This window comes from Pseudomonas sp. C8002 (genome assembly GCF_013385765.1).
Taxonomy (GTDB): domain Bacteria; phylum Pseudomonadota; class Gammaproteobacteria; order Pseudomonadales; family Pseudomonadaceae; genus Aquipseudomonas.
This window is the reverse complement of sequence record NZ_JACAPJ010000005.1, coordinates 1-228,317: the sequence shown is the minus strand read 5'-3', so window position 1 is coordinate 228,317 and position 228,317 is coordinate 1. Positions and strand designations below refer to the sequence as shown.

At 60.9% G+C, this 228,317-nt stretch carries 213 protein-coding genes (1 of these 213 running past the window's edge); 100 read left to right on the top strand and 113 right to left on the bottom strand.

Annotated elements, in window-relative coordinates; translation table 11 throughout:
• The 3 genes from HX814_RS07645 to HX814_RS07635 form a co-directional block, all read right to left on the bottom strand.
• Positions 1–171, bottom strand: partial view of an ABC transporter permease subunit gene (locus HX814_RS07645; protein ID WP_174717804.1) — the 5' end (the start) only. The gene continues 1,863 nt to the left of window position 1, outside the view; 171 of the gene's 2,034 nt are visible here — the first part of the coding sequence; the start codon lies at positions 169–171; its stop codon lies beyond the left edge, outside the window.
• Between the two features lie 430 nt (positions 172–601).
• Positions 602–1,591 (bottom strand): phosphate ABC transporter substrate-binding protein PstS, encoded by a 990-nt coding sequence (locus tag HX814_RS07640; RefSeq protein ID WP_076013198.1) that lies wholly within the window; start codon positions 1,589–1,591, stop codon positions 602–604.
• Positions 1,592–1,920: 329 nt separating this feature from the next.
• The gene (locus tag HX814_RS07635; protein WP_003213403.1) at positions 1,921–3,210 is read right to left on the bottom strand and encodes an MFS transporter; all 1,290 of its coding nucleotides are present in this window, start codon (positions 3,208–3,210) and stop codon (positions 1,921–1,923) included.
• Positions 3,211–3,667: 457 nt separating this feature from the next.
• On the opposite strand from HX814_RS07635, the gene HX814_RS07630 reads away from it, so the two are divergent.
• Together HX814_RS07630 and HX814_RS07625 are read left to right on the top strand one after the other, a co-directional pair.
• The gene (locus tag HX814_RS07630; RefSeq protein WP_003176975.1) at positions 3,668–4,072 is read left to right on the top strand and encodes an acyl-CoA thioesterase; all 405 of its coding nucleotides are present in this window, start codon (positions 3,668–3,670) and stop codon (positions 4,070–4,072) included.
• A gap of 58 nt (positions 4,073–4,130) precedes the next feature.
• Positions 4,131–5,030, top strand: a complete 900-nt coding sequence (locus HX814_RS07625; protein ID WP_177009044.1) for a D-hexose-6-phosphate mutarotase — start codon at positions 4,131–4,133, stop codon at positions 5,028–5,030.
• 120 nt (positions 5,031–5,150) lie between these two features.
• On the opposite strand, the gene HX814_RS07620 is transcribed toward HX814_RS07625, so the two are convergent.
• From HX814_RS07620 to HX814_RS07600, 5 genes are all read right to left on the bottom strand, one after another.
• Positions 5,151–5,684 (bottom strand): DUF3299 domain-containing protein, encoded by a 534-nt coding sequence (locus HX814_RS07620; protein WP_023659290.1) that lies wholly within the window; start codon positions 5,682–5,684, stop codon positions 5,151–5,153.
• Positions 5,685–5,762: 78 nt separating this feature from the next.
• Positions 5,763–6,008 (bottom strand): GlsB/YeaQ/YmgE family stress response membrane protein, encoded by a 246-nt coding sequence (locus tag HX814_RS07615; RefSeq protein ID WP_003213408.1) that lies wholly within the window; start codon positions 6,006–6,008, stop codon positions 5,763–5,765.
• 103 nt (positions 6,009–6,111) lie between these two features.
• Complete coding sequence (locus tag HX814_RS07610; RefSeq protein ID WP_008439478.1) at positions 6,112–7,197, bottom strand: 5-(carboxyamino)imidazole ribonucleotide synthase; 1,086 nt, start codon at positions 7,195–7,197, stop codon at positions 6,112–6,114.
• 12 nt (positions 7,198–7,209) lie between these two features.
• Positions 7,210–7,701, bottom strand: a complete 492-nt coding sequence (purE, locus tag HX814_RS07605; protein WP_003213411.1) for a 5-(carboxyamino)imidazole ribonucleotide mutase — start codon at positions 7,699–7,701, stop codon at positions 7,210–7,212.
• Positions 7,702–8,033: 332 nt separating this feature from the next.
• Entirely contained in the window at positions 8,034–8,942 is a 909-nt protein-coding gene (locus HX814_RS07600; protein WP_003213413.1) for a LysR substrate-binding domain-containing protein, read from the bottom strand.
• A gap of 181 nt (positions 8,943–9,123) precedes the next feature.
• Here HX814_RS07600 and aspA point away from each other — a divergent pair, with 181 nt between their 5' ends.
• The 6 genes from aspA to HX814_RS07570 all read left to right on the top strand — a co-directional run bounded on the left by aspA (position 9,124) and on the right by HX814_RS07570 (position 16,767).
• Positions 9,124–10,548, top strand: a complete 1,425-nt coding sequence (gene aspA, locus HX814_RS07595) for an aspartate ammonia-lyase (protein WP_003213415.1) — start codon at positions 9,124–9,126, stop codon at positions 10,546–10,548.
• Positions 10,549–10,940: 392 nt separating this feature from the next.
• Complete coding sequence (locus tag HX814_RS07590; protein WP_003213417.1) at positions 10,941–12,392, top strand: sodium:alanine symporter family protein; 1,452 nt, start codon at positions 10,941–10,943, stop codon at positions 12,390–12,392.
• A 77-nt stretch (positions 12,393–12,469) separates the two neighbouring features.
• Complete coding sequence (locus HX814_RS07585) at positions 12,470–13,447, top strand: asparaginase (protein WP_087694602.1); 978 nt, start codon at positions 12,470–12,472, stop codon at positions 13,445–13,447.
• Positions 13,448–13,497: 50 nt separating this feature from the next.
• Positions 13,498–14,490, top strand: coding sequence for an AraC family transcriptional regulator (locus HX814_RS07580; protein WP_177009043.1), 993 nt, complete (start codon positions 13,498–13,500; stop codon positions 14,488–14,490).
• 154 nt (positions 14,491–14,644) lie between these two features.
• Complete coding sequence (locus HX814_RS07575; RefSeq protein ID WP_008439485.1) at positions 14,645–15,679, top strand: histone deacetylase family protein; 1,035 nt, start codon at positions 14,645–14,647, stop codon at positions 15,677–15,679.
• Entirely contained in the window at positions 15,676–16,767 is a 1,092-nt protein-coding gene (locus HX814_RS07570; protein WP_093203570.1) for a polyamine ABC transporter substrate-binding protein, read from the top strand. Before HX814_RS07575 ends, HX814_RS07570 begins: the two co-directional genes overlap by 4 nt.
• A gap of 21 nt (positions 16,768–16,788) precedes the next feature.
• Here HX814_RS07570 and HX814_RS07565 read toward each other — a convergent pair whose 3' ends face one another.
• The gene (locus tag HX814_RS07565; RefSeq protein ID WP_177009042.1) at positions 16,789–18,351 is read right to left on the bottom strand and encodes a PLP-dependent aminotransferase family protein; all 1,563 of its coding nucleotides are present in this window, start codon (positions 18,349–18,351) and stop codon (positions 16,789–16,791) included.
• Positions 18,352–18,441: 90 nt separating this feature from the next.
• On the opposite strand from HX814_RS07565, the gene HX814_RS07560 reads away from it, so the two are divergent.
• The 5 genes from HX814_RS07560 (at position 18,442) to HX814_RS07540 (ending at position 25,002) form a co-directional block, all read left to right on the top strand.
• Positions 18,442–19,077 (top strand): FMN-binding negative transcriptional regulator, encoded by a 636-nt coding sequence (locus tag HX814_RS07560; protein WP_177009041.1) that lies wholly within the window; start codon positions 18,442–18,444, stop codon positions 19,075–19,077.
• Positions 19,074–19,520 (top strand): GNAT family N-acetyltransferase, encoded by a 447-nt coding sequence (locus HX814_RS07555; RefSeq protein ID WP_003213433.1) that lies wholly within the window; start codon positions 19,074–19,076, stop codon positions 19,518–19,520. Before HX814_RS07560 ends, HX814_RS07555 begins: the two co-directional genes overlap by 4 nt.
• A gap of 13 nt (positions 19,521–19,533) precedes the next feature.
• On the top strand, positions 19,534–20,205 hold the full coding sequence (locus HX814_RS07550) for a GNAT family N-acetyltransferase (protein WP_102370186.1): 672 nt from the start codon (positions 19,534–19,536) through the stop codon (positions 20,203–20,205).
• A gap of 384 nt (positions 20,206–20,589) precedes the next feature.
• A complete protein-coding gene (locus HX814_RS07545; RefSeq protein WP_177009040.1) occupies positions 20,590–23,562 on the top strand; it encodes an autotransporter domain-containing protein in 2,973 nt (990 codons plus the stop codon).
• A gap of 111 nt (positions 23,563–23,673) precedes the next feature.
• Positions 23,674–25,002 (top strand): autotransporter domain-containing protein, encoded by a 1,329-nt coding sequence (locus tag HX814_RS07540; protein WP_177009039.1) that lies wholly within the window; start codon positions 23,674–23,676, stop codon positions 25,000–25,002.
• Between the two features lie 69 nt (positions 25,003–25,071).
• Here HX814_RS07540 and oadA read toward each other — a convergent pair whose 3' ends face one another.
• Entirely contained in the window at positions 25,072–26,880 is a 1,809-nt protein-coding gene (gene oadA, locus HX814_RS07535; protein WP_102370189.1) for a sodium-extruding oxaloacetate decarboxylase subunit alpha, read from the bottom strand.
• 11 nt (positions 26,881–26,891) lie between these two features.
• Positions 26,892–28,307 (bottom strand): acetyl-CoA carboxylase biotin carboxylase subunit, encoded by a 1,416-nt coding sequence (locus HX814_RS07530; RefSeq protein ID WP_003213442.1) that lies wholly within the window; start codon positions 28,305–28,307, stop codon positions 26,892–26,894.
• A 194-nt stretch (positions 28,308–28,501) separates the two neighbouring features.
• On the opposite strand from HX814_RS07530, the gene HX814_RS07525 reads away from it, so the two are divergent.
• Complete coding sequence (locus tag HX814_RS07525) at positions 28,502–29,476, top strand: LysR family transcriptional regulator (protein WP_003213443.1); 975 nt, start codon at positions 28,502–28,504, stop codon at positions 29,474–29,476.
• Here HX814_RS07525 and HX814_RS31455 read toward each other — a convergent pair.
• The 3 genes from HX814_RS31455 to HX814_RS07515 all read right to left on the bottom strand — a co-directional run bounded on the left by HX814_RS31455 (position 29,406) and on the right by HX814_RS07515 (position 33,728).
• A complete protein-coding gene (locus tag HX814_RS31455) occupies positions 29,406–29,603 on the bottom strand; it encodes a PA3496 family putative envelope integrity protein (RefSeq protein WP_003213445.1) in 198 nt (65 codons plus the stop codon). The two genes, HX814_RS07525 and HX814_RS31455, sit on opposite strands and share 71 nt — an antisense overlap.
• A 222-nt stretch (positions 29,604–29,825) precedes the next feature.
• The gene (gene hexR, locus HX814_RS07520) at positions 29,826–30,692 is read right to left on the bottom strand and encodes a transcriptional regulator HexR (RefSeq protein WP_003213447.1); all 867 of its coding nucleotides are present in this window, start codon (positions 30,690–30,692) and stop codon (positions 29,826–29,828) included.
• 162 nt (positions 30,693–30,854) lie between these two features.
• Positions 30,855–33,728, bottom strand: a complete 2,874-nt coding sequence (locus HX814_RS07515) for a GGDEF domain-containing phosphodiesterase (protein WP_177009038.1) — start codon at positions 33,726–33,728, stop codon at positions 30,855–30,857.
• Between the two features lie 279 nt (positions 33,729–34,007).
• Here HX814_RS07515 and uvrD point away from each other — a divergent pair, with 279 nt between their 5' ends.
• From uvrD to HX814_RS07500, 3 genes are all read left to right on the top strand, one after another.
• Entirely contained in the window at positions 34,008–36,191 is a 2,184-nt protein-coding gene (uvrD, locus tag HX814_RS07510; protein WP_003213452.1) for a DNA helicase II, read from the top strand.
• Between the two features lie 191 nt (positions 36,192–36,382).
• Positions 36,383–37,258 carry a Tim44 domain-containing protein gene (locus tag HX814_RS07505; RefSeq protein WP_003213454.1) on the top strand — a complete coding sequence of 292 codons (876 nt, stop codon included), beginning with the start codon at positions 36,383–36,385 and terminating at the stop codon, positions 37,256–37,258.
• A gap of 136 nt (positions 37,259–37,394) precedes the next feature.
• Positions 37,395–37,802, top strand: a complete 408-nt coding sequence (locus HX814_RS07500; protein ID WP_003213456.1) for an SMI1/KNR4 family protein — start codon at positions 37,395–37,397, stop codon at positions 37,800–37,802.
• Positions 37,803–37,867: 65 nt separating this feature from the next.
• Here the strand turns inward: HX814_RS07500 and HX814_RS07495 are convergent, their stop codons facing one another.
• A complete protein-coding gene (locus tag HX814_RS07495) occupies positions 37,868–39,631 on the bottom strand; it encodes a cation:proton antiporter (protein WP_003213459.1) in 1,764 nt (587 codons plus the stop codon).
• A 295-nt stretch (positions 39,632–39,926) separates the two neighbouring features.
• Here HX814_RS07495 and HX814_RS07490 point away from each other — a divergent pair, with 295 nt between their 5' ends.
• The gene (locus HX814_RS07490) at positions 39,927–40,412 is read left to right on the top strand and encodes an acyl-CoA thioesterase (RefSeq protein ID WP_003213461.1); all 486 of its coding nucleotides are present in this window, start codon (positions 39,927–39,929) and stop codon (positions 40,410–40,412) included.
• 27 nt (positions 40,413–40,439) lie between these two features.
• Here the strand turns inward: HX814_RS07490 and HX814_RS07485 are convergent, their stop codons facing one another.
• Entirely contained in the window at positions 40,440–41,486 is a 1,047-nt protein-coding gene (locus HX814_RS07485; protein ID WP_177009037.1) for a hypothetical protein, read from the bottom strand.
• Between the two features lie 81 nt (positions 41,487–41,567).
• On the bottom strand, positions 41,568–42,440 hold the full coding sequence (pdxY, locus tag HX814_RS07480) for a pyridoxal kinase PdxY (RefSeq protein WP_177009036.1): 873 nt from the start codon (positions 42,438–42,440) through the stop codon (positions 41,568–41,570).
• 117 nt (positions 42,441–42,557) lie between these two features.
• Between pdxY and HX814_RS07475 the strand changes: the two genes are divergently transcribed.
• A complete protein-coding gene (locus HX814_RS07475) occupies positions 42,558–42,956 on the top strand; it encodes a DUF3301 domain-containing protein (protein WP_003213466.1) in 399 nt (132 codons plus the stop codon).
• Here HX814_RS07475 and HX814_RS07470 read toward each other — a convergent pair.
• The 4 genes from HX814_RS07470 to dksA are packed head-to-tail and all read right to left on the bottom strand — an operon-like array spanning position 42,950 to position 46,239.
• Positions 42,950–43,912, bottom strand: a complete 963-nt coding sequence (locus HX814_RS07470; protein ID WP_177009035.1) for a GTP-binding protein — start codon at positions 43,910–43,912, stop codon at positions 42,950–42,952. The two genes, HX814_RS07475 and HX814_RS07470, sit on opposite strands and share 7 nt — an antisense overlap.
• A 45-nt stretch (positions 43,913–43,957) precedes the next feature.
• A complete protein-coding gene (locus HX814_RS07465) occupies positions 43,958–44,602 on the bottom strand; it encodes a DUF1826 domain-containing protein (RefSeq protein WP_177009034.1) in 645 nt (214 codons plus the stop codon).
• Entirely contained in the window at positions 44,602–45,807 is a 1,206-nt protein-coding gene (zigA, locus tag HX814_RS07460; protein WP_003213472.1) for a zinc metallochaperone GTPase ZigA, read from the bottom strand. The genes HX814_RS07465 and zigA overlap by 1 nt, the downstream gene beginning before the upstream one ends.
• Positions 45,808–45,834: 27 nt before the next feature.
• Entirely contained in the window at positions 45,835–46,239 is a 405-nt protein-coding gene (gene dksA, locus HX814_RS07455; RefSeq protein WP_003213474.1) for an RNA polymerase-binding protein DksA, read from the bottom strand.
• Between the two features lie 127 nt (positions 46,240–46,366).
• Between dksA and HX814_RS07450 the strand changes: the two genes are divergently transcribed.
• Positions 46,367–46,735, top strand: a complete 369-nt coding sequence (locus HX814_RS07450; protein WP_003213476.1) for a hypothetical protein — start codon at positions 46,367–46,369, stop codon at positions 46,733–46,735.
• Here the strand turns inward: HX814_RS07450 and HX814_RS07445 are convergent.
• Positions 46,732–47,955 (bottom strand): N-acetylmuramoyl-L-alanine amidase, encoded by a 1,224-nt coding sequence (locus HX814_RS07445; protein ID WP_003213478.1) that lies wholly within the window; start codon positions 47,953–47,955, stop codon positions 46,732–46,734. The genes HX814_RS07450 and HX814_RS07445 overlap by 4 nt on opposite strands.
• 128 nt (positions 47,956–48,083) lie before the next feature.
• On the opposite strand from HX814_RS07445, the gene folE2 reads away from it, so the two are divergent.
• From folE2 to HX814_RS07410, 7 genes are read left to right on the top strand one after another with little or no spacing between them, the layout of a single operon-like run.
• Complete coding sequence (folE2, locus tag HX814_RS07440) at positions 48,084–48,980, top strand: GTP cyclohydrolase FolE2 (RefSeq protein WP_003213480.1); 897 nt, start codon at positions 48,084–48,086, stop codon at positions 48,978–48,980.
• Positions 48,977–49,645, top strand: coding sequence for a metal ABC transporter ATP-binding protein (locus HX814_RS07435; protein ID WP_008439505.1), 669 nt, complete (start codon positions 48,977–48,979; stop codon positions 49,643–49,645). The genes folE2 and HX814_RS07435 overlap by 4 nt, the downstream gene beginning before the upstream one ends.
• Positions 49,645–50,511, top strand: a complete 867-nt coding sequence (locus HX814_RS07430; protein WP_003213483.1) for a metal ABC transporter permease — start codon at positions 49,645–49,647, stop codon at positions 50,509–50,511. Before HX814_RS07435 ends, HX814_RS07430 begins: the two co-directional genes overlap by 1 nt.
• An 11-nt stretch (positions 50,512–50,522) precedes the next feature.
• On the top strand, positions 50,523–51,407 hold the full coding sequence (locus HX814_RS07425) for a metal ABC transporter substrate-binding protein (RefSeq protein WP_003213485.1): 885 nt from the start codon (positions 50,523–50,525) through the stop codon (positions 51,405–51,407).
• Positions 51,404–51,829, top strand: coding sequence for a phosphoribosyl-AMP cyclohydrolase (gene hisI / locus HX814_RS07420; protein WP_177009033.1), 426 nt, complete (start codon positions 51,404–51,406; stop codon positions 51,827–51,829). Before HX814_RS07425 ends, hisI begins: the two co-directional genes overlap by 4 nt.
• Positions 51,826–52,386, top strand: coding sequence for a DapH/DapD/GlmU-related protein (locus tag HX814_RS07415; RefSeq protein WP_003213490.1), 561 nt, complete (start codon positions 51,826–51,828; stop codon positions 52,384–52,386). Before hisI ends, HX814_RS07415 begins: the two co-directional genes overlap by 4 nt.
• A gap of 2 nt (positions 52,387–52,388) precedes the next feature.
• Positions 52,389–53,726 (top strand): dihydroorotase, encoded by a 1,338-nt coding sequence (locus HX814_RS07410; protein ID WP_008439513.1) that lies wholly within the window; start codon positions 52,389–52,391, stop codon positions 53,724–53,726.
• A gap of 142 nt (positions 53,727–53,868) precedes the next feature.
• On the opposite strand, the gene HX814_RS07405 is transcribed toward HX814_RS07410, so the two are convergent.
• Positions 53,869–54,390 (bottom strand): DUF3617 domain-containing protein, encoded by a 522-nt coding sequence (locus HX814_RS07405; RefSeq protein ID WP_003213494.1) that lies wholly within the window; start codon positions 54,388–54,390, stop codon positions 53,869–53,871.
• A gap of 130 nt (positions 54,391–54,520) precedes the next feature.
• On the opposite strand from HX814_RS07405, the gene cls reads away from it, so the two are divergent.
• Positions 54,521–55,960: a cardiolipin synthase gene (gene cls, locus HX814_RS07400; protein ID WP_003213496.1), complete on the top strand. Its 1,440-nt coding sequence runs from the start codon at positions 54,521–54,523 to the stop codon at positions 55,958–55,960.
• A 130-nt stretch (positions 55,961–56,090) separates the two neighbouring features.
• Here cls and cfaB read toward each other — a convergent pair whose 3' ends face one another.
• The 8 genes from cfaB to hflK (HX814_RS07360) form a co-directional block, all read right to left on the bottom strand.
• A complete protein-coding gene (gene cfaB, locus HX814_RS07395; RefSeq protein WP_003213498.1) occupies positions 56,091–57,275 on the bottom strand; it encodes a C17 cyclopropane fatty acid synthase CfaB in 1,185 nt (394 codons plus the stop codon).
• Positions 57,276–57,362: 87 nt separating this feature from the next.
• Positions 57,363–58,148, bottom strand: coding sequence for a DNA-binding domain-containing protein (locus HX814_RS07390; protein ID WP_177009032.1), 786 nt, complete (start codon positions 58,146–58,148; stop codon positions 57,363–57,365).
• Positions 58,139–58,984 carry a DUF692 domain-containing protein gene (locus HX814_RS07385; protein ID WP_177009031.1) on the bottom strand — a complete coding sequence of 282 codons (846 nt, stop codon included), beginning with the start codon at positions 58,982–58,984 and terminating at the stop codon, positions 58,139–58,141. Before HX814_RS07385 ends, HX814_RS07390 begins: the two co-directional genes overlap by 10 nt.
• 67 nt (positions 58,985–59,051) lie before the next feature.
• Positions 59,052–59,303, bottom strand: coding sequence for a hypothetical protein (locus tag HX814_RS07380; protein ID WP_003213503.1), 252 nt, complete (start codon positions 59,301–59,303; stop codon positions 59,052–59,054).
• 107 nt (positions 59,304–59,410) lie between these two features.
• Positions 59,411–61,306, bottom strand: a complete 1,896-nt coding sequence (locus tag HX814_RS07375) for a cation-translocating P-type ATPase (protein WP_177009030.1) — start codon at positions 61,304–61,306, stop codon at positions 59,411–59,413.
• Positions 61,303–62,337 carry a protease modulator HflK gene (gene hflK, locus HX814_RS07370; RefSeq protein WP_003213508.1) on the bottom strand — a complete coding sequence of 345 codons (1,035 nt, stop codon included), beginning with the start codon at positions 62,335–62,337 and terminating at the stop codon, positions 61,303–61,305. The genes HX814_RS07375 and hflK (HX814_RS07370) overlap by 4 nt, the downstream gene beginning before the upstream one ends.
• Complete coding sequence (hflC, locus tag HX814_RS07365) at positions 62,334–63,332, bottom strand: protease modulator HflC (RefSeq protein ID WP_177009123.1); 999 nt, start codon at positions 63,330–63,332, stop codon at positions 62,334–62,336. Before hflC ends, hflK (HX814_RS07370) begins: the two co-directional genes overlap by 4 nt.
• Positions 63,333–63,341: 9 nt before the next feature.
• Positions 63,342–65,273, bottom strand: coding sequence for a protease modulator HflK (hflK, locus tag HX814_RS07360; RefSeq protein ID WP_177009029.1), 1,932 nt, complete (start codon positions 65,271–65,273; stop codon positions 63,342–63,344).
• Positions 65,274–65,457: 184 nt separating this feature from the next.
• Between hflK (HX814_RS07360) and HX814_RS07355 the strand changes: the two genes are divergently transcribed.
• From HX814_RS07355 to HX814_RS07330, 6 genes are read left to right on the top strand one after another with little or no spacing between them, the layout of a single operon-like run.
• Positions 65,458–66,081, top strand: coding sequence for a CDP-alcohol phosphatidyltransferase family protein (locus HX814_RS07355; protein ID WP_102370198.1), 624 nt, complete (start codon positions 65,458–65,460; stop codon positions 66,079–66,081).
• 10 nt (positions 66,082–66,091) lie between these two features.
• Entirely contained in the window at positions 66,092–67,846 is a 1,755-nt protein-coding gene (locus HX814_RS07350; RefSeq protein ID WP_177009028.1) for a bifunctional alpha/beta hydrolase/class I SAM-dependent methyltransferase, read from the top strand.
• Between the two features lie 3 nt (positions 67,847–67,849).
• The gene (locus tag HX814_RS07345) at positions 67,850–69,148 is read left to right on the top strand and encodes a phosphatase PAP2/dual specificity phosphatase family protein (RefSeq protein ID WP_177009027.1); all 1,299 of its coding nucleotides are present in this window, start codon (positions 67,850–67,852) and stop codon (positions 69,146–69,148) included.
• Positions 69,138–69,581: a hypothetical protein gene (locus tag HX814_RS07340; protein ID WP_003213520.1), complete on the top strand. Its 444-nt coding sequence runs from the start codon at positions 69,138–69,140 to the stop codon at positions 69,579–69,581. The genes HX814_RS07345 and HX814_RS07340 overlap by 11 nt, the downstream gene beginning before the upstream one ends.
• Before the next feature lie 9 nt (positions 69,582–69,590).
• Positions 69,591–70,211, top strand: a complete 621-nt coding sequence (locus tag HX814_RS07335; protein WP_003213522.1) for a 1-acyl-sn-glycerol-3-phosphate acyltransferase — start codon at positions 69,591–69,593, stop codon at positions 70,209–70,211.
• Position 70,212: 1 nt separating this feature from the next.
• Positions 70,213–71,145 (top strand): phosphatidate cytidylyltransferase, encoded by a 933-nt coding sequence (locus HX814_RS07330; protein ID WP_063033761.1) that lies wholly within the window; start codon positions 70,213–70,215, stop codon positions 71,143–71,145.
• Positions 71,146–71,399: 254 nt separating this feature from the next.
• On the opposite strand, the gene HX814_RS07325 is transcribed toward HX814_RS07330, so the two are convergent.
• Positions 71,400–71,873 carry an Lrp/AsnC family transcriptional regulator gene (locus HX814_RS07325; RefSeq protein ID WP_032899927.1) on the bottom strand — a complete coding sequence of 158 codons (474 nt, stop codon included), beginning with the start codon at positions 71,871–71,873 and terminating at the stop codon, positions 71,400–71,402.
• Between the two features lie 145 nt (positions 71,874–72,018).
• Here HX814_RS07325 and HX814_RS07320 point away from each other — a divergent pair, with 145 nt between their 5' ends.
• From HX814_RS07320 to pbpC, 3 genes are all read left to right on the top strand, one after another.
• Entirely contained in the window at positions 72,019–72,648 is a 630-nt protein-coding gene (locus tag HX814_RS07320; protein WP_177009026.1) for a LysE family translocator, read from the top strand.
• Between the two features lie 79 nt (positions 72,649–72,727).
• Positions 72,728–78,571: an alpha-2-macroglobulin gene (locus HX814_RS07315; protein ID WP_177009025.1), complete on the top strand. Its 5,844-nt coding sequence runs from the start codon at positions 72,728–72,730 to the stop codon at positions 78,569–78,571.
• On the top strand, positions 78,552–80,849 hold the full coding sequence (gene pbpC, locus HX814_RS07310; RefSeq protein ID WP_177009024.1) for a penicillin-binding protein 1C: 2,298 nt from the start codon (positions 78,552–78,554) through the stop codon (positions 80,847–80,849). Before HX814_RS07315 ends, pbpC begins: the two co-directional genes overlap by 20 nt.
• Here the strand turns inward: pbpC and HX814_RS07305 are convergent, their stop codons facing one another.
• The 18 genes from HX814_RS07305 to mnmG form a co-directional block, all read right to left on the bottom strand.
• The gene (locus HX814_RS07305; RefSeq protein WP_177009023.1) at positions 80,850–82,016 is read right to left on the bottom strand and encodes a hypothetical protein; all 1,167 of its coding nucleotides are present in this window, start codon (positions 82,014–82,016) and stop codon (positions 80,850–80,852) included.
• Positions 82,013–82,594: a LemA family protein gene (locus tag HX814_RS07300; protein ID WP_003213535.1), complete on the bottom strand. Its 582-nt coding sequence runs from the start codon at positions 82,592–82,594 to the stop codon at positions 82,013–82,015. Before HX814_RS07300 ends, HX814_RS07305 begins: the two co-directional genes overlap by 4 nt.
• Before the next feature lie 161 nt (positions 82,595–82,755).
• Complete coding sequence (glmS, locus tag HX814_RS07295; RefSeq protein WP_008439539.1) at positions 82,756–84,588, bottom strand: glutamine--fructose-6-phosphate transaminase (isomerizing); 1,833 nt, start codon at positions 84,586–84,588, stop codon at positions 82,756–82,758.
• Between the two features lie 10 nt (positions 84,589–84,598).
• Positions 84,599–85,366 carry a DeoR/GlpR family DNA-binding transcription regulator gene (locus HX814_RS07290; protein WP_003213539.1) on the bottom strand — a complete coding sequence of 256 codons (768 nt, stop codon included), beginning with the start codon at positions 85,364–85,366 and terminating at the stop codon, positions 84,599–84,601.
• A gap of 228 nt (positions 85,367–85,594) precedes the next feature.
• Positions 85,595–86,962, bottom strand: a complete 1,368-nt coding sequence (gene glmU, locus HX814_RS07285; RefSeq protein ID WP_102370203.1) for a bifunctional UDP-N-acetylglucosamine diphosphorylase/glucosamine-1-phosphate N-acetyltransferase GlmU — start codon at positions 86,960–86,962, stop codon at positions 85,595–85,597.
• A 115-nt stretch (positions 86,963–87,077) separates the two neighbouring features.
• Positions 87,078–87,503 carry a F0F1 ATP synthase subunit epsilon gene (locus HX814_RS07280; RefSeq protein ID WP_008439541.1) on the bottom strand — a complete coding sequence of 142 codons (426 nt, stop codon included), beginning with the start codon at positions 87,501–87,503 and terminating at the stop codon, positions 87,078–87,080.
• A 44-nt stretch (positions 87,504–87,547) separates the two neighbouring features.
• Positions 87,548–88,927, bottom strand: coding sequence for a F0F1 ATP synthase subunit beta (gene atpD, locus HX814_RS07275; protein WP_003213545.1), 1,380 nt, complete (start codon positions 88,925–88,927; stop codon positions 87,548–87,550).
• Between the two features lie 27 nt (positions 88,928–88,954).
• Positions 88,955–89,815, bottom strand: coding sequence for a F0F1 ATP synthase subunit gamma (atpG, locus tag HX814_RS07270; protein ID WP_003213547.1), 861 nt, complete (start codon positions 89,813–89,815; stop codon positions 88,955–88,957).
• 50 nt (positions 89,816–89,865) lie between these two features.
• Positions 89,866–91,410: a F0F1 ATP synthase subunit alpha gene (gene atpA / locus HX814_RS07265; RefSeq protein ID WP_177009022.1), complete on the bottom strand. Its 1,545-nt coding sequence runs from the start codon at positions 91,408–91,410 to the stop codon at positions 89,866–89,868.
• Between the two features lie 21 nt (positions 91,411–91,431).
• Positions 91,432–91,968: a F0F1 ATP synthase subunit delta gene (locus tag HX814_RS07260; protein ID WP_003213551.1), complete on the bottom strand. Its 537-nt coding sequence runs from the start codon at positions 91,966–91,968 to the stop codon at positions 91,432–91,434.
• A gap of 12 nt (positions 91,969–91,980) precedes the next feature.
• Positions 91,981–92,451 (bottom strand): F0F1 ATP synthase subunit B, encoded by a 471-nt coding sequence (locus HX814_RS07255; protein WP_008439543.1) that lies wholly within the window; start codon positions 92,449–92,451, stop codon positions 91,981–91,983.
• A gap of 56 nt (positions 92,452–92,507) precedes the next feature.
• On the bottom strand, positions 92,508–92,765 hold the full coding sequence (gene atpE / locus HX814_RS07250; protein WP_002555987.1) for a F0F1 ATP synthase subunit C: 258 nt from the start codon (positions 92,763–92,765) through the stop codon (positions 92,508–92,510).
• 133 nt (positions 92,766–92,898) lie between these two features.
• Positions 92,899–93,768, bottom strand: coding sequence for a F0F1 ATP synthase subunit A (gene atpB, locus HX814_RS07245; protein ID WP_003213554.1), 870 nt, complete (start codon positions 93,766–93,768; stop codon positions 92,899–92,901).
• Between the two features lie 16 nt (positions 93,769–93,784).
• Entirely contained in the window at positions 93,785–94,192 is a 408-nt protein-coding gene (locus HX814_RS07240) for a F0F1 ATP synthase subunit I (RefSeq protein ID WP_003213556.1), read from the bottom strand.
• 148 nt (positions 94,193–94,340) lie between these two features.
• Positions 94,341–95,213, bottom strand: coding sequence for a ParB/RepB/Spo0J family partition protein (locus HX814_RS07235; RefSeq protein ID WP_003213558.1), 873 nt, complete (start codon positions 95,211–95,213; stop codon positions 94,341–94,343).
• Positions 95,214–95,222: 9 nt separating this feature from the next.
• Entirely contained in the window at positions 95,223–96,020 is a 798-nt protein-coding gene (locus HX814_RS07230; protein WP_003213559.1) for a ParA family protein, read from the bottom strand.
• Between the two features lie 18 nt (positions 96,021–96,038).
• Positions 96,039–96,683 (bottom strand): 16S rRNA (guanine(527)-N(7))-methyltransferase RsmG, encoded by a 645-nt coding sequence (rsmG, locus tag HX814_RS07225; protein WP_003213561.1) that lies wholly within the window; start codon positions 96,681–96,683, stop codon positions 96,039–96,041.
• The gene (mnmG, locus tag HX814_RS07220; protein ID WP_003213563.1) at positions 96,680–98,572 is read right to left on the bottom strand and encodes a tRNA uridine-5-carboxymethylaminomethyl(34) synthesis enzyme MnmG; all 1,893 of its coding nucleotides are present in this window, start codon (positions 98,570–98,572) and stop codon (positions 96,680–96,682) included. Before mnmG ends, rsmG begins: the two co-directional genes overlap by 4 nt.
• 586 nt (positions 98,573–99,158) lie before the next feature.
• Between mnmG and HX814_RS07215 the strand changes: the two genes are divergently transcribed.
• The 3 genes from HX814_RS07215 (at position 99,159) to HX814_RS07205 (ending at position 103,144) form a co-directional block, all read left to right on the top strand.
• On the top strand, positions 99,159–99,665 hold the full coding sequence (locus HX814_RS07215) for a sigma-70 family RNA polymerase sigma factor (RefSeq protein WP_008439546.1): 507 nt from the start codon (positions 99,159–99,161) through the stop codon (positions 99,663–99,665).
• A complete protein-coding gene (locus HX814_RS07210) occupies positions 99,665–100,609 on the top strand; it encodes a FecR domain-containing protein (protein ID WP_087694576.1) in 945 nt (314 codons plus the stop codon). The genes HX814_RS07215 and HX814_RS07210 overlap by 1 nt, the downstream gene beginning before the upstream one ends.
• A gap of 93 nt (positions 100,610–100,702) precedes the next feature.
• Complete coding sequence (locus HX814_RS07205) at positions 100,703–103,144, top strand: TonB-dependent siderophore receptor (protein WP_177009021.1); 2,442 nt, start codon at positions 100,703–100,705, stop codon at positions 103,142–103,144.
• Between the two features lie 22 nt (positions 103,145–103,166).
• Here the strand turns inward: HX814_RS07205 and mnmE are convergent, their stop codons facing one another.
• The 5 genes from mnmE to rpmH form a co-directional block, all read right to left on the bottom strand.
• Complete coding sequence (gene mnmE, locus HX814_RS07200; protein WP_177009020.1) at positions 103,167–104,537, bottom strand: tRNA uridine-5-carboxymethylaminomethyl(34) synthesis GTPase MnmE; 1,371 nt, start codon at positions 104,535–104,537, stop codon at positions 103,167–103,169.
• An 80-nt stretch (positions 104,538–104,617) separates the two neighbouring features.
• The gene (gene yidC, locus HX814_RS07195; protein WP_177009019.1) at positions 104,618–106,300 is read right to left on the bottom strand and encodes a membrane protein insertase YidC; all 1,683 of its coding nucleotides are present in this window, start codon (positions 106,298–106,300) and stop codon (positions 104,618–104,620) included.
• 2 nt (positions 106,301–106,302) lie between these two features.
• Complete coding sequence (gene yidD, locus HX814_RS07190; RefSeq protein ID WP_003213574.1) at positions 106,303–106,548, bottom strand: membrane protein insertion efficiency factor YidD; 246 nt, start codon at positions 106,546–106,548, stop codon at positions 106,303–106,305.
• On the bottom strand, positions 106,541–106,945 hold the full coding sequence (gene rnpA / locus HX814_RS07185) for a ribonuclease P protein component (protein WP_010168490.1): 405 nt from the start codon (positions 106,943–106,945) through the stop codon (positions 106,541–106,543). Before rnpA ends, yidD begins: the two co-directional genes overlap by 8 nt.
• 16 nt (positions 106,946–106,961) lie before the next feature.
• Complete coding sequence (rpmH, locus tag HX814_RS07180) at positions 106,962–107,096, bottom strand: 50S ribosomal protein L34 (RefSeq protein ID WP_003213577.1); 135 nt, start codon at positions 107,094–107,096, stop codon at positions 106,962–106,964.
• Between the two features lie 585 nt (positions 107,097–107,681).
• Between rpmH and dnaA the strand changes: the two genes are divergently transcribed.
• From dnaA to gyrB, 4 genes are read left to right on the top strand one after another with little or no spacing between them, the layout of a single operon-like run.
• The gene (gene dnaA, locus HX814_RS07175; protein WP_032868695.1) at positions 107,682–109,202 is read left to right on the top strand and encodes a chromosomal replication initiator protein DnaA; all 1,521 of its coding nucleotides are present in this window, start codon (positions 107,682–107,684) and stop codon (positions 109,200–109,202) included.
• Positions 109,203–109,241: 39 nt separating this feature from the next.
• Positions 109,242–110,345: a DNA polymerase III subunit beta gene (gene dnaN, locus HX814_RS07170; protein WP_003213582.1), complete on the top strand. Its 1,104-nt coding sequence runs from the start codon at positions 109,242–109,244 to the stop codon at positions 110,343–110,345.
• Between the two features lie 20 nt (positions 110,346–110,365).
• Complete coding sequence (gene recF / locus HX814_RS07165; protein WP_003213585.1) at positions 110,366–111,469, top strand: DNA replication/repair protein RecF; 1,104 nt, start codon at positions 110,366–110,368, stop codon at positions 111,467–111,469.
• Positions 111,470–111,473: 4 nt separating this feature from the next.
• Positions 111,474–113,897 (top strand): DNA topoisomerase (ATP-hydrolyzing) subunit B, encoded by a 2,424-nt coding sequence (gyrB, locus tag HX814_RS07160; RefSeq protein ID WP_003213587.1) that lies wholly within the window; start codon positions 111,474–111,476, stop codon positions 113,895–113,897.
• A gap of 98 nt (positions 113,898–113,995) precedes the next feature.
• On the opposite strand, the gene HX814_RS07155 is transcribed toward gyrB, so the two are convergent.
• Positions 113,996–114,718: a response regulator transcription factor gene (locus HX814_RS07155; protein ID WP_177009018.1), complete on the bottom strand. Its 723-nt coding sequence runs from the start codon at positions 114,716–114,718 to the stop codon at positions 113,996–113,998.
• A 173-nt stretch (positions 114,719–114,891) separates the two neighbouring features.
• Between HX814_RS07155 and HX814_RS07150 the strand changes: the two genes are divergently transcribed.
• The 3 genes from HX814_RS07150 (at position 114,892) to HX814_RS07140 (ending at position 118,718) form a co-directional block, all read left to right on the top strand.
• Positions 114,892–115,143, top strand: coding sequence for a hypothetical protein (locus HX814_RS07150; protein WP_177009017.1), 252 nt, complete (start codon positions 114,892–114,894; stop codon positions 115,141–115,143).
• A gap of 269 nt (positions 115,144–115,412) precedes the next feature.
• Complete coding sequence (locus tag HX814_RS07145; RefSeq protein WP_256343976.1) at positions 115,413–116,408, top strand: FecR domain-containing protein; 996 nt, start codon at positions 115,413–115,415, stop codon at positions 116,406–116,408.
• 18 nt (positions 116,409–116,426) lie between these two features.
• Entirely contained in the window at positions 116,427–118,718 is a 2,292-nt protein-coding gene (locus HX814_RS07140) for a CHASE2 domain-containing protein (RefSeq protein WP_177009016.1), read from the top strand.
• A 180-nt stretch (positions 118,719–118,898) separates the two neighbouring features.
• Here HX814_RS07140 and HX814_RS07135 read toward each other — a convergent pair whose 3' ends face one another.
• The 4 genes from HX814_RS07135 to glyQ form a co-directional block, all read right to left on the bottom strand.
• Positions 118,899–119,669 (bottom strand): 1-acyl-sn-glycerol-3-phosphate acyltransferase, encoded by a 771-nt coding sequence (locus HX814_RS07135; protein ID WP_177009015.1) that lies wholly within the window; start codon positions 119,667–119,669, stop codon positions 118,899–118,901.
• A gap of 84 nt (positions 119,670–119,753) precedes the next feature.
• Entirely contained in the window at positions 119,754–120,290 is a 537-nt protein-coding gene (gene gmhB / locus HX814_RS07130) for a D-glycero-beta-D-manno-heptose 1,7-bisphosphate 7-phosphatase (RefSeq protein ID WP_166742131.1), read from the bottom strand.
• A gap of 2 nt (positions 120,291–120,292) precedes the next feature.
• Positions 120,293–122,347, bottom strand: coding sequence for a glycine--tRNA ligase subunit beta (gene glyS / locus HX814_RS07125; protein ID WP_003213599.1), 2,055 nt, complete (start codon positions 122,345–122,347; stop codon positions 120,293–120,295).
• Positions 122,344–123,297: a glycine--tRNA ligase subunit alpha gene (gene glyQ, locus HX814_RS07120; protein WP_003213601.1), complete on the bottom strand. Its 954-nt coding sequence runs from the start codon at positions 123,295–123,297 to the stop codon at positions 122,344–122,346. The genes glyS and glyQ overlap by 4 nt, the downstream gene beginning before the upstream one ends.
• Before the next feature lie 81 nt (positions 123,298–123,378).
• Here glyQ and HX814_RS07115 point away from each other — a divergent pair, with 81 nt between their 5' ends.
• Positions 123,379–123,936, top strand: a complete 558-nt coding sequence (locus HX814_RS07115) for a DNA-3-methyladenine glycosylase I (protein WP_087694571.1) — start codon at positions 123,379–123,381, stop codon at positions 123,934–123,936.
• A gap of 40 nt (positions 123,937–123,976) precedes the next feature.
• Positions 123,977–124,864, top strand: a complete 888-nt coding sequence (locus HX814_RS07110) for a lysophospholipid acyltransferase (RefSeq protein ID WP_003213605.1) — start codon at positions 123,977–123,979, stop codon at positions 124,862–124,864.
• A 134-nt stretch (positions 124,865–124,998) separates the two neighbouring features.
• On the opposite strand, the gene HX814_RS07105 is transcribed toward HX814_RS07110, so the two are convergent.
• Genes HX814_RS07105 through def form a run of 5 tightly spaced genes read right to left on the bottom strand, consistent with a single transcriptional unit; the run spans position 124,999 to position 129,555 of the window.
• The gene (locus HX814_RS07105) at positions 124,999–125,310 is read right to left on the bottom strand and encodes a lipopolysaccharide assembly protein LapB (protein WP_003213608.1); all 312 of its coding nucleotides are present in this window, start codon (positions 125,308–125,310) and stop codon (positions 124,999–125,001) included.
• An 18-nt stretch (positions 125,311–125,328) separates the two neighbouring features.
• Positions 125,329–126,702, bottom strand: a complete 1,374-nt coding sequence (gene trkA, locus HX814_RS07100) for a Trk system potassium transporter TrkA (RefSeq protein WP_003213611.1) — start codon at positions 126,700–126,702, stop codon at positions 125,329–125,331.
• A 22-nt stretch (positions 126,703–126,724) separates the two neighbouring features.
• Positions 126,725–128,035 carry a 16S rRNA (cytosine(967)-C(5))-methyltransferase RsmB gene (rsmB, locus tag HX814_RS07095; protein WP_177009014.1) on the bottom strand — a complete coding sequence of 437 codons (1,311 nt, stop codon included), beginning with the start codon at positions 128,033–128,035 and terminating at the stop codon, positions 126,725–126,727.
• Positions 128,032–128,991, bottom strand: a complete 960-nt coding sequence (fmt, locus tag HX814_RS07090) for a methionyl-tRNA formyltransferase (RefSeq protein WP_003213615.1) — start codon at positions 128,989–128,991, stop codon at positions 128,032–128,034. The genes rsmB and fmt overlap by 4 nt, the downstream gene beginning before the upstream one ends.
• A gap of 57 nt (positions 128,992–129,048) precedes the next feature.
• A complete protein-coding gene (def, locus tag HX814_RS07085) occupies positions 129,049–129,555 on the bottom strand; it encodes a peptide deformylase (RefSeq protein WP_003213617.1) in 507 nt (168 codons plus the stop codon).
• Between the two features lie 150 nt (positions 129,556–129,705).
• Here def and HX814_RS07080 point away from each other — a divergent pair, with 150 nt between their 5' ends.
• From HX814_RS07080 to HX814_RS07070, 3 genes are all read left to right on the top strand, one after another.
• A complete protein-coding gene (locus HX814_RS07080) occupies positions 129,706–130,494 on the top strand; it encodes a peptidoglycan-binding protein (protein WP_177009013.1) in 789 nt (262 codons plus the stop codon).
• A 63-nt stretch (positions 130,495–130,557) separates the two neighbouring features.
• The gene (gene dprA, locus HX814_RS07075; RefSeq protein WP_177009012.1) at positions 130,558–131,652 is read left to right on the top strand and encodes a DNA-processing protein DprA; all 1,095 of its coding nucleotides are present in this window, start codon (positions 130,558–130,560) and stop codon (positions 131,650–131,652) included.
• Between the two features lie 54 nt (positions 131,653–131,706).
• Complete coding sequence (locus HX814_RS07070) at positions 131,707–132,264, top strand: L-threonylcarbamoyladenylate synthase (RefSeq protein WP_003213622.1); 558 nt, start codon at positions 131,707–131,709, stop codon at positions 132,262–132,264.
• 145 nt (positions 132,265–132,409) lie between these two features.
• Here the strand turns inward: HX814_RS07070 and HX814_RS07065 are convergent, their stop codons facing one another.
• The gene (locus HX814_RS07065; RefSeq protein ID WP_008439566.1) at positions 132,410–133,387 is read right to left on the bottom strand and encodes an NADPH:quinone reductase; all 978 of its coding nucleotides are present in this window, start codon (positions 133,385–133,387) and stop codon (positions 132,410–132,412) included.
• Positions 133,388–133,545: 158 nt separating this feature from the next.
• Between HX814_RS07065 and hemF the strand changes: the two genes are divergently transcribed.
• Positions 133,546–134,475: an oxygen-dependent coproporphyrinogen oxidase gene (hemF, locus tag HX814_RS07060; RefSeq protein ID WP_003213625.1), complete on the top strand. Its 930-nt coding sequence runs from the start codon at positions 133,546–133,548 to the stop codon at positions 134,473–134,475.
• A complete protein-coding gene (gene aroE / locus HX814_RS07055; protein ID WP_134325487.1) occupies positions 134,475–135,293 on the top strand; it encodes a shikimate dehydrogenase in 819 nt (272 codons plus the stop codon). Before hemF ends, aroE begins: the two co-directional genes overlap by 1 nt.
• Positions 135,294–135,407: 114 nt before the next feature.
• Here the strand turns inward: aroE and HX814_RS07050 are convergent, their stop codons facing one another.
• The 3 genes from HX814_RS07050 to betC form a co-directional block, all read right to left on the bottom strand.
• Complete coding sequence (locus HX814_RS07050; protein ID WP_177015386.1) at positions 135,408–136,976, bottom strand: SulP family inorganic anion transporter; 1,569 nt, start codon at positions 136,974–136,976, stop codon at positions 135,408–135,410.
• 165 nt (positions 136,977–137,141) lie between these two features.
• The gene (gene choX, locus HX814_RS07045; RefSeq protein ID WP_102604433.1) at positions 137,142–138,062 is read right to left on the bottom strand and encodes a choline ABC transporter substrate-binding protein; all 921 of its coding nucleotides are present in this window, start codon (positions 138,060–138,062) and stop codon (positions 137,142–137,144) included.
• 16 nt (positions 138,063–138,078) lie between these two features.
• Complete coding sequence (gene betC, locus HX814_RS07040; protein ID WP_008439571.1) at positions 138,079–139,593, bottom strand: choline-sulfatase; 1,515 nt, start codon at positions 139,591–139,593, stop codon at positions 138,079–138,081.
• 104 nt (positions 139,594–139,697) lie between these two features.
• On the opposite strand from betC, the gene HX814_RS07035 reads away from it, so the two are divergent.
• From HX814_RS07035 to HX814_RS07010, 6 genes are all read left to right on the top strand, one after another.
• Positions 139,698–140,648 carry a LysR family transcriptional regulator gene (locus tag HX814_RS07035; RefSeq protein WP_008439576.1) on the top strand — a complete coding sequence of 317 codons (951 nt, stop codon included), beginning with the start codon at positions 139,698–139,700 and terminating at the stop codon, positions 140,646–140,648.
• Positions 140,649–140,679: 31 nt separating this feature from the next.
• Complete coding sequence (locus HX814_RS07030; RefSeq protein ID WP_003213639.1) at positions 140,680–141,006, top strand: DOPA 4,5-dioxygenase family protein; 327 nt, start codon at positions 140,680–140,682, stop codon at positions 141,004–141,006.
• A gap of 102 nt (positions 141,007–141,108) precedes the next feature.
• Positions 141,109–142,077 (top strand): 2-dehydro-3-deoxygalactonokinase, encoded by a 969-nt coding sequence (locus tag HX814_RS07025; protein WP_003213641.1) that lies wholly within the window; start codon positions 141,109–141,111, stop codon positions 142,075–142,077.
• Between the two features lie 13 nt (positions 142,078–142,090).
• A complete protein-coding gene (locus HX814_RS07020; RefSeq protein ID WP_003213643.1) occupies positions 142,091–142,711 on the top strand; it encodes a 2-dehydro-3-deoxy-6-phosphogalactonate aldolase in 621 nt (206 codons plus the stop codon).
• 33 nt (positions 142,712–142,744) lie between these two features.
• The gene (dgoD, locus tag HX814_RS07015) at positions 142,745–143,893 is read left to right on the top strand and encodes a galactonate dehydratase (RefSeq protein WP_003213645.1); all 1,149 of its coding nucleotides are present in this window, start codon (positions 142,745–142,747) and stop codon (positions 143,891–143,893) included.
• A gap of 180 nt (positions 143,894–144,073) precedes the next feature.
• Complete coding sequence (locus HX814_RS07010) at positions 144,074–145,378, top strand: MFS transporter (RefSeq protein WP_003213647.1); 1,305 nt, start codon at positions 144,074–144,076, stop codon at positions 145,376–145,378.
• 186 nt (positions 145,379–145,564) lie between these two features.
• Here the strand turns inward: HX814_RS07010 and HX814_RS07005 are convergent, their stop codons facing one another.
• The 3 genes from HX814_RS07005 to trpB form a co-directional block, all read right to left on the bottom strand.
• Complete coding sequence (locus tag HX814_RS07005) at positions 145,565–146,008, bottom strand: anti-virulence regulator CigR family protein (RefSeq protein ID WP_003214903.1); 444 nt, start codon at positions 146,006–146,008, stop codon at positions 145,565–145,567.
• A gap of 140 nt (positions 146,009–146,148) precedes the next feature.
• On the bottom strand, positions 146,149–146,958 hold the full coding sequence (trpA, locus tag HX814_RS07000; protein ID WP_008439583.1) for a tryptophan synthase subunit alpha: 810 nt from the start codon (positions 146,956–146,958) through the stop codon (positions 146,149–146,151).
• Positions 146,959–148,185 (bottom strand): tryptophan synthase subunit beta, encoded by a 1,227-nt coding sequence (gene trpB / locus HX814_RS06995; RefSeq protein ID WP_003214899.1) that lies wholly within the window; start codon positions 148,183–148,185, stop codon positions 146,959–146,961.
• 109 nt (positions 148,186–148,294) lie between these two features.
• Between trpB and HX814_RS06990 the strand changes: the two genes are divergently transcribed.
• Positions 148,295–149,191: a LysR family transcriptional regulator gene (locus HX814_RS06990; protein ID WP_177009010.1), complete on the top strand. Its 897-nt coding sequence runs from the start codon at positions 148,295–148,297 to the stop codon at positions 149,189–149,191.
• Here HX814_RS06990 and HX814_RS06985 read toward each other — a convergent pair.
• A complete protein-coding gene (locus HX814_RS06985; protein WP_003170746.1) occupies positions 149,188–149,514 on the bottom strand; it encodes a YqjD family protein in 327 nt (108 codons plus the stop codon). The two genes, HX814_RS06990 and HX814_RS06985, sit on opposite strands and share 4 nt — an antisense overlap.
• A 156-nt stretch (positions 149,515–149,670) precedes the next feature.
• Between HX814_RS06985 and HX814_RS06980 the strand changes: the two genes are divergently transcribed.
• Both HX814_RS06980 and HX814_RS06975 read left to right on the top strand, forming a co-directional pair.
• On the top strand, positions 149,671–149,886 hold the full coding sequence (locus HX814_RS06980) for a dodecin (RefSeq protein WP_008439585.1): 216 nt from the start codon (positions 149,671–149,673) through the stop codon (positions 149,884–149,886).
• Positions 149,887–150,003: 117 nt separating this feature from the next.
• Positions 150,004–150,231, top strand: a complete 228-nt coding sequence (locus HX814_RS06975; RefSeq protein ID WP_003214893.1) for a DUF1161 domain-containing protein — start codon at positions 150,004–150,006, stop codon at positions 150,229–150,231.
• Between the two features lie 118 nt (positions 150,232–150,349).
• Here the strand turns inward: HX814_RS06975 and HX814_RS06970 are convergent, their stop codons facing one another.
• Positions 150,350–151,351, bottom strand: coding sequence for an LLM class flavin-dependent oxidoreductase (locus tag HX814_RS06970; RefSeq protein WP_087694564.1), 1,002 nt, complete (start codon positions 151,349–151,351; stop codon positions 150,350–150,352).
• Between the two features lie 217 nt (positions 151,352–151,568).
• Here HX814_RS06970 and HX814_RS06965 point away from each other — a divergent pair, with 217 nt between their 5' ends.
• Together HX814_RS06965 and HX814_RS06960 are read left to right on the top strand one after the other, a co-directional pair.
• Positions 151,569–152,000 carry an OsmC family protein gene (locus HX814_RS06965; protein WP_003214889.1) on the top strand — a complete coding sequence of 144 codons (432 nt, stop codon included), beginning with the start codon at positions 151,569–151,571 and terminating at the stop codon, positions 151,998–152,000.
• A gap of 182 nt (positions 152,001–152,182) precedes the next feature.
• The gene (locus HX814_RS06960) at positions 152,183–152,422 is read left to right on the top strand and encodes a DUF1161 domain-containing protein (RefSeq protein WP_003214887.1); all 240 of its coding nucleotides are present in this window, start codon (positions 152,183–152,185) and stop codon (positions 152,420–152,422) included.
• On the opposite strand, the gene HX814_RS06955 is transcribed toward HX814_RS06960, so the two are convergent.
• Positions 152,423–152,845 carry a hypothetical protein gene (locus HX814_RS06955; protein WP_032899915.1) on the bottom strand — a complete coding sequence of 141 codons (423 nt, stop codon included), beginning with the start codon at positions 152,843–152,845 and terminating at the stop codon, positions 152,423–152,425.
• Between the two features lie 142 nt (positions 152,846–152,987).
• Here HX814_RS06955 and HX814_RS06950 point away from each other — a divergent pair, with 142 nt between their 5' ends.
• Positions 152,988–154,043, top strand: coding sequence for an aminopeptidase (locus HX814_RS06950; protein WP_177009009.1), 1,056 nt, complete (start codon positions 152,988–152,990; stop codon positions 154,041–154,043).
• A gap of 96 nt (positions 154,044–154,139) precedes the next feature.
• On the opposite strand, the gene HX814_RS06945 is transcribed toward HX814_RS06950, so the two are convergent.
• The gene (locus tag HX814_RS06945) at positions 154,140–154,793 is read right to left on the bottom strand and encodes an HAD family hydrolase (protein WP_177009008.1); all 654 of its coding nucleotides are present in this window, start codon (positions 154,791–154,793) and stop codon (positions 154,140–154,142) included.
• An 11-nt stretch (positions 154,794–154,804) separates the two neighbouring features.
• Positions 154,805–155,347, bottom strand: coding sequence for a gamma carbonic anhydrase family protein (locus HX814_RS06940; RefSeq protein WP_003214876.1), 543 nt, complete (start codon positions 155,345–155,347; stop codon positions 154,805–154,807).
• Between the two features lie 102 nt (positions 155,348–155,449).
• Between HX814_RS06940 and prlC the strand changes: the two genes are divergently transcribed.
• Entirely contained in the window at positions 155,450–157,501 is a 2,052-nt protein-coding gene (prlC, locus tag HX814_RS06935) for an oligopeptidase A (RefSeq protein WP_003214874.1), read from the top strand.
• Entirely contained in the window at positions 157,498–157,770 is a 273-nt protein-coding gene (locus HX814_RS06930; protein WP_003214872.1) for a YheV family putative zinc ribbon protein, read from the top strand. Before prlC ends, HX814_RS06930 begins: the two co-directional genes overlap by 4 nt.
• 27 nt (positions 157,771–157,797) lie before the next feature.
• Here HX814_RS06930 and HX814_RS06925 read toward each other — a convergent pair whose 3' ends face one another.
• Complete coding sequence (locus HX814_RS06925; RefSeq protein WP_177009007.1) at positions 157,798–158,484, bottom strand: tyrosine-protein phosphatase; 687 nt, start codon at positions 158,482–158,484, stop codon at positions 157,798–157,800.
• 283 nt (positions 158,485–158,767) lie between these two features.
• Here HX814_RS06925 and HX814_RS06920 point away from each other — a divergent pair, with 283 nt between their 5' ends.
• From HX814_RS06920 to HX814_RS06910, 3 genes are read left to right on the top strand one after another with little or no spacing between them, the layout of a single operon-like run.
• Positions 158,768–159,508, top strand: coding sequence for a gluconate 2-dehydrogenase subunit 3 family protein (locus HX814_RS06920; RefSeq protein WP_177015385.1), 741 nt, complete (start codon positions 158,768–158,770; stop codon positions 159,506–159,508).
• Positions 159,509–159,510: 2 nt separating this feature from the next.
• Positions 159,511–161,295: a GMC family oxidoreductase gene (locus tag HX814_RS06915; protein WP_003214867.1), complete on the top strand. Its 1,785-nt coding sequence runs from the start codon at positions 159,511–159,513 to the stop codon at positions 161,293–161,295.
• Between the two features lie 12 nt (positions 161,296–161,307).
• Positions 161,308–162,591 carry a cytochrome c gene (locus HX814_RS06910; protein ID WP_087694557.1) on the top strand — a complete coding sequence of 428 codons (1,284 nt, stop codon included), beginning with the start codon at positions 161,308–161,310 and terminating at the stop codon, positions 162,589–162,591.
• Between the two features lie 54 nt (positions 162,592–162,645).
• Here HX814_RS06910 and HX814_RS06905 read toward each other — a convergent pair whose 3' ends face one another.
• The gene (locus HX814_RS06905; protein ID WP_177009006.1) at positions 162,646–162,831 is read right to left on the bottom strand and encodes a hypothetical protein; all 186 of its coding nucleotides are present in this window, start codon (positions 162,829–162,831) and stop codon (positions 162,646–162,648) included.
• A 287-nt stretch (positions 162,832–163,118) separates the two neighbouring features.
• Here HX814_RS06905 and HX814_RS06900 point away from each other — a divergent pair, with 287 nt between their 5' ends.
• The 3 genes from HX814_RS06900 to HX814_RS06890 all read left to right on the top strand — a co-directional run bounded on the left by HX814_RS06900 (position 163,119) and on the right by HX814_RS06890 (position 166,738).
• Positions 163,119–164,177 carry a PA0069 family radical SAM protein gene (locus tag HX814_RS06900; RefSeq protein ID WP_003214861.1) on the top strand — a complete coding sequence of 353 codons (1,059 nt, stop codon included), beginning with the start codon at positions 163,119–163,121 and terminating at the stop codon, positions 164,175–164,177.
• 196 nt (positions 164,178–164,373) lie between these two features.
• On the top strand, positions 164,374–165,105 hold the full coding sequence (locus tag HX814_RS06895; RefSeq protein WP_003214859.1) for a carbonic anhydrase: 732 nt from the start codon (positions 164,374–164,376) through the stop codon (positions 165,103–165,105).
• 85 nt (positions 165,106–165,190) lie between these two features.
• A complete protein-coding gene (locus HX814_RS06890; protein WP_008439613.1) occupies positions 165,191–166,738 on the top strand; it encodes a SulP family inorganic anion transporter in 1,548 nt (515 codons plus the stop codon).
• A 129-nt stretch (positions 166,739–166,867) separates the two neighbouring features.
• Here HX814_RS06890 and HX814_RS06885 read toward each other — a convergent pair whose 3' ends face one another.
• On the bottom strand, positions 166,868–167,515 hold the full coding sequence (locus HX814_RS06885; protein ID WP_003214855.1) for a hypothetical protein: 648 nt from the start codon (positions 167,513–167,515) through the stop codon (positions 166,868–166,870).
• A 368-nt stretch (positions 167,516–167,883) separates the two neighbouring features.
• Here HX814_RS06885 and coxB point away from each other — a divergent pair, with 368 nt between their 5' ends.
• From coxB to HX814_RS06865, 4 genes are all read left to right on the top strand, one after another.
• Positions 167,884–169,011, top strand: a complete 1,128-nt coding sequence (coxB, locus tag HX814_RS06880) for a cytochrome c oxidase subunit II (protein WP_003214854.1) — start codon at positions 167,884–167,886, stop codon at positions 169,009–169,011.
• Between the two features lie 58 nt (positions 169,012–169,069).
• Positions 169,070–170,659, top strand: coding sequence for a cytochrome c oxidase subunit I (gene ctaD, locus HX814_RS06875; RefSeq protein ID WP_003214853.1), 1,590 nt, complete (start codon positions 169,070–169,072; stop codon positions 170,657–170,659).
• Positions 170,660–170,800: 141 nt separating this feature from the next.
• Entirely contained in the window at positions 170,801–171,352 is a 552-nt protein-coding gene (locus tag HX814_RS06870; RefSeq protein WP_008439615.1) for a cytochrome c oxidase assembly protein, read from the top strand.
• 35 nt (positions 171,353–171,387) lie between these two features.
• Positions 171,388–172,275 carry a cytochrome c oxidase subunit 3 gene (locus HX814_RS06865; protein ID WP_102367830.1) on the top strand — a complete coding sequence of 296 codons (888 nt, stop codon included), beginning with the start codon at positions 171,388–171,390 and terminating at the stop codon, positions 172,273–172,275.
• A gap of 6 nt (positions 172,276–172,281) precedes the next feature.
• Here the strand turns inward: HX814_RS06865 and HX814_RS06860 are convergent, their stop codons facing one another.
• Positions 172,282–172,485, bottom strand: a complete 204-nt coding sequence (locus tag HX814_RS06860) for a twin transmembrane helix small protein (RefSeq protein WP_010168612.1) — start codon at positions 172,483–172,485, stop codon at positions 172,282–172,284.
• Between the two features lie 84 nt (positions 172,486–172,569).
• Between HX814_RS06860 and HX814_RS06855 the strand changes: the two genes are divergently transcribed.
• Genes HX814_RS06855 through HX814_RS06835 form a run of 5 tightly spaced genes read left to right on the top strand, consistent with a single transcriptional unit; the run spans position 172,570 to position 176,484 of the window.
• Entirely contained in the window at positions 172,570–173,310 is a 741-nt protein-coding gene (locus HX814_RS06855; RefSeq protein WP_177009005.1) for an SURF1 family protein, read from the top strand.
• Entirely contained in the window at positions 173,276–173,875 is a 600-nt protein-coding gene (locus HX814_RS06850; protein WP_023659276.1) for a hypothetical protein, read from the top strand. The genes HX814_RS06855 and HX814_RS06850 overlap by 35 nt, the downstream gene beginning before the upstream one ends.
• A gap of 10 nt (positions 173,876–173,885) precedes the next feature.
• Entirely contained in the window at positions 173,886–174,965 is a 1,080-nt protein-coding gene (locus HX814_RS06845; RefSeq protein ID WP_003214841.1) for a heme A synthase, read from the top strand.
• On the top strand, positions 174,953–175,852 hold the full coding sequence (gene cyoE, locus HX814_RS06840; protein WP_008439626.1) for a heme o synthase: 900 nt from the start codon (positions 174,953–174,955) through the stop codon (positions 175,850–175,852). The genes HX814_RS06845 and cyoE overlap by 13 nt, the downstream gene beginning before the upstream one ends.
• Positions 175,849–176,484, top strand: coding sequence for an SCO family protein (locus tag HX814_RS06835; protein ID WP_003214837.1), 636 nt, complete (start codon positions 175,849–175,851; stop codon positions 176,482–176,484). The genes cyoE and HX814_RS06835 overlap by 4 nt, the downstream gene beginning before the upstream one ends.
• A 212-nt stretch (positions 176,485–176,696) precedes the next feature.
• On the opposite strand, the gene HX814_RS06830 is transcribed toward HX814_RS06835, so the two are convergent.
• From HX814_RS06830 to HX814_RS06820, 3 genes are read right to left on the bottom strand one after another with little or no spacing between them, the layout of a single operon-like run.
• Positions 176,697–177,470 carry a MetQ/NlpA family ABC transporter substrate-binding protein gene (locus HX814_RS06830; protein ID WP_003214835.1) on the bottom strand — a complete coding sequence of 258 codons (774 nt, stop codon included), beginning with the start codon at positions 177,468–177,470 and terminating at the stop codon, positions 176,697–176,699.
• Between the two features lie 51 nt (positions 177,471–177,521).
• Positions 177,522–178,196, bottom strand: a complete 675-nt coding sequence (locus tag HX814_RS06825; RefSeq protein ID WP_003214831.1) for a methionine ABC transporter permease — start codon at positions 178,194–178,196, stop codon at positions 177,522–177,524.
• A complete protein-coding gene (locus tag HX814_RS06820) occupies positions 178,196–179,203 on the bottom strand; it encodes a methionine ABC transporter ATP-binding protein (protein WP_003214829.1) in 1,008 nt (335 codons plus the stop codon). Before HX814_RS06820 ends, HX814_RS06825 begins: the two co-directional genes overlap by 1 nt.
• Positions 179,204–179,471: 268 nt before the next feature.
• Between HX814_RS06820 and katE the strand changes: the two genes are divergently transcribed.
• Entirely contained in the window at positions 179,472–181,613 is a 2,142-nt protein-coding gene (katE, locus tag HX814_RS06815) for a catalase HPII (RefSeq protein ID WP_177009004.1), read from the top strand.
• A 112-nt stretch (positions 181,614–181,725) separates the two neighbouring features.
• Here katE and HX814_RS06810 read toward each other — a convergent pair whose 3' ends face one another.
• From HX814_RS06810 to HX814_RS06795, 4 genes are read right to left on the bottom strand one after another with little or no spacing between them, the layout of a single operon-like run.
• On the bottom strand, positions 181,726–182,445 hold the full coding sequence (locus tag HX814_RS06810) for a PA5502 family lipoprotein (protein WP_003214825.1): 720 nt from the start codon (positions 182,443–182,445) through the stop codon (positions 181,726–181,728).
• A gap of 37 nt (positions 182,446–182,482) precedes the next feature.
• Positions 182,483–183,271 (bottom strand): zinc ABC transporter permease subunit ZnuB, encoded by a 789-nt coding sequence (znuB, locus tag HX814_RS06805; RefSeq protein ID WP_003214823.1) that lies wholly within the window; start codon positions 183,269–183,271, stop codon positions 182,483–182,485.
• Complete coding sequence (gene znuC, locus HX814_RS06800) at positions 183,264–184,049, bottom strand: zinc ABC transporter ATP-binding protein ZnuC (protein ID WP_177009003.1); 786 nt, start codon at positions 184,047–184,049, stop codon at positions 183,264–183,266. The genes znuB and znuC overlap by 8 nt, the downstream gene beginning before the upstream one ends.
• Positions 184,049–184,531, bottom strand: coding sequence for a Fur family transcriptional regulator (locus HX814_RS06795; RefSeq protein ID WP_003214819.1), 483 nt, complete (start codon positions 184,529–184,531; stop codon positions 184,049–184,051). The genes znuC and HX814_RS06795 overlap by 1 nt, the downstream gene beginning before the upstream one ends.
• Before the next feature lie 58 nt (positions 184,532–184,589).
• Between HX814_RS06795 and HX814_RS06790 the strand changes: the two genes are divergently transcribed.
• Positions 184,590–185,519 carry a zinc ABC transporter substrate-binding protein gene (locus tag HX814_RS06790; protein WP_008439631.1) on the top strand — a complete coding sequence of 310 codons (930 nt, stop codon included), beginning with the start codon at positions 184,590–184,592 and terminating at the stop codon, positions 185,517–185,519.
• Positions 185,520–185,646: 127 nt separating this feature from the next.
• On the opposite strand, the gene HX814_RS06785 is transcribed toward HX814_RS06790, so the two are convergent.
• Both HX814_RS06785 and HX814_RS06780 read right to left on the bottom strand, forming a co-directional pair.
• The gene (locus tag HX814_RS06785; protein ID WP_102367835.1) at positions 185,647–186,600 is read right to left on the bottom strand and encodes a homoserine kinase; all 954 of its coding nucleotides are present in this window, start codon (positions 186,598–186,600) and stop codon (positions 185,647–185,649) included.
• A gap of 56 nt (positions 186,601–186,656) precedes the next feature.
• Entirely contained in the window at positions 186,657–186,947 is a 291-nt protein-coding gene (locus tag HX814_RS06780; RefSeq protein WP_003214814.1) for a DUF2782 domain-containing protein, read from the bottom strand.
• A 74-nt stretch (positions 186,948–187,021) separates the two neighbouring features.
• Here HX814_RS06780 and polA point away from each other — a divergent pair, with 74 nt between their 5' ends.
• Positions 187,022–189,814, top strand: coding sequence for a DNA polymerase I (gene polA / locus HX814_RS06775; RefSeq protein WP_134325501.1), 2,793 nt, complete (start codon positions 187,022–187,024; stop codon positions 189,812–189,814).
• Between the two features lie 266 nt (positions 189,815–190,080).
• Here the strand turns inward: polA and yihA are convergent, their stop codons facing one another.
• On the bottom strand, positions 190,081–190,722 hold the full coding sequence (yihA, locus tag HX814_RS06770; RefSeq protein WP_003214811.1) for a ribosome biogenesis GTP-binding protein YihA/YsxC: 642 nt from the start codon (positions 190,720–190,722) through the stop codon (positions 190,081–190,083).
• 192 nt (positions 190,723–190,914) lie between these two features.
• Here yihA and HX814_RS06765 point away from each other — a divergent pair, with 192 nt between their 5' ends.
• The 6 genes from HX814_RS06765 to HX814_RS06740 all read left to right on the top strand — a co-directional run bounded on the left by HX814_RS06765 (position 190,915) and on the right by HX814_RS06740 (position 196,534).
• Positions 190,915–191,217, top strand: a complete 303-nt coding sequence (locus HX814_RS06765; RefSeq protein ID WP_003214809.1) for a cytochrome c5 family protein — start codon at positions 190,915–190,917, stop codon at positions 191,215–191,217.
• A gap of 33 nt (positions 191,218–191,250) precedes the next feature.
• Positions 191,251–191,856 carry a cytochrome c4 gene (locus HX814_RS06760; protein WP_003214807.1) on the top strand — a complete coding sequence of 202 codons (606 nt, stop codon included), beginning with the start codon at positions 191,251–191,253 and terminating at the stop codon, positions 191,854–191,856.
• 169 nt (positions 191,857–192,025) lie between these two features.
• Entirely contained in the window at positions 192,026–192,664 is a 639-nt protein-coding gene (locus HX814_RS06755) for a thiol:disulfide interchange protein DsbA/DsbL (RefSeq protein ID WP_087694548.1), read from the top strand.
• Between the two features lie 10 nt (positions 192,665–192,674).
• Positions 192,675–193,553 carry an endonuclease/exonuclease/phosphatase family protein gene (locus HX814_RS06750; RefSeq protein WP_087694547.1) on the top strand — a complete coding sequence of 293 codons (879 nt, stop codon included), beginning with the start codon at positions 192,675–192,677 and terminating at the stop codon, positions 193,551–193,553.
• The gene (locus HX814_RS06745) at positions 193,550–195,655 is read left to right on the top strand and encodes a GGDEF domain-containing protein (RefSeq protein WP_177009002.1); all 2,106 of its coding nucleotides are present in this window, start codon (positions 193,550–193,552) and stop codon (positions 195,653–195,655) included. The genes HX814_RS06750 and HX814_RS06745 overlap by 4 nt, the downstream gene beginning before the upstream one ends.
• A gap of 102 nt (positions 195,656–195,757) precedes the next feature.
• On the top strand, positions 195,758–196,534 hold the full coding sequence (locus HX814_RS06740) for an N-acetylmuramoyl-L-alanine amidase (RefSeq protein ID WP_003214798.1): 777 nt from the start codon (positions 195,758–195,760) through the stop codon (positions 196,532–196,534).
• A 17-nt stretch (positions 196,535–196,551) separates the two neighbouring features.
• On the opposite strand, the gene HX814_RS06735 is transcribed toward HX814_RS06740, so the two are convergent.
• Together HX814_RS06735 and algB are read right to left on the bottom strand one after the other, a co-directional pair.
• Positions 196,552–198,339: a KinB sensor domain-containing domain gene (locus HX814_RS06735; protein ID WP_008439641.1), complete on the bottom strand. Its 1,788-nt coding sequence runs from the start codon at positions 198,337–198,339 to the stop codon at positions 196,552–196,554.
• Between the two features lie 10 nt (positions 198,340–198,349).
• A complete protein-coding gene (gene algB / locus HX814_RS06730; RefSeq protein WP_003214793.1) occupies positions 198,350–199,696 on the bottom strand; it encodes a sigma-54-dependent response regulator transcription factor AlgB in 1,347 nt (448 codons plus the stop codon).
• A 392-nt stretch (positions 199,697–200,088) separates the two neighbouring features.
• Between algB and HX814_RS06725 the strand changes: the two genes are divergently transcribed.
• The 5 genes from HX814_RS06725 (at position 200,089) to HX814_RS06705 (ending at position 204,475) form a co-directional block, all read left to right on the top strand.
• Positions 200,089–200,373, top strand: a complete 285-nt coding sequence (locus tag HX814_RS06725) for a hypothetical protein (RefSeq protein WP_087694545.1) — start codon at positions 200,089–200,091, stop codon at positions 200,371–200,373.
• Between the two features lie 77 nt (positions 200,374–200,450).
• Positions 200,451–200,615, top strand: coding sequence for a DUF1328 domain-containing protein (locus HX814_RS06720; RefSeq protein ID WP_003170804.1), 165 nt, complete (start codon positions 200,451–200,453; stop codon positions 200,613–200,615).
• A 2-nt stretch (positions 200,616–200,617) separates the two neighbouring features.
• On the top strand, positions 200,618–201,085 hold the full coding sequence (locus HX814_RS06715; protein WP_102604421.1) for an inhibitor of vertebrate lysozyme family protein: 468 nt from the start codon (positions 200,618–200,620) through the stop codon (positions 201,083–201,085).
• 729 nt (positions 201,086–201,814) lie between these two features.
• On the top strand, positions 201,815–203,146 hold the full coding sequence (gene gltP, locus HX814_RS06710) for a glutamate/aspartate:proton symporter GltP (RefSeq protein ID WP_017477988.1): 1,332 nt from the start codon (positions 201,815–201,817) through the stop codon (positions 203,144–203,146).
• Positions 203,147–203,245: 99 nt separating this feature from the next.
• Positions 203,246–204,475, top strand: coding sequence for a nucleoside recognition domain-containing protein (locus tag HX814_RS06705; protein ID WP_003214785.1), 1,230 nt, complete (start codon positions 203,246–203,248; stop codon positions 204,473–204,475).
• Positions 204,476–204,561: 86 nt separating this feature from the next.
• Here the strand turns inward: HX814_RS06705 and HX814_RS06700 are convergent, their stop codons facing one another.
• From HX814_RS06700 to HX814_RS06660, 9 genes are all read right to left on the bottom strand, one after another.
• Positions 204,562–205,221 (bottom strand): ABC-type transport auxiliary lipoprotein family protein, encoded by a 660-nt coding sequence (locus HX814_RS06700; protein ID WP_177009001.1) that lies wholly within the window; start codon positions 205,219–205,221, stop codon positions 204,562–204,564.
• Positions 205,218–206,156, bottom strand: coding sequence for an MlaD family protein (locus HX814_RS06695; RefSeq protein WP_008439646.1), 939 nt, complete (start codon positions 206,154–206,156; stop codon positions 205,218–205,220). Before HX814_RS06695 ends, HX814_RS06700 begins: the two co-directional genes overlap by 4 nt.
• Position 206,157: 1 nt before the next feature.
• Positions 206,158–206,961 carry an ABC transporter ATP-binding protein gene (locus HX814_RS06690; RefSeq protein WP_003214778.1) on the bottom strand — a complete coding sequence of 268 codons (804 nt, stop codon included), beginning with the start codon at positions 206,959–206,961 and terminating at the stop codon, positions 206,158–206,160.
• Positions 206,958–208,106: an ABC transporter permease gene (locus HX814_RS06685; protein WP_032899919.1), complete on the bottom strand. Its 1,149-nt coding sequence runs from the start codon at positions 208,104–208,106 to the stop codon at positions 206,958–206,960. Before HX814_RS06685 ends, HX814_RS06690 begins: the two co-directional genes overlap by 4 nt.
• A 55-nt stretch (positions 208,107–208,161) precedes the next feature.
• The gene (locus tag HX814_RS06680) at positions 208,162–209,205 is read right to left on the bottom strand and encodes a DUF5924 family protein (RefSeq protein ID WP_003214774.1); all 1,044 of its coding nucleotides are present in this window, start codon (positions 209,203–209,205) and stop codon (positions 208,162–208,164) included.
• A gap of 71 nt (positions 209,206–209,276) precedes the next feature.
• Complete coding sequence (locus tag HX814_RS06675; RefSeq protein WP_177009000.1) at positions 209,277–210,659, bottom strand: pitrilysin family protein; 1,383 nt, start codon at positions 210,657–210,659, stop codon at positions 209,277–209,279.
• Between the two features lie 58 nt (positions 210,660–210,717).
• Positions 210,718–212,376 (bottom strand): Na/Pi cotransporter family protein, encoded by a 1,659-nt coding sequence (locus HX814_RS06670; protein WP_177008999.1) that lies wholly within the window; start codon positions 212,374–212,376, stop codon positions 210,718–210,720.
• Positions 212,377–212,590: 214 nt separating this feature from the next.
• Complete coding sequence (locus HX814_RS06665; RefSeq protein WP_003214768.1) at positions 212,591–213,358, bottom strand: TerC family protein; 768 nt, start codon at positions 213,356–213,358, stop codon at positions 212,591–212,593.
• A 65-nt stretch (positions 213,359–213,423) separates the two neighbouring features.
• A complete protein-coding gene (locus HX814_RS06660; protein ID WP_003214766.1) occupies positions 213,424–214,731 on the bottom strand; it encodes a CitMHS family transporter in 1,308 nt (435 codons plus the stop codon).
• Positions 214,732–215,003: 272 nt separating this feature from the next.
• Between HX814_RS06660 and HX814_RS06655 the strand changes: the two genes are divergently transcribed.
• Positions 215,004–215,405 (top strand): GFA family protein, encoded by a 402-nt coding sequence (locus HX814_RS06655; RefSeq protein ID WP_177008998.1) that lies wholly within the window; start codon positions 215,004–215,006, stop codon positions 215,403–215,405.
• Here HX814_RS06655 and HX814_RS06650 read toward each other — a convergent pair.
• The 11 genes from HX814_RS06650 to HX814_RS06600 form a co-directional block, all read right to left on the bottom strand.
• Entirely contained in the window at positions 215,402–217,363 is a 1,962-nt protein-coding gene (locus HX814_RS06650; protein WP_177008997.1) for a DUF4105 domain-containing protein, read from the bottom strand. The genes HX814_RS06655 and HX814_RS06650 overlap by 4 nt on opposite strands.
• A complete protein-coding gene (locus HX814_RS06645) occupies positions 217,360–217,680 on the bottom strand; it encodes a DUF2388 domain-containing protein (RefSeq protein WP_003214760.1) in 321 nt (106 codons plus the stop codon). Before HX814_RS06645 ends, HX814_RS06650 begins: the two co-directional genes overlap by 4 nt.
• 26 nt (positions 217,681–217,706) lie before the next feature.
• Positions 217,707–218,015 (bottom strand): DUF2388 domain-containing protein, encoded by a 309-nt coding sequence (locus HX814_RS06640; RefSeq protein ID WP_008439654.1) that lies wholly within the window; start codon positions 218,013–218,015, stop codon positions 217,707–217,709.
• A 106-nt stretch (positions 218,016–218,121) separates the two neighbouring features.
• Positions 218,122–218,442, bottom strand: a complete 321-nt coding sequence (locus HX814_RS06635; protein WP_008439660.1) for a DUF2388 domain-containing protein — start codon at positions 218,440–218,442, stop codon at positions 218,122–218,124.
• A 151-nt stretch (positions 218,443–218,593) separates the two neighbouring features.
• Positions 218,594–218,788 (bottom strand): DUF1127 domain-containing protein, encoded by a 195-nt coding sequence (locus HX814_RS06630; protein ID WP_003214754.1) that lies wholly within the window; start codon positions 218,786–218,788, stop codon positions 218,594–218,596.
• 262 nt (positions 218,789–219,050) lie between these two features.
• Positions 219,051–219,266, bottom strand: a complete 216-nt coding sequence (locus tag HX814_RS06625; RefSeq protein WP_003214752.1) for a DUF1127 domain-containing protein — start codon at positions 219,264–219,266, stop codon at positions 219,051–219,053.
• Positions 219,267–219,584: 318 nt separating this feature from the next.
• Positions 219,585–221,078 (bottom strand): acetyl-CoA hydrolase/transferase family protein, encoded by a 1,494-nt coding sequence (locus HX814_RS06620; RefSeq protein WP_087694539.1) that lies wholly within the window; start codon positions 221,076–221,078, stop codon positions 219,585–219,587.
• A 179-nt stretch (positions 221,079–221,257) separates the two neighbouring features.
• Positions 221,258–222,694, bottom strand: a complete 1,437-nt coding sequence (locus HX814_RS06615; protein WP_003214748.1) for an NAD(P)(+) transhydrogenase (Re/Si-specific) subunit beta — start codon at positions 222,692–222,694, stop codon at positions 221,258–221,260.
• Positions 222,691–223,014 (bottom strand): NAD(P) transhydrogenase subunit alpha, encoded by a 324-nt coding sequence (locus HX814_RS06610; protein WP_003170836.1) that lies wholly within the window; start codon positions 223,012–223,014, stop codon positions 222,691–222,693. Before HX814_RS06610 ends, HX814_RS06615 begins: the two co-directional genes overlap by 4 nt.
• 15 nt (positions 223,015–223,029) lie before the next feature.
• On the bottom strand, positions 223,030–224,151 hold the full coding sequence (locus tag HX814_RS06605; protein ID WP_003214747.1) for a Re/Si-specific NAD(P)(+) transhydrogenase subunit alpha: 1,122 nt from the start codon (positions 224,149–224,151) through the stop codon (positions 223,030–223,032).
• 447 nt (positions 224,152–224,598) lie between these two features.
• Entirely contained in the window at positions 224,599–225,498 is a 900-nt protein-coding gene (locus tag HX814_RS06600; protein ID WP_177008996.1) for a LysR family transcriptional regulator, read from the bottom strand.
• A 157-nt stretch (positions 225,499–225,655) separates the two neighbouring features.
• Here HX814_RS06600 and HX814_RS06595 point away from each other — a divergent pair, with 157 nt between their 5' ends.
• Positions 225,656–226,837: an acyl-CoA dehydrogenase gene (locus HX814_RS06595; protein WP_010168706.1), complete on the top strand. Its 1,182-nt coding sequence runs from the start codon at positions 225,656–225,658 to the stop codon at positions 226,835–226,837.
• 13 nt (positions 226,838–226,850) lie between these two features.
• Complete coding sequence (locus HX814_RS06590) at positions 226,851–228,071, top strand: CaiB/BaiF CoA-transferase family protein (protein ID WP_177008995.1); 1,221 nt, start codon at positions 226,851–226,853, stop codon at positions 228,069–228,071.
• Positions 228,072–228,317: the final 246 nt, after the last annotated feature.

Sequence of the window (228,317 nt, the reverse complement as noted above, 5' to 3'; positions counted from 1 at the left end):
TTCACCAATGGAGGCGACTGTCACGCCCGCCGGCAACGGCAGGTCAACGCGCTTGAGTTCGGCACCCGTGTCAACGTTGAAGAACAGCGCCTGGCCCTTGTCGGAAACCCGCATGGCGACCTGGTTCTGTTCTTCCATGGAGATCATCAGCGGCTTGCCGGCGTCCTGCAGCCAGGCAGGCGCCAGGGCCTCTTCCTTGGTCAGGTTGGCGCCGTGGAACAGCGGCGCGACCACGTAGGCGAGGAAGAAGAAGATCAAGGTGATAGCGCCCAGGACGGCAAGGCCGCCCACCAGCACGTACCAACGGGTCAGGCGATCCTTGAGCGCGCGGATGCGGCGCTTGCGTTGCAGCTCAGGCGTATTGAAATCAATGCGCTTGGGGGGAGAAGTCGTCGTCATGGTGGAATTGGCCAGATCATTCATGCGCACACCCTAGCGATCCTGTATGACAGAAAGATGACAATGCAGTGACGCAAGAAATCCGCCGCGTAGCAGGGCTGGCAGCGGATTAAAAAATGGGAGGCGAGGTCCAGGTCTTACAGACCCCGCCCGGGCCTTGAACCGTGGGTAAACCGCGGTTCAAGGCAGGTTTACAGGCGGCTTATTTGCCACCTTCTTTCAGGCCCAGGTCAGCCAGTGCCTTGGCGGCAACTTTGGCTGGCAGCGGGATGTAGCCGTCTTTCACTACCACTTCCTGGCCCTGTTTGGACAGAACCAGCTTCACGAACTCGGCTTCCAGCGGGGCCAGAGGCTTGTTCGGGGCTTTGTTGACGTAGACGTAGAGGAAGCGCGACAGCGGGTATTTGCCGTTCAGGGCGTTTTCTTCGGTGTCTTCGATGAAGTCAGTGCTGCCTTTCTTGGCCAGGGCCACGGTTTTCACGCTGGCGGTTTTGTAACCGATGCCCGAGTAACCGATGCCGTTCAGCGAGGAGCTGATGGACTGCACAACCGACGCCGAACCAGGTTGTTCGTTCACGTTAGGCTTGTAGTCGCCTTTGCACAGGGCTTCTTCCTTGAAGTAGCCGTAGGTGCCGGATACCGAGTTGCGACCGAACAGTTGCACTGGCTTGTTGGCCAGGTCGCCGGTCACGCCCAGGTCGCCCCAGGTCTTGACGTCAGCCTTGGCGCCGCACAGACGAGTCGAGGAGAAGATCGCGTCGACTTGTTCCATGGTCAGGTGCTGGATCGGGTTGTCCTTGTGCACGAACACGGCCAGGGCATCCACGGCAACCGGGATCGCGGTTGGCTTGTAGCCGTACTTCTGCTCGAAGGCAGCCAGTTCGGTGTCCTTCATCTTGCGGCTCATCGGGCCCAGGTTGGAGGTGCCTTCAGTCAGCGCAGGAGGTGCAGTGGCGGAGCCGGCGGCCTGAATCTGGATGTTGACGTTCGGGTATTCCTTTTTGTAACCCTCAGCCCACAGGGTCATCAGGTTTGCCAGGGTATCGGAACCAACGCTGGACAGGTTGCCCGACACACCAGTGGTCTTCACGTAAGCCGGAATCGCCGGGTCAACACCAGCGGCTACCGCGTTAGCGGTCGCAACGCCAGCAGCGACAAAAGTCATTGCCGCCATCAAACGTTTCAGTTTCATGCCTTGCTCCTAGCAGATAGGGATAGTTGGATCGGGGCCAAGTATCGGTAGGCCGTGTGAACACTCTATGTCTGGAATATGACAATTAGATGAAAGGCCAGCATTTATGAAAAAGCTGACAGGAAGGAGAAACGCCAATAAATCCGGGGCTTGCGAGGAGGTTGGAGCGATTTCGTGGAAACAATCTGTAATCGTTGTAAGGCAAAATCTGTGGCGAGGGAGCTTGCTCCCGTTGGGTCGCGTAGCGGTCCCCAGAATGGAACGGCTGCGCAGTTCAACGGGAGCAAGCTCCCTCGCCACAAGGTTGTCCGGCAGTTTTCAAAAACGTGTCAGCGCCCGCGCTTCCACAGGTACCCACCCACCGCCATCCCCATCACACACAGGGCCGCCACGTAGTAAGCAGGGCCCATCGGGCTTTCCTTCATCAGCAGCGACACCGCTAACGGCGTCAGGCCACCGAATACGGCATAGGCGACGTTGTAGGAGAACGACAAACCGCTGAAACGCACCACCGGCGGGAACGCTTTCACCATGACATAGGGCACCACGCCAATGGTGCCTACAAACAGGCCGGTCAAGGCGTACAGCGGGAACAGCCAGTCCGGGTGAGCCATCAGGCTGTGATAGAGCGTCCAGGACGTTGCCAGCAACAAGGCACAACCGATGATCAGCACGCGCCCGGCACCAAAACGGTCGGCCAGGGCGCCGGAAGCGATACACCCCAGGCTCAGGGTGACGATGGCCAGGCTATTGGCCTGCAGCGCCACCGTTGGGCTGAAGTGGTAGATCGTTTGCAGCACGGTCGGCGTCATCAGGATAACCACGACCACACCGGCCGACAGCAGCCAGGTCAACAGCATCGACAGTACGATGGCGCCACGATGGTCACGCAACACCGCGCGCAACGGCAGCTCGGCCGCCAGGGTCTTGCGCTGCTGCATCTCGGCGAAGATCGGGGTTTCGTGCAACCAGCGACGCAGGTACACCGACAACAGGCCGAACACACCCCCCAGCAGGAACGGAATGCGCCAGGCGTAATCCGACACCTGTTCCGGGCTGTAGAGCGTGTTGATGGCGGTGGCCACCAGCGAACCCAACAGGATGCCGGCCGTCAGGCCGCTGGTCAGGGTGCCGCAGGCATAACCGATGTGACGGGGCGGCACGTGCTCGGATACGAACACCCACGCGCCCGGCACTTCACCGCCAATCGCCGCGCCCTGGATCACGCGCATCAGCAGCAACAGGATCGGCGCCCACAGGCCGATCTGCGCGTAGGTCGGCAGCAGGCCCATGATCAGGGTCGGCACGGCCATCATGAAGATGCTCAGGGTGAACATCTTCTTGCGCCCCAGCAGGTCGCCGAAGTGCGCCATGATGATCCCGCCCAGCGGCCGCGCCAGGTAGCCGGCGGCGAAGATGCCGAAGGTCTGCATCATGCGCAGCCATTCGGGCATGTCCGCCGGGAAGAACAGCTTCCCGACTACCGTCGCAAAAAATACGAAGATGATGAAGTCGTAGAACTCCAGCGCCCCGCCCAAGGCAGACAGCGACAGGGTTTTGTAGTCGTTGCGGGTCAGCGGGCGCGACGGTTGCGCACTGCTTGCGGGCACGGAGGACATGGCAAGGCTTCTCTTATAGTAGTCAGGACGGCAAGCCCGGGACTTGCGGCAGGCTTGGCAAGATAGCAAATCGCTTGAAAAAGCACAGCGTTGAGCCGTTAACAGTTCAGATCCGCGAAATATTTCCGTAGCAGACGTGCAATTAATATGAGCAGGAGCACAGTTGCCGGAAAAAGCCGCGATACAGCGTCTATTTACCGACCAAATGAGCGTCGGGAGGTCGTCGCGGCGCCGACGGCTCGATATACTCGGCCCTTGCAAGCGCCAGACCCGCATCCTTGAGGGGCTGCTGTGCCAAAACGCCGTTGGTTATACACCAGCCGATTTGGCAGAGTTTCCCTTTAGTACGCCTTACGAGAAACGCATCGAGCGGTGTATGTTGGTGCTGAAACGTTTTTCCAGAAGACGGCTATCCACTTGAAATACCCATAAAGCGTCACGGGTCAGAGGCACCGGCATGATCGAACTCGAACAAGAAGATCCTATCCCGCAAGGCGATCTCGCCCTGCAAATCACCGCACTCCCGCGTGAGACCAACGGTTTCGGCGACATCTTCGGCGGCTGGCTGGTCGCGCAGATGGACCTGGCCGGCACCGCCATGGCGAGCAAGGTTGCCGGTGGCCGCGTAGCCACCGTGGCGATTGATCGTATGGCATTCCTGGTGCCCGTGGCCGTCGGCGCGCAGTTGTCCTTCTATACCCAGGCCCTGGAAATCGGCCGCAGCTCGATCCAGATGATGGTCGAAGTGTGGAGCGACGACCCGCTGTCCAGCGAATGGCGCAAGGTCACCGAGGCGGTGTTTGTGTTCGTTGCCATCGATGGCAGCGGCCGCACCCGCTCGGTTCCGTCGCGGGCGCGTTAAACATCGCGACGTTTTGACGGTCCATTGCCCCATTGTCTGCCATTGAGAGCGCGCGCCTATGTCTACGCCCAACGTTGAAACCGTAAAACTGGATGAGCTGAACGCTTGGCGCATCCGCCACAACGGCGCCGAATTGGTGGTGGCCCAGCAAGGCGCGCACATCGTGAGTTACCAGCGCACCGGCGAGAAGCCGCTGATCTGGCCCAACGATCAGGTGCTGTTCAAGAAAGGCAAAGGCATTCGTACCGGCGTGCCGGTGTGCTGGCCGTGGTTTGGTGTGTTCGACCGCAACCCGCAGAGCGTCAAGGCCATGTACCAGGGCGCCGAGCCGGCCGGTGCCCATGGTTTCGTGCGGACCGCTGACTGGACGTTGGCTGGCGTTGAGGCTGAAGGCACAGCGCTGAGGGTTGAGCTGGAACTGCCGGTGCCTGAAGGTGGCTTCCCGGGTTGGCCGCATCAGGTCGACCTGAAGATGAGCATCCTGCTGGATGATCAACTGCACATCCGCCTGACCAGCCACAACCACGGCGCCGAGACCGTCAGCCTCAGCCAGGCGCTGCACAGCTATTTTGCGGTCAGCGATGTACGCAACGTGCAGGTCGACGGCCTGGACGGGCGGGACTATATCGATACGGCCGACGGCTGGACCCCAAAGCAGCAATCCGGGCTGCTGCACTTCACCGCCGAGACCGACCGCATCTACCTCGACACCCCGGCTCAGCTGAACATTGTCGATAAAGACTGGCAGCGCCGCGTTCAGCTCACCAGCACAGGCTCGCGCTCGACGGTGATCTGGAACCCGTGGACTGAACGTGCCAAGGCTTTCAGCGACATGGCCGACGACGGCTGGCAGGGCATGTTGTGCATCGAGACCGCGAATGTGCTGGACGATGTGGTGACGCTGGCGCCGGGTGAAAGCCATACCCTGGGCGTGAGCATCAGCGGTATCGCCCTGTAACCCCAATCAAAAATGTGGGAGCGGGCTTGCTCGCTAATGCGGTGTTCCAGTTAGTGCATGTGCTGACTGACACACCGCATTCGCGAGCAAGCCCGCTCCCACATTAGGTTCTGCATCAGATCAGAGATCCGATTCCTTGACCGCCCGCACCTTCCCCGCATCCAACGCATACGCCGCATCGGCCAGGTCATTGTTGACCTTCTCCACCTTCAGCGTGCCCGTCACCCACAGCGGCGTGTAGATGTCATCCAGCTTCAAGCCCTTGGGATAACGCACCAGCACCAACTGGTTGGGCGGCGGTGGCGGCACGTGGATGCAGGCGCCCGGATAAGGCACCAGGAAGAACAGCGTGCTGCGGCCCTTGGCGTCGGTTTCCAGCGGCACGGGATAGCCGCCAATGCGAATATTCTTGCCGTTCATGGCAGCCACCGTCTTGGTGGAATACATAACCGCCGGCAAACCCTTGCTCTGCTTCAGGCCACCCTTTGCGGTGAACGTGCCTTGGGCTTCCGGGGAGTTGTGGTCGATTTCCGGCATTTCTTCGAGGGCTTTCTGGTCCGACTTGGGCATCAGTTCCAGCCAGTCGGTTTCCGGCAGTTCGCCAGCGTGGGCCAACCCGGTGCATAGAAGAAGGGATAACAGAAGACGGCGCATGGAGAGGCTCGGCAAGGATTACAGTGCCGGCATTCTAGCCCTCTGCGCCTGCGCAGCGCAGAGGGCCTGGTCGCTAAATTACTTCTTTTTCAGCAGACCGTAGATCACCAGCAGCACCACGGCACCCACCAGCGCACCAATGAAGCCTGCGCCCTGGCCCGCCTGATAGATACCCAGTGCCTGGCCACCATAGGTCGCAACCAGCGAACCGGCGATACCCAGCAGGATGGTCATGATCCAGCCCATGCTGTCGTCGCCTGGCTTCAGGAAACGCGCCAGCAGGCCGACGATCAAACCGATAAAGATGGTCCCAATGATACCCATGGCATTTCCCTCTGATTGAAGTGAATTCAGTCAAAGCCTAGTCAGACTTTGGCTTCCTGCAATCAGAGGGTGGCGGGTACCAATGGTTCCGCCCGGCCTTGGGTTATTGCTCGGCGATCAGCGCTTCGACCTTGAGGATCTGCTCTTGCAGCGTCGCGCGATCCTTGCAGCGCAGGTTGGCGTGGCCGACCTTGCGCCCGGCCTTAAACGCCTTGCCGTAGTGATGCAGATGGCAGTCATCAATCGCGATCACGCGATCAACCGGCGGCACCACGCCGATGAAGTTGAGCATGGCGCTCTCGCCGACTTTTGCCGTGGAGCCCAATGGCAAGCCCGCTACCGCCCGCAGGTGGTTTTCGAACTGGCTGCACTCGGCGCCTTCGGTGGTCCAGTGACCGGAGTTGTGCACGCGCGGGGCGATTTCGTTGGCCTTGAGGCCACCGTCGACTTCAAAGAACTCGAACGCCATCACGCCGACGTAATCCAGTTGCTTCAGCACACGGCTCGAATAATCTTCGGCCAGGGCTTGCAGCGGGTGATCGGTGCTGGCCACGGACAGCTTGAGGATGCCGCTGTCGTGGGTGTTGTGCACCAGCGGGTAGAAACGCGTTTCGCCATCGCGGGCACGCACGGCAATCAGCGAGACTTCACCGGTGAACGGCACGAAGCCTTCCAGCAGGCAGGCAACGCTGCCCAGTTCGGCGAAGGTACCGACCACGTCGGCGGCGGTGCGCAGGACTTTCTGGCCCTTGCCGTCGTAACCCAGGGTGCGGGTCTTCAACACGGCCGGCAGGCCGATGGAGGCAACTGCGGCGTCCAGGTCAGCCTGGGACTGGATGTCGGCGAAAGCCGGTGTCGGGATGCCCAGGTCCTTGAACATGCTCTTCTCGAACCAGCGGTCACGAGCGATGCGCAAGGCTTCGGCGCTCGGGTATACCGGCACGAACTGCGACAGGAAGGCCACGGTTTCAGCCGGGACGCTTTCGAACTCGAAGGTCACCAGGTCGACTTCATCGGCCAGTTGGCGCAGGTGATCCGGGTCGCTGTAGTCCGCACGCAGGTGTTCACCCAGGGCAGCTGCACAGGCATCTGGTGCCGGATCCAGGAAAGCGAAGTTCATCCCCAGCGGCGTACCCGCCAGGGCCAGCATGCGGCCCAGTTGGCCGCCACCGATTACACCGATTTTCATCAATCAACCACCTCAGGCAATGCGTGGGTCTGGATTGTCCAGGACGCTGTCTGTCTGCTCAGCACGGAATTTTTTCAGCGCCGCGTGGAACTGCGGGTGCTTGGCGCCAAGGATGCTGGCGGACAACAAGGCAGCGTTGATCGCGCCGGCCTTGCCGATCGCCAGGGTAGCCACCGGAATACCGGCGGGCATCTGCACGATGGACAACAGCGAATCCACGCCCGAGAGCATCGACGACTGCACCGGTACGCCCAGCACTGGCAGGTGAGTCTTGGCTGCACACATGCCTGGCAGGTGAGCTGCGCCGCCGGCACCGGCGATGATTACCTCGATGCCACGGGATTCTGCTTCATCGGCATACTGGAACAGCAAATCCGGAGTGCGGTGGGCGGAAACCACCTTCACTTCGTAGGGAATGCCGAGTTTTTCCAGCATATCGGCGGTGTGGCTAAGGGTGGACCAATCGGACTTGGAGCCCATGATCACGCCAACCAATGCACTCATCGTCGTGCCTCTTCTCTCTGGGCGCCCGCAGGCGCGTCAAAAAACAACAAGCCACGCGGGAAATCCAGCGTGGCTTGTTGTACGAATTAAGGCCGGTTGGACCGGCCGAAGGCCGCGCAGTATACCGTAATAACGCAGATAAACAGCCCCTGGAATGACCATCTGTCTTACACCTCAAACAGGCGGTTTTATTGACTTCCAGGTCAGCGAACACACCAGAAAACTAATGTGGGAGCGGGCTTGCTCGCGAATGCGGTGGATCAGCCACAGATGGGTTGACTGACACTACGCTTTCGCGAGCAAGCCCGCTCCCACATTTGATCTGTGTGGGCTCAGGTATTCTGCGCCGCGCCGCCTTCCAGCTTGCGCCACAACAACCGCACGTTCGCCTTGCGCACCAACGCACAGCGATACAACCGGATCTCCAGCGGCACATGCCATTGCGGGCCGCCGCACACCACCAGCTCACCCCGGGCCAGCTCGGCGCGCACGCTCAACTGCGGCACCCAGGCAATGCCCAAGCCCTCAAGGGCCATGCTTTTCAGGCTGTCGGCCATGGCCGTTTCGTAAATCGTGGTAAAGCGCAGCGCCCGCTGGCGCAGCAGCAGGTTTACCGAGCGCCCCAGGAAAGCTCCGGCGCTGTAGGCCAGCAGCGGCACGCTGCCCTCGCCTTCCAGGTCGAACAACGGCTTGCCGTCGGCATCGGCGGCGCACACCGGCAGCATCTCGGTGTTGCCCAAGTGCAGCGACGGGAAGATCTCCGGGTCCATCTGCATCGCCGCATCCGGGTCGTAGAACGCCAGCATCAAATCGCAACCGCCTTCACGCAGCGCATGCACGGCGTCGCCCACGTTGGTGGCGACCAACCGCGTGGCGATGTTCAGCCCTTCGTTGCGCAACTGCGCGATCCAGCGCGGGAAGAAACCCAGGGCCAGGGAGTGCGCCGCCGCCACTTGCATGACTTCGCCCTGCCCGCCTTCCAGGTGATGCAGGTGGCGCAGCACCTCGCCGAGCTGCTCGACCACGGTCCGCGCGGTGACCAGGAACAACTGCCCCGCCGCCGTCAGTTCGACCGGCGTGCGCGAGCGATTGACCAGGGTCAGCCCCAGCGCCGCCTCCAGGCTGCGGATGCGCCGACTGAACGCCGGCTGGGTGACGAAGCGCCGCTCAGCCGCCTGGGAGAAGCTGCGGGTGGCAGCCAGGGCGCTAAAGTCTTCCAGCCATTTGCTTTCAAGGTTCATCACATCCTCCCGGGGCACGCACCATTTTGGCACACACGTCCGTCATGGTAACGGGGTCACACCGACATTATGCCGTTTATGCATAGGCCAGTGTTTAACAGCATTGGCCCAAAATCTCCTGCAAGCCTAGCATTCACAGCGTTCCGGCCTAGCCCGGGTCCATATCGAGATGATTTCCGTCATGTCCTCCGCTGCATCTTTCCGCACAGAAAAAGACCTGCTTGGCGTACTCGAAGTACCCGCTCAAGCGTATTACGGCATCCAGACCCTGCGAGCGGTGAACAACTTCCGTCTCTCGGGCGTTCCGATTTCGCATTACCCGAAATTGGTGGTCGGCCTGGCAATGGTCAAGCAGGCAGCTGCTGACGCCAACCGCGAGCTGGGCCAACTCAGCGAAGCCAAGCACGCTGCCATCAGCGAAGCCTGTGCCCGTCTGATCCGCGGCGATTTCCACGAAGAGTTCGTGGTGGACATGATTCAAGGCGGCGCTGGCACTTCAACCAACATGAATGCCAACGAAGTCATCGCCAACATCGCGCTGGAGGCCATGGGTCACAGCAAGGGCGAATACCAATACCTGCACCCCAACAACGACGTGAACATGGCGCAGTCGACCAACGACGCCTACCCGACCGCGATCCGCCTGGGTCTGCTGCTGGGCCACGACGCGCTGTTGGCCAGTCTCGACAGCCTGATCCAGGCGTTCGCTGCCAAGGGTGAAGAATTCAGCCACGTCCTGAAAATGGGCCGTACCCAGCTGCAAGACGCAGTGCCGATGACCCTCGGCCAGGAATTCCGTGCCTTCGCCACCACCCTCGGTGAAGACCTGGCCCGCCTGAAGACCCTGGCGCCTGAGCTGCTGACCGAAGTGAACCTGGGCGGCACCGCCATCGGTACCGGCATCAACGCCGACCCGCGTTACCAGGCCCTGGCCGTCCAGCGCCTGGCGACCATCAGCGGCCAGCCGCTGGTACCGGCTGCCGACCTGATCGAAGCCACCTCCGACATGGGCGCTTTCGTGCTGTTCTCCGGCATGCTCAAGCGTACCGCGGTGAAGCTGTCGAAGATCTGCAACGACCTGCGCCTGCTGTCCAGCGGCCCGCGCACCGGCATCAACGAAATCAACCTGCCGGCGCGTCAGCCAGGCAGCTCGATCATGCCCGGCAAGGTCAATCCGGTGATCCCGGAAGCCGTGAACCAGGTGGCGTTCCAAATCATCGGTAACGATTTGGCGCTGACCATCGCGGCCGAAGGCGGCCAGCTGCAACTGAACGTGATGGAGCCGCTGATCGCCTACAAGATCTTCGACTCGATCCGCCTGCTGCAACGCGCCATGGACATGCTGCGCGAGCACTGCATCGTCGGCATCACTGCCAACGAAGCCCGCTGCCGCGAGCTGGTGGAACACTCCATCGGCCTGGTCACCGCGCTGAACCCGTACATCGGCTATGAAAACGCCACCCGCATCGCCCGTATCGCCCTTGAAAGCGGCCGCGGCGTGCTGGAACTGGTGCGCGAAGAAGGCTTGCTCGACGACGCCATGCTCGACGACATCCTGCGCCCCGAAAACATGATTGCCCCACGCTTGGTGCCTCTGAAGGCCTAAGCGTTTGTTGCACCGCTCACCAGGTTGAGGGACTAGACACCTCTCACCTTTTGAGGGCCTGAAGGCTCGTTCTTCAGGCCCTTTTTTTTGCCTCAAGGTTGTGAAATGACGCCAATAAAAACTCCAAGATCGCCCAACAAACCCGCCTTGCCCGTAACGCCTTGGCTGAAACCTTTAATCGCCTCGTGCAGACGGATCACCCACTCCTAGGTATAGTGCCGCCCCTCTTCGCGTCAGCGGTCGTCGGTAACGAGACCCTGGGAAGCGCGAAACCGCATGAATAACAACACCCGCAAAAGGATTGGGGTCGAAGCGTCGTGCACTGCCTGGTGCCGAGCGATGCGTCGGACCGTCCTGCGTTTGCCATTAGAAAAATCAGCGAGGAACACTCCATGCTAGAAGTCATCAACGACTTCCTCTCAGGGAAAGTATTGATCGTGCTCATTGTCGGGCTCGGTGGTTACTTCACGATCCGCTCGCGTTTCGTTCAGTTGCGTCACTTTTTCCACATGTTTTCGGTGTTTCGCGACAGCCTGAAAAGCAGCGCCGGCCAGCTCAGTTCGTTCCAGGCGCTGATGCTCAGCCTCGCCGGGCGCGTGGGTGCCGGCAACATCGCAGGCGTCGGCATTGCCGTGACCCTGGGTGGCCCGGGCGCCGTATTCTGGATGTGGGTCACCGCACTGGTGGGCATGTCTTCGAGCTTTATCGAGTGCTCCCTCGGCCAACTGTACAAACGCACCGACGCTGAAGGCACCTACCGTGGTGGCCCGGCGTATTACATCCAGCACGGCCTGCACAAACGCTGGCTGGGCATGGTGATGGCGTTCCTGCTGCTGGTGACTTTCGGCTTCGCCTTCAATGGCCTGCAAGCCCACGCCGTCACCCACTCGCTGAACAACGCGTTTGGCCTCGACACCACCTACACCGGCCTGGCCCTGGCGGTGCTGCTGGGCCTGGTGTTCATCGGCGGGATCAAGCGTATCGCCTCGATCGCCGACCTGCTGGTGCCGGTCAAGACCCTGGTCTACATCGCGGTGACCCTGTACGTGATCGTGCTGCAATTCGACCACGTGCCGGCCATGCTCGCGACCATCGTCAAGAGCGCTTTCGGCCTCGACCAGGCCTTCGGTGGCCTGGTGGGCAGCGCGATCATCATGGGTGTGAAACGCGGCGTGTTCGCCAACGAAGCCGGCCTGGGCAGTGCGCCTAACGTGGCGGCAGTCGCCTCGGTTGAACACCCGATCGCCCAAGGCGTGGTTCAGGCGTTCAGCGTGTTCCTCGACACCTTCGTCATCTGCACCTGCACCGCGCTGCTGATCCTGCTCTCGGGTTTCTACACCCCGGGCTTCGAAGGCGACGGCATTGCCTTGACCCAGAATTCCCTCGCAGCGGTGGTGGGTGACTGGGGCCGGATGTTCATCTCGGTGGCCCTGGCGTTGTTCGTGTTCACCTCGATCATGTACAACTACTACCTCGGCGAGAGCAACCTGCGCTTCATCGTAGGCGACAACCGCAAGGTGCTGATGGGCTACCGCGCGCTGGTGCTGGTGCTGATTTTCTGGGGTTCCATCGAGAACCTGAGCACCGTGTTCGCCTTCGCCGACATCACCATGACCATGCTGGCGTTCGTCAACCTGTTCGCCCTGGCGTTCCTGTTCAAGATCGCCATGCGCATCCTGAATGACTACGACGGCCAGCGTGCTGCGGGCATCAAGACCCCGGTGTTTGATTCCAGCAAGTTCCCGGACCTGGACCTGGACCGCAAGGCCTGGCCGGCAAATCCGGTGAAGCCTGAGCCAGCCGCTCAAGCGACGGCAGAACTGAACGCTCAAGCGCAACGCTAAACCTAGATAGATGACACGCCGCCCGGCCTTGGGCATGCTCTGGGCCCGGCGGCGTTTTTCGTTCAGGAGATTCTTCAATGCAACCAGCCAACAACGTCATGGTGCTCTACACCGGCGGCACCATCGGCATGCAGGCCAGCGCCAACGGCCTGGCCCCCGCTTCGGGGTTTGAAGCGCGCATGAGCGAAGCCCTCGCCCAACTGAATATGCCAGCCTGGCGCTTTCGGGAAATGTCCCCGCTGATCGACAGTGCGAACATGACCCCCGCCTATTGGCAGCGCCTGCGCGCCGCCGTGGTTGAGGCGGTGGACGAGGGTTGCGACGCCGTACTGGTGCTGCACGGCACCGACACCCTGGCCTACAGCGCCGCGGCCATGAGTTTCCAACTGCTGGGCCTGCCCGCGCCGGTGCTGTTTACCGGCTCGATGCTGCCGGCCGGTGTGCCCGACAGCGATGCCTGGGAAAACGTCAGCGGTGCGTTGGCAGCCCTGGGCCAAGGCCTGGCGCCTGGCGTGCAACTGTACTTCCACGGTGCACTGATGGCCCCGACCCGTTGCGCGAAAATCCGCAGTTTTGGTCGCCACCCGTTTGCCGCGTTGCAGCGTAACGGCGGCGTCGCCCAAGCCGAGTTGGTTCCGGCGGCGCTGCATTACCGCCAGGCCAAGGCGCTGGCCAATGTGGGTGTGCTGCCACTGGTGCCGGGCATCGCCGCCGCGCAATTGGACGCGTTGATCGACAGCGGCATCCAGGCGCTGGTGCTGGAATGCTTCGGCAGCGGCACCGGGCCGAGCGACAACCCACAGTTCCTCGCCAGCCTGCAGCGCGCGCAGGATAACGGCGTGGTCGTGGTGGCAATCACCCAATGCCATGAAGGCGGTGTGGAGCTGGACGTGTACGAGGCCGGCAGCCGCTTGCGGGGCGTCGGGGTGTTGTCAGGTGGCGGGATGACCCGTGAAGCCGCGTTCGGCAAGCTCAATGCGTTGATCGGCGCCGGGCTGGACACCGCCGAAATCCGCCGCCTGGTCGAACTCGACCTGTGCGGCGAACTGAGCTGACCGGCATATAACTTGCTCCTCTTCCAGCCATCCCCTGGCTGGAAGCACCCATGTTGCACTCCCACCTCACCACCCTCAATGCCGTCTCGTTGGTGCTCAATACCTTCAAGGCCGAAGGCCAACCCGCCGAGGCCTTGCTGGCCGGCAGCGGTATTTGCGCGGCGGACTTGAGCCGCGCCGACACCCGCATCACCACCAACCAGGAGATGCGCGTGTGCGCCAACGCCGTGGCCCTGCGCCGGGATATCGGCCTGGAGCTGGGCCGGCAAATGCACGTTTCTTCCTATGGCATGCTCGGTTACGCACTGCTCACCAGTGCCACCTTCGGTGACGCTTTGCGCCTGGCGCTGCGGTATCCGGCGCTGCTGGGAACACTTTTCGAGCTGGACCTTGAGGACGACGGCACGCGCATCTGGTTCAGCGCCGCGGATTACCGGGAAAATCCGGCGCTGGAAACGTTCAACGTCGAACTCTGCCTGGCCTCGTTGAAGGTGATCTGCGACGACCTGCTGGGGCATGCCCTGCCGCTGCTGGGGGCGCGCTTTGAACACGACGCCCCGGATTACCGCGCACGGTACGCCGAAATCTTTGCCTGCCCGCTGCAATTCGGCGCCATCGCCAACGCGTTTGCCTTCGACCGAAGCTGGCTGGACCAGCCCCTGCCATTAGCCGACGCCGTCACCCACCAGGCCATGGCTGAGCGCTGCCGCAAGCAAAACACCGAGTTCACCGGGCGCCAGGCCTGGCTGGGCAAGATTCGCCACCTGCTCGCCAGCCAACTCAGCGCCGCGCCGGGCGTCGACGGCCTGGCCGAGCAGATGAACTGCTCCCCGCGCACGCTACGCCGGCACCTGCATGACTTGGGCTGCAGCTATCAGGAGTTGCTGGACGAGCTACGCTTCGAGCGGGCCAAGCGATTGCTGGGCGAGGATGAGCTGCCCATTTACCGAATTGCCGAGGCGCTGGGCTTCAGCGAAACCGCGAGTTTCCGTCACGCCTTTGTTCGCTGGAGCGGCGTCGCACCCAGCCAGTTCCGCCCCTGAAGCCACTTGCTGGGGCACGGCCGCGCCATTTCGGGGCGAATTGCGGTCACACACTTTGGCCATATTTATCCCCTTTTGGCCGCTCCTGCCATTCTCATTAATCCCACCCGCCGCAAGACTGGACTCACCGATTCAGCCTGCGGAGAACAACAATATGCTGACGATCTACTCGGACGATCACCACCTGCACCATGGCCGGTGCGAGTTGATGGACGGGCAACTGATGCCCTGTTTCGAAATGCCCTCGCGCGCCGACCATGTGTTGCAACGGGTCAAGGACCGCGAACTGGGCCCGGTGCAAGCGCCTGAGGATTTTGGCCTGGCGCCGCTGCAACGTATTCACAGCCCCGCGTACCTGGACTTCTTCAAAGGCGCCTGGCAACGCTGGACGGCATTTGGCCAGGACGGAGACTTGCTGCCCTACACCTGGCCCGCACGCACCTTGCGCCGGGTCATCCCCACCAGCCTGCACGGCCAGCTCGGCTATTACAGTTTCGACGGCGGCGCGCCGATCACCGCCGGCACCTGGCAAGCGGCCTACAGCGCGGCGCAAGTCGCTCTCACCGCGCAACAGGCGATCCAGCAAGGCGCCCGCAGTGCCTTCGCCCTGTGCCGTCCGCCCGGGCACCACGCCGCCAGCGACTTGATGGGCGGATATTGCTACCTCAACAACGCGGCCATCGCAGCCCAGGCGTTTCTCGACCAGGGCCACACAAAGGTGGCCATCCTCGACGTGGACTACCACCACGGCAACGGTACCCAGTCGATTTTCTACGAGCGCGACGATGTGCTGTTCACCTCGATCCACGGCCATCCGGAGGCGGAATTTCCGTTCTTCCTGGGCTACGCCGACGAGTTGGGCGAAGGCGCCGGTGAGGGTTTCAACTTCAACTATCCGTTGCCCGCAGGTTCTGGCTGGGACCGCTGGAGCGCCGCCCTGGAGCAGGCCTGCGGGGATATCGAGCGCTACGGCGCCGACATCATCGTGGTCTCGCTGGGCGTCGACACCTTCAAGGACGACCCGATCTCCCAGTTCAAGCTCGACAGCCCCGACTACCTGGCGATGGGTGCGCGAATCGCCCGCCTCGGCAAACCGACGCTGTTTGTGATGGAAGGCGGCTACGCCGTGGAAGAAATCGGCATCAATGCCGTCAACGTTCTCGAAGGTTTTGAGGGATTCGCCCAATGAACATGCTCAAGCATCTCGTCCTCTGCGCCGCCGTGCTGAGCGGGGCCGCGCACGCCGAAGAAAGAACCCTGCGGGTCTACAACTGGTTCGACTACATCACGCCCAAGGCCCTGGAGGATTTCAAGGCGCAGAACCCCAGCGTCAAGCTGGTCTACGACATCTTCGACACCAACGAAGCCCTGGAGGCCAAGCTGCTGACCGGCAACTCCGGCTATGACGTGGTCGTGCCCTCCAACGTGTTCCTGGCCAAGCAGATCGAAGCCTCGGTGTTCCAGCCGCTGGACCGCAGCAAACTGCCCAACTGGAACCACCTCGATCCCAAGTTGATGAAGCTGATCGAGGCCAACGACCCCGGCAATAAATTCGCCGTGCCCTACATGTACGGCACCATCCTGATCGGCTTCAACCCGGACAAGGTCAAGGCCGCGCTGGGGGCGAACGCCCCCGTGGACAGCTGGGACCTGATCTTCAACGTCGAGAACATCAGCAAGCTCAAGCAATGCGGCGTGGCGCTGCTGGATTCGCCGTCGGAAATCCTGCCCTTGGCATTGCAACACCTGGGCCTGGACCCCAACAGCAGCAACCCGGCGGACTATGTCAAAGCCGAAGCACTGCTGATGAAGATCCGCCCGTACATCACCTATTTCCATTCGTCCAAGTACATGGCTGACATTGCCAACGGCGACATCTGCGTGGCGGTCGGCTATTCCGGCAGCTTCTCCCAGGCCGCCAACCGCGCCAAGGAAGCCAAGAACGGTGTGACCGTGGACATGCGGCTACCCAAAGAAGGCGCGCCGATCTGGTTCGACATGCTTGCCATCCCCAAAGGCGCCAAGGACCCGGAAGACGCCTACGCCTTTATCAACTACCTGCTGCAACCGGGCGTGATCGCGCCGATCAGCGATTTTGTCGGTTACCCCAACCCCAACAAGGACGCCACCGGGTTGGTGGATCCGGCGATTCGCAACAACCCCAACCTGTACCCGACCGAGGCGGCCATGGCCACGCTGTATACCCTCAAGCCCCTGGGACGTGACGCCGAACGAGCCAGGACCCGCGCCTGGACCAAGATCAAGTCCGGCACCTGATCGGTTGCCGCCGGTTGCGCCTCAGTGCGCAACCGGCGCGCGCCAAACCTGGCCCAAGCGCTTCAACGCCTGGCTGATCTGCGCCTCGGGCACGGCAGCAAACCCCAACACCAATCCGGCACGCTGATCCTGGGGCGTGAGTGACTCCGGCAGCCAATAGCTGCTCAAGCCATTGACCTCCACACCCACTGCCGCCGCCTGTTGGATCAGCGCCTGTTCCCGCGCCAGGCTGTCGACCCGCACGGTCAGGTGCAGCCCGGCCGCCACCGACGGCAGGCGGCCAACGCCTTCAATGTCGGCGGGCCATTCGGCCAATAGCGCATTGAGCCGGCTCTGCGCGGCGCGGCGCATGCGGCGTACATGACGCTGGAAATGCCCGGTCGCCATGAACTCCGCCATCACCGCCTGGGTGCTGACTTCCGAGTGGCGCACATCCACCGCGCGGCGCCGGGCAAAGGCCTGGACCAGGCCGGCCGGCAACACCAGGTAGCCCAGGCGCAGCGCCGGAAAGGCCACCTTGCCGAAAGTCCCGACATACAGCACCCGCCCCGTGCGATCGAGGGCCGCCAGTGGCGCCAGGGGCGCGCCGCTGTAGCGGTACTCACCGTCGTAGTCATCCTCGACGATCCAGCCGCCCGTACGCTCGGCCCAGGCCAGCAGTTCCAGGCGCCGGGCCAGGCTCATCACCACGCCGGTGGGGTATTGATGGGACGGGGTGACGTAGGCCAGGCGGCAACCGCCGAGGCGGTTCAAGGCAGCGCAGTCGATGCCCTCGCTGTCCACCGTCACGCCATGCAATTGGCCGCCCGCCACCGCGAACGCATGGCCTGCTGCCCGATACCCCGGATTCTCGATGGCAACCTCATCGCCGGGCTCCACCAGCAGCTGTGCACAAAGGCTGATTGCCTGCTGCGCGCCACTGGTGATCACTATTTGCTCAGCCGTGCACTGCATGCCGCGAGAACTGCGTAGATAGGCCGCAATCAATCCACGCAGGCGCGCGTCGCCCGCCGGGTCGCCGTAACACAACTGCTGCAAGTCCGGCTTGCGCCAGAAAGCCGCATTCAGCTTGGCCCACACGTCAAACGGGAACAGATCGAAAGCCGGTACGCCCACCCTGAAAGCCCTCGGCGGACCACTGGGCGGAAGCGCCAAATGATTGTTTTCCACCCGCGCCAGCGCACCGCTGTGGATAACTTGACTGGACGAAAACACAGGTAACTCCGGCCGTTTTGTGGATAAACCTGGGGATAAGCCTGTTGATAACCCTGTGGACACTTTTGTGGATAGTTTTTTTGCGGGCGTCGACGTCTGCGGCAATTGCGCCACATAGGTGCCATCACCCACGCGGCCTTCGATAAATCCTTCGGCATACAGTTGGTCGTAAGCGCGAACCACACTGTTGCGCGAGATCGACAGTGCCGCCGCCAGGTCACGGCTGGCGGGGAGCCGGGTGCCACTGACTAACCGGCCATCCAATACTCGCTGGCGCAGCGCCTGATAGAGCTGGCGGGTGAGTCCCTGGCGGCGGTCCAACTCGATACCCGCCGGGTTGAACGAGAGCGGTGGTTCTAGCGCAGGCATGGAATTGGACCTATAAAATTGACTGTAGATGGCTCTTACAACGAACCAATAGCCTGCCTAGGATGCAGGCATTCGCCAAGGAAAATCTTCATGTACACACCACGCGCCTTTGCCCTCGATGACTTGCCCGAAATCCAGCAACTGATCCAGCACACGCGCCTGGCGCAACTGGTGACCTTGGGCGAACAAGGCCTGCAAGCCAGCCATTTGCCGCTGCTGCTCAACCCGGATGAAGGGTCCAACGGCACCCTTTACGGGCACATGGCCAAGGCCAATCGCCAATGGCAGGACCTGCAAAATGGCGGCGAGGCCCTGGTGATTTTTGCCGGGGCCGAGGCCTACGTCAGTCCGTCGTTCTACCCGGCCAAGGCCGAACACGGCAAAGTGGTGCCGACCTGGAATTACATCGCGGTACACGCCTACGGCACCGGCGAAGTGTTCACCGAAGCCGAGCGCCTGCTCGAACTGGTCAGCGCCCTCACCGACCGCCATGAAGGCAATCGCGCCCAACCCTGGAAAGTCAGCGACGCCCCGGCCGACTACATCGACGGCATGCTCAAGGCCATTGTCGGCTTTGCCCTGCCGATCCAGCGCCTGGAAGGCAAACGCAAACTCAGCCAGAACCGCAGCCCGGCGGACATCGCCGGTGTTCGCGACGGCCTGGCCGCCAGCACCGACGTACGCGACCAGACCCTCGCCCGCTTTATTCCCAAGGAGCCATCATGAGCCAGATCGAAATCCGCCAGGTCAGCGCCGCCGACCACGCCGCTTGGTTGCCCCTGTGGCAAGCCTACCTGCGCTTCTACAACACCGAGCTGCCCGACGCCGTCAGCCAGAACACCTGGCAACGCTTGATCGACGCCAATGAGCCGACCCACTCGGCCCTGGCCTGGCAGGACGGCAAGGCCGTAGGCATGGTCAATTTCATCTACCACCGTTCCAACTGGAGCATCGAGAACTCCTGCTACCTGCAGGATTTGCTGGTAGATCCGGCCCAGCGCGGCACCGGCGTCGGCCGCAAGCTGATCGAATTCGTCTACGCCACCGCCAAGGCCGACGGTTGCTGCAAGGTCCACTGGCTGACCCACGAGACCAACGCCACCGCCATCCAGCTGTACGAACGCATCGCCGAACGCCCTGGTTTTATCCAGTTTCGCAAAGGTCTTTAAGGAGAAGCACAGCATGACGACATCATTGGCCGACTGGAAAGGTGTCCCGGCGCCCACCGTCACCCTTATCGAAGGGCGCTTCGTGCGCCTGGAAAAACTCGACCCGGCCCGCCACGGCGATGACCTGTTCAACGCCCTGCAAGGCCCCGGCGCGGATCCGAAGCTGTGGGACTATTTGCCTTACGGCCCATTCCCCGAGCGCGCCGCCTTCGATGCCTGGCTGAACAACCACGCGTCCCACAGCGACCCGTACTTCTTCAGTGTGATCGACAAGGCCAGCGGCGAGGTGCAAGGCATCCTCAGCCTGATGTCCATCGTGCCCGAGCAAGGCCGCATTGAAATCGGCCACGTGACCTTCGGCGCCCCGATGCAACGTTCACCGAAAAGCACCGAGGCGGTGTACCTGCTGGCCAGGCACTCGTTTGAGCTGGGCAATCGTCGCCTGGAGTGGAAGTGCAACAACGCCAACGCCCGCTCCAAAAACGCCGCCGAGCGTTTGGGTTTCAGTTTTGAAGGGGTGTTTCGCCAGCACACCGTGGTCAAGGGCCGCAACCGGGATACGGCGTGGTACTCGATCCTGGATGGGGAATGGCCGGCGATTGGGGCGGGGTTTGAGCGGTGGCTGTCAGATGCCAACCAGACCGGTTCGGGACAGTTGAAAACGCTGGTGGAGTGCCGTACCTAAGCCACCCTGCCACCCCCTGACAAATGTGGGAGCGGGCTTGCTCGCGAAAGCGGTGTATCAGTCACGAATGTATCAACTGACCCACCGTCATCGCGGGCAAGCCCGGCTCCCACATTGTATCTTCAGCGTATCCGAGCCTTGTGCTCAGCCAACCCCGCCCATCTTCAACCCAAACGGCCTGAGCGCCGCATTCAACGACTTGAGCGTCTGATTGCCCTCGCCGTGTTCGATATACACCAGAGTACGCACGTGCACATCGACATTTGGTTCAGCATGGTGACCTCCCCCCAAACGACGCACCACCTCAGTAACCTCCCCGCCATCATTCTGTAAAAAACCTCCGCTATACAGGTCGACTCTTTTCCAAAAATAAGGACGTCTGCCATGCCTCCGTCACCCCAGCGCCTCGTACTCACCCTCGGCCTGCTGGTGGGCAGCGGCTTTGCTGACGCAGCCCCGACCCCACCCAAGACATTGCAGATCGACACACCGACCACCACCGGGCAAACCCTGGGCGGCAGTGACTCGCTGACGATCTCGGCACCCGGCAGCATCACCACCAGCAAAGTGGCCGTGACCCTGAAGGACGGCACCCGCGACAATGGCGTGGTGATCGACAACGCCGGCAGCATTACCTCCACGGGTGGCCGGGCCATCGACAGCAGCGGCAGCCTCACCGGTACGCGCAACTACAGCATCTACAACCGCGCCGGCGGCGTGATCCAGGGCGCCAACGACGCGCTGCGCATCGACAGCAATTTCGCCAGCGGCAGCCTGTTGATCGACAACAGCGGCACCATTCGCTCCGCCACCGGCCAAGGGCTGGACCTGGATGCGATCCGCAGCTCCAACGTCACCACCACTATCATCAACCGCCAAGGCGGGCTGATTCGCGGCGACGCCAGCGACGGCATGAAGACCGGCGGCAACGCTACGATCACCAACTACGGCGAGATTTCCACCGGCGACACCCACTCGCGCGATGACAAATTCGACGGCGTCGACATCGACTCCGCTACTGGCGTGACCGTCACCAACTACGGCCTCATCTCCGGCGGCCGCCACGGCATCACCACCGACCTGGGCGCCACGCTGACCAACTACGGCACGGTAATCGGCCGCAACGGCTCGGGTTTTGGTTCCGACGGCGATGGCACGGTGATCAACCACGGCACTATTACCGGCGCATTCTCCGGACTGCAGCCGGACGGCGATGGTGACGGCGTGGACATCGACAAGATTGCCCACATCGAAAACTACGGCATCATCCAGGGCGTCGGCGCCGGTGGTGTCGACAAGAACGGCTTTGCCAACGGCAGCGAAGGCATCGCCCTCGGTGGTGGCTATGTGTTCAACGGCGTGGGTGCATTGGTAAGCGGTGCCAACAACGCGGTGCTGGTGGACGACGGCAGCGACGGCCCGGGACTTGCTGCAACCACCCTGATCAACCATGGCACCATTCAGGGCCTGAACGGCTTCGGCGTGAAGTTCGTCGGCGAGTTTGCCGACACGGTGGTCAACGCCGGCTTGATCAGCGGCAGCAACGGCCTGGCCCTGGATTTGGGCGGCGGCGATGACACGCTGACCCTGCTCGGCGGCAGCCGCTTTGTCGGCGTGGTGGATGGCGGCACCGGATATGACCGCGTGATCATGGACGACGCCGCCGGCGGCAGTTTCGGCGACAGCCGCAACTTCGAATGGCTGGACGTGAAGCAAGGCACCTGGACCCTCACCGGCAGCGGCGACTTCAGCGACGGCGGCGAGATTTTCAGCGGCGCCAAGCTGATCAACCAGGGCGGGATCGCTGGCAACCTGACCGTCGATGAAGGCGGTATTTATGCCGGTGGCGGCAGTGTCGGCAGCCTGTTGGTCAAAGGCACCTTGCAGACCAACACCACCCTCGGCACCGCCAGCATCACCCGCGACCTGACGATGACCAGCGGCTCGACCCTGGCCTATGGCGTGAATGCCGACGGCAGCAGCGCACCGGTCCAGGTCGGCGGCACCGCGTACCTGAATGGCGCGACCCTGGCGGTCAATCCCGGCACCGGCACCTACCCGTGGCAGAGCCACTACACGGTACTGCAGGCCGGCAGCATCAATGGCACGTTCGGCAAGGTCACCAGCGACTATGCCTTCCTCACCCCCACCCTGGATTACAGCCCTACCCAGGTCGGCCTGACCTATTCCCGCAATGACGTGGCGTTCAATCAGTTCGCCAACACCGGCAACGGCACCCGCGCCGCCAACGCCCTGGCGAGCCTGGGCAAGAACAACGCGTTGTACAACGCCTTGCTCAACACCACCAACAGCAGCGCCGGTGCCGCCATCGAGCAATTGGCCGGCAGCAGCACCGCCAACCTGACCAGTGCCACCCTCGGCGCCAGCGCCCAGGTCGGCAACAGCATGTTGAACGCCATGCACCAACTGGGCGGCGGTGCCGGACTGCTGGTGGGCCTTGATCAAAAAGACACCCCCGTACTGGCCGCCACCGGCGTACCCGCCGAAGCCCGCAACCTCAACGACCCCAACGCCCGGGGCCGCCTGTGGCTGCAAGGTATCGGCAGCTACGGCAAGCTCGACGGCGACCACGGCAGCAATGGCCTGACCCAGCGCACCAAAGGCAGCGTGCTGGGGGCCGATTGGGCGCTCGATTCGGACTGGCGCGTGGGCGTGCTGGGCGGTTATTCGAAGACCGACCTGGACACCACCGGCGTCGACGGCAGCGTCGACAGCTGGCACGCCGGCGTCTACGCCATGCGCCAGAGCGGACCGCTGGCCTTGCGCCTGGGTGCTGCGTACAGCGGGCACCAGGGAGACAGTAAACGTACGGTGGCCTTTGACGGTTTCAACGATCGGCCCAAAGGTGACTACGACGCCAACAGCCAACAAGCCTTCGCCGAACTGGGTTATGCCATGGGCAGCGGGCGCCTGAGCGCCGAGCCGTTCGCCAACCTCGGCTACCAGCGCTACCACCGCGACAGCTACAACGAAAAAGGCGGCGCCGCCGCCCTGCATGTCGACGGGCAAACCCAGGACAATTTCAGCAGCACCTTCGGCCTGCGCCTGGCGCACTTGAGCCAGCTGGACAACGGCATCAGTCTCACACCGCGGGTCAGCGCCGGCTGGAAACACACCTACGGCGACGTGGACAGCAGCACCCGCCAGGCCTTCCTGATGGGCGGCACCGCGTTCAACGTCGAAGGCAGCGCCCTGGACCGCGACAGCCTGTTGCTGGAAGCCGGGCTGGATGTAGGCCTGTCGGCACGCCATACCCTCGGCGTGGGCTACAGCGGCGAAATAGGCAGTAACAGCCGCAATCACGGGCTGATCGGGCAATGGCAGATGAGTTTTTAATCGCGGCCCACTAGAGACATCTCTGGCAGGCAAAGGGTGGATGGCCTGACATTTATCCGCCCTTTACCCCGCTAGATTTCCCGACCTCATACATCAAGAGGTCGGACCTGCATGCCACTCCTTCAGAAACAACTCGCACTCGCCATCACCTTCGCGCTGGGTGCCACCAACGCTCAATTCGTCCAGGCGCGAGGGGACATCGATCCAGACAGCGAGTGGTTCATCCCGGCGCCAGAGGCCGGCCAGCAAGGCCACCAGCGCCCCAAGCCACCCAAGCCCACTCCCGACTTTAACTTTACCGACCACGCCACCACCCGTAACGGCCAGCAGGTTGCCCGCGTACTGGACTCTGCCGTGGACACCCTCATCAAGTCGGGCGAACTCAATGAGTGGCAAGAGTACGAACTGGACAATATCGCCCGGGAACTTGGCAGGCTGGCACCGGGCCGTGTGGGTGCAGTTCTGGAGCAACTGGCAGGCAGCCAGAACGCCAACCTTGGCGCCGCCACTCAAGACAGCATGAAACAGCTCAACAGCAGCCTGCTTTCAGTCATGCGCCGGACAGGCGACGAACGCAACCTTACGGATGCCGAAGGCAATGGCCACGTATGGTTCCAGGCCCTGGGCAACGCTGGCAAGCTTGAAGGACAGCACGGTAGCGTGGGCCTGCAGCAACACACCCAAGGCCTGATGCTGGGCGGCGACTGGGCAGTGGACGATGCCTGGCGGGTGGGTGTGATGGGCGCCAAGTCCGCCAGCGACCTGAACGCCAAACGCTTCAAGGGCGAATTGGACAGCTGGCACCTCGGCGGTTACGCCGTGCGTCAGGACGGCCCCCTTGCATTGCGCCTGGGGGCGATTTACAGCAGCCATGCCGGCCAAACCCAACGCACCGTAGACTTTGATTTCGTTGAGCGCCGCGAGCAGTCCAAAGGCAAATACAACGCCCAAAGCCAGAACGCTTTCGCCGAGCTGGGCTATCAACTGGACAAGGGCAGTTTCAGCGTCGAACCCTATGCGGGGATCGGCTACCAGCGCTATCACCGCGACCGCTACAAGGAAAAAGGCGGCTTTACAGCGCTGAATGTCGGCGCCCAGACCCAGGAAAACCTCAGCAGCACCTTCGGCTTGCGCCTGGCCAGTGCCTTTACGCTGGACAACCAGATGGCCCTCAAGCCGCACCTGAGCACAGGCTGGAAGCACCTCTACGGTGACGTGAGCAGCACCGTGCGCCAGTCCTCCGCGTGGGTAAAACGGCCGGGCTTCAACAGTGACTTCACCATCGAAGGCACCTCCCTGTACCGCGACAGCCTGGCGCTGCACACCGGGGTGGACCTGGCGCTGTCGACCCGGCACACCGTGGGCCTGGCCTATACCGCCGAGGTCGGCACCCACAGCCGTAACCAGGGTTTGCTGGGCCAGTGGACCCTGGCGTTCTGATTATTGCGGGCAAAAAAAAGGGGGCACATGCCCCCCCGAGGTTTAAGCGGTAGTTTCGAAGGCTGTTGATCAGCCTTCGATTTCAATCAGGATTTCACCCGGGTTGACCCGGTCGCCCTTGGCCACGTGTACGGCGGTGACCTTGCCGGCGATCGACGCCTGTACTTCGGTCTCCATCTTCATCGCTTCAGTGATCAACACAGCCTGGCCGGCCTTCACCACGTCGCCTTCCTTGACCAGTACGTCGACGATGTTGCCCGGCATCGCCGTGCTGACATGGCCTGGCGCGGTGGCGTGCTTGCGCTTGCTGCCGCCACTGCTGACAAACTCGTTGAGCGGCTCGAACACCACTTCTTCCGGCATGCCGTCGATGGACAGGTAGAAGTGGCGCTTGCCTTCGGCCTTGACGCCCACCCCGGTGATGTCCACGCGATAGCTTTCGCCGTGCACGTCGATCACGAACTCGGTCGGCACACCTTCACCACCGGCACGGGCCACGCCGCCGGCTTCAGGAATCGGCAACAGCACTTCAGGGCTCAAGGTGCCAGCGTCGCGCTCTTCAAGGAATTTGCGCCCGATGTCCGGGAACATCGCGTAGGTCAGTACGTCTTCTTCGGACTTGGCCAACGCGCCGATTTCGCCGCGCAACTTGGTCATTTCCGGCTTCAGCAGGTCTGCCGGGCGATGGTCGATCACCTCTTCGCTGCCGATGGCCTGGCGCCGCAGTTTTTCATTCACGGTGCCCGGAGCCTTGCCGTAGCCGCCTTGCAGGTACAGCTTCACTTCGTTGGTGATGGTCTTGTAGCGCTCGCCGGCCAGGACGTTGAAGAACGCCTGGGTACCGACGATCTGCGAAGTCGGGGTGACCAGCGGCGGGAAGCCAAGGTCTTCACGAACCCGCGGGATTTCGGCCAGCACTTCGCTCATGCGGTTCAGCGCGCCCTGCTCTTTCAACTGGTTGGCCAGGTTGGAAATCATCCCGCCCGGTACCTGGTTGACTTGCACGCGGGTGTCGACGGCGGTGAATTCGCTTTCGAACTGGTGGTACTTCTTACGCACAGCGTAGAAGTACAAACCGATTTCCTGCAGCAGTTCCAGGCTGAGGCCGGTGTCGAATTCGCTGCCTTTGAGGGCCGCGACCATCGACTCGGTGCCCGGGTGGCTGGTGCCCCAGGCGAAGCTGGAAATGGCGGTGTCGATATGGTCGGCACCGTTTTCGATGGCCTTGAGCTGGCACATCGAAGCCAGGCCCGCAGTGTCGTGGGAGTGGATGAAGATCGGCAGGCTCTGCTCGGCCTTCAGCGCCTTGACCAGCTCGCCGGTGGCGTATGGCGTCAGCAGGCCGGCCATGTCCTTGATCGCCACCGAGTCGCAACCCATGGCTTCCATTTGCTTGGCCTGGGCCACGAACGCCTCGATGGTGTGCACCGGGCTGGTGGTGTAGGCGATGGTGCCCTGGGCATGTTTGCCGGCGGCTTTTACCGCTTCGATGGCCACTCGCAGGTTACGTACGTCGTTCATCGCGTCGAAGATGCGGAACACGTCGATGCCGTTGACGGCGGCCTTGGCGACGAAGGCTTTGACCACGTCGTCGCTGTAGTGGCGGTAGCCCAACAGGTTCTGGCCACGCAGCAGCATTTGCAGGCGCGTGTTGGGCAACGCCGCGCGCAGTTTGCGCAGGCGCTCCCACGGGTCTTCTTTCAGGAAGCGTACGCAGGCGTCGAAGGTCGCGCCGCCCCAGACTTCCAGGGACCAGTAGCCGACTTTGTCGAGCTTGTCGCAGATCGGCAGCATGTCGTCGGTGCGCATGCGGGTTGCCAGCAACGATTGGTGGGCGTCGCGCAGGATGGTGTCGGTTACGAAGATCTTCTTGCTCATTCTTATATTCCTCACAGGCCTGCGTGGGCGGCGATGGCGGCGGCGATGGCCAGGGCCAGCTCTTCGGGTTTGCGCTTGATCGAGTAGTTGGTCAGCTCAGGGTGGCTTTCCACAAAACTGGTGTTGAACTGGCCGCTGCGGAATTCCGGGTTGCGCAGGATTTCCTGGTAATAGGCGGCGGTGGTCTTCACGCCTTGCAGGCGCATGTCGTCCAGGGCGCGCAGGCCGCGGTCCATGGCTTCTTCCCAGGTCAACGCCCACACCACCAGCTTCAGGCACATCGAGTCGTAGAACGGCGGGATGGTGTAGCCGGTGTAGATCGCCGTGTCGGTACGCACGCCGGGACCGCCGGGTGCGTAGTAACGGGTGATCTTGCCGAAGCTGGGCAGGAAGTTGTTCTTCGGGTCTTCGGCGTTGATGCGGAACTGCAACGCAAAACCCCGGTGCTGAATGTCTTCCTGCTTGACCGACAGCGGCAGGCCCGACGCAATGCGGATCTGCTCACGCACAATGTCGATGCCGGTGATTTCTTCGGTAATGGTGTGTTCCACCTGCACCCGGGTGTTCATCTCCATGAAGTACACCTCGCCCTCGGCGAGCAGGAACTCCACGGTGCCGGCGTTCTCGTAGCCCACGGCCTTGGCCGCGCGCACCGACAGGTCGCCGATGTAGGCACGCTGTTCAGGGGTCAGCTGGGGGCTAGGGGCGATCTCAATCAGCTTCTGGTTACGGCGCTGGATCGAGCAATCGCGCTCGAACAGGTGCACCACATTGCCGAAGCTGTCACCGAGGATCTGCGCCTCGATGTGCTTGGGATTGACGATGCATTTTTCCAGGAACACTTCCGCCGAACCGAAGGCCTTGGTGGCTTCGGAAATTACCCGGGGGAAGGCTTGTTCGAGTTCTTCACGGCTGTTGCAGCGACGGATACCGCGACCGCCACCACCGGAGGTGGCCTTGAGCATCACCGGGTAACCAATGCGGTCGCCTTCGGTGAGGGCTTCAGCGATGTCGGCAACGTTGCCTTCGGTGCCCGGGGTCACCGGTACGCCGGCCTTGATCATGCTGCGGCGGGCTTCGGTCTTGTCGCCCATGCGGCGAATCACTTCTGCGGACGGGCCGATGAACTTGATCCCACGTTCGGCGCAAATGTCTGCCAGCTCGGCGTTTTCCGAGAGGAAGCCGTAGCCGGGGTGCAGCGCGTCGCAACCGGTTTCCACCGCCAGGTTCACCAGCTTGCGCGGGTTCAGGTAACCGGCCAATGGCTCGGCACCGATGCTGTGGGCTTCATCTGCACGCTTTACATGCAGGGCATGGCGATCGGCATCGGAATAGACCGCGACCGAACGAATGCCCATCTCGGCGCAGGCACGCACGATACGTACGGCAATCTCACCACGGTTGGCGATCAGGATCTTTTTTATCACTTGGAAATTCCCTTGAGCCGATTGCTACCTACTTCGACCCTGGAAGCGGGTCGGCGCGTGACCAAATGTTTCATGGCAGTCGCGTGACACACACTATGCCCCTGCAGGGATTAACAAAAATCAATAATTATTGGGTTGTGTATAAGCAAAGACTTATAGTCGTCCCATCAAGGGTCGGCAGGAGTGTTTGAACAATGCGTAAGTCATTGATGCGTATGACATTGCGTCAATTGCAGATTTTCAATGAAGTCTGTGATTTGCGTTCCTACAGCCGCGCAGCCGAGGAAATGTCCCTCACGCAACCGGCCGTTAGCCTACAAATCAAGCAGCTGGAGGAGCTGCTGGGCCAGCCATTGTTCGATTACGTCGGCAAAAAGCTCTATATGACTGAAGCTGCTGAAGCCTTGCAACGGGCCAGCCGGGACATTTTCGGCCGCCTGGAAAACCTCGATATGCAGCTCTCCGACATGCAGGGCTCGTTGCAGGGCCAGCTGAAACTGGCGGTGGAATCCAGCGCCAAGTACTTCGTGCCGCACCTGTTTGCCGCCTTCAAGCGCCAGCATCCGGAGGTCAACCTGCACCTGACGGTGGTCAACCGCGCCCAGGTGATTCGCCGGCTTTCAGACAACCGCGACGACCTGGTGATCATGTCGATGGTGCCCCAGGACATGGGCCTGGAATTCCTGCCGTTCCTGAACAACCCGATTGTCGCGGTGGCACCCCACGATCATCCGCTGAGTCATCAAGGGCCGTTGCGCCTGCAGGACCTTGAGCCTTACACGCTGCTGTTGCGCGAGCCGGGGTCCGGCACGCGGATGGCGTGCGAAGAGTATTTCAAGGAGAAGCGCGTGCACTTCACCCAGACGGTGGAAGTGTCTTCGGCCGAGGCGCAGCGCGAGTGCGTGACCGCCGGGTTGGGCGTGGCGCTGCTGACGCGCCACGCGGTCAACCTGGAACTGGCCACCGGCGGGCTCAGGGAGCTGCCGGTGGAAGAACTGCCGCTGTACCGCAGTTGGTGCCTGGTGCAGGCCAAGGCCAAGCGCCTGTCACCGGTGGCCCATGCATTCCTGGGCTTTATCCGCAGCGAGCGACTGCAGATCAGCGCGCTGGCTGAACGCTTCGCTGGGCAGCCGCGGGTGCCTGCCAGTGGAGTTCCGGATAGTCACTGATGCTCTGTTGCAATTGACGCTGATCGCAGCGGTCTTCAATTGCGCGACGGAAGGCCATGCGGCGCTGGTCTTCCTGCTGGCGGCGGGTCTTGACGGTGCTGTTGCTTTCTTCGTATTGCCGAGCCATTTCGAGTCTCCCAATGCGAGTAAGGGGAGTTCAGGATGGGCTCGGGCAATGACGGTTTAGCGGCATGGGGATGACAGGACGATGAATCTTGCGGGGCAGGACCCAATCAAAATGTGGGAGCGGGCTTGCTCGCGAATGCGGTGGGCCAGCCAGCATATTCAGTGACTGACACTCCGCATTCGCGAGCAAGCCCGCTCCCACAATGGGTCCGCGTACAAACTATCAGTCGTCGAGGGCTTTTACGGACTTGGGTGACAACCGAAGGCTGCGCAAGCTGCGCTTCACGCTCTTGAGGTGGTTGACCAGGCTCGGGCCGCGCGCCATGGCCACGCCCATCGCCAGCACGTCGATCACCACCAGGTGGGCGATACGCGAGGTCAGCGGCGTGTAGATCTCGGTGTCCTCGTGCACATCGATCGCCAGGTTGACGGTCGACAGCTCTGCCAATGGCGTCTGGCTCGGGCACAGGGTAATCAGGGTCGCGCCGCTTTCACGCACCAGGTTGGCGGTGATCAGCAAATCCTTGGAGCGGCCGGATTGGGAAATGCAGATCGCCACGTCGCTGGGCTTCAACGTCACCGCCGACATCGCCTGCATGTGCGGGTCGCTGTAGGCCGCCGCCGTCAGCAGCAAACGGAAGAACTTGTGCTGGGCATCCGCCGCCACCGCGCCGGACGCGCCGAAACCATAGAACTCCACGCGCTGGGCCTGGGACATGGCGGTCACGGCTTTTTGCAGCTCCACCGGGTCGAGCTTTTCGCGCACTTCCATCAGGGTGTGCAGGGTGGTGTCGAAGATTTTCAGGCTGTAGTCGGCGACGGAATCGTCTTCGTGGATCGCAAACTGGCCAAAGCTCGCACCGGCTGCCAGGCTCTGGGCCAGCTTGAGCTTCAAGTCCTGGAAACCGGAGCAACCGATGGCGCGGCAGAAGCGCACGATGGTCGGCTCGCTGATGCCCACGCTGTGGGCCAGGTCGGCCATGGAACTGTGCATCACGGCCGCAGGGTCAAGCAGCACGTGATCGGCAACCTTGAGTTCCGATTTGCGTAACAGGTGGCGCGACTGGGCGATATGTTGCAACAGGTTCAAAGGGCTGGACTCTTGTTATTGGCAGACGCCAGGGATGTAGCAAGCTTGTAGTTATACTACAAGAATTACCGATTTGCCCGTTCGATGCATCACTTAATCACGCTGCTGCCCGCTGATTCAGCGGGCAGGCTCGATGTAGCCCCGCGTGCGGCTTGGGCTCAACTATGTAAAATCGGCATTTTTTCGTAACAAATCCGCCAAGCCATCCGCTTCCACCGGCCGACTGATCAAATAGCCCTGCACCTCGTCGCACTGCTCATCCCGCAAAAAGTCCAGCTGCTGCTGATCTTCCACACCCTCGGCCACCACCTTGAGCGACAGCCCGTGGGCCATCGCAATGATGGCGCGGGTGATCGAGGCATCTTCGCGTCCCTGGCCCAGGCCGCGAATGAACGTCTGGTCGATCTTCACGTAGTCCACGGGGATGCGCTTGAGGTAACTGAGGGATGAGTAACCGGTGCCGAAATCATCAATCGCCAGCTTCACCCCCAGGTCGCGCAGTTGCTGGAAGGTCGAGATGATGTGCTCGACGCTGTCGAGCAGCTGGCTTTCGGTCAGTTCCAGCTCCAGGTATTGCGGATCAAGCCCGGTTTCTTCCAGCACCTGGCGCACCAGGCTGATCAGCTTGCCCTGGCGCAGTTGGTGCACCGACAGGTTGACCGACACCCGAATCGGCGCCAGCCCCTGGCGTTGCCATTCACAAGCCTGCCAGCACGCCTGGCGCAACACGAACTCCCCCAGCGGCACGATCAGGCCGGTTTCTTCGGCCAGCCCGATAAAATCGCCGGGCGGCACCATGCCCCACTGCGGATGTTCCCAGCGAATCAACGCTTCGGCCGCATTCAGCTTGCCACTGGCCAGGCACAGTTTGGGTTGGTAGAACACCGTAAGCTGGCGCTCATCAATCGCCTTGCGCAGCTGGTTTTCCAGCTGCAAACGTTCCAGGGTGCTGGCCTGCAGGCTGTCGGTGTAGAACTGGAAGTTATTACCGCCCAGGTGCTTGGCGTGCTGCATGGCCATGTTCGACTGGCTGACCAGCGCGGATATTTCCCGCGCATTGTCGGGCAACAGGCTGACGCCCATTGAGGCACTGACCACCAGCTCGTGCCCTTCCACCGTCACCGGCACCCGCAACTTGGCCAGCAACCGCGTGGCCACCCGCGCCAGGCTCGACAGGTTGCCGTAGGCGTCGAACAGCACGGCGAATTCATCGCCAGAGAGCCGCGCTATGGTGTCGGCCTCAGGCAAGGCGTTGATCAAGCGGCGGGCCATTTTCTGCAACAACTGGTCGGCCACTTCATGCCCGAGGCTGTCGTTGAGCAGCTTGAAACGGTCCAGGTTGATATGCAGTAAAGCCAGGCTGCGGCCACCCTGGCGCACCCGCTGATGGGCTTCGCGCAACCGCTCGCGGAACAGCGAGCGGTTGGCCAGCCCGGTCAATTCGTCGTAGTGCGTGAGATAGCGCATGCGCTCCTCGGATTCGCGCCGCGCGGACAGATCAGCGAAGAAACCCACGATATGGCTTACATTTCCCCGAATATCCCGGACTACATTCAGTTGTAGCCATTGCGGGTAGAGTTCGCCGTTCTTGCGGGTTTCCACGAGCTCGCCCTGCCAGGTGCCGTGGCTGAGCAACGCCTGGCGGATCACCGGGAAGTGGCGCCGTGCGTCGCGGCTGCTGGGCAGTTCCACGACATTGCGCCCGATCATGTCGTCGATGTCGAAGCCGGTGACGCGGCTGAATGCCTGGTTGACGGCTATCAGCACGTAGTCCGGATCGAGGATCACAATGCCTTCGCTGGCCGCCTCAAACACCGTCGATGCCAGGCGCTGCTGTTCTTCCAGGACCTTGCCGGCGCTGATGTCGCGGCGGGTGCCGAGCATCCGCGTGACGCGTCCACTGGGCGAGCGCTCCACGGCGCGGCCACGGTCCTGGATCCATACCCAATGGCCATCGCCATGGCGCACCCGGTATTCCACCAGGTAGTCCTCGCTGCGGCCTTTAAGGTGCTCCACCAGCGCGCGCTTGAGCAGCGGCAAGTCGTCCGGGTGCAGGCGTGGCTTGAGGTGGCTGAGCATCGCCGTGACGTATTCCGGCTCCAGGCCGAACAACTCCTTGAGCTGGGTATGGTGGACCTCATCGGTTTGCAGGTTCCAGTCCCACAGCCCCAGTTCGCTGGCCTGCAACGCCATGGCCAGACGCGCCTCGCTTTTGCTCAGGGCCAGGCTCGCCGCGTCCAGTTCCTGACTGCGCTGATCGACGCGTTGCTGCAGGCCGATCTGTGCTTCGCGCAACTCTTGTTCGACCTGGCGCCGCTGCTCCACCTCACGCACCAGTTCCTGGTTCAGTTGCTCGCTGCGTTGCTGCGCTTGCTGCAGGTGCTCGATCAACGCCTGGTTCTGGAAGCGCCTGAGCAGCCCGCGCTGGATCAGGCGATTGACCTGCCATGCCACCAGGCTCAGGGATGCCAGCAGAATCAGGCCCAGGCAACCCCAGCCTTGCTGTTGCGGGTCGCCGCTCCAGAATAAATAGAGGATGGCCGGCACCAGGCAGGGCACGGCAAACGACAGGAAAGCCGGCAGGCTGACGGCATAGGCCACACTGGCGGACAAGGTCGCCGCGCCGAGCAGGCCGAACACCCAGGCCTGTTGCGCAAAACTGTCCACCGGTACCAGGGCGATGGCAGCACTGGCCAGCGTCAAGCCGCTGACGGCCGAGCCCAGCATGAACATGCGTCGCCAGATCGGCTGCGCCTGGCGGCTGGGCATGGCGGAATCGAACGCCGCCACCTGAATTACCCGCAAGGCCACCAGCGCCAGCAGCCATACCAGCCAAATGCTGTCCAGCAGATAGCGCTGCGGACTCCAGAGCAACCAGGCGCAGACCAGTCCATTCACCAGCATTAATAAAGTAGGCAGCAGGGAGCCTTGGTAAAGCAGGCGCGTGCGCTCCACCGCCATCTCCATGGCGTAGTGCTTGCGGATAACCTGCGCCGGCGCCACGGAGGGTCCCGCCAGGTCAATGCTAAGGGTCATAGGCAGTGTTCTTATAATGGTGAGCCCGAAACGTCGACGGAGCATACACAAGCAAACGCTCGGGCCAAACTGCCCCAAGTCATAAAAACAGCGCGACAATCCGGCGCAAACCTTGGAGCCAGACAGCTTGAGTGAGACAGGGCGCGGGCTGTGGGCGATGACCGACCGGTCATCACCGTGAATAGATTGTTGCCTTATCCTGTGTCGACGCAGAAGTTTTCCCGTGACCACCCGGCATTGGGATTTGCCCGACTCCCCCGGGCACCCTAGAATGCGCCGATGCGCGATGATCTCTCTCTTTTGCTGAACTCCCTCAACGATGCCCAACGCCAGGCCGTAGCGGCCCCCGTTGGCCGTCAGTTGGTCCTGGCCGGTGCTGGCTCCGGTAAAACCCGAGTGCTGGTGCACCGTATCGCCTGGTTGATCCAGGTCGAGAACGCCTCACCGCATTCCATCCTGTCGGTGACCTTCACCAACAAGGCCGCTGCCGAGATGCGTCATCGCATCGAGCAGTTGATGGGCATCAGCCCGGCCGGCATGTGGGTGGGCACCTTCCACGGCCTGGCGCACCGCCTGTTGCGGGCGCATTGGCAGGAAGCCGGCCTGAGCCAGACCTTCCAGATTCTCGACAGCGACGACCAGCAACGTCTGGTCAAGCGGGTGATCCGCGAGCTGGGCCTGGATGAACAACGCTGGCCGGTCCGTCAGGCCCAGTGGTTCATCAATGGCCAGAAAGATGAAGGCCTGCGCCCGCAACATATCCAGGCCAGCGGCGACCTGTTCCTGGCCACCATGCGCAGCATTTATGAAGCCTATGAAGTGGCCTGCCAGCGCGCCGGCGTCATCGACTTCTCCGAACTGCTGCTGCGCGCCCTCGACTTGTGGCGCGACAACCCGGGCTTGCTGGCGCACTACCAGAAACGCTTCCGCCACATCCTGGTGGACGAGTTCCAGGATACCAACGCCGTGCAGTACGCCTGGTTGCGCCTGCTGGCCAAGGGCGGCGACAGCCTGATGGTGGTGGGCGACGACGACCAGTCGATCTACGGCTGGCGCGGCGCGAAAATCGAGAACATCTACCAGTACAGCGACGACTTCCCGGACGCCGAAACCATCCGCCTGGAACAGAACTACCGCTCCACCGCCGGGATCCTCAAGGCCGCCAACGCCTTGATCGCCAACAACACCGGGCGCCTGGGCAAAGAGCTGTGGACCGACGGCGGCGAAGGCGAAGCGATCAACCTGTACGCCGCCTTCAACGAACACGATGAAGCGCGCTACGTGGTGGAAACCATCGAAAGCGCCCTGAAAACCGGCCTGGCCCGCAGCGATATCGCGATTCTCTACCGCTCCAACGCCCAATCACGGGTATTGGAAGAGGCCCTGCTGCGCGAGCGCATTCCGTATCGCATCTATGGTGGCCAGCGCTTCTTCGAACGTGCCGAAATCAAGAACGCCATGGCCTACCTGCGCTTGCTGGAAGGTCGCGGCAACGATGCGGCGCTGGAACGGGTGATCAACATTCCGGCCCGTGGCATCGGCGAGAAGACCGTCGAGGCGATTCGCGACCACGCACGCCACAGCGATGTGTCGATGTGGGAAGCGATGCGCCTGCTGATCGCCAACAAGGGCCTGACCGGCCGTGCGGCCGGTGCCTTGAGCGTGTTTGTCGAGCTGATCGAGAACCTGGCCGCCAAGTGCATGGAAATGCCCCTGCACCTGATGACCCAGACCGTGATCGAGCAGTCCGGCCTGATCGCCTACCACGAAGCGGAAAAAGGCGAGAAAGGCCAGGCCCGGGTAGAAAACCTTGAGGAACTGGTCAGCGCCGCCCGCGCGTTCGAAAACACCGAAGAAGACGAAGACCTGACGCCACTGGCTGCATTCCTCGGCCACGCTTCCCTGGAAGCCGGCGACACCCAGGCTGATGAGCATGAAGACAGCATTCAGCTGATGACCTTGCACAGTGCCAAGGGCCTGGAATTCCCCTACGTGTTCCTGGTGGGCATGGAAGAAGGCCTGTTCCCCCACAAGATGAGCCTGGAAGAACCCGGCCGCCTTGAGGAGGAACGCCGCCTGGCCTACGTGGGCATCACCCGGGCGATGCAGAACCTGGTGATGACCTACGCCGAAACCCGGCGCCTGTACGGCAGCGAGACCTACAACAAGGTGTCGCGCTTCGTACGCGAGGTGCCGAAAGGGCTGATTCAGGAAGTGCGCCTGTCCAACAGCGTCAGCCGACCGTTCGGCGGCGGCCAGCAGCAGAACTCCAGCAGCATGTTCGCTGGTTCGGAAATCCCCGAGACGCCGTTCAGCCTTGGCCAGCAGGTCAAGCACGCGATCTTCGGCGAAGGCGTGATCCTCAACTTCGAAGGCGCCGGTGCCCAGGCCAGGGTGCAGGTGAACTTCGCCGAAGGCAGCAAGTGGCTGATGATGGGCTACGCCAAGCTCGAAGCAATCTGAAACAACTGTAGAACATGAAGGATGTTGCCCCACCCTTGTATTTGGCAGCGGCGGGGCCAATATCTGTAATAAGTCCTACAGACGATTCGGTATTGGCCCTACGCAAAAGCCCGAAACACTATGCCGCTAGCCACTGACATCACACCTGTGCAACATGGCGCGCGTGCAATCCACAAATGGGAATTCCCTTTATGAAACGTTTTCTTAGCATCGCCATGGCGTTGTGCATCGGCCTGACGATGAGCCTCGACGCCAACGCCAAGCGCTTCGGTGGCGGCAAATCCATGGGCTCGGCGCCGAGCCACCAGACCAGCCAAATGGCCCCATCCGGCGGCGGCATGGGCGGCGCAGCTGCGACCGCTGGCGCTGCCGGTGCCGCAGGCGCTGCTGCCAAGGCTGGCGGTGCTTCGCGCTGGTTGGGCCCTCTGGCCGGTATCGCGGCCGGCGGCCTGCTCGCCTCCATGTTCATGGGCGGCGGCTTCCAGGGCATGCAGATCTTCGACATCCTGATCATGGCGGTCATCGCCTTCCTGATCTTCCGCTTTATCGCCGCCCGTCGCCGCAAGCAACAGGAGCACATGGCTCCAGCCGGCGCGCCGATGCAGCGTGAAGTGTTCGAGCAAAAGCCTGCTGCCATGGGTTCGATCTTCGGCGGTTCGGCTGCTCCTGCCGCCGCTCGTCCGGTGATCAACGCACCCGCCTGGTTCAACGAAGAGCGCTTCGTCGAAGCGGCCCGCAGCCACTTCCAGTCCCTGCAGCAACACTGGGACGCCAACGAAATGGACAAGATCGCCGAGTTCGTGACCCCGCAACTGCTGGAGTTCCTCAAGCGCGAACGTGCCGACCTGGGCGACGGCTTCCAGTCGACCTACATCGACGACCTGAAAGTGCAGCTTGAAGGTGTGGATGACCGCGCCGACAAGACCATCGCCACCCTGACCTTCAGCGGTGTGTCGAAGACCTCGCGTTTCGACCAGGGCGAAGTGTTCAGCGAAAGCTGGAACATGGAACGCCCACAAGGCGAAAACCAGCCTTGGCTGGTCGCCGGTATCCGCCAGAACGGCTGATCCCTGCCCGCTTTGAGTACGCAGTAACAAAAACCCCGGACTTGTCCGGGGTTTTCTATTTCACGGTTGCACTTATAGCGAGCTACTGTATAAAACGCCCCTATAAACCGCGCCATCTAGCAAGAGGATCCCGGCCGTGGAAGAAGTTATCGAACAATTGCGTGAAGCCAACGAACCGGTACCGGTTCCTCTGGAGCTGCCTGACGAAGATCAACTGGTGGAAATCGAGGAACAACTGTTCATCGATATTCCGTTCGTCTTCCGTGAATTTCTGCTGACCGTCAGCGATGTGGTCTACGGCAGCCTGGAGCCGGTGACCGTCACCGACCCACAGTCCCACACCTACCTGCCGGACGTTGCCGCCAACGCCTGGGATGCCGGTGTTGACCGCAGCATGATCCCGATCTGCCAGGACGGCGACGACTACTACTGCGTCGAAGAAGACGGCACCGTGGTGCTGTGGTCCGGCGAAGAAGAACTCGTCACCGAAGAAACCTGGGAATCGGTGTGGCACTGGGCGCGGGACGTCTGGCTGGAAAGCTGAGACCCCTGTGTGCCGAGGGCGCTTGTTGCTCGCGCTGGGCTGCGAAGCAGCCCTCTGCGGCCCACTCAGTGCTCCGGCGTATCCTTATGGTTATCCAGGGTCTCCAGCAAGGCGACCTGCATCCGCGTATGCACGCGGATGAACCAGCGCCAGAGCACGGCGGCCACCGCGGCCGTCACCACGGCGATCAGCACCAGCAACTTGTTGGTCGGCAGGATACTGGCCGACAAGGCTGCCAATAGCAGGAAAATCACCAGCAGCGAAAGAATCGGGATCACTTCGGCGATCACCCGGCGCACGCGCTGAGTGTGGCGCCCGGCCATTTCCGGCTTCACGCTCATCTCCGCCAGCAGCATCGACAGCGCCTTGAGCTTGCGGTACGCCGCAATCAAAAACGGCAGCGACAGCAGCAACGCCCCACCCCAGATCAATGCCTTCTGCCAGCTCGGATCGCTGACCCAGCCTTCCAGGTAGCTGCCAATACGCGCCGCGAAAAAGCTGCCGGCAAAGAAGATCGCCACCACCAGCGCCAGGTTCACCCCCACCTGCAGAATGATCTTGCGGATCATCGACGCCAGCATCGCACCCTCGCCCTGGGGCTGAATGCTGCGCAGCCACTCGCCATACATCCCGAACACCCGGCTCATGCGCTTGGGCATCACTGCGGCAATCTTCAGCGACAGCGGGTCTGCGCCACGGATCAGATAGGGTGTGAGCAGTGTGGTAATCGCAGAAACAGCCACCGCCACCGGATACAGAAAGTCGCTGGTGACCTGCAATGTCATGCCCAGCGCGGCGATGATGAATGAAAATTCGCCGATCTGTGACAGCCCCATCCCCACTCGCAATGAAGTGCGGCCATCGTTACCCGCAATGAACGCCCCCAACCCACAGGACAACATCTTGCCCAGCACCACGGCCACGGTAATCACCGCAATCGGCCAGGCGTATTGCAGGAGGATCTGCGGGTCGATCATCAAGCCAATGGCGACAAAGAAGATCGCGCTGAACATGTCGCGAACCGGTTCGATCAGGCGCTCAATCTTCAGCAATTGCCGGGATTCAGCCATGATCGCGCCGATCAGGAATGCCCCCAGCACCATGCTGTATTCCAGCTTGACCACCAACAGGCAGAAACCGAAACACAGGCCCAGCACGGTGATCAGCAGCATCTCATTGCTTTCGAATTTGGCCACGTATTCCAGCAGGCGTGGCACCAGCAAAATCCCGATCACCAGCGCGACAATCATGAACAGCGAGAGCTTGCCGACGGTGGAGAACACCTCGCCGGAGCTGACCGTGCCGCTGACGGCAATGCTCGACAGCAAGGCGATGATGCCGATGCCGAGGATGTCTTCGACGATCAGCACCCCGAAAATCAGCTGGGCAAAGCGCTGGTTTTTCATCTTCAGGTCATTGAGCGCCTTGACGATGATGGTGGTCGAGGAAATCGCCAGGATCGCGCCCAGGAACAGCGAGTCCATGGTGTTCCAGTCGAACCAGCGGCCGATTTCGTAGCCGATCCAGATCATCAGGATGATTTCGAGGAACGCCGCGATAAAGGCGGTGGCGCCAACCTTGAACAGCTTGCGCAGGCTGAACTCAAGGCCCAGGCAGAACATCAGGAAGATCACCCCAAGCTCGGCCAGGGTCTTGATCGTGTCTTCGTCGTGGATCAGGCCAAACGGTGGGGTGTGCGGGCCGATGATGAAGCCGGCGACGATATACCCCAACACCACCGGCTGCTTGAGCCGATGGAACAGGATCGTCACCACCCCGGCCACCAGCATGATCACGGCCAGGTCCTGGATAAAGCTGATGGCGTGCATGGCGAGGGGCTCCTTGAGGGGTACTGGCGCTTTTCCCATTTCCACGCATGCACCCCGAAAGGTCGCAATGAACGGAAAGAAAAGTCTGCCTTGATCGTAAGAATTGCCTTTGAGACGGGCTTTTGAAGGGTAACACCGCGACTTGCGGCAGAAAGCCGGTGCAATATATGGAAACAGATCGCCCCAGGCGTGACGGCAAGCCGGGGCCCAGCGTCCCGTTATGAATGGCTCTGCAAAGATTCCAGCACCCGCAGAGGTGCCTCCCCACCCAATGCCTACAACCCGTGAGTGTGCTATGGAACCCGGAAACGCCCAGCTGTCGATGACAGTATTGATGACCCCTGACATGGCCAACTTCTCTGGCAATGTGCACGGCGGCACGCTGCTCAAGTACCTCGACGAAGTGGCCTACGCCTGCGCCAGCCGTTATGCCGGGCGCTATGTGGTGACGTTGTCGGTGGATCAGGTGATTTTTCGCGAGCCGATCCATGTCGGCGAGCTGGTGACCTTCCTGGCCTCGGTCAACTACACCGGCAACACGTCGATGGAAGTGGGGATCAAGGTGGTCACCGAGAATATCCGGGAGCGTTCGGTACGCCACACCAATAGCTGCTTCTTCACGATGGTCGCGGTGGATGACCAGCGCAAACCGGCCGCCGTGCCGCCGCTGCAACCGCAGAACAGCGAAGACAAGCGACGGTTTGTGCAGGCTCAACAGCGCCGGCAGATTCGCCAGGAGCTGGAAAAGCGCTATCAGGAAATCAAGGCAGACGGCCCGTAAGAGCCCGCCAGGTTTCTGGATGACCGCTTAGTAACGCGAGCACTTGTCAAAGTGCGCACACACATCAAAGCGCTGGTCCAACTGGGCCATGCGCTCCATATGGTGATTGACCACCTCCATCGTCACGCTCTTTCGGGTATTCACGTAGTACTGCACCATAAGCTTGTCGTTCTCCGCTACGCGCGATTTGATCGCACTGTCCGTAGGCTGCATCCATTGCTCCAGGACGGCATCCTCAGTTCCCCGCAGGCGCTGGCGGTACACCTCAGTGTAAAACCCCAGAGCCCAGGCCAGACGACCGGCAGACTCTTGATTCGACAGTTCGTAGTTCTGCCGAAACTGGTTCCAATAATCCGGCGGCAAGGTATACGAGCCCATCAACGCCTTGCGCTTGCTGATCAACTCATCAAGCTCTTGAGGCGAGGTTTGCATTCGGTCGACTTTATTCTCTGACACGATGGCCGTGATCGACTGCGCACGCTCGTCAAGAATGCGATCAATCAACACCATTCGCTGCGGAGTATCCGGTAACAACTTGCCGAATATCGGACCTTTGCCCTCGCAAGACGGCATGCCGGTCTCGAACAGCGGCTGCGGGATCCGCACGTCCTTGCCGTCCAATCGCGTAAGACGCTGGAGCAGCGTGCTGCATTGGCGGCCCTGCAATTCGAAGGTCACTTCGTACTCTTCACCCGCCTTGGGCGTTAGATTGAACGCTTTGCCACAGACATAGGAGCTGCCGTTGGTGTTGATCATCAACATAGTGTCCTTTCCGGGCGCCAGCTTGATCTCCAGCAGCCCACGAGCCGTGGGCGGTGGCGGCACAAGCATGTCTACCCGCCGCTTGGTGTCCACCAGGAACATGTTGTTGAGAATGCCTGTGGTCTCACCCATGCAGTGCTGTGCGTCATAGACAAAAAGGGTGCTGTTGGTGGTGTTGGAGATGAACCGCAGCTTCGCCGCATCGGGCTCGGTTGCGTCAGGATAGGTACCGTGGACGCTGCAACCACTGAGCAGCGTAACCAGGGCCAATGCGATAAATGCCCGTGGCGAATGGAGCAGGGATAACGACATGATCTTCCTTGATGAACGCAGAGGGCAAAAAGACGGCCGGTAGTAACGGACGCCCTTTGCGTCGCTCAATCAGGAATAGTCCTACAGCCCGATTGGGGTTGCCTCGAAGCGAACTCGCGGATGGGCAATCCGGTCCTGGGCACGCACCAGTTCCAGCTCATAGCTGGCGCACGCCTGGGTTTCCAGCAGTACTTCATGCACCGCTGCAGCAGTGAACTCAAAGGCCGCCACCAGGCTATCGCCCAACAACACCCGCGCCAGGAACAGGCCCGACGTCAGGTCGCCCACGCCCACCGGCTGACGCGGGAATGCCAGCAGTGGCCGACGCAGATGCCAGCTGCCTTCAGCCGTCACCAACAGCATTTCGAAGCCGTCCGGCAGCTTGCCGGGATAATCCAGGTGCTTGACCAACACCGCCTTCGGCCCGCGGGCCAGTAACGCACGGGCCATCCCCAGGCAATCGAACAGCGACTGCGGCTTGCGCCCGGCAAAGCTGTCCAGCTCCAGCTGGTTGGGGCACAGGAAGTCGGCCATCGCCGCCGCTTCCTCCAGCAGGAAGTCGCTGACCTCCTGGGGGACGATGCAGCCTTTTTCCGGATGCCCCATCACCGGGTCACACAGGTAAAGAGCCTTGGGGTTGATCGCCTTGATCCGCGCCACGCCGGTGAGGATCGCCCGGCCCTGGGCCGCACTGCCCAGGTAGCCCGACAGCACTGCATCACAGTTGCCCAGCTCGCCAATCGCCTCGATGCCTTCCACCAGCGCAGGAATTTGCTGCGGCGCCAACACTTCTCCCGCCCACTGACCATACTGAGTGTGGTTGGAGAACTGCACCGTATTGAGCGGCCACACGTTCACCCCGACCCGTTGCATGGGGAACACGGCGGCGCTGTTTCCGGCGTGGCCGAAGACCACATGAGACTGGATCGCAAGCAGATGGGGCGTACGTTTCATGCAGGGGATTTCCGTAAAGCCGTTGATATTCTGGCTGCGCAGTATGCGACTAAACGCGGCCTGTACGACAGACCGGAGACGCAGTTAAGCTGGCCCTACTTTGTTGGAGTTCATCGAATGCTGACCCTCGGAAATATCTTCGTGCTGATGCTGCTGGCGACCGGTGCCGCCTGGCTGTGGCACAACCACGGCCTGCGCGAGCGGGCGCTGGAACGGGTCAAGCAGCACTGCGCCAAGCTCGACATCGAGCTGCTCGATGGCGCCGTGGCGTTGAAGCGCATCGGTTTTGTGAAAGATGCCAGCGGGCGGCGGCGCCTGGCACGGATCTACAACTTCGAATTCACCGTGACCGGCGAAACGCGGCACCCGGGTACCATCACCCAATTCGGCGCCCACAGTGCACAAATCGAGTTGGCGCCCTACCCGTTCGAGATCAAGACGCCATTGCCCAGCGCCGAGATCATTGAGCTAAGCCAGTGGCGCCAGGAGCATGGCAACAGCAAGACCCGTCACTGACGGCAAGCGGTTAACCCACCCTGTAACTGCGCAACGTCCTGCACTTCGCTGAAGATCAATTCGATACGCGAATCCCGCCGCCATTCGCTGGGCTGCCAGGCCAATGCTGCGTTATCCACAGCGTTGGCCGATGCCCAGCCATCCAGGCTGTGGATAACCAGTTTTGCCCGTCGCCAGTCCAACGATTGCAGCCATTGCTGAATGCGCCGCGCGTCGAATCGCTGGCTCGGATGCCAGCGCCAGCCAATGCTCCAGCCATCCTCCTGGCCCTGGCTGAGGCAGATCGGCGATGCCGGATCCGTCCAGATGGCCGGCATTTGCCCCAGGCCTTTGGGCAACTCGAAATTATCCACAGCCGCTGCCGCTTGAGCATTCACACCCGGTAACCGGGCCAAGGGCAGTTGCGCCTGCTGCGTCCAATAGATCGGCCGGTCGGGCAGTTGTCCTTGAATCAACAGGCGCTGCGCATCACTTAAGGCTTCATTCTTGTTCAATACCAACAGCCCGGCGCTGGCTAATGCCTCCCGTTGGGCATTGGGTAAAGGTTTACCCGCCGCCAACGCCTGGGCGTCCAGTACGAGTACGCACGGCTGCACCGCCAGTACCTGCTGCCAGGGTGCTTCCCGCAGCTGCTTGAGCAATTGAGCCGGGTGCCCAAGCCCGGACGGCTCGATAAACAGCCGGTCGGGCCTGGCCTTACGCAACAAACGCCCCAGTCCTACCTGAAACGGCGCCCCGTTGACGCAACACAGGCAGCCACCCGCCACTTCACCGAGGGCAATCCCGTCGTCATCACGGGTGAGCAGCGCGGCATCCAGGCCAATCTGCCCGAACTCATTGATCAACACCGCCCAACACTCGTTGGCCGGGCGCTGGGCCAGCAGGTGCTTGATCAGGCTGGTCTTGCCGGCGCCCAGGGGCCCGGCAATCACGTGGGTGGGAATGTTCTGCAGCATGGTGGACATCATTCAGACCGTGTAGAGAGGTTCGATCCTACCCGGTTACGCCAACCAATCCAGCGTCAGGATCAACCGTCGCTCATCCGCTTGCAGTTGCGGCGAGCGATGGATCAGGCCAAAGCCTTCGTTGCCGTGCCATTTTTCGCCCTTGAGCAACGCCACTTCACCGCAGTGGATTTGCTCAATGCGTTCTTCTGGCTCAGCACTCGCCTGGCTCAGGTGTCGCCGCTCCATAACCCCCTCGCGCAACCACTGGCTGCCGATGCCGGCGTAGGTGGTGATCAGCCGCACCGGCACATGATCCACATGAAAACGCGGGCACATGGCCTTGTCCAATAGCCGCAAACGCACGCCGATACGCTTGGCTCCGAGCAAACAGGCAAAGGCGCTGACCAGCCACGACACATCGGCGATAAAGCCTTCGTAGCCTTCAAGGTCACGGCAACCCGATGCAAAGTCCTGCAGGTTTGGCTCGGCGTCTTCGCTGTTCAGTTCAACCACCAGCGACTCGGCCAATGGCTCATTGAGTGCCACCAGTAACGCGCCGAACTCGGCGATGTGCAGAGGCAACTGACGCTGCCACACCGCTAGGTTCACGCCGTCCTCAAGGATATCAGTGAGCACGGCCGGGGTTTCGCCGTGGGTCTGGCGTACCACCGGGCGCAGTTTCAGGGTCGGTGCCAGCATCAGGCAGCCTCTTCGAACCAAGGGCCAAAGGGATCGGCCAACAAGCGCCAGCCTTCGACACCCGTGGCCATTTCATCGTCGGTCAGCAAACAAGCGTCCAGCTCGGCGGTCATCTGGGCGAAGTCGATGTTCTGGCCGATAAACACCAGCTCCTGCCGGCAATCGCCGGTGCTCAGTTGCCAGTTTTTCATGATTGCGGCGATGCCTTCCTCGTCCTGGGGCCACTGGGTTTTCGGCACGAAACGCCACCAGCGCCCGGCAAACCCATGGCGCATCAGGCCGCCAGCCTGGGACCAGCTACCGGCGTCCTGGTGTTTGCTGGCCAGCCAGAAAAAGCCCTTGGAGCGCAGCAGTTTTCCATTCACCCAAGGCCGGTCGATAAAGTCGAAAAACCGCTGCGGGTGGAACGGGCGGCGGGCGCGATAAGCGGTGGAGGCGATGCCGTACTCTTCGGTTTCCGGCAGGTGTTCGCCACGCAGTTCCTGCAACCAGCCCGGCGCCTGGGAAGCACGCTCGAAGTCGAAACGGCCGGTGTTGAGGATCTTCGCCAACGGCACTTCGCCCATGACCATCGGGATGATTTCAGCCTGGGAGTTCAAGCGCTCCAGGATCGCCATCAACTCCTCGCGCTCACTGCTGCTGATCAGGTCGATCTTGCTGATGAGGATCACATCCGCAAATTCGATCTGCTCGATCAGCAGGTCGGTGATCGAGCGCTCGTCCTCTTCACCGAGGGTTTCGCCCCGGGACGCCAGGCTTTCGGCAGCCTGGTAGTCGAGCAGGAAGTTCATGCCGTCGACCACGGTGACCATGGTGTCGAGCCGGGCAATGTCCGCCAGGCTCTGGCCTTCTTCATCGCGAAAGGTGAAGGTTTCCGCCACCGGCAACGGCTCGGAGATCCCAGTGGACTCGATCAACAGGTAATCGAACCGACCTTCCTTGGCGAGCTTTCCGACTTCTTCCAGCAAGTCTTCGCGCAGGGTGCAGCAGATGCAGCCGTTGCTCATCTCCACCAGCTTTTCTTCGGAGCGATTGAGGGTGACGTCGCGCTGGACCTCACTGCCATCGATGTTGATTTCGCTCATGTCGTTGACGATCACCGCCACCCGCAGGTTTTCGCGGTTGCGCAGGACGTAGTTGAGCAGCGTGCTTTTGCCGGCGCCGAGGAATCCGGACAGCACAGTAACGGGGAGACGATTGGGCATCAGGTATTCCTCATCAGGGTTGGCCGGTCAAATCGCCCGTTGATGGCGTTCGCGCAGCTCTTCACGTTCTTTGGCTTCGATACACAGGGTGGCCGTGGGGCGCAGCAGCAGGCGCTTGAGGCCGATGGGTTCGCAGGTTTCACGGCACCAGCCGTATTCACCGCGGGCCAGGCGTTCCAGGGCTTCGTCGATCTTGTCCAACAGCTTTTTTTCGCGCTCCAGCAGGCGCAGTTGCCATTGGCGCTGTTCTTCGGCGCTGCCGACATCGGCGGGATCGCTGTTGGGCTCCTGTTCGCGCAGCACCATGAATTCAGCGTCGATACGCGCTTGCAGCTCGTTGCGCTGGGCCAGCAGCAGCTCGCGGAAGAAACCTTGCTGGGCTTCATTCATGTAGTCGGCGCAGGGTTGGGCGAGAAGGTCTTGTTCGGTCATCGGAGGTGGTTCACGGGTCAGGCTGTTTTTTAATGTTATAGTATAACAATACAAATAAGCCAATCCCCCTTGCTCGTGACGACGAAGGGCGCAATGCTGGCAGCCGAATAACGCCCCGAGAGCCTCTATGAAATACCTGCTGTGTGCTGTGTTGCTGATGCTGGCGAGCCTGGCCAACGCCCAGGTGCCCAGCCTGCTGGCCAACTGCACCCGCAGCGCCAACCTGCTCGCGTGCGTCGACGCCCAGGGCAATGCCTACAGCGTCGCGACGGCAGGCAGCACTACGTATTTGCGGGGCTTTGAAGTAATCGGAAAACGCTATTGGGCACAGACCAGCAGCCGCTACGGGCAACTGACGTTCTTTACCGGGTTGGCTTCCGATGGTGAGGCGTGGGTGGGCTACACGCGGCGAGTGGGCTGGACCACCCTCAACCGGTTTTCCAGTTCCGGTGGTGCCAGCGCCAAGTTCACCTGTAGTCGAATCACCGGCTGTTAGACCTGGCCGGTTTTCTGTTCCTGAACCCAGGCCATGTAGCTGTTCATCGGCGGGTTCTTCTGGAAGTAGTTCTTCAACCCTTCAAATAAACCGTCTGCCACCGCCTGTTGATGGCGTGCGGTGACCAGTCGCTGGGCGTCCTGGGTGTTGGAGATAAACCCGGTTTCCACCAGGATCGACGGCACGTCCGGCGACTTGAGCACCGCAAAGCCGGCCTGTTCCACGCGTTTTTGATGCAGCGTGGTGATGCTTTGCAGGCTGCCCAGTACCGAGCTGCCCAATTGCAGGCTGGAGGCGATGGTGGCGTTCATCGACATGTCGAGAATCACCCCGGCCAGCATCGGGTCCTTGTCCTTGAGATTGAGCAAGGTGGTGGCGCCCAACAGGTCGGCGCCGTTTTCCCGCTGCGCCATGAACCGTGCGGTGGCGGAGGTGGCGCCGCCTTCAGACAGCGCATAGACAGAGGCGCCGGATGCGGTAAGCCGTGGCGCGGCATCGGCGTGTACCGAGATAAACATGTCGGCTTTGTGCTGACGGGCGATGTCCACACGTTTACGCAGCGGCACGAAGAAGTCGTCGTTGCGCACCAGCTTCACATCGAAGCCCTTCTCGCGCTTCAGACGCTTGGCCAGCAATTGGGCGATGGACAGCACCACGTCTTTTTCGCGCTGGCCCTTTGAGCCAATCGCGCCGGGATCCTTGCCGCCGTGCCCAGGGTCGACCACCACGATGATGTCGCGTTTCGGATGAGCCCTGTCCACCGGCGCCGGCACGGGTGCAGCCAACGCGGCCGGTGCCGCAGCGATTTGCATAGGCGCATGAGTGGCACTGGTCAGGTCCAGCACGAGGCGGTGGCCCTGGCCATCCTGCGGCGGCAGGAGAAAGCTGTTGAGCTGCATCGGCGCCTTCAAATCCAGCACGATCCGCGTATCGCCCTGCCCGAAATGCCCCGAGCGAATCGAGGTAATGCCGCTGTTGGTCAGGGCCAGTTGGCTGAAATCACCGGTCAGCTTCGCGCCGCTCAAATCGATGATCAACCGCTCCGGCGCGGTCAGGGTGAAGGTCTTGTATTGCACCGGGCCGCTGAGGTCCAGCACCAGCCGCAGCTTGTTATCCGACCGCCACAGCCGTGCATTGCGGATCTGCGCGGCAGACACGCCCAAGGGCAAGGTGAACACCGCACTGGCCAGCAGCAGGTTGAGGAGTTGACGTCTGTGCATGACTTACACCGCAAATAAAGGAGCTTCCGTACTCGACATGACTGAATAAAAGACAGAACAGAAAAAATTTCGTCGTTTCAATTGTAATAATATAACATGTCTTTTTATTTCCAACGATGGACCTGCTCATGAACGCGCTGACTCTGCCCGATATCGCCGCGCAGGCTTCACGCCAAGCCTTGCCGCTCGATTGGGTGGGCATGTGCGGCATTGCCCTGCCCATTCTGATCGACGGCCAAAGCCTTAGCGCCACGGCTGATGCCGGCGTCAGCCTGGACGACGGCGAGGCCCGTGGCATTCATATGTCACGGCTTTACCTGGCGCTGGAAATGCTTGAACAGCAACCGCTTTCGCCAGCACTGCTGCGCAGTGTATTGCAACGTTTTCTCGACAGTCATGAAGGTTTATCCACAAATGCCTACCTGCGGATTCATGCAGGTCTGCTGCTGAAACGCCCGGCGCTGGTCAGCCCGTTAGCCGGCTGGAAAAGCTACCCGGTGAGCATCGAGGCGCGCCTGGAAAACCAGATGTTCCACGTGGAACTAAAAATTGACGTTACTTACTCTTCAACCTGCCCTTGCTCCGCTGCCCTCGCCAGGCAATTGATTCAGCAGCAATTTATCGAGGACTTTGCCGGCACACCGCTGCAGCACGAAGACGTACTGACCTGGCTCGGCAGCGCAAACGGCATCGTCGCCACGCCCCACAGCCAGCGCAGCAGCGCGCTGTTGCAGGTCCGGCTTCAAGGCGATCAGCCAACACTGCCGCTGACCCAGTTGATCGACGAAACCGAAGCCGCCCTCGGCACTGCCGTGCAAACCGCCGTAAAGCGTGCAGACGAACAAGCCTTCGCCCTGGCCAACGGGCAGAACCTGATGTTCTGCGAAGACGCCGCCCGCCGCCTGAACCTCGCCTTGAAACGCTCGGATGCGGTCAATGCCTTCCACTTGAAAGTAATCCACGCCGAAAGCCTTCACGCGCACGATGCCGTGGCCGAAAGCCGCTGGACGAGACCTTCCGAATGATCACCTGCACCGCTTTGCGCTGGGGCGCCCCCGGCCAACCACTGACCCCCGCCGTGGATTTCACCCTGGAAAAAGGCAGCCTTACCGGCATCATCGGCGCCAACGGCACCGGCAAAAGCAGCCTGCTGAAAGTTATCGCCGGATTGCAGAAGCCACTGGCGGGGAAAGTGACGATCGATGTTCCACGCCGAGGTGGCCTGTCGTTTTTGCCCCAGCAACAGAACCTCGATCGCCAGTTTCCTATCAGCCTTGAAGAATTGGTGGCCGCCGGTTTTTGGGGCAGCAGGCAAACCCCGCAACAACGTACCGAACGCCTAAGCGCCGTGCTCGAAGACTGGTGCCTCAGCGGCCTGGAGCATCGGCCGTTGATGGCCTTGTCGGGCGGCGAACTGCAACGCGCCCTGCTCGCCCGCATGAGCCTGGCCGAGTCGCCGATATTGCTGCTGGACGAACCCCACGCCGCCCTCGACGAAGACGGCCAGGCGCTGTGCTGGAAACACATCCACGCCTGGCACGACGCAGGTCGCACGGTGGTCGTGGTGTGCCATGACCTCGGCTCCGTACGCCAACACACCCAGCAAGTGGTGCAGATCAAAAGCAGTGGCTGCGTGTTCGGCTCCAGCAAAGAACTGATCCGCCCGCAGCCGCAAATGCAGGTGGCCTGATGCACTTCGCCGCCCACCTGTGGATGCCGTTTCTCGATTTCGTTTTCATGCGCCGCGCGCTCGTCGGCGGTCTGGTATTGGCATGCAGCACGGCGCCGCTTGGGGTGTTCCTGATCCTGCGCCGCATGAGCCTGATCGGTGACGCGGTGTCCCACGGCATCCTGCCCGGCGCCGCACTGGGCTTCTGGTTTGCCGGCCTGAGTTTGCCCGCGCTGACCATCGGCGGCCTGGGCGCCGGCCTGAGCATGGCCGGCCTCGCCGCCTGGATTACCCGTCGCACCGGGCTGAAGGAAGACGCCAGCCTCGCCGCCATCTACCCGATCTCCCTGGCCAGCGGCGTGCTGATCCTCGGCCTCGCCGGAAAACGCCTGGACCTGCTGCACCTGCTGTTCGGCTCGGCCCTGGCGGTAGACGGCCCGACCCTCACCGGCATGCTGTGGGTCTCGGGCTTCAGCCTGATCGCCATGGTGGTGATCTACAAACCGCTGCTGCTGGACACCCTCGACCCGCTGTTCCTGCAAACCGTCAGCCGCCTAGGCCCGCTGGCCCACGGCCTGTTCCTGACGCTGGTGGTGCTGAACCTGGTGATCGGTTTCCAGGCCATCGGCGCGTTGATGGTGGTCGGCCTGATGATGTTGCCGGCGATTGCTTCACGTTTCTGGAGCCGGCGCCTGCCGGTGTTGATCGCCATATCAGCGGTGCTGGGATGCCTGTCGGTATGGCTTGGCTTGTTGCTGTCGTTCTACTACTCGCTGCCCAGCGGCCCGGCAATTGTGCTGGTGGCTGGCGGCTGGTACCTGCTGTCCGTGGTCTTCGGTCCGGTGCACGGCTTGCTGCGCCGCCCGCCTTTGCTTACATCCCAATGAGGTGTTTCCCGATGCGCGCTCTACTCGTGCTGTTCAGTGTGTTGCTGCCGCTGTCGTTCGCGACGGCCCAGGCTGCCGACAAGCTTCAGGTGGTTACCAGCTTCAGTATTCTTGACGACATGACCCACCAGGTCGGTGGCGATCATATCCAGATCAGCAACATGGTCGGCCCCGACGCCGACGCCCACACCTACGAACCAACACCGGACGATGCCAAGGCCCTGCTCAAGGCCAAGGTGATCATCAAGAACGGCCTGGGCTTCGAGCCGTGGCTGGATCGCCTGGTCACCAGCACCGAGACCAAGGCCACTGTGGTCACTGCGAGCAAAGGCGTGCTCTCCCACACCATGGAAGAGGACGGCGAAACCATCCCCGACCCGCACGCCTGGCACAACCTGGCCAACACCGTTATCTACGTGAACAACATCACCAAGGCGCTGATCGCTGCCGACCCGGCCAACAAGGCCGACTACGAGCACAACAGCCAGGTGTACCTGAAAGAAATCTACCGCCTGCTGGCTGAAGCCAAGGCCAAGTTTGGCGCGCTGCCACCGGGTAACCGTCGCATCGTCACCTCTCATGACGCCTTCGGCTACCTGGGCCAGGCCTACGGTATCGAGTTCCTGTCGCCTCAAGGTTTGTCCACCGAACGTGAACCGTCGGCCGCCGAAGTCGCCACGCTGATCACCCAGATCCGCAAGGACAAGGTCAAGGCCGTGTTCATGGAAAACATCAAGGACTCGCGTCTGCTCCAGCAGATCGCTGATGAGAGCGGCGCGCAGATCGGCGGCACGCTGTATTCGGACGCCCTGGCTGCAGAAGGTCCGGCCAGCACCTTTACCGGCCTGTTCGAATACAACCTCAACACCCTGTGCGCGGCCCTGAGCAAGCCGTGAGCCTGAGCATGCTTGACCTGGAAGAGGCTGCCATCGGCAGCCGCTTTCCACTCGATAGCGTGCTCGACGCCCTGCCGTGGACCAGCGATGGCCTGATCGCCGCCATCGCCCAGCAACACGGCAGCGGCGAAGTGTTGATGCTGGCCTGGATGAACCGCCAGGCCCTCGACGAAACCCTGGCCACCAGGCACGTCTGCTACTGGTCCCGTTCGCGCCAGCAACTGTGGCGCAAGGGCGAAACCTCCGGCCACCGGCAACTGCTGGTGGAGGCCCGCCTGGATTGCGACGGCGACGCGGTATTGCTGATCGTCGACCAGCAAGGCCCGGCCTGCCACACCGGCCGGCCCACCTGTTTCTACAACGCCATCGACGGCCATCACGTCAACATCATCACCGCGCCTCTCAAGGAACCTGACCCATGATCCGCAAGAACCCTTCCGGCGATCTGCCCGTGATTGCCGAATCAGCCTACGTCGACAAAACTGCAATCATCTGCGGCAAGGTGGTCATCGGCGAAAACGTATTTGTCGGCCCTTACGCGGTGATCCGCGCCGACGAAGTCGACGCCAACGGTGACATGGACCCGATCACCATTGGGGCCAATTCGAATATCCAGGACGGCGTGGTGATCCACTCCAAATCCGGCGCCGCCGTAACCATCGGCGAGTTCACCTCCATCGCCCACCGCTCCATCGTCCACGGGCCCTGCACCGTTGGTGACCGGGTGTTCATCGGCTTCAACAGCGTGCTGTTCAACTGCGTCGTCGGCGATGGCTGCGTGGTGCGGCACAACTCTGTAGTCGACGGCCGCGATTTGCCCGACGCGTTCTACGTGCCCTCCACCACCCGCATCGGCCCCAACACCGACCTGTCCCAGTTCCCGCCGGTGAGTGTCAGCGCTTCGGAGTTTTCCGAAGATGTGGCACGCACCAACGTCGACCTGGTACTGGGTTACAAAGCCCTGCAAAACGAGTTCTGAGCATGAGCCGCCTGCTGATCCGCAACGCCCGCCTGGTGAACGAAGGCGAGGAATTCGAGGCTGACCTGCTGGTCGCCAATGGCCGTATCGAGAAGATCGCCGGCAGCATCGACAACGCCAACGCCACCGTGGAAATCGACGCCCAAGGCCAGTGGCTGCTGCCGGGAATGATCGACGACCAGGTGCACTTCCGAGAGCCCGGCGCGCCGGACAAAGGCAGCTTCTACAGCGAGTCCCGCGCGGCGGTGGCGGGTGGCATCACCAGTTTCATGGACATGCCCAACACCAACCCGGCGACCCTGAACCTGGATGCCCTGGCCGACAAGAAGCGCCGCGCGGCGCTGCATTCGGTGGCCAACTATGGCTTTCACTTCGGAGTGAGCAACGACAACCTCGACACCGTCGCCGCGCTGGACCCGCGGGAAGTCGCCGGGGTCAAAGTGTTCATGGGTGCGTCTACCGGCAATATGCTGGTGGATGATCCGAAGATCCTCGAGCGTCTGTTCGCCGAGGTGCCGACCATTCTCCTGGCCCACTGCGAGCACACCCCCAGCATCCTGGCCCGCGAGCAAAGGATGCGCGAGCGTTTTGGTGAGCACATTCCTGCCGTGGCGCACCCGCTGATCCGCGATGCCGAGGCCTGCTATCGCTCCTCGTCCCTGGCGGTGGAACTGGCCAAGCGGCACGGCACGCGCCTGCATGTGTTGCACATCACCAGCGCCCGGGAATTGGTGCTGTTCGAAGACAAACCCCTGGCGCAAAAACGCATCACGGCGGAGGTCTGCCTGCATCACCTCTTGTTCGATGACCGCGACTACGCCCGCCTCGGCCACCAGATCAAATGCAACCCGGCGATCAAGACACGCGCCGACCGCAACGCCTTGCGCCTGGCATTGTTGAGTGATCGTCTGGATGTAATTGGCAGTGACCATGCGCCGCACACCTGGGCGCAAAAACAACTGCCGTATCGCGAGGCGCCGTCAGGCTTGCCGCTGGTGCAACACGCCCTGCCGGCGCTGCTGGAATTGGTCGCCGACGGCCTGCTGCCGCTGACCACGCTGGTGGCGAAAACCAGCCATCGGGTCGCGGACCTGTTTGCGATCCCCGACCGTGGCTACCTGCGCGAAGGCTATTGGGCCGACCTGGTGCTGATCCAACCCGAGCCTCACGGCAAACCCGTCAGCAGCCAGCCGATCCTGGCCCGCTGCGGCTGGACGCCCTTTGCCGGGCGCAGCTTCCGGCACAGCGTCAGCACCACGCTTGTGTCCGGCCACCTGGCCTGGCACGACGGGCGCGTGCACGACAGTTGCCAGGGGTTGCCGCTGCATTTCCAGCGTTGAAGAGACTCTGTACCTGGCAATCCAATCAAATGTGGGAGCGGGCTTGCTCGCGAATGCGGTGGGTCAGCCAATACACCTGTGACTGATTCACCGCATTCGCGAGCAAGCCCGCTCCCACATTTTGATCGGGGTATGTCTTAGGTTAAGCGCGGGGTTTGACCGTACCGCAGTTGCTGCCCAACCACTGCGCGTGGGTGTCCAGGCTGCCCTTCTGCTGTACGCCGGTGGCGTTGAAGGTACCGTTAACCGTAGTGGTGAATTCCTGCTGGCTCTGGAACGTCGCCACGCCAGTGCCCTGGGCTTTCGGACAACTGAAGCGGAATTTCCATTGGTTGCCGGTCTTGTCCGTCACTTCCTGCTTGCAGCCCGATTGCGGGTCGGTCAGCGGGATGGAATCGGACGCCACCTGGGCCGGGGTCAGGCACACCTGTACGCCTTTGCCGGCCATGGTGATGCCTTGCTTCTCAAGCATCGCGCGTTGTTCCGGGGTCATCTGTTGCTTGAGCTGACCGAGGATCAGCGACAAGTCCGGCAGGTCCTGGTTATCGACCTTCATGTTGCTGGTGGTCAACTCCCACAAGCCCGGCGCCAACATCTGCGCTTGCGCCGCCACAGGCAGCGTCAAACCAACAACCATGGCCAAACCAAGCAGACGAGCATTCATCGGGTAACTCCTGGGCAATTGTCGGCGTTAGACGCCGCAAAAGCGCCAGTGTTGCACAGCAAATAAAATAGCGACATTCGTGGCCGAACATGGTCTGTTAGGCACTTGTTCGTCAGGAGTACCGTTGTCCATGGATTTCTTTGGCCCGCACCTGCTCGCCTATTTCATTGCCACCCTGCATTTTCTGGGCACCCTCGCCGCCATCCATGCGGTGCTGACCGTCAGGACCGCCCAAGGCTCGATTGCCTGGGCATTGTCGCTGATGTTCATCCCCTACCTGACGCTGATTCCCTACCTGATCTTTGGCCGGAGCACTTTCGACGCCTACATTCAGGCGCGGCGCCAGGCCAACCAGGAAATGCACAAGGCGATCACCGAGCTGAACTGGCGCCCATGGGTTGAAGAGGCGCTGGCCGCGCGCAACTCCCAGGCCTACGCTTCGCTGCGGGCCATGCCCAAGCTGGGACGCATGCCGTGCCTGGCGAATAATCAGGTGCGTTTGCTGATCAATGGCGAGGCTACGTTCAGCGCGATTTTCGAGGCGATTCGCTCGGCAAAGACCGCTGTGCTGTTCCAGTTCTTCATCATTCATGACGACGAACTCGGCCGCCAACTGCACACCTTGCTCAAGGAAAAAGCCGCCGAAGGCGTAGCCATTTTCGTGCTGTACGACCGTATCGGCAGCCATGCCCTGCCCCATCGTTATGTGCAGTCGCTGCGAGACGCCGGGGTGCAGGTCAAGGCTTTCGCCACGCGCAGCGGCTGGCTCAACCGCTTCCAGGTCAACTTCCGCAACCACCGCAAAATCGTGGTGGTGGATGGCATTACCGGGTTCGTCGGTGGGCATAACGTCGGCGATGAGTACCTGGGCAAGAAACCGCCGCTGGCGCCATGGCGTGACACCCATGTGCAAGTCAGCGGCCCGGTGGTGGCGTGCTTGCAGGAATCCTTTGCCGAAGACTGGTTCTGGGCCTCGCGTGAGCTGCCGCCGCTGCTGCTGCCGGATACCTACCCGGACGACGGCGTACTCTGCCAGTTGCTGGCCAGCGGCCCGGCGGATCCCTACGAAACCTGCTCGCTGTTTTTCGTCGAGGCCATTCATGCGGCGACCGAGCGGGTGTGGATCACCAGCCCGTATTTCATTCCCGATGAGGCGGTGTTTGCGGCTTTGAGGTTGGCGGTATTGCGCGGTGTCGACGTGCGCCTGCTGCTGCCGTCACGGCCGGATCACCGCATCGTCTACGCCGCTTCCAGCCTGTATGCGATCGAAGCCGTGCGCGCCGGGGTGCGGGTATTCCGCTATACGCCAGGGTTCCTGCATCAGAAAGTGGTGTTGGTCGACCGTGAAATCAGCGCCATCGGCAGTGCGAACCTGGATAACCGCTCGTTCCGGCTGAATTTCGAGGTGATGTTGCTGACGGTAGATGACACTTTCGCCAGCCAGGTGGAGCACATGCTGCTGGAAGACTTCGCCCTGGCCCATGAAATCAGCCAGGAAGAAAACCGCCAGACCCACCGCCTGCAACAATTGGGCATGCGGATCGCGCGGCTGATTTCTCCAATTTTGTAAGGCTTGCACCGAATCCAATGTGGGAGCGGGCTTGCTCGCGAAAGCGGAGTGTCAGTCACTGAATGTGTTTCTGATCCAACGCCTTCGCGAGCAAGCCCGCTCCCACCTTTTAGATCACCGGTACCATTGCTTACTGGTACAGGTCATCCCGCGTCCAAGGCAGCTCATGGCTACCATCGGCATGGGGTTTCACCGCCAGAATCTGATGCAGGTTGATCCAGCCCCGGGCAAACGCATACGCACAGCCGGCCAGGTACAGGCGCCAGATGCGCAAGGCTTGCTCCGGCACCATCTTGCCCGCCGCTTCCAGGTTGTCTTCGAGGCGCTCGCTCCAGTGATCCAGCGTGCGCGCGTAATGCAGGCGCAAGCTTTCGACGTCGACGACTTCCAGGCCCACGTCGCTGATCTCGGCGGTCATCATCGACAGATGCGGCAACTCGCCGTTGGGGAACACATAACGCTCGATAAAATCCCCGGCGCCACGGCCTACGGGCCGGCCATCAATGTGCTTGGCGGTAATCCCGTGGTTCATCACCAGGCCGCCCTCACGCACCGCGCCGTAGAGAATCTTGCAGTACTCCGCCAGGTTGGCGTGGCCAACGTGTTCAAACATCCCCACGCTCACCACCTTGTCGAACCGGCCATCCTGAGGCAAGTCGCGGTAGTCGAGCAGCGTCAGCTCTACCTGGTCTTCCAGGCCTTCGGCCTTCACCCGCTCTTGGGCCAGCGCCAGCTGTTCCTTGCTCAGGGTGATGCCGAACACCTTGACCCCGAATTCCCGCGCGGCATACCGCGCCAGCCCACCCCAACCGCAGCCCACGTCGAGCAAATACTCCCCCGGCTGCAGCCGCAATTTGCGGCACAGGTGGCGGAATTTGTCTTGTTGGGCTTGATCAAGGGATTCGCTGCCGGTTTCGAAATACCCGCAGGAATAGGCCATATCGCGGTCCAGCCACAGCTGGTAGAACTCGTTGGACAGGTCGTAATGGTAGGAAATAGCCGCTGCGTCGGTGGCCTTGTCGTGGATCGAGCGCACCGGACGACTCCCCTCGTCGTCATCAACCAGGGCATGACTCAACTCGTCAACAACCCTGATCACTTCGGAAATGGAGCCTTCCAGCTCCAGTTTGCCCTCGACGAAAGCTTCGCCCAGTGAGTCGAGCGTCGGATGGCTGAGCGTTGAAACCATCATGGGGTCCTTGACCACAATGGTGACGCTGGGATCCGGGCCCAGGTTGAATTCATGGCCGTCCCAGAGTCGAAGACGCAGCGGTAGCTTGAGATTCTGTAAGGCCGGTGGAAGTTGCGCGAGCATGAGTAGTCCCCCCTTGTTTCAGACGTCTGAAATGAGGGTAGACCATCCACGGAAAAATTAGCAGGCTATCGAAACAATAGCGCCTTTCTATGGTGCCCGCCGCTGGAGCAAACCTTCCTGGACCCACTGTTTCAGCCAGGTAACCGCTTGCAATGGCGCGCCCTCCTGGTAAGTGACTGCCAACTCGGCACACAGTTCGGAAAAACTCCAACCGTTGGCGACCATGCCTGTCAGCGCGCTGGCTTGCGCCGGTTCAACGCTGCGGTATTGGCAGACATTCTGATGGCGCCAGACCAGGCACACCTGCGCCAATGGCAGGGCTTCGCTGCCGGGAAAGTCCCACTCGCCCTTGCTCGCACGCCAGATGCCCAGGCTGTTGAAATCACACAGCACCTGCTGCACCGACGGCACCAACTGCACCTGCAGCCCGGGCCAGTCTTCGGGCGGCAGCGTTGCCATGTCTTGCAGGGTCAACGGCTCGCCCTGCGGTGCATCAAAGGCCAGGGTGAATGCCCATTCGAGCCGCGCCAGCTCGGCAGGCGCCAAACCTTGCTCGCCATAATGCTCAACGATAAACCCGGGGAACCGCTCGCCAAACCAGCGCAGGCTGTAATGGGCCGAGGGATAACGGCGGGTATAGGCCGAACCCAACGCTGCAAACTCCTCGTCCCCCAGCCAATACCAGACGGCGCTGAAGTCATCGCGCAGCACTTCCTGCAATCGGGCGTGATAGGCGTTGTGGTAAATCGCCAGGCCCGTCTCGACATCCAGGGTCGGGCCGCCGATCAAGGTGGCGCTGAAGCTGTTGCTGGCAGTGGAAGACTCGGCCAGCAAATGCCGCTCAAAGGCCAATTGCCAATCGATCAGGCGCATAACGCTCTCCTGTCCAGCGCGCTCGCGCCCAGTTCGCGGGCCTTGTTCAACTCGTCGAGCAGCTCCTGGAAAGGCGGGAAATGGTCATCGCGTTCGAGCAAGGTCGAGACTGGCCCGAGGTGCTCCAGGGTCCGCTGGTACAGCGCCCACACCGGATCGCATACCGGATGGTCATGGGTGTCGATCACGTAGTCGCCGTAATCCATATGCCCGGCCAGGTGCAGTTGGCGGATGCTTTCGGGCGGCAGGTTGCGGATAAATTCCCAGGCGTCGAACCCGTGATTGCGCGAGCTGACGTAGACGTTATTCACGTCCAGCAGCAACTGGCAGCCGGTGAGATGGGTCAGGGCGTTGAGAAATTCCCATTCGGTAAACTCATCCGCCTTGGAGCGCACGTAGCTGGAGACGTTTTCCAGCACGAACGGGCGCAGCAACACATCCTGCACCTGCCGCACGCGAGCGGCGACGTGGTACAGGCTTTCTTCGGTGTAGGGCAGCGGCAGCAAGTCATGCAACTGGTGCGCGTTGCCACGGCTCCAGCACAGGTGATCGGAAATCCACGCCGGCCGGATGCGCTCGGAGAGCTGCTTGAGTTGTTTCAGGTAATCGGTATCGAGGGCATGGGGCCCGCCGATTGAAAGGGACACACCGTGCATCACCAGGGGATAACGCTCGGCTATCGCATCCAGGTAGTACAAAGCCTTGCCGCCCTGCACCAGATAATTCTCGGAGATCACTTCGAACCAATCCACGGCCGGCGATTGTTCAAGGATCTGCTGGTAGTACTCGCTGCGTAAACCCAGGCCGTAACCCAGACTCGGAAGGGAAGCGGACATAAAAACACTCCTGGGGAAAGTGTCCGCAGCGGAGGGGGTGCCCGCTGCGGTTGCACTCGGTTGTCGGTTATTCGCCGACTTTGCCGCCTTTCTGATCGCACATCGCCTTGCTCATCGACAGGAAGCCCTGGCCTTTGCAAGAACCCATGCCTTTGCAGGCGTGGTCTTTGGTTTTGCAGTCGTTCTGGCCTTTGCAGGCGTTGACGCCATAGCAATGGACCTGGGCGTCTGCTGCCTGTACCTGAGTGGCAACACCGGCAAACATGCCAGCAGCGGCGATAGCGAGGGCGGCACCAGCAGCAGCGGATTTGATGTTCATTGTGTATTCCTCATGATCGGTAGTGGAGCCGGTCTGAACGGATTGTTCAGTCTCGACATAGCACTAGAGTGAGGTCCCCCCATGGCGTTACAGCGCGACTGAAAAATTTATTCTTCGAGTTTCAATAGCGGCTCCTGGAACCGCAACAGACGCCCCGCATTGCCCAGCACCAGCAGCGTACTGAGGTTGTGCAGCACCGCCGCAATCATCGCTCCCGCCGCGCCCAGCCAGCCAAATGCGGCGAACACCACGATCGCCAGCGTCCAGCCCAGACCGATGATCACGTTAACCTGCAACGTGTGCCGGCACTGGCGACTCAAGCGCACACAGGTGCCCAGGCGCCGCAGGTCGCTGCCGATCAGCACCACGTCCGCCGATGCCAGCGCGATATCCGCCCCGCCCGCGCCCATCGCCACACCGACCACACCCGCCTTGAGCGCCAGGGAATCGTTGATCCCGTCGCCCACCACCATCGGCCGGAAGCCGCTGCCAATTTCCCCCAGCACGCGATTGAGTTTGTCCTCCGGCAACGCCTGGGCTTCGACGTCGCTGATGCCCACTTCCAACGCCAGGCTGTCGGCCACGCTCTGGCGGTCGCCGGTCAGCAGCAGTTGGCGCCCCAGGCCCAATTCACGCAGCTCTTTCATCGCCTGGCGCGCTTCAGGTTTCACGCTGTCCGCCAGCAACAGCCAGGCAAGGAACTGCCCGTTCAACGCAAGCCCGGCAATCGGGCCATCGTGATTGGGGACCGCCGTGGTCGTGATGCCCAGTTGCTCAAACAATTCCGGCCGGCCGAGGGCGGCTTCGCCCTGCCCGGTCTGCGCGACCACACCGAGGCCCTGCCGCTCGCGAATATCCGACAGCACCAGCATTTGTTCCTGAGTCGCCAGCCCCGCCAATGCCCGGCTGACCGGGTGGCTGCTGGCGGAGCCGAGGCTGGCCGCCAGGTTGAGCAGCACTTGCCGATCCGGCTCGCGGGTGTCGATGGACTGCAAACGCAGGGTGCCAAACGTCAGGGTGCCGGTCTTGTCGACCACCAGCGACGTCAGGTCCGCCAGCTCTTCGAGAAACGCCGAGCTGCGAATCAGAATGCCGTGACGCGCCGCCACCGCAATGCCCGCAATCGCCGTGGCCGGCGCCGACAACACCAAAGCACACGGGCACGCCGCCACCAGCACCGCGAGCATCGCCTGGGCGTCATTGGTGACAAACCAGGTGACCGCCGCCAGCAACAACACCAGCACCATGTAGCTGCCGGCGTAGCGCTCCAGCAATCGGGTGATCGGCGGCTTGGAACGTTCGGCGCTCTGCATCAGGGCGATGACTTTACCCAGCGTCGACTCATTGCCGGTGCGGGTCACTTCCAGGCGCAGCAAACCGTCGAGGTTGATCGCGCCACCAAACACCTGCACGCCGATACTCGCTTCCAGCGGCACCGATTCACCGGTAATTGGCGCGGTGTCCAGGCTGGCCTGGCCCGAAAGCACCACGCCGTCGGCGGGCACGCGGTCACCGGCGCGCACTTCGACGATATCGCCGGTCTTCAGGATGCCGTTGTCGACTTCCAGGATCGTCCCGTCCGCCTGCACCAACCGTGCGTGGCTACGGGTCAGCTTGCCCAGGGCATGAATCGCTTCCTGGGAGCCGATGACGCTGCGCTCTTCCAGCACATGGCCGAAGATCATGATGATCGGCAGCAGCGCGGCGGTCAGCAGGTCACCGGTAGCCCAGGCGCCAAGCATGGCCAGGGCGATCAGTTGGTCGGTTATGCCATGCAAACTTGGATACCGCAGGCTGTACCAGGCCGAGCGCATCACGGGCACGGCCACCAGCAATGAGGCGACGCCCAACAGCAGTTGGCTCACGCCGGTCTGGTCCGGCGCCAGCCAGCGCCATACCAGGCCCAGGCTGAGCAAGCCCAGGGCGAGCATCGCCAGGGTCAGTTGCCGGGCGGCGCTGCGTTGTTCGGCCGATGAGAGCATCGGGGCGGCGTGGGCGGTCATTGTTCGGCTCCCTGAATGATCAGGCGGGAATCGTCTTTAGGGTCAACCGTGGTCACGGAGCCGGCCTGCCCGAGAATCTTCGGCAGGCGTTCGCGGTACAGGCGCAGCAACAGGCCGGGGTCTTGGACCTGGGCCAGGCTGGCGACGGTAGCGGTTTGCGCCTGGGCGTTGGACAGCCGTTCGCTGGCCTGGGCGTGAGCCACTTGCACGGCGCGGTCGGCGTCCTGGTTGGCGGTCTGGGTAAGTTTTTCGGCGTCGGTGCGCGCATTGGCCACCGCCTTGTCGGCTTGCTGGCTGGCGGTCAGCACTGCGTTGAAGGCATTGACCGCCGGGCCCGGCAAGCTCGATTGCACGTCGACCCGGGTGACTTCGATGCCCAGGCCAAGGCCGGTGGACGCCAGGTCAGCCAGGCGTTGATTGATGCCGCGCACCAGGTCGCCACGCAGCCGTTCGCGGCGTTCGGCGGCCTGGTTGTCGGCGCCGATCAACTCGGGGCGCGCCACCAGAATCGTGTCCAGATCCCGCGCCGCAGTCAGCACCACGGCGCTGCGAGTGACCAGTCGATCCAGCGCCGGCAGCACGTGATCGCCCTGCAACACAAACGCATAGGGTTCGGTGACCTTGTAGAAGACCCGCACATCCAGCTGCACCACGCCGGCATCGCCGGTCAGCAGGTAACCGGAGCCGGCCAGGGCATCGCTCAGCGGCGTGGCAAAACTGGCCACGCGATCGGCTTGGGTGGCCGCATCGGAACGCAGCAGGTTTTCCACCCGGCGCTCAATCACCCGGTCCGCGGCGGGCAACAGCACCACTTGCTCGAACGGACGCGGCCAGGCCAGCAGCAGCCCGGCATTCTGGATCCGGTCCAGCGCACCGAAGTGCAACACCACGGCGCGGTTCTGCGGGTCGATCTGGCGCACGTTGGAAAACGCCCACGCCAGCGCGGCCAATACCGTCACCGCATACAGCGCCAGGAACGTCAGCCGTCCAGCCTGGATCCACGGGCTGTCGAGGCTTTCCCGCTCACTCATGGCTGGACATCCTTCGGCCCATCCACCAGCGCGCGGAAAGGCGCGGCATCGGTTCGCAGGATGATCTTGGTGCCCGGCGTGACCACTGTGCCAAGGGTGTCGAGGGAACGCAGCAGGTTATACAGCTGCGGATTGCCGGCGTAGGCACGGCCATAAATCTGCGCGGCTTCGACCCGGGATTGCGCTTCGATGTCGGCGGCTTTCACCGTGGCGTCGGCCTGGACGATCCGCGCATCACGCTCGGCGGCCGAACGGATCTGCGCCGCTTCACGCTTGCCCACGGCGGTTCGTTCCGTGGCGATGGTCTCGCGCTCGGCGCGCATGCGGTCGACGGTGGCGGCGAGGGTCACCGAGGGCAAGGTCAGCCGTTCGACACCCACCTGCACCACACGCACGCCATAGGTGGTGAGCAATTGTTGATCAATCTGCTGGCGCAACTGCGCTTCAAAATCGGCAATGCGCACCTGGCTGGCATCGGTGTTCACCAGGTTGGCCAGGTCGAAACTGGCGGCGGTGGTTTCCAGCGCCGAGCCGACAAAGGTGCGAATCTGCCGCGCCGCTTCATCCGGCTGGTTCTGCACCGCACGCATAAAGCGCTGCACGTTGTCGGGGTCGCCCTGCACCTGCCAGGCCACGTAGGCTTGCACGATGATCCGCAGGCCATCGCGGGTGCCCACATCCTGCAAACCGCTGGAGGTGGTGCGCAGGCGCAGGTCCACCGGAATCGCCGCCTCGAACGGCGCCGGCCAGCGCCAGCCCAGGCCCGGCTCCAGCAATACCCGCGACGGGTTGCCGAAGCGAGTAATCACCGTGGCTTCACCGGAACGCACCTGCACCAGGCTCGCCGCGGCCACCGCGAACAGCACGAGCAATACCGCCCAGCTCATACGCCGCCAGGGGAACGGGCCGGCTTCGTGTTCATCGCCATGATGGTGATGATGGTGGCCGTGGTGGTGACCATGGCCTGCGTGATCGTGAGAATGAGCGCTCAACAGATGAACTCCTTATTGAACGGCTTTACGCGGCACCGCAGGGTCGGCCGGTAAGGTAAAGGAACGCAGATCGATGGTCGGTGCGCCACTGGCGCCCAGGCGATGATCAAGAATGAGTAACTTGGCGTGGGCCAGGCCCTGGCTCAGTTGGCTCAGGTACTGCTCCAGCACGAACGCCTGGCCGGCTTGTTGATAGGCCTTTTGTTCGGCGCTGAAACGCAGGTCTGCTGCCTGGGCGCCGGCGCTGACTTCATGGGCCGTGGCCTGGGCCTGGTCGCGGGCGGTACTGGCTTGCAGCAACGCCTGGTTGGTCTGCTCACTGGCAGCGCCGCGCTCCCGGGAAATCAGCGCCTGGGCGCCGATCTGCGCAGCTTGCACCGCGTGGTAGGCATTCGCCGCACCGGAGGGCGGGTGAATGGCTTCCACCACGGTGGCGAGAATTTCCACGCCGCTGTCGAGTGTCTTCAGGTCCGCTTGCACCGCCTGGCCAATTTCATCGGCGAGGCTGTTGCGTTCCTCACCCAGCAATTCATCAAGGGTTCGCGAGGCAAACTCGTGGACGAGGATGCGGCTGGCGGTGCTGCGGATCAGCGTGGGCACATCGGCGCTGTTATAGGTGGCGGCGAGTGCGGCCTGGTCGGTCAAGCCGATGCGGTACACAAAGCGCACGTCCATATTGACGATCTGGAAGCTCTGCTTGTCGCCGCTGCTGCTGGCGATCACCTGGGATTTGTCATTCACATGGCTGGCGTCCCACAGGCGGTTGGCGATCAGCGGCGCCGGGCCCTCGGCCGGAGCGACGTCGGTGTTTGCCGCTTCGCCAACGCTGGTGGCCAGCTCATGGACCACGCCGTTTTCCACGTTCAGTACGCGACCCAGCGGCCACGGCAAACCGGCATGCAGGCCAGGCCCGAAGACCTCCACCGGCTTGCCAAAGCGTTCATAGATCCCACGGCTTTGCAGGGCGACTTCATGCACGCCGGTCAGCAACCAGCCTACGGCCAGCACCACCACCAGCACTGGCAGGAATGCCCGGCGCATATAGGTGAAGGCCCAGATCTGCCGCAGGTCGATGCCGAAACGGTTGTGCAGTTCGTGCTGCAAGGCGAGCAACGGTTGCGGCGGCCAGCGCAGCATCCCGGCGATAAAACTTTGCGCCATCAGGCGCGGTTCAAGCCGCTCCTGGCGCGGGCTGAACAGCGACAGCAGGCCTCTTAGCAGAAACTCCAGCGCCACCAGGGCCGGCAACAGGCCGACCAACACGGCCAGGCGCAAGGGCCACACGGACTCTTCACCGGCAAACAGCAGACAAATCGCACTGATCACCAGGCAGATAATCGCCACCCGGCTCAGTTGCGCCAGTTGCACCGCTTCCGGCCATTGGGCGGTGCTTTCCTGGGCCATGCGCCGTTCAAACACCAGCAAGCCGAACGCCAGTGCCAAGGCAATGGCGGCGCCCACACTGGCAGCCTGGCCCAGCGCCGCGGCGGGCAAGGTCAGGCTCCAGAATTCCAGAACGCTGAAGAATGCCAGCAACGACCAGCCGCACAGCCAGAACACCGGTGCGCCAATCTGCACCAGCAAGCCGTTACCGACGCGACCGAACTGCCGGTTTAGCCAGCCAGGTTCTTCTTGTGGCAGCGGCGGTTCGATCAGCCGTGCAGCCGGCTCCTCCAGCGCCATGGCCCGCCAATCCGCGACCCACCACGCCGATTGCAAGCCAGCCACCAGCACCAGCAACGCCGAGGCGCAGTTGATCAGCACCACCGGCCAGATCGACAGCGGGGCGAACAGCGCCACAAACAGCGCCAGCATCCAGCCGCCGACCGCCAGCACCGTCAGGCCAATGCCGGCCTGCCTTAACCGGCGGGCATGAAACAACCCCTGCTGAAAACGCGGCAGCCCTTCGATGGCCACGTCATCAGCGTCTAGATCCACTCGCATCCCCAAACGCCCACCCAGAAACAATTAGTTACTCTATAACCCGAAGCGTGAAATTTTTGTTTGGTTTCACACAGATAGTGACGAAAGCCCCAGAAACACGAGCCATCACTGGTTTCAGCGGTGATAAATCGGCACACTCCCCAGAGTTTTTCGCGGGCTTACGGACAAGGAAGCGTCACTCCCCATGATTTCGATCTATCAGCTTAAACCGCGTTTTCAGAACCTGCTGCGCCCGCTGGTGCAGCGCCTCTACGACAACGGCACCACCGCCAACCAGATCACCGTGCTGGCCGGGGTGGTTTCCCTGCTGGTGGGATTGCTGATTGCCGGCTTCGCACAACATGTGTGGCTGTTTGCGCTGATCCCGCTGTGGATGATCCTGCGCATGGCCCTCAATGCCATCGACGGCATGCTCGCCCGGGAATTCGGCCAGCAATCGCGACTCGGCGCCTACCTCAATGAACTGTGCGACGTGATCGCCGACAGCGCACTGATCCTGCCGTTTGCGCTGATCCCCGAGGTCAGCCTGGCGCCGGTGTTGCTGGTGACGCTGCTGGCGGTGTTCAGCGAATACGCCGGCGTGCTCGGGCCGATGGTCGGGGCTTCCCGGCGCTACGACGGCCCGATGGGCAAGAGCGATCGGGCATTTGTGCTCGGGGTGCTGGCCACCGGCGTAGCGCTGGGCTGGCTGGGTGCCGGTTGGGTCGATGCGGTGATGTGGCTGGTCGCGGCGTTGCTGGCCTACACCCTGGTCAACCGCGTGCGCCAAGGCTTGAAAGAAGAAACGAACACCTCCCCTTCTGCATAAGGATTTTGCGATGCGTGAACAGCAAGAGCACACCTTCAGCACCCATGACGGGGTGGAGCTTTTCTACCGTCATTGGCCCGCCACCGCACCCGCGGGCTTTGCGCCGCGCAAGGCGATCTTGCTGTTCCATCGCGGCCACGAGCATTCCGGTCGTATCGCCCACCTGGTGGACGAGTTGAACCTGCCGGAGTTCGACTTCTTCGCCTGGGACGCCCGTGGCCACGGCCAATCCCCCGGCGCGCGCGGCGACAGCCCGAGCTTCGCCACCAGCGCGCGGGATGTGCAGACCTTCGTTGACCATATCGGCGCCACCTACAACATTGAGGAAGAAAACCTCGCGGTGATCGCCCAAAGCGTCGGCGCGGTGATCGCGGCCACTTGGGTGCACGACTACGCGCCGAAGATTCGCTCGCTGGTACTCGCCTCCCCCGCATTCAAGGTCAAGCTCTACGTGCCCTTCGCCCGGCCGGGCCTGGCGTTGATGCGCAAGTTTCGCGGCAACTTTTTCGTCAACAGCTACGTCAAGGCCAAGTTCCTGAGCCATGACCCGGAGCGCGTGGCGTCCTACGACAGTGATCCGCTGATCACCAAAGCCATCTCGGTGAATGTGCTGTTGGGCCTGTACGAAGCGGCCGACAGGGTTGTAGCCGATGCCCAGGCAATTCAGGTACCGACCCAACTGCTGATCTCCGGCTCGGACTTTGTGGTGCACCGCAAACCCCAGCAGCAGTTTTTCGACCGCCTCGGCAGCTTGAAGAAAGAGCTGCACATCCTCCCCGGCTTCTTCCACGACACCCTCGGTGAACGTGACCGCGCCGTGGCCTTGAGCAGCGCCCGGCGCTTTATCCTGCAGAACTTCGAACACCCGCTGGACCGCGCCTCCTTGCTGGATGCCGACAGGATTGGCCTGACCTGCGCCGAATCCGAGTCCCTCGCCGCGCCGTTGCCACGCAACTCCCTGCGCGACCTGTACTGGCGCATGACCCGCGCCAGCATGGGCCTGGGCAGCAAACTGTCGGATGGCGTGAAGCTCGGTTTCGACACCGGCTTCGACTCCGGCAGCACCCTGGACTACGTATACCGCAACAAACCCACCGGCAAAGGCGGGCTGGGGCGGATGATCGACACCAACTACCTGAACTCCATCGGCTGGCGCGGTATTCGTCAGCGCAAGTTGAACGTGGAAGAGCTGCTGCGCCTGGCGATGGCCAAGCTGCGGGACGAGCAGCGGGAAGTGCGCATCGTCGACATCGCCGCCGGGCATGGTCGGTACATTCTGGAAGCCTTGCAGGGCGTTTCGCCGTTGCCGGAATCGATCCTGCTGCGGGACTACAGCGATATCAACGTGCGCGACGGTGGCGCGCTGATTCGTGAAAAAGGGCTGGGGGATATCGCCCAGTTCGTCAAAGGCGATGCGTTTGACCGGGCGGACCTTGCGGCGCTGCAGCCCAAGCCGACGCTGGCGGTGGTGTCCGGGCTATATGAACTGTTCGCGGATAACGCGATGGTCGGTGGCTCGCTCGCGGGCTTGGCCGAAGCCGTGGAGCCCGGTGGTTATCTGGTGTACACCGGCCAACCGTGGCATCCGCAACTGGAACTGATCGCCCGCGCCCTCACCAGCCACCGCCAGGGCCAGTTCTGGGTAATGCGCCGGCGCAGCCAGGCGGAAATGGATCAACTGGTGGCAGCCGCCGGTTTCCGCAAGATCACCCAGCGTGTGGATGAGTGGGGGATTTTCAGCGTGTCCCTGGCACAGCGAGCCTGACCCATGCGTGAACCGGGCCTGTTGAAACCGGCGGTGCTGTGGCTGCTGCTGTTGGCGCCGCTGTTTTTCAGCACCTACGGCTTTGCCACGTGGGTCACCAGCCAGCGCAGCGACGTGGGCACGATGGTGTTCGGCTGGGAAACCCATATCCCGTTCTGGGCCTGGACCATCGTGCCCTACTGGTCGATCGACCTGCTCTACGGTTTCTCCCTGCTACTGCCAAGCACCCGCCATGAACTGAAACAACATGCCTTGCGCCTGCTGACGGCCCAAGTGATTGCCGTCACCTGCTTCCTGATCTGGCCCTTGCGTTTCACCTTCGAAAGACCGGAGCTGGACGGCGTGTTTGGCTGGCTGTTTGCGGTACTAGCCGGGTTCGACAAGCCGTTCAACCAGGCGCCGTCGTTGCACATCGCGCTGCTGGTGGTGCTGTGGATAATGTACCAGCGGCATAGCCGGGGCCTGTGGCGCTGGCTGGTGCAGGGCTGGTTCGCGTTGATCGGCCTTTCGGTGCTGACCACTTATCAACATCACTTTATTGACTTACCCACAGGCGCCCTCGCCGGCTGGATGTGCGTGTGGCTGTGGCCGCTGGAACATCCGAGCCCGCTGCTGAATGCCCAGCTGACCAGGGACCGCCAGCGTTGGCGCCTGGGGCTGCGCTATGGCTTCGGATCGCTGGTGTGTTTGATCCTGGCGTTTTCCCTTGGCGGCGGCTGGTTGTGGCTGCTTTGGCCGGCGGTATCCCTTGGCTTGATGAAGGCGAATTACCTGGTACTGGGCGTTGCAGGATTTCAGAAACGCGCCGACGGACGACTCACTCCGGCGGCGCGCTGGTTGTTGGCGCCTTATCTGGTGGCCGCCTGGATCAATTCCCGCCTGTGGACACGTAGACATCCACAGCCCGATCAGGTTGTGGATAACGTTTGGCTGGGGCGAATTCCCACCAGCGGTGAGCTGGGATCATTCAAGGCGGTGGTCGATCTGTGCGCCGAATTGCCGATTAATCCACAGGGTCGCGCCTACTACAGCCTGCCAGTGCTCGACCTGACGGCGCCCACTGCAGCGCAATGCGTGGAAGCCGCCCAAGCGATAGAGCGGCTACGCTCAGCCGGACCTTTGCTGGTGTGCTGCGCCCTCGGTTACTCACGCAGCGCCACCGCCGTGGCTGCATGGCTGCTGCATACCGGGCGCGCAGGCAATGTCGACGAGGCGGTGGCTATTATTCGTACAGCACGCCCACGTGTGGTCCTGCATTCCGCTCACCGTGAAGCCCTGGAGGGTTTAGCCCATGCCCGCTGATATGGAATTACAGGTCGTCGCCAGCCTGCTGCGGCGGGGCCGTTCCCTGGATCAGTTATCCACAGGCCTGACCTTGCTCGGCGTACTGTTCGGCCTCGCTCAACTGCTGATGGCCAGCATCACGCCGGTCTGCCTGATCCTCAGCCTGTGGATGATTGTGCTCGGGCTGCTGGAAAAATATTGGGCGCTGCGGGTGGCCTTCGACGCCGACCTGTTCGCCTTGCTCGCCCGCGACACCGACCGCACGCCCGACTTCGACCAGGCCATGCAAACCCTTGGCCTGCAATCCGCCAAACGCGCAGGCCGCCCCTGGACCGAGCGCCGTCGCGGCGCCCTGAAACTGTTGCGCAAGCAAGCCTACCTGCTGGCGGCGCAAGTGCTGCTGACCGTGGCCGTCATCCTGGCCAGCCCCTGGCTGCCCTTCGCCGGATAAGGAATCCCCATGTTCGAACCCGTGGTCGCCACCCTGATTACCTCCATGGCCCGCACCGTCACCGGCGCCCGCAGCCTGTGGCTTGGCTGCGCGCCGGTGCCGGTGCAACGCATCTACTACGCCAACCACAGCAGCCACGGCGATTTCGTGCTGCTGTGGGCCTCGTTGCCGCAGAACCTGCGTAAATTCACCCGCCCGGTGGCCGGCAGCGACTACTGGAACACCAGCGCCCTGCGCCGCTACATCATCAACCGGGTGTTCAACGGCGTGCTGATCGACCGCGAGCGCAAGGACCCTGTGGATAACCCTCTGGCGCCGATGCTTCAGGCCTTGGAAAACGGCGACTCGCTGATCATCTTTCCCGAGGGCACGCGCAACCTGGAAGACGGCCTGTTGCCGTTCAAAAGCGGGCTGTATCACCTGGCCAAGAGTTATCCACAAGCCGAATTGATCCCGGTGTGGATCGCCAACCTCAACCGGGTCATGCCCAAGGGCCGTGTGCTGCCGCTGCCCTTGCTGTGCACCACCAGCTTCGGCGCACCGCTGCAACTGGAGGACGGCGAAGACAAGGCGCTGTTCCTCGCCCGCACCCGCGACGCCTTGCTCGCCCTTGCCCCGGAGCATTCCTGAGATGGATAGCCAAACCCTGATGTTGTTCGGCGGGATCGGCGCGATCCTCGTGCTCGCCTCGCTGATCGGCCTGATCCTCAAACTGCGCACCCGTGGCACACCCAACGCGGTGATCGACAACCTCAACGCCCGCATCAATGCGTGGTGGGTGATGGTGGTGGTGATCGGCGTGGCGTTCTGGCTCGGCACCGGCGCGGTGATCCTGCTGTTTTACGCCGTGTCGTTCTATGCGCTGCGGGAATTCCTCACACTCACGCCGACCCGGCGAAGCGATTACCCGGCGCTGGTGGCGGCCTTCTACCTGGCGCTGCCACTGCAATACCTGCTGATCTACTTCGACTGGTACGGGCTGTTCTCGATCTTCATCCCGGTGTACGTGTTCCTGCTGTTGCCGATCCTCGCGTCATTGGGCGGCGACAGCACGCACTTCCTGGAACGGGCATCGAAAGTGCAATGGGGGCTGATGATCGCGGTGTTCTGTGTGTCCTTCGTGCCGGCGCTGCTGACCCTGGATATCGTCGGCTACGAAGGCCGCAACCTGCTGCTGATTGCCTACCTGGTGATCGTGGTGCAACTGTCGGACGTGTTGCAGTACGTGTGCGGGAAGCTGTTCGGCAAACACAAGATCGCGCCCAACTTGTCGCCGTCTAAAACCGTGGAAGGGTTTGTCGGCGGGATTCTGCTGTCATCCCTGATCGGCGCGGCGCTGTGGTGGACCACGCCGTTCAATCCCTGGCAGTCGTTCCTGATTGCGCTGTTGATCAACCTGCTGGGGTTTGCTGGCGGGATCGTGATGTCAGCGATCAAGCGCGACCGCGGCGTGAAGGATTGGGGGCACATGATCGAAGGGCACGGCGGGATGCTGGATCGGCTGGATTCAGTGTGTTTTGCCGCGCCGATCTTCTTTCATCTCGTGCGCTACTGGTGGACCTGACGACCACCTCCCTCCCCAAATCCACACAACCCCAGTGGCGAGGGAGCTTGCTCCCGCTGGAGTGCGCAGCGCTCCCAAGATTTTGGGGCCGCTACGCAGCCCAGCGGGAGCAAGCTCCCTCGCCACAACAAGCGTCCTTATCTGATCGTTCCCACGCTCTGCGTGGGAATGCATCCGGTGACGCTCCGCGTCACGACTTTAAAGCGGACGCGGAGCGTCCAGGGCGGCATTCCCACGCGGAGCGTGGGAACGATCTAGCCGGGAAGGTGACTCAGCGGCAATGCCCCGGGCGTCTTCACCGTCTGAATCGCGAAGTTGCTGCGGATATCACTCACCCCCGGCAACTTCAACAAGCTCCCGGTCAGGAACCGTTCATACCCGCGCAAGTCCGGCACCACCACTTGCAGCAGAAAATCCGACTCCCCCGACACCAGAAACGCCGAAATCACCTGGGGCAGCGCCGTCACCGCCAACCGAAACGCCTCCGCCTGTTCGTCGTTATGCCGCTCCACTTTCACCCCGACAAACACCGTCAGCCCCAACCCGACTTCATCCCGGTCCAGGCTTGCCTGATAACCACGAATCACCCCGGCCTCTTCCAGCAGCCGCACACGCCGCAAGCAGGGCGAGGCCGACAGGCCGATCTCGTCCGCCAGTTGCACGTTGCTCAGCCGGCCATCCCGTTGCAGGGCTTCAAGAATCTTGCGGTCAAATGCGTCCAGCTTCAGATTTGGCATAAGTGAAATGTTTCGCCCGAAAAAAGTGGCAGATTGTGCCAAGACTAGACGCTTTTCCGGCTGACTACGCAAGCACCTGCCCCGGCCTTCACCCCTAAAATTGCCCTACGAATCACCTACCGCAAGGGGCAGGCACATGGCAGAACTCTGGTTGTTTTTAGTCGCGTTGGCAGTGGTGTACCTGCTGCCCGGCCCGGACATGATCCTGCTGCTGCAAACCGGCGCCCGCCAGGGCAAGGCGATGGCACTGGCAACCGCAGGCGGCTTGGGCCTGGCGCGAGCCTGCCACGTGGCGCTGGCGGGGATGGGCCTGGCGACCCTGTTCAAGGTCGCACCCTGGACCTTCGATGTGGTGCGCCTGGGCGGTGCGGCGTATCTGCTGTGGATCGGCGTGCAGTGCCTGCGCTCAAACCTGCTGCCCAACCTGAACGCCGAGCACAGCACGGCGCCGGCGCATGCCTGGCGCGAAGCCTTCCAGCGGGGTTTGCTGACCAACCTGCTCAACCCCAAGGCGCTGCTGTTCTGCTCCGTGCTGCTGCCGCAATTCATTGATCCACATGGCGCATCGGTGACTGCGCAGTTTGCGCTGTTGGGGGCGATTCTGGTGGCGGTCGGCCTGGGATTCGACAGTTGCTATGGATTGGCCGGCGCAAGAATCGGCCGCTGGCTGGAACGCAGCCCGTCCGCCCAGCGCCTTCAGCAATGGCTGTTTGGCAGCCTTTTGATCGGTTTTGCGATACGCCTCACCTTCGTACAGCAAGCCTGAGCTTTGCGGCGCATTTGCCGTCATCTTTTGTATCAAAGAGACGTGTAAGATACGCGACACATTGCCAGGGATGCTCACCATGTTTGATTCGTTAAAAGCGACCAGCCGCCGTTTTTTCGGGGCCTTGATCTCAGTGGTGAGTGTTCTGTTCAGCGCCGTTCGATGGCTGGCGCGCAGCCTGTTCGGCCAGTGGCAGCCGCCGCGCTGGCTGCAAGCCACAGGCAACGGCCTGGTCAACGTCGGCCACAAGGCCCGGGCTTATCCGCGCCAGGCTGCGGGCGGCGCGCTGGCCCTGGTACTCGTGCTGGCCGCGGGCTTTTACGGCTGGCACTGGTATTCCCACCTGCCACAGCCCCACACCGTGGGTTATTCGCTGCACAAGCCCAACCTGACGGATTACACCCAGCCGCAACCGGTTGTGGATAACTTGCAGGTACGCTTCGCCGAATCCGTGGCCCCGCTGGCGGCCATCGGCAAGCCGGTCACCGAAGGCATCACCCTCAAGCCTGCCATCGCCGGCGCCTGGCGCTGGGCGGATGACCGCAGCCTGGTGTTCACCCCGGAAAAAGACTGGCCCGTCGACGCCCACTACACCATCGACCTGGCCAAGAAAACCCTGTTGGCCGACGGCGTACTGCTCAGCCAATACACCAGCCAATTCTCCACCCAGCCGTTCCGCGCCACCTTGACGCAAAACGAGCTGTACCAGGACCCGAGCAACCCGACGCAGAAACAGCTGGTAGCGACCTTCCACTTTTCCCACCCGGTAGACGAAGACAGCGTACGCAAACGTGCCTCGGTCACCCTCGGCAAAGGCTTGGCCTACCGCGATGCGCAACTGCCCAATCGCCCGGAAATCACCTTCGACGAACACAAGCTCAACGCCTTTGTGCGCTCTGCCGCCCTGGCCACCCCACTGGAAAGCACCCCGGTCAGCGCCAAGCTCGATGAAGGCCTCAAGGCCCGTGATGGCGGCAATCCCAGCTCGGCACCGCTGGTGGCCGAAGTCACCGTGCCCGGCCGCTATCGCCTGACCTTTACCGGCGCCGAAGTCAGCTTTGTCGACAACGAGCGCGGCGAACCCGAGCCGGTGTTGATGTTCAGCAGTTCCAGCGCCGTGGCCGACGAGACCATCGCCAACAAGGTGCAGGCCTGGATGCTGCCGGAAAAAGCCGAGGACGATACCCGCCCCTGGAACCTGCAAGACATCGACGACAAACTGCTGGCCAGCAGCACCAAGGTCAAGCTGACCCACGTGCCGAGCGTCGAACCGCTGAATACCCTGCACGCCTTCAAGTTCAAGGCCCCGCCGGGCCGCGCCCTGTATGTGCGGGTGCCGGCCAACCTGGAAGCCATCGGCGGCTACCTGGCGAAAAATCCGACAGCCTCTCTCGTGAGCATGCCGGCTTATCCACGCACGCTGCAGTTCCTGTCCGACGGCGCCCTGCTCAGCCTCACCGGCGAAAAACGCCTGGGCTTCATGGCCCGTGGCGTACCCGGCGCCCATGTGGAAATCGCGCGCCTGCTGCCCAACCAGTTGCAACACCTGGTGGACCAGAGCAGCGGCAGCTTTGCCCGACCGAATTTTGCCAATGACTACTTCGACCGGATGGTGGAGCGTCAGAGCCTGGACATTCCGCTGTCGGCTGGCGACCCGTCGAAAACCGTCTACGACAACGTCGACCTGAGCAACTACCTCACGGCCAACGGCGGCCGCCGGGGGATTTTTGTGCTCAAGCTGAGCCCGCAGGACGACCCGGCCGATCGCACCTTCGACTACTCGCGCAACACCACCAGCGACCTGCGTTTCATCGTGGTCACCGACTTGGGCATCATCGCCAAGCGCTCCAGCGATGGCAGCCACGATGTGTACGTGCAGTCCATCGGCAACGGCTCGCCGGTGTCCGACGCCCAGGTCGATATCATCGGCCGCAACGGTTTGCCGGTCGCCAGCGGCCATACCGACGCCGAAGGTCACGCGCACTTCGCCAAGCTGGATGAACTGCGCCGTGAGAAAACGCCGTTGATGTATGTGGTCAGTCGCGGCAATGACCAATCCTTCCTGCCGATTGCCCGTCAGTCGCAACAGCTGGATTTGTCACGCTTTGATGTAGGCGGCCTGGAAGAGGACGGTGCGATCAATCGCCTCAGCGCCTACCTGTTTACCGATCGCGGCCTGTACCGGCCCGGCGAGACCGCGCACCTGGGCATGATCGTGCGCAGCGGCGACTGGAAAGGCGCCCTGCAAGGCCTGCCGGTTGAGTTGCAGATCACCGACCCCCGTGGCCTTGAGGTGATTCGCCAGCCGTTGAAACTGTCGGCCAGCGGTTTTGAAACCTTCGATTTCCCAAGCAGCGAAGTAGCGCCATCCGGCGATTACACCGCGACCCTGCAACTGATCGGTGAGAAGCAGCGTCGTACCGACCTGGGCAGCGTCAGCTTCAAGGTCCGCGACTTTGAACCGGACCGGATGAAAGTCAGCCTGAGCCTGCACGATACACCGGTGCTGGGCTGGATCCCGCCGGACCAGGTGGTGGCCAAGGTCACCGCGATGCACTTGTTCGGCGCTCCGGCGGCGGGTCGTCGCGTCACGGCGAAAATGTCCCTGAGCCCCACGCTCGCGGCCTTTGATCGCTACCCGGATTACCGCTTCCGCCTGAATGACTCGCTGGAAGAAGCCAGCTCCGAAGACCTGGCCGAAACCACCGTCGACGACAATGGCCAGGCGGTGCTGGACCTGAACCTGCAACGCTTCGCCAACAGCACCTATCGCCTGCAAGTGATGACCCAGGTGTACGAAGCCGAAGGCGGTCGCAACGTCGCCGCACAAAGCGCATTGCTAGTGTCGGCGGCGCCGTACCTGGTGGGTGTGAAGAGCAAGGATTCGCTGTCTTTCGTCGCCAAGGACGCCCCGCGTGAAGTGCAATGGCTGGCCGTGGCGCCAGACCTTACGCCAGTCGCAGTCGACGGCCTGACCAGTGAAGTGGTCGAGCACCGCTACGTCTCGGTGCTGGTGAAGCAATCCAACGGCACCTACAAATACGAGTCGCGCATCAAGAACATCAGCCAGCCGGCCTCGCCGCTGGTGATGACCAAGGACGGCGCCAAGCAAACCCTGAACACCGGCACCCCGGGCGATTTCACCCTGCAACTCAAGGACGCCAACGGCAACCTGCTGAACCAGATCGACTACAGCGTCGCCGGCCGGGGCAACACCTCGCGCTCCCTGGAGCGCAACGCCGAACTGCAACTGCGCCTGGATAAACGCAGCTACGCCACCGGTGATGAGATCGCCATCAGCATTCGCGCGCCTTACACCGGCGCCGGGTTGATCACCATCGAGCGGGACAAGGTCTACACCCAGCAGTGGTTCAAGGCCGACAGCACCAACAGTGTGCAACACATCCGCGTTCCTGCGGGGCTTGAGGGCAATGCCTACGTCAACGTGCAGTTCGTACGGGACATTGGTTCGTCCGAGGTCTACATGAGCCCGCTGTCCTACGGCGTGGTGCCGTTCAGCATCAACCTCGACGCGCGGCGCATGGCGCTGAAAGTCGAAGGCCCGGCGAAGATCGAACCGGGGCAGACCCTGGACATCAAGGTCAACGCCGACCGCCCTGGCCGCGCAGTGGTCTACGCGGTGGACGAAGGCATCCTGCAAGTGGCGCGCTACCAGACGCCGGACCCGTTGGGCTTCTTCTTCCAGAAGCGTGCACTGGAGGTCGGCACCAGTCAGATCCTTGACCTGATCCTGCCGGAATTCAGCCGCCTGCTCAGTGGGGCAGCGCCGGGTGGCGATACGGAAGGCGCCCTGGCCAACCACCTCAACCCGTTCAAGCGTAAACATCAGCCGCCTGTGGCCTGGTGGTCTGGCCTGGTGGACTTGCCGGCCGGTGAAACCGTGCTGCACTACCAGGTTCCGGACAGCTTCAATGGCAAGCTGCATCTGTTTGCGGTGGCCGTGGACAGCGACAGCGTGGGCGTCAGCGAGGCCAACACCGAAGTGCGCGGGCCGCTGGTGATCACGCCGAACGTGCCGGCCTTTGTCGCACCGGGGGATGTGTTCAGCGTCAGCGCCGGGGTGTTCAGCAACCTGGACGCGGCGGCGGACGTGAAGTTTGAAGTGCAGACCAGCGATGGCCTGCAGGTGCAAGGCGACAAGGCCAGCACCCTGGCCCTGCAACCGCGCAAGGAGGGTGTCGCCGAGTTCAAGATCAAGGTAGGCGAAACCCTCGGCTCGGCAGACTTGCGCTTCGTCGCGGTGCTGCCGGATGGCAAGCGTATCCAGGTAGCGGAAACCACTTCGATCCGACCCTTGAGCGAGCATCGGGTGGCCCTGAGCCTGGGCCGTTTCGACAGCGCCAGCAAAGAGCTGAAACCGACCCGCGAGCTGTTCAGCCAGTTGCGCGATGTGCAGTTGGGCGTCGCCGCTTCGCCGCTGGTATGGGCCAACGGCCTCAAGCATTACCTGGATGACTATGGCTACGCCTGCACCGAGCAATTGGTGTCCAAGGCCATGCCGGCGTTGATCTGGGGTGGTAACGCGCCGGAGGCCGAGCAAGCCTTCAGCGGTGCGGTGCGCATGCTGCGTCAACGGCAGAACCAGGCCGGCGGTTTCGGCTTGTGGGCGGCCAACCCGGATGTGGCGCCGTATGCCAGCCTGTACGCCACCGACTTCCTGATCGAAGCCAGGGAGCGCGGGCTGCCGGTGCCGGAAGACCTGCTGCAACGTTCCAACGCGTACCTCACCGACCTGGCCAACGGCCCGAGCGAAGGCCTGTCGGAATTGCGCAACCGCGCCTATGCCAGTTACCTCCTGAGCCGTCAGGGGATTCTGGTGAGCGGCGCCTTGAGCGATATCCGCGAGCGCTACGAAAGCTACTTCAAGGACACCTGGCAGAACGACATTGGCGCGGCGTACCTGGCCGCCAGCTACAAGCTGCTCAAGCAGGATCGTCAGGCCGATACCTTGTTCCGCAAGGTGCCGTGGCTTTCCCTGTCGGATAAATGGAACAGCGACGGCCTGTATTACGACCCGCTGGTGCACGACGCCGAGCACCTGCATTTGCTCGCACGGCACTTCCCGGAAATGCTCGACGATGTGCCGACAAGCCTGCTGGATAAACTCGGCAAGCGTCTCAACGAGCAACGCTACAACTCGCTGTCGGCGGCACTGTTGCTGCGGGCCCTGGACAATTACGGCCAGCGCGCCCAAAGCGACATGACCCTCAAGGCCACCGCATGGCTCAGCGACAAGCAGCAACAGTTGTTGCAGATGGCCGGCCAGCCGCCACGTGCGGCGGTGCCTGCCGGTACGCAAAAACTGCAGATGGAAAAATCCGACGGCCCGGCGGCGTTCTACATGCTGAGCGAAGCGGGCTATGACAAGGGCGCCAACCTCAAGCCGATCAACAGCGGCCTGGAAATCATCCACGAATACCTCGACCTCAAAGGCAATCCAGTCAGCAAGGTCGCGGTAGGCGATGAGTTCCTGGTGCGCCTGCGCTTGCGCGCCACCGACCGTGATCAGGTGCAACAAGTGGCGGTGGTCGACCTGCTGCCGGGCGGCGTCGAGCCTGTGTATAACTTGCCGCCGGAGCCGGAAGCGGCCAGCACCGAGGAAAGCGAAGGCGACGATTCGGAGTACGTTGAAACCGGCGAAGACACCGAAGAAGCCGACGCCTGGCAGGCGCCGATTGGCGAGACCGACTTGAGCAACTGGCAACCGGACTACGTCGACGTGCGTGATGACCGAGTGGTGTTGTACGGCACCGCGCTGCGGGATGTAGGCACCTTCGTGTACCGCGTGCGCGCCACCAACGCCGGTACCTTCAATACGCCACCGGCCTACGCCGAGGGCATGTACGAAACCACCCTGCAAGGACGCGGCAAAGTAGGCCAGCTTGAAATTACCAAGCCTTAAAAGCCTGACGCCGCTGCTGGCAGCGGCGTTGATTCTGGCGGGGCTACGGTTGTGGCCCCACGCGCCGCTGGAACAGGCAGCCACCTCCTCACGGGTGGTGCTGGCCGATGACGGTTCGCTGCTGCGCATGACCCTGGCGGCTGACGGGCAATATCGCCTGTGGCTTCCCCTGGAACGGATTTCTCCGTCACTGGTGGAGGCGTTGCTGCTCAAGGAAGACCGCAATTTCTACTGGCACCCGGGGATCAATCCCCCGGCGTTATTGCGGGCGGCCATGGCCACCTATAGCGGCGGCCAGCGTCAGGGCGGTTCGACCCTGAGCATGCAACTGGCCAGGCGCTTGTGGGATCTCAATACTCGCCAAGTGCCCGGCAAGCTGCAGCAGATGGCCCTGGCGTTGTGGCTGGAGGCGCGTTACAGCAAGCACGACATCCTTGAGGCCTACCTCAACCTGGCGCCCATGGGCGGCAATATCGAAGGTGCCGAAGCGGCCAGCCGGATCTATTTTGGCAAGTCAGCGGCGCAGTTGTCCTTGTCTGAAGCCCTCGCGCTGGCCGTGATTCCCCAGCAACCGGGTCGTCGGGCGCGCTTTGGGCCTTCCCTGCAAACCGCCCGGCAACGGCTGATGGCCGACTGGCGGGAAACTTATCCACAGGACCCGCGTAACGACAGTTTGCTGGACCTGCCGCTGGAAGCCCGCAACCGCCAGCAGATCCCGTTTCTCGCGCCGCACCTGAGCGAACAGTTGCTGGCCTCGCAAACCGGCAATGAGTTGAACAGCACCCTCAACCTGGCGCTGCAACAATTGCTGGAACGGCTGATCACCGGCTTCATCGCCGAGCGCCGCAGCAGCGGTGTGGAAAACGCCACGGCGATCCTGATCGACAGCCGCGACCAGAGCGTAAAAGCCCTGGTGGGCTCGGCAGACTACTTATCCACAAGCATCCACGGCCAGGTCAACGGCGTGTTGTCGCGGCGCTCGCCGGGCTCCACCCTCAAGCCATTCCTGTATGGGCTGGCGCTGGACCAAGGGGTGATCCACCCCATGAGCATCCTCAAGGACATGCCGAGTAACTTCGGCTACTTCCAGCCGGAAAATTTCGACGGCAGTTTTGTCGGGCCGGTGACAGCCCGTGACGCGCTGATTCGCAGCCGCAATATTCCGGCGGTGTGGCTGGCCAGCCAAACCCGCTCACCGTCACTCTACGGATTGCTGCAACGGGCCGGGATCAAGGGCCTGCGCGGCGAAAGCCATTACGGCTTGGCGCTGGCCTTGGGCGGCGGCGAGATGACGCCCGAGGAGCTGGCGCGGCTGTATGTGATGCTGGCTGGTGACGGGCATTTGCGGCCGCTGCGCTATTTGCAGGAACAGCCGCAAACCACTGGCGCCCAGCTACTCACGCCGCAGGCCGCGTTTATGGTGCGCGACATGCTGCGGCGCAACCCGCGCCCGGACGGGCTGCCGGGGCGCCACTGGCGTACGGCCTGGAAGACCGGCACGTCCTGGGGTTTTCATGATGCATGGAGCGCCGGCCTCGTAGGCCCGTACGTGCTGGTGGTGTGGGTGGGCAACTTCGATGGCCGTCCGAATCCTGAGTTTATCGGTGCGAAAACTGCGGCACCGTTGTTCTTCCGTATCGCCGACGCCCTGCCGCTGGCCTTGCCCAATGTGGTGATCAAACCCGACAAACCGCCCGCCGGGCTGATCCGCATCGACGTCTGCGCGGCCTCTGGTGACTTGCCCAACCGTTGGTGCCCACGTACCCGCAAGACCTGGTACATCCCCGGCGTGTCACCGATTCGGGTGTCCAACCTGCACCGCCCGGTGCTGATCGACACCCGCACCGGCAAGGCCGCGTGCCCGCCGTTCGACCCGCAGTACACCCGTGAAGAAATCTTCGAATTCTGGCCCAGTGATGTGCAGCGGCTGTTCCGCGCCGCCGGACTGCCCCGGCGTACGCCGCCCAATGTGCAGAAAAGCTGCCAACCCAACCGTGTCGGCGATCAAAGCGAAGCGCCACAGATTCGCTCGCCGCTGACCCAGGTCAGCTACCACCTGCGCCTGTCCCAGCCCCAGGAAAGCATCCCGCTGAACGCCAACGCGGCCAGTGATGCACTGACGCTGTATTGGTTCGCCGACCAGACCCTGATCGGCCAGGGCCCGCCGCAAACCACGCTGAACTGGCGGCCGGGTAAGTCGGGGGAGTACCGGTTGCGGGTGACTGACGATCAGGGCCGCAGCGCCAGCCGAGGCTTGAAGGTTGAGTTTGTACCCTGATCAGGCGTCTTCGTCGCCTAAACCGGCAGTGCCGGCATCTTTTGCGAAATGCTTGTACGCCACCCCCAGCTTGCGTTGCTCAAAGATCGAAAACACCAGGGTGCCCAGCAGAATCATCATCCACACCAGGAACACCTTCATGGTGTCCACCTGGGCCACCACCAGCAGCAAGGTCACTACGCCGCCAATCACCATGCCCAGGCCCATCCAGGCGCCCAGCACGCGGCCTACCGCCAGGCGCATGCCCTTGGGCAGCAAGAGCCGCAGCGCGAGCAACACCACAAACATCGTCAGCAAGAAGCCAAACGCGGCCATGAAAGGAATCACGAAGCCGTTGTCACGGTACAACCAGGCCAGAAACCGATAGGCGGGATTCAGCTCTGCCATTTGCTGGTAGGTGGCAGGGCCCGGCAAATGCAGTTGGGCAAAATGTTCCGGCGTCATGGCCATGATGCCGACGCCGATCAAACCCACCACCACCGCGTAGAAACCACCGGCGCGCCACAGCGGCGCCAGCACACGGCGGTTTTCCACCTCCTTGGTCTCGGCCAGGCCGAACACCGCGTCAGGTTGCCGGCCCTGGGCAATCACCGTCTTGCCCGCACGCTCGCAGGCGTCGCCAATCAGCATCACCTGCATATCCTGGGTGAGGAGCAGTTCGCCCTGGCGGCGGGAGCTGCTGATCCATTCATGGTCGTCAGGGCGCTTCTTGCCGAACAGGTCGATACCCTCGGCAATCACTGTCACTTCACCGGTGGCGTCCTGCAGGCGGAAGTCATTGCAGCGAGCCTCGGCCGAGACCTGGCTCCAGCTCCAATCGCCATCCTTGTCTTTGGTGCCTTCTTCGATGACCCACACGTAACCCGCGCAAGGCTTGCCGTGGACCGGGGAGATCAGGGGCGTGTCGACGATCACCTTGCCGTTCACCTCCACCAGCCCCATGGCCAATGAGCGTATCTGGCTGGTGGCCAGGCGCTGTTCGGTGCGATAGAAATTGGGGCCGAAGCTGGCCAGCAGTCCGATCAGGATGCACACAGGAAAAAACAGCGCCACCAGGATCGTCGGGGCGTAGACCATCAGGCCAATAAAGCCGGCGAGAAAGACCAGTGCCACCAGGGTTTTCCACGCTGGTTTTTTTGTGACAACCCCTGCCTGGGTGGTTTTCATGCCCCCGGCACCTCAAGCTTCACGCCGTCGTAGCGGGTTTCTTCGGCGCTGATGGCCAGCAGCGGAATGCGCTGATAACCGAGCATCTTGGCGAAGAACAGATCAGGAAAAATCGCGATGGCGATGTTGTAGAGGTTGACCGACTCATTGAAGAACTCGCGACGGTCGGCGATGCGTTCCTCCACCGCCGAGATCGCCTGCTGCAACTCGACCATGTTGGGGCCGGAGATCAGCGTCGGATAATTCTCGGCCACTGCAATCACCGACTTGAGCGCCGTATTGAGCTGGTTGGAGGCATCGACTTTATCGGTCAGGCTGCTGGCGTTGAGGTACGCGGTGCGGGCGTCGCTGAGGCGGGTGAACAGCGCGTTCTCATGGTTCATGGCGGTTTGCACCACGCGCATCAGGTCGGGAATCTGGTCTGCCCGCTGCTTGAGCAGCACGTCGATGTTGGCGAAGGCTTTATCCACATCGTTGCGGCGCATCACCAGGCCGTTGTAGACCCCCACCAGCCAGCCGACCAGGCCGACGACAATGATCAGCACGACGATACCGGCGATCAGCAGTTCGATGTTCATGGCGGCGGCATTCCCTGGCTAGTTATCCACAGGGCGCATTCTAGGGGTAAAGCAGGGGAATACTCCCGGAATTAGTCCACAGAAACGGCAAGACCCGATATCCGGTAGCCTGAAAAAGCAAAACCCCCGAAGAACGGGGGTTTTGGTGGTTCGGGTGCGGCTTATTCCACCGTCACCGACTTCGCCAGGTTACGCGGCTGGTCAACGTCGGTGCCCTTCAGCACAGCCACGTAATACGACAGCAGCTGCAGCGGGATGGTGTAGAGGATCGGCGACAGGGTGTCGTGGATGTGCGGCATGTTGATGACGTGGGTGCCTTCGCCATTGGTCATGCCGGCCTTCTCGTCGGCGAACACGATCAGTTGGCCGCCACGGGCGCGCACTTCCTGCAGGTTGGACTTGAGCTTCTCCAGCAGTTCGTTGTTCGGCGCGACGGTAACGACTGGCATGTCGTCATCCACCAGGGCCAGCGGACCGTGCTTGAGCTCACCGGCCGGGTAGGCTTCGGCGTGGATGTAGGAGATTTCCTTGAGCTTGAGCGAACCTTCCATTGCCACCGGGTATTGCGCACCACGGCCGAGGAACAGGGTGTGGTGTTTGTCGGCGAACAGCTCAGCGACTTTCTCCACGGTGCTGTCCATGGCCAGGGCTTCACCCAGGCGGGCCGGCAGGCGGCGCAGTTCTTCGACCAGGTGTGCCTCGACGCCTTCGCCCAGCGTGCCGCGAACCTGGCCCAGGGACAGGGTCAGCAACAACAGGCCGACCAACTGGGTGGTGAAGGCCTTGGTGGATGCCACGCCGATTTCACGACCGGCCTGGGTCAGCAGGGTCAGGTCGGACTCGCGCACCAGCGAGCTGATGCCGACGTTGCAGATCGCCAGGCTGCCGAGGAAGCCCAGTTCCTTGGCGTTGCGCAGGGCGGCCAGGGTGTCGGCGGTTTCGCCGGACTGGGAGATGGTCACGAACAGAGTGTCGGGCTGCACCACCACCTTGCGGTAGCGGAATTCGCTGGCGACTTCGACCTGGCACGGGATGCCGGCCAGTTCTTCCAGCCAGTAACGGGCGACCATACCGGCGTGGTAGCTGGTGCCGCAGGCGACGATTTGCACGTTGCGCACTTTGGCGAACAGCTCGGCAGCTTGCGGGCCGAAGGCTTGCACCAATACCTGGTTCTGGCTCAGGCGACCTTCCAGGGTGCGTTGCACCACGGCCGGTTGCTCGTGGATTTCCTTGAGCATGAAGTGGCGGAACTCGCCCTTGTCGGCGGCTTCGGCGCCGTCGCGGTACTGCACGGCTTCACGTTCCACGGACTGGCCGTTGACGTCCCAGATGGACACGCTTTCACGGCGGATTTCGGCGATGTCGCCTTCTTCCAGGTACATGAAGCGGTCAGTCACCTGGCGCAGGGCCAGTTGGTCGGAGGCGAGGAAGTTCTCGCCCAGGCCCAGGCCGATCACCAATGGGCTGCCACTGCGGGCGGCGACCAGGCGGTCAGGCTGGCTGGCGCTTATCACGGCCAGGCCATAGGCGCCATGCAGTTCCTTGACGGTGGCCTTGAGAGCGTTGGTCAGGTCGCCGATGTCCTTGAGCTTGTGGTTCAGCAGGTGGGCGATGACTTCGGTGTCGGTGTCCGAGGTGAAGACATAACCCTGGCCCTTGAGTTGTTCACGCAGCACTTCGTGGTTTTCGATGATGCCGTTGTGCACAACCGCCAGGTCACCGGAGAAGTGCGGGTGGGCGTTGCGTTCGCACGGCGCGCCGTGGGTGGCCCAACGGGTGTGGGCGATACCCAGGCGGCCTACCAGCGGCTCACCGGCCAATGCTTGTTCGAGTTCGCTGACCTTGCCCGGGCGACGCATGCGCTCAAGCTTGCCGGCGTTGGTAAAGAGCGCCACACCGGCGCTGTCGTAGCCACGGTATTCCAGGCGTTTGAGGCCTTCGAGCAAAATGGCAGTGACGTTTCGTTCAGCGACTGCGCCAACAATTCCACACATGGTTTCTCTCCTAGATGACTGCCGCGCAAATCAGCGTGATGCCGCGGGCTTGAATCTGGTCGCGGGCCTCAAGTGGCAGGCGATCATCGGTAATAAGGGTATGGACGCTGCTCCAGGGCAGTTCCAGGTTGGGGATCTTGCGGCCAATCTTGTCGGACTCGACCATCACCACCACTTCGCGGGCGACTTCGGCCATGACGCGGCTCAGCCCCAGTAATTCGTTGAAGGTGGTGGTGCCGCGCTCCAGGTCGATGCCATCGGCACCAATAAAGAGCTGGTCGAAATCGTAGGAACGCAGTACCTGTTCGGCGACCTGGCCCTGGAACGAGTCCGAATGCGGGTCCCAGGTGCCGCCGGTCATCAACAATACCGGCTCGTGTTCCAGGTCGCTCAAGGCGCTGGCCACGTGCAGGGAGTTGGTCATCACCACCAGGCCGGGCTGGTGCCCCAGTTCGGGGATCATGGCGGCGGTGGTGCTGCCGCTGTCGATGATGATGCGCGCGTGTTCCCGCAAACGCCGGACGGCCGCACGGGCGATGGCGCGCTTGTAGGCCGAAATGGGCTGTGCCGGATCACCGACCAGTTCCTGAGGCATGGTGATGGCGCCACCGTAGCGACGCAGCAACAGGCCGTTACTTTCGAGGGCCGCCAGGTCCTTGCGGATGGTGACTTCCGAGGTTTCGAAACGCTTGGCCAATTCGTCCACGCTGACTTCACCTTGCTCGGTGAGCATGGCAAGGATGTTGTGGCGACGTTGGGGTGTATTTCGTTTCGACATGGTGATGATAAGTTTCGTTTCGAAAGATAACGAAGGCAATCAAAACCTATTCATTCAAAATGGTCAAGCATGCGACTGAGTTTTTTGAATCAACACAGATAAAAATGTGGGAGCGGGCTTGCTCGCGAAGGCGGTGTGTCAGTCGGCGCATGTATCAACCGAAAGACCGCCTTCGCGAGCAAGCCCGCTCCCACATAAGTACCGCAGTGTTTCAGGGTTGTGGATAACTCAGGTCTTCTTGATTTTGACCGGGCGTTTCCAGCCGTCGATGTTGCGCTGGCGGGCGCGGGCGACGGCCAACTGGGACTTATCCACATCCTGGTTGATGGTGGAACCTGCGGCGGTGTTTGAACCATCACCGATAGTGACGGGGGCGATCAGCGAGTTGTTGGAGCCGATAAACACGTCTTCGCCAATGGTCGTCTGGTACTTGTTGGCGCCGTCGTAATTGCAGGTGATGGCGCCTGCGCCGATATTGCTGCGGGCACCGATCACTGCATCGCCGAGGTAAGCCAGATGGCCGGCCTTGGCGTCGTCACCCATCCGGGCGTTTTTCAGTTCGACAAAGTTACCCACGTGGGCCCTGGCTCCCAACACGCTGCCCGGACGCAAACGCGCGAACGGACCGGCATCACTGCCCTCGCCCATCACCGCACCGTCGATATGGCTGTTGGCCTTGATCACCACACCCTTGCGCAGGGTGCTGTCCTTGATCACGCAGTTCGGCCCGATCACCACGTCATCTTCAATGACCACGCGGCCTTCGAGGATCACGTTGATATCGATCAGCACGTCGCGGCCAACGGTGACGTCACCCCGCACATCGAAACGTGCCGGATCACGCAGCGTCACGCCCAGCGCCATCAGGCGGCGGCCTTCACGCAGTTGGTAGTGACGCTCCAGCTCCGCCAGTTGCTTGCGGTCGTTGGCGCCCTGCACTTCCATCGGGTCGTGGGGCTGTTCGGTGGCGACCACCAGGCCATCGCTGACGGCCATCTCGATGACGTCGGTTAGGTAGTACTCGCCTTGGGCGTTGTTGTTGGACAAGCGGCTCATCCAGTCAGCCAGGCGGTCAGCCGGCACAGCGAGGATGCCGGTGTTGCCTTCAGTGATGGCGCGCTGGGCTTCGCTGGCGTCTTTATGCTCGACGATGGCGGCGACCTTGCCGTCAGCGTTGCGCACGATGCGACCGTAGCCGGTCGGGTCGTCCAACTCGACAGTGAGCAAGCCCATCTGGCCTGGCACCACGTGCTTGAGCAGGCGCTGCAAGGTTTCCACTTCGATCAGCGGCACGTCACCGTAGAGGATCAGCACGGTGTCGGCCTTGATGAACGGCACGGCCTGCGCGGTGGCATGCCCGGTACCCAATTGCTTGTCCTGCAATACGAAATTCAGGTCATCCGCCGCCAGCCGCTCACGCACCACGTCGGCACCGTGGCCGATCACCACATGAATGCGCTGTGGATCCAGCTGCCGGGCGCTGTGGATAACATGGCCAAGCATGGAGTTGCCGGCAACCGGGTGCAGCACCTTGGGCAGGGCCGAACGCATACGGGTGCCCTGGCCTGCGGCAAGAATTACGATTTCGAGAGACATGAATGGCTACCAATCCTGGGCGGTCAGACTTCAGACCAAAGAAGTGTTTTGCAAAAAAAGAAAAAGGGTAGCCGAGGCTACCCTTTTTAATCAATCACGCATGAGGCTTGACGGCTTAGCCGCCAAACTTCTTGCGGATCTGCTGGACGGTGCGCAGCTGAGCTGCGGCCTCGGCCAGACGTGCAGCAGCAGAACCGTAGTCGAAATCTGCGCCTTTTTCGTTCAGGGCCTTCTCGGCAGCCTTGACGGCTTCCTGAGCGGAGGCTTCATCCAGGTCGGCAGCACGTTGCACGGTGTCGGCAAGTACCTTGACCATGTTCGGCTGAACCTCGAGGAAACCACCGGAGATGTAAAACACCTCCCGTTCCCCGCCCAGCTTGGTCAGAGTGATCGGACCAGGCTTCAAGGATGTAATCAATGGCGCGTGGCCAAAGTTAATACCCAGGTCGCCCAGTTCGCCGTGTGCAATCACACTCTCGATCTGACCGGAGAAGATTTCCCCTTCCGCGCTGACGATATCGCAATGGAATGTCATAGCCATCTGCTTGCCTCAACCTGATTAGCGCCCGTTACCGGGCGCCGGAATTACAGTTTCTTGGCTTTCTCGATCGCTTCTTCGATGCCGCCGACCATGTAGAACGCTTGTTCTGGCAGGTGGTCGTAGTCACCGTTGAGGATGCCTTTGAAGCCAGCAATGGTGTCTTTCAGGGAAACGTATTTACCCGAGGCACCGGTGAAGACTTCAGCCACGAAGAACGGCTGCGACAAGAAGCGCTGGATCTTACGAGCGCGGGATACCAACTGCTTGTCGGTTTCCGACAGCTCGTCCATACCCAGGATCGCAATGATGTCCTTCAGTTCTTTGTAACGCTGCAGAACGTACTGGACGCCGCGAGCGGTGTCGTAGTGTTCCTGGCCGATGACGTTCGGGTCCAGCTGGCGCGAAGTCGAGTCCAGTGGATCGACCGCTGGGTAGATACCCAGGGAGGCGATGTCACGGGACAGTACGACGGTGGCGTCCAAGTGGGCGAACGTGGTCGCTGGCGACGGGTCAGTCAAGTCATCCGCAGGTACGTATACCGCTTGGATCGAGGTGATCGAACCGTTTTTGGTCGAAGTGATACGCTCTTGCAGAGTACCCATCTCTTCGGCCAGGGTCGGCTGGTAACCTACTGCGGAAGGCATACGGCCCAGCAGTGCGGATACTTCAGTACCGGCCAGGGTGTAACGATAGATGTTGTCGACGAACAGCAGAACGTCGTTACCTTCGTCACGGAACTTCTCGGCCATGGTCAGGCCGGTCAGTGCTACGCGCAGACGGTTACCCGGCGGCTCGTTCATCTGACCGTAAACCAGTGCCACTTTGTCCAGAACGTTGGAATCCTTCATCTCGTGGTAGAAGTCGTTACCCTCACGAGTACGCTCACCCACACCGGCGAACACGGAATAACCGCTGTGCTCGATGGCGATGTTACGGATCAGTTCCATCATGTTTACGGTTTTGCCTACACCGGCACCACCGAACAGACCGACTTTACCGCCCTTGGCGAACGGGCAAACCAGGTCGATAACCTTGATGCCGGTTTCCAGCAGGTCGTTGCCGCCTGCTTGTTCCGCGAAGGAAGGCGCAGGACGGTGAATGCCCCAGCGCTCTTCGGTGTCGATTGGACCGGCTTCGTCGATCGGGTTACCGAGGACGTCCATGATCCGGCCCAGGGTCGCTTTACCGACCGGTACGGAGATGGCTGCGCCAGAGTCAGTGACTTCCAGACCGCGCTTCAAGCCTTCGGTGGAACCCATTGCAATGGTACGAACCACGCCGTCGCCCAGCTGCTGCTGAACTTCCAGGGTGGTGCCTGCATCGCTTTTGACTTTCAAAGCGTTGTAGATGCTCGGTACGCTGTCGCGTGGGAATTCCACGTCGATAACGGCGCCGATGATTTGAACGATACGTCCGCTACTCATAGCTGGATCCTCTGAATATTTGAACCGTTAAACCGCGGCAGCGCCGCCGACGATTTCCGAGATCTCTTGGGTGATCGCAGCCTGACGCGCCTTGTTGTAGATCAGCTGCAAATCGCTGATCAAATCACCGGCGTTGTCGGTAGCGTTCTTCATCGCGATCATCCGCGCAGCTTGTTCAGCCGCGTTGTTCTCGACCACCGCCTGGTACACCTGCGACTCCACGTAGCGCACCATCAAGCCGTCAAGCAGCTCTTTGGCGTCTGGTTCGTAGAGGTAGTCCCAGTGGTGCTTGAGTTCTTGTTCCGGGGCGGCCACCAATGGAATCAACTGCTCCACGGTAGGCTGTTGCGTCATGGTGTTGATGAACTTGTTGGATACCACGGAGAGGCGGTCAATCCGGCCTTCCAGGTATGCATCCAGCATCACCTTGACGCTGCCGATCAAATCATTGATCGACGGTTCTTCACCCAGATGGCTGATAGCTGCAACGACGTTACCGCCGAAGTTGCGGAAAAAGGCCGCACCCTTGCTACCGACCACACACAGATCGATCTCGACGCCTTTTTCGCGGTTTACCGCCATGTCCTTGACCAGGGCCTTGAACAGGTTGGTATTCAAACCACCGCACAAACCACGGTCACTGCTCACCACGACATAACCGACGCGCTTTACTTCGCGATCGATCATGAACGGGTGGCGATATTCCGGGTTGGCGTTGGCCAGATGACCAATAACCTGGCGGATACGCTCCGCGTAGGGACGGCTAGCAGCCATGCGCATTTGTGCCTTGCGCATTTTGCTGACCGCCACTTTTTCCATGGCGCTGGTGATCTTTTGCGTGCTTTTGATGCTCGCAATCTTACTGCGAATCTCTTTTGCGCCTGCCATGTAACACCTATCAGGTTAGCAAGCGGGAGCCTCGCGGCCCCCGCTGCGGCTTACCAGGTTTGGGTGGCCTTGAACTTCTCGATACCGGCTTTGATGCCAGCGTCGATGTCGTCATTGAAGTCACCCTTCACGTTGATCTTCGCCATCAATTCGGCGTGATCGCGGTTGAAGTAAGCAATCAGCGCTTGTTCGAAGCTGCCGACCTTGGTGATTTCAACGTCGGTCAGGAACCCACGCTCAGCGGCATACAGCGACAGCGCCATGTCAGCGATCGACATTGGTGCGTATTGCTTCTGCTTCATCAGCTCGGTAACGCGCTGACCATGCTCAAGTTGCTTACGGGTCGCTTCGTCCAGGTCAGAAGCGAACTGGGCGAATGCCGCCAGTTCACGGTACTGAGCCAGAGCGGTACGGATACCACCGGAGAGCTTCTTGATGATCTTGGTCTGAGCGGCACCACCCACACGGGATACCGAAACACCGGCGTTCACTGCAGGACGGATCCCGGAGTTGAACATGGCCGATTCCAGGAAGATCTGACCGTCGGTGATGGAAATCACGTTGGTCGGAACGAACGCGGAAACGTCGCCAGCCTGGGTTTCGATGATCGGCAGTGCGGTCAGGGAACCGGTTTTGCCGGTCACTGCGCCGGTGGTGAACTTCTCTACGTATTCTTCCGAAACGCGGGATGCGCGCTCCAGCAGACGGGAGTGGAGATAGAACACGTCGCCTGGGTAAGCTTCACGGCCTGGTGGACGGCGCAGCAGCAGGGAAATCTGGCGGTAAGCCACTGCTTGCTTGGACAGATCGTCATAAACGATCAGCGCGTCTTCACCGCGGTCGCGGAAGTATTCGCCCATGGTGCAACCGGAGTACGGTGCCAGGAACTGAAGTGCAGCGGATTCCGAAGCACTGGCAGCCACGACGATGGTGTTAGCCAGGGCGCCGTTTTCTTCCAGCTTGCGAACCACGTTGGCGATGGTCGATTGTTTCTGACCGATGGCTACGTAGACGCAGAAAATCCCGCTGTCTTTCTGGTTGATGATCGCGTCGATCGCCAGAGCGGTTTTACCGATCTGACGGTCACCGATGATCAGCTCACGCTGGCCACGGCCGACAGGAATCATGGCATCGACAGCCTTGTAGCCAGTCTGTACAGGCTGGTCTACCGACTTACGCCAGATCACGCCTGGAGCAACTTTCTCGACCGCATCGGTCTCGGTGTTGTTCAGCGGACCTTTGCCGTCAACTGGGTTACCCAGTGCGTCGACAACGCGACCCAGCAGTTCCTTACCAACCGGAACTTCCAGGATGCGGCCTGTGCACTTGGCGCTCATGCCTTCGGCCAGAGTCTGGTAGGAGCCCAATACAACGGCACCTACAGAGTCTTGCTCCAGGTTGAGGGCCATACCGTAGACGCCGCCCGGAAACTCGATCATCTCGCCGTACATTACGTCGGCCAGACCGTGAATCCGCACGATGCCGTCAGATACGCTGACGACAGTGCCTTCGTTACGGGCTTGGGAGGTCACATCGAGCTTGTCGATGCGGCCCTTGATAATTTCACTTATTTCGGAAGGATTGAGTTGCTGCATTGCTCTGCTGCCCCTTCAAACTCAAGATTTCAATGCTTCGGCAAGATTCGCGAGTTTGCCGCGAATCGAGCCATCGATAACCAGGTCGCCGGCGCGAATGATGACACCACCAATCAGGGTGGCATCCTCCGCAACTTGCAGGCGCACTTCCCGGTCGAGTCGTGCACTGAGAACCTTGGCGAGTTTGTCTTGCTGTTCTTGGTTCAATGCAAAAGCACTGGTCACTTCAACATCTACCGATTTCTCTTGTTCGGCCTTGTACAGGTCAAACAGAGCGGCGATCTCCGGCAGAAGCGGGAGACGGTCGTTTTCGGCAACGACGTGGATGAAGTTCTGCACTTTTACATCAAACTTGTCGCCGCACACGTCAATAAACGTGGCGGCCTTGTCTGCGCTCGTCAGTCGCGGGGCCTTGAGCACGCGCTGCATGGTGTCGTCTTGCGACACTGCTGCAGCCAGGCCGAGCATGGCTGACCAAGAGGCCAGCTGCTGGTGGGCCTGGGCGTGCTCGAAGGCTGCCTTAGCGTAAGGTCGGGCCAACGTGGTCAATTCTGCCATGATCGCCCTCGCTTAAATTTCAGCAGCCAGTTTGTTTACCAGCTCCGCGTGCGCGTTTTGATCGATTGTGGCACCCAGGATCTTCTCAGCACCGCCGACGGCCAGAGCACCCAGTTGGGCACGCAGCGCATCTTTGACACCGTTCAGTTCCTGCTCGATCTCGGCTTGAGCCTGAACCTTCACACGGTCAGCGTCGATACGGGCTTTTTCAACAGCCTCTTCAACGATCTGGTTACCGCGTTTCTTGGCTTGCTCAATGATTTCAGCTGCCTGAGCTTTCGCTTCGCGCAGTTGTTGACCCGCTTTATCTTGGGCCAACTCCAGGTCGCGAGCTGCTCGTGCGGCAGCGTCCAGTCCGTCTGCGATCTTCTTCTGACGTTCGTGCAAAGCCGCGATGACCGGAGGCCATACGAACTTCATGCAGAAAACTACAAAAATCAAGAACGCTAAGGACTGACCAATAATGGTTGCATTAATGTTCACGCCAATACCTCGCTCGTTCGTTGCACAACACACCAATCACTCGAAAAAACGAGTGATTAACCGGCGAGTTGACCAACGAAGGGGTTCGCGAAGGTGAAGAACAGAGCGATACCAACACCGATCATGGTCACGGCGTCGAGCAGGCCGGCGACGATGAACATTTTAACTTGCAGCATTGGAACCATTTCTGGCTGACGCGCTGCGCCTTCCAGGAACTTGCCGCCCAGCAGGCCGAAACCAATGGCAGTACCCAGGGCGCCCAGGCCGATCAACAGTGCAACAGCGATAGCGGTTAGACCAACTACAGTTTCCATCTTTCCTCCCGACTTTTACGTCGTATGGTTTAGGTTTTTTAGATTTTAAAGCGGTAAAACAAATCGTTTCATAGCCCTTCAGGGCTACCCTCCCGTTTGACCGGGAGGGACATCAGACTAGTCGAGACTGGTCTTAATGGTTCTCTTCGTGCGCCATCGACAGGTAGACGATGGTCAGCATCATGAAGATAAACGCCTGCAGGGTGATGATCAGGATGTGGAACACAGCCCACGCCCACTGCAGAACAATGCCCAGGCCGCTAAGCCAGAGCAGACCACTGCCGAACATCACAGCGATCAGAATGAACACCAGCTCGCCGGCATACATGTTGCCGAACAGTCGCAGGGCCAGGGAAATCGGCTTGGCGACCAGGGTCACGAACTCCAGCAGGAAGTTCACCGGGATCAGCAGCGCTTGAACGAAGATGTTCTTGCTGCCGAACGGGTGCAGGGTCAGTTCGCCGATGAAGCCGCCGATGCCCTTGATCTTGATGCTGTAGAAAATGATCAACGCGAACACCGACAGGGCCATGCCCAGGGTGGCGTTAGGGTCCGTGGTCGAAACCGCACGGAATGGAATGTGGTGATCGCCGGAGATCAGGATGGCCAGCTGAGGAATCCAGTCGACCGGGATCAGGTCGACGGCGTTCATCAGGAACACCCAGACGAAGATGGTCAGTGCCAACGGTGCAATCACCGCGCTACGACCATGGAAGCTGTCCCGCACGCTGCCATCGACGAATTCGACCAATACTTCAACGAAGTTCTGCAAAGCACCTGGCTGACCGGAAGTCGCCTTCTTTGCCGCCATGCGGAAAATCAGGACGAAGATCAGACCCAATGCGACAGACCAGCCCAGAGTATCCAGGTGGAATGCCCAGAAGCCCATTTCTTTGGCTTCTGCTGCGGAGTGGGCAAAGCCCCAGCCGCCGTTGGGAAGCTGACCGAAGGTCAGGTTCTGCAAGTGGTGCTGGATATAGCCCGAAGCGGTTGTTTCTGCCATGGTTGCCTCAAACGCCCTAAGGTTTCGAAAGTCTTGTTTTCATTAGCAGGGGAGCGAACCAGCTGACCAGTTGGGTCAACACGAAGACGCCGAATACAGCCAGCGGCGCCAATGGCTTCACACCTGCAAAGGTCAGTGCAAACAGCACTGCCGTCAAAATCAATTTCCCCGCCTCGCCGGCATAAAAAGACCGGACGATAGCCTGGGCTGCTCGGGCGCCGGAAAACCGAAAGGCCCTGTGAGCAAAATACATATTGGGCAGCAAGGCTATCAGGCCTCCGCAGAGTCCCGAGTATCCGGCTACGACTCCATACCAATACCAGAGCGCCAAAGAGGCGATCAGTAAAATGACAAATTGAGCCACTAAAACCGGGAAAACGGCCAAGCGATGGAACGGCAACGTGTTTGGCGTGCGGGTTTCCATCACTCTTGCTCCTCAATGGTCGGCTGCCGGAAATCAATAACTTGGCATAATTTGTGCCGACAAAATGCGCGCAGAGTATAGGGGCGGTTCTGCCCCTATTCAACTGCCGGGTAGTGATTTCCGACTGCGCGCTACAGAAGCAATTGTTTCAGCGGATGTGGGCAAGGACGCCCTGAAGCTCATCCAATGAGTTATATCCGATGACCAATTGCCCTTTGCCTTTCTTGCCATGACGAATTTGCACCGCAGAGCCTAGGCGTTCGGCCAGGCGCTGCTCCAGGCGTGCAATATCCGGATCAGGTTTGGCGGTTTCGACCGGTGCAGGTTTGCCACTGAGCCACTGGCGAACCAGGGCCTCGGTCTGACGAACGGTGAGGCCTCGTGCGACAACGTGTCGCGCCCCCTCAACCTGTTGATTTTCCGGCAAACCGAGCAAAGCACGGGCATGACCCATTTCCAGGTCGCCATGGGAAAGCATGGTTTTGATGACTTCCGGCAGCGCGATCAGGCGCAACAGGTTGGACACGGTAACCCGGGACTTGCCCACCGCATCCGCGACTTCCTGCTGAGTCAGTTTGAATTCCTGCTGCAAACGCTGCAGGGCGATCGCTTCCTCGATCGGATTGAGGTCTTCACGCTGGATGTTCTCGATCAACGCCATGGCGATGGCGGTTTCATCCGGCACATCGCGCACCATTGCCGGAATGGTTTCCTTGCCGGCCTGCTGGCTGGCGCGCCAGCGGCGCTCGCCGGCGATGATTTCAAAGCGGCCTGCACCAATCGGGCGCACCACGATCGGCTGCATCACGCCCTGGGCCTTGATCGAATTCGCCAATTCCTCCAGCGCCTGCGGGTCCATGTCCCGGCGCGGCTGGTATTTGCCGCGCTGGATCAGGTCCAGCGGCAGGTGCTGCAGCTCGCGCTCGTCGGCCTGCACTGCCTGTTCTTCAAGGGTCGTGACAGTCGGACCACTCAGCAGTGCATCCAGTCCACGTCCGAGACCTCGTTTCTTGACGGCCATGGGGATTCCTTAAGTTGGCTGGGCTGCAGCGGTGCGTGAATTGCGGCGTTGACGGCGAACCATCTCGCCGGCCAGCGCCAGATAGGCAATGGCGCCGCGGGAAGACTTGTCGTACGCCAGCGCGGGCATGCCATAGCTTGGCGCTTCGGCCAGGCGGATGTTGCGTGGAATCACGGTGTCGTAGAGCTGATCGCCGAAGTGTTCCTTGAGCTGTGCCGACACATCGTTCATCAGGCTCAGGCGCGGGTCATACATGGTCCGCAGCAGGCCTTCGATTTGCAGGTTCGGGTTGAGCAACTCGGCGATACGCTTGATGTTATCCACAAGGTCGCTCAAGCCTTCGAGCGCGAAGTACTCGCACTGCATGGGGATAATCACCCCGTCGGCCGCAACCAGTGCGTTCAACGTCAGCATCGACAGCGACGGCGGGCAGTCGATCAAAATGTAGTCGTAATTCTCGCGGATCGGCGCCAGGGCGCTGCGCAGACGGCTTTCTTTCATCTGCATTTCCAGCAGCACCACTTCCGCCGCGGTCAAATCGCGGTTGGCCGGCAGCAGTTGATAACCGCCGTGCTCGGAGAAGTGCATGGCCTGGGCCAGGTCGCACTCGCCAATCAGCAAGTCGTAGACCGAGTTTTCCAGGCCGTGTTTATCCACACCGCTACCCATGGTGGCGTTGCCCTGTGGATCGAGATCGATCAACAGCACCCGACGCTTGGTAGCGACCAGGGATGCTGCGAGGTTGATGCAGGTGGTGGTTTTGCCCACGCCACCTTTCTGGTTCGCTATCGCGAATACCTTAGCCATTCTTGCTTGTGTTCCCAATCATGCCGTGCGGCGCAGTATCAGCAGATGGCGTTGGCCTTGGCAACCGGGTACGGCCAAGGCGTGTTCGCTATCGAGGTGGAAGTCTGCCGGCAATGCTAACAGCTCGTCGCTTGGATGAACGCCCTTCATTGCCAGCCAACGGGTATCGCGGTCGCCGAGGTGGCGGGTCCAGTTGCTGAAGTTCTCCATGCTGCTGAACGCCCGGGAAACAATTCCGTTGAAAGGCTGTTCAGGCGTAAAGGCTTCGACGCGACTGTGGATAACTTGCAGATTATCCAGCTTGAGTTCGAGTTTGACCTGGGTCAGGAAGCGGGTTTTCTTGCCGTTGCTGTCCAGGCAGGTCACTTGCGACTCCGGAAACAGGATCGCCAGCGGGATGCCGGGCATGCCGCCGCCGCTGCCAACGTCGAGCCAGCGGCCGTTTTCGATAAACGGCATGACACTGAGACTGTCGAGCAGATGGCGGGAGACCATTTCGTCCGGGTCACGCACCGCAGTGAGGTTGTAAGCCTTGTTCCATTTGATCAACAGGGCCAGATAACCCAGCAGCAACTCGTGCTGGGCTTCGGTCAGGTTGACGCCAAGCTGGCGAGCACCTGTGGATAACTCTTCGGCGTGTTGCGAGGTGACCAACGAACTCAAGCGCTTTGCTCCAACTGACGGCCCGCGCCGCGTTTTTTCAAATGAATCATCAACAGCGAGATGGCTGCCGGCGTGACGCCCGGGATACGGGACGCCTGGCCCAGGGTCTCAGGTCGAGTTATCCCCAGCTTGCCTTGGATCTCTTTCGACAGCCCGGAAATGTTTGTGTAATCGATATCCACAGGCAGCTTGGTGTCTTCGCTGGCCCGCAGACGAGCGATCTCATCCTGCTGACGGTCTATGTAACCGGCGTATTTGGTCTTGATTTCGACCTGCTCGGCAACCTGTGGATCTTCTGCGCCACCGCCGGTGACCGAGATCAGACCAGCGTAGTCGATTTCCGGCCGGGACAGCAGGTTCAGCAAGTTGTATTCGTGAGTCAGCGGCGTGCCGAATTTTTCGGCAATCGCATCGCCTTGCTCGGTGCCCGGGCGAACCCAGGTACTTTTCAGGCGTTGCTCTTCCAACTCGATACTTTCGCGTTTTTTGCAGAAGGCCGCCCAACGCACGTCGTCGACCAGGCCCAATTCGCGACCTTTTTCGGTCAAGCGCAGGTCGGCGTTGTCTTCCCGCAGGATCAGGCGGTATTCGGCCCGGGACGTAAACATCCGGTACGGTTCCTGGGTTCCGAGGGTGATCAGGTCGTCGACCAACACACCGATGTACGCCTCATCGCGACGCGGGCACCAGCTGTCTTTGCCCTGTGCACGCAGTGCCGCGTTGGTTCCGGCCAGCAAACCCTGGGCGCCGGCTTCTTCGTAACCGGTGGTGCCGTTGATTTGCCCTGCAAAGAACAAACCGCCGATGACCTTGGTTTCCAGGCTGTATTTCAGGTCACGCGGGTCGAAGTAGTCGTACTCGATGGCGTAGCCAGGACGCACGATGTGCGCATTTTCCATACCGCGAATCGACTGCACGATCTGGATTTGCACGTCGAACGGCAAGGAAGTTGAAATCCCGTTCGGGTACAGCTCGTGGGTAGTCAGACCTTCCGGTTCGATAAAGACCTGGTGGCTTTCCTTGTCGGCAAAGCGGTGGATCTTGTCTTCGATCGACGGGCAGTAGCGCGGGCCAATACCTTCGATCACCCCGGAATACATCGGCGAACGGTCGAGGTTCGCAGCAATGATTTCGTGGGTGCGGGCGTTGGTATGGGTAATCCAGCAACTGACCTGCTTCGGATGCTGTTCCTTGGAGCCCATGAACGACATCACCGGGATCGGTGTATCGCCGGCTTGCTCGGTCATCACCGAGAAATCCACAGACCGGCCATCAATTCGCGGCGGCGTGCCGGTTTTCAGGCGACCAACACGCAGTGGCAGTTCGCGAAGGCGCTGAGCCAGGGCGATTGACGGTGGATCACCGGCGCGGCCACCGGAATAGTTCTGCATACCGATGTGGATAAGTCCGCCGAGGAAGGTACCGGTGGTCAACACCACGGATTCTGCGAAGAAACGCAGGCCCATTTGCGTGACAACACCGCGTACCTGGTCTTGTTCGACGATCAGGTCATCGGCTGCCTGTTGAAATATCCACAGGTTCGGCTGGTTTTCCAGGGTTTCGCGGACAGCGGCCTTGTACAGGATGCGGTCGGCTTGAGCACGTGTGGCTCGTACGGCCGGGCCTTTGCGACTGTTCAATACGCGAAATTGAATACCACCCTTATCGGTGGCCATGGCCATCGCGCCGCCCAGGGCATCGATTTCCTTGACCAGGTGGCTTTTGCCAATCCCGCCAATCGCGGGGTTGCAGCTCATGGCGCCGAGGGTTTCCACGTTATGCGTCAGCAACAGGGTTTTTGCCCCCATGCGTGCTGACGCCAGTGCTGCCTCGGTACCGGCATGACCGCCGCCGATGACGATCACTTCAAAACGGGAAGGGAAATCCACCACGCACCTCGTGCCTGCTTCTGTAGGTAATTAGGAATGAGCGTTCGAGATCAGGTTTTCGAACGAGTCGGCAAGTATAGGGACTTCGCCCTTCCTAAAGAACCCTTTGCACAAAATTTAACCAGCTGTGGATGAATCACGAACAATAGAAATTAAAAGAGAGAAATTTATTAAATCTTTGTTTTTATGTTTATTTCTACTGAGGCATGTTTCTGTGGATAGATCTCTACAGGCCTTTATTTACGTTATGTACAGAGATTCAAAAGTCTGTGGTTAGGTGCCAATGAGGCCCTTGGATAAGTGCTTTAAGCCTGTGGATTAAAAGGGTGGTTATCCACAGAGGGGTTTTTACTCAGGTTTCAAGCCTGGTTATCAACTGGGCACAGGGGCGGTTATTCACAGGGCTTAATCCACAGAAAATACGGATCCCGATAAGTTTCAGGCAGGCAGATGCCTCCGAAAATCCTCGGTCAGGCAGGAAACAGTTCATTTGCATTTGTGAAACGGGTTGATGGAACGCCTATTGTGAGAAAGCGTCACGGCAGTTAATAATAGTTATTATCATTAACCTGCCTCGTCACCTCTCATGGCCCTTCCCTCTCATACCGTTGCAGTCCAACACATCTATGAGCAGCACCATTCGTGGTTGCACAGCTGGCTCAAGGGAAAGTTGCATAACGCCTGCGATGCAGCTGACGTGGCACACGATACGTTCGTGCGGATCCTGGGGGGCCGCAATGCGACGCAGATCCTCGAGCCCAGGGACTATCTGGCCACAGTTGCCCGGGGACTGGTGATTGACCGCTATCGTCGCCGCGCCATTGAGCAGGCCTATCTGCAAACCCTGGCAGACCGGCCCGAAGCGATCGCAATCAGTGAAGAAGACAAGGCCATCATCATTGAAACCCTCGTTGCTGTGGATAAAGCCTTGTGTGGGCTGGGGGAACGGGCCAGGCGAATTTTCATGCTGTCCCAGGTCGAAGGCCTGACTTATCAACAGATCGCCGATCAGTTGCGTGTCTCGCTGACCACCGTCAAGAAACATATGGTTCGGGCCCTGACTGAATGCGCCTTGATCATGGCGGGCATGTAATGGCTGCCCCGGATCGCAAGACGTTCGAAGCCGCCGCCAGTTGGTACGTGCAATTTCAATCGCAGCCACCGACACCCGCGCAACAAAGTGCCTGGCAGCAATGGCTCAACGGCGATCCCTCCCATCAGGCGGCCTGGAACCAGATGGAGCAGTTGCAACGTGGCCTCGGTGCGCTACCCAAGGACTTCACCCGTCGTGCGCTCTCGGCCAGTCAACAACGGCGGCAAGTGCTCAAGCTGATGCTGATGCTCGGTGCCGCCGGGTACTTGGGGTGGAACGTTCAACAACACACGTCCCTGGGCAACCTCTGGGCTGACTATCGGACCAAGGTCGGCGAACGACGTCGAATCGGGTTGGCCGACGGCACTCAAATTGACCTCAATACGAACACGGCTATCGACGTACTTTTCGATGGGCAGCAGCGACTGGTCCGTTTGCGTGAGGGGGAAGTACTTATCCACACCGGAAAGTCGGGCCGGCAAACACCGTTTTATGTCGAAACCCATGAGGGTCGTGTTCAAGCCTTGGGTACGCGGTTCACTGTTCGCCAACTGCAAGGGTCGACGCGGGTTGGTGTGCTGGAAGACCGGGTCAGCGTGCAACCCGTCGACCAGCCGGCCCATAGCCGAGTGCTCGGACCTGGTGAAAGTGTCGACTTCGGCACGCAAGACGTAGGCCCCAGCCATATCTATCGCGGGAACCAAGCCGCATGGGTCGACGGCCAACTGATCGTTCTGGATGCGCGACTGGGGGATGTCATCGACGAACTGGCGCGCTATCGGCCGGGCGTTATGCAGTGCGATGCCGCATCAGCGCGGCTGCGGGTGTCCGGTACTTTCCGTCTGGATTCCACCGACGCCGTATTGGCCAACCTGCAGGTCACGCTGCCGATCCACGTGAAGTATTTCACGCGCTATTGGGTCTCCGTCACGCTTACAGCTTGATACTGAAAAAATACTCTCAACGGGGGTTATCTTTTTTTTACCTGGCGCGGCCCTACAGGTAATCACGATGCTACCTTCAGGGCTTACTCACACATGCGCCTTCCTACAAAACTTCGCCAGCGTCTCTCCCATCACGGCATCACGTATGGCTTGCTGCTGGCCACGGCAGCGACTGCCAGCACCTTGCTATGCACTCGGGCCATTGCTGCCAGCCCAGTGCAACATTACGTGATCGCCTCCGGGCCACTCGACAATGCCTTGAGCCAATTCGCGTCGAAGGCCAATGTGATTCTGTCATTCTCGCCGCAGCAGACGGCGCGCCTGCAAAGTCCTGGGCTGGAGGGTGACTACTCGGTGGAGCAAGGGTTTGCGTTATTGCTGCAAAACTCGGGATTGCAGGCGGCGGTTCAAGGCCCCGGCAGCTACGCGCTGCAGCCGGCTGCGAGCGGGGAACAGCTCATGCTGGCCCCCACTACTGTCAGCACTTATCAACAGACTGGGTTCAATCAGGAAATTGCCGGGGACGTAGGTTACAAGGCGCAAAACAGCCGAATCGGTACCAAGACCAGCACACCATTGTCGGAAACCCCGCGCTCGGTGTCGGTGGTGACCGGCCAGCGCATCAAGGATCAAAAATCCCAGACGCTCACAGAAGTGCTGGGCTATGTGCCGGGAATCTTTGCCCCTCCCTTCGCTGCGGGCGACGGGCTGGCCGGTGACTTGTTCTTCATTCGCGGTTTCAACGCCACGGATTATGGCTACGGCCTGCTGCGCGATGGCTTGCGAGTCCAAGGCAACCGGTATGACACCACCAGCGAACCTTATGGCCTGGAAAGGGTGGAGATATTCCGTGGCCCTTCTTCCCTGCTCTACGGCGAAAACGCACCCGGTGGCCTGGTCAACCTGGTGAGTAAACACCCGACAGCTACACCACAAGGCGAAGTTCAGCTGACCTACGGTTCTAATAACCGGCGCCAGGTGGGTGTGGATATCTCCGGTCCCTTGGACGACAGCGGCAATATCCTTGGACGGGTGGTGATGCTCGGCAGGAAGTCCGACACCCAGACCGATCACGTTCCCGATGACCGCCTGTATATCGCACCGTCCCTGACCCTCAATTTCGACGACTACAACACCCTGACGCTGCTGGCCAACTACCAGAAAGACCACACCAATCTTGAACTTGGCCTACCTGCAGCAGGCACGTTACTGACCAACCCCAACGGAAAGCTCTCAAAGCACACCATGCTCGGTGACCCGGATTGGAACACCTTCGAACGGGAAACCTGGAGCACCGGCTACGAGTTCAGCCACAGCTTCAACGACGACTGGCAGTTTCGGCAGAACTCGCGCTACATGCAGTCGCGAATCACCCGCCATGAAACCTGGCCAGGCAACCTGAATAATGCGGGGTTCGGCACACAGCTGAACATGAATGCCTACGACCGCTACAACAAATCGATGGTCTACTCGCTGGATAACCAGTTGGAAGGCAAATTCCAGGTAGGCGGGCTGGAAAATACCGTGCTGTTCGGTGCCAGCTATGACCGTACCTCGTTCAGCCAGGATTGGAATGCCGGATTTGCAGGCACGATCAATGTGTATAACCCGGTGTACCTGAGGGACCCATTGACGCCTCTCGCGGTGCAAAACACGTTGCTCGAACAGCAGATGAAAGGTGTTTATGCACAGCTTCAGAGCAAGTATGACCACTGGTTATTCTTGCTCGGCGGGCGGCAGGACTGGGTCGACAGTGATTTTCGCGACAAGGTGGCCAAGGCCGGCAACATCAGCTCTGAAGACCGCAAGTTCACCTATCAGGGCGGGATCATGTACCAGTTCGACAATGGCCTGACGCCATATGTCAGCTACTCGACCGCGTTCGTTCCGGTACAGCAGATCTCCAATGCCGGCACACCGCTGGACCCGATCACCAGCAGTCAATACGAAGTAGGCCTCAAGTACGAGCCGATCGGCTGGGACACGGCGATGACGTTGTCGGTCTATGACTTGCGCAAGCAGGACGACACGTACCTCGACGCCACGACCAATACCTACCGCCAGGTCGGCGAAAGCCGGGCCAAGGGTGTGGAAGTGGAGGTCAACAGCAACCTCACACCTAATTTGAACGTGACTGCGGCCTACACGTACACCGATGCTCGGATTACCAAGGATTCGGCAACGTCGCTCGTGGAAGGTCACCAGATGACCGGTGTTCCGCGTAATCAGGCTTCGGTCTGGGGCAAATACCGCTTTCTTGATGACCAGCTCAAGGGCTTGTCCGTCGGTGGCGGCGTGCGCTACTTCGACAGCACTTTCGCTTACACCGCGCCTTCTCTTTACGGGAAGCTGGATGCTGGAAGCGTGACGTTGGTGGATGCCGCCATTGGTTACCAGATTGACCAGCACTGGTCGGTAGACGTGAATGCAAAGAACCTGTTCGACAAGGAGTATGTGTCCGGCTGCAACGATGCGGGCCGCTGCTACTGGGGTGAAAGCCGGACGCTACTCGGAACTGTTTCCTACAACTGGTAACCAGCCAGCTGTGGATAACCGCCTATTTACCGATACAGAAGCTTGAAAAGATCCGCCCCAACAAATCATCGGAGCTGAATGCGCCGGTGATCTCACCCAACAGCTGCTGCGCCTGGCGTAAATCTTCAGCCAGCAGCTCACCGGCTCCTGCCAGCGTCAGTTGCGCACGGCCATGCTCGAGGGCGGCGCTGGCATGCCGCAGTGCCTCCAGGTGCCTGCGACGAGCGCTGAAGCTGCTTTCCGAAGTCTGCTCGTAGCCCATGCACGCTTTCAGATGATCGCGCAGCAGTTCCAGCCCTTCTCCTGAAGCCTTGGCACTCAAGCTGATTGTCACGTGGCCATCTTCACTGACTTCCAGGGCAATTGCCTCGCCCGTCAGGTCAGCCTTGTTGCGAATCAGCGTGACCTTGGCCGGGTCCGGCCGTTGTTCGAGGAATTCCGGCCACAGTGCGAACGGGTCTGCAGCCTCTGGCGCGGTGGCATCCACCACCAGCAACACGCGGTCAGCTTCCGTGATGGCCTTCAACGCGCGTTCCACCCCGATCTTTTCCACCTGGTCATCGGTGTCACGCAGTCCAGCGGTGTCCACCACATGCAGGGGCATGCCATCGATGTGGATATGTTCGCGCAGGATATCCCGCGTGGTGCCGGCGATCTCGGTGACGATCGCGGCCTCTCGCCCGGCCAGGGCATTGAGCAGGCTCGACTTGCCGGCGTTGGGACGGCCGGCAATCACCACGGTCATACCGTCACGCAGCAAGGCACCTTGCCCGGCTTCGCGCAGCACTGTGGATAACTCATCACGAACCTTATCCAGCATCGCCAGGACATGGCCATCGGCAAGGAAGTCGATTTCTTCCTCCGGGAAATCAATCGCGGCCTCCACGTAGATGCGCAAGCTGATCAATTGCTCGGTGAGGTTATGCACACGCAGGGAAAACGCGCCCTGCAACGAGCGCAACGCATTGCGCGCAGCTTGTGCAGAGCTGGCTTCGATCAGGTCGGCAATCGCCTCGGCCTGGGCCAGGTCGAGTTTGTCGTTGAGAAACGCGCGTTCGCTGAATTCACCCGGACGTGCCAGGCGGCAACCCAACTGCAGGCAACGCTGCAGCAGCATGTCCAGAACGATCGGGCCGCCGTGGCCTTGCAGCTCCAGGACGTCTTCGCCGGTAAAGGAGTTCGGCCCCGGGAAATAAAGGGCGATACCTTCATCCAGCACTTCTTCATCAGCACCTAAAAACGGCCCGTAATGCGCATACCTCGGCTTCAGTTCCCGCCCACTGATGGCCTGGGCCGCCACGCCGGCGAGCGGCCCGGAAATACGAACGATACCGACACCACCACGACCTTGAGCGGTGGCGACAGCGGCGATGGTTTCACGAGGAGCGCTCATGGCGGGTACCCGGATAAAAGTGACAGAAAGCAAAACGCCCCACTAGGGGGCGTCTTGAGTGGTGTTATCCACAGAGTAAATTACGCCTCGGCTTTTTTGGTAGCCGCTTCGATTTTACGTGTGATGTACCACTGTTGGGAGATCGACAGGCAGTTGTTGACCACCCAGTACAGCACCAGACCAGCCGGGAACCACAGGAAGAAGAAGGTGAAGATGATTGGCATCATTTTCATTACCTTGGCCTGCATCGGGTCCGGCGGAGTCGGGTTCAGGCGCTGCTGGATGAACATGGTCGCGCCCATGATGATCGGCAGGATAAAGAACGGGTCTTTGATCGACAGGTCAGTTATCCACAGCATGAACGGAGCCTGGCGCATTTCCACGCTTTCCAGGAGCACCCAGTACAGCGACAGGAACACCGGCATCTGCACCAGAATCGGCAAGCATCCACCCAGCGGGTTGATCTTCTCTTTCTTGTACAGCTCCATCATGGCCTGGGACATTTTCTGCCGGTCATCGCCATGTTGTTCTTTCAGCGCAGCCAGTTTCGGGGCCACGGCACGCATACGCGCCATCGACTTGTAGCTGGCGGCCGACAGTGGGAAGAAGATCCCCTTGATCAGCATGGTCAGCAGGATAATCGAGAAGCCCCAGTTACCCACAATGCTGTGGATATGTTGCAGCAGCCAGAAAATCGGCTGGGCAATGAACCACAGAATGCCGTAATCCACAGTCAGTTCCAGACCTGGGGATAACTCTTTGAGGACTGCCTGGCTCTTCGGACCGGCGTACAACGTGGCGCTGGCTTCAGCCTTGGCACCCGGAGCGACGGTCAACGTCGGGCCAGTAAAGCCAATGATGTAGTTGCCTTGGCTGTCTTTGCGGGTTTGAACCAGGTTGGCATCACCTTTGTTCGAGATCCATGCGGTCACGAAGTAGTGTTGCAACCAGGCAACCCAGCCACCTTGAACGGTTTCTTTCAGCGCGCCCTTGTCGATATCTTTCATCGACACTTTTTTGTACGGCTCGCTACTTGTCCACAGGGCTGCGCCCAGGTAAGTCGCGGTGCCGGTGGCGGTGCTGGAAGAAGGATCGGCGCTGTTGTCACGCTTGAGCTGGGCAAACAGGTTGCCCGTCCACGGCTTCGCGCTTTCGTTGTCGATCAGGTAAGTGACTTTCAGATCGTACAAACCGCGGGTGAAGCTGAAACGCTTGATGTAGTTGACGCCGTCGTGACTGAATTTCAGGTCGACGTTCAACTGGTTCTGGCCATCGGCCAGTTGATAAGTCTTCTGTTCGGTCGAATAAACCGGACGACCGGTAGCACGAGCATCCGGACCGTCAGTACCGGTCAGGCCACTTTGCGCCAGATATACACGTTCGCCACCGTTATCGAACAGTTGGAACGGAACGTCCGGATGGTCTTGGCGACGTGGATACAGCGGCAGCTTCAGCTGGGCGATATCACCACCCTGTGGGTCGATTGCCAGGTCCAGTACATCCGTTTTTACATGGATGAGGTCTTTATTGGTGACGACCGGGGTTTCTACCGGGGTACTGGTATCGGCATTCGCGCTGGGTACATCGGCACTGGCGGCAGCATTGTTACCCAGTGGCGTATCCGGAATAGCCGGCGCCGACTGATTGGTAGCAACATTCTGAGTCGGCAGGGCAGCTTGGCCATAATCCTGGTTCCACTTAAGAACCATAGAGTAGGACACGATTGCCAGGGCGACGATCAGGATCGTGCGTTTAATATCCATGATTACTCGGCCATCGAAGAAGAACGGGAGGTAGGGATAGGCGGAACCGGGTCATAACCACCGGGATTCCACGGATGACAGCGACCTAAACGACGAAAGGTCAGCCAGCCACCGCGCAGAAGGCCATGATTTTCTATGGCTTCCAACGCGTAGCAGGAACAACTGGGGTAGAAACGACAGTGGTTTGCCATCAGGGGACTAATGGCATAGCGGTAAAACTGGATCGGAACGAGGGCCAGTTTACGCATCAGTACTGTCTACCCCTACAGTTTCGGTGCTGACAGCTGGTGCTGGCTTGTTGGTACGAGCCAAACGTTTCCAGAGCTTGCCGAAATGCTGAATCAATTCGGGGTTTTCTACGTCCCCCAAGCCTTTGCGCGCGACGATAACAATATCCCAACCAACCAGAGTCTCCTGGTGGAGGCGAAACGATTCGCGCATCAGACGCTTGAGGCGATTGCGCTCAACGGAGAGCTTTACGCTCTTCTTGCCGATCACCAACCCGAGACGGGGGTGATCCAGATCGTTGTTACGCGCAAGGAGCAGGAGATTTTTCCCCGGAACCTTGCCGGTGGGGGAGTCAAAGACTGCCTTGAAATGCCGGGGGGTTAGCAGACGCTTTTCCCGACTGAAGTCCTGACTCACCACCAGTACCGGATTATCAAACTGCCAGACGCGCACGACCTTTGGCGCGGCGACGCGACAGGACAGCACGGCCGTTCTTGGTGGCCATGCGAGCACGGAAGCCGTGAGTACGGGCGCGTTTGATGGTGCTTGGTTGGAAAGTACGTTTCATGGCGTGTTACCTGGTTCGTCCACAACGGGCCGGAATGGCCCCCGTTTTAAGAGACCGGCGATTCTAGAGAAAGCAAGCCTCTAGGTCAATTTCCAACCAGCTTTTCCTTTAATTAGATATCTGGAGGCCTGCGGACCGAATCCGGGCGATTCGCCTTTCACGAGCAATGCCATAGATATAAAAATAAAGAAGGAAGTTATTTAAAGCTTTTCTGTAAAGCTTATAAAAGCTAGGCACCCCATCTTCTGTGGATAACTGCCGTGAGGCCTTATTCTACGGGCTGTACAGAGAATGACAACACGGGGGAGAAACGGTGCTCTGCCTGTGCTGCGCTATCGGATAAGCTGTGTGTGGAATGGCTAGTTATCCACAGGCCAGTTACCCACAGACTTTCGACCCCACTTGTACAACGAGCTTAGGGGCGCTTATCCACAGAGCTTATGCACAGACCATTTGTCGCCTTTTTTACGGTTAAGGCATTGATTCTTGGCGCCCTGTGAGCAACCTACATGTGGATAAGTGGGCGGCTGGCCGCTACAATGGCGGCTGTTTTTGCCTCACCGGCTTTCAACTTAGGGGATATCCGTGTCAGTGGAACTTTGGCAGCAGTGCGTGGAGCTTTTGCGCGATGAGCTGCCTGCCCAGCAATTCAACACCTGGATCCGTCCGCTACAGGTCGAAGCCGAAGGCGACGAGTTGCGTGTCTACGCACCCAATCGTTTTGTTCTCGACTGGGTCAACGAGAAATACCTGAGCCGCGTTCTCGAATTACTCGACGAACACGGCAACGGGCTTGCTCCGGTGCTCTCCTTATTAATAGGCAGCAAACGTAGCTCGGCACCTCGTGCTGCGCCGAATGCACCGTTGGCAGCCAGTGCCTCCCAGGCTCAGGCCGCTGCGGCACCTGTTAATAACTCGCCAGCCCCGGTCGCCCAGACGCCTTCGAAATCCTCGTCGCAGAAAAACGCGCCTATAAATGAAGAGCCGTCCCGCGACAGCTTTGACCCAATGGCCGGCGCCAGCTCACAACAGGCCCCGGTTCGTGCCGAACAGCGCACCGTCCAGGTAGAGGGTGCGCTCAAGCACACCAGCTATCTGAACCGCACGTTCACCTTTGAGAACTTTGTCGAAGGTAAATCCAACCAGCTGGCCCGCGCGGCTGCCTGGCAGGTCGCCGACAATCCCAAGCACGGTTACAACCCGCTCTTCCTTTATGGTGGCGTTGGCTTGGGTAAAACTCACTTGATGCACGCCGTGGGTAACCACCTATTAAAGAAGAACCCGAATGCCAAGGTCGTGTACCTGCACTCGGAGCGCTTCGTGGCCGATATGGTCAAGGCGTTGCAGCTCAACGCCATCAACGAGTTCAAGCGGTTCTACCGTTCCGTTGATGCCTTGCTGATCGATGACATTCAATTCTTCGCCCGCAAGGAACGTTCCCAGGAAGAGTTTTTCCACACGTTCAACGCGTTGCTCGAAGGTGGCCAGCAGGTCATCCTGACAAGTGACCGTTATCCGAAGGAAATCGAAGGCCTGGAAGAGCGCCTGAAGTCGCGCTTCGGCTGGGGCCTGACCGTAGCGGTAGAACCGCCGGAGCTTGAAACCCGCGTCGCGATCCTGATGAAAAAGGCCGACCAGGCCAAAGTCGACCTGCCGCACGACGCCGCGTTCTTTATCGCCCAGCGCATTCGCTCCAACGTGCGTGAACTGGAAGGCGCACTCAAGCGGGTCATCGCTCACTCGCACTTCATGGGGCGTGACATCACCATCGAGCTGATTCGCGAATCCCTGAAAGACCTGCTGGCGTTGCAAGACAAGCTGGTGAGTGTGGATAACATCCAGCGCACCGTTGCCGAGTATTACAAGATCAAGATTTCCGACCTGCTGTCCAAGCGCCGTTCGCGCTCGGTAGCACGTCCCCGCCAGGTAGCGATGGCGCTCTCCAAAGAGCTGACCAACCACAGCCTGCCGGAAATTGGTGATGTGTTTGGCGGTCGCGACCACACCACGGTCTTGCACGCGTGCCGCAAGATCAACGAACTTAAGGAATCCGACGCGGATATTCGCGAGGACTACAAGAACCTGCTGCGTACACTGACTACTTGATGAACACCAGCGCAGCTTATTAAGGCAAGGGACTAGACCATGCATTTCACCATTCAACGCGAAGCCCTGTTGAAACCCCTGCAACTGGTCGCAGGCGTCGTCGAGCGCCGACAGACCTTGCCGGTGCTTTCCAACGTATTGCTGGTTGTCGAAGGCCAGCAATTGTCCTTGACCGGTACCGACCTGGAAGTCGAGCTGGTCGGTCGCGTCCAGCTCGAAGAGCCCGCCGAACCCGGCGAGATCACCGTGCCGGCGCGCAAGCTGATGGACATCTGCAAAAGCCTGCCCAACGACGCGCTGATCGACATCAAGGTTGATGAGCAAAAGCTGGTGGTCAAGGCCGGTCGCAGCCGTTTCACCCTGTCGACCTTGCCGGCCAACGACTTCCCGACCGTGGAAGAAGGCCCAGGCTCGCTGACCTGCAGCCTGGAACAAAGCCGACTGCGCCGTTTGATCGAGCGCACCAGTTTCGCCATGGCCCAGCAGGACGTGCGTTATTACCTTAACGGCATGCTGCTGGAAGTCTCCGAAGGCATCATCCGCGCCGTAGCCACCGACGGTCACCGACTGGCCATGTGCTCGATGAAAGCCGATATCGGTCAGCCGGATCGCCACCAGGTGATCGTGCCGCGTAAAGGTATTCTGGAACTCGCGCGCCTGCTGACCGAGCCGGATGGCAATGTCAGTATCGTGCTGGGCCAGCACCACATCCGCGCGACCACTGGCGAGTTCACCTTCACTTCCAAGCTGGTTGACGGCAAGTTCCCGGATTACGAGCGCGTTCTGCCAAAAGGCGGCGACAAGCTGGTGATCGGTGATCGTCAGGCCCTGCGTGAAGCGTTCAGCCGTACCGCTATTCTTTCCAACGAGAAATACCGTGGTATCCGCCTGCAATTGGCCAACGGCCAACTGAAAATCCAGGCGAATAACCCTGAGCAGGAAGAAGCGGAAGAAGAAGTGGGCGTCGACTACAACGGCGGCAACCTGGAAATCGGCTTCAACGTCAGCTACCTGTTGGACGTGCTGGGCGTGATGACCACTGAACAGGTTCGCCTGATTCTGTCTGACTCCAACAGCAGCGCCCTGGTACAAGAATCCGACAACGATGACTCGGCTTACGTTGTCATGCCGATGCGCCTGTAATCATGTTCAGCAGAAGCTAGATGTCCCTCAGTCGCGTCTCGGTCACCGCGGTGCGCAATTTGCACCCGGTGACCTTCTCCCCCTCCCCCCGCATCAATATCCTCCACGGCGCCAACGGCAGTGGCAAAACCAGCGTGCTGGAAGCCATTCACCTGCTGGGGCTCGCTCGTTCCTTTCGCAGTGCCCGCTTGTTACCGGTGATTCAGTACGAACAACTGGCGTGCACAGTATTTGGCCAAGTCGAATTGGCCGAAGGCGGTCATAGCAGCCTGGGGATTTCTCGTGATCGTCAGGGGGAGTTTCAAATCCGCATCGATGGGCAGAATGCTCGCAGTGCTGCGCAGCTGGCAGAAATCCTGCCACTGCAACTGATCAACCCGGACAGCTTCCGCTTGCTGGAAGGCGCGCCAAAAATCCGCAGGCAATTCCTCGATTGGGGAGTGTTCCACGTGGAACCGCGTTTCATGGCCACTTGGCAGCGCCTGCAGAAGGCCCTGCGGCAGCGGAACTCATGGCTGCGGCATGGTACACTTGACGCCGCTTCACAAGCTGCTTGGGACCGGGAACTGTGCCTGGCCAGCGCTGAAATAGATGAATACCGCCGCGCCTATATCAAAGCCTTGAAACCAGTCTTTGAGCAGACCTTGAGCGAGTTACTTGAACTCGAGGGGCTGACGTTGAGCTACTACCGTGGTTGGGACAAAGACCGGGAACTGAGTGCAGTGCTCGCGACGTCCTTGCAACGGGATCAGCAAATTGGTCACACCCAGGCCGGACCACAACGGGCTGATTTGCGCCTTAGATTGGGCGCACATAATGCTGCGGATATCTTGTCCCGCGGTCAGCAGAAGTTGGTGGTCTGCGCTTTGCGTATCGCCCAGGGGCATCTGGTTAGCCAGGCCCGGCGCGGGCAATGTATTTATCTGGTGGATGACTTGCCGTCCGAACTGGACGAGCAGCACCGCCGCGCGTTATGCCGCTTGTTGGAAGACTTACGCTGCCAGGTGTTTATCACCTGTGTAGACCACGAATTATTGAGGGAAGGCTGGCAGACGGAAACGCCAGTCGCTTTGTTCCACGTGGAACAAGGCCGTATCACCCAGACCCACGACCATCGGGAGTGAAGGCATGAGCGAAGAAAATACGAATACGTACGACTCGACCAGCATTAAAGTGCTTAAAGGTTTGGATGCCGTACGCAAACGTCCCGGTATGTACATCGGTGATACCGATGATGGCAGCGGTCTGCACCACATGGTGTTCGAGGTGGTCGATAACTCGATCGACGAAGCTTTGGCCGGTCACTGCGACGACATCAGCATCATCATCCACCCGGACGAATCCATCACCGTACGCGACAACGGTCGCGGCATTCCGGTAGATGTGCATAAAGAAGAAGGCGTTTCGGCGGCAGAGGTCATCATGACCGTGCTCCACGCCGGCGGTAAGTTCGACGATAACTCCTATAAAGTATCCGGCGGTTTGCACGGTGTAGGTGTTTCGGTAGTAAACGCCCTTTCTGAAGAGCTGATCCTGACTGTACGTCGTAGCGGCAAGATCTGGGAACAGACTTACGTTCATGGTGTTCCACAGGAACCGATGAAAATCGTCGGTGACAGCGAAAGCACTGGTACGCAGATTCACTTCAAGCCTTCGGCTGAAACCTTCAAGAACATCCACTTCAGCTGGGACATTCTGGCCAAGCGGATTCGTGAACTGTCTTTCCTGAACTCCGGTGTGGGTATCGTCCTCAAGGACGAACGCAGCGGCAAGGAAGAGCTGTTCAAGTACGAAGGCGGTCTGCGTGCGTTCGTTGAATACCTGAACACCAACAAGACCGCGGTCAATCAGGTGTTCCACTTCAACATCCAGCGTGAAGACGGCATCGGCGTAGAAATCGCCCTGCAGTGGAACGACAGCTTCAACGAGAACCTGTTGTGCTTCACCAACAACATTCCTCAGCGCGATGGCGGTACTCACCTGGTGGGTTTCCGTTCTGCACTGACGCGTAACCTGAACACCTACATCGAAGCGGAAGGCTTGGCGAAGAAACACAAAGTCGCCACCACCGGTGACGATGCCCGCGAAGGCCTGACCGCCATTATCTCGGTCAAGGTTCCGGACCCGAAGTTCAGCTCCCAGACCAAAGACAAGCTGGTGTCCTCCGAAGTGAAGACAGCGGTCGAACAGGAAATGGGCAAGTACTTCTCCGACTTCCTGCTGGAAAACCCGAACGAAGCCAAGCTGGTTGTCGGCAAGATGATCGACGCAGCACGGGCTCGTGAAGCGGCGCGTAAAGCCCGTGAGATGACGCGTCGTAAAGGTGCGCTGGATATCGCCGGCCTGCCGGGCAAACTGGCTGACTGCCAGGAGAAAGACCCTGCCCTCTCCGAACTGTACCTGGTGGAAGGTGACTCTGCTGGCGGTTCCGCCAAGCAGGGTCGCAACCGTCGCACCCAGGCCATCCTGCCGTTGAAGGGTAAGATCCTCAACGTCGAGAAGGCGCGTTTCGACAAGATGATTTCCTCGCAGGAAGTCGGCACCTTGATCACCGCCCTGGGCTGTGGCATCGGCCGCGATGAGTACAACATCGACAAGCTGCGCTACCACAACATCATCATCATGACCGATGCTGACGTTGACGGTTCGCACATCCGCACCCTGCTGCTGACGTTCTTCTTCCGTCAGTTGCCGGAGTTGATCGAGCGTGGCTACATCTACATCGCCCAGCCGCCGTTGTACAAAGTGAAAAAAGGCAAGCAAGAGCAATACATCAAAGACGACGACGCCATGGAAGAGTACATGACGCAGTCGGCCCTGGAAGATGCGAGCCTGCACTTGAACGACGAAGCCCCGGGCATCTCCGGTGAAGCGTTGGAGCGCCTGGTAAACGACTTCCGCATGGTGATGAAGACCCTCAAGCGTTTGTCGCGCCTGTACCCCCAGGAGCTGACCGAGCACTTCATCTACCTGCCATCCGTCAGCCTGGAGCAGTTGGGTGATCATGCCCACATGCAGGCTTGGTTGGCCCAGTACGAAGTCCGCCTGCGTACCGTTGAAAAATCCGGCCTGGTCTACAAAGCCAGCCTGCGTGAAGACCGTGAACGTAACGTCTGGCTGCCAGAGGTCGAACTGATCTCCCACGGCCTGTCGAACTACGTCACCTTCAACCGCGACTTCTTCGGCAGCAACGACTACAAGACGGTTGTTACCCTCGGCGCGCAACTGAGCACCCTGCTGGACGACGGTGCTTACATTCAGCGTGGCGAGCGCAAGAAAGCGGTCAAAGAGTTCAAGGAAGCCCTGGACTGGTTGATGGCGGAAAGCACCAAGCGCCATACCATTCAGCGATACAAAGGTCTGGGCGAAATGAACCCGGATCAGCTGTGGGAAACCACCATGGACCCAGCCCAGCGTCGCATGCTGCGCGTGACCATCGAAGACGCCATTGGCGCGGACCAGATCTTCAACACCCTGATGGGTGATGCGGTCGAGCCTCGTCGTGACTTCATCGAGAGCAATGCCCTGGCGGTTTCCAACCTGGACTTCTGATCAGGTTGCAGCGCAAAAACAAAAAAGGCCAACGCTTAGCGTTGGCCTTTTTTATGGGCTGGATATGAGCATTTTATAAATGCTCCACGTGGAACATCTCAGTCCTCGGAAGCCGCCGTCACACTCTCCAACCGATATCCGTACCCATAGATCGTCAGCAACTGCCAACCCCGATCCGCCGTCAGCCCGAGCTTATTCCGCAGCCGATAAATATGCGTATCCAGCGGCCGCGACGACACCATCTCCTCATGGGTCCAGAACCGTTCATACAGGTACTCTCGAGACAGCGGCCGCGCCAGGTTCTCAAACAGGCACCGCGCCAGGCGGTATTCGCGCTCCGTCAGGCTGATGGGTTTTCCCGCCCTGCTCACCGTGAGTTCAGCATCATCAAAGGTCAGGTCATTGAAGGTATGCACCTCACTGACTGCAGACTTCTGCAACCCGTGGCGACGCAGAACGGCATTCACCCGAGCCTTAAGCTCGTTGGGACGAAACGGCTTGCTGACGTAATCATCGGCACCACTGTTCAGCGCCTGGACGATATCGCTCTCGGCATCGCGGCTGGTAAGCATGATGGCGGCTGGCGGCGCTTCCATGTGCTCGCGGGTCCAGCGCAGCAATGCCAGGCCACTGAGGTCGGGTAGTTGCCAGTCAAGGATCAGCAAGTCAAAGGTCTCGCGGCGCAGTTGTCGCAGCAGGTCTTCTCCACGCTCGAAGCAGTGCAGGGCCCATGGCTGATCCGCAGCGCTGGGGATTTGTCGCAGTGTCTGTTCCACCCGCCGCAGTTCAGCAGGTTCGTCATCCAGTATTGCGACACGCATGGCAGGGTCCTTTCTTATTGAAGAATGCGGGCATCGAATCTGAACAATTATGGCCAGATTCTCAGGCCCTCTGAATCTCTCGGTACGCTGATATCAAATGGCCGCAAGCCATTGGAAATCGTCAACACCCAAGCTGGGAAGATACCGGCTCGAGACCTTCAGGAAAAGGATCAATGGCAATCTGGTTTTATGCTGTTTCGAGACGTATGGCCGTTCTGGGGAAGGTTGATGTATGGGGAAGACTGGTATTGGTGGTGATGGTTGCTACGCTGGGCACGGAAACGGTCGGGGCCAATAAGCCGGCGGTACCTATGCCGTTCGAGGAACGGCAGACTTTGAGTGAGCCCGGCAATGGCATGGGCTTCGCCCGTTCACCGTTTCAGCAACTCAGCGAACAGCAGCAGACCCAACGTTGGGTATTTTAAGTACCCGCAAATCTGAACAAATGTTGCGAATCGGTCCGATGCACCTATGTTGTAGGTAAATTCGCTCTCGCTGGATGACACACGGATTGGAGCGACGGAAGTGCTCCGACACAGGGACGTGTCATCTTCTGCAATGGATCTCACGCCCCCAGATATTTCGGCTATCGACTGGATACCTCATCGAGTATCGTAGACGGTACTCAAGGTCTTCCCGCTGCAAGACGCTGCCTGAAAGTGCTTTCTGATGACCCATTAGAACTAGAATCTTGATGAGCGCCATGACCTTTTTCCCTTGCCGATTCCGCTCTGCCGCTTCTACGCTGTTGAGTTCGGGCCTGATCGTTACGCTTGGCGTAGTGAGTCTTCCGGCCTTGGCACGCCCTGCCCCTCCCCGTGCACCCTATATCGACGACAACCGGATGTGCCGCGCGCAACCGCTTCCGGCAGTGGTGCAGCACCTCACGGGGGAAGCCTGGAAACTGGATGCCAAGGGTGTGTCCACGGCCCTGGAAGAAGGCATGTTCATTGATGAACAAGAAAGCGTGAAAACCTCATCGGGCGCATTTGTCAGCCTGATGCTGGGGGACGGCTCGCGGATTGTCTTGCCCTCCAGCTCCCAGGTCCGATTGCATCTGGTCGAGGAGCAATCCATTCCCCAGGTGATTCTTGAAGAAGGTCAGGTCGAGGCTTACGTGATCAAGCGTGCCAGCGACTATGACCGTTTCCAGATCATGACCCCGGTGGGCGTTCTGGGGGTACGCGGCACGCATTTCCGTGTGCGTAACGATGGCGAACAATCGCTGGTGGAAGTACTCAACGGGCAAGTGGCGGTCAATCGTGATGACGCTCCACCGAGCCCGCGCCCTATCAAGAAGAAGCCCATTACCGGTCCAGTCTCTGGTGAAGTAAAGGTTGGTGCGCGGCAGGGCCTGGCCTTCAAAAAACAAGGTGAACTCAAACCCGTGGAACTGCTTGATGCGCCACGGTTGGTCGGCCAGGACGGTCAAAAGGGCGATGCGCCTGTCTGGACCCTGTTCCTGCGGCCATTGGCCGGGGCCCAGCGCTACCGGGCCCAGGTCGCGACCGATAAGGAGTTTCTGAACATCAAGCAGGAAAACTTCTCCGACAAGCCGCAAATGCGCTTCACTGGGCTGAAAGCATCGTTCTATCACGTTCGCTTGTCGGCATATGATGAACACGGGCTTGAGGGAGAAACCGGGGTTTATGACATTTTCTATTACCCACCCGCGAACCGCGTGCAGTAGTGCCCTGGACGCGAGCCGGTGAGGCTGTGGCACAGGGCTGAAAAGCGCCAACCGACTCAGGCTCAGCGGCTGTTCAATGGCCTGGTGCGCGAATGGCTGTGGGTCAGCCTGTTGCTATTACCCATCACGGCCTTCCTGTCCCTGAGCCCTGGCCTGGCCCTCAATAACCTGCTGTATGACAGCCTCCGCCGGCTGGCGCCTTTATCGGTGGATCCACGCATCCTGCTGGTAACGATCGACGACCGAAGCCTGAAGGAACTTGGCCAATGGCCATGGTCCCGACGTGTGCATGCCGACCTGCTTGATCGGCTGAGCGCCGCCAAGCCTGCCGGCATCCTGTTTGATGTGATCTTCAGCGAGCCCGCCCGGGAGCCAGCCAATGACCTGCGCCTGGCCGAGGCTATGTGCAACGCTGGCAACGTCCTGTTGCCTTTGATTCGTGAAGGCTCGCCGCGCTACGGCCAGCCTGTGGCGCAAATCCTGCCCGTGTTGCCCTTGCGTGATTGCGCCCGTAGCGTCGGCCATATCAACGTGGAAGCGGACAGCGACGGCATCGTTCGAAGCCTGTATTTGCGTGAAGGTCCACCAGGTAATTTGACACCGCAGTTAGCCTGGCTGGCGTTTGAACTGAGCGGCCAGCCATCCCTAATGCCGGGCGCACCTGGTCCGTCGGAAAGCTCCAGCTGGCAGCGGGAAAATGCCATTCGAATTCCTTTTATTGCCAGTCATGCTGGCTTTCCCAGCGTGCCGTATATCAGTGTCTTGCGCGGGGAGGTGCCATCCGAGTTGCTGCGCGACCGCTTGATCCTGATTGGCGCTACGGCACCGGGCATGGGCGACCGTTATGTCACGCCGCTTTCGGCCAGTGTCGGCACCACCCCGGGCGTGGAGATCCAGGCAAATATTCTCAATGGCTTGCTGCAAGGGCGCAGTATTGTCGATCTGCCCGTGTGGATGGCGACGCTACTGGCCACCGCGATGGTCGCGGTGCTGTTGGGCCTTCTGCTGTTTCGCCCGCGTTATGCACTGTGGCTGACCCTCGGTTGCATGGTGGCTGCGCTTCTGGGTTCATGGGGCCTGTTGCGCCTGGGCCATTGGTGGTCGCCGGCAGCAAGTCTGATTGGCATGCTGCTCAGCTACCTGATCTGGAACTGGCGGCGCCTGAGCGTGATCCTGGCCTACTTCGGCTGGGAACTGGCACGCCTGGACAACGAACCCAAAGTGCTCCCGGAGCGCCGTCGAGCGCCCGCCAGCCAGGGTGATGTATTGCAGGGACGAATCTTCGCCCTCGAACAAGCGGTCAGCCGTACCCGGGACACTCGTCGCTTCATGGCCGATGGGCTGGAATGTTTGCCTGTAGCAACCTTGATTACCGACCCCAAGGGCAACGTCCTGCTGGCCAATCGAATTGCCCGCGATGTGTTCGGCAATGAACTGGTGGCCGAAAACCTCTTGGATCAGCTCGCCGCATTGGGTTATCCACCGCTGCAGGACGGTGTTCGCCCTGCCCTGTCGACGCTGGATATTGTCGAGTTCCGCGACACCCTTGACCGCAGCCTGCGCCTCGACCTGGCGCCGCTGCTGCCTGCAGACGGTGACGTGGCCCTGGGCTGGCTGCTGAGCCTCACAGACCTGAGCATTGAGCGTGATGCCCAGCAGCAACGGGAGACCCTGCTGCGCTTTCTGTCCCATGACCTGCGTGCGCCGCATTCGGCGATCCTGGCCCTGTTGGATGTTCAGGACTCCGCCGCGCCCATATTTGCGCAGATCGAACAACAAGTCCGCCGTGCCCTGAACCTGACCGAATCATTCGTGCAGTTGGCGAAAGCCGAATCCGATGGCTACCAATTCCAGCCCAGCCTGTTCGCCATGTTGGTACTCGACGCATTTGATCAAGTCGCAGTGCACGCCCAGTTGAAAGGCATTCGCCTGGTCCATCACCTGGATGAAGACGGCGAAGAAATGGTGTGGGCGGATCAATCGCTGCTGACCCGCGCCTTATTCAATCTGTTGGAAAATGCGGTGAAATACAGCCCATCGGGCACCACCGTTACGTTAAGCCTGACCAGCCATGAAGACGCTTTGCAGTGCCGTATCAGCGACCAGGGGCGAGGAATCTCCCCGCAGGATTTGCCCGAACTCTTCGCTCAATACCGGCGCTTCGCCTCGGCTCAGGGCAGTGAAGGATTGGGGTTGGGGCTGACCATGGTCAAGGCCGTCGTGGATCGTCACGGTGGGAGAATTCGCTGCGAGAGCGAGGTGGATAAAGGTACGACCTTCATCCTTCAACTGCCATTGTGGCGAGACTGAATCGCGGCTTTTCACCTGTGCATAAAAAACCGGTCTCAAGGACCGGTTTTTTAATGCGGAAAAAACTTATGCACCTTTTCCGCCGTTTTATGAGCTTGGGAAATATGTAAGTAAATCAGCAGCCTATAAGCTAAAAAGCGCAATTCGCCAACAAACCGTACACAGGTTATCCACAGAAACTCAAATCACCGGCGTGTCGACCACAACCGGCTCCGGCGGCAACGAACCCATGGCCCTTTGTTGCGCTTCATTCCATGCCTGGGCACGGTCGTTCAGCGCTGCAATGGCACGTGGGCCTTCGCCCTCGGCATACATGGGCTCGCCAATGATTACAGTGATGGTGCCTTCACGCTTGGCCCAGCCGGTCTTTGGCCAGAACTTGCCGGCATTGTGGGCAATTGGCAGCACCGGCAGCCCGGCGTTCACCGCCAGGGCCGTACCGCCACGTGAGAACTTGCCCACAGTGCCGTAGGGCACGCGTGTGCCTTCAGGGAAGATCAGCACCCAAACCCCATCCTTCAACAGCTCATCGCCCTTCTTGGCCACATGCTTGAGTGCGGCCTTGGGGTTGTCGCGGTCGATGGCGATCGGTCGCAGCATGGCCATGGCCCAGCCGAAGAATGGTACGTACAGCAGCTCACGCTTGAGCACCTGGCTCAGGGGCGAGAAATACGCAGACAGGAAAAAGGTTTCCCAGGTGCTCTGGTGGTTCGACAGAATCACACAAGGCTGGTCCGGGACGTTTTCGGCGCCCCTGATCTCGAAACGAATGTTCAGGAACACCTTGGTCAACCACAGCGCGCAGTTGCACCAAAAGACGTTGATGAAACGATAGCGCGCCTTGAACGGCAGGAAAGGCGCGATAAAAAAGCTCAGGGTGCACCAGAGAAAAGAGCTGGTGCCCAACAGCAGGTAAAAGAAGAAGGTTCTGATGGCCTGCAAAATCGACATGGCGGCATTTACCGTTGCGGGACAACGCCCGCCTGTTAAAAGCGCGCTCCCGAACAGTCCTTGGTCAGGAAGTCAGAAGGGCTGCTAGTTGTTGATAAGTTCTGCGGCAACCGCCGCCAGATCGTCAAAAATCAAAGTACCTACCGGCAGGGTTTTAGCCTGGGTCTTTTCGCCTTTCCCGGTTTTTACCAAAACTGGCTGAGAGTCGACGGCTTTGGCGGCTTCCAGGTCACCGAGGCTGTCCCCGACAAACCATAGCCCAGCCAACGGCACGTTGTAATGTTCAGCAATAGTTTTAAGCATACCCGGTTTGGGCTTGCGGCAATCGCAGCCTTCATCCGGGCCGTGCGGGCAATACACCACCAGCCCTACTTCACCGCCCTGCTCGGCCACCAGCGTGCGCAGGCGCGCGTGCATGGCGTCGAGGGTGGCGATGTCGTAGTAGCCGCGGGCGATGCCGGACTGGTTGGTGGCGATGGCCACCGTCCAGCCCGCTTTGCTCAACTGCGCGATGGCCTCGATCGAGCCGGGCAGTGGAATCCATTCCGCCACCGATTTGATGTAAGCGTCGGAGTCGTAATTGATCACTCCGTCCCGATCGAGAATCAGCAGTTTCAACATGGTCAGCTCAGTACGGAAATGTCAGCGATATTGATGAACAGGCCGCGCAGGCGCGCCAGCATGGCGTAGCGGTTTTTCCGCACGCCCGCGTCTTCGGCATTGATCATCACCGCTTCGAAGAACGCATCCACCGGCTCACGCAAGGTGGCCAGGCGCGCCAAGGCTTCGGCGTAGTTGCGTTCGGCGATCAGCGGCTTCACTGCGTTTTCCGCCTTGGCGATGGCCGAGTTCAGCGAGAACTCCTTGGCATCGGCAAACAGGCCCGGGTCGACTTCGGCATTACCGAGGTTGTCGGCCTTGCTCAGCAGGTTCGACACACGCTTGTTCACGGCGGCCAGGGCACCGGCTTCCGGCAGCTTGCGGAAGGCCTGTACGGCCTGCACACGCTGGTCGAAGTCCAGCGCCGAACCTGGTTGCAGGGCACGTACCGACAGGTACACCGAAACGTCCACACCTTCGTCTTCGTAACGCGCACGCAGACGGTCGAACACGAACTCCAGCACTTGCTCGGCCAGGCCCGCTTGCTTGACCTTGGCACCGAACTGGCCAACCGCAAACACCACGGCCTGGGTCAGGTCGAGGTCGAGCTTCTTGTCGATCAGGATGCGCAGCACGCCCAGGGCCGCACGGCGCAGCGCATACGGGTCTTTGCTGCCGGTAGGCAACATGCCGATACCGAAGATACCGACGAGGGTATCCAGCTTGTCAGCGATGGCCACGGCCGCACCGGTGAGGGTGGTCGGCAGCTCGGCGCCGGCACCGCGCGGCATGTACTGCTCGTTCAGCGCGAGGGCGACGTCCTGCGGCTCGCCATCATTCAGGGCGTAGTAGTAACCGGCAACACCTTGCATCTCCGGGAACTCGCCGACCATCTCGGTGGCCAGGTCGCACTTGGACAGCAGGCCGGCACGCGCAGCCCAGGCAGCATCGCCACCAATGCGTGGCGCGATGTAGGCCGCCAGCTTGGAAACCCGTACGGCCTTGTCGTATACGCTGCCGAGTTTTTCCTGGAACACCACGTTCTGCAGGCGCAGGTTGAAGTCTTCGAGCTTCTGCTTCTTGTCTTGCTTGAAGAAGAACTCGGCGTCAGTCAGGCGCGGGCGAACGACTTTTTCGTTACCGGCGATGATCTGCTGCGGGTCCTTGCTTTCGATGTTGGCCACGGTGATGAAGCGCGGCAGCAGCTTGCCGTCGACGTCCAGCAGGCAGAAATACTTCTGGTTGTCCTGCATGGTGGTGATCAGCGCTTCCTGCGGCACGTCGAGGAAACGCTCCTCGAACGAGCACACCAGCGGCACTGGCCATTCAACCAAAGCGGTCACTTCGTCCAGCAGGCTTGGCGGCACGATGGCGGTGCCTTCCTGCAGGCGGGCCAGCTCTTCGGTACGCTTGCTGATCAGCTCGCGGCGCTCATTGGCATCCGCCAGCACATAGGCTGCACGCAGGTCATTGAGGTAGTTGGCGGGCGCGGTGATGCGCACGGCTTCCGGATGGTGGAAGCGGTGGCCACGTGAATCACGGCCGGCCTTCTGGGCGAGGATGGTGCAGTCGATGACCTGGTCACCGAGCAGCATCACCAGCCATTGGGTCGGGCGCACGAACTCTTCCTTGCGGGCACCCCAGCGCATGCGCTTGGGGATCGGCAGGTCGTTCAGCGAGTCTTCAACGATGGTCGGCAACAGGCTGGCGGTCGGCTTGCCGGTGATGACCTGGCTGAAACGCAGCTTCGGGCCGCTCTGGTCGATCTCGCTCAGCTCGACGCCACACTTCTTGGCAAAACCAAGGGCGGCTTGAGTCGGGTTGCCTTCGGCGTCGAAGGCGGCCTGGCGTGGCGGGCCGTCGAGGTTGATGCTGCGGTCCGGCTGCTGGGTTTCCAGTGCGGTGAGCAACACAGCCAGTCGGCGCGGCGCGGCGTAGACTTTTTTTGCGGCGAACTTCAGGCCAGCGGTTTGCAGGCCTTTTTCGATACCGGCCAGGAATGCGTCGGCCAGGGTATTCAGTGCCTTGGGTGGCAGCTCTTCGGTGCCCAGTTCAACCAGGAAATCTTGAGCACTCATTGTGCAGCCTCCAGCTTAGCCAACACTTCATCACGCAGGTCCGGGGTGGCCATCGGGAAGCCCAGCTTGGCGCGAGCCAACAGGTAGGCTTGGGCGACGGAACGCGCCAGGGTGCGTACACGCAGGATGTATTGCTGGCGCGCAGTTACCGAGATGGCACGACGGGCGTCCAGCAGGTTGAAGGTGTGGGATGCCTTCAGAACCATTTCATAGCTTGGCAACGGCAGCGGCTGATCCAGTTCGATCAGGCGCTTGGCTTCGCTTTCATAGAAGTCGAACAGTTCGAACAGCTTCTCGACGTTCGCGTGTTCGAAGTTGTAGGTCGACTGCTCCACTTCGTTCTGGTGGAACACGTCGCCGTAGGTCACCTTGCCGAACGGGCCGTCAGCCCACACCAGGTCGTAGACCGAGTCCACGCCTTGCAGGTACATGGCCAGGCGCTCGAGACCGTAGGTGATCTCGCCGGTCACCGGGTAGCACTCGATGCCGCCGGCTTGCTGGAAGTAAGTGAACTGTGTCACTTCCATGCCGTTGAGCCAGACTTCCCAGCCCAGGCCCCAGGCGCCCAGGGTTGGCGATTCCCAGTTGTCTTCGACGAAACGGATGTCGTGGACCAGCGGGTCCAGGCCGACATGTTTCAACGAGCCCAGGTACAGCTCTTGGAAGTTGTCCGGGTTTGGCTTCAGAACCACCTGGAACTGGTAGTAGTGCTGCAGGCGGTTCGGGTTTTCGCCGTAGCGGCCGTCAGTCGGGCGACGACTGGGCTGCACATAAGCGGCGTTCCAGGTTTCCGGGCCGATGGCCCGCAGGAAGGTAGCGGTGTGGAAAGTGCCGGCGCCTACTTCCATATCGTAGGGCTGAAGTACCACACAACCTTGCTCGGCCCAGTATTGCTGGAGGGCGAGGATCAAGTCTTGGAAGGTACGCACGGCTGGCGTAGGCTGGCTCACGAAATTCACCTGTTACTTGGGCTGCGATTTAAAGAGCGGGAGTATACCCGATTCGGCCGCGCCACCATCCCCTGGAGCCTTATGCCACGCTGCTTTTGGTGTTCTGAAGATCCGCTGTACATGGCTTATCACGATCAGGAGTGGGGAACGCCGCTGCGCGATGCGCAGGGACTGTTCGAGTTGCTTTTGCTCGAAGGGTTCCAGGCGGGCCTGTCCTGGATCACCGTTTTACGCAAACGCGAGCATTATCGAAAGGTCTTGTTCGGCTTTGATGCGCAGCGTCTGGCCCAACTGAGCGATGCCGAGATCGAAGCGCTGATGCTCGATCCGGGCATCGTGCGTAACCGCCTGAAACTCAATGCCACCCGGCGCAATGCCGCCGCCTGGTTGGCGCTGCAGGACCCCGTGGAGTTTCTGTGGTCGTTTGTGGGCGGCGTGCCCAAGGTCAATCATTTCAAGGACCGCAGCCAGGTCCCGGCCATTACGCCGGAGGCTGAGGCCATGAGCAAAGCCTTGAAAAAAGCCGGCTTCACGTTCGTCGGGCCGACCATCTGCTACGCGTTCATGCAGGCCTCGGGCATGGTCATGGACCACACTCAGGACTGCGACCGTTACGCGGACCTCGCCAACGCCGGTTAGAATGGCGGTTTTGCGCACCACACACGATCAGGAGTGACCTGTGGAAAAGTTTAAAGGCGCCTTGCTGGTAGGCGCTCTTCGGTTGTTTGCCCTGCTGCCCTGGCGCGCGGTGCAAGCGGTCGGTTCGGCAATTGGCTGGATCATGTGGAAAACCCCCAACCGTTCCCGCGAGACGGTGCGGATCAACCTGTCCAAATGCTTCCCGGACATGGATCCGGCCGAGCGCGAGCGTCTCGTTGGACGCAGCCTGATGGACATCGGCAAGTCCCTGACCGAAAGCGCCTGCGCCTGGATCTGGCCGGCCCAGCGTTCCATCGACCTGGTGCGCGAGGTCGAAGGCCTGGAAGTGCTGCACGAAGCCCTGGCTTCGGGCAAAGGCGTGGTCGGCATCACCAGCCACCTGGGCAACTGGGAAGTGTTGAACCACTTCTATTGCAGCCAGTGCAAACCGATCATTTTCTACCGCCCGCCAAAGCTCAAGGCGGTGGATGACTTGCTGCGCAAACAGCGGGTGCAACTGGGTAACCGCGTGGCGGCGTCCACCAAGGAAGGCATCCTCAGTGTTATCAAGGAAGTGCGCAAAGGCGGCCAGGTGGGGATTCCTGCGGATCCGGAGCCGGCGGAATCGGCCGGGATCTTCGTGCCGTTCTTCGCCACCCAGGCGCTGACCAGCAAGTTCGTGCCGAACATGCTGGCGGGGCACAAGGCGGTCGGGGTGTTCCTGCATGCCCTGCGGCTGCCGGATGGCTCGGGCTACAAAGTGATTCTGGAAGCGGCGCCGGAAGACATGTACAGCACCGACACCGCCACTTCGTGTGCGGCGATGAGCAAGGTGGTGGAGCGCTATGTGGGGGCTTACCCGAGCCAGTACATGTGGAGCATGAAACGCTTCAAGAAACGCCCGCCGGGTGAGGCGCGGTGGTATTAATGTACGGCTGACTCAAGGTTGGCACAAAACAAAATGTGGGAGCGGGCTTGCTCGCGAAGGCGGTGTATCAGACACAAATTCGGTGACTGACACGACGCCTTCGCGAGCAAGCCCGCTCCCACATTGGGTTCTGCTTAAGCTTGGCGGTCGAGTTTCTTCAGGAATACGGTCATTTCCTTTTCGGCCTGCTTGTCGCCATGTGCCAGGGCCGCTTCAATACCCTTCTCCCAAGCTAACCGCGCTGCAGCGTTATCACCCTGCCCCAGCTGCGCCTTGCCCAACAGCTTCCACGCCGCCGAATACTTCGGGTCGAACTCGACGCATTTCTGCAAATGCTCGGCCGCCTTGGCGTTGTCCTTCAGATCAAGATAACCCTTGCCCAAACCAAACCGCAGCAGTGAGTTATCCACACCCTTGGCGAGCATTTTTTCCAGGGATTCGAGCATGTCGGTCACTCCGTTTGATCAGAAAAAGCTCAGGCCCACGTGGAACAGCTTCTCCACATCGCGGATATGTTTTTTATCCACAAGGAACAGAATCACGTGGTCGCCCGTGGCGATCACCGTGTCGTCGTGGGCGATGATCACTTCTTCATCGCGAATGATTGCGCCGATGGTGGTGCCCGGCGGCAGGCCGATATCGCGGATCGCCTTGCCAATCACCTTGCTCGATTTTGAATCACCGTGGGCAATCGCCTCGATGGCTTCCGCCGCACCCCGGCGCAACGAGTGCACACTGACGATATCGCCGCGCCGCACGTGGGCCAGCAAGGTGCCGATGGTCGCCAGTTGCGGGCTGATGGCGATGTCGATATCGCCGCCCTGGATCAGGTCGACGTAGGCCGGGTTGTTGATGATGGTCATCACCTTCTTCGCCCCCAGCCGCTTGGCCAGCAACGACGACATGATGTTGGCTTCGTCATCGTTGGTCAGGGCCAGGAAGATATCGGCGTCGGCGATGTTTTCTTCCAGCAGCAGATCACGATCCGAGGCGCTGCCCTGCAGGACCACGGTGCTGTCGAGGGTGTCGGACAAATACCGGCAGCGTGCCGGATTCATCTCGATGATCTTCACCTGGTAGCGGCTTTCGATGGCCTCGGCCAAGCGCTCACCGATCTGCCCGCCGCCGGCGATGACGATGCGTTTATAGGTCTCATCCAGACGGCGCATTTCGCTCATCACCGCGCGAATGTTCGCTTTGGCGGCGATGAAAAACACCTCGTCGTCAGCCTCGATCACCGTATCGCCCTGGGGCAGAATCGGCCGGTCGCGACGGAAGATCGCCGCCACCCGCGTCTCGACGTTGGGCATGTGCTCGCGCAGCTGGCGCAGTTGCTGGCCCACCAACGGCCCGCCGTAGTAGGCCTTGACCGCCACCAGCTGTGCCTTGCCTTCGGCGAAGTCGATCACCTGCAAGGCGCCCGGGTGTTCGATCAGGCGCTTGATGTAATGGGTCACCACCTGTTCCGGGCTGATCAGCACATCGACCGGGATCGCGTCGTTGTCGAACAGTCCGGCGCGGGTCAGGTAGGCCGCCTCACGCACTCGGGCGATCTTGGTCGGAGTGTGAAACAGGGTGTGGGCGACCTGGCAGGCAACCATGTTGGTCTCGTCACTGTTGGTGACTGCCACCAGCATGTCGGCATCGTCGGCACCGGCCTGGCGCAGCACTGTAGGAAACGAGGCGCGGCCCTGTACGGTACGGATATCCAAACGGTCGCCCAAATCCCGCAGGCGCTCCGCGTCGGTGTCGACCACGGTGATGTCGTTGGCTTCGCTGGCCAAATGCTCGGCCAGCGTACCGCCAACCTGCCCTGCGCCGAGGATGATGATTTTCATCCGGTCACTCCCTTAAAACCATTCAGCCGCGAGCGGCGGCAATCTTGATCAGCTTGGCGTAATAGAACCCGTCGTGGCCGCCTTCCTGGGCCAGCAACTGGCGGCCATGAGGCTGCTTGATCCCGGCCTGGATGTCGAGGTCCAGTTCCCGTGCGCCGCTGGTGCGAGCAAGGAAGGCTTCGATGACTTCAGTGTTTTCGGTAGGCAGCGTCGAGCAGGTGGCGTACAGCAGGATGCCGCCTACTTCGAGGGTCGGCCACAACGCGTCCAGCAACTCGCCTTGCAGCACGGCCAGGGCGGCGATGTCGTCGGGTTGGCGGGTCAGCTTTATGTCCGGGTGGCGGCGGATCACGCCGGTGGCGGAGCACGGTGCGTCCAGCAGGATGCGCTGGAACGGCTTGTCGTCCCACCAGGTGGCGGTGTCGCGGCCGTCGGCGGCGATCAGCTCGGCGCTGAGGCCCAGACGGGCGAGGTTTTCCCGCACACGCACCAGGCGCTTGGCTTCCAGGTCGACGGCGACGACGCCGGCCAGGTCCGCTTGCACTTCCATGATGTGGCAGGTCTTGCCGCCGGGGGCGCAACAGGCGTCCAGTACGCGTTGGCCCGGGGCCAGGTCCAGCAGGTCGGCGGCCAGTTGAGCGGCTTCGTCCTGCACGCTGATCCAGCCTTCGGCGAACCCGGGCAGGTTACGTACATCGCCCGGTTCTGTAAGAACGATGCCGTCCTGGCTGTAGACGCAGGCCGTGGCCGCTACACCGGCTTCGCCAAGCAACGTGAGATAAGCGTCGCGGGTGTGATGACGGCGATTGACCCGCAGGATCATCGGCGGGTGCGCGTTGTTGGCCGCGCAGATGGCTTCCCACTGCTCGGGCCAGAACGCCTTCAGGGATTTTTGCAGCCAGCGCGGGTGGGCGGTGCGCACCACCGGGTCATGTTCCAGCTCGGCCAGCAGCGCTTCGCTTTCGCGCTGGGCGCGGCGCAGCACGGCGTTGAGCAGGGCCTTGGCCCAAGGCTTTTTCAGCTTGTCGGCGCAACCGACGGTTTCGCCGATGGCCGCGTGGGCCGGCACGCGGGTGTAGAGCAGTTGATACAGGCCCACCAGCAGCAGCGCCTCGACATCGGCGTCCGCCGCCTTGAACGGCTTTTGCAGCAGCTTGGCCGCCAGCGCCGATAAACGTGGCTGCCAGCGGGCGGTACCGAAGGCCAGGTCCTGGGTAAAGCCGCGATCGCGGTCTTCGACTTTATCCAGTTGGGTCGGCAACGAACTATTGAGGGAAGCCTTGCCGTTGAGCACGGCGGCCAGGGCCTTGGCGGCGGCCAGACGTGGGTTCATTGCGCGTCCACCGCTTGGCCGAGGACGATGCCAACGGCAAATTTCTCACGGCGGCTGTTGAACAAATCGCTGAAGTTCAGCGCCTTGCCGCCGGGCAATTGCAGACGGGTCAGACACAGCGCCTGTTCACCGCACGCTACCAACAGGCCGTCCTTGCTGGCGCCGATGATCTCGCCGGGGGCGCCCTTGCCTTCGGCCAGGGTGGCGGCCAGTACTTTCAAGGCCTCGCCATTGAGCGTGCTGTGGCAGATCGGCCACGGGTTGAAGGCACGCACCAGACGCTCCAGCTCAACGGCCGGGCGGCTCCAGTCGATGCGGGCTTCATCCTTGTTCAATTTGTGGGCGTAGGTGGCGAGGCTGTCGTCCTGCACTTCACCTTGCAGAGTGCCGGCAGCCAGGCCTGCGATGGCCTGGACGACAGCCGGCGGGCCCATTTCGGCGAGGCGATCATGCAGGCTGCCGCCGGTGTCTTGCCCGGTGATCGGGGTGGTGACTTTCAGCAGCATCGGCCCGGTGTCCAGGCCTGCTTCCATGCGCATCACGGTCACCCCGCTTTGCGCATCACCGGCTTCGACGGCACGCTGGATCGGTGCCGCGCCACGCCAGCGAGGCAGCAGCGAGGCGTGGCTGTTGATGCAGCCCAGGCGCGGGATATCCAGCACAGCCTGGGGCAGGATCAAGCCGTAGGCCACCACCACCAGCAGGTCTGGCTTCAGCGCAGCCAGTTCGGCCTGGGCATCGGCGTTGCGCAGGGTCGGCGGCTGCAGCACCACAATGTTGTTTTCCAGTGCCAGCTGCTTGACCGGGCTGGGCATCAGTTTTTGCCCACGACCGGCCGGGCGATCGGGCTGGGTGTAGACCGCCACGATTTCATAAGGGCTGGCGAGCAGGGCCTTGAGGTGTTCGGCGGCGAATTCGGGGGTGCCGGCAAAAACGATGCGCAGTGGCTCGGTCATGGGAAACGTCTCACAAAAGAAAAAGGCTTGCCGGAGCAAGCCTTTGAAAGAAGGGAATCAAGCTTGCTGGCGATGCTTCTTTTCCAGCTTCTTCTTGATCCGGTCGCGTTTAAGCGTGGACAGGTAATCGACAAACAGCTTGCCGTTGAGGTGGTCGCACTCGTGTTGGATGCACACCGCCAGCAGGCCTTCGGCAATCATCTCGAACGGCTTGCCATCACGGTCCAGGGCCTTGATCTTGACGCGCTGGGGACGGTCGACGTTCTCGTAGAAGTCGGGCACCGACAGGCAGCCTTCCTGGTACTGGCCCATCTCGTCGGTCAGGGTTTCGAACTCAGGGTTGATAAACACCAGGGGCTCGCTGCGGTCTTCGGACAGGTCCATGACCACGACGCGCTGATGCACGTCGACCTGGGTCGCGGCGAGGCCGATACCCGGGGCTTCATACATTGTTTCAAACATGTCATCGACCAACTGACGAACCTTGGCGTCCACTACGGCCACTGGCTTGGCGATGGTGCGCAGGCGTGAGTCCGGAAATTCGAGGATGTTCAAAATAGCCATAAGCGTAATTGCTGCACATGTGAGGTAAAGGCAAGTCGGCGCCGGGGATGGACCCTTGATGTGCCGGAATAAGTGCCGTGGGAAAACGTCCGAAAGCCGCGAAGGCCAAGGCGTTTCACGCGAATGCACATAATAAAGGAGATTCACCCCATGAGGAAATCGCTACTCGTCTTGCTGCTGTGGGCCCAGGCCGTTATTGCCCAGGTTCCCGAGAGCTATCCACAGGCCGGCCAACCGTTGCCGCTTCATACGCAGCAGGCCATCCAGCGCTTTTTACTGCACAACCGCATTCTCGATACCCCCCAGGAACTGGAGCACGCTCCCTATATTGTTGCAGCAGATGCCGGACGAGTATTGGGCGCCGATGGCGAGCGTATTTATGCGCGAGGTGCCCTGGACCCTACCGCCGAAAGCTACGGGATCTTCCGTCGCGGCAAGGCCTATACCGACCCGCAAAGCCAGGAATTGCTGGGTATCAACGTCGACGACATTGGCACCGCACGTTTTGTGACGGTGGGCGATGTCAGCACGTTGGGTGTGCGGCGCGTCACCCAGGAGGTGCGTCCCGGGGATCGTTTGCTCAGCCAGCAAGCGCCCACCGACCTGGCCAGCCTGGTGATTCAGATGCCTGCTCGCGCCACTGCCGGGCACATCATCGACGTGCCACGGGGCGTGACGCAGATCGGCGTGCTGGACGCGGTGACGCTGAACAAGGGCCGTCGTGACGGCCTGACGGAAGGCCATTTGCTGGCCGTGGTGAAAACCGGGGAAACCGTTCGGGACCGAGTAACCGGCGCTCCGGTGAAGATGCCCGACGAGCCGGCCGGGACGCTATTGGTGTTCCGCACCTACGAAAAGCTCAGCTACGGCCTGGTGCTCAGCGCGTCGCGTTCGCTGGCGGTAATGGACCGTTTTGAGGCGCCTGAACGAAGACAATAATTAGGTTGCTAAATAAGTTACCAACAGAGTTATCCACAGCTTGTTCCGATCAAGGACGATCATATGTTACCGACGAATGACCGTGAAATTTCCCCGGCAGAACTGGAAGCCCGACTACGCTTGCACAGGCTGCCGGAACTGGGTCCCAAGGGCTTTAAAAAACTTATCGAGGCCTTTGGTTCTGCGTCAAAAGCCATCAGCGCACCGGCCAGTGCCTGGCGCTCCCTGGGGCTCAAGGTGGCCAGCGCCGATGCCCGGCGTTGCGAGGAAGTACGTGATGGTGCCAGTGCGGCATTGGCCTGGTTGGAGCGTCCGGCCCAGCATTTGCTGATGTGGGACCAACCCGACTACCCGGCATTGCTTGCAGAATTGGATGACGCACCCCCGCTATTATTCGTCGCCGGCAACCCGGCGATTCTGGAGAAAACGCAGCTGGCGATGGTCGGCAGCCGTCGCGCCTCCAGGCCAGGAATGGATACCGCCGCCGCGTTTTCCCGCAGCCTGGCGAGTGCCGGTTTTGTCATCACCAGTGGCCTTGCCCTGGGTATCGACGGTGCTGCTCACCAGGCGGCTTTGGATGTTGGTGGACATACAATCGGCGTGCTGGGCACCGGGCTCGAAAATTTTTATCCACAGCGCCATCGACGCTTGGCCGAGGCGATGATTGCCCAAGGCAGTGCCGTGGTTTCCGAGTTTCCGTTGGACGCCGCGCCCCAGGCCGGCAACTTCCCGCGCCGCAACCGTATTATCAGTGGCCTGTCGCTTGGGGTACTGGTGGTGGAGGCCAGCATGGCCAGCGGTTCGCTGATCACCGCGCGGCTGGCGGCGGAGCAAGGGCGCGAGGTATACGCCATCCCCGGCTCCATCCATCACCCCGGGGCCAAAGGCTGCCATCAACTGATCCGCGATGGCGCGGTGCTGGTGGAAACCATCGAGCACATTCTCGAAAACCTGCGTGGCTGGCAGGCCCTCTCCCGCCCGGCGCCGATTGCGGCCAATCATCCGCTGGTGGCGCTGTTGCACGCGGCGCCCCACACCAGTGAAGCCCTGGCGATTGCCAGTGGCAGGGCCTTGTCCGAGGTGCTGGCCAGCCTGACGGAGCTGGAACTGGAAGGCCGAGTGATCTGCGAAAGCGGGCGCTGGCTTGCGCGCGGCTAGGTTTTGTAACGAAGATCGGTAAACTGCGCAGAGCTTTAGTCCGGAGAGTGAGTAATGGTCAACAGGTGGCGTGTGCGAGAAGCCGCACGAGAAATTCGCGCAGGCGCAGTGATTGCCTATCCAACCGAGGCGGTCTGGGGCCTGGGCTGTGACCCTTGGAACGAAGAAGCGGTGGATCGGTTGCTGGCGATCAAGGGCCGGTCTGTGGATAAGGGGCTGATCCTGATTGCCGACAATATCCGTCAGTTCGATTTTCTCTTCGAAGACTTTCCCGATGAGTGGATGGACCGCATGGCCAGTACCTGGCCTGGCCCGAATACGTGGCTGGTGCCCCATCAGGACTTGCTGCCCGAGTGGATTACCGGGGTGCATGACACGGTGGCGTTGCGGGTGACTGATCATCCGCAAGTGCGGGATCTGTGCTCGCTGGTCGGGCCACTGATTTCCACCTCGGCCAACCCGCAGGGCCGCCCGGCGGCGCGCACGCGGATTCGTGTGGAGCAGTATTTCCGTGGGCAGGTGGATCTGGTATTGGGGGGGAATCTGGGGGGGCGCAAGAACCCGAGTCTGATTCGGGATCTGGCGACGGGTGAGGTTGTGCGGCCTTCCTGAGACCGAGCCGCCTGCTTTCGCGAGCAAGCCCGCTCCCACATTTGACCGAGTCCAACTTTTGGAACGCGGACAAATGTGGGAGCGGCGGTGCGACGATTCGACTTGCTCGCGAAGAGGCCCTCAAAGCCGCTGAAAATCCAACGCCCTATGGCAGCAGAATGGTCGACCCAGTCGTGCGCCGCGCCGACAACTCTGCCTGAGCCTTCGCCGCATCCCCCAACGAAAACCGTTGGTTAATATCAATCTGCAGCTTCCCGCTGATGATCATCGAAAACAGATCATCCGCCATCGCCTGCAGGTTTTCCGGGTTGTTGGCATAGGTCGCCAATGTCGGCCGGGTCACATACAGCGAGCCCTTGGCCGCCAGAATCCCCAGGTTGACCCCATCCACCGCCCCCGAAGCATTACCAAAACTCACCACCAAACCGCGTGGCGCAACGCTATCCAAGGAGGTGAGCCAGGTGTCCTTGCCTACGCCGTCGTACACCACTGGGCACTTCTTGCCGTCAGTCAATTCCAGCACGCGTTGTGCGACATTTTCCTTGCTGTAGTCGATGGTTTCCCAGGCGCCGAGGGATTTGGCCAGCGCCGCTTTTTCCGGCGAACTCACGGTACCGATCAGCTTCACGCCCAAGGCCTTGGCCCATTGGCAAGCCAGGGAGCCGACGCCACCGGCAGCGGCGTGGAACAGAATGGTTTCGCCGCCCTTCAACTCATAGGTCTGGCGCAACAGGTACTGCACCGTCAGGCCCTTGAGCATCGCGCCGGCGGCCTGTTCGAAGCTGATGTCGTCCGGCAGGTGCACCAGGTTGGCAGCCGGCAACACATGCAATTCGCTGTAGGCGCCCAGCGGGCCGCTGCCGTAGGCCACGCGATCGCCGACCTTGAATTGAGTGACTTCGCTGCCCACCGCATCAACCACTCCGGCACCTTCTGCGCCCAGGCCCGACGGCAAGGCCGGTGGTGCATACAGACCGCTGCGGAAATAGGTGTCGATGAAGTTCAGGCCAATGGCCTTGTTCTGCACGCGAACCTGCTGCGGGCCGGGTTCTGCCGGGGTGTAGTCCACATACTCAAGCACTTCGGGGCCGCCATGGGCACGGAACTGGATACGTTTGGCCATCTGCACTCTCCTTAAGTCATTTCGCGTAGCCCCCTATCGGACTCCTAAGCTTGATCTTCGTCAACTGTGGCAGCAGTGGGTGCAGTGGTATCCTGTGCGCCCATTTGCCGCCGATGCCCAATGGCCTCGTGTAGCGTTGCCCGATTCAAGGTGATGTCATGACTACCCGCACCGAGGCTGTCAAAGCCTACCTGCTTGACCTGCAAGACCGCATTTGCAGCGCCCTGGAAACCTTCGAGACGGACACTCGCTTCATCGAAGACGCCTGGACCCGGCCTGCCGGCGGCGGCGGTCGCACCCGTGTGATCGAAAACGGTTCGGTAATCGAGAAAGGCGGCGTTAACTTTTCCCACGTGTTTGGCAGCGGCCTCCCACCGTCCGCCAGTGCCCATCGCCCGGAATTGGCCGGTCGCGGTTTTGAGGCCCTCGGCGTGTCGCTGGTGATCCACCCGCACAACCCGCATGTGCCGACTTCCCACGCCAATGTGCGTTTTTTCATCGCTGAAAAAGAAGGCGAAGAGCCGGTGTGGTGGTTTGGCGGCGGCTTCGACCTGACGCCCTACTACGGCAACGAAGAAGACTGCATCCACTGGCACCGCGTCGCCGAACAGGCCTGCGCGCCGTTTGGCCCGGACGTTTATTCACGCTACAAGGCCTGGTGCGACACCTACTTCCACATCAAGCACCGCAACGAACCGCGTGGCATCGGCGGTTTGTTCTTCGATGATTTGAACGAGTGGGACTTCGACACCAGCTTCGCCTTCATGCGCGCCATCGGCGACGCCTACATCGACGCCTACCTGCCGATCGTCCAGCGCCGCAAGGCCATGGCCTATACCGAGCAGCAGCGCGAGTTCCAGGAATTCCGCCGTGGCCGCTACGTCGAGTTCAACCTGGTCTACGACCGTGGCACTTTGTTTGGCCTGCAATCGGGCGGGCGTACCGAGTCGATCCTGATGTCGCTGCCACCACAAGTGCGCTGGAGCTATGACTGGAAAGCCGCCCCCGACAGCGAAGAAGCGCGCCTAACCGACTACTTCCTGCAAGACCGCGACTGGCTGGGTGTGCTGCCCAAGGCGGCGGTCTGATGGATCGTTATGTCGTCTTCGGCAACCCCATCGGCCACAGCAAGTCGCCGCTGATTCACCGTCTGTTCGCCGAACAGACCGGCGAGCAACTGGACTACAGCACCTTGCTCGCGCCGTTGGAGGATTTCACCGGCTGTGCAAAAGCATTTTTCGCACAAGGCCGTGGCGCCAACGTCACCGTACCGTTCAAGGAAGAGGCCTATCGCCTGGCCAACGCCCTGACCGAACGCGCCCAACGGGCCGGCGCGGTGAATACCCTGAGCAAGCTCGGCGATGGCAGCCTGTTGGGAGACAACACCGACGGCGCCGGCCTGGTGCGGGATTTGACGGTGAATGCCGGGTTCAGCCTGCAAGGCAAACGCATCCTGCTGCTGGGCGCCGGTGGTGCGGTGCGCGGCGCGTTGGAGCCATTGCTGGCTGAGCAGCCGGCTTCGCTGATCATTGCCAATCGCACCGTGGAAAAAGCCGAATTGCTCGCCGAGCTGTTCGACGATCTCGGCCCGGTGTCCGCCAGCGGTTTCGACTGGCTGCGTGAACCGGTGGACCTGATCATCAATGCCACGTCCGCCAGCCTGTCAGGCGATGTACCGCCGATTGCCGGCAGCCTGATCGAACCCGGAAAGACTTTTTGCTACGACATGATGTATGGCAAAGAGCCTACGGCTTTCTGCCGCTGGGCCGGTGAGCAGGGCGCGGCGGTGGCAATGGATGGCCTGGGGATGCTGGTGGAACAGGCCGCGGAAGCGTTCTTCCTGTGGCGCGGTGTGCGCCCGGATTCGGCGCCGGTGCTGGCTGAATTGCGTAGCCAACTGGCCTGACGCAATCCAAATGTGGGAGCGGGCTTGCTCGCGAATGCGGTGGATCAGTCGATACATACGGCGACTGTCACACCGCATTCGCGAGCAAGCCCGCTCCCACAGTTTTAACCGCATTCAGTCTTCGAAATGGATGGGGCATTGGTCGGCCCCTTCCAGTTTCCTCAACTCTTCCACCACCTGTGGCCGGGCCTTGCGCAACGCCAGGCTGCGCCCCACTCCATTCAATCGGCGCGCTTCCTGGTGCAGCATCTCCACCCCGGAATAGTCGATGAAGTTGATCTGCTGCGCCTCGATCACCACCCGCTGGCCGTGCAGGCTTTGCAGCCGCACCTGCAGGTAATGGCTGGCGCCGAAAAAGATCGACCCGCCGACCCGCAGCACATCGTCCTCTCCGTCACGCCATTGCTGGACCCGCGGCTGTGAGGTGCGCTTGAGGTAGAAAAACAGCGACGCCAGCACCCCGGCGTAAATGGCCGTTTGCAACTCCAGCAACAGCGTGGCGATGCAGGTCAGGCTCATCACCACGAACTCTGCGCGGCTGACCCGGAACAGCGCCCGAATACCATGATGGTCGACCAACCCCCAGCAAATCAGCAGGATGCTGGCGGCCATGCTCGGGATCGGGATATGCGCAATCAATGCCGCACCGAACAGCGCGAACAACGCCACCCACAACGCGGAAAACACTCCCGCCAGCGGCGAACAGGCGCCTGCCTCATAACTCAGGCCCGACCGTGTGAAGGAACCCGCCGACAAGTACCCCGAGAAAAATCCACCGACGATGTTGGATAAACCCTGGGCGCGCACTTCCTGATTTGCATCGAGCAATTGTTGGGAGCGGGCCGACAGTGAGCGCGCAATCGACAGGCTGGTCACCAGCCCCAGCATGCCCACCGCCACGGCACTCGGCAGCAGGCGCAGGACCATGTCCAGGTCCATCGGCAGCGGGCTGAACGGTGGCAGCTTGCCGACAAATGAACTGACCCGCGCCACCTCCCCGAACATCGTCGGCCACAGCCACGGGATGAGGCTGCCCAGGGCCAGCGCGATCAACAGGGTTGGCCAGCGCGGTACCCAGAGTTTCAGCAGCACCCCCACCAGCAAGGTGCCGAGCCCGAGCACCAGTGAAGGACGATTCCACTCCCCGGCATGGTTGATCAGCGCCAGCAGACTGTTGATCGCCGTGGCCTGGCTGGGCAGGTCCAGCCCCAGCAGGTTGGGCAGTTGGCCCAGGGCGATCACCACCGCAGCGCCGAGGGTGAAGCCGAGCACCACTGAATGCGAGACGAAATTCACCAGGGCGCCGAAGCGCAGCATACCCAACAGCCATTGGAAGACGCCGGCCAGGAATGTCAGCAACAGGATGAGTGTGATGTAGTCCTGGGAGCCGGGCACGGCCAACGGGCTGACGCTGGCGTAGAGCACGATAGAGATGGCTGCCGTGGGGCCGCAGATCAGGTGCCAGGAAGAGCCCCACAAGCAGGCGATCAATACCGGGATGATCGCGGCGTACAGGCCGTACTCCGGTGGGAGACCGGCGATCAGCGCGTAGGCAATGGACTGGGGTAATGCCAGGACTGCACCGCTCAGGCCGACGACCGCGTCCCTTCCGACGCTGGCGCGGGTTTGGCGCGGGAGCCAGCTGAGGAAGGGAAAGAGTGTATGGCGGTTGGGCCAGGGCATTGGAAACTCGGTTGAAGAGGTTTGAATCAGAGTATCAGGCTCATGATGATCGTTCCCACGCTCTGCGTGGGAATGCCGTCTTGGACGCTCTGCGTCCGCTCTTGAGTCGTGACGCGCAGCGTCACCGGATGCGTTCCCACGCAGAGCGTGGGAACGATCAGTGCATCAGAGTTTGGCTTTTACAGCGGCCAGTGCATCCTGGCCGTCCACGGTTTTAACCCCGTCCAGCCACTTGTCCAGCACCGCCGGGTTCGCCTTGATCCACGCCTTCGCCGCGTCCGCATTACTGACCTTCTTGTTCACCACCTCAGCCATGATGGCGTTCTCCATCTCCTGGGTGAAACTCAGGTTGGTCAGCAATTTCCCCACATTCGGGCACGCTTGTGCATAGCCCTTGCGGGTCAACGTATACACGCTGCCGGTGTCACCAAAGTACTTCTCCCCACCCTTGAGGTAATGCATCTTCAACTGCACGTTCATCGGGTGCGGCGTCCAGCCGAGGAAGGTCACGAACTTCTGCTTCTTCACCGCCCGGGACACTTCGGCCAGCATCGCCTGTTCACTGGACTCGATCAGCTTCCACTGGCCCAAGTCAAAGTCGTTCTTCTTGATGATTTCCTGCAACGAGAGATTCGCCGGCGCACCCGAACCGATGCCGTAGATCTTCTTGTCGAACTTGTCGGCAAACTTGTTCAGGTCGGCAAAGTCATGCACCCCGGCGTCCCAGACATAGTCCGGCACGGCCAGGGTGAATTCGGTACCGTCGAGGTTCTTCGCCAGTTGCACCACATCGCCATTGGCCACGAACTTGTCGTAGAAGCCTTGCTGCGCCGGCATCCAGTTACCCAGGAACACATCCACCTGGCCGTCCTTGAGCCCGCCAAAGGTGATCGGCACCGCAAGGGTGTCGACCTTGGCCTTGTAGCCCATGCCGTTCAACAGGAAACCGGTAATGGCATTGGTGGCGGCGATATCGCTCCAGCCCGGATCGGCCATCTTCACGGTGTCGCAGCTGGTGTCCGCGTAGACGCCGGCACTGCTCAATGCCAGCAGCGCAACGCTCAACACGGTGGATAACTTTTGCATGGCCTTCCCCTCAGTTTTATTGGTTTTGGCAGGGTTGTGGAAAACGTGCCTTGCGCTCCAGATCGTCGAGGTCGATGTGGTTGCGCATGTATTGCTGACTGGCGTCTACCAGTGGCTGGTGGTCCCAGCTCTTCAGCTTGCCCTGGGTCAGCGCCTCGAACACCAGGCGGCGACGGCGTTGGCTGGCGAGCACCTGCTGGTGGATCGCCGGGATGTCCCATTTGGCCCGCGCTTCATGCAAAAACGCCTCGAACAGTGGCCGGTGTTCCGGTGACTGGCTGAGGTCCTCCCGCTCGTGCGGGTCGTTGTGCACATCGAACAGCAGGCACGGATCGTCCTCACTGTAGATGAACTTGTAGGCACCACGGCGGATCATCATCAGCGGGCTGATGGTGCCCTCGGCCATGTACTCACCGAACACTTCGTCGTGCCCGCCCTGCCCTTGCAGGTGAGACACCAGCGAGCGGCCGTCCAGCGCCAGCCTCGGGTCCAGCTCGCCGCCGGCCAGTTCCACCAGGGTAGGCAGCAGGTCGGCGGTGGACACGGCGGCGGTCACCCGGCCGGCGGCAAACTGCCCCGGCGCGCTGATCAGCAGCGGCACCCGGGCGGCCATTTCAAACCAGTGCATTTTGTACCAGAGCCCGCGTTCGCCGAGCATGTCGCCGTGGTCGCCGGAGAAGATGATGATGGTGTCATCGGCCAGGCCCGTGTCTTCCAGGGTTTGCAGGAGCTTGCCGACGTTGCTGTCAATGTAGCTGCACGCGCCGAAGTAGGCGCGGCGTGCATCGCGGATCTTGTTCAGCGGCAGCGGCTTGTCCCACAGGTCATAGACCTTGAGCAGGCGCTGGGAGTGAGGGTCGAGGTCAGCCTGTGGCGGTGTTGCAGGCAGCGGGATGTCGTTGTCGTCGTACAGGTCCCAGAACGGCTTGGGAATCGTGTACGGGTCGTGTGGGTGAGTCATCGACACGGTCAGGCAGAACGGCTGGTCGCCATCTTCGCGGATATGGTCGAACAGGTACTGCTGGGCCTTGAACACCACCTCTTCGTCGAAATCCAGCTGGTTGGTGCGCACGCACGGCCCGGCCTGCAGCACCGACGCCATGTTGTGGTACCAGGAGGGGCGCACGTCCGGCTCATCCCAGTTCACCGCCCAGCCATAGTCGGCGGGGTAGATGTCACTGGTCAGGCGTTCTTCATAACCGTGGAGCTGGTCGGGGCCGCAAAAATGCATCTTGCCCGACAGCGCGGTGCGGTAGCCGAGGCGGCGCAGGTAGTGGGCATAGGTCGGCACGTCGGCGGGGAAATCGGCCGCGTTGTCGTAGGCGCCGATCTTGCTCGGCAACTGGCCACTCACCAGGGTAAAGCGTGATGGTGCACACAGCGGGCTGTTGCAATAGGCGGCATCGAACACCACACCCTCGGCGGCGAGACGGCTCAGGTTCGGCAGTTTGATAGGCGAAGGACCGTAGAACGGAAGCATCGGCGCGGCCATTTGATCGGCCATGATAAAAAGAATGTTCTTGCGCTTCATGGTTTTCGCGGCATTCCATAGTCGATGTTTATGCGAATGAGCATGCAGGCCATGGAAATCGTGGTAAAGCCCATGAGAAGCAATGTCTAGGATAAGCCCAGCTTATGTATGAATCCCTCGGTCACCTGTCACTCGACCTGCTGCGTGCCTTTGAATCCGCAGCGCGCCAACGCAGCTTTACGGCAGCGGCGATGGAGTTGGGCACCACCCAGCCGGCCATCAGCCAGCAGATCAAGCGCCTGGAAGAACAACTGAAGGTGCGCCTGTTTGATCGCATCTACCGTGGCATCGAGCTGACCGACGCGGGCGCCTTGTTATTCGAGCAGGTACAGGCCGGTTTGCAGAGCATCAACCAGGGCCTGAGCGCGATTGCCGAGCAGGACCAGCATGAAGTCCTGCAGGTGGCGACCGACTTTGCCTTCGCCGCGTATTGGCTGATGCCACGCCTGCATCGTTTCCATGAAGCCAACCCGCAGGTGGACGTGAGCCTGGTCACCAGCGAGCGTAACCACGCCACGTTGCGCAGCGATATCGACGTAGCGGTGCTGTTCGGTGACGGCCGCTTCAAACAGGGCGACAGCCTGTGGCTGTTCAACGAGGAAGTGTTCCCGGTGTGCAGCCCGCAGCTACTCCAGGACCGAGTCGCGCCACTGTCGGTGCAGAGCCTGCTGGAGTTCCCCTTGCTGCACCTGCGCCAGCAAAACAACAACCAGTGGTTCGACTGGAGCGGGGTGTTTCGCGAACTGGGCATCACCACCGCGCCCACCCCGGGCCAACTGCGTTTCGACAATTACACGCTGTTGATCCAGGCCGCGATCGCGGGCCAGGGCGTGGCCATCGGCTGGCGTCACCTTGTGGATAACCTGCTGGAGCAAAAATGGCTGTGCCGGCCGATTGGCGACACGGTGATCTCGCGCTTCGGCTATTACGTGGTGCTGCCCCAGCGCAAACGCCGCAGCCAGTTGATCGAGCGTTTCGTCGACTGGCTGATGACCGAACAGGCCAGCAGCGCACAATCGCTGACCGGTCTGGCCCTGCCGTCCATTGCGGTCTAGGATTTGCCGATCAATGAGCCCGGAGCCTGTCATGCAACGTATCAAGGGCTACCACGCCCATATCTATTTCGACGCCAACACCATCGACCAGGCGCGCAAACTCTGCGAAGACGCCGCGCAATTGTTTCCGCTGCGCATGGGCCGAGTGCATGAACGCCCGGTGGGCCCGCACCCGGACTGGAGCTGCCAGCTGGCATTCGAACCTGAATACATCGGCGTCGTGCTGCCTTGGCTGGCCCTCAACCGCAACGGCCTGGTGGTGTTCCTGCACCCGACCACCGGTGATGACCTCAAGGACCACACCGAACACGCGATCTGGATGGGGGCGATGCGCACGCTGGATCTGTCAATATTTTAAGCCTTTAATTTCCCTATATATGGGACTGATATTTATATATTGAGACTTTGCCGGTCTTGGGTTTATATTCGCCTCATCCGCTCAGAACACTCAGGTGAAGCGATGCAGGCGCAATTGATCGCGCTCGATTGGGGAACCAGTTCCCTTCGTGCTTACAAGCTCGGCCCGGCAGGCGTCGTGATCGAACGGCGCACCTTGGCGTCGGGGATCATGCACCTGCCCACTGAAGCCCGGGAAATAGCCGGTGTTCGCTGCAGCAACGGGTTCGAGCTGGCATTCGACGCAGCCTGCGGTGACTGGCTCGACACCCAGCCCGACCTTCCCGTTATCGCCTGCGGCATGGTCGGCAGCGCCCAGGGCTGGAGCGAAGCGGCTTACCGCGACACCCCGGCCGACGTCTCTACCCTCGGCCAGGCGCTGCATGTGGTGCGCAGCCTGCGGGGCGCAGCGGTGCACATCGTGCCCGGTGTGATTCAACGCGGCGCGTTGCCCAATGTGATGCGCGGTGAAGAAACCCAGGTGCTCGGCGTGCTGCAAAGCCTGTCTGCCCATACCGGGCGCGATGTATTGATCGGCCTGCCGGGCAGCCATTCCAAGTGGGTGGAGGTGGTGGAAGGCTGCATCACTCACTTCGATACTTTCATGACCGGCGAGTTGTTCGCCGTGCTCAGTCAACACAGCATTCTGGGGCGCACCCAGCGCCCTTCCGAACAGTTCCAGGTGGCCGCTTTTGATCGCGGTGTTCAGGTTGCGCTGTCGGCAGACGGCCAAACGGGGCTGTTGTCGAACTTGTTCAGCGCACGCTCCCTGGGATTGACCGGCGAGCTGGCGCCTGACGAGCAACCGGACTATCTGTCCGGGCTGTTGATCGGCCACGAACTGACCGGCCTGCGCACTCGCAAGCCCAGCCAGCAGCGCGACATCGTCCTGGTCGGCACACCCCAACTCTGCACCCGCTACCAGCGTGCACTCCAACTCTGTGGCTTCCCCCACGTGACCCTGGCGCAGGAGGCTACCGAGCGTGGCCTTTGGCAGCTGGCCATGGCGGCGGGGCTGCTGCCTGCAACCTGACGAGAGGCCCGACATGCTCAAGCAAGCACTGACACACAACGGTTTGATCGCGATCCTGCGCGGCCTGCGACCGGAGGAGGCGCTGGCGATCGGCGAGGTGTTGTACACGGCGGGCTTCAGGGTGATCGAAGTGCCGCTGAACTCGCCGGATCCTTATTCCAGCATCCGCATCCTGCGGGACAGCCTGCCCGCCGATTGCCTGATCGGCGCCGGCACCGTGCTGACCCCGGAACAGGTCGATCAAGTCAAAGCCGCCGGCGGCCAGGTGATCGTCATGCCCCATAGCGATGCCAAGGTGCTGCGAGCCGCCAAGGCCGCGGGCCTGTATCTGTCGCCGGGTGTGGCCACGCCCACCGAAGCGTTTGCCGCGCTGGCCGAAGGCGCCGACGTGCTGAAGCTGTTCCCGGCCGAGCAAATGGGCCCGGCGGTGGTCAAGGCCTGGCTCGCGGTACTGCCCGCCGGCACCGTGCTGCTGCCGGTGGGCGGCATCACCCCGGACAACATGCAGGTATTTTTCGACGCGGGCGTCAAGGGCTTCGGCCTGGGCTCCGGGTTATTCAAGCCGGGTATGAGCGTCGCCCAAGTGGCGAGCAACGCCCAGGCCTACGTCGCGGCCTGGCACGCCTTGGGCTGATCAGCGTTCTCCATCTACAAGAGAGATAAGAAGATGAAAATCACCAAACTGACCACCTTCATCGTCCCGCCGCGCTGGTGCTTCCTCAAGGTTGAAACCGACCAGGGCGTGACTGGTTGGGGCGAGCCCGTTGTCGAGGGCCGCGCCCATACCGTGGCTGCCGCGGTCGAAGAATTGTCCGACTACTTGATCGGCAAGGACCCACGCAATATCGAAGACATCTGGACCGTGCTCTATCGCGGCGGTTTCTACCGTGGCGGCGCGATCCATATGAGCGCTCTCGCCGGTATCGACCAGGCGCTGTGGGACATCAAGGGCAAGGCCCTCGGCGTGTCGGTCAGCGACTTGCTGGGTGGCCAGGTGCGCGACAAGATCCGCGTGTATTCGTGGATCGGTGGCGACCGCCCGGCCGACACTGCCCGCGCCGCCAAGGAAGCCGTGGCCCGTGGTTTTACTGCGGTGAAAATGAACGGCACCGAAGAGCTGCAATTTCTCGACAGCTTCGAAAAAGTCGACCAGGCCCTGGCCAACGTCGCCGCCGTGCGGGATGCGGTCGGTCCGAACGTCGGCATCGGCGTCGACTTCCATGGCCGGGTGCACAAACCCATGGCCAAGGTGCTGATGAAGGAACTCGACCCCTACAAACTGATGTTTATCGAAGAGCCGGTGCTCAGCGAAAACTACGAAGCGCTGAAAGAGCTGGCGCCGCTCACCAGCACCCCGATTGCCCTCGGCGAGCGCCTGTTCTCGCGCTGGGACTTCAAGCGCGTGCTCAGCGAAGGCTACGTCGACATCATCCAGCCGGATGCTTCCCACGCCGGCGGTATCACCGAAACCCGCAAGATTGCCAACATGGCCGAAGCCTACGACGTGGCCCTTGCCCTGCACTGCCCGCTCGGCCCGATTGCCCTGGCAGCGTGCCTGCAGCTGGATGCGGTTTGCTACAACGCGTTCATCCAGGAACAGAGCCTGGGCATTCACTACAACGAGAGCAATGACCTGCTGGATTACGTGCGCGATCCGGGTGTTTTCGACTACGACCAGGGCTTTGTGAAAATCCCCAACGGGCCAGGCCTGGGCATCGAGATCAACGAGGAATACGTGATCGAACGCGCGGCCATCGGGCATCGCTGGCGCAATCCGATCTGGCGGCATGCCGATGGCAGTTTTGCGGAGTGGTAAACACCGCGAATTTGAGATGAAAACCCGATCAATGTGGGAGCGGGCTTGCTCGCGAAGGCGGAGTGTCAGTCAACATATCCGCTGCTGGTAGACCGCTTTCGCGAGCAAGCCCGCTCCCACATTTGATTCGGTTTCGTCAGTAAGACCTGTCCTCAATAACCATAAGAAGAGGCAACCCCCATGCAATCCGAGTCCTTCACCGGGCAGGCTTCTTTAGTCACGCCCAGCCGAAAGCGTTTCTTCATCATGGTGCTGCTGTTCATCACCGTGGTGATCAACTACCTGGACCGCAGCAACCTGTCGATTGCCGCTCCGGCCCTGACCAGCGAGCTGGGGATCGACCCGGTGCATGTCGGGCTGATCTTCTCCGCGTTCGGCTGGACCTACGCGGCCATGCAGATTCCCGGCGGCTGGCTGGTGGACCGGGTGCCGCCGCGCATTCTCTACAGCGTCGCCCTGCTGCTGTGGTCGGTGGCCACGGTGATGCTCGGTTTCGCCGCCAGCTTCATCGCGCTGTTCGTATTGCGCATGGCGGTGGGCGCCCTGGAGGCCCCGGCCTACCCGATCAACAGCCGCGTGGTCACCACTTGGTTCCCCGAGCGTGAACGGGCCACGGCGATCGGCGTTTATACCTCCGGGCAATTTGTCGGGCTGGCGTTTCTCACGCCGGTGTTGGCCTGGCTGCAACACACCTTTGGCTGGCACATGGTGTTTGTCGCCACCGGCGGCGTGGGCATTGTGTGGGCGTTGATCTGGTACGCGGTGTACCGCGAGCCACGGGATTTCAAAGGCGCGAATGCGGCGGAAATCGAGCTGATCCGCGAAGGCGGCGGGTTGGTGGACATCCAGGCGCAGGCGGCCAAGGCGCCGTTCAGCTGGGTCGACCTCGGCATCGTGTTGAGCAAGCGCAAGCTGTGGGGGATCTACCTGGGGCAGTTCTGCCTGAATTCCACGTTGTGGTTTTTCCTGACGTGGTTTCCGACCTACCTGGTGAAATATCGCGGCATGGACTTCATCAAGTCCGGCCTGCTGGCGTCGCTGCCGTTTCTGGCGGCGTTTGTCGGGGTGCTGTGTTCGGGGCTGTTTTCCGATTGGCTGATTCGCCGGGGAGCGTCCGTGGGGTTTGCGCGCAAGTTGCCGATCATTGGCGGGCTGTTGATTTCCACGGCGATCATCGGCGCCAACTTTGTTGATTCCACGGCGTGGGTGATTGCGTTTCTGGCGGTGGCGTTTTTCGGCAATGGCCTGGCGTCGATCACCTGGTCGCTGGTGTCGACCCTGGCGCCGGCGAGGCTGCTGGGGCTGACCGGAGGGGTGTTCAACTTCATCGGCAATCTGTCGGCGATTACCACGCCGATCGTGATTGGCTTTCTGGCCACCGGGGATTCGTTTGCGCCGGCGATTACGTACATCGCGGTGCTGGCGTTGTTGGGTGCGTTGTCCTACATCTTGCTGGTCGGCAAGGTCGAGCGTATCGAGATTTAGGCGACTGTTGCGGCGAGGGGGCTTGCGGTGGCGAGGGAGCTGGTGTGGCGAGGGAGCTTGCTCCCGCTGGAGTGCGCAGCGCTCCCAGGATTTTGGGGCCGCTGCGCAGCCCAGCGGGAGCAAGCTCCCTCGCCACACCAGCTCCCCGGCCACACCAAGCTCCCTCACCACAAAAGCAGTCCGGCTCTAGTACAGCGCGCCATCCAGAATCTGATAGACGATGCTGGTGCCAACGGCGATCAATACGATGTCCCCACCCGAACGGCGCCATTCATAACCAGGGTATTGCGGCAGATGGCCCAGCGCCCGTGGGTCCAGACGCTCACCATAGTAGTTTGGCGGCAGGCGCTGGCCGCGCACCAGGTGGATGCCGGGAGGCGGCGGCGCGCCACGGCGGAAGTCGCCATGGTTGTCGCGGATGACCTGTCTCACAGGACCAAAGTCCTGAGGCGGCCCACCACGGTGGTTGTCCTGCGGCCCGCGATGGTCATCGCCACGTTGATCGTGCTGGCCCTGTGGGCCACCACGGTCAGGTCCGCCACCCTGATCATAGGGCGCAGCTTGGACCAGGGCGCTGGCGCCAAGCACCAGCACGCCTACACCTGCAATCAAACGTTTGGGGATTTTCATGGGGCTGTTTCCTCAGTACTGCACGAACAAAAAAGGGATTTCGAACCGGGTTCGAAATCCCTTGGTCTTGTTAGCTTAGGTGCTGATTTGCCAGCATGATTCCTCTGTATCAGGAACTTTACCTACCGCTTACGAGCCGCTTACTTACGGGCGTTGCGTACACCTTCCGACAGCGCCGAGCACAGGGTCAATACACCGTCGATGGCCTGTTGATCATTGCTGGCGTTGGCGATGTGGTCGATCAGTGCCGACCCCACCACCACACCGTCTGCCAGGCGGGCGATTGCAGCGGCCTGCTCCGGGGTGCGGATGCCGAAACCGATGCTGATCGGCAGGTCGGTATGCCGACGCAGACGGGTCACGGCCTCTTCGACGTGTTCCAAGGTCGCGGCACCGGCACCGGTCACACCGGCCACCGACACGTAGTACACAAACCCTGAGCTGCCGTTGAGCACGGTCGGCAGGCGCACGTCGTCGGTGGTCGGCGTGGTCAGGCGGATAAAGTCGATACCGGCAGCCTGGGCCGGGTCGCACAGCTCGCCGTTATGTTCCGGCGGCATGTCGACCACGATCAGGCCGTCGACGCCGGCTTCTTTCGCATCGCTGATGAAGCGTGGCACGCCGTACATGTGGATCGGGTTGAAGTAGCCCATCAGCACCAGCGGCGTGTCGCTGTTGCCCTCGCGGAACTCGCGAACCATTTGCAGGGTTTTCGTGAGGTTCTGCTTGGCGGTCAGCGCGCGGATGTTCGCCAGTTGAATGGCCGGGCCGTCAGCCATCGGGTCGGTGAACGGCATGCCCAGTTCGATCACATCGGCGCCGGCCGCCGGCAACCCTTTGAGGATCGCCAGCGAGGTGTCATACCCCGGGTCGCCAGCGGTGACGAAGGTCACCAGGGCGGCGCGGTTTTGTTCTTTCAGTTGCGCAAAACGTGTTTGCAGGCGGCTCATTTAGTGTTTCTCCTGCTTGGACTGTTCCATGTGGTGCATCACGGTTTGCATGTCTTTGTCGCCACGGCCGGACAGGTTGACCACCATCAGGTGATCTTTCGGCAAGGTCGGCGCGCGCTTGAACACTTCGGCCAAGGCGTGGGCGCTTTCCAGTGCAGGAATAATCCCTTCCAGGCGGCAGCATTTGTGAAAGGCGTCGAGGGCTTCGTCGTCGGTCACCGAGGTGTACTGGACGCGGCCGATGTCGTGCAACCAGGCGTGTTCAGGGCCGATGCCCGGGTAGTCGAGGCCCGCGGAGATCGAGTGGGCGTCGATGATCTGGCCATCGTCGTCCTGCAACAGGAAAGTACGGTTGCCGTGGAGCACACCCGGTACGCCGCCGTTGAGGCTGGCCGCGTGTTTGCCGGTCTCGATGCCGTAGCCGGCCGCTTCAACGCCGATGATCTCGACGCTGGTGTCATCCAGGAACGGGTGGAACAGGCCCATGGCGTTGGAGCCGCCGCCGATGCACGCCACCAGGCTGTCGGGCAGACGGCCTTCCTGGGCCTGCAGTTGGGTACGGGTTTCCTTGCCGATCACGGCCTGGAAGTCGCGAACCATGGCTGGGTACGGGTGCGGACCGGCCACGGTGCCGATCAGGTAGAAGGTGCTGTCGACGTTGGTCACCCAGTCACGCAGCGCTTCGTTCATCGCGTCTTTCAGGGTGCCGGTACCGGCGACTACCGGGATCACTTCAGCGCCCAGCAGCTTCATGCGAAATACGTTGGCCTGCTGGCGCTCGATGTCGGTGGTGCCCATGTAGATCACGCATTGCAGGCCGAAACGCGCGGCGACGGTGGCCGTGGCCACACCGTGCATGCCGGCGCCGGTCTCGGCGATGATGCGTTTTTTACCCATGCGCCGCGCCAGCAGGATCTGGCCGATGCAGTTGTTGATCTTGTGGGCGCCGGTGTGGTTCAGCTCTTCGCGCTTGAGGTAGATCTTGGCGCCACCGCAGAACTCGGTCAGGCGCTCGGCGAAGTACAGCGGGCTTGGGCGTCCGACGTAGTCGCGCTGGAAGTAGGCCAGTTCTTCGTTGAAGGCCGGATCGATCTTGGCCGCTTCGTATTCGCGGGCCAGATCAAGGATCAACGGCATCAGGGTTTCCGCCACGTAGCGGCCGCCGAACGAACCAAACAGGCCATTGGCATCCGGGCCGTTGCGTAAATCGGTCTGGGTCTGAGTCATGGGACGCTCCAGGTAGAAAATGTGTAAGAGGCAATGACGGTCACTCTACCCCTGACGCTTCCACGTGAAAACCGATAAGATCGCCACAACCTGTCAGGAAAACTCACAGATGAGCCGAGACCTCCCACCGCTGAATGCCTTGCGCGCTTTTGAGGCGACTGCGCGCCTGAACAGCGTTAGCCAGGCCGCCGAGCAACTGCACGTGACCCACGGTGCGGTCAGCCGGCAGCTCAAGGTGTTGGAAGAACACCTTGGTGTAAGCCTGTTCGCCAAGGACGGGCGCGGCCTCAAACTCACAGATTCCGGCATTCGCCTGCGAGATGCGAGTTTCGAGGCCTTCGAGCGACTGAGGGACACTTGCGCCGAGCTCACGCAAAGCAGTGCCGATGCGCCGTTTGTGCTCGGCTGCTCCGGCAGCCTGCTGGCGCGCTGGTTTATTCCGCGTCTGGGGCGCCTGAACGCCGAGTTGCCGGATTTGCGCCTGCATCTGTCGGCGGGTGAAGGCGATCTTGACCCACGCCGCCCCGGCCTGGACGCGCTGCTGGTGTTCGCCGAGCCTCCATGGCCGGCGGATATGCAGGTGTATGAATTGGCCAGCGAACGCATCGGCCCGGTCATGAGCCCGCGTTTTGCCCATTACGAGCGATTGCGCCATGCGCCTCCCGAGGCGCTGCTGAGTGAGGCCCTGTTGCACACTACCTCACGCCCGCAAGCCTGGCCCAGCTGGGCGCAGCACCATGGGATCGACGCTGGCGCGTTGAAGTACGGTCAGGGGTTTGAGCATTTGTATTATTTGCTGGAGGCGGCGGTGGCCGGGCTGGGGGTAGCAATTGCGCCTGAACCGCTGGTGGCAGAGGACCTGCGAGCGGGTCGCCTGGTTGCGCCGTGGGGTTTCAGTGAAACCCCGGCGCAACTGGCGTTGTGGCTACCCAAGCGCGCCGCAGATGGGCGCGCCGGCCAACTGGCGCAGTGGCTCAAGGCTGAGCTTGCGCGCCAGGACGTTTAGTCGCCGCGTTTGCACAGCAAGTAAGCTGCCAGCAGACCCAGCGCGCCGACGGCGACACCGGCGGTAGTCCATGGATGCTCTTGCGCGTAGTCCCGTGTTGCAACACCGGTTTCGCGGATTTTGACTTTGCTTTCTTCGTAGGCATCGCTGATCAGGTGGCGGGAATGCTTGAGAGCGTTCTCGGCATTGCTTTTCAGGGCCTTCAGGGTTTTGCGCGACTCGTCAGACGCATCGTCCTTGAGGCTTTCCAAAGATTTGAGCAGGCTCGAAATCTCGGCTTCCATGCTTTCCAATGACGCTTTGCGTAAAGAGGTGTTGGCCATGTGGGCTCTCCTGGAGTGATTGAGTGGCGTGTGTTGTTTCCGACTGCGGCGGTTTCAGAAAGTGCAGTAAATCTGAACTTTCACATCGCAATAGCCGCCAGAAGCAGTACGAGAATTCACTGCTAGTCTTGATTAACGACCCCAGGAGAAAAACTTATGAGTGATCATCACACCTACAAGAAAGTCGAACTGGTGGGCTCTTCCGCGACCAGCATCGAGGAGGCCATCAACAATGCCCTGGCTGAAGCCAGCAAGAGCATCAAGCACTTGGAGTGGTTTGAAGTGACCGAAACCCGTGGCCACATCAAGGACGGCAAGGCTGCGCATTTCCAGGTCACCCTCAAGGTGGGGTTCCGAATTGCCAGTAGTTGATTGAGCCGGTTGAACTTGCGCGCTGGCCGATTGCCATAAACTCCGCTACAACCTTTAGGCGCGTCGACGTGACGAGCGTCGGCGTGCTTCCTTTCGATCAACCCAAGGAAGTGACGGATGAAGAACTTTTTGTTGGCGGTAGGTTTGTTGAGCATTGCGGGCACGGCCCTGGCGGCGGGCAAGCCTTGTGAAGAGCTGAAAAGCGAGATTGCGGCGAAAATCGACGCGAAAGGCGCTTCGGGCTACTCCCTGGAAATCGTGGACAAAGGTGCTGCACCTAGTGACCACACGGTTGTCGGCAGCTGTGAAGCCGGTACCAAGGAAATCGCCTACAAGCGCGGGTGATCCCGTGTTGCAGACGTAAAAAACCGACGCAAGTGCGTCGGTTTTTTTATGCCTGCGATCCCTCGCTCCGCGTGGGAATGAAGCCTGGGATGCTCTGCGTCCCGCCTCACTCCTGGATTCAGCCCTTCATGACCTGCGCCAGCAGCTCGTAGGAATGAATCCGGTCGGCGTGCTCGTACAGGTCACAGGTAAAGATCAGCTCATCAGCGCCGGTCTGCTCCACCAGCACCTCCAGCTTGGCGCGGATCTTCTGCGGGCTGCCCACCATGGCCAGGCCGAGGAAACTGCCGACCGCGTCTTTTTCATGGGGCAGCCACAGGCCGTCCATGGTCTTGACCGGCGGGCGCTGCACCAGGCTTTGCCCACGCATCAGCGCGAGAATTCGCTGGTACACCGAGGTGGCCAGGTAGTCGGCTTGCTCATCGGTGTCGGCGGCCACCAGCGGGATGCCGAGCATCACATAGGGCTTGTCCAGCACGGCCGAAGGCTTGAAGTGGTTGCGATAGACGCGAATCGCTTCATGCATCAGGCGCGGTGCGAAATGTGAGGCAAAGGCGTAAGGCAAACCGCGCTCGCCTGCCAGTTGCGCACTGAACAGGCTTGAACCCAGCAGCCATACCGGGACGTTGGTGCCGGTGCCGGGTACGGCGATCACGCGCTGGTCCGGGGTGCGCGGGCCCAGGTAGGCCATCAGTTCTGCCACGTCTTCCGGGAAATCATCGGCGCTGCCGGAGCGTTCACGGCGCAGCGCGCGGGCGGTCATCTGGTCGGAGCCTGGTGCGCGGCCAAGGCCCAGGTCGATGCGGCCCGGGTACAGGCTTTCCAGGGTGCCGAACTGCTCGGCGATCACCAACGGTGCGTGGTTGGGCAGCATCACGCCACCGGAACCGACACGGATCGTCGAGGTGCCGCCGGCCAGGTAACCCAGCAATACCGAGGTCGCCGAGCTGGCGATGCCGTCCATATTGTGGTGTTCGGCGACCCAGAAACGGTTGTAGCCGAATTTTTCCACGTGCTGGGCCAGGTCCAGGGAATTGCGCAGCGACTGCGCCGGGCTGCCGTTGGCGCGCACGGGCACGAGGTCGAGGGTCGAGAACTTTACGTCGGACAGCGATTTCATAAGCCTGCTTCTCCAATGGGGGCGCAGGCTTCTTAGACGAACCAAAACCTGCCGCTTCATGTGCATGTCCTATGCAATGAGGGCATATACCCGAGATTCAATAGCGATGGTGAAATTTCCTACTTAATCGCTAGGTTTCTCCGACAAGATGAACTTTGCCGTGGCGTCTATCCTCAGAACCCTTACTGACGCAAAACCACCGTTCGAGGAGACCGCTATGAGTATTGTTAAAAAAGCATCCGCGCATTGGGAAGGCGACCTGAAGACTGGCCTGGGTTCCATTTCCACCGAAACCGGCGTTCTGCGTGAAGCGCCTTACGGCTTCAAGGCCCGTTTCGAAGGTGGCAAGGGCACCAACCCTGAAGAACTGATCGGCGCAGCCCATGCCGGTTGTTTCTCCATGGCGTTTTCCATGATTCTCGGCGATGCCGGGCTCAAGGCCGACAGCATCGACACCCAGGCCGAAGTGACCCTGGACCAAGTGGACGGTGGCTTTGCGATTACTGCCGTGCACCTGACCCTCAAGGCGAAGATCCCGGGCGCCAGCCAGGCGCAGTTCGATGAGCTGAGCAAAAAGGCCAAGGAAGGATGCCCCGTGTCCAAGGTACTGAATGCAACCATTACCCTGGATGGCACCCTCGTTAATTGATCGACCCTTGTAGGAGCGAGCTTGCTCGCAAAGCGCTCAAAGGCGCCGCGCTCTTCCAGGCGGCACGCGTTATCGTTGACGTTTTTCGCGAGCAAGCTCGCTCCTACACGTTCAGGTATGGTCGAATAGCCGATTGCAGACTCAGCGCACACCCGTGCGCGTGCATTCAGGGAGCTTCACACATGAAACGTATTGCCTTGGCGGTTATCTGCTGTGCACTGGCCACGTCGGCGCTGGCGGCGCCAAAAGATTGTGAAGAGCTCAGGAAGGAGATCGAGGTCAAAATCCAGGCGAATGCCGTTCCGTCCTACACCCTCGAAATCGTCACCAAGGAAGAAGCTGACAAGCACGACAGCGCCATGGTTGTCGGCAGCTGTGAGAATGGCACCAAAGCCATCGTCTACCAGAAGAACAACGACTGATCAGATGCAGTTGACGCTACGTTCTTCGGCCAGCAATTGACCCGCTTTGTTGTACAGCCGGATATTCGGGTTGTAGCCCAGTGAGCGCCCTTCCAGGCGATAGCGCTGGCCCGCCTCGAAACGGTCGTATTGCAGGGTCATGAAGCAGGTACGGTCAGTGGTTTGGCCAAACCCGCCGAAACTGCCGCCGGTAGGCACCTCGAAATCAAAACGTACCATCAGCTCATGGCTGCCAGGCGGCACCTGGAAGAAGCGCCCGTCGTTCAGGTTTTTCCCGTCCAGGCGTTGCGCCATTACCAGCTTGGCGCCGGGTGTCGGGGTAGCGAAGTCGACCCAGGCCTGGTGTGGATCAACCGGCGGTAGTGGCGTCGACGCACAGGCACTGAGAAAAATCGCGGCGACGGGAAGCAGTAGCTGACGCATGTTAAGCACTCAACTGTAGGAATGGTTTTTTGAACGGCTGCGTTCGGCAGCACGCTCCCTATGAGTATAAACACGCCACGCCATGGAAAAATTCCCCACAGGCGAGATAGTCTGGCGGGATGGTTACCGGCGAGAGGTTTTAATGGTCAGGCGTTTGCTTCCCGGCTTGATGCTGCTGTTGCTCAGTGGCTGTTCCAGCGTCAGTTATTACAGCCAACTGGCAGACGGCCAATGGCAATTGCTGCGTGCCCGGGAGCCGGTCTCCGCGGTCGTCGCCGACCCGTCCCGGCCACAGGTGCTGCGCGAGCACTTGGCGCAGTCGCAGAAAGCCCGCACCTTCGCCAGCGAACACCTGCACCTGCCGGATAACCAGAGTTACCGGCTGTATGCCGATATCGGCCGCCCTTACGTGGTCTGGAACGTGTTCGCCACGCCTGAATTTTCCCTGTCCCCGCAAACCCACTGCTTCCCGATTGCCGGTTGCGTGGCCTATCGCGGCTACTACAACCCGGGCGCCGCACGCGGCCAGGCGGCTTTGTTGAAGCAGCAAGGGATGGATGTGTCGATTGGCGGCGTGGAGGCCTATTCCACCCTCGGCTGGTTCAACGACCCGATCATGAGTTCGATGATGAGCTGGGGGGACGAGCGCCTGGCCACGCTGATTTTTCATGAGCTGGCGCACCAGCGGTTTTATGTGAAGGACGACACTGAGTTCAACGAGTCGTACGCCACCTTCGTCGAGCAGGAAGGTACCCGGCAATGGCGCGCCGCCCAAGGCTTGCCGCCTGCCAGCGAGTCAGCGTTGAAACAGCGCGACCAGTTCACCCGGCTGGTGCTCGATACCCGCAAACGCCTGGAGCAGTTGTATGCGCAGCCGCTGACGGCAGATGCCATGCGCCAGGCCAAGGCCGCTGAATTCGAGCGCCTGCGCAGTGACTACCGGCACATGCGCGATAGCCAGTGGGGTGGCGACAAGCGTTATGACGCCTGGGTCAACCTGCCGATGAACAACGCAAGGTTGCTGCCGTTTGGGCTGTATGACCAGTGGGTGCCGGCGTTCGTCGCGTTGTTCCGGCAGGAAGGCGGGGATTGGCCGAAGTTCTTTGCGGCGGTGGAGAAGCTGGGCGGGTTGCCGGTGGATCAGCGCAAGGCGGCCCTGAGGGCGTTGGAGGGATCCGGGCAAGTGGTTGGCCGGTAGGGCCTCATCGCGGGCAAGCCCGCCTCCCACATTTGACTGAGTTGTCTTGGCCGACCGTGATCAAATGTGGGAGCTGGCTTGCCTGCGATAGCGCATTCAAGGCCGTTGCAAAAACGCCTGATGCAGCTCGGCCAACGTTTCGAAATGCCAGGTCGGCGCCTCGGCACTCAGCTCTTCATGGCTGCCAAACCCATAACCCACCGCCGCCGAATCCAGCCCATTGCTGCGGGCCCCGATCAGGTCGTGCTTGCGGTCGCCAATCATCAAGGTGCTGGCCGGGTCCAGGCTTTCTTGCGCCATCAGGTGGGCGATCAACTCGACCTTGTTGGTGCGCGTGCCGTCCAGCTCGCTGCCGTAGATCACCTTGAAGTGCTTGGCGAAATCAAAATGCCGGGCGATTTCCCGGGCAAATACCCAAGGCTTGGACGTGGCTACATACAACTGACGGCCCTGGCCATTCAATTCCTCAAGCAGCGGCATCACGCCGTCGAACACGCGGTTTTCGTACAGGCCGGTGACCTTGAAGCGCTCGCGGTAGAAATTCACCGCCTCCCAGGCCTTGGCTTCGTCGAAGCCATAAAACTGCATGAACGCTTGCAGCAGCGGCGGGCCGATAAAGTGCTCAAGTTTGGTCAGGTCCGGCTCATCGATCCCCAGTTTGGCGAGGGCGTACTGGATCGAGCGGGTGATGCCTTCGCGCGGGTCGGTGAGGGTGCCATCGAGGTCGAACAAAACGGTCTGGTAATGCATGGGTGTCCTTGTCATTGGTCGAAGCCTTCGGCCAGGTGCAGGTCTTTGAGCTTTACGTAGTTCGCGGCGCTGTAGGTGAAAAATGCCCGTTCCTTGTCAGTCAGCGGGCGGATTTGTTTAACCGGGCTGCCAACATACAAAAAACCGCTCTCAAGTTTCTTGCCCGGCGGCACCAGGCTGCCGGCGCCGATGATCACCTCGTCTTCCACCACGGCGCCGTCCATCACAATGCTGCCCATGCCGATCAGGATCCGACTGCCTACCGTGCAGCCATGCAGCATGACCTTGTGGGCAATGGTCACATCGTCGCCGATCAGCAGCGGGAAACCATCAGGATTGAAGGGGCCTGCGTGGGTAATGTGCAGCACGCAGCCGTCCTGCACGCTGGTGCGCGCACCGATGCGGATGCGGTGCATGTCGCCGCGGATCACCGTCAGCGGCCATACCGAGCTGTCGGTGCCGATTTCGACGTCGCCGATCACCACTGCCGATGCATCGACGAAAGCCCCGGCGGCCAGGGCCGGCGTGTGATTCTGGTAGGTGCGAAGGGTCACGATAGGCTCTCTCTCTTCTGCTGATAGCTGCGGTGGGCGTTGATTGTAATTAAGATGGCCCCATCTTTGTTCTTACATGTTTCTTCAGCCAAGGTGCCAACCGTGAGCGCGAACAACCCTCTTCTGCAGTCCTACGACCTGCCGCCGTTCTCGGCGATCCGTGCCGAGCACGTACAGCCGGCCATTGAACAGATCCTCGCCGACAACCGCGTCGCCATCGAAGGGATCCTGCAAAGCCAGGGTAAAAATCCGACCTGGGCCGGGCTGGTGCTGGCCATGGACGAACTCAATGACCGCCTGGGTGCCGCCTGGAGCCCGGTCAGCCACCTGAATGCCGTGTGCAACAGCGCCGAACTGCGGGAAGCCTACGAGGCGTGCCTGCCGGCACTGAGCGCCTACTCCACCGAGATGGGCCAGAACCGCGAGTTGTTCCAGGCCTTCGACGCCCTGGCCAACAGCCCGGAAGCCGCCGGCTTCGACGTGGCGCAAAAAACCATCCTGGAACACTCCCTGCGGGACTTCCGTCTGTCGGGTATCGATTTGCCGCCTGAACAGCAAAAGCGTTATGCCGAAGTGCAGAGCAAGCTCTCCGAACTGGGCAGCAAGTTCTCCAACCAATTGCTCGATGCCACCCAGGCCTGGACCAAGCACGTCACTGACGAAGCAACCCTCGCCGGCCTGACCGATTCCTCCAAGGCGCAAATGGCTGCGGCTGCCCAGGCCAAGGGCCTCGACGGCTGGCTGATCACCCTGGAATTCCCAAGCTACTACGCGGTGATGACCTACGCCCACGACCGCGCCCTGCGTGAAGAAATCTACGCAGCCTACTGCACCCGCGCGTCGGACCAAGGCCCGAATGCCGGCCAGAACGATAACGGCCCGGTCATGGAACAGATCCTCGACCTGCGTCAGGAGCTGGCGCAACTGCTGGGCTTCGCCTCGTTCTCCGAGCTGAGCCTGGCCACCAAAATGGCCGAGTCCAGCGACCAGGTGCTGAGCTTCCTGCGTGACCTGGCCAAGCGCAGCAAGCCGTTTGCCACCCAGGACCTGCAACAGCTCAAGGCCTATGCCGCGGAACAAGGCTGCGCGGACCTGCAAAGCTGGGACAGCGGTTTCTACGGCGAAAAACTGCGTGAGCAGCGTTACAGCGTTTCCCAGGAAGCCCTGCGCGCCTACTTCCCGATCGACAAGGTACTCAGCGGTCTGTTCGCCATCGTGCAACGCCTGTATGGCATCGAGATCGCCGAGCAGAAAGGCTTCGACACCTGGCACCCGGATGTTCGCCTGTTCGAAATCAAGGAAAACGGCCAGCACGTCGGCCGCTTCTTTTTCGACCTGTACGCCCGCGCCAACAAGCGTGGGGGTGCCTGGATGGACGGCGCCCGTGACCGTCGCCGCACGGTTGATGGCGTGCTGCAAAGCCCGGTGGCCAACCTGGTGTGCAACTTCACCCCGGCCGACAGCGGCAAGCCTGCCCTGCTGACCCACAATGAAGTGACCACGCTGTTCCACGAATTCGGCCACGGCCTGCACCACCTGCTGACCCGTGTCGAGCACGCCGGCGTGTCCGGCATCAACGGCGTGGCCTGGGATGCGGTGGAGTTGCCGAGCCAGTTCATGGAGAACTGGTGCTGGGAGCCGGAAGGCCTGGCGCTGATTTCCGGTCACTATGAAACCGGTGAGCCGCTGCCACAGGACTTGCTGGAAAAAATGCTCGCGGCGAAGAACTTCCAGTCCGGCCTGATGATGGTTCGCCAGTTGGAGTTCTCGCTGTTCGACTTCGAGCTGCACGCTACCCACGGCGATGGCCGCAGTGTGCTGCAGGTGCTGGAAGGCGTGCGTGATGAGGTGTCGGTGATGCGTCCGCCCGCCTACAACCGCTTCCCCAACAGCTTCGCGCATATCTTCGCTGGCGGTTACGCCGCGGGTTACTACAGCTACAAGTGGGCGGAAGTGCTGTCGGCCGATGCCTTCTCCAAGTTCGAAGAAGATGGCGTGCTCAATGCCGAGACTGGCCGGGCGTTCCGCGAGGCGATCCTGGCCCGTGGCGGTTCCCAGGCACCGATGGTGCTGTTCGTCGATTTCCGCGGACGGGCGCCGTCGATTGACGCACTCTTGCGCCACAGCGGCCTGAGTGAGGACGCGGCAGCATGAGTGAAGCACCTGTGAAAACCAAAAAACGCTTTATCGCCGGGGCAGTCTGCCCGGCGTGCAGCGAGCCGGACAAGTTGATGATGTGGAGCGAGGACGATGTTCCGCACCGCGAATGCGTGGCTTGCGGCTATTCCGACACGCTGAATGAACAAGGTCTGTCAGTGCCCAAGGAATTGGGTACGCGGGTCAATACGTCGGCGTTGAAAGCACCGGACCCCAAGGTGCAAGCGGTGCAGTTCTTCCCTAATCCGAAGCTGAAGAAAGACTGATCGTGAAGCGCTCCCTGGGTTGATGGCTCAGGGAGCGACCACCCAGGCGGTTTTTTCCTCGGCCGGGTCTTTGGCGTTGTCCGCGGTATTCAGCCAGCTTTTCATCGAGCACAGTGCAAAGGCGCTGGTGCTGCATTCGCCGTTGGCCAGTGCGGTGCGTAACTTGTCGACATCGGCCCTCATCATGTAGCGAACGCCGTCCTTGAAGCCGCTACTGGCGCCAAAGCCGCCCAAGGTCATTTCGTTCAGCGCATCTTCCTTGCTCCATCCCTGAATCACCACCCGATACATCGCCGCCACCAGGCCGGTGCGGTCGGAGCCGTGTTTGCAGTGCATCAGCACCGGGCCGTTGGCTTCGGCATCCTGAATCGCACGCAACGCTGCGAGCACATCGGCGTCATCGACATGGTTGGTGCGATAGGACAATTGCACCTGGTTGATACCGGGTGATTTCAGCCACTTGGCATCGGACTCGGGCAGAAAGTTGATCACCGTACCGATCTTGAGCTTTTCCAATACAGGAACAGCACCGCTATCCGGCAGCGCGCTGCGATAGAGCGTGGGCGTCATCTGATACAGGTTGTATTGATTGCCCACCGGCTGGGCCCATTCCAACGAACGAATGGGCGTGAGCTCTTCGGCCTGGGACGGTGCGGTGGTGAACAACGCCATGAACACGAGGCTGAGGGCAGGCAGCAATTGATTCTTGAACATGCGCGATGTAACCGAATAGGAAGGGGCTGATGGGGCCCAGATTCGCCTACAGGGGGTCAATGCCGCGTGAGGTGCTCGTCAAAGAATCGTGAATAAGCCAGCTCCGAGCAGGTTTTTTCGCGCTGAATCGATTTTCCCCGATCCTTAGCCTGCTATCCTTTGTAACTATTGATTGCTGCTGTGTTCTATCCCCTTGGGTCCTTTGGATCCCATTTACTGCCAAAACTATAAGTCGTTCCTCGAAGCGGCTGATAAATCCGTGACCACATGATGAGGTGCCACCATGTCTGATCAAGATCAAGACAACCCCCGGCGTGAGTTTTTACGCAAATCCTTGACCTTGATCCCCGTGGTCACTGTCGCCAGCACGGGCCTGGGCGGTTCGATGCTGATGGCGGTTCCCGAACCGGCTCAAGCCAGCCCGGAGAAGGCGCCCGTCAGCAGCAAGGCCTATGAGCCGAGCTATTTCACTGCCGAGGAATGGGCCTTTATCAACGCGGCCGTTGCGCGCCTGATCCCGGCGGACGACCAGGGCCCAGGCGCCCTGGAAGCCGGCGCGCCGGAATACATCGACCGTCAGATGAACACGCCGTACGCGGCGGGTGCCCTGTGGTTCATGCAAGGCCCGTTCAATGCCGACGCGCCGCCTGAAATGGGCTGGCAGAGCAAATTGGTGCCCAAGGAGATCTATCGCCTGGGCATTGCTGCCACGGATGCCTGGTCGAAAGCGATGAACGGTAAGCTATTTGCCGAGCAAGACAGCGCTACCCAGGAAAAGTTGTTGCAGCTCCTGGAGGCCGGCGACGCGCAGTTCGACAGCGTCCCGCCGAAGATTTTCTTCAATCTGTTGCTGCAAAACACCAAGGAAGGGTTCTTTTGCGACCCGGTCCACGGTGGCAACAAAGGCATGGTCGGCTGGACCATGATCGGCTTCCCCGGCGCCCGCGCCGATTTCATGGATTGGGTTGAACGCAACGAGCAATACCCCTTCCCGGCTGTTTCGATCCGTGGCGAGAGGGCGTAAACGTGGCGACCATCATGAAGAAAGTGGATGCAGTGATTGTCGGCTTTGGCTGGACCGGCGCGATCATGGCCAAGGAGCTGACGGAAGCAGGCCTCAACGTGGTAGCGCTGGAGCGCGGCCCGATGCAGGACACCTACCCGGACGGCAACTATCCCCAGGTCATCGACGAACTGACCTACAGCGTGCGTAAAAAGCTCTTCCAGGACATCTCCAAGGAAACCGTGACCATTCGCCATAGCGTGAATGACGTGGCGATGCCCAACCGCCAACTGGGCGCTTTCCTGCCTGGCAACGGTGTCGGCGGTGCAGGCCTGCACTGGTCCGGCGTGCACTTTCGGGTGGACCCGATCGAGTTGCGCATGCGTAGCCATTACGAAGAGCGCTACGGGAAAAACTTCATTCCCAAGGACATGACCATCCAGGATTTCGGCGTCAGCTATGAAGAGCTGGAACCATTCTTCGACTATGCCGAGAAAGTCTTCGGCACCTCCGGGCAAGCCTGGACGGTGAAAGGCCAGTTGGTGGGCGAAGGCAAGGGCGGCAACCCTTACGCACCGGATCGCTCCAATCACTTCCCGCTGGAATCGCAGAAGAACACAGTCTCCGCACAGCTGTTCCAGAAGGCCGCCACGGCCGTGGGGTACAAGCCCTACAACCTGCCTTCCGCGAATACATCGGGGCCGTACACCAACCCTTACGGCGCCCAGATGGGCCCGTGCAACTTCTGCGGCTTCTGCAGCGGTTATGTCTGCTACATGTATTCCAAGGCTTCGCCGAACGTGAACATCCTGCCGGCCTTGCGCCAGGAACCCAAGTTCGAACTGCGGCCCAATTCCCACGTGCTGAAGGTCAATCTCGACAGCACCAGGAGCAAGGCGACCGGCGTGACGTATGTCGACGCCCAGGGGCGGGAATGCGAGCAGCCGGCGGACCTGGTGATCCTCGGTTCCTTCCAGTTCAACAACGTGCGCCTGATGCTGCTGTCGGGCATCGGCAAACCCTACGACCCGATCTCCGGTGAGGGCGTGGTGGGCCGCAACTTCGCCTACCAGAACATGGCCACCATCAAGGCGTTCTTCGACAAGGACGTGCACACCAACAACTTTATCGGTGCCGGCGGCAATGGCGTGGCGGTCGATGACTTCAACGCCGACAACTTCGACCATGGGCCTCACGGCTTTGTGGGCGGCTCGCCGATGTGGGTCAACCAGGCGGGCAGCCGGCCGATTGCGGGTACCTCCAACCCGCCGGGCACGCCGGCCTGGGGCAGCGCGTGGAAGCGCGCCACGGCTGATTACTATACCCACCAGGTGTCGATGGATGCCCATGGCGCCCACCAATCCTACCGTGGCAACTACCTCGACCTGGACCCGGTTTACCGCGATGCCTACGGCCTGCCGCTGCTGCGCATGACCTTCGACTGGCAGGAAAACGACATCAAGATGAACCGCTTCATGGTCGAAAAAATGAGCAAGATCGCCGAAGCGATGAACCCCAAGGCGATTGCCTTGCTGGGCAAAAAGGTGGGCGAGCACTTCAACACCGCGTCTTACCAGACCACCCACCTCAACGGTGGCGCGATCATGGGCACCGACCCGAAAACCAGTGCCTTGAACCGCTACCTGCAGTGCTGGGACGTACACAACGTGTTTGTCCCGGGCGCTTCCGCGTTCCCACAAGGCTTGGGCTACAACCCTACGGGCCTGGTGGCGGCGCTGACCTACTGGTCGGCGCGGGCAATTCGCGAGCAGTACCTGAAAAACCCCGGCCCACTGGTTCAGGCATAAGGAGCGATGACCATGAAAGCATTTGTTATCGCGTCCCTGGCTTTGTTCAGCAGCTGCTCGGTGAGTGCGGCTGAAACCGATCTGGTCAAACAGGGTGAATACCTGGCGCGCGCCGGTGACTGCGTGGCCTGCCACACCGCCAAGGGCGGCAAACCGTTCGCCGGTGGCCTGCCGATGGAAACCCCGATCGGCACCATCTACTCCACCAACATCACCCCGGATAAAACCGGCCTGGGCGACTACAGCTTCGAAGACTTCGACCAGGCCGTGCGCCATGGCGTCGCCAAGAACGGTAGTACGCTTTACCCGGCGATGCCCTACCCGTCTTACGCGCGGGTCAGCGAAAGCGACATGCAGGCGTTGTACGCGTACTTCATGAAGGGCGTGGAGCCGGTGGCGCAGGTGAACAAGGACAGCGACATTCCCTGGCCGTTGAGCATGCGCTGGCCGTTGGCCGGATGGCGCTGGATGTTTGCGCCCAAGGTCGAGGACTACCAGGCCCAGGCGGGCGCCGATCCGGTGATCAGCCGTGGCGCTTATCTGGTAGAGGGCCTTGGCCACTGCGGTGCCTGCCATACGCCACGGGCCCTGACTATGCAGGAAAAATCCCTGAGTGCGTCGGATGGCAGCGCTTTCCTGTCCGGCAGTGCGCCGCTGGAAGGCTGGATTGCCAAGAGCCTGCGGGGCGACCACAAGGACGGCCTGGGTAGCTGGAGCGAGGAGCAACTGGTGCAATTCCTCAAGACCGGGCGCAGTGATCGCAGTGCGGTGTTTGGCGGCATGAGCGACGTTGTGGTCCACAGCATGCAGTACATGTCGGAAGAGGACCTGACGGCTATCGCCCGTTACCTCAAGACCCTGCCGGCGGTGGATCCCAAGGATCAGCCGCATCAGTACGACAAGCAGGTCGCCGATGCGCTGTGGAAGGGTGATGACAGCAAGCCGGGTGCCTCGGTGTACATCGACAACTGCGCGGCGTGCCACCGTACCGACGGCCACGGCTACACCCGCGTGTTCCCGGCGCTGGCGGGCAACCCGGTATTGCAGACGGCGGATGCGACGTCGCTGATCAACATCGTGTTGAACGGCGGCACGTTGCCGGCGACGCATACGGCACCTTCGACCTTCACCATGCCGGCGTTTGCCTGGCGGCTGTCGGATCAGGAAGTGGCGGATGTCGTCAGTTTCGTTCGGGACAGTTGGGGTAATAAGGGAGAGCCTGTAAAGGCTTCGCAAGTGAAAGACTTGCGAAAAGATGCAGTAACTACCGAAGCTGATCAAACTTCAGAGAAGTAGTGTCAGTTGCCAGGTTTATAGTTTTATATATAAGCCTGGCAACTAGCCGATTAATTATCGAGGGGCGCAGGTTTTTACAAAGCTATTCGCCATGTTCAGGAAGATGGTCTTGTCCTGTTCATCGAAGTCGCCGTCGTTATCCAGGTCGGTGGTGGAGGAAGTGGTGTCGTAGTGCCCGTCCTTGTTGGAGGAAGAGGCATACATGGCGTAGGACAGTTTACCGTCGGTAAAGCGCTCCATTAATACTTCCGGGCTGTTATCTTTTTCAAAGTCTTCGCATGTAAAGCGTAGTTCATCCTGAGACATAAATATCCTGTAGGTGGTAATGAGTTAAGTTGTGATCATAGCGATGTGTTAATAACTTTATCCATGTCACATATGTCGCGATTTATTTCTTGTTTGGTTACATGTAGGAAGGTGTCATTCCGTTCGTGCGAAGGTCGATGCTAGACCGCGCCGCCCAGTGGTGCTGGTGAAAAGCGATCTTCTCGAATACTGTATATGGATACAGTTTATGAGGTCTGACTATGAATGTCCCTTTGCCGCCTCGCGGGCGCGGCACGGCCACCAACCTGCACAACCGTTTTGCGCCCACCGTCAGCGTGGCGGAAGACGACGGTTGGTATCAGGAAGTGCCACAGACCCAGGGCACCGAAGTCCGTATCGAAACCGCGAAAACCATCATTACCCGCAACAGCTCGCCGGATATCCCGTTTGACCGGGCGATCAACCCGTATCGCGGCTGCGAGCATGGTTGTATCTACTGCTATGCGCGGCCCAGCCACGCGTATTGGGACCTGTCGCCGGGGCTGGACTTCGAAACCAAGCTGATCGCCAAGACCAACGCCGCCGACGTGCTTGAGCAGCAACTGTCGAAACCGGGCTACACCTGCGCGCCGATCAACCTGGGCTCCAATACCGACCCGTACCAGCCCATCGAGCGCGAGTACAAGATCACCCGGCAAACCCTCGAAGTGCTGCTGCGCTACCGTCATCCGGTGACGATCATTACCAAGGGCTCGCTGATCCTGCGGGACCTGGACCTGCTGACCGAGTTGGCGCAGCAGCGGCTGGTCGCGGTGATGATCAGCCTCACCAGCCTGGACGATGAACTCAAGCGCATCCTCGAACCGCGCACGGCTGCACCCAAGGCCCGGCTGCGGGCGATCCGGGTGATGCGTGAGGCGGGGATCCCGGTGGGCGTGCTGTGTTCGCCGATGATCCCGATGATCAACGACAGCGAGCTGGAAAGCCTGCTGGCCGAAGCTCATGCCGCGGGGGCACAAAGCGCGGCGTACATGATGCTGCGTTTGCCTCTGGAGGTGGCGCCGCTGTTTGAGGAATGGCTGGCGGCCCATTACCCGCAGCGCGCGGCCCATGTGATGAGCCTGGTGCGGCAGGTGCGCGGCGGTGAGGTCTACGACAGCCGCTTCGGTGTACGCATGCGTGGCGAAGGGCCGTTTGCCGATTTGCTGGCGCAACGTTTCGCCAAGGCGATCAAACGATTGGGGCTCAACCGGAGGGAAGGGTTTAATCTGGATTGCACGGCGTTTTGTCCGCCGGGCAGACAGATGGCATTATTGTAAACTGCTGGAAAAGCGTACTTTTCTGTAGGAATAGTCGCGTTTTGATATCACTGAAAGCCCCGATCTAGAGCGGCTCATTCAGTTTGAGTTAAGTTTCGGCGGGTACCTTGTTCATCGAGTGACTAATGAGTCGGCGCTTCAGTTTGGGCGCCGGCCGCACTGGAAAACTCCCCTGCTCCAACCAAGAGGATGAATTATGAGTGACAAGGATAAACAGCCGTTGGCTGCGTCGGCTTCAGCCCCTCACGAGGCGGAATCCGCCGATGCAGCGCTGCAGCACATCGTTGAAGGCTTTTTGCATTTCCATAACGAGATCTTCCCCCAGCAGGAAGAGCTCTTCAAAAAACTCGCCACGGCCCAGAGCCCGCGGGCGATGTTCATTACCTGCGCCGACTCGCGCATCGTTCCCGAACTGATCACCCATAGCTCCCCTGGGGATTTGTTCGTGACCCGTAACGTCGGTAACGTCGTGCCGCCTTATGGGCAGATGAACGGCGGTGTTTCAACGGCTATCGAGTACGCGGTACTGGCCCTTGGTGTGCAGCACATCATCATTTGCGGCCACTCCGACTGCGGCGCCATGCGCGCGGTGCTCAACCCCCAAAGCCTGGAAAAAATGCCCACGGTAAAGGCCTGGCTGCGCCACGCCGAAGTCGCCAAGACCATGGTCCAGGACAACTGCGATTGCGCCAACGAACACGAAAGCATGCACGTGCTGACCGAAGAAAACGTGATCGCCCAACTGCAGCACCTGCGCACTCATCCCTCCGTGGCCTCGCGCATGGCCAACGGGCATTTGTTTATCCATGGCTGGGTCTACGACATCGAGACCAGCGAAATCAGGGCCTACGATGCGGATCAGGCAGCGTTCCTGCCCTTGAACGGTACCCAGCCGATTCCATCCGCGACGCCTAAAGCGCGCTTCTAAAACAATCCCCTGTCGGGTAACGCGATGGCTGCCATTCGAGCAGCCAGGCCTTGCCACGCCCGGCGAATGCCTCGGGAGAGTCATTATGCGTGCTGCTCAATTGAAAGCTGTGCTGCCACGGGAGCTGCTGGCTTCCGTGGTTGTGTTTCTGGTCGCCCTGCCGCTGTGCATGGGGATCGCCATCGCGTCCGGAATGCCTCCGGCCAAAGGCTTGATCACCGGGATCATCGGTGGCCTGGTGGTCGGTTGGCTGGCGGGGTCGCCGTTGCAAGTCAGCGGTCCGGCGGCAGGTTTGGCGGTGTTGGTGTTTGAACTGGTTCGCCAGCATGGCATGGCCATGCTCGGGCCGATCCTGTTGCTGGCGGGCTTCCTGCAATTGGTGGCCGGGCGTTTGCGCCTGGGCTGCTGGTTCCGCGTGACTGCGCCTGCAGTGGTGTACGGGATGCTGGCAGGGATCGGGGTGCTGATTGTCCTGTCGCAAGTACACGTGATGCTCGACGGTGTGCCAAAGCCCTCGGGGCTGGATAACCTCGCCGGCTTCCCTGCGGCACTGATCCAGGCGATCCCCACATTGGGCGGCGGGCTCGGCTGGCAGGCCGGTTTGCTCGGGCTGTCGACGATTATGGTGATGTGGCTGTGGGACAAGTTCCGCCCGCAAAAGCTGCGCTTCGTCCCCGGCGCCCTGCTCGGCGTGGGTTTGGCGACAGTCACCAGCCTGGTGCTGGCGTTGCAGGTCAAGCGGGTGGAGGTGCCGGAAAACCTCGCGGATGCCATCGATTGGCTGCGCCCCAGCGACCTGTTGAACCTGGCGGATCCCAATCTGTTGATCGCCGCCTTCGCCGTGGCATTTATCGCCAGCGCTGAAACGCTGCTTTCGGCGGCGGCAGTCGACCGTATGCACAGTGGCCAGCGTTCCGACTTCGACAAGGAATTGTCGGCACAAGGCGTGGGCAACATGCTGTGTGGCCTGGTCGGCGCCCTGCCGATGACCGGTGTGATCGTGCGCAGTTCGGCCAACGTCCAGGCCGGCGCTACCACGCGTTTGTCGGCGATGTTCCACGGCTTGTGGCTGCTGGCGTTCGTGCTGTTGCTGTCCAGTGTGCTGCAAAGCATTCCGGTGGCAAGCCTGGCGGGTGTGCTGGTGTACACCGGGATCAAGCTGGTGGACATGAAGGCGTTTCGTGGCCTGGCGCGCTACGGGCGAATGCCGATGTTTACCTACGCGGCGACGGCGCTGGCGATCATCTTTACCGACCTGCTGACGGGTGTGTTGGTGGGCTTCGGGTTGACGCTGGTGAAGCTGGCGTTCAAGGCCTCACGCTTGAAGATAAGCCTGATCGACCTGCCGCAGGAGGGCGAGATGGAGCTGCGATTGACGGGGGCCGGGACCTTTCTCAAGGTGCCTGCATTGACCCAGGTGCTGTCGACGGTACCCGCCGGGACCACCTTGCATGTGCCGCTCAGTAACCTGAGTTATATCGACCACTCCTGCCTTGAGCTATTGGAGGAATGGGGTCGGGCCAATGCGGCCAAGGGCTCGAAGCTGATGATCGAGGCGCGGGGGTTGAAGCGCAGGTTGGAAGGACGGGTAAGAACGACGACCGGAATAGGCTCGGCGCCGTCTGTTGGCTGACGAAACCGGATCAAAATGTGGGAGCGGGCTTGCTCGCGAAGGCGCAGTGTCAGTCACTGAATGTGTTTCTGATACACCGCTTTCGCGAGCAAGCCCGCTCCCACATTGGATCTTTGCAAGCCGGCAAATCTAAGCTGGCTGGTCCAGCTCAAGACCCACGCCCAACTGCCGCGACAGGCACGGCCAGCGCTTCCACGCCGCTTCCGTGTCCGGGCTCTTGAGCTTGTCGCGGTAGGCTTCGACCGACTCCAGGGCAAAACTCTCTTCGTTAAGCATCTCATCCACCGCGTGGTGCACCGCCTCATCCAGCTGATTGGCAAACGCCTCGCCGATCAATTGGTGGGCAATCACGTTCGCCACAGTGGTATCCAGCGGAATCAACGGCTGGCCGAAGTGCTTGATATACAGATCGTTGACCTCTTCCACCAGGCGATGCGCCAGGTAAGCCTCATCCAGCAAACCGTCCAGGCCTTCATGCCCGGCCAGGATCGCCGGCGGCTGCAGGAAGAAATGCTCGGCGATTTTCAGCACCGGTTTGATCTGGCTTTCAATACCGGCTTCGCGGGCGACATCGTTGGCCGCGTCCAGCAGATCGGGGACCTGGTCGATGTAGGCGCTTACAAAACGCGTCATCACGCCCTTGGCGTCGACGTCAGGCACGGAAATCGCCGGGTGCAGGTGCGGTAACTGGACTTCCAGCTGCTGAGCAAGCTGGCCAGTGCTGGATTCGTGTTGATGGGCACGGGAAATCTGCTCGCGCAATGCGGCGGTGTTCATGAAAGCTCCAGTGATGCAGGCGTAGGAAATAGGGAGAGCATAAGGTAGCTCGTTTATACGAGAGCCTAAGACGCATTTGTCATAATTATTTCATGGTTATGCGCTGGCGTTATATCAAATTGCCATCGTTCGTCGGATAACGCGCGCCACCGGTCCTGTTGTGTGGTCCGTTTCCTCATTTTCGTTCATTTGCCCGATCACATTGCGGGGTGGCGGTCGCTGTCTATACTCGATTTTGTACGCAATTAGCTGATGACGCCCGACTGCATGAGCAGGCAAGGCCTGGCGGTTGTAAGCAGTATGGAAGCCGCTCCCTTGGCCGCAGGTGCAAACCGGCGGGATAACAAGAATGATAAGGGGAACCCGCAATGACGCGACATCCACATGTTTGGATGGGCCTCCTGTTGTGGTCAGTATTCGGCCAGGCGCAAGCCGCCTGGACAACGAATATGGCGCCAGGGGCCACTGAAGTCAGTCACGCCGTGTTTGACCTGCACATGACCATTTTCTGGATTTGTGTGGCGATTGGCATCGTCGTGTTTGGCGCGATGTTCTGGTCGATGATCGTTCACCGGCGCTCCACGGGACAGGTGGCAGCCAAGTTCCACGAGAGTACGACGGTGGAGATTCTCTGGACCGTGGTGCCCTTGCTGATCCTGGTGGCGATGGCCATTCCGGCCACCAAGACGCTGATCAACATCTACGACAGCACTGAGTCGGATATCGATATCCAGGTCACCGGCTACCAGTGGAAGTGGCATTACAAATACCTGGGCCAGGATGTCGAGTTCTTCAGCAACCTGGCCACGCCCGCCGAGCAGATCCATAACCAGGCCGTCAAAGGCGAGCATTACCTGTTGGAAGTCGACCAGCCGCTGGTGCTGCCGGTGGGTGCCAAGGTGCGTTTCCTGGTGACCGCTGCAGACGTGATTCACTCCTGGTGGGTGCCGGCGTTTGCGGTGAAGCGTGATGCGATTCCCGGCTTCGTCAACGAGGCCTGGACCCGCATCGAAAAGCCCGGCATCTATCGCGGCCAGTGCGCCGAACTGTGCGGCAAGGACCACGGCTTCATGCCCATCGTGGTGGAGGTCAAATCCAAGGCCGACTACGACACCTGGCTCGGCGAGCGTAAGGAAGAGGCGGCCAAGCTCAAGGAGCTGACCTCCAAGGAATGGACCCTGGATGAGCTGGTGGCCCGTGGCGACAAGATCTACCACACCACCTGCGTCGCCTGTCACCAGGCCGAAGGCCAGGGCCTGCCGCCGATGTTCCCGGCGCTCAAGGGCTCGCCGATTGCCACCGGGCCCAAGGAAGACCACCTGCACCGCGTGTATTTCGGCAAGCCCGGCACCGCCATGGCGGCGTTCGGCAAGCAACTGTCGGAAGTCGATATCGCGGCGGTCGTGACCTATGAACGTAACGCCTGGGGCAACAACAAAGGCGACATGGTCACGCCTAAAGACGTGCTGGCTCTGAAACAGGCGGAAAGCAAATGACTTCCTTCATTGCATATTCCCTGAACCGTCCCGCCCACTCGTTCGCAGGAGAAAGGCCATGAGCGCTGTGATCGATGACCACGGTCATGCCGGTGACCACGCTCACGGCCCCGCCAAGGGCCTGATGCGTTGGGTACTGACCACCAACCACAAAGACATCGGCACGATGTACCTGTGGTTCAGCTTCTGCATGTTCCTGCTTGGTGGCTCGTTTGCCATGGTGATCCGTGCCGAGCTGTTCCAGCCGGGTTTGCAGATCGTCGAGCCGGCGTTCTTCAATCAGATGACCACCATGCACGGCCTGGTGATGGTGTTCGGTGCGGTGATGCCAGCGTTTGTCGGCCTGGCCAACTGGATGATCCCGTTGATGATCGGCGCGCCCGACATGGCCCTGCCGCGCATGAACAACTTCAGTTTCTGGCTGTTGCCGGCGGCGTTCCTGATGCTGGTTTCCACCCTGTTCATGCCCGGCGGCGGGCCGAACTTCGGCTGGACCTTCTACGCCCCGCTCTCCACCACTTACGCGCCGGAAAGCGTGACGTTCTTCATCTTCGCCATCCACTTGATGGGCATCAGTTCGATCATGGGCGCGATCAACGTCATCGCCACCATCCTCAACCTGCGCGCCCCCGGCATGACGTTGATGAAAATGCCGCTGTTCGTCTGGACCTGGCTGATCACCGCGTTCCTGCTGATCGCGGTGATGCCGGTGCTGGCGGGCTGCGTGACCATGATGCTGATGGACATCCACTTCGGCACCAGCTTCTTCAGTGCCGCCGGTGGTGGTGACCCCGTGCTGTTCCAGCATGTGTTCTGGTTCTTCGGCCACCCCGAGGTGTACATCATGATCCTGCCGGCGTTCGGTGCCGTCAGCTCGATCATCCCGACCTTCTCGCGCAAGCCGCTGTTCGGCTACACCTCGATGGTGTACGCCACGGCGAGCATCGCGTTCCTGTCGTTCATCGTGTGGGCGCACCACATGTTCGTGGTGGGCATCCCGCTGGTGGGCGAGCTGTTCTTCATGTACGCCACGCTGCTGATCGCGGTGCCCACGGGCGTGAAAGTGTTCAACTGGGTCAGCACCATGTGGCAAGGCTCGCTGACCTTCGAGACGCCGATGCTGTTCGCGGTGGCCTTCGTGATTCTGTTCACCATCGGTGGTTTCTCCGGGCTGATGCTGGCCATCGCCCCGGCGGACTTCCAGTACCACGACACCTACTTCGTGGTGGCGCACTTCCATTACGTACTGGTGCCTGGGGCGATCTTCGGGATCTTCGCCTCGGCCTACTACTGGCTGCCGAAATGGACCGGCCACATGTACGACGAAACCCTGGGCAAGCTGCACTTCTGGCTGTCGTTCGTGGGGATGAACATGGCGTTCTTCCCGATGCACTTCGTAGGGCTTGCCGGCATGCCGCGTCGGGTGCCGGACTACAACCTGCAGTTCGCCGACTTCAACATGGTCTCCTCCATCGGTGCCTTCACCTTTGGCGCGACGCAGATCTTCTTCCTGTTCATCGTCATCAAGTGCATCCGTGGCGGCCCGCCTGCGCCGGCCAAGCCGTGGGATGGCGCCGAAGGGCTGGAGTGGAGCATTCCTTCGCCCGCGCCGTACCACACCTTCACCACGCCACCGGAGGTCAAATGAGCACCTCCCTATCCTGTGGGAGCTGGCTTGGCTGCGATGGCATCACTTCGGTGTACCTGAAAGACCGAGTTGCCAGCATCGCAGGCAACCCAGCTCCCACAGAAAGGCCATTCGCAGAACATTCATTCGCAGGTGGCCGCCATGCTTGAGTCCGTGCCTATCAAGCGCCTGGTCACGCGCCTGCTGATCCTGGTGGTGGCGATGTTCGCCTTCGGGTTTGCCCTGGTGCCGATCTACGACGTGATGTGCAAGGCGTTCGGCATCAATGGCAAGACCGCCGGGCAGTATGAAGGCGAGCAGGTGGTGGACCCGACGCGGCAGGTGCGGGTGCAGTTCCTGTCCACCAATGCCATCGATATGGTCTGGGAATTCCACTCCAAGGCCGACGAGGTGGTGGTCAATCCCGGCGCAGTCACCGAGATGCTGTTCGTGGCCTACAACCCCACCGACAAGCCGATGACCGCCCAGGCGGTGCCGAGCATTTCGCCGGCCGAGGCGGCGATGTACTTCCACAAGACCGAGTGTTTTTGCTTCACCCAGCAAGTGCTACAGCCAGGTCAGCGCATAGAGATGCCGGTGCGCTTCATTGTCGACCGCGACATGCCGAAGGATGTGAAGCATTTGACCCTGGCGTACACGCTGTTCGATATCACCGCGCGCCAACCGCCCGTGGCTGTCCATACCGGCGGCTAGGCGTTGCTTGCGGGCTCGATTAGGAGAACGAATACATGTCGACTCATGATACGTACTACGTACCAGCACAGAGCAAATGGCCAATAATTGCCACGCTGGGCATGCTGATTACGGTGGTCGGGCTGGCTACCTGGTTTAACGATTTGAAGGCCGCGCGCCCGGAATCCCACGGCCCGCTGATCTTTTTCGTCGGGGGCCTGCTGCTGGCCTACATGATGTTTGGCTGGTTCGGCGCGGTGATCAAGGAAAGCCGCGCCGGTTTGTACAGTTCACAGATGGACCGCTCCTTTCGCTGGGGCATGACCTGGTTCATCTTTTCCGAAGTGATGTTCTTCATCGCTTTTTTCGGTGCGCTGTTTTATGTGCGGCACATGTCGGCGCCGTGGTTGGCGGGCGAAGGCCACAAGGGCATCGCGCACATGCTGTGGCCGAACTTCGAATTTGCCTGGCCGCTGCTGAACAATCCCGACCCGAAAATGTTTCCGGCGCCCAAGGGCACCATCAGCCCGTGGGGCTTGCCGCTGATCAACACGATCTTGCTGGTCAGCTCCAGCGTGACCATCACTATCGCCCACCATGCCTTGCGCAAAGGCCATCGCGGCGCACTGAAGATCTGGCTGGCGATCACCGTGTTGCTGGGTTGGGCGTTTCTCGGGTTCCAGGCCGAGGAATACATCCATGCCTATAAGGAGTTGGGCCTGACCCTGGGTTCCGGCGTGTACGGCGCGACCTTCTTCATGCTCACCGGCTTCCACGGTGCCCACGTGACCATCGGCACGATCATTTTGTTTGTGATGCTGATGCGCATCCTGAAGGGGCATTTCAACAACGAACACCAGTTCGGGTTCGAGGCGGCCAGTTGGTATTGGCACTTTGTGGACGTGGTGTGGATCGGGCTGTTTTTCTTCGTTTACGTGCTTTGAGGTGTTTCACCAGGGCGCATGAGATACCAGTTGGCCGCTGAAGAAACCCCAGGTGATCAACCCCAGGGTGATCACGGCCAGCACCACACGCACGGTCAAGGCAGTGACGAGGCGGTTGGAGTTGCCCTCGTCCTTGACCAGGAAGAACAAGCCACTGAACAGGCTCACGACGGTAGCAATCAGCATCAGGGCAATGGCTGCTTTGAGCATGGTGGGCTCCGGGGCTCTTTTTTGGAGGGGGCGAGCAATGAGATTCAGTATAGCCAGCGCAGCACCGACCTCTGCGGCAATGCCATGAAACCCTTTCGCCCCGGTATTGCGCCGACGCTGGTGGTGCTTGTGCTGCTGCCGTTGCTGGTGTTTCTCGGCTTCTGGCAGCTTTCCCGCGGCCAGGAAAAACAGGCGCTGCTGGAAACCTACGCCGAGCGCCGCGCTGCCGAGCCCATGAGCGGTGCGCAGTTACAGGCCACCGAAGATCCGGCCTTCCGCCGCGTGCATTTGCGCGGGCAATTCGATGCCGAGCACAGCGTGCTACTGGATAACCGCTTTCGTGACGGCAAGGTCGGTGTGGAAGTGCTGCAACCCTTCCACGATCAGGCCAGCGGTCAGTGGCTGCTGCTCAATCGCGGCTGGCTGCCTTGGCCGGACCGGCGCACGCCACCGGTTTTCACCACCCCCGAACAACTGCTGAATCTCGACGCCTGGGTCTATGTGGCTCCCGGCGAAACCTTCCAGTTGCACGCCGATCCGGCGGGCGCACAGTGGCCACGATTGTTGACCGCGCTGCATCCCGAAGCGCTGTGGACCGAGTTGGGCCGCAGCGGATTCGCCTATGAAGTGCGGGCTGAAGCGGGCCCTGGCACTTTCGAAACCAACTGGCCCGTGGTCGCCATGGGCCCGGAAAAACACTTGGGCTACGCCGTGCAATGGTTCGCCATGGCGCTGGCGCTGTTCGGTCTTTACCTCTACCTCGGATGGCATAACACAAAGGAGAAGCGCCATGGGAGCGGCCATGAATCCACTCAACATGTCTGACACGCCGGCAGCGCCCAATCGGCGCAAGGGCCGCTGGCAACTGATCCTGATCCTGCTGATGGTGGTCGGCCCGATGGTGCTCGCCACCTTTATGTACAAATTGCAGTTCTGGGTGCCGGACAGCCGCAGTTACCACGGCGAGATGATCGGCAATGGCCAGACCCGTGCCGACATTGGCGTGCAGGCTGACGAAGACCGCTGGCAACTGCTGGTCACCGCGCCCACCGCCTGCGCCGCCGACTGCCAGCAACTGGTGTACCTCGCACGCCAACTCCAGATCGGCCTGGGCCGTGATGCCTCCCGCGCCAGCCACGCCCTGGCCAGTGCGCAGCCGGTCAGCACCGCGTATGACGCCAAACTCAAGGCCGAATACCCGCAACTGCAACGCTATTCCCTGGACCTGTCGACCTTCAACAAAGACGCCGCCGCCCAAGGCAGCGGCGATGCCCAGCTGTGGATCGTCGACCCCCACGGCAACCTGGTGCTGCGCTACGACGCCCGGGTCAAGGGCAAGGACCTGCTCAACGACCTGCGCCTGCTGCTGAAACTGTCGAACATCGGATAAGGACACCGTCATGGCCAAACCTGGATTTCGCCTCGCGCTGTTTGCCACCCTGCTGGCCCTGGTCGTGGTGCTGCTGGGCGCCTATACCCGCCTCACCCACGCGGGTCTCGGTTGCCCGGACTGGCCGGGTTGCTATGGCTTTATCAGCGTGCCGAAAAGCGAAGCCCAGCTGGCCCATGCCGAACTGCATTACCCGGACACGCCGGTCGAGGCGGACAAGGGCTGGAACGAGATGACCCACCGTTACTTCGCCGGCACCCTCGGGCTGTTGATCGTGCTGCTGGCGGCGCGCGCCTGGACCCATCGGCATCATCCGGGCCAGCCGTTGAAGCTGCCGTTGTTCCTGTTGGCGGTGGTGTTCGCCCAGGCGGCGTTTGGCATGTGGACGGTGACGCTGAAGCTCTGGCCGCAAGTGGTCACCGGGCATTTATTGGGCGGGTTTGCGACGTTGAGCCTGCTGTTCTTGCTGACGCTGCGATTGTCCGGCGTATTGCCGGCGCTGATTGTGCCCAGGCGTTTGCAGTATTGGGCCACGGCCGGGCTGGTGCTGGTGATCGGCCAGATCGCGCTGGGTGGATGGGTCAGCTCCAACTACGCAGCCGTGGCGTGTATCGACCTGCCGACCTGTCACGGGCAATGGTGGCCGGCGGCGGATTTCGCCAATGGCTTTCACCTGACCCAGCATATCGGCCCCAATTACCTCGGCGGGCAACTGGACAGTGATGCGCGCACGGCGATTCACCTCACCCACCGGATTGGCGCGCTGCTGGTCACTGTCGTGTTGCTGGGCCTGGCCTGGCAGCTCAAGGTGGTCGGCATGACCCGCCTGGCGGGCCTGTTGCTGATCGCCCTGGCGGCGCAACTCTGCCTGGGCCTGAGTAACGTGTACTTCCACCTGCCGCTGCCGGTTGCGGTCGCGCATAACGCCGGCGGCGCGGCGTTGCTGCTGACGCTGGTGCTGGTCAATTACCACGCCCGCACCAGCCTGGTTCGGGTGCGACATCAGTTGCCGTTCGGCTGGCGCTTCAGCCCGCGTAAACACGTGTCGGGCCTCATAACCATTAAAGGAGAGATGCCATGGCGACCTTGATCAGCGAGCGTCACAGCCAGGCGATCTGGCGTGACTATCTGGAGCTGACCAAGCCAAAAGTGGTGGTGCTGATGCTCATCACCTCGCTGGTGGGCATGTTCCTCGCCACCCGCGCCGGGGTACCGTGGCCGGTGCTGATTTTCGGCAACCTGGGGATCGCGCTGTGTGCCGGCGGCGCGGCGGCGGTCAACCATGTGGTGGACCGGCGCATCGATGCGCTGATGGCGCGTACCCATAAGCGCCCGCTGGCGGAAGGGCGCGTATCGCCTGTGGCGGCGCTTGTTTTTGCGATGGTGCTGGCGGTGGCCGGGCTGGCGCTGTTGCTGGCGTTCACCAATCCGCTGGCCGCCTGGCTGACGCTGGCTTCACTGTTGGGCTACGCCGTGATCTACACCGGTTTTCTCAAGCGTGCGACGCCGCAGAACATCGTCATCGGTGGGCTGGCTGGCGCCGCGCCGCCGTTGCTGGGTTGGGTTGCCGTCACTGGCCACGTCAGCGCCGAGCCGTTGCTGCTGGTGCTGATCATCTTCGCCTGGACCCCGCCGCACTTCTGGGCCCTGGCGATTCACCGCAAGGAGGAATACGCCAAGGCCGACATCCCGATGCTGCCCGTGACCCACGGCGAGCACTACACCAAGGTGCATATCCTGCTCTACACCTTCGCCTTGCTGGCGGTCAGCCTGATGCCCTATGTCATCCACATGAGCGGCATGCTGTACCTGGTGTGCGCACTGGTTCTGGGCGGGCGCTTTCTGCAATGGGCCTGGGTGCTGTACCGTGGCAGTCGGCCGCACGCGGCGATCAACACCTTCAAGTACTCTATCTGGTACTTGTTCGCGCTGTTTATCGCCCTGCTCGTAGACCATTACCTATTGTTGAACCTATGACTCGAACTCAAAAAACTGTCTTCATTCTGGTGGCCATTGTCGCGTTGATCATGGGCCTGACCGTCAACAAAGTCCTGAGTGGCAAAGGCCAGGGCGACCCGACGGCCTTGATCGATGCCGGCATCATCCTGCTGCCGCAAAGCCGCCAGTTGCCACCGGTGACCATGACCAACCAGGACGGCCAGCCGGTGGTGGTCAACGAGCTGAAAGGCAAGTGGAGCGTGCTGTTCTTCGGCTACACCTTCTGCCCGGACATCTGTCCGACCACTCTCGCCCAACTGCGGCAGATCAAGAGCGAGCTGCCCAAAGACGTTGTGGATAAGTTGCAGGTGATTTTGGTCAGCGTTGACCCGAACCGCGATACACCGGCGCAGCTCAAGCAGTACCTGGGCTACTTCGATCCACAGTTCGAGGGCCTGACCGGTGCGAATGTGGACGATGTGCAGAAGGTTTCGAATGCGGTGAGCATTCCGTTTATTCCGGCAGACACCAGCAAGCCCAACTACACCGTCGACCACAGCGGCAACCTTGCGCTGATCGGGCCGGATGGAACGCAACGCGGGTTTATCCGGGCGCCGTTGAACAACCAGAAGCTGGTAGCGCAGTTCCCGGGGTTGTTGCAGCGTAAATAAGCCTGCCGACCATTTTCTGAGCGACACAAATCAAATGTGGGAGCGGGCTTGCTCGCGAAGGCGGTGTGTCAGTCAACAGATGTATCGACTGAACCACCGCCTTCGCGAGCAAGCCCGCTCCCACATTGGTTTGGATCGTTCCCACGCTCTGCGTGGGAATGCCGCACTGGACGCTCTGCGTCCGCTTTTTCGATCGGGGTTTCGGCCTTGGATCAGAACGCCGGCAGGATCGCGCCTTTGTACTTCTCAAGAATGAACGCTTTCACTTCCGGGGTGTGCAGGGCTGCTACCAGCTTCTTCACCGCGTCCGAATCCTTGTTGTCTTCGCGGGTCACCAGGATGTTCACGTAAGGCGAGTCGTTGCCTTCAATCACCAGTGCGTCCTTGGACGGGTCCAGCTTGGCTTCCAGGGCGTAGTTGGTGTTGATCAGCGCCAGGTCGACTTGGGTCAGCACGCGCGGCAGGGTGGCGGCTTCCAGTTCGCGGAATTTCAGACCTTTCGGGTTTTCAGTGATGTCCTTGATGGTCGACAGGATGTTGGTCGGGTCCTTCAGGGTGATCAGGTTGTGCTTGGCCAGCAGCAACAGCGCACGGCCGCCGTTGGTGGCGTCGTTCGGGATCACGACGTTGGCGCCGCTTGGCAGGTCTTCCAGCTTCTTGTACTTGCTGGAGTAGGCGCCCAGAGGCTCCAGGTGCACAGCGCCAACGCTCACCAGATGAGTGCCCTTGGCTTTGTTGAACTCATCCAGGTACGGCTGGTGCTGGAAGAAGTTGGCGTCCAGGCGCTTTTCGGCTACCTGTACGTTTGGCTGAACGTAGTCGGTGAAGACTTTGACCTGCAGGTCCACGCCTTCCTTGGCCAGAGCCGGCTTCACGAATTCGAGGATTTCAGCGTGCGGCACCGGGGACGCGGCCACGGTGAGGGTTTCGGCGGCGTGGGCGGAGAACGCGGCAACGGCGGCGAAAGCAACCAGTAGTTTTTTCATTCAACAAGCTCCTTGTTCGGGAATTGGCCGGCTTAACGCCGGCAATAGCCGTTATTTTCGAGAAAAGTGCACCACCAGCTTGTCGCCGACGGTTTGCAGAATTTGTACCAGGATCAGCAGCAGCACCACGGTGACCACCATCACGTCGGTCTGGAAGCGCTGATAACCGAAGCGGATCGCCAAGTCACCCAGGCCACCGGCACCCACTACACCGGCCATGGCCGTGTAGGAAACCAGTGTAATCGCCGTCACCGTAATCGCCGCGAAGATGCCGGGGCGGGCTTCGGGCAGCAACGCGTTGGTAATGATCTGGCGAGTGGTCGCGCCCATGGCCTGGGTCGCTTCGATAATCCCGCGGTCCACTTCACGCAGCGCGGTTTCCACCAGGCGCGCAAAGAACGGCGTGGCACCCACCACCAGTGGCGGAATTGCACCGGCAACACCCAGCGAGGTGCCGGTGATCAGCACCGTGAACGGGATCATTACGATCAACAGGATAATGAACGGCAGCGAACGCAGGATGTTCACCACCAGCGACAACAGCGCATAAACATTCTTTTGTTCGAACAGCTGACGCGGGCTGCACAGGAACAGCAGCACGCCCAACGGCAAGCCCAGCAATACGGTGAACAGCAGGGAGCCGAACAGCATGGTCATGGTGTCGCCGGTGGCGAGCAGGATTTCCGACCAGTCGATGTTCGAGAAAAAGCTCAAGAGGATTTCCATTAGCGCAGCACCTCCATATGGACGTCTGCCGCGGTGAAGGCGGCGAAGGCGGCCTCCATGTCACCGCCGGTGACGGCGAGGGTCAGTTGCCCGTAGGGAATGTCTTTGATGCGGTCGATACGACCGGCGAGGATGCTGTAGTCCACACCCGTGTCGCGGGCGACGGTACCCAGCAGCGGCGCGTAGGTCGCTTCGCCCTGGAACGTCAGGCGCACGATGCGCCCCGGTACATGGGCGAAGTCATCGCGTTGTTCGCCTTCGTCGACTTGCTCGGATTCCTGCACGAAGCGCTTGGTGGTCGGGTGCTTGGGGTGCAGGAATACGTCGGCGACGGTGCCTTGCTCGACGATCACGCCGGCATCCATCACGGCCACGTGGTCGCACACGCGGCGGATCACGTCCATTTCATGGGTGATCAGCACGATGGTCAGCTTCAGCTCGCGGTTGATCTCGGCCAGCAGTTGCAGGACCGAGGCCGTGGTCTGCGGGTCGAGGGCGCTGGTGGCTTCGTCGCACAGCAGGATTTTCGGCTTGGTGGCCAGGGCGCGGGCGATGCCGACGCGCTGCTTCTGGCCGCCCGACAACTGCGCCGGGTACTTCTTGGCATGGTCGGACAGGCCGACCCGGGCCAGCAATTCGGCCACGCGCAGGTCGATTTCCTTGCGGGAAAGTTCGCCCGCGAGGGTCAGCGGCAGCGCCACGTTGTCGGCAACGGTCTTGGATGCCAGCAGGTTGAAGTGCTGGAAGATCATCCCGACCTGTTGCCGGAAACGGCGCAGGCCGTTGGCGTCGAGGGCGGTGACTTCTTCGTCATCGACCTTGATCTGGCCGCCGCTGGGTTGCTCCAGGCGGTTGATCAGACGCAGCAAAGTACTTTTTCCCGCACCGGAATGGCCGATCAGACCAAACACCTGGCCATTTTCGACGCGCAGGTTGGTGGGATGCAGTGCGGGGATATCCTTACCGGCGACCCGGTAGGTTTTATGGACGTTATGAAACTCGATCACGTAGCGAACCTTGTGGGGCGCATTAAAAAGGGATCAGCGGTTAGCCGGGCGCGCATTTTAGCCTGTCCGTATAGCGTTTCTTAGCATTTATTTCTCATCCGACCAGCGATTTGGCAATAACGCGATCAAAGGTCATAAAAAAGGAACGGTACAAAACCGTGTCAGTCACTACATAAGCAACTCGAAACTCCCAGGTGCCGTGCCTGGGGTTTTGCTCAAGAAGAGCCGGGGATCGCTCTGGCCTACGCAAACGAGGAGTTTTTGTCTGATGAGTACTAAAAAGCCAGTTACCCCGCCCAAGAGCGAACTTGCGGGCACCGACACTCTGGACCGTGGCAACACCAACGCCAAGCTGCAAAGCCTGGAAACATTCCGCTCCGACGCGACGGGCCAGGCGCTGCGCACCAACCAGGGCGTGAAGGTTTCCGATAACCAGAACAGCTTGAAGGTCGGCTCCCGTGGCCCATCGCTGCTGGAAGACTTCATCATGCGTGAAAAAATCACGCACTTTGACCATGAGCGCATCCCGGAACGCATCGTCCATGCCCGGGGCACCGGTGCCCACGGCTATTTCCAGACCTATGAAAATCATTCGGCGCTGACCAAGGCCGGGTTCCTGCGTAACCCGGAACATAAAACCCCGGTATTTGCGCGCTTTTCCACGGTTCAGGGCCCACGCGGCTCCGGCGATACCGTGCGTGACGTGCGTGGGTTTGCCGTAAAGTTCTTCACCGACGAAGGCAACTTCGACCTGGTGGGCAACAACATGCCGGTGTTTTTCATTCAGGATGCGATCAAGTTTCCTGACTTCGTGCATGCGGTAAAACCTGAGCCCCACAACGAGATTCCTACCGGCGGCTCGGCCCACGATACGTTCTGGGATTTTGTCTCGCTGCAGCCGGAGTCGGCGCACATGGTGATCTGGGCCATGTCTGACCGGGCCATTCCGAAAAGCCTGCGAACCATGCAGGGGTTTGGCGTGCACACCTTCCGCCTGGTGAATGCCGAGGGCAAATCCAACTTCGTCAAATTCCACTGGCGGCCTACCGTCGGCACCTGCTCCCTGGTGTGGGACGAGGCGCAGAAGCTGGCGGGCAAAGACACGGACTTCCACCGTCGTGACCTGTGGGAATCCATTGAAACTGGCGATTACCCGGAATGGGAATTGGGCGTGCAGATCATCGCCGAAGAAGACGAGCATAAGTTCGACTTCGATATTCTCGACCCGACCAAGTTGATCCCCGAAGAGCTGGTGCCCATCACGCCGCTGGGCAAGATGGTGCTCAACCGCAACCCGGACAACTACTTCGCCGAGACCGAGCAAGTGGCGTTCTGCCCGGGGCATATCGTGCCGGGTATCGACTTCTCCAATGACCCGCTGCTGCAAGGCCGTCTGTTTTCCTACACCGATACGCAGATCAGCCGACTCGGCGGGCCGAACTTTCACGAGTTGCCGATCAACCGTCCGGTAGCGCCGTTCCATAACGGCCAGCGCGATGCCATGCACCGCACCACCATCGACAAGGGCCGCGCGTCCTACGAGCCGAACTCGATTGATGGCGGCTGGCCGAAAGAAACTCCGCCTGCGGCGCAGGACGGTGGTTTTGAGACGTATCCGGAGCGCATTGATGCCCACAAGATCCGTGAGCGCAGCGAGTCGTTCGGTGATCACTTCTCCCAGGCGCGCCTGTTTTTCCGCAGCATGAGCAAGCACGAGCAGGAGCACATCATCGCCGCCTACAGCTTTGAACTGGGCAAGGTGGAGCGTGAGTTTATTCGCGCTCGCCAGGTGAATGAGATCCTCGCCAACATCGACTTGGAACTGGCCAAGCGTGTGGCGCAGAACCTGGGCTTGCCAGCACCGACTAAAGGTACGGTGCCAGAGCGCAAGACGTCTCCGGAACGCTCGCCAGCGTTGAGCCAGGCCAATTTGCTGTCGGGTGATATCAAGACCCGCAAGGTGGCGATTCTGGCGGCGAACGGTGTTGATGGCGCGGCGATTGATGCCTTGAAGAAGGCGCTTGAGGCCGCAGGTGCGCATGCGAAGTTGCTGGGGCCTACCTCGGCGCCGGTAACGACGGCGGATGGCAAGAGCCTACCGGTGGATGCTTCCATGGAAGGCTTGCCTTCGGTGGCGTTCGATGCGGTGTTTGTGCCGGGTGGCGCCAAGTCGGTTCAGGCGTTGAGCGCTGATGGTGTGGCGTTGCATTACCTGCTGGAGGCGTACAAGCACCTCAAGGCAATTGCCCTGGCCGGTGAGGCGAAGCAGTTGCTGGATGTGCTGAAGCTTGAGGCGGATGCGGGCTTGATTGTGGGCGGCGACGCGAAGGCGTTTAAGGCGTTCTTTGCGGCGATTGCCCAGCATCGGGTCTGGGATCGGGAGCCGAAGGCTAAAGCTGTTCCGGCTTAAGGTATCGGTCGTTTGTTAGATCGCCTTCGCGAGCAAGCCCGCTCCCACATTTGACCGCATTCCAAAGTTGGAACTCGGTTAAATGTGGGAGCGGGCTTGCTCGCGAATGGCGTTATTCAGTCTTACGCGGAATCAGCACGACCTGCGCCGGAACCTTCTTCAGGATCTGCCGGTGAATCTTCAGGTCATACCCCGAATCGATGCGCTTCACCCGTTTGGTCAGCAACGTGGCCAGCCATGGGTAATCTTCGGTGCGTGGTGCCTGGATGCTGACATCGCACTGGTAATTCACCACATCGGTGGCGATCTCATCCAGTTGATGGCGCAGTGCCTCGATATCGGTGAGGTTCAGCGCAACCGTAGTGCTTGGCGCTGCCGGGTCGATGACCTTGGCCGGCGGCTTGGCTTCGGCGGCTTTCAGGGCGGCCTCGGCTTTGTCCAGCTCGACTTTACGGGCATGGGCGATCGCACTGTTGACGCCACCGGTCAGCGCCGGAGCCTTGGGCATCAATGCCCGTGCGCGGCTCAGGGCCGTCGCGGCAGCGTTGACATCACCCTTTTGCAGGACGATCTGGCTGCGCTGCAAGTAGGCTTCGGCCAGTTGGCGCTGATAAGGCTCCAGCGCCGGGTCGTTGGGCGATTGGGCCTGCAAAGCGGCCAGCTCGTCTTCGGCGGTGGCCAGTTCACTGCTGGCGAGGTTTTGCTCCAGCTGTGCGATGGCCGCAGCACGTGCGTCCGGCGCCTGGGGGGCGGCGGGCGGGGTGCTTTGGCAGGCGCCCAGCAGCAAGGAAAATGCGGCAAGGAGCAGATAACGGGCGTTGAACAGCTTCATTCCTGCGACTCTCTAATTGCGCAAAAAGCGAGCAAGTCTACACCCCACGACGGGGCAGGACAAAACTCAGCAGAAACAGGGCGGCCGCCGTGACCACAATCGACGGCCCGGCCGGGGTGTCCTTGAACCAGGACAGCGCCAGGCCACCACACACCGCGAGCATCCCCAGAAGGCTGGCGCCGAGCGCCATTTGCTCCGGCGAGCGGGCGTGACGCTGGGCCGCAGCAGCCGGGATGATCAGCAGCGATGTGATCAACAATACGCCGACAATCTTCATCGCGACAGCGATCACCACGGCGATCAGCAGCATCAGGGTCATGCGCAGCGCCGCCACGGGCAAGCCTTCGACGGTGGCCAGTTCTTCGTGAACGGTGATCGCCAGCAGCGGGCGCCACAGCGTCACCAGCAGCACCAGCACTGCCGCGCTGCCGCCTAGAATCCACGCCAGGTCGGTGGGGCTGATCGCCAGCAGGTCGCCGAACAGGTAGGCCATCAGGTCGATGCGCACTTCATGCATGAAGCTCAGCACCACCAGGCCCAGGGACAAGGTGCTTGGGGCCAGGATGCCCAGCAGGGTATCGGAGGCCAGAGGCTGACGCTGTTGCAGGGTCACCAGCAGCACAGCCAGCAGCAGGCAGCCGACGGTGACGGCAATGGTCGGGCTCACATCCAGCAGAAATCCCATGGCCACGCCCAGCAGCGCAGCGTGGGACAGGGTGTCGCCAAAATAGGCCATGCGCCGCCAGACCACGAACGAGCCCAGTGGGCCCGCCACCAGCGCCAGAGCCAAGCCTGCCAGCAGGGCGTAGAGCAGAAAATCAGCCATGCTTGCAGCTATCTCCATGAACGTGGGTGTGGGATGCGGTGGAGTCATCGACTACGGCGCCATGCAGGTCATGGGCGTGGTCGTGATGGTGGTGGTAGATCGCCAGGCTCTGGGCGTTCTTGCCGAACAGCTCGACGAAAGCCGGGTCACCGCTGACCTGTTCCGGGTGGCCGGAGCAGCACACGTGGCGATTGAGGCACACCACCTGGTCGGTGGTGCTCATCACCAGGTGCAGGTCGTGGGAGACCATCAGCACGCCGCAGCCATGGCGGTCCCGCAGGCGGGTGATCAGGCTGTACAGCTCGGCCTGGCCGGCGACGTCGACGCCCTGTACGGGTTCATCCAGTACCAGCAATTCCGGCTCGCGCAGCAGGGCGCGGGCCAGCAGCACGCGCTGCATTTCGCCGCCGGAGATGCTTTGCACCGGGCTGTCGATCACCTGTTCGGCGCCCACTTCCTTGAGGGCGGACTGTGCGCGGGCACGGTCGACACCGGGCACCAGGCGCAGGAAGCGCAGCACCGAGAGGGGCAAGGTCGGGTCCACATGCAGCTTCTGCGGCATGTAGCCGACCCGCAGCCTCGGCTTGCGCCACACGCTGCCGCTGTCGGGCTTGAGCAGGCCGAGTACGGCGCGCACCAGGGTGGTCTTGCCGGCACCGTTGGGGCCGATCAGCGTGACGATCTGACCTGGCTCGACGCTCAGGTCGATGTTGTCCAGCACGTTTTGCCCGGCGAACGTGACCCCGACCTGCTCCAGGCGGATTAACGCAGTGCTCATCAAGCCCCCTGGCAGCCCGAGCACACACCGACGACTTCGACGGTTTGCCCTTCGACCTTGAAGCCGACGTCGCCGGCGCTCTTGATGATGCTGTCGCTGATGCTTTTTTGCTCAAGTTCGATGGCGGCGTGGCATTCGCGGCAAATCAGGAACTGGCCCTGGTGCGCGTGTTCCGGGTGGTTACAGCCGACAAAGGCGTTGAGCGATGAGATGCGGTGCACCAGGCCGTTGTCCAGCAGGAAGTCCAGCGCGCGGTAAACCGTGGGCGGCGCGGCGCGGCGGCCGTCCTGCTCGCTGAGCACGCCGAGGATGTCGTAGGCACCCAGCGGCTTGTGGCTTTGCCACACCAGCTCCAGCACCCGGCGACGCAGGGCGGTCAGGCGCAGCCCTTGGCGCGCGCACAGTGCGTCGGCCTCTGACAGTGCGCTGTGCACGCAGTGAGAGTGGTCATGGGGACGGCTGGCAAGCGGTGTTTTAGGCATGAGCGGCGACAGATATTTGTGAGAGACGTTATTATGTTACCTGTTCCTGCCTCCTTGAGTGGTCATCGTGTCCAGACTTTTTCCCGTTTTTGTCGTATTTGTCACCAGTTTGCTGCTTGCCGGTGCCGCTCAGGCGGAGGTTCGGGTGCTGACCAGTATCAAACCGTTACAACTGATTGCTGCTGCTGTGCAGGATGGCGTGGCGATTCCCGAGGTATTGCTGCCGCCGGGCGCTTCGCCGCATAACTATGCGTTGCGCCCTTCCGACGTACGGCGCGTGCAGTCGGTGGACCTGCTGTATTGGATCGGCCCGGACATGGAAAGCTTTCTGCCGCGTGTCTTGAAAGGCCGCAGCTTGCCGACGGTGGCGGTGCAGGACCTTCCGGGAATGAAACTGCGTCGGTTCGCCGAAGATAGCCACTCCCATGCTGAAGATGCCGACGAACATGATCATGACCATCGCCCGGGCAGCCTGGATGCGCATTTGTGGCTGTCGACGGTCAACGCCCGGGTGATTGCGAACCGCATGGCGGCGGACCTCAGCGCTGCCGACCCGGCGAACGCCGAGCGTTACCAGAGCAACGTGAAGGCCTTTGATGGCCGTATGGATGCACTGGACGCGCGCTTGAAAGCACGTATGGCGGACGTCGCCGGCAAGCCGTACTTCGTGTTCCATGAAGCCTTCGATTACTTCGAAGATGCCTACGGGCTCAAGCACACCGGGGTGTTCAGCGTGGCCGCAGAAGTGCAGCCGGGCGCCCAGCATGTGGCAGCGATGCGTACGCGTTTGCAGGAAGTGGGCAAGACTTGTGTGTTCAGCGAGCCGCCGTTGCGCCCGCGCCTTGCGGAAACGCTGGTGGCGGGTTTGCCGGTGAAGCTGGCGGAGCTGGATGCGTTGGGCGGCTACACGCCGGCCTCCGCCCAGGGGTATGAGCAGGTGCTGGAGAAGCTGGGGAATGACCTGGCTGGGTGCCTGGAGTCGCTCTGACAGACGCCGCATAACCACTGTGGGAGCGGGCTTGCTCGCGAATGCGGTGGATCAGTCAGCGCATCTGGTGACTGAAACTCCACATTCGCGAGCAAGCCCGCTCCCACATTTTGATCGCGTACGATCTTTACAGCGCGAACGGCAGCGGGGTCTTGACCTGCTGGCGTTGCGCCAGGCGCACCTGAAACTCGCGCGGGTCGTGAATCAGCACGTCCTGCCCGGCGAACGATTCCGCCGCAATCAGGCGTGACAGCCAGAACCGCACACAGGCCACACGCAGCATGGTCGGCCACAGCTCTGCTTCCTTGGCGGTGAACGGCCGCAAGCCCGCATAAGCCCCCAGCAACGCCCGTGCCCGTTGGCCGTCGATCACGCCGTCGGCGTCCGAGCACCAGTCGTTCAGGGCGATCGCCACGTCGTACAGCATCGGCCCCGAGCAGGCGTTGTAGAAGTCGATCAGCCCGGTCAGGTGCGTGCCTTCGAACATCGCGTTGTCGCGAAACAGGTCGGCGTGGATGTTTGCCCGGGGCAGCGCGAGGATCTGCGCCTTGTGCGCCTCGATCTCATCCAGCGCCGCTTGCAACAGGCCGCGTTGTTCCGCGTCGAGGTGCGAGATCAGTTGCGCGCCTTCGCTGAGCATCCAGTCCAGCCCGCGATCGGTCTTGCGTTCCAGCACCTTCTCGCCTTGGGTGGCCAGGTGCAGGTGCCCGAGCAATTCGCCCACTTGCACGCAATGCTGGGCGTTGGCGTCCTTGATGTGCTTGCCCGCCAGGCGCGGTTGCAGCAGCGCCGGTTTGCCCGCCAACTCGCGCAAGGCCACGCCGTCGGTGGTACGCAGGGCGTAAGGCACTGGCAAATCAGCGTCGTGGAGCACGTCCAGCAGTTCGATGAAGAACGGCATTTCCTGCACGGGGCCGCGCTCGACCAGGGTCAGGACAAATTCGCCCTGTTCCAGGCTGATGAAGAAATTGGTGTTTTCACTACCAGCGGCAATCCCCTGGAAATCAAGCAGGCGGCCGAGCCCGTAAGGGGCAAGAAAGGTTTCCAGCTCGGGCCGAGCCAGGGGGGTGAACACAGACATGGTTAAAACTGCCGTTACGGGCGCTGCGGGGAGCAGCGCCGATTAAAGTTAAGAAATCATTTCCATTCGAAGATCTTCCATGACGGGATCAGCATATCCGGCTGGTCAGAACGGATGAAGTTCGCATCGGTTCCGTCCGCGCGCACCAGGAAGTAAGGCGGAAAGCCTTTCTGGGTCACCTTGATCGCGTACAGGAAACCATTCTGGCGGTATTCCTGGATGGTCTTGTCGCCTTCCGTGCGAATGGTGACTTCCGGGTCGCCCGAAGGGGCAGTATCTGCCGCCATGGCCACCATCGGAGTGAGTGCAATCAAGCCGGTCAACAACAGGCGATTTACTGTACGCATGATAACCTTGTCCCTTTGTCGTCATTGGTCCGGCTATTCTAGCGCCTGACCCGCCGAAAAGGTTGATCCTGCTCATGAGCCAAGCCCCCCTCGTCCTGGTGGACGGTTCTTCTTACCTGTACCGCGCCTTTCACGCGCTGCCGCCGCTCACCACTTCCAAAGGCCTGCCTACCGGCGCGGTCAAGGGCGTGTTGAACATGCTCAAAAGCCTGCGCAGGCAATACCCGAACAGCCCGTTCGCGGTAGTGTTCGACGCCAAGGGCGGGACATTTCGCGATGAGCTGTACGCCGAATACAAGGCCAACCGCGCAAGCATGCCCGATGACATGCGCGTGCAGATCGAGCCGCTGCACCAGAGCGTGATCGCCCTGGGCTTCCCGCTGCTGTGCGTCGAAGGCGTCGAAGCGGACGACGTGATCGGCACCCTGGCCCGCAGCAGCGCGGCCGCCGACCGTCCGGTGGTGATTTCCACCGGCGACAAGGACATGGCGCAGCTGGTCGACGGGCACATTACCTTGGTCAACACCATGACCGGTAGCGCCATGGACGTTGAGGGCGTGAAGGAGAAATTCGGTGTCGCTCCCGAGCAGATCATCGATTACCTGGCGTTGATGGGCGACTCGTCCGACAACATCCCGGGCGTTCCGGGCATTGGTCCGAAGACGGCTTCCGGCCTGTTGGTTGGTGTAAATGGCGGTTTGAAAGAGCTCTACGAGCAGCTCGATATCGTGCCGACCTTGCCGATTCGTGGTGCCAAGACCCTGGTTGCCAAACTGGAAGAGCATAAGGCGAGTGCGTTCCTGTCCTACGAGCTGGCAACGATCAAGATCGACGTGCCGCTGGACGTGGGCCTGGATGATTTGCACCTGATCGAGCCGGATCGCGAGAAGCTGCTGGAGCTGTATACGCTGCTGGAGTTCAAGAGCTGGATTGACGAGATTCAACGCGATGCCAAGCGCGTCGAGTTGAGCGCTGCTCCTTCGGCCGCGGTCGCCGAGGAAGCGGTTGAGGTGGTCGCGCCGGTTTCTGTGGAGCCGGTGTACGAAACCATCCTCACCCAGGCCCAGTTCGATGTCTGGCTGAAGAAGCTCAACGACGCCAAGCTGTTCGCCTTTGATACCGAGACCACCGGGATCGACGCCCAGAAAGCGCAACTGGTGGGTGTGTCGTTTGCCGTGCAGGCCCATGAAGCAGCCTACATTCCGCTGACCCACTCCTACATCGGCGCGCCGGAACAGCTGGATCGGGACACCGTGCTGCTGGCCCTGAAGCCGTTGCTCGAAGACCCGGAAAAACTCAAGGTCGGCCAGCACGCCAAGTTCGACATGAATATCCTGGCCAACTGCGCCATCGGTGGTGACCCGGCACTCGGCATCACCGTGCGCGGCATTGCCTTCGACACCATGCTTGAATCCTATGTGCTGAACTCCGTGGCGACGCGCCACGACATGGACAGCCTGGCGAAGAAGTACCTGGACCACGACACCGTCAGCTTCCAGGACATCGCCGGCAAAGGCGCCAAGCAGCTGACCTTTGACCAGATTGCCCTGGAGCAAGCCGGCCCTTACGCGGCGGAAGACGCGGATGTGACCCTGCGTTTGCACCAGGAACTGCACAAGCAGCTTGCCGCTATTCCTACCCTGGCCAGCGTATTGTCCGACATCGAGATGCCGCTGGTGCCCGTGCTGGCGCGCATTGAGCGTCAGGGCGCCCTGGTGGATGCCGCCTTGCTGGGCATCCAGAGCATCGAGCTGGGCAACAAGATGGTCGACCTCGAGCGCCAGGCGTATGAAATCGCCGGCGAGGAATTCAACCTGGGCTCGCCCAAGCAGTTGGGTGCGATTCTCTACGAGAAACTCGGGCTGCCGGTGTTGAAGAAGACCGGCAAAGGCCAGGCCTCGACGGCCGAGGAAGTCTTGGCCAAATTGGCTGAAGACGACTACCCACTGCCGAAAGTGCTGATGCAGTACCGCAGCATGAGCAAGTTGAAAAGCACCTACACCGACCGTTTGCCGGAGCAGATCAACCCGCGCACCGGTCGCGTGCACACGTCCTATCACCAGGCCGTAGCAGCAACCGGGCGCCTGTCATCCAGCGATCCAAACCTGCAGAACATTCCGGTGCGTACCGCTGAAGGCCGGCGTATCCGCCAGGCATTTGTCGCGCCCAAGGGCTACAAGCTGCTGGCGGCGGACTACTCGCAGATCGAGCTGCGCATCATGGCGCATTTGTCGAAGGACGAAGGCTTGCTGAATGCGTTCCGCGACGACCTGGACGTGCACACCGCCACGGCGGCCGAAGTGTTCAAGGTTGAGTTGACCGAGGTCACGTCCAATCAGCGTCGCAGTGCCAAGGCGATCAACTTTGGCCTGATCTACGGCATGGGCGCCCAGAAGCTGGGCAAGGACATCGGCGTCGACACCAAGACCGCCAAGGCTTACATCGATGTGTACTTCGCCCGCTATCCGGGGGTTCGCGAGTACATGGAGCGCACCCGTGCCCAGGCGGCTGATCAGGGTTATGTGGAAACCCTGTTCGGGCGCCGCCTGTACCTGCCGGAGATCAATTCCAACAAGCCTCAGGAGCGTGCTGGCGCCGAGCGTACGGCAATCAACGCGCCGATGCAGGGCACTGCGGCCGATATCATCAAGAAGGCCATGGTCAAGGTCGACAACTGGCTGACGGACTCGGGCCTGGACGCCAAGGTCATCCTTCAGGTGCACGATGAATTGGTGCTGGAGGTGCGTGAGGACCTGGTGGCTGAAGTCAGCGCGAGGATTCGTGAACACATGAGCGAGGCGGCAAAGCTGGATGTGCCGCTGGTGGTAGACGTCGGCGTGGGCGACAACTGGGACGAAGCGCACTAAACCTGGGGCCTGGGCCGCGTCATCATGCCGCGGCAGCGCTTTAGATCGGAAAACGCGGCGGGTTATTTCCAATAGTTTTTTGAACGTGCCGGAACTTAACCCGTGAATTGCTACTCAGAGTTACTGAATGGGTGGTGAAGCCCTTCAATGCTCCTATGTTGTGTTAAGTGTTGGCAGATATCTGGACCCCGCCCTAGCGGTCCGGAACTTGGACCCCGAACTTCCCCTCCCCATACGAAGTCCGGGGTTTTTTTTGCCCCGAGTTTTTACTCGGCGGCTTCCGAACCCTTGTCAGCCAGTTCCATCCAGCCTGCCAGCACAGTGTAGGCGTCTTCCAGGCCCATGCGTTTTGGCGCCGAGAACAGCTGGATGGTCACCGCATCGCCCCAACCCTTTCGGATTTCTGCCTGCACTTTGAGCAGGGTGTTTTTCGCTGCGCCGTAGGTCAATTTGTCGGCCTTGGTCAGCAGGACGTGCATCGGCATGCCGCTGGCGACGGCCCAATCGAGCATCAACAGGTCGAAGTCGGTCATTGGATGACGGATGTCCATCATCAGAATCAAACCCTTCAAACTCTCCCGGCCACCCAGGTACGCTTCGAGGTGACGCTGCCAGTGCAGCTTCAGCGGGATAGGTACTTTTGCATAACCGTAGCCCGGCAGGTCGACCAGACGCCGATCATCGTCTAGCTTGAAGAAGTTGAGGAGCTGTGTGCGCCCCGGGGTTTTCGAGGTGCGGGCCAGGCTGGCGTGGGTCAGGGTGTTCAGCGCGCTGGACTTGCCGGCGTTGGAGCGGCCGGCGAATGCGACTTCGAAGCCTTCGTCATCGGGGCATTGGTCGACTTTGGCGGCGCTGAGCATGAAGGTGGACTGTTGGCACAGGCCGAGGATGGGATTCTTGAGTTGCATGAGTTTTCCGATGTGGGCGGTGCCGGGAATAGGTGCGGCAAGCGGTGTCGTTTCCGTTTCAGTAGCGCCAGTATATAATGCCGCAGATTTTGTGTGTGCTTTGTCCCAGCGAAGGATGAAGTTCACGGGAGCGATAGACCTTTATTGCGCATTAGAACGCAAAACGCTCTCAAACCCTGAAAAGGTCGATGTATGACCAAGTGGCTGCTGGCCTTCGGTTTCTTGATGCCACTTTACAGTGCGCAGGCTACACAGGAACCGGAGGCTGTGTACAACCGCTTTTGCGGGGCCTGCCATGCCGGACAGCTGCCCAACGCCCCTGGACGGGGTGACCAGGCAGCCTGGAAGCCAAGATTGGCTCAAGGTATGGACACGCTGGTGCAACACGTGACCCAGGGTTTCAAGGCGATGCCGCCGCGTGGTTTGTGCATGGACTGCAGTACCGAGGATTACCATGCCGTCATTCAGTTGATGGTGAGTGAACCCGGTCCATAACTCTTTAACCCTTAGCCGTAGTTGGATTAGCTGATGAACAAACTGATCGTGAGTCTGCTGTTGACCCTGGGCATCACCGGTGTTGCCCATGCCGCAGGCGACGCCACTGCTGGCCAGGCGAAAGCCGCCGTATGTGGTGCTTGCCATGGACCGGACGGTAATAGCCCGGCGCCTAACTTTCCAAAACTGGCCGGCCAGGGTGAGCGTTACCTGACCAAGCAGATGCACGACATCAAGGACGGCAAGCGTACGGTCCTGGAAATGACCGGCTTGTTGACCAACCTCAGCGATCAGGACCTGGCGGATATCGCGGCGTATTTTGCCAGCCAGAAAGGCAGTGTGGGAGCTGCTGATCCGAAACTGGTGGCCCGCGGTGAAGAATTGTTCCGCGGCGGCAACCTGGAAAAAGGCATGCCTTCCTGCCTCGGCTGCCACTCGCCTAACGGCGCTGGCCTTGCTGCCGCTGGCTTCCCGCACTTGAGCGGCCAGCATGCCCAGTACATCGGCAAACAGCTGACAGACTTCCGCGAAGGCAATCGCACCAACGACGGCGATACCAAGATCATGCAGAGCATCGCCGCGAAACTCAGCAACAAGGACATCGAAGCCGTGTCCCAATACATCCAGGGCCTGCACTAAGGGCCCCGGCTACGTTAACGCTCGATTAATCCGTCGATGCAAGCATAAAAAGGGTGGCCCAGGCTGCCCTTTTTTGTGGCCGGTGCCGTTACACTAACGAACTCATGCCCGCGTAGACCTGTCACAACAAAGGTCGCGTGAGGCGACTTTATTTGTCCAGGAGTAAAGCATGCGTAATCTGATCCTCAGCGCCGCTCTCGTCACTGCCAGCCTTTTCGGCATGACCGCACAAGCTGCCGATAATGTGCCGCTTGAAGCCGGTAAAACCTACGTTGAGCTGGCCAATCCTGTGCCGGTTTCCGTACCGGGCAAGATCGAAGTGGTGGAGCTGTTCTGGTATGGCTGCCCGCATTGCTACGCTTTTGAGCCAGTCATCAATCCGTGGGTCGAGAAGCTGCCTGAGGACGTGAACTTCAAACGTATTCCTGCCCTGTTCGGCGGCCCATGGGACGCCCACGGCCAGCTGTTCATTACCCTGGACACCATGGGTGTAGAACACAAGGTTCACGCGGCTGTGTTCAATGCCATCCAGAAAGAAGGCAAGCGCCTTGTGAAGCCTGAAGACATGGCCGATTTCGTCGCCACCCAAGGCGTCGACAAAACCAAGTTCCTGGAGACATTCAACTCGTTCGCTGTGAAGGGCAAGATGGCCCAATACAAGGAACTGGCCCAGAAATACGGCGTGCAAGGGGTACCGACGCTGATCGTCAACGGCAAATACCGCTTTGACATCGGCAGTGCCGGCGGCGAAGAGCAGGCGCTGAACGTGGCCGACCAATTGATCGCCAAAGAGCGCGCAGCCAAGTAAGGGGCCCGTCATGCGTCGCTGGGGTACTGAACGTGTCGTTGGCCTGCATGACCCGAAGGTCAACGAACACCACCTTGAATCCACGGGCCTGCCGGCTGACAGTCGGTTGCGCCTGCTCAGTTTCAATATCCAGGTGGGTATCAGTACCGAGAAATACCGGCATTACCTGACCCGTGGCTGGCAGCACCTGCTGCCCCACAACGGGCGTGCCGGCAATCTGCAAAAGATCGGCGACCTGCTGGGTGACTTCGACCTGGTAGCCCTGCAGGAGGCCGATGGTGGCAGCCTGCGTTCCGGCTACATCAACCAGGTCGAACACCTTGCGCAACTCGGTGCCTTTCCCTACTGGTATCAACAACTCAATCGCAACCTCGGCAAACTCGGCCAGCACAGCAATGGTGTGCTCAGCCGCCTGAAACCGTGGGCGATCGAGGACCACCCGTTGCCTGGCCCGAAAGGCCGCGGTGCAATTCTCGTACGGTTCGGCGAAGGGCCGGAAGCATTGGTCGTGGTGATGATGCACCTCGCATTGGGCGCTCGAACCCGAACCATGCAGTTGGCCTACATCCGTGAGTTGATTGGCGGCTACAAACATCAGGTGCTGATGGGTGACATGAACACCCATGCCACAGACCTGCTACAGAATTCCCCGTTGCGCGACCTTGGGTTGCTGGCGCCGCAAGTCGAAGCCACGTTTCCCAGCTGGCGTCCGCAGCGTTGTCTTGATCACATCCTGCTCAGCCCGACCCTGACACTCGAAAGTGTGCAGGTACTGGCGCAGCCCATCTCCGATCACCTGCCCGTCGCGGTAGAGATTCGTCTGCCGGGTTCGCTCACGGCTGATGCATTGCCCGCGTTGAGCCCCGGCCCTCGCGGACCCCTTGCATGAGCGACGACGCCCAGCGTTGGAAAGAGAAATACCTTAAAAGCGTCGAGCAACAAGAAAAGCTCGAGCGTCGCTGGGCCGCCCGCCTCGACCTGCTGCGCCGAGGGCTGGTGCGCAGCACCCTGGCGGCAGAAGGGACCGACCGAGCGGTTGACCAATGCATGAAGGAAATGCGCGATGTGGTGCGCACCGACGACATGGACGCCGCCCTCGCTGCATTGCTGCCGCGCCTGGAAAAGGCCGTGCTGGATTCGGAGCAGCGCCGCGAAACCCGGGTTGACCAGATCGGCAGCGCGTTGACGGCCCTGGTCACTCAGTTGCAGAAACTGCCCTTGCCACGGGACGTGAGTCGCCCGCTGAAGGCTTTCGCCAAGCAGCTGGACGGTCGGGTTGGCCAGGCGCGGGAGATCCCGCTGTTGCTGAGTGAGCTGAGCGGCCTGCAGGGGCAGGCGTTGAGTAACCTGGAGCCGGAGGGCGAAACCAGCCGTTCGAGCCCGGGGCTGTTGCAGCGTCTGTTTGGCACCAAGGACGCAATCGACACGCCGGAGGTTGAAGCGCCCACGCCATCCCGCCCGGCTTCTCCGGCGCCTGCTGCGCCAAAGCCCAGGCCGGTGGATGAAGTTGAAGCGCCGGCGCAATCGGCGGAACTGGCCCAGGCGCTGCGGGCTTTTGCACCGCAGCCGAAGGTCCCGGCCCCCATCGAGTCGCCCCCTGAGCCGGTATCGCCAGTAGAGGCTACCGACGCTGTCAGCGAAGCAGTGCCTGTTGTTCCGGCCGTCGCGGTCACAGCGCCTGTCGTCGAGGCACCCGCTACGCTTATCGAAACGCCAGAACCCGAGCAACCGATCGAAGCGGAGGTTGAGCTTGAGAGCGCTCTCGCCGCCATGGTCGAGGTGCCAGAGGTGCAGGCCCGTGAGCCGGAGCGGACAGAGATCGGCAGTCTTTCCCTGCCCCCGGTCCTGGCCGATGAACCGCAAGAATCGCCCGAGCAGGCAGAGCTGAACCCAGACGAGCTGCAAGCGGATCAAGCCTACGCCCTGCCCGACACCCCCGAGCCGTCTTACAGTTCGGTGGCCAAGCACATCGAAGATACCCTGCTCGGCTTACTGGAAGACCTCTCGCTGCCCGAGCGCCATCGGCCCCAGGCCGAAGCCATGCGTGAACGCCTGGCCCACGGATTGAACTGGTACGAATTGCTGCCGATCCTCGATGACCTGGCGGTGTTGATGCTGGCGATCACCGACAGCGGCCAGCACGAGTTTGAAGCCTACCTCAAGCAACTCAACGATCGTCTCGAGGCGTTCCAGGGGCACCTGCAGGTCGCCAGTGACGGCCACGCCGACAGCCGCTCGGCGGCCAGGGAACTGGATACCCAGATCCGCGAACAAGTGGATGGTTTGCAAACCAGCATGCAGGACGCCGCGGACCTCGACAGCCTCAAACACGTGCTGGAGAGCCATCTCGAAGGGTTGCTGGGCACCATGGATGAACACCGCCACCAGCGTGACCAGCGCGAACAGGAAGTGGCTGCACGGCTCAAGGGCCTGGCCGAACGGGTCGCCAATATGGAGCAAGAGGCTCAGGGCTACCGTGAACACCTTGAGGTTCAGCGGCAAAAAGCCCTGATCGATCCGCTCACCGCACTACCCAACCGCGCTGCCTGGAGCGAGCGCCTGGAGCAGGAGGTCAACGCCTGGCACCAGCGTGGAAATAACCTGTCACTGGCCATGCTGGACCTCGATCACTTCAAGCGCATCAACGACGGCTATGGTCATCTGGCGGGCGACAAGGTGCTGAAAATCATCGCCACGGTGCTTCGCAAACGCCTGCGGCCGAACGACTTCATCGCGCGTTTTGGCGGTGAAGAGTTTGTACTGCTGATGCCCAACTCGTCGCTGTCCGATGCGTTGGCGGTGGGTGAAACCCTGCGTGCAGCCATCCAAGCCTGCCCGTTTCACTTCAAGGGCGAGCCGGTGACGATTACGGTGTCCATGGGCATGGCGCAGTTTCAGCCGGGAGAACGCAGCGACCTGGCGCTCAAGCGCGCTGACGAGGCGTTATATCGTGCCAAGGCGGCGGGGCGTAACCAGGTGCAGGCGGCCTGACCGGAAATGTTCCATTTTGTTTAAAACATCGCATTTGGCCGCCTGGCAGCAAACGGTACGTTACACTGTTGCATTATCGTCTTAAGCGTACTATTTGCTGCCATGAAACTTCTGTGTTCTGCCTTTCTGTTTCTTCTGCTCGCCGGTTGCGCGAGCGGCCCTCGCCTGGACACCAGTCATCCGTCGGTGAACCACGACAATCGTGTGCAGTTTGTCGTCGTGCACTACACCTCGGCGTCCCTTGAGCGCTCCCTGGCGCTGTTGACCCATGGCCAGGTCAGCAGTCATTACCTGATCGGTGATGACGCCTCGGCCACCATCTATAAGCTCGTGGATGAAAGCCAGCGCGCCTGGCATGCCGGAGAAAGTGAATGGATGGGCCGCACCTGGCTCAACTCCAGCTCCATCGGGATCGAGATCGTGAACCCGGGTTATCGGGATTTGCCGACGGGCCGCGTCTGGTATCCCTATTCCGAAGCGCAGGTGCAGTCACTGGTGGTGCTGCTCAAGGACATCAGCAAGCGCAACGGCATCGACCCGCGAAACATCATCGGCCATAGCGACATTGCCCCGCTGCGCAAGCTGGACCCGGGGCCGTTGTTCCCCTGGAAGCGCCTGGCGGATGAAGGGCTGGGCATGTGGCCGGACGCCAAGGCGGTGGCCCGTTACCAGGTGCAGTACGCAGCCGATCTGCCGAGCATTACCTGGTTCCAGGAAGAGTTGGCGAAGCTGGGCTATCCGACGCCACAGACGGGCGAGCTGGATGTAGCGACGCGCCATGTGGTGGCCGCGTTCCAGATGCATTTCCGGGCGTCGCTGTTTGACGGGACGCCGGATGCCGAAAGTGCTGCGATCCTGCGGGCGTTGAATCACCAATAACGGTTGGCGCGTTGGTCCTACAGGGGCAACGCCATGTAGAACTGCGTCCCCTGCCCCGGCCGCGAATACACCCCCATGCGGCCACCGTGCAATTGCACGATCTCCTTGCACAGCGCCAGGCCCAGCCCGGCGCCGCCTTTCTTGCGGCCTACCTGCACAAACGGTTCGAAGATTCGTCCCTGCTGGCCGTAGGCAATGCCTTCGCCGTTGTCTTCAACGCTGACAATCACCCGTTCGCCATGGCGACGCGCCTGCAAGCGGATCTGCCCACCGTCGGCTGTGTGCCGCAGGGCATTGCCCAGCAAATTGTCGAGCACCCTTTCCAGCTGCGCTCGATCGGCATGCAACCTCGGTAGCGGGGATTGTTCCTCAACCAGCAGCTCGATGTTCTGCGCATTCGCCTGCTCCGCGAAGCGGGCGCGGGCATGTTCGAGCAGGTCGCTGATGTCACACGGGCCCAGGGTGAGTTTCTGCAAGCCATTCTGGTAGCGCGAGAAGTTGAGCAAGTCGTTGATCAACTGCATCAGGCGCTGCATTTCCTCGTTGACCGTATCCAGCAGGTCCGCTTCGCGCGACTCCGCAGGAAACTTCGCCCGTTCCCGGAATAAGCCGAAGGCCATGTGCATGCCCGTCACCGGCGTGCGTAATTCATGGGACGCGCGCAACACAAACTCACTGCGTACTCGTTCAAAGGCACGCTGTTCGGTAACGTCATGCAGCACCATCACCGCGCCCAGAATGTGCCCCTGGGTATGGCTGACCGGCGTCAGGCTGTACGTCAGCAGGCGCAGCTCACCCTCAACCTCTACTTCCAGGTCTTCAGGTGCGCGCTCCAGATTGCCGCCGCGCAGTACCAGTTGCAGCTGTTCATCCAGTTCCGGGCGGCCCAGGGCGTCGCCAAGGCCTTGGCCCAGGCGATTCTCGTCCCAGCCGAGTTGACGTTGTGCCACCGGGTTAAGGTGTTCCAGGCGACCCTGGCGGTCGATCATCAGCAGGCCGTCGTCGATGCTGTCGAGCACCGCCTGCAGGCGTTGTTGCCCGGCCAGCAGCTCATCGACATTGGTTGCCTGATGCTGGCGCAACGCCTCGGCCATGATGCCGAAGCGTCGGGTCAGCAGGTTCATTTCCGCTGCGGATGAAATGGGCAGCGTGACTTCGAAGTTGCCCTGGCCGATCTTGTCGGCGGCCTTGGCCAGCGCTTCGATCGGCCCGCCAAAGCGTCGGGCGATACCGTGGGCGGTAACGAAACCGATGATCAGCACTGCCAGCCCGACCAGGCCCAGCAGGCCGGCAATCAGCAGCGCACGTTCACGGGACTTGTGTTCGGTATCGTTGATGTTATCCAGGGCTTTCTTGTGCTCGGCGATCAGGCCGTTGCGCAGGATGTTGAAGCGTTTGGTCAGCTCGTCGTTGTTGCGCAGTTGCGGCGGAGCATTCTCCTTTTCATCGAACGCCTCGAGAAAGCTCAGGTAATTGGTCTTGGCCTGGGTAAAACCGCTGGTTACCGCGTCCTTTTGTTCGTGGTCGATACCTTGCTGCAACAGGGCGAAATAGCGTTGCTTGGAGTCCTCCAGCGCAGCGGTATTCGGCTGTTCATTGAGCATGATCATCAACTGGTCGCCGAGGGTCTGCCGAAGCTTGAGCCCCAGGTCCAATGTGATGAAGTTGCTGCGAATCAACGATTCCTGGGTCTTGGCCATTTGCATGACGCTCACCAACCCCAGCAGCAACCCCAACAGGGCGACGGTGATCAGCGCGGAAATACTCAGGAACAACCGAGTGCGCAGGGTCATCGCAAGCTTCATAGGTTACAGCTCACAGGTTGTATTGTTTGCGTTTGCGATACAGCGTCGACGCATCAATGCCAAGGGTTCGGGCCGCCTGGTCCAGGGTGTCGCTGGTGGCCAGCACGGCGCCGATATGCGCCTTTTCCAGTTCATCCAGGCTCAACGCCGCACCGATACGCGGGGCATTGTTGGTCGGCTGCTCGGCCATGCCGAGGTGGCTGATCTCAACTTTTTCCTGCGGGCAGATGATGCTGGCCCGCTCAACCACGTTGCGCAGCTCACGGATGTTCCCCGGCCAGCGGTAGTTGAGCAGTGCCTCACGGGCTTCATCGCTGAAGCCGCGCGCCGGCCGCGCATATTCCTTCACGAAGCGCGCCAGGAAGCGGTCGGCCAGGGTCAGGATGTCTTCGCTGCGTTCGCGCAGGGGCGGCAGGTGCAAGGTGATGACATTCAGGCGATACAGCAGGTCTTCGCGGAAACGGCCGTCGCGAACCATGTCTTCCAGGTTCAGGTTGGTAGCGGCGAGAATTCGCACATCGGCACGGCGAGTCACCGGGTCGCCGACGCGCTCGTATTCCTTGTCCTGGATAAAGCGCAGCAACTTGGGTTGTAAAGTAAGCGGAAAGTCGCCGATCTCGTCGAGAAACAAGGTGCCGCCATCGGCCTGGTTGACGCGGCCGAGGGTGCTTTCGCTGGCGCCGGTAAACGCACCACGGCTATGACCGAACAACTCGCTTTCCATCAGTTCCGCCGTCAGCGATGGGCAGTTGATGGTGACGCAGGATTTTTTCGCGCGTTTGCTCCAACCGTGGATCGCCCGGGCCAGTTCACCTTTACCGGTGCCGGATTCGCCGAGAATCAGGATGTTGGCATCAGTGCCCGCCACCTGGCGTGCGGTTTCCAGCACCACCATCATCGCCGGGCTATGGGAGTCGAGGCCGTCCTTGGGCTGGCGCACTGCGCCTTCCAGGGCTTCCAGGCGTGCCGAGAGCTGGCGCACTTCCAGCTGCTTGGCCGTGGCCAGGCGCAATTGGTCGGGGCTGCAAGGCTTTACCAGGTAGTCGGCCGCGCCGGCCTGAATCGCATCCACGGCGGTGTCGACGGCCGAGTGGGCCGTGACGATCACCACGCGCATCCACGGCGCCTGGATACGCATTTGCGCCAGTACATCCAGGCCGTTGTCTTCGCCCAGGCGCAGGTCCAGGAAGCACAGGTCAAACACCTGGCGTTGCAACAAGGCATCGGCCTGGGCGGCGCTGTTGGCGGTGGCTACGGTGTAGCCTTCATCTTCCAGGCAGTAACGGAAGGTGCGAAGGATCGCGGATTCGTCATCCACTAAAAGAATGCGGCCTTGAAGTTCCTTGGCTGATTCCATCTGTCCCGCGCTCCCTTAAGAATGAATGATGTTGTTTAGTCCCGGAATAATCGGGCAAGTTGCATGGTTTATTCTGATTGATTAAAGCCGTCACCGCGCAGCTATCTGCGCTTCTTCTTACAAAGACGCCCACAAGAGGCGTTTTTGTCTCCCTCTTGCCACTTCGGCAGTCGAACGTTGCCTTCCTATCCCTTGATCCGACCAGTGACCATCGTGCATTTCGCACGGCAAGGATAGGGGCATCGTGCAGGATGCTCGTGGTGTCAAAGCGCTTTTGTTTTTAACTGGTTGATTTTATTGGTTTTTATTTTGTTAAAAAACTGGCACGCAGGCTGCAATACACCTCATACGAGTTTCATCTACGAATAATCAGAATGCGGGAGAGATACAGCATGACTCGCCAAAGCCTGACCCAACTGCGTGTATCGCCACTGCGCCTGCAACAGGGGCTGTTTGCCAGCCTGGCCCTGATGGTGACCTTGATTGGCGGTCAGCAATTGGCGCATTGGCAGCAGAGTCAGCAGCAAGTCGTGCAGTTTGAACGTCCGATGATGACCCAGACCCATTTCCGCTCCGTCGGCAGCACTGCCGCCGATGTGACAACCCCGCAATTGGCGGCGGTTGAACAGGACTCCACCCTCGGCGACCTGCCATCGCAGGAACGCTGGGTGTTCTAGGCAATACACGGTCCTCGAATCGAGCGACCGCAGGCACTACCGCTGTTACCCCTAAAAGAAGCGTAAGGAGAATCACCATGTTGAGTTGGGCAATCACATTTCTGATCATCGCCATTGTGGCTGCAGTCCTGGGCTTCGGTGGTATCGCGGGCACCGCTACGGGTATCGCCAAGATTCTGTTTGTGGTCTTCCTGGTGATGTTCATCGCTTCCTTCTTCTTTGGCCGTCGTGGTCGAGGCTAAGCATGTTCAACTCCTCCCTTAAAGTCCTGGCTGCCGCCCTGTTGTTGGGCGGCAGCGGCTTGGTGCTGGCTGCCAATGATGGCCAGTCCCGAGCCAACGAACTGCTGAGTGCGGACCCGCAGTACCGCGAGACCTGGCAGAGCGTGGTCAAGAAGGAAGAGCGCCTGCCTGAATGGGTGATGAACCTTTCGGGTAGCGCTGAACAGATGAATGCCGTTGAAGAGGATGGTGACAAGTACTTGGTCGGGCCGCTCTGTGAAACCGCAGACACATGCCTGAACAAGCGCCTGATCGTCGCTTTCAGCTTCGACAAGGAAGATGCCTACGCGATGTTGGTAGAAGTCCCGGCGGGCTTGCCCGCGGACAAATCGCCAACGCGGCACGCCGACTACCGTTTTCTCGGCAAGCCGGACGAAGGCATGCAAAAGCTGCTGATGGAACAGCTCAAGAAAGATCCGAATTGGTACTAGGTTCGGTCTGACGACGCTGTCGTCTACCGGCTTAACGTCCATAGAAAGAAGCGCCGTGCTTCTTTCTGTTTGCATCGCCCGACAAGGGTGGTGCATGACCAGGGGGCCGGGTTGCTCTGATCGTTTGGATCGGCGTGACCTACGGGGACAGGGAGTGCCTGCGCAAGGGCCGGGTCAGGTGAAAAGCTGCGACGCAAGTTCCCAAGCCGATGGTTTGTGGAACTTGCGAAGGGCTTGCGGCTCCTATGCCCGCTTCTGTCATGCCGCCCATAGCGGCAATTCTCCTTTTTGCGTCCGCCCAACCATTTCTTGGTGTTTCCGCGTGACCATCTATCGAGAAAGTTTGTCTCCTGCCAGACGAGTTTTTCGATGGTATGCGTAGGAATTTTCAGGGGTTTTCAACCGCGACCGTAGATTTTCAAAAAACCCTGCGCGAGCCTGAAATGGCCGGTTCGCGGCATTTATGCCTGCCGAAATGTCGTATTCGAACTGACCGTTCAGACAGAAAAACTCAAAAAAACTCATGCCGATTCGGCATAGGGTAGGCGTTTACGGCATTAGACGTCGCCTCCTTGCATCGGAATAGTTGCGCCTTTTTTCGCCTGCCAGTGAGCCATATCGGCCAACTGCGGTGACCTTCTACGGGGGCAGATGCACACACTTTTTCGCTCTCGAGCGTTCCAGCTGCTGGCGCATCTGCCTGAGTCCACTTGAAGTAAGGGTAATGACATGAAGAAGGCAAAGCTAAGCCTCGCCTGGCAGATCCTCATCGGTCTGGTGCTGGGGATTGCAATCGGTGCGGTGCTTAACCATTTCAGTGCTGAAAAGGCCTGGTGGATCAGCAACGTGTTGCAGCCCGCTGGCGATATCTTTATCCGCCTGATCAAGATGATCGTTATCCCGATCGTGATTTCGTCGCTGATTGTCGGAATCGCCGGTGTTGGCGATGCGAAAAAGCTCGGCCGGATCGGCGTTAAAACCATCCTTTACTTCGAAGTGGTCACCACCATTGCCATTGTGGTCGGCCTGTTGCTGGCCAACCTGTTCCATCCGGGTACCGGCATCGACATGAGTACCCTGGGTACCGTCGACATTTCCAAATACACGGCCACCGCCGCCGAGGTCCAGCACGAGCACGCGTTCATCGAGACGATCCTCAACCTGATCCCGTCGAATATCTTCGCCGCCGTGGCCCGTGGCGACATGCTGCCGATCATCTTCTTCTCGGTGTTGTTCGGCCTCGGCTTGTCGAGCCTCAAGCCTGAATTGCGCGAGCCCCTGGTGACCATGTTCCAGGGCGTGTCCGAGAGCATGTTCAAAGTCACCCACATGATCATGAAATACGCCCCGATCGGTGTATTTGCCCTGATCGCGGTGACCGTCGCCAACTTCGGCTTCGCCTCGCTGCTGCCGCTGGCCAAGCTGGTGATCCTGGTTTACGTCGCCATCCTGTTCTTTGCTTTTGTGGTGCTGGGCCTGATCGCCCGCCTGTTCGGTTTCTCGGTGATCAAGCTGATGCGCATCTTCAAGGATGAGCTGGTGCTGGCCTACTCCACTGCCAGTTCTGAAACCGTGCTGCCGCGTGTGATCGAGAAGATGGAAGCCTACGGCGCGCCAAAGGCGATCTGCAGCTTCGTGGTGCCGACTGGCTACTCGTTCAACCTCGACGGTTCGACCCTGTATCAGAGCATCGCGGCGATCTTCATCGCCCAGCTGTATGGCATCGACCTGTCGATTGGCCAGCAACTGATGCTGGTGCTGACCCTGATGGTCACCTCCAAAGGCATCGCCGGCGTACCGGGTGTGTCCTTCGTGGTACTGCTGGCGACCCTGGGCAGCGTGGGCATTCCGCTGGAAGGCCTGGCGTTCATCGCCGGTGTCGACCGCATCATGGACATGGCCCGTACCGCACTGAACGTGATCGGTAACGCCCTGGCCGTACTGGTCATCTCCCGTTGGGAAGGCATGTACGACGATGCCAAGGGCGAGCGCTACTGGAACTCCCTGCCGCACTGGCGCACCAAGCAAGTGCTGCCGGCCGGCGAGACCACTCGCGGCTGACCGCCAGGACTGGCTCCTACACAAACCCCGGAAAATCCGGGGTTTGTCGTTTCTGCCAGCCCCGCTATCATTCGCCCCATCTTTCGGGGGATTCAACTGATGCTCAATGGCCTGTGGCTTGGCTTCTTTATCGTGGCGATGGTGTCTGCGCTGGCGCAATGGCTGATTGGCGGTAACGCCGGCATCTTTGCGGCGATGGTGGAAAGCATATTCGCCATGGCCAAGCTGTCGGTCGAGGTGATGGTGTTGCTGTTCGGCACCCTGACCTTGTGGCTGGGCTTCCTGCGTATCGCCGAGAAAGCCGGGATCGTCGACTGGCTGGCCAAGGCCCTGGGGCCGCTGTTCCGGCGCCTGATGCCGGAAGTGCCTGCCGGTCATCCGGCCATCGGCTTGATCACGCTCAACTTCGCCGCCAACGGCCTGGGCCTCGATAACGCCGCTACGCCCATCGGCCTCAAGGCCATGAAGGCGCTGCAAGAGCTCAACCCTATCCCCAATACCGCCAGCAACGCGCAGATCCTGTTCCTGGTACTCAACGCGTCTTCCCTGACCCTGCTGCCGGTCACCATCTTCATGTACCGCGCCCAGCAAGGTGCGGCGGACCCGACGCTGGTGTTCCTGCCGATCCTGCTGGCCACCAGCGCCTCGACCCTGGTGGGCCTGTTGTCGGTGGCGGTGATGCAACGCCTGCGGCTGTGGGACCCGGTGGTGCTGGCGTATCTGATTCCGGGTGCGCTGGTACTGGGTGGCTTCATGGCCTTGCTGGCGACGCTCTCAGCCACGGCGCTGGCGGGCCTGTCGTCGATCCTCGGCAACCTCACGCTGTTCGGGCTGATCATGTTGTTCCTGGTGATCGGCGCGCTGCGCAAGGTGAAGGTCTACGAGGCGTTTGTCGAAGGTGCCAAAGAGGGCTTCGACGTTGCCAAGAACCTGCTGCCGTACCTGGTGGCGATGCTGTGTGCAGTGGGCGTGTTGCGGGCGTCCGGCGCGCTGGATTTCGGCCTGGAAGGCATTCGCCACGTGGTGGCCTGGACCGGCATGGACACGCGCTTTGTTGATGCGCTGCCGACCGCGATGGTCAAGCCGTTCTCCGGCAGTGCGGCGCGGGCGATGTTGATTGAGACCATGCAGACCCAGGGCGTGGACAGCTTCCCGGCGCTGGTGGCGGCGACGATTCAGGGCAGCACCGAGACCACGTTCTATGTGTTGGCGGTGTACTTTGGCTCGGTGGGAATCCAGCGGGCACGGCATGCGGTGGGGTGTGCGTTGTTGGCGGAGTTTGCTGGTGTGGTGGCGGCGATTGCGGTGTGCTACTGGTTCTTCGGCTAAGACCTGAATCCCTGTGGCGAGGGAGCTTGCTCCCGTTGGGCCGCGAAGCGGCCCCAGTCAGTTATCGCAGGTGTGTCAGTCAAAGCTCATTGACTGGTTTTGGGGCTGCTGCGCAGCCCAACGGGAGCAAGCTCCCTGGCCACAAAAGCGCGGCTTCCCAGGCCGACGGCCCAATCCACCACCTGCCTGTTCAGTACATCGCCAGCCTGACCAAACCCGGCTACCACCGCCGGCACCTTGGTATCCCCCACCGGCTGCCTCACCTCGAACCGCTTGCTGGCAATAATCCGTTGATCACTGCCGCGCACCAACCGTGCGTCCAGCCGTATCACCACTTCAACTGCGCTGCCGCGATACTCACTCTGAAACGCCTGCAACTGCCCGCCCAACTCAACGTCCGCCTGCAGATTGGTCTCATCGGTACTGAGCAACGTCACCCGCCCATCCCGCTGGAACCCGTCGAACAACCGGTTACGCAACAGCACGGGGGCTGGATCGCTCCAGCGGGAATTCGCATAGCTGCTGATCAAGTCACCGTTAGGCACCACGGCAATCCGCGGGCTGTCGAGGAATTCGCTGGTCTGCGGCTTCGCCACCCGCAGCGACCAGGCCACCGGGCTGGCCTGCGTGGCGGCCTGCGCCGATGGCAACCGGTACACGTCCGAGGGATCCGCCTTCGGCAGGATGGAACACGCACTGACCAATACCAGCGCAACGGGGGCGATCATTTGGTACGCACGCTTCATGGCGTGAACTCCTTGTTCTTGTCGCTGCCCAGCAGGTAACCGCTGGGGTTGGCTTCCAGGCGGCGGGAAATGGCGCGCAACGAACCCAGGGTTTCCCGCAGCTCGCGCACCGCTGGCGCCAGTTCGTTGAGACCCTGCATGCCGCTGTTCAGGGAATCCTTGTTGTTGGTCAGCAAGGTGTCGATCGTGGCCGTGCTCTGTTGAAGGGACTGCATGGCCTTCTCGGCGCTGCCAAACACCTGCTTGCCCTGGTCGTTGAGCAAACCGTTGGCGTTGCGCATCAGCGCGGTGGTTTGCTCCAGGGTGGCGCTGGCCTGTTTGCTCACCTGCATCAATTGCTGCATCACCACCTTGATGTCGCCGCGCTGATCGGCAATCGCGCCGGTGGTCTGTTGCAGGTTGTCCAGGGTATTGCTGAGGCGGTCGACGTTCTCCCGGGAGAACATGTGATTGGCGTTGTGCAGCAGCAAGTTGATGCTGGTCATCAGGTCGTTGCTGTTGTTCAGCAGTCGCGCGATCGGCGATGGCGACGCAATGATTTCCGGCAGGTTGCCGTCCTTGCCCTTGAGCTCAGGACTTTGGGGCGTACCGCCGCTGAGCTGGATGATCGAGGTGCCAGTAATGCCGGTCAGGGCCAGCTTGGCCTGGGTGTCTTCCTTGATCGGCGTCTGCCCGGCCAGGCGGATGCGCGCCAGCACCCGGCGCGGGTCTTTCGGGTCGAGGCGCAGGCTGGTGACGTCGCCCACCTTGATCCCGCTGTACTGCACGGCACTGCCTTGGGACAGCCCACTGACCGCCTCGTTGAACACCACTTCGTAATCCTGGAATGCGCTGTCGACGCTGGACTTGGCCAGCCACAGGCCAAACAGCATGGCGCCGACCACGACGATCACGCTGAACAGACCGATCATCACATGATGGGCTCGGGTTTCCATGTCATACCTCGTTGAGCAGTTGAGCGGCATCCAATGCCGCGCGGCCCCGTGGGCCATGGAAGTATTCGTGAATCCAGGCGTCGTCGGTTTCCGAGACGACATCGATGGCATCCGCCACCAGTACCTTTTTCTGCGCCAGCACCGCTACGCGGTCGGTGATGGTGTACAGCGTGTCGAGGTCGTGGGTGACCAGGAACACGCTCAGGCCCAGCGCATCGCGCAGGGTCAGGATCAGTTGATCGAAGGCGGCGGCGCCGATCGGGTCGAGGCCGGCGGTGGGTTCGTCGAGAAACAGGATGTCCGGGTCCAGCGCCAGGGCACGGGCCAGGGCCGCGCGCTTGATCATGCCGCCGGAGAGTGACGAGGGGTATTTGTCGGCGGCCGACAGCGGCAGCCCGGCCAACGCCAGTTTCACTGCCGCCAGGTGCTCGGCATCGGGACGGCTGAGGCCGGCATGCTCTATCAGTGGCAACGCAACGTTCTCGGTGACCGTCAGCGAGGAAAACAGCGCGCCCTTCTGGAACAGCACGCCGAAGCGCCGCTCCACCAGTGACCGCTCGTGTTCCGACAGGCTCGGCAAGTTCTGCCCGAACACCCGCACCTGGCCTTCGCTGGGCTGGCGCAACCCAATGATGCTGCGCAGCAGCACCGACTTGCCGCTGCCGGAGCCACCGACGACGGCGAGGATTTCACCCTTGTACAAGTCCAGGTCGAGGTTCTCGTGCACGCTTTGCGAACCAAAGCGGTTGCACAGCCCGCGGACTTCGATCACCGCCTCAGTGGGCGCACGGCGCAGACGACTCACCAGCCCATCTCCATGAAGAACAGTGCGGCGACCGCATCCAGCACGATCACCACGAAAATCGATTGCACCACACTGGAGGTGGTGTGGGCGCCGACGGACTCGGCGCTGCCGCTGACCTTGAAACCTTCGAGGCAGCCGATGGCCGCGATAAGGAACGCGAAGATCGGCGCCTTGACCATGCCGACTAGGAAGTGCTGCACGCCAATGTCCGATTGCAGCAGCGACAGGAACATTGCCGGCGAAATATCCAGGGCCACGGCACACACCACACCGCCGCCGATAATGCCCGAGAGCATTGCCAGGAACGTCAGCATCGGCAGCGCCACCAGCAATGCCAGTACGCGGGGCAGCACCAGCAACTCCATCGGGTCGAGGCCCAGGGTGCGGATCGCATCGATCTCTTCGTTGGCCTTCATCGAGCCGATCTGTGCGGTGAAGGCACTGGCGGTGCGGCCGGCCATCAGGATCGCGGTGAGCAACACGCCGAACTCCCGCAGGAAGGAGAACGCCACCAGGTCCACGGTGAAAATGCTCGCGCCAAAACTGGCCAGCACCGTGGCACCGAGAAACGCCACCACTGCGCCCACCAGGAAGGTCAGCAAGGCCACGATGGGGGCCGCGTCGAGGCCGGTTTGTTCGATATGCGCAACCATTGGCGTCACGCGCCAGCGCTTGGGCCGGAATACGCCACGGGCGAAGGTTTCGAGGATCAGGCCGATAAAGCCCAGGAGTTTCATGCCGTCTTGCCAGACGGTGTAGACCGCGCCGCCGATGCGCGCCAGCAACATGATGCCGGCGGCTTCTTCCGGTTCCTTGACCGGCACACAGAAGTCGTTCAGAGAACGGTAGACGGTTTTCAGTAACGCGCGGTCGGCGGTCGAGAGGCTGCAGTCGGTCTGCTCGGCGGACTGTTCGATGCGCTCTGGGCCGAGCAATTCCACCAGCAGCGAGGCGCCGGCTGTGTCCAGGGCGCCGAGGCCGTTAAGGTCGATACGTGCACCAGCGTCGTACTGGCCGTCGAGCTTTTCCGACAGCTTCTTCAGGTTGGCATAGTGGGCAAGCGTCCAATCCCCTGTAATCCTCAGCAATGGAGGCTGGGTGGACGTGTCCAGATGGGCTGCACCGGCCGTTGTGCTACTGGTCATAAGCTCCGAGCTTGTTTGGCTATTCCAGAATTCCTACGTAATAGCACGATCCTGCCTACTTTGGCGCGTCTGGCGTTGTAGCGCCCTGACCGGGGTCAGTCACCTTGAAGCGCAACACGCCGATCACTTGGCCATCTTCGGTCAGCACCCGTACCTGCCAGCGTCCTACCGAGTCGGGGGGGAAGTTCTGCTTGTGGGTCCAGGCCCGATAGCCTTCCTTGCGCCCACCATGGATGTCCAGGGCGATGCGGTCGACTTCCTTGCCGTTGAATTTCCACACATGGTAGATCCGCTCGTCCAGGCCGCGCGGCGCGTTGATCGCGGTGTAGGCATACAGCCCGCTGCTGCGCAGTTGGGCGGCGCTGACTTCTTTCAGGTCATCGCCGGGCGTGCGGTCCTGCAATTGGGTGCTGATGGCCACTTCGGTCATCCACAGCGTAGCGGGCGGCACCCAAGTGCGCAGGAACCAGCCGGCGCAACCAATCGCTGCGGTAACCCCCAACAGCATCGCCCAGCCCTTGATGCTACGCAGCGGCAGGCTCACGGCCAGGCTCGGGATAGAGAGCGCCATCGCCACGCCGAGGGCCAGTTTGTAACTCTCGGCGGTGGTCAGGTGCAGGATGATCGGCAGCGCGGTCAGCAGGGCTGCGAACAGGGTCAGGGTGTGCAGTGCGAGAAACAGCGAGCGCTTGGGCGCCAGCCACTTGTAGTACAGCGGGTCGGTGATGGAGACCAACGCCGCCGCGCCCAGCAGGCCGGTAAAGATCGACTGGCCGCTGTTCCAGGTGGTGGTGACAAAAAAGAACGGCAGGACAAAAAACAGGCTTTCCTGATGGATCATCTGCGTGGCGTAGCGCAGCAGCGGTTCGGGGATTTCCCGTTTGAAGACTTTGCTGAACAGCTGGGTGAGGCTGTTTTCGAGCATCAGCCATAACCAGCTCACCAGCATGATGATCGCGATCCAGCTGGCCATGCCTTGCTGGCGATCCACCAGGATGAAGCTGCCCACACCCGAGATGAAACCGCCGAGTGCAATCACCCCTGGGTAGCGCTTCATCAGCTCGAGGATGCGCTGGATGGTGTGGGTCAGGATAGGCATTCGGCAGTTCACAGTCTTTGTAGGAAAAATCCCAGACAGAATAACGTTTTAGCCGTTTTCTCGGGGCCCGATTACGCAATCCCTTTGCGATAACGCCACACACCTAGTAACTCAATCGCAATCAGCCCCAGTGCGCCTGCGGCGATCCAGTTGAGGCTATCGTAGCTGAACAACGGTTTTTCGATGCGCCAGTAGCCGTTCTGCTTGAACAGCTCGCGCATGGCCTGGTTGGCTTGCTCCAGGCTGACGGCCTTGATGCGCTTGGCCGGGTCGCTGAAATGCCCTTTGGCGTAGTCGCCCGAGGCACTCCAGTAATAGTCGGCCAACGCGCTGTTGCCTTGAACGGCCCACGCCTGGCGGGCAATGGCGGCTTGTTGCAGGCGGGCGAAGGTGGCCGGGTCGAGGCCGTCGTTGAGCAGTTGGGCCCTGAGGGTTTCCAGCACGTGCTCGGCTTCGGGCAGGTTGTCGCGTTCAAGGTCGGCGTTGAGGCTCATGAAGCCGACGCCGCCCAGCACTTCGCGCTCGCTCCATGGGCCATAGGACAAGCCGTGCTGCAAGCGCAATTGACGATACAGCGCCCAATCCAGGTAGTCCTTGAGCAGGTCGAAGGTTTCATCGTACTGGTCGTCCAGCACCGGCTCGGGGAATAACCAGTGCAGCTTGGCGTTGTCACCGACCCAGCCGTGGATCAGGTCGCGGCGGACGGCGGCGGCGTGTTGAATCTCCGGCAACGGGCGATGTTCGCTGGGGTCAACCGGATCCAGTGCGCCGTAAGTGCGTTCGAGATAGGCCGGCAGCAGCTTGTCGAGGTCGCCGACGATGATCAGGGTCATGTTGTTGGGGGCGTACCAGGCCTTGCGCAGCTTTTCCAACTGGTCGCGGGTCAGGTGCTCGACTTCGGCCCGCTCGGCGCATTTGAGCCCCAGTTCGACGGCAAGCTGACTGCTGGCCTTGTGGCCGAGGTCCTGGCGGTCCAGCAGCCGTTGCAGGTGTGAGTAATGGCCGCCGTCTTCGCGCTCCACCACCTGTTTGGCGGCATTGATGTTGGCGTCGGTCAGTTGGGTGCGGGTGATGATGGCCAGCAGCAGGTCGAGCACCTTGCGCTGGTTCTGCGCCGGAGCCTCGATGACGAAAGTGGTGTCGGCATTGCTGGTGTAGGCGTTCCAGTCGCCGCCGAGGGCTTGCATGCGTTCTTCCAGCTCACCTTCGCCGCCACCGTCGATCCCGCTGAACAGCAAATGCTCCAGCAGGTGCGGCAGTTCCTTGTCTTCACAACTGAAGTCATCCAGGCCCACACCCACCACCAGGCGAATTGCCACGTGGCCGCGTTCGGTGCCCGGCTTGAGCAGCAATTGCAGGCCGTTGGGCAGGGTGTAGCCCTCGACTTGCAGGCGGTCAAAGGCAAAGGTGTGTGCCGAACCCATGAGCAGGCAGGCGAATAGCAGGCGACGCATAACAGGCTTCCTGGCGAGTGAGGTCCGTTGTTAACTGACTTCACTCGCCGTCGTACGTTCAGGGCGAATGGGTGATGTCGGCAATATCGTCCGCCGAGAGGGCGCCGGTGTCGGTGGTTTCCAGCACCACATAAGCGCTGCTGCAGAACAGCGAGTTGAGACGCTTCATGTCGGCAATCAGCTCCAGGTGCAAGGAACTGGTCTCCAGGCTCTGTACGATTTTACGTTGCAAGCGGCTGACGTGGGCGTGGGCCAGGCGACGCTCCTGGGCGCGGAAGCGGCGCTTTTCCCGCAGCAGTTGCCGGGCGCTTTCCGGGTCGGCACTGAGGAACACCGAGAGCCCCAGGCGCAGGTTGGCGATCAGTTGGGTTTGCAGGCCCGCGAGTTCCTCCAGGCCGACTTCGGAGAATGAACGGCGCTGGGAGGTCTTTTGCTGCTGGACCTTGCGCAGCATGCGTTCGATCAGGTCGCCGGCCAGTTTCAGGTTGATCGACAGTTCGATGATCTCGGCCCAGCGTCGGCTGTCCTGTTCGCTGAGGTCTTCCCGGGGCATTTGCGCGAGGTAGAGCTTGATCGCGCTGTAGAGCGCCTCGACATCGTCGCTCAGGCTGCGCATTTCCTGGGTGATGGCGGTTTGCTTGCCGCGCAGCACCTCCAGCATCGAGGTCAGCATGTTGTCGATCAGGTCGCCCAGACGCAGGGTTTCGCGGGCGGCGTTGGCCAGTGCCAGGCTTGGAGTGGCGAGTGCTGCCAGGTCCAGGTGGCGCGGCTTGGCCAGGCCGTTGACCTCTTCGCGTTCCGGGAGCAACCAGGCGCACAAGCGGGACATCGGGCCGATGGTGGGCAGCAGGATCAGGCAGCGAATAACGTTATAGAGCAGGTGGAAGGTGATCACCATGCCTTGGGCGCTGTAGTCCAGGTTATCCATCCCGCCGACCAGCGGGTCGAGTACCGGGATGATCAGCAGCAAGCCGATCAGCTTGTACAGCAGGCTGCCCAGGGCCACCTGGCGCCCGGCGGCGTTCTGCATGCTGGTGCTGAGGAAGGCCAGCACGCCGCTGCCGATGTTGGCGCCGATCACTAGGCCGATGGCCACGTGCAGGCCGATCACGCCGGCACCGGCGAGGGTCGCGGTCAGCAGGACGGCGGCCAGGCTGGAGTAGGAAATCATCGCGAACAGTGCGCCGACCAGGGCATCGAGCAAGATGTCGCCGGTCAGCGAGGCGAACAGGACCTTGACGCCCTGCGCGTGGGTGATCGGGCCCGCGGCTTCGACGATCAGTTGCAGCGCAAGGATGATCAGCCCGAGGCCGATCCCGACACGGCCCATCTGCCCGGCGCGTGTCTGTTTGCGCGACAGGAAGAAAATCACCCCGAGGAAAATCAACAGCGGCGACAGCCACGACAGGTCAAAGGTCAGCACCCGGGCCATCAGCGCGGTACCGACATCGGCACCGAGCATGGTCGCCAGGGCGGGCATCAGGCCCATCAGGCCCTGGCCGACAAACGAAGTCACCAGCATCGCCGTGGCGTTGCTGCTTTGCACCATGGCCGTCACCAGGATGCCGGCGATAAACGCCAGCCAGCGCTTGGACATGTTCTGCCCGATGACCTGGCGCAAGTTGGAGCCGTAGACCCGCAGGATGCCGGTACGGACGATGTGCGTGCCCCAGATCAGCAGGGTTACCGCGGAAAGCAGATTGAGCAGGGTCAGCATGCTGGGCCCCCTGTGTTGAGTCGTGCTCCAATCGGAGCAAGTGAATAGTGCCGCGTGCCGTTCTACGTCTTGTACTTAAGCTGTAGTTGGCGAATGGGCTCGGCGCCAGCATCGCATAGCTAAAGTCGGGATTGAAACAAAACTGTCATGAAATCAGCTTTTTGCAGATGAAAAAAAGGGGCTCTAAAGCCCCTTTTTCAGCAGCGGGTCCAGGTTATTGACCCGGAATGTCCTTGCGCAGTTTCACAGGGTCCTGCTGTTTCTTCTTTTTCGCGATGGCGGTACGCATCTTGATGTTCACCGCTTCAACCGCCAGGGAGAACGCCATGGCGAAGTAAACGTAGCCTTTTGGCACGTGAACGTCGAAGGCTTCGGCGATCAGCACAGTACCTACCACCAGCAGGAACGACAGCGCCAGCATCTTCAGCGACGGGTGTTTGTCGATGAAATCGCTGATGGTGCCAGCGGCCAGCATCATCACGAGTACGGCGACGATGATCGCGGCCACCATCACCGGTACGTGGGAAACCATACCGACGGCGGTAATCACCGAGTCCAGGGAGAACACGATGTCGATGATCGCGATCTGGATGATGGTGTAGATGAACTTGCCACCGGCGCCCTTCGGCTCGTCGTGGGTTTCGTCTTCACCTTCCAGGGCGTGGTACATCTCCTGGGAGCTTTTCCACAGCAGGAACAGGCCACCGAAGAACAGGATCAGGTCGCGGCCGGAAATGCCTTGGCCGAACACCACGAACAGATCGTCGGTGAGGCGCATGACCCAAGTGATCGACAGCAGCAACAGGATCCGCGTGACCATCGCCAGCGCCAGGCCGAAGATCCGGGTACGCGCCTGCATGTGCTTGGGCATGCGGCTGACCAGGATCGAAATCATGATGATGTTATCGATGCCCAGGACGATCTCGAGGGCCGTCAGGGTGAAGAAGGCAATCCAGATTTCCGGATTGGTCAGCCATTCCATGTGTATTCCTTTGAGCGAGTGTTAGACCGCGCCAGCCTTAAGAGCCGGCGCAGTGAGTTGTACGATTATAGAGTGCTGAACAGCGGAAAAATCCCCATCAGCAAAGCGGCGACCATTATGCACAGGCACACCAGCACCGCCCACTTGAGGGTGAAGCGCTGGTGATCGCCAAATTCGATACCCGCCAGGGCTACCAGCAAGTAGGTCGATGGAACCAGTGGGCTCAACAAGTGCACAGGCTGGCCAACGATCGAGGCGCGGGCCATTTCCACGGCAGTGATGCCGTAGTGGCTGGCGGCTTCGGCCAGTACCGGCAGAACGCCGTAGTAGAAGGCATCGTTGGACATGAAGAAGGTAAACGGCATGCTCACCAGCGCGGTGATCACGGCCAGATAAGGCCCCAGCGCGTCAGGGATGACGGCCAGCAGGCTCTTGGACATGGCATCGACCATGCCGGTACCGGACAGGATGCCGGTGAAGATACCGGCGGCGAAGATCAGGCCGGTGACCGCCAGGACGCTGCCGGCATGGGCGGCGATCCGGTCTTTCTGCATCTGCAGGCACGGGTAGTTGACGATCATCGCGATACTGAAGGCCACCATGAACAGTACCGGCAGTGGCAACAGGCCGGCGATCAAGGTGCACATCAGGGCGAAGGTCAGTGCGCCGTTGAACCAGATCAGTTTCGGACGGCGGGCGTCCGGGTATTGCGAGACGCTGATTTCGCTGTGGTCGATTTCATCGCCTTGCAGGTGCAGCTCGCCCAGGCGTGCCCGTTCGCGCTTGCCGTACATATAGGCAATCACCAGGATGGCGACGACGCCGGCGGCCATGGCTGGAATCATCGGTACGAAAATATCCGATGGGTCCACGTGCAATGCACTGGCGGCGCGGGCGGTCGGGCCACCCCATGGGGTCATGTTCATCACCCCACCGGCGAGGATGATCAGGCCGGCCATGATCCGCGGGCTCATGCCGATGCGCTGGTACAGCGGCAGCATGGCGGCCACGCAGATCATGTAGGTGGTGGCGCCGTCTCCGTCCAGTGATACCACCAGGGCCAGCACGGCGGTGCCGACCGAGACCTTCAGCGGGTCGCCCTTGACCAGCTTGAGAATCTTGCGCACGGCCGGGTCGAACAGGCCGGAGTCGATCATCAAGGCGAAATAGAGGATGGCAAACATCAGCATTACGCCGGTCGGCGCAAGCTTGGTGATGCCCGCGAGCATCATCGGGCCGATCTGCGGGGCAAAGCCACCGAACAGCGCGAACAGGATCGGTACGATGATCAGGGCGATCAGCGCAGACAGGCGCTTGGTCATGATCAGGAACATGAACGTGATGACCATGGCAAAGCCAAGGAAAGTCAGCATAGGAATACTCCAGGCGTAGCGCGGCTAGGGAATGGCGAACCGGTTGGGTCAGCGCAGAACGAAAGGCACGAGGCGTACGGGTGGAGTCGGGGCAAACAGGCGGGTACGAGCGGACATCGGGAATCACCATTGTTGTTGTTAACAACCGGTCTGTTGCCGGTAGTGGTGGGCGATCCTAGTCCCGGAAGCTTTCAGCCAGCTTTCGCTTGAGAAACGGGCTACGTTGAATGGACGACTGGTCCTGTGTGAAATAAGGATGTGGGAGACAGAGCATGCATGAGCAACACCAAGGCGGCTGCCATTGCGGGCGGGTGCGTTATCAGTTCAGCGGGGCGTTGGTGGATATTGCCCACTGCCACTGTTCGATTTGCCGACGGGTCAGCGGCGGCTTGGTGACGACCTGGATCACCCTGCCCCGTTCCGCGTTCGCCTGGGTGGCGGGAACGCCGGCGCAGTACGAATCTTCGCCGACATGCGTGCGGTATCTCTGTTCTAACTGTGGGGCGCATTTGGCGCTGGTAACGCAACTGAGTGCCGAGAGTATCGATGTGACCATCGCAACCCTGGATCACCCGGAGCTGGCCCCGGCAGATCGGCACATCTGGGTAGAGAGCCGATTGCCGTGGTTACACCTGGATGAGCAACTACCAGAAGAAGCCGGAGAAGCGCTCTAGGGCAGTTCGAACCCGCCGGAGGCCTTGTGCAGTGCGCGCAAGTGCTCGCCTAGCTGCTTGAGGTTGGCTTCACATGCGGCAATCTCCGCCGCGCGGGCCGGTTCCAGCAGCGCCCTCACCTCTTTGTCCAGATCGCCGGTCAGCGACTGCAACTGCTTCTGGCGCGCGGCGCTTTCTGATTCCAGGCGTTTGGATTCTGTTGGTTGTGGCAAGCCGTAACCGCTGGTGCCCAGCAGCTCTGCCGGGCGACTGAGGAAGCCACTGTTGGCGAGGATCTGCTGCAACGTCGCGTTGGCCTTTTCCATGCCGCCGTTCTTCAGCTCGCGGGCGCCAAGGTAGCGTTGCTTGACTTCATCCTGGGCCAGCATGAGCTGCTTGCGGAAGCTCGCCTGTTCCAGCAGCAACAAGGCGGCGCTGGCGCGCAGGTCGGCTTCGGCGAACCATGGGCGGCGCTCTTCGGCACTCAGTGACAACCAATCCTCCACTTCAGCCTGTTTGATCGGCAGGCGCTTTTTCAACACCTCGAACATCGCCTGGTAGCGCTCGCGGAAGGAGTCGAAGTGATAGCCGAGGCGCAGCGCGCGTTTTTTGTCGTCCAGCACACTGGTATCGGCCAGGCCTCGGCCCTTGAGGACTTCCAGCAGGCCATTGGGCGTGATGTTGTCCAGGCCGGTCAGCTGCGGGTTGGCGCTGCCGCTGCGTAACAGTTTCAGGCTCTCGACTGCGCAGTTGTTGGAGATGAAGAAGTAGTTGCCGTCGTAGCTCCAGTGCATTTCGGCGGCGTGTTCGACGGTGTCGTTGATCTCCTGGCGCGTGAGCTTCAACGGCACCGACGCCAGGCCGCGCAGCTCGGTCTTGGTGTACTCGTCGATGACCTGAGACAGCGGCAGCACGAACAGCCGCGACGGGTATTTGCCGATTAGGCCGTCCCAGCTCGACAGTTGTACGTCACCGACAAACGCGCGGTAGGACAACACCAGGTGCTGGTCCAGGTCCAGGCGGCAGTCCGGGCCCCGTGGCCGGCCGGGGGCGCAGATCACCAGGCGCAGCATGCTGTGGCCCCAGCGACTCACGAGGTTCTGGTTGGCTTCGGCCAGCAGGTAGTCGATTTCGTAGACCCGCTCGGGGTCGACCTGGCCCAGTGGAGTCTTGGCGAAGTCGTTGCCGGCGTTGAGGAAGGCGTAGGTTTTGGCACAGGTGTCCTTGGCGGGCGGCGCCCAGCCAAAGTGTTCCTTGTAATAGCGGTACAGCGAAGGCCGGCGGCAGGCATAGCTCGGGTCGAGGAGGAAGTACTCCATGTTGACGGCGACGAATTCCAGCGGGCTGGTGGTTTCGTAGATGTCCGGGCTGCGGGCGACCTGATGGTTGTTCTGTTCACGTTCGCCGCGACGGCCGACGTATTGCGGCCACCCGGCGAGGTCCAGCAGGCGTGGGTCATCGCTGAGGGTAAAGCGGCGGTCGTTCTGGCCCCGGCATTGATCGGGCAGGCCGATCAGGCCGGTGATGTTGTTCTGGCGGCTGCAACGCTGGATCAGCTTGCGGTCGGCGCTGGACCATAGGCGGGCACGGTCATAGATGTGGGTCAGTTCATGCAGCACGGTGGCGAGCATTTCCCGGCGCACGGTGCCGTGGGGGCGATTGGTTTTTTGCGTCGCGGCACTGCCGTCGGTAAGGCTTTCCAGCAAGTTACTGTTGAGGTCCAGTTCGGACACCAGCGAAGCCTGGCCGTAGGCGTTCTCGGGCATCTTGTCGGTCCAGCCGACGTCGATGGTCCGGTCCAGTTGCTCGATGAAGCGCGGCGGCAACGCCTGCATCGCTTCATCCAGCAATGCCTGGCTCGCCTGCTGCTGGGCCGGGCTCAAGCCATCGGTCTTGAGCCGCAGTTGCAGGGCGGCCTGAGCCGCGCTGGCGCCCAGCAGCAAGGTGCCGGCCAGTAGCCAGGCGGCAACGCGCCTCACAGAGAGAGGATAGCTTCGGCGAGAACCTGGTCGCTAGCGTCGCGGGCTTCCGGCACGCGGGTTCGCAGGGTGTCGAAGGCGGCTTCCAGTTGAGCGCCACGAATCTCGCCATTGCTGGCAACGAAACTGGCGGCATCGTCGTGGGCTTCGCGTACGACTTTGGAGTCGCGGATGGACGTGGTGGTGTCCGAGGTGAAATCGATGGTACGGGCCGAGGCTCGAACGATGATGTTACTGGTGGCCTTCAGGGTTTGTGCCTGGGCAACACCGGCCAACAACAGCAGGCCGAGAGCGGCGGCGATCAGCGGGCTACGCATGGAATGACTCCGAAATACAAAGATGATTATTGGACGAGAATTGCTTGCGCCAGTTCAAGGTCACTGGCGTTAAGTTTTGGCTGGGTATGGCGCAGATAATCCAGCGCTGATTCCAGTCGGGCTCCCCGCCATTGGCCGTCAGTGGCAATGAAAGCGGCAGCGTCATCCTGGGCGGCCAGTATCAGTTTATGGTCGAACGGTGCGGAGGTCACTTTGCTGGTGGCATACGCACTGACAACGAGGCTCTGGGTGGACAGGTCAAAGGCCGGAGCTTGCGTGGACCAGCAGGTGCAAAACACTACGGGAGCGATCAACAGGCGGTATGAAAAAGCCATGGGACTCGACAACTGAAAACGAGCGCCAAGGCTAGCGCAATGCCCGGGCGAGAGCCAGCGCGGAGGGTTCGGGGAGCGCCTGGCGCCCCCTTTATCCCACCTGCGGTCAGATGGCCAGGATCGCCTGGGCCAGCTGCGCGTCAGTCGCGGTATTCAGTTGTGGAGCCTGTTGGCGGATCTGGGCCAGGGCGCTTTCCAGTTTTACGCCACGGATGGCGCCTTCGCTGGCAACGAAGCTGGCGGCGTCGTCACGGGCGGCACGTACGACCTTGTTGTCACGCAGGGAGGAAGTGGCATCGGAGGTGGCGTCTGAGGTGGCTTTCAGTGCGCCGACGATCGAATCCGTGGTCACGATCAGGCTGGAGGCGTTGGCATTGGCAGCCAGGGCCAACAGGGCTGCAGCGCTCAGCAGGTGAAGACGGGACATGGGGTGACTCCTGTAAATGAACGAAAGGGTGGCACAAAGCTACTGCTTGAGCAGCGAGACCATGGGCATCAGACGCCCGTTCTACAGGGTTCGCCACGTGGTAGCCGGATATTAGCCGCCGCTTATCTGTTCGGATAGCTTCCTGCGGTGATTACTCGCGCCAGAACGATTTGGCCAGCTCAGATGCCCGGTCGCCGTGACTGATACCCGCATCGGACAATTCCCGCGGATCCAGTTGAGCCAGCAGCCTGCGTGTGCGGGCCCGTTGCCCCCAGCAGACGAGTGCTGCAGCGGTGCGCTTGAGTAGCTGTATCAACCGAGGGTGTTGCTGGTTTTTGGTATTCATGACGCGCGCCTTTCATGAGGTCCTGGAACACCATCTTGGGCTGGAGGGTGCTACCGGTACAGATACACGCGGGTTAAATTGTACTGCTTAATTGTTATATTTTTTAAACTGTATCGGTCTGTATAAAGCCGACTGTTTTCGCCATTGAAAATCCAAACCCCAGAAACAGCAGAACCCGCCGCCGGTTACCCGGGGCGGGTTCTGCTTTAACAATTCGGAGTGCTGGCGGTGGACCCGGTGGGTCAGGGCCAGCGGACGCTAATTAGCGCCAGAACGGCTTGCTCAGCTCTTCGTAGCGTTGTGCTTCGCTGATACCGGCGTCAGCCAGCAGACGCGAGTCCAGACGAGCCAGTTGATGGCGGCTGGAGATGCGGCGCTGCCACAACATCAGGTTGGCGAGAACGCGCAGAGGCAGGGAAGCCTGGGTGTTTACAGCTTTTTCTTCGAAGAACAGATCGGAACTGAGTGTACGTTCCATGATGACATCCTTCCGCTTGTGGCGGGATTAGGTAGTGGTTTAACTGGTGCCAATGATCCTCCTCCCGCGCAAGACTCTCTAGATACAGTTCACCTGTATTGTGAGGGGCCAGTTAACTGTTTATAGGGGCTGTACTGTACGAAATTGGAGCAACTGTACCTGTCGGCACTTTTATGGTGCGTTTTAGGCGTTTATGGAGTTCGAGGTAGGATATTTCGGTAGGAAATGACCGGTACAGCAGTACAGTTTTTTATAAAATTTGGGCTCGGAAGCTCGGGCTGATGAAACTGTGTTTGCATCAGCCCGAATCTGTATCAATCACGCCTTCAGCATATGCCCGGTTTCTTCCAGGTTGATGTGCCAACTCAGTGCTTCTCGCAGGATATGCGGGGTGTGCCCGCCCAGCACACAGGCTTGGGTGAAGTAGGTGTTCAGGGCATCGCGGTACGCCGGGTGCACACAGTTGTCGATGATGACCCGAGCCCGCTCCCGCGGCGCCAGGCCCCGCAGGTCCGCCAGGCCGACCTCGGTCACGAGGATGTCGACGTCATGCTCGGTATGGTCCACATGGCTGACCATTGGCACCACGCTGGAAATCGCGCCGGCCTTGGCAATCGACTTGGTGACAAAGATCGCCAGGTGCGCGTTGCGCGCAAAGTCGCCCGAGCCGCCAATTCCGTTCATCATCCGGGTGCCGCAGACGTGGGTGGAGTTGACGTTGCCATAGATGTCGAACTCCAGCGCGGTGTTAATGCCGATGATGCCCAGGCGCCGCACCACTTCCGGGTGATTGGAGATTTCCTGGGGCCGCAGCACCAATTTGTCTTTGTAGCGCTCCAGGTTGCCGAACACGTCGGCGTTGCGCCGTTCCGACAATGTGATCGAACTGCCTGAGGCAAAGCTCAGCTTGCCTGCGTCGATCAGGTCGAATGTGGAATCCTGGAGGACTTCCGAATACATCGTCAGGTCTTCGAAGGGCGACTCGATCAAACCGCACATCACCGCATTGGCGATGTTGCCGATGCCTGCCTGCAGCGGGCCGAGCTTGTTGGTCATGCGTCCGGCGTCGACTTCTTCTTTAAGGAAGTTGATCAGGTGATTGGCGATCGACTGGGTGTCGCTGTCGGGCGGCGTCACGGTGGAGGCCGAATCCGCCTGATTGGTGATGACGATCGCGACGATCTTTTCCGGCGGAATCGGAATCGCGGTGCTGCCGATTCGGTCGTCCACGGCCACCAGCGGAATTGGCGTGCGGGTCGGGCGATAGCTCGGGATATAGATGTCGTGCAGGCCTTCCAGGTTCGGGTTATGCGCCATGTTGATCTCGACGATCACCTGCTTGGCGAAAATCGCGAAACTGGCGGAGTTGCCCACGGAAGTGGTTGGCACAATGTGGCCTTGCTCGGTGATCGCTACGGCTTCGATCACCGCGATGTCCGGTAGCTTGAGCTGATTATTGCGCAGCTGCTCGACGGTTTCCGACAAATGTTGGTCGATAAACATCACCTCGCCGGCGTTGATCGCCTTGCGCAGGGTGCTATCTACCTGGAATGGCATGCGTCGCGACAGTACACCGGCCTCGGTCAGTTGCTTGTCCAGGTCGTTGCCCAGGCTGGCGCCGGTCATCAGGGTAATTTTCAGCGGTGATGTCTTGGCGCGTTCGGCCAAGGCGTGGGGCACGGCCTTGGCTTCACCGGCGCGGGTGAAGCCGCTCATGCCGACGGTCATGCCGTCCTGGATCAGTGCGGCAGCGTCAGCCGCGCTCATGACCTTGTTCAACAACGAAGGCAAGCGGATACGATCACGGTACATGGATTGTTATCTCGGGCTACGGAAGCAAGATGCGCAGTCTAGTGATTTCAAAAAATTTCGTCCCGCTACCATGGTCGAATGCCAGGCAGCGATTTAGAGCCTTTTGTCGGTTTTTACCGGTAATAAAAAACCCCAGCCTACTAAAGGCCAGGGTTTTGGGTATTGCGCTGGCGCAGTGTTTATTCGACGGCCTTGACCATGTCTTCTATGACCTTCTTGGCGTCGCCGAAGACCATCATGGTCTTGTCCAGGTAGAACAGTTCGTTGTCCAGGCCGGCATAGCCGCTGGCCATCGAGCGCTTGTTGACGATGATGGTCTTGGCCTTGAACGCTTCGAGGATCGGCATGCCCGCAATGGGAGACTTGGGGTCGTTCTTGGCGGCCGGGTTGACCACGTCGTTGGCGCCTAGCACCAGCACCACGTCGGCCTGGCCGAACTCGGAGTTGATGTCTTCCATCTCGAACACCTGGTCGTAAGGCACTTCTGCCTCGGCCAGCAATACGTTCATGTGACCAGGCATACGGCCTGCAACCGGGTGGATCGCGTACTTCACGGTCACGCCGCGGTGGGTCAGCTTCTCGGTCAGCTCTTTCAGCGCATGTTGTGCCCGTGCCACCGCCAGGCCGTAGCCCGGTACGATGATTACGGTGTCGGCGTTGGTCAGCAGGAAGGTTGCATCGTCAGCCGAGCCGGATTTCACTGGGCGCGCTTCTTTCGAGCCGGCCGGGCCGGCGGCGTCTGCCGTGTTGCCGAAACCGCCGAGCAGTACATTAAAGAAGGAGCGGTTCATCGCCTTGCACATGATGTACGACAGGATCGCACCGCTTGAACCCACCAGCGAACCGGCGATGATCAGCATCGAGTTGTTCAGCGAGAAGCCGATCCCCGCCGCAGCCCAGCCGGAGTAGCTGTTGAGCATCGAGACGACCACCGGCATGTCGGCGCCGCCAATCGGGATAATGATCAGCACGCCCAGCACGAACGCCAGGGCCAGCATCAATGCGAAGGCGCTGAGGTTGCCGGTGAACATGAAGGCCAGGCCCAGGCCCAGCGTCAAAAGCCCCAGCACCAGGTTCAGCTTGTGCTGACCGCCGAACTGTACCGGTGCGCCCTGAAACAGGCGGAACTTGTACTTACCCGACAGCTTGCCGAAGGCGATGACCGAGCCGGAGAACGTAATTGCACCGATGGCTGCACCGAGGAACAACTCCAGGCGGTTACCGGCGGGGATCGAATCCCCCAGGTGTTTCACGATACCCAGCGACTGTGGTTCCACGACTGCGGCGATGGCGATAAACACTGCAGCCAGGCCGATCATGCTGTGCATGAACGCCACCAGCTCCGGCATCTTGGTCATTTCCACGCGCTTGGCCATGATCGAGCCGGCGGTGCCGCCGACCAGCAGGCCAACGATGACGTAGCCAATTCCGGCAGTGGCCAGCTCGGCGCCGAGCTTATAGATGAGGCCCACGGTGGTGAGCACTGCCAGCGCCATGCCGAGCATGCCGAACAGGTTGCCGCGCCGGGATGTCGTCGGGTGTGACAGGCCTTTAAGTGCCTGGATAAAGCAGATCGACGCGATCAGGTAGAGCGTCGTGACCAGATTCATGCTCATGACGATGGCGCCTCTTCTTTTACTTTCGGGGCTTTCTTCTTGAACATCTCAAGCATCCTGCGGGTAACCAGGAAGCCACCGAACACGTTGACCGCCGCGAGGGCTACGGCCAGGGTGCCCATGGTCTTGCCCAGTGGTGTCACGGTGAGTGCGGCTGCCAGCATGGCGCCGACGATCACGATCGCCGAAATCGCATTGGTCACGGCCATCAGCGGGGTGTGCAGGGCCGGGGTGACGTTCCAGACCACGTGATAGCCGACATAAATCGCCAGCACGAAGATGATCAGGTTGTAGATACCGGGGGAAATAAGCTCTTCCATCGTCTGAATCCCTGCTTAGGCGTTTTTGCGGATGACTTGGCCGTCGCGGCACATCAGGCACGCGGCGACGATGTCGTCTTCGAGGTTGATTTCAAACTGCCCTTCCTTGGTGAAGACCAGCTTCAGGAAGTCCAGCAGGTTGCGTGCGTACAGCGCCGAGGCATCGGCGGCGACGGCGCCGGCCAGGTTGGTCGGGCCGCAGATGGTCACACCGTTTTCCACGACCACCTGGTCTGCCACGGTCAGCGGGCAGTTGCCGCCCTGGGCTGCGGCGAGGTCGATGACCACCGAGCCTGGCTTCATCTGTGCGACGGTCTCGGCGCTGAGCAGGGTCGGTGCCTTGCGACCCGGAATCAATGCGGTGGTGATGACGATGTCGGCTTGCTTGGCACGTTCATGCACGGCCAGGGCCTGGCGCTGCATCCAGCTTGTTGGCATTGGGCGCGCGTAACCGCCCACGCCAACCGCGCATTCACGTTCTTCATCAGTTTCGTATGGCACGTCGACGAACTTGGCGCCCAGGGATTCGATCTGTTCCTTTACCGCCGGACGCACGTCGGACGCTTCGATGACCGCACCCAGGCGTTTCGCGGTAGCGATCGCCTGCAGCCCTGCTACACCAGCTCCAAGAATCAGCACGCGAGCGGCTTTCACCGTACCGGCGGCGGTCATCAGCATTGGCATGAAGCGTGGGTAGTGATGGGCGGCGAGCAGTACAGCCTTGTAGCCGGCAATGTTTGCCTGGGAAGAAAGCACATCCAGGCTCTGCGCGCGGGAGGTGCGCGGCGCGGCCTCAAGGGCAAAGGCCGTGATGCCATGCTCGGCCAGTCGAGTGATGGTTTCGTTGCTGAACGGATTGAGCATGCCCACCAGCACTGCGCCGCTTTTGATCAGCGTCAGTTCGCTGTCATTGGGGGCGACTACCTTGAGGATCAGCTCGGCGCCGAATGCATCACTGGCGTTGCCAATGGTTGCGCCTGCCGCTTCATAGGCACTGTCGACGACACTGGCATTGATGCCTGCCCCGCTTTGCACAGTGACCTTGTGGCCCTGGCCGATCAGCTTCTTGATGGTTTCCGGGGTGGCAGCCACCCGCGTTTCACCGGTCTGGGTTTCGAGAGGAACACCAATGTGCACGTCAAATCTCCTGCATGATCTTTTTGCTTTGATTTTTGTAAAAGGCCAGTGCGCCACGACAGGCGAATCTGGGCGGCCGATCAGCACGATCCCGCTGAAATACAGCGGGGCGCGGCATTTTGCAGGCGAACTTTACGGCCTTCAAGAGATTATGACGGGTGACAAAAAATTAACTACAAGTCACCCCGTGACCGATTGTCGCAATGGATAGATTAAAGTCGTTTAAATACAGGAGATTAAAGAGTTTTTACCGAAATATCAGCGCTTCTCCATCGCCGACGTGAATGATTGGGCATCGCTGCAATTTTATGGCTACAGGCCAATACCTACATGGCTTAAAGGCCATTTCAGGGTCAAAAGATGCGGTCTTCTAAATTGCGACATATATATACATATGTAGGTATTTTATTTTGTTGACTACAAAGTTAATAAATTGACGAAGACCCTTTAGATATTGGGGTTGTAACGATGCGACTGATCAATCAGCCAGTCTCTGAACGCATGCAGAGAAGCTGATTCGACCTTTCTCTCGGGAATCATCAGGTAGTAAGCCTTTGAGCTCGCCAGTACCTGAGGGCTGGCAATCACCAAGTGCCCATCGCCCAGTTCCCTTTGAATAAGGAACGGCGGTATCAGTGCAATGCCCATATCGTGCATGGCTGCCTGGGACAACATGGAGAATAGCTCGTAACGCGGGCCTGTCATGTCGCGGGGTATGTCCAGCTGTTGCGCGTTGAACCACTGGCGCCAGGCATAGGGTCGAGTGGTTTGTTGCAGCAGGGGCAGTTCGGCGATTTCGTGTGCAGTGAAGTGCGTGCGACCGTCCAGCAAGCGCTGGCTGCATACAGGGAGCGGGTTTTCTCCCATCAGTTTGTGGGATTCGGTACCGGACCAGTCGGCATCGCCAAAGTAGATTGCCGCGTCGAATTCGGTATCGGCGAACAGGAAAGGCCGTGTGCGGTTGGTCAGGTTGACGGTGACTTCGGGATGCTGGTGCTGAAAGTCCTTGAGGCGTGGGATCAGCCATTGGGTGCCGAAGGTCGGGACCACCGCCAGTTCAATAACGTTGGTGCCCTGCTGTCCCATGATCGAAAGGGTGTCGCGTTCCACGGCGTCAAGTTGCGTAGCCACCCGGCGACTGTAGGAAAGCCCTGCTTCTGTCAGTTTCACGCCCCGGCGCGAGCGTCGAAACAGCTCGACACTTAAAAACTCCTCAAGACTGGCGATTTGTCGGCAGATTGCGCCCTGGGTGATCGAAAGCTCCTGTGCCGCCTTGGTAAAGCTCTCGTGGCGGGCTGCAGCCTCGAAACTGACCAGCGCCGTGGTGCTGGGAATTTTTCTGCGCATGTACCGTGACCTCACAAGTAAAGAGCATCTATGCCGCTTTTGAATGTTACGGAGTGAGAAATTAGCACAAGGCTATGCAAAATCCTCGTTTGCCCTCCTCGCCTGCCCGGCCTAGGCTCCATGCACGACTTTTGATTTACTTCGCGAGGACTCACTCATGGGCGGTAAGGCAAGCTTCAACTGGATCGATCCACTGCTGCTGGATTCACAGCTCACCGAAGAAGAACGCATGGTGCGCGACAGTGCCGAACAGTTCGCCCAGGACAAGCTGGCGCCCCGTGTTCTCGAAGCCTTCCGCCATGAAAAGACTGACCCTGCGATCTTCCGCGAAATGGGTGAGACCGGCCTGCTGGGGGCGATGATTCCAGAGCAGTACGGTGGCAGTGGATTGAACTACGTCAGCTATGGCCTGATCGCTCGTGAAGTAGAGCGTGTGGACTCTGGCTACCGTTCGATGATGAGTGTGCAGTCCTCACTGGTGATGGTGCCTATCAATGAATTCGGTACCGAAGCGCAAAAGCAGAAATACCTGCCGAAGCTGGCCTCTGGTGAATGGATTGGCTGCTTTGGCCTGACCGAGCCTAACCATGGTTCCGACCCGGGCGCGATGATTACCCGCGCGCGCAAAGTGGATGGCGGCTACAGCCTCACTGGCAGCAAGATGTGGATTACCAACAGCCCGATTGCGGATGTGTTCGTGGTGTGGGGCAAGGACGATGCGGGCGACATTCGCGGCTTCGTGCTGGAAAAGGGTTGGAAAGGCCTGAGTGCTCCGGCGATCCATGGCAAGGTCGGATTACGCGCCTCGATCACCGGTGAAATCGTCATGGATAACGTGTTTGTTCCTGAAGAGAACATCTTCCCGGATGTGCGTGGCCTGAAAGGACCGTTCACTTGCCTTAACTCGGCACGCTACGGGATCTCGTGGGGTGCCTTGGGGGCCGCGGAGTTCTGCTGGCATACCGCGCGTCAGTACACCCTTGATCGCCAGCAGTTCGGGCGGCCTTTGGCGGCTACTCAACTGATCCAGAAGAAGCTCGCAGACATGCAGACTGAAATCACCCTGGCGCTGCAAGGATGCCTGCGGTTGGGTCGTATGAAGGATGAGGGCACTGCGGCTGTGGAAATCACCTCGATCATGAAGCGTAACTCGTGTGGCAAGTCGCTCGACATTGCCCGGATGGCGCGTGACATGCTCGGTGGTAACGGCATCTCGGATGAGTTCGGCATTGCCCGCCACCTGGTCAACCTTGAAGTGGTGAATACCTATGAGGGTACTCACGACGTGCATGCATTGATCCTGGGGCGAGCGCAAACCGGTATTCAGGCGTTCTATTAATAGGAGAACGACCATGGGCGCGCTTTCGCACCTGCGGGTACTGGATTTGTCGCGAGTGCTGGCGGGCCCTTGGGCCGGGCAGATACTTGCAGACCTTGGCGCTGAAGTGATCAAGGTCGAGCGGCCCGGGAATGGCGACGACACTCGTGCCTGGGGGCCACCCTTCCTCAAGGATGCGTATGGGGAAAACACCACTGAGGCGGCGTATTACCTGTCTGCCAATCGCAACAAGGAATCGGTGACGATCGACTTCACGCGGCCGGAGGGCCAGAAGCTGGTGCGTGACCTGGCGGCGAAGTCCGACATTCTGATCGAGAACTTCAAGGTAGGCGGCTTGGCGGCCTATGGGTTGGACTATGAGTCGCTCAAGGAGATCAATCCGGAGTTGATCTACTGCTCGATTACCGGGTTTGGTCAAACCGGGCCCTATGCGACGCGGGCGGGCTACGACTTCATGATCCAGGGGCTTGGCGGGCTGATGAGCCTGACTGGCCGCCCGGAGGGTGAAGACGGCGCCGGACCGGTTAAGGTTGGCGTGGCGCTGACGGATATTCTTACGGGGCTTTACTCGACAGTTGCGATCCTGGCGGCCATGGCTCACCGGGATCATGATGGTGGCGGCCAGCATATCGATATGGCATTGCTGGATGTGCAGGTGGCTTGTCTGGCTAATCAGGCGATGAACTTCCTGACGACGGGCGTCTCTCCAAAGCGCCTGGGTAACGCTCATCCGAATATCGTTCCCTATCAGGATTTTCCTACGGCGGATGGCGACTTCATTCTTACTGTGGGTAATGATGGGCAGTTCCGCAAATTTGCCGAAGTGGCTGGGCAGCCCCAGTGGGCGGATGATCCTAGGTTTGCTACTAATAAGCTGCGAGTGGCTAACAGGGCGGTGCTGATTCCGTTGATCCGTCAGGCTACCGTGTTCAAGAGCACGGCTGAATGGGTGGCTCAGCTGGAGCGAGTAGGTGTGCCTTGCGGCCCGATCAATGACCTGGCGCAGGTGTTTGCCGATCCTCAGGTAAAAGCGCGCGGGTTGGCGATGCAGTTGCCTCATGCGTTGGCTGGTACTGTGCCCCAGGTGGCAAGTCCTATGCGCCTGTCCAAGACGCCTGTTGAATACCGCAGCGCACCTCCGCTGTTGGGTGAGCATACCCATCAGGTGCTGCAGCAAGTGCTGGGTTTGACGCCAGCGAATGTGTCGGCTTTGAGGGAGGCCGGGGTCATCTGAAGCTTCTCTTCTATATAGAGGGTTGTTGAGGCTCTCTATATGGAGGGAAGTTGGTCGGTTTTTAGCCAGAAATGCCTATTTGATAGAAAAGCTGAATTAAGGGTTGACGGCAGATTCTGGAAGTCTATAATTCGCCCCACTTCCGGCGCAGTCGAAACGGAAAACTCCTTGGTAAACAAAGAGTTATGTAAGTTTCGACAGCGAGCTGCTTCAGATCATCGAGGCCCAGAAGGAGTTAGTAAGGCA

Excerpts from the sequence above, each read along its gene's own strand:
- HX814_RS07350 (WP_177009028.1), top strand. The coding sequence starts at position 66,092 with ATGCGTGAACAGCAAGAGCACACCTTCAGCACCCATGACGGGGTGGAG.
- uvrD (WP_003213452.1), top strand. The coding sequence starts at position 34,008 with ATGCGCGATGATCTCTCTCTTTTGCTGAACTCCCTCAACGATGCCCAA.
- katE (WP_177009004.1), top strand. The coding sequence starts at position 179,472 with ATGAGTACTAAAAAGCCAGTTACCCCGCCCAAGAGCGAACTTGCGGGC.
- zigA (WP_003213472.1), bottom strand. The coding sequence starts at position 45,807 with ATGCCCAATCGTCTCCCCGTTACTGTGCTGTCCGGATTCCTCGGCGCC.
- HX814_RS07145 (WP_256343976.1), top strand. The coding sequence starts at position 115,413 with ATGAGCGCCATGACCTTTTTCCCTTGCCGATTCCGCTCTGCCGCTTCT.
- gltP (WP_017477988.1), top strand. The coding sequence starts at position 201,815 with ATGAAGAAGGCAAAGCTAAGCCTCGCCTGGCAGATCCTCATCGGTCTG.
- HX814_RS06715 (WP_102604421.1), top strand. The coding sequence starts at position 200,618 with ATGTTCAACTCCTCCCTTAAAGTCCTGGCTGCCGCCCTGTTGTTGGGC.
- HX814_RS07235 (WP_003213558.1), bottom strand. The coding sequence starts at position 95,213 with ATGGCCGTCAAGAAACGAGGTCTCGGACGTGGACTGGATGCACTGCTG.
- dgoD (WP_003213645.1), top strand. The coding sequence starts at position 142,745 with ATGAAAATCACCAAACTGACCACCTTCATCGTCCCGCCGCGCTGGTGC.
- glmU (WP_102370203.1), bottom strand. The coding sequence starts at position 86,962 with ATGTCTCTCGAAATCGTAATTCTTGCCGCAGGCCAGGGCACCCGTATG.
- HX814_RS06635 (WP_008439660.1), bottom strand. The coding sequence starts at position 218,442 with ATGTCCCGTCTTCACCTGCTGAGCGCTGCAGCCCTGTTGGCCCTGGCT.
- HX814_RS07340 (WP_003213520.1), top strand. The coding sequence starts at position 69,138 with ATGCCCGCTGATATGGAATTACAGGTCGTCGCCAGCCTGCTGCGGCGG.
- HX814_RS06675 (WP_177009000.1), bottom strand. The coding sequence starts at position 210,659 with ATGCGTCGCCTGCTATTCGCCTGCCTGCTCATGGGTTCGGCACACACC.
- HX814_RS07515 (WP_177009038.1), bottom strand. The coding sequence starts at position 33,728 with ATGACCCTTAGCATTGACCTGGCGGGACCCTCCGTGGCGCCGGCGCAG.
- HX814_RS06985 (WP_003170746.1), bottom strand. The coding sequence starts at position 149,514 with ATGGCCAACACCTCTTTACGCAAAGCGTCATTGGAAAGCATGGAAGCC.
- HX814_RS06630 (WP_003214754.1), bottom strand. The coding sequence starts at position 218,788 with ATGAATACCAAAAACCAGCAACACCCTCGGTTGATACAGCTACTCAAG.
- oadA (WP_102370189.1), bottom strand. The coding sequence starts at position 26,880 with ATGAGCAAGAAGATCTTCGTAACCGACACCATCCTGCGCGACGCCCAC.
- HX814_RS06960 (WP_003214887.1), top strand. The coding sequence starts at position 152,183 with ATGAAACGTATTGCCTTGGCGGTTATCTGCTGTGCACTGGCCACGTCG.
- HX814_RS06835 (WP_003214837.1), top strand. The coding sequence starts at position 175,849 with ATGACTCGAACTCAAAAAACTGTCTTCATTCTGGTGGCCATTGTCGCG.
- dprA (WP_177009012.1), top strand. The coding sequence starts at position 130,558 with ATGTTACCGACGAATGACCGTGAAATTTCCCCGGCAGAACTGGAAGCC.
- HX814_RS07065 (WP_008439566.1), bottom strand. The coding sequence starts at position 133,387 with ATGGCCAAACGTATCCAGTTCCGTGCCCATGGCGGCCCCGAAGTGCTT.
- HX814_RS07555 (WP_003213433.1), top strand. The coding sequence starts at position 19,074 with ATGAGCCAGATCGAAATCCGCCAGGTCAGCGCCGCCGACCACGCCGCT.
- HX814_RS06905 (WP_177009006.1), bottom strand. The coding sequence starts at position 162,831 with ATGGAGCGCTTTACCGACGGTAAACTGTCCTACGCCATGTATGCCTCT.
- HX814_RS06990 (WP_177009010.1), top strand. The coding sequence starts at position 148,295 with ATGAGCCGAGACCTCCCACCGCTGAATGCCTTGCGCGCTTTTGAGGCG.
- HX814_RS06965 (WP_003214889.1), top strand. The coding sequence starts at position 151,569 with ATGAGTATTGTTAAAAAAGCATCCGCGCATTGGGAAGGCGACCTGAAG.
- HX814_RS06725 (WP_087694545.1), top strand. The coding sequence starts at position 200,089 with ATGACTCGCCAAAGCCTGACCCAACTGCGTGTATCGCCACTGCGCCTG.
- HX814_RS07290 (WP_003213539.1), bottom strand. The coding sequence starts at position 85,366 with ATGTCGAAACGAAATACACCCCAACGTCGCCACAACATCCTTGCCATG.
- HX814_RS06760 (WP_003214807.1), top strand. The coding sequence starts at position 191,251 with ATGAACAAACTGATCGTGAGTCTGCTGTTGACCCTGGGCATCACCGGT.
- ctaD (WP_003214853.1), top strand. The coding sequence starts at position 169,070 with ATGAGCGCTGTGATCGATGACCACGGTCATGCCGGTGACCACGCTCAC.
- HX814_RS06590 (WP_177008995.1), top strand. The coding sequence starts at position 226,851 with ATGGGCGCGCTTTCGCACCTGCGGGTACTGGATTTGTCGCGAGTGCTG.
- HX814_RS06780 (WP_003214814.1), bottom strand. The coding sequence starts at position 186,947 with ATGCGTACAGTAAATCGCCTGTTGTTGACCGGCTTGATTGCACTCACT.
- HX814_RS06895 (WP_003214859.1), top strand. The coding sequence starts at position 164,374 with ATGAGTGACAAGGATAAACAGCCGTTGGCTGCGTCGGCTTCAGCCCCT.
- mnmE (WP_177009020.1), bottom strand. The coding sequence starts at position 104,537 with ATGAGCGCTCCTCGTGAAACCATCGCCGCTGTCGCCACCGCTCAAGGT.
- HX814_RS06910 (WP_087694557.1), top strand. The coding sequence starts at position 161,308 with ATGAAAGCATTTGTTATCGCGTCCCTGGCTTTGTTCAGCAGCTGCTCG.
- HX814_RS07315 (WP_177009025.1), top strand. The coding sequence starts at position 72,728 with ATGTTTGATTCGTTAAAAGCGACCAGCCGCCGTTTTTTCGGGGCCTTG.
- dnaN (WP_003213582.1), top strand. The coding sequence starts at position 109,242 with ATGCATTTCACCATTCAACGCGAAGCCCTGTTGAAACCCCTGCAACTG.
- HX814_RS06810 (WP_003214825.1), bottom strand. The coding sequence starts at position 182,445 with ATGAAGCTGTTCAACGCCCGTTATCTGCTCCTTGCCGCATTTTCCTTG.
- HX814_RS07540 (WP_177009039.1), top strand. The coding sequence starts at position 23,674 with ATGCCACTCCTTCAGAAACAACTCGCACTCGCCATCACCTTCGCGCTG.
- HX814_RS07490 (WP_003213461.1), top strand. The coding sequence starts at position 39,927 with ATGGAACCCGGAAACGCCCAGCTGTCGATGACAGTATTGATGACCCCT.
- HX814_RS06825 (WP_003214831.1), bottom strand. The coding sequence starts at position 178,196 with ATGGAAATCCTCTTGAGCTTTTTCTCGAACATCGACTGGTCGGAAATC.
- HX814_RS07155 (WP_177009018.1), bottom strand. The coding sequence starts at position 114,718 with ATGCGTGTCGCAATACTGGATGACGAACCTGCTGAACTGCGGCGGGTG.
- HX814_RS06700 (WP_177009001.1), bottom strand. The coding sequence starts at position 205,221 with ATGAAGCGTGCGTACCAAATGATCGCCCCCGTTGCGCTGGTATTGGTC.
- HX814_RS07450 (WP_003213476.1), top strand. The coding sequence starts at position 46,367 with ATGAAATACCTGCTGTGTGCTGTGTTGCTGATGCTGGCGAGCCTGGCC.
- dksA (WP_003213474.1), bottom strand. The coding sequence starts at position 46,239 with ATGACCGAACAAGACCTTCTCGCCCAACCCTGCGCCGACTACATGAAT.
- HX814_RS07575 (WP_008439485.1), top strand. The coding sequence starts at position 14,645 with ATGCTGACGATCTACTCGGACGATCACCACCTGCACCATGGCCGGTGC.
- HX814_RS06685 (WP_032899919.1), bottom strand. The coding sequence starts at position 208,106 with ATGACCAGTAGCACAACGGCCGGTGCAGCCCATCTGGACACGTCCACC.
- HX814_RS06745 (WP_177009002.1), top strand. The coding sequence starts at position 193,550 with ATGAGCGACGACGCCCAGCGTTGGAAAGAGAAATACCTTAAAAGCGTC.
- HX814_RS07080 (WP_177009013.1), top strand. The coding sequence starts at position 129,706 with ATGAGGAAATCGCTACTCGTCTTGCTGCTGTGGGCCCAGGCCGTTATT.
- HX814_RS07030 (WP_003213639.1), top strand. The coding sequence starts at position 140,680 with ATGCAACGTATCAAGGGCTACCACGCCCATATCTATTTCGACGCCAAC.
- yidC (WP_177009019.1), bottom strand. The coding sequence starts at position 106,300 with ATGGATATTAAACGCACGATCCTGATCGTCGCCCTGGCAATCGTGTCC.
- HX814_RS06955 (WP_032899915.1), bottom strand. The coding sequence starts at position 152,845 with ATGCGTCAGCTACTGCTTCCCGTCGCCGCGATTTTTCTCAGTGCCTGT.
- HX814_RS07445 (WP_003213478.1), bottom strand. The coding sequence starts at position 47,955 with ATGCACAGACGTCAACTCCTCAACCTGCTGCTGGCCAGTGCGGTGTTC.
- HX814_RS06665 (WP_003214768.1), bottom strand. The coding sequence starts at position 213,358 with ATGGAATGGCTGACCAATCCGGAAATCTGGATTGCCTTCTTCACCCTG.
- HX814_RS06740 (WP_003214798.1), top strand. The coding sequence starts at position 195,758 with ATGAAACTTCTGTGTTCTGCCTTTCTGTTTCTTCTGCTCGCCGGTTGC.
- aspA (WP_003213415.1), top strand. The coding sequence starts at position 9,124 with ATGTCCTCCGCTGCATCTTTCCGCACAGAAAAAGACCTGCTTGGCGTA.
- HX814_RS07475 (WP_003213466.1), top strand. The coding sequence starts at position 42,558 with ATGCTGACCCTCGGAAATATCTTCGTGCTGATGCTGCTGGCGACCGGT.
- HX814_RS07615 (WP_003213408.1), bottom strand. The coding sequence starts at position 6,008 with ATGGGTATCATTGGGACCATCTTTATCGGTTTGATCGTCGGCCTGCTG.
- HX814_RS07070 (WP_003213622.1), top strand. The coding sequence starts at position 131,707 with ATGGTCAACAGGTGGCGTGTGCGAGAAGCCGCACGAGAAATTCGCGCA.
- HX814_RS07505 (WP_003213454.1), top strand. The coding sequence starts at position 36,383 with ATGAAACGTTTTCTTAGCATCGCCATGGCGTTGTGCATCGGCCTGACG.
- cyoE (WP_008439626.1), top strand. The coding sequence starts at position 174,953 with ATGGCGACCTTGATCAGCGAGCGTCACAGCCAGGCGATCTGGCGTGAC.
- trpB (WP_003214899.1), bottom strand. The coding sequence starts at position 148,185 with ATGACTCAGACCCAGACCGATTTACGCAACGGCCCGGATGCCAATGGC.
- purE (WP_003213411.1), bottom strand. The coding sequence starts at position 7,701 with ATGAGTGCATTGGTTGGCGTGATCATGGGCTCCAAGTCCGATTGGTCC.
- HX814_RS07005 (WP_003214903.1), bottom strand. The coding sequence starts at position 146,008 with ATGAAAATCCCCAAACGTTTGATTGCAGGTGTAGGCGTGCTGGTGCTT.
- HX814_RS06670 (WP_177008999.1), bottom strand. The coding sequence starts at position 212,376 with ATGCTGACCCTGCTCAATCTGCTTTCCGCGGTAACCCTGCTGATCTGG.
- HX814_RS07375 (WP_177009030.1), bottom strand. The coding sequence starts at position 61,306 with ATGACCGCCCACGCCGCCCCGATGCTCTCATCGGCCGAACAACGCAGC.
- HX814_RS06980 (WP_008439585.1), top strand. The coding sequence starts at position 149,671 with ATGAGTGATCATCACACCTACAAGAAAGTCGAACTGGTGGGCTCTTCC.
- HX814_RS06870 (WP_008439615.1), top strand. The coding sequence starts at position 170,801 with ATGCTTGAGTCCGTGCCTATCAAGCGCCTGGTCACGCGCCTGCTGATC.
- yidD (WP_003213574.1), bottom strand. The coding sequence starts at position 106,548 with ATGCGTAAACTGGCCCTCGTTCCGATCCAGTTTTACCGCTATGCCATT.
- HX814_RS06925 (WP_177009007.1), bottom strand. The coding sequence starts at position 158,484 with ATGTTCAAGAATCAATTGCTGCCTGCCCTCAGCCTCGTGTTCATGGCG.
- HX814_RS07495 (WP_003213459.1), bottom strand. The coding sequence starts at position 39,631 with ATGCACGCCATCAGCTTTATCCAGGACCTGGCCGTGATCATGCTGGTG.
- HX814_RS06930 (WP_003214872.1), top strand. The coding sequence starts at position 157,498 with ATGAGTGAAGCACCTGTGAAAACCAAAAAACGCTTTATCGCCGGGGCA.
- HX814_RS06785 (WP_102367835.1), bottom strand. The coding sequence starts at position 186,600 with ATGTCTGTGTTCACCCCCCTGGCTCGGCCCGAGCTGGAAACCTTTCTT.
- HX814_RS06850 (WP_023659276.1), top strand. The coding sequence starts at position 173,276 with ATGGGAGCGGCCATGAATCCACTCAACATGTCTGACACGCCGGCAGCG.
- HX814_RS07630 (WP_003176975.1), top strand. The coding sequence starts at position 3,668 with ATGATCGAACTCGAACAAGAAGATCCTATCCCGCAAGGCGATCTCGCC.
- atpD (WP_003213545.1), bottom strand. The coding sequence starts at position 88,927 with ATGAGTAGCGGACGTATCGTTCAAATCATCGGCGCCGTTATCGACGTG.
- HX814_RS07430 (WP_003213483.1), top strand. The coding sequence starts at position 49,645 with ATGCACTTCGCCGCCCACCTGTGGATGCCGTTTCTCGATTTCGTTTTC.
- hemF (WP_003213625.1), top strand. The coding sequence starts at position 133,546 with ATGACTACCCGCACCGAGGCTGTCAAAGCCTACCTGCTTGACCTGCAA.
- HX814_RS06885 (WP_003214855.1), bottom strand. The coding sequence starts at position 167,515 with ATGAACACCGCCGCATTGCGCGAGCAGATTTCCCGTGCCCATCAACAC.
- HX814_RS07205 (WP_177009021.1), top strand. The coding sequence starts at position 100,703 with ATGCGCCTTCCTACAAAACTTCGCCAGCGTCTCTCCCATCACGGCATC.
- HX814_RS06600 (WP_177008996.1), bottom strand. The coding sequence starts at position 225,498 with ATGCGCAGAAAAATTCCCAGCACCACGGCGCTGGTCAGTTTCGAGGCT.
- HX814_RS06970 (WP_087694564.1), bottom strand. The coding sequence starts at position 151,351 with ATGAAATCGCTGTCCGACGTAAAGTTCTCGACCCTCGACCTCGTGCCC.
- HX814_RS06735 (WP_008439641.1), bottom strand. The coding sequence starts at position 198,339 with ATGAAGCTTGCGATGACCCTGCGCACTCGGTTGTTCCTGAGTATTTCC.
- HX814_RS07625 (WP_177009044.1), top strand. The coding sequence starts at position 4,131 with ATGTCTACGCCCAACGTTGAAACCGTAAAACTGGATGAGCTGAACGCT.
- HX814_RS06640 (WP_008439654.1), bottom strand. The coding sequence starts at position 218,015 with ATGGCTTTTTCATACCGCCTGTTGATCGCTCCCGTAGTGTTTTGCACC.
- HX814_RS07550 (WP_102370186.1), top strand. The coding sequence starts at position 19,534 with ATGACGACATCATTGGCCGACTGGAAAGGTGTCCCGGCGCCCACCGTC.
- gmhB (WP_166742131.1), bottom strand. The coding sequence starts at position 120,290 with ATGTTGAAACTGCTGATTCTCGATCGGGACGGAGTGATCAATTACGAC.
- HX814_RS06620 (WP_087694539.1), bottom strand. The coding sequence starts at position 221,078 with ATGTACCGTGATCGTATCCGCTTGCCTTCGTTGTTGAACAAGGTCATG.
- HX814_RS07320 (WP_177009026.1), top strand. The coding sequence starts at position 72,019 with ATGGCAGAACTCTGGTTGTTTTTAGTCGCGTTGGCAGTGGTGTACCTG.
- HX814_RS06900 (WP_003214861.1), top strand. The coding sequence starts at position 163,119 with ATGAATGTCCCTTTGCCGCCTCGCGGGCGCGGCACGGCCACCAACCTG.
- HX814_RS06945 (WP_177009008.1), bottom strand. The coding sequence starts at position 154,793 with ATGCATTACCAGACCGTTTTGTTCGACCTCGATGGCACCCTCACCGAC.
- def (WP_003213617.1), bottom strand. The coding sequence starts at position 129,555 with ATGGCTATTTTGAACATCCTCGAATTTCCGGACTCACGCCTGCGCACC.
- HX814_RS06865 (WP_102367830.1), top strand. The coding sequence starts at position 171,388 with ATGTCGACTCATGATACGTACTACGTACCAGCACAGAGCAAATGGCCA.
- atpA (WP_177009022.1), bottom strand. The coding sequence starts at position 91,410 with ATGCAGCAACTCAATCCTTCCGAAATAAGTGAAATTATCAAGGGCCGC.
- HX814_RS06855 (WP_177009005.1), top strand. The coding sequence starts at position 172,570 with ATGAAACCCTTTCGCCCCGGTATTGCGCCGACGCTGGTGGTGCTTGTG.
- HX814_RS07105 (WP_003213608.1), bottom strand. The coding sequence starts at position 125,310 with ATGCTCGAATCCCTGGAAAAAATGCTCGCCAAGGGTGTGGATAACTCA.
- polA (WP_134325501.1), top strand. The coding sequence starts at position 187,022 with ATGAGCCAAGCCCCCCTCGTCCTGGTGGACGGTTCTTCTTACCTGTAC.
- HX814_RS06625 (WP_003214752.1), bottom strand. The coding sequence starts at position 219,266 with ATGGAACGTACACTCAGTTCCGATCTGTTCTTCGAAGAAAAAGCTGTA.
- HX814_RS07210 (WP_087694576.1), top strand. The coding sequence starts at position 99,665 with ATGGCTGCCCCGGATCGCAAGACGTTCGAAGCCGCCGCCAGTTGGTAC.
- HX814_RS06660 (WP_003214766.1), bottom strand. The coding sequence starts at position 214,731 with ATGCTGACTTTCCTTGGCTTTGCCATGGTCATCACGTTCATGTTCCTG.
- HX814_RS31455 (WP_003213445.1), bottom strand. The coding sequence starts at position 29,603 with ATGGCTCGGCAATACGAAGAAAGCAACAGCACCGTCAAGACCCGCCGC.
- HX814_RS06845 (WP_003214841.1), top strand. The coding sequence starts at position 173,886 with ATGGCCAAACCTGGATTTCGCCTCGCGCTGTTTGCCACCCTGCTGGCC.
- HX814_RS06920 (WP_177015385.1), top strand. The coding sequence starts at position 158,768 with ATGTCTGATCAAGATCAAGACAACCCCCGGCGTGAGTTTTTACGCAAA.
- cfaB (WP_003213498.1), bottom strand. The coding sequence starts at position 57,275 with ATGCTCGCGCAACTTCCACCGGCCTTACAGAATCTCAAGCTACCGCTG.
- HX814_RS06830 (WP_003214835.1), bottom strand. The coding sequence starts at position 177,470 with ATGAAAAAACTACTGGTTGCTTTCGCCGCCGTTGCCGCGTTCTCCGCC.
- HX814_RS07355 (WP_102370198.1), top strand. The coding sequence starts at position 65,458 with ATGATTTCGATCTATCAGCTTAAACCGCGTTTTCAGAACCTGCTGCGC.
- HX814_RS06765 (WP_003214809.1), top strand. The coding sequence starts at position 190,915 with ATGACCAAGTGGCTGCTGGCCTTCGGTTTCTTGATGCCACTTTACAGT.
- HX814_RS06595 (WP_010168706.1), top strand. The coding sequence starts at position 225,656 with ATGGGCGGTAAGGCAAGCTTCAACTGGATCGATCCACTGCTGCTGGAT.
- HX814_RS07465 (WP_177009034.1), bottom strand. The coding sequence starts at position 44,602 with ATGCTGGCACCGACCCTGAAACTGCGCCCGGTGGTACGCCAGACCCAC.
- HX814_RS07330 (WP_063033761.1), top strand. The coding sequence starts at position 70,213 with ATGGATAGCCAAACCCTGATGTTGTTCGGCGGGATCGGCGCGATCCTC.
- HX814_RS07565 (WP_177009042.1), bottom strand. The coding sequence starts at position 18,351 with ATGCCTGCGCTAGAACCACCGCTCTCGTTCAACCCGGCGGGTATCGAG.
- HX814_RS06755 (WP_087694548.1), top strand. The coding sequence starts at position 192,026 with ATGCGTAATCTGATCCTCAGCGCCGCTCTCGTCACTGCCAGCCTTTTC.
- atpE (WP_002555987.1), bottom strand. The coding sequence starts at position 92,765 with ATGGAAACTGTAGTTGGTCTAACCGCTATCGCTGTTGCACTGTTGATC.
- HX814_RS07640 (WP_076013198.1), bottom strand. The coding sequence starts at position 1,591 with ATGAAACTGAAACGTTTGATGGCGGCAATGACTTTTGTCGCTGCTGGC.
- HX814_RS07380 (WP_003213503.1), bottom strand. The coding sequence starts at position 59,303 with ATGAACATCAAATCCGCTGCTGCTGGTGCCGCCCTCGCTATCGCCGCT.
- glyS (WP_003213599.1), bottom strand. The coding sequence starts at position 122,347 with ATGAGTGCTCAAGATTTCCTGGTTGAACTGGGCACCGAAGAGCTGCCA.
- recF (WP_003213585.1), top strand. The coding sequence starts at position 110,366 with ATGTCCCTCAGTCGCGTCTCGGTCACCGCGGTGCGCAATTTGCACCCG.
- HX814_RS06975 (WP_003214893.1), top strand. The coding sequence starts at position 150,004 with ATGAAGAACTTTTTGTTGGCGGTAGGTTTGTTGAGCATTGCGGGCACG.
- HX814_RS07280 (WP_008439541.1), bottom strand. The coding sequence starts at position 87,503 with ATGGCTATGACATTCCATTGCGATATCGTCAGCGCGGAAGGGGAAATC.
- HX814_RS07230 (WP_003213559.1), bottom strand. The coding sequence starts at position 96,020 with ATGGCTAAGGTATTCGCGATAGCGAACCAGAAAGGTGGCGTGGGCAAA.
- HX814_RS07410 (WP_008439513.1), top strand. The coding sequence starts at position 52,389 with ATGAGCCGCCTGCTGATCCGCAACGCCCGCCTGGTGAACGAAGGCGAG.
- HX814_RS07335 (WP_003213522.1), top strand. The coding sequence starts at position 69,591 with ATGTTCGAACCCGTGGTCGCCACCCTGATTACCTCCATGGCCCGCACC.
- HX814_RS07585 (WP_087694602.1), top strand. The coding sequence starts at position 12,470 with ATGCAACCAGCCAACAACGTCATGGTGCTCTACACCGGCGGCACCATC.
- hflK (WP_177009029.1), bottom strand. The coding sequence starts at position 65,273 with ATGCGAGTGGATCTAGACGCTGATGACGTGGCCATCGAAGGGCTGCCG.
- HX814_RS06860 (WP_010168612.1), bottom strand. The coding sequence starts at position 172,485 with ATGCTCAAAGCAGCCATTGCCCTGATGCTGATTGCTACCGTCGTGAGC.
- HX814_RS06795 (WP_003214819.1), bottom strand. The coding sequence starts at position 184,531 with ATGCCTAAAACACCGCTTGCCAGCCGTCCCCATGACCACTCTCACTGC.
- HX814_RS07580 (WP_177009043.1), top strand. The coding sequence starts at position 13,498 with ATGTTGCACTCCCACCTCACCACCCTCAATGCCGTCTCGTTGGTGCTC.
- coxB (WP_003214854.1), top strand. The coding sequence starts at position 167,884 with ATGACGCGACATCCACATGTTTGGATGGGCCTCCTGTTGTGGTCAGTA.
- znuB (WP_003214823.1), bottom strand. The coding sequence starts at position 183,271 with ATGGCTGATTTTCTGCTCTACGCCCTGCTGGCAGGCTTGGCTCTGGCG.
- gyrB (WP_003213587.1), top strand. The coding sequence starts at position 111,474 with ATGAGCGAAGAAAATACGAATACGTACGACTCGACCAGCATTAAAGTG.
- HX814_RS07525 (WP_003213443.1), top strand. The coding sequence starts at position 28,502 with ATGCGTAAGTCATTGATGCGTATGACATTGCGTCAATTGCAGATTTTC.
- HX814_RS07485 (WP_177009037.1), bottom strand. The coding sequence starts at position 41,486 with ATGTCGTTATCCCTGCTCCATTCGCCACGGGCATTTATCGCATTGGCC.
- HX814_RS07610 (WP_008439478.1), bottom strand. The coding sequence starts at position 7,197 with ATGAAAATCGGTGTAATCGGTGGCGGCCAACTGGGCCGCATGCTGGCC.
- HX814_RS07050 (WP_177015386.1), bottom strand. The coding sequence starts at position 136,976 with ATGCCCTGGCCCAACCGCCATACACTCTTTCCCTTCCTCAGCTGGCTC.
- znuC (WP_177009003.1), bottom strand. The coding sequence starts at position 184,049 with ATGAGCACTGCGTTAATCCGCCTGGAGCAGGTCGGGGTCACGTTCGCC.
- HX814_RS07545 (WP_177009040.1), top strand. The coding sequence starts at position 20,590 with ATGCCTCCGTCACCCCAGCGCCTCGTACTCACCCTCGGCCTGCTGGTG.
- HX814_RS07020 (WP_003213643.1), top strand. The coding sequence starts at position 142,091 with ATGCTCAAGCAAGCACTGACACACAACGGTTTGATCGCGATCCTGCGC.
- HX814_RS07635 (WP_003213403.1), bottom strand. The coding sequence starts at position 3,210 with ATGTCCTCCGTGCCCGCAAGCAGTGCGCAACCGTCGCGCCCGCTGACC.
- HX814_RS07260 (WP_003213551.1), bottom strand. The coding sequence starts at position 91,968 with ATGGCAGAATTGACCACGTTGGCCCGACCTTACGCTAAGGCAGCCTTC.
- HX814_RS07570 (WP_093203570.1), top strand. The coding sequence starts at position 15,676 with ATGAACATGCTCAAGCATCTCGTCCTCTGCGCCGCCGTGCTGAGCGGG.
- HX814_RS06615 (WP_003214748.1), bottom strand. The coding sequence starts at position 222,694 with ATGAGCATGAATCTGGTCACGACGCTCTACCTGATCGCGTCGATCTGC.
- HX814_RS06950 (WP_177009009.1), top strand. The coding sequence starts at position 152,988 with ATGGTCAGGCGTTTGCTTCCCGGCTTGATGCTGCTGTTGCTCAGTGGC.
- HX814_RS06680 (WP_003214774.1), bottom strand. The coding sequence starts at position 209,205 with ATGCCTATCCTGACCCACACCATCCAGCGCATCCTCGAGCTGATGAAG.
- HX814_RS06705 (WP_003214785.1), top strand. The coding sequence starts at position 203,246 with ATGCTCAATGGCCTGTGGCTTGGCTTCTTTATCGTGGCGATGGTGTCT.
- HX814_RS07560 (WP_177009041.1), top strand. The coding sequence starts at position 18,442 with ATGTACACACCACGCGCCTTTGCCCTCGATGACTTGCCCGAAATCCAG.
- atpG (WP_003213547.1), bottom strand. The coding sequence starts at position 89,815 with ATGGCAGGCGCAAAAGAGATTCGCAGTAAGATTGCGAGCATCAAAAGC.
- rsmB (WP_177009014.1), bottom strand. The coding sequence starts at position 128,035 with ATGAACCCACGTCTGGCCGCCGCCAAGGCCCTGGCCGCCGTGCTCAAC.
- HX814_RS06750 (WP_087694547.1), top strand. The coding sequence starts at position 192,675 with ATGCGTCGCTGGGGTACTGAACGTGTCGTTGGCCTGCATGACCCGAAG.
- cls (WP_003213496.1), top strand. The coding sequence starts at position 54,521 with ATGGATTTCTTTGGCCCGCACCTGCTCGCCTATTTCATTGCCACCCTG.
- choX (WP_102604433.1), bottom strand. The coding sequence starts at position 138,062 with ATGCAAAAGTTATCCACCGTGTTGAGCGTTGCGCTGCTGGCATTGAGC.
- algB (WP_003214793.1), bottom strand. The coding sequence starts at position 199,696 with ATGGAATCAGCCAAGGAACTTCAAGGCCGCATTCTTTTAGTGGATGAC.
- HX814_RS06720 (WP_003170804.1), top strand. The coding sequence starts at position 200,451 with ATGTTGAGTTGGGCAATCACATTTCTGATCATCGCCATTGTGGCTGCA.
- HX814_RS07470 (WP_177009035.1), bottom strand. The coding sequence starts at position 43,912 with ATGCTGCAGAACATTCCCACCCACGTGATTGCCGGGCCCCTGGGCGCC.
- aroE (WP_134325487.1), top strand. The coding sequence starts at position 134,475 with ATGGATCGTTATGTCGTCTTCGGCAACCCCATCGGCCACAGCAAGTCG.
- HX814_RS07240 (WP_003213556.1), bottom strand. The coding sequence starts at position 94,192 with ATGGAAACCCGCACGCCAAACACGTTGCCGTTCCATCGCTTGGCCGTT.
- HX814_RS06655 (WP_177008998.1), top strand. The coding sequence starts at position 215,004 with ATGCATGAGCAACACCAAGGCGGCTGCCATTGCGGGCGGGTGCGTTAT.
- trkA (WP_003213611.1), bottom strand. The coding sequence starts at position 126,702 with ATGAAAATCATCATCCTCGGCGCAGGGCAGGTTGGCGGTACGCTGGCC.
- atpB (WP_003213554.1), bottom strand. The coding sequence starts at position 93,768 with ATGGCAGAAACAACCGCTTCGGGCTATATCCAGCACCACTTGCAGAAC.
- HX814_RS07390 (WP_177009032.1), bottom strand. The coding sequence starts at position 58,148 with ATGCGCCTGATCGATTGGCAATTGGCCTTTGAGCGGCATTTGCTGGCC.
- HX814_RS07415 (WP_003213490.1), top strand. The coding sequence starts at position 51,826 with ATGATCCGCAAGAACCCTTCCGGCGATCTGCCCGTGATTGCCGAATCA.
- fmt (WP_003213615.1), bottom strand. The coding sequence starts at position 128,991 with ATGACCGAGCCACTGCGCATCGTTTTTGCCGGCACCCCCGAATTCGCC.
- HX814_RS07300 (WP_003213535.1), bottom strand. The coding sequence starts at position 82,594 with ATGAACATCGAACTGCTGATCGCCGGTATCGTCGTGCTGATCATTGTC.
- HX814_RS07135 (WP_177009015.1), bottom strand. The coding sequence starts at position 119,669 with ATGTCGATTTTGCAGGCCATCAGAACCTTCTTCTTTTACCTGCTGTTG.
- HX814_RS07600 (WP_003213413.1), bottom strand. The coding sequence starts at position 8,942 with ATGAACCTTGAAAGCAAATGGCTGGAAGACTTTAGCGCCCTGGCTGCC.
- folE2 (WP_003213480.1), top strand. The coding sequence starts at position 48,084 with ATGAACGCGCTGACTCTGCCCGATATCGCCGCGCAGGCTTCACGCCAA.
- trpA (WP_008439583.1), bottom strand. The coding sequence starts at position 146,958 with ATGAGCCGCCTGCAAACACGTTTTGCGCAACTGAAAGAACAAAACCGC.
- HX814_RS07010 (WP_003213647.1), top strand. The coding sequence starts at position 144,074 with ATGCAATCCGAGTCCTTCACCGGGCAGGCTTCTTTAGTCACGCCCAGC.
- HX814_RS07345 (WP_177009027.1), top strand. The coding sequence starts at position 67,850 with ATGCGTGAACCGGGCCTGTTGAAACCGGCGGTGCTGTGGCTGCTGCTG.
- glmS (WP_008439539.1), bottom strand. The coding sequence starts at position 84,588 with ATGTGTGGAATTGTTGGCGCAGTCGCTGAACGAAACGTCACTGCCATT.
- HX814_RS07385 (WP_177009031.1), bottom strand. The coding sequence starts at position 58,984 with ATGTCCGCTTCCCTTCCGAGTCTGGGTTACGGCCTGGGTTTACGCAGC.
- HX814_RS07025 (WP_003213641.1), top strand. The coding sequence starts at position 141,109 with ATGCAGGCGCAATTGATCGCGCTCGATTGGGGAACCAGTTCCCTTCGT.
- yihA (WP_003214811.1), bottom strand. The coding sequence starts at position 190,722 with ATGCAACTCAAGAATCCCATCCTCGGCCTGTGCCAACAGTCCACCTTC.
- HX814_RS07215 (WP_008439546.1), top strand. The coding sequence starts at position 99,159 with ATGGCCCTTCCCTCTCATACCGTTGCAGTCCAACACATCTATGAGCAG.
- HX814_RS07150 (WP_177009017.1), top strand. The coding sequence starts at position 114,892 with ATGGCAATCTGGTTTTATGCTGTTTCGAGACGTATGGCCGTTCTGGGG.
- HX814_RS06645 (WP_003214760.1), bottom strand. The coding sequence starts at position 217,680 with ATGCGTAGCCCGCTGATCGCCGCCGCTCTCGGCCTGCTGTTGTTGGCC.
- HX814_RS07425 (WP_003213485.1), top strand. The coding sequence starts at position 50,523 with ATGCGCGCTCTACTCGTGCTGTTCAGTGTGTTGCTGCCGCTGTCGTTC.
- HX814_RS07405 (WP_003213494.1), bottom strand. The coding sequence starts at position 54,390 with ATGAATGCTCGTCTGCTTGGTTTGGCCATGGTTGTTGGTTTGACGCTG.
- betC (WP_008439571.1), bottom strand. The coding sequence starts at position 139,593 with ATGAAGCGCAAGAACATTCTTTTTATCATGGCCGATCAAATGGCCGCG.
- hflK (WP_003213508.1), bottom strand. The coding sequence starts at position 62,337 with ATGAGTGAGCGGGAAAGCCTCGACAGCCCGTGGATCCAGGCTGGACGG.
- HX814_RS07305 (WP_177009023.1), bottom strand. The coding sequence starts at position 82,016 with ATGAAAACCACCCAGGCAGGGGTTGTCACAAAAAAACCAGCGTGGAAA.
- HX814_RS07435 (WP_008439505.1), top strand. The coding sequence starts at position 48,977 with ATGATCACCTGCACCGCTTTGCGCTGGGGCGCCCCCGGCCAACCACTG.
- HX814_RS06610 (WP_003170836.1), bottom strand. The coding sequence starts at position 223,014 with ATGGAAGAGCTTATTTCCCCCGGTATCTACAACCTGATCATCTTCGTG.
- pdxY (WP_177009036.1), bottom strand. The coding sequence starts at position 42,440 with ATGAAACGTACGCCCCATCTGCTTGCGATCCAGTCTCATGTGGTCTTC.
- rpmH (WP_003213577.1), bottom strand. The coding sequence starts at position 107,096 with ATGAAACGTACTTTCCAACCAAGCACCATCAAACGCGCCCGTACTCAC.
- HX814_RS07590 (WP_003213417.1), top strand. The coding sequence starts at position 10,941 with ATGCTAGAAGTCATCAACGACTTCCTCTCAGGGAAAGTATTGATCGTG.
- HX814_RS07620 (WP_023659290.1), bottom strand. The coding sequence starts at position 5,684 with ATGCGCCGTCTTCTGTTATCCCTTCTTCTATGCACCGGGTTGGCCCAC.
- HX814_RS07115 (WP_087694571.1), top strand. The coding sequence starts at position 123,379 with ATGCCACGCTGCTTTTGGTGTTCTGAAGATCCGCTGTACATGGCTTAT.
- HX814_RS06890 (WP_008439613.1), top strand. The coding sequence starts at position 165,191 with ATGCGTGCTGCTCAATTGAAAGCTGTGCTGCCACGGGAGCTGCTGGCT.
- HX814_RS06695 (WP_008439646.1), bottom strand. The coding sequence starts at position 206,156 with ATGGAAACCCGAGCCCATCATGTGATGATCGGTCTGTTCAGCGTGATC.
- HX814_RS07035 (WP_008439576.1), top strand. The coding sequence starts at position 139,698 with ATGTATGAATCCCTCGGTCACCTGTCACTCGACCTGCTGCGTGCCTTT.